General features: G+C 69.8%; 222 protein-coding genes, 3 tRNA genes and 1 other RNA gene (1 of these 226 only partly in view). 129 read left to right on the plus strand and 97 right to left on the minus strand.

The genetic code is table 11. From position 1 onward, the window contains the following. Positions 1-868: 868 nt before the first annotated feature. Complete coding sequence (locus AB0I43_RS10440) at positions 869-1,804, minus strand: alpha/beta hydrolase (RefSeq protein WP_357431777.1); 936 nt, start codon at positions 1,802-1,804, stop codon at positions 869-871. Positions 1,805-1,906: 102 nt separating this feature from the next. Between AB0I43_RS10440 and AB0I43_RS10445 the strand changes: the two genes are divergently transcribed. Continuing rightward, positions 1,907-2,707, plus strand: a complete 801-nt coding sequence (locus AB0I43_RS10445) for an HAD hydrolase family protein (RefSeq protein WP_357431779.1) — start codon at positions 1,907-1,909, stop codon at positions 2,705-2,707. On the opposite strand, the gene AB0I43_RS10450 is transcribed toward AB0I43_RS10445, so the two are convergent. Further along, positions 2,708-3,121 (minus strand): VOC family protein, encoded by a 414-nt coding sequence (locus AB0I43_RS10450; protein ID WP_356970946.1) that lies wholly within the window; start codon positions 3,119-3,121, stop codon positions 2,708-2,710. It lies immediately after the preceding gene. A gap of 88 nt (positions 3,122-3,209) precedes the next feature. Here AB0I43_RS10450 and AB0I43_RS10455 point away from each other — a divergent pair, with 88 nt between their 5' ends. Next, the gene (locus AB0I43_RS10455; protein WP_357431781.1) at positions 3,210-4,151 is read left to right on the plus strand and encodes a WYL domain-containing protein; all 942 of its coding nucleotides are present in this window, start codon (positions 3,210-3,212) and stop codon (positions 4,149-4,151) included. Positions 4,152-4,277: 126 nt separating this feature from the next. Beyond that, positions 4,278-4,712: a hypothetical protein gene (locus tag AB0I43_RS10460; RefSeq protein ID WP_356970944.1), complete on the plus strand. Its 435-nt coding sequence runs from the start codon at positions 4,278-4,280 to the stop codon at positions 4,710-4,712. Positions 4,713-4,856: 144 nt separating this feature from the next. Here AB0I43_RS10460 and AB0I43_RS10465 read toward each other — a convergent pair whose 3' ends face one another. Together AB0I43_RS10465 and AB0I43_RS10470 are read right to left on the minus strand one after the other, a co-directional pair. Beyond that, a complete protein-coding gene (locus AB0I43_RS10465; protein ID WP_357431783.1) occupies positions 4,857-5,540 on the minus strand; it encodes an SGNH/GDSL hydrolase family protein in 684 nt (227 codons plus the stop codon). Positions 5,541-5,542: 2 nt separating this feature from the next. Further along, positions 5,543-6,949, minus strand: coding sequence for an MFS transporter (locus AB0I43_RS10470; RefSeq protein WP_357431785.1), 1,407 nt, complete (start codon positions 6,947-6,949; stop codon positions 5,543-5,545). A gap of 105 nt (positions 6,950-7,054) precedes the next feature. Between AB0I43_RS10470 and AB0I43_RS10475 the strand changes: the two genes are divergently transcribed. Continuing rightward, the gene (locus AB0I43_RS10475) at positions 7,055-7,708 is read left to right on the plus strand and encodes a TetR/AcrR family transcriptional regulator (RefSeq protein WP_357431787.1); all 654 of its coding nucleotides are present in this window, start codon (positions 7,055-7,057) and stop codon (positions 7,706-7,708) included. 37 nt (positions 7,709-7,745) lie between these two features. Here the strand turns inward: AB0I43_RS10475 and AB0I43_RS10480 are convergent, their stop codons facing one another. From AB0I43_RS10480 to AB0I43_RS10505, 6 genes are all read right to left on the minus strand, one after another. Next, a complete protein-coding gene (locus tag AB0I43_RS10480) occupies positions 7,746-8,624 on the minus strand; it encodes a CbiX/SirB N-terminal domain-containing protein (protein ID WP_357431789.1) in 879 nt (292 codons plus the stop codon). A 20-nt stretch (positions 8,625-8,644) separates the two neighbouring features. Further along, positions 8,645-9,931, minus strand: a complete 1,287-nt coding sequence (locus AB0I43_RS10485) for a GTP-binding protein (protein WP_356970935.1) — start codon at positions 9,929-9,931, stop codon at positions 8,645-8,647. Continuing rightward, the gene (gene cysD / locus AB0I43_RS10490; protein ID WP_356970934.1) at positions 9,931-10,878 is read right to left on the minus strand and encodes a sulfate adenylyltransferase subunit CysD; all 948 of its coding nucleotides are present in this window, start codon (positions 10,876-10,878) and stop codon (positions 9,931-9,933) included. The genes AB0I43_RS10485 and cysD overlap by 1 nt, the downstream gene beginning before the upstream one ends. Then, a complete protein-coding gene (locus tag AB0I43_RS10495; RefSeq protein ID WP_356970933.1) occupies positions 10,857-11,576 on the minus strand; it encodes a phosphoadenylyl-sulfate reductase in 720 nt (239 codons plus the stop codon). The genes cysD and AB0I43_RS10495 overlap by 22 nt, the downstream gene beginning before the upstream one ends. Positions 11,577-11,598: 22 nt before the next feature. Then, positions 11,599-13,323 (minus strand): nitrite/sulfite reductase, encoded by a 1,725-nt coding sequence (locus tag AB0I43_RS10500; RefSeq protein ID WP_356970932.1) that lies wholly within the window; start codon positions 13,321-13,323, stop codon positions 11,599-11,601. A 183-nt stretch (positions 13,324-13,506) separates the two neighbouring features. Continuing rightward, complete coding sequence (locus tag AB0I43_RS10505) at positions 13,507-13,599, minus strand: Ms4527A family Cys-rich leader peptide (RefSeq protein WP_356970930.1); 93 nt, start codon at positions 13,597-13,599, stop codon at positions 13,507-13,509. 212 nt (positions 13,600-13,811) lie between these two features. Between AB0I43_RS10505 and AB0I43_RS10510 the strand changes: the two genes are divergently transcribed. From AB0I43_RS10510 to AB0I43_RS10535, 6 genes are all read left to right on the plus strand, one after another. Next, complete coding sequence (locus tag AB0I43_RS10510; RefSeq protein WP_356970928.1) at positions 13,812-14,234, plus strand: SgcJ/EcaC family oxidoreductase; 423 nt, start codon at positions 13,812-13,814, stop codon at positions 14,232-14,234. Between the two features lie 125 nt (positions 14,235-14,359). After that, positions 14,360-15,520 carry a radical SAM family heme chaperone HemW gene (gene hemW / locus AB0I43_RS10515; RefSeq protein WP_356971422.1) on the plus strand — a complete coding sequence of 387 codons (1,161 nt, stop codon included), beginning with the start codon at positions 14,360-14,362 and terminating at the stop codon, positions 15,518-15,520. A 295-nt stretch (positions 15,521-15,815) separates the two neighbouring features. Next, positions 15,816-16,031: a hypothetical protein gene (locus AB0I43_RS10520; protein ID WP_356970926.1), complete on the plus strand. Its 216-nt coding sequence runs from the start codon at positions 15,816-15,818 to the stop codon at positions 16,029-16,031. A gap of 164 nt (positions 16,032-16,195) precedes the next feature. Then, complete coding sequence (hrcA, locus tag AB0I43_RS10525) at positions 16,196-17,227, plus strand: heat-inducible transcriptional repressor HrcA (protein WP_356970924.1); 1,032 nt, start codon at positions 16,196-16,198, stop codon at positions 17,225-17,227. Positions 17,228-17,472: 245 nt separating this feature from the next. Beyond that, positions 17,473-18,630: a molecular chaperone DnaJ gene (gene dnaJ, locus AB0I43_RS10530; protein ID WP_356970922.1), complete on the plus strand. Its 1,158-nt coding sequence runs from the start codon at positions 17,473-17,475 to the stop codon at positions 18,628-18,630. A gap of 4 nt (positions 18,631-18,634) precedes the next feature. Next, positions 18,635-19,375 (plus strand): 16S rRNA (uracil(1498)-N(3))-methyltransferase, encoded by a 741-nt coding sequence (locus tag AB0I43_RS10535; RefSeq protein ID WP_356970921.1) that lies wholly within the window; start codon positions 18,635-18,637, stop codon positions 19,373-19,375. Between the two features lie 69 nt (positions 19,376-19,444). Here AB0I43_RS10535 and AB0I43_RS10540 read toward each other — a convergent pair whose 3' ends face one another. Next, complete coding sequence (locus AB0I43_RS10540; RefSeq protein WP_356970919.1) at positions 19,445-19,735, minus strand: zinc-ribbon domain-containing protein; 291 nt, start codon at positions 19,733-19,735, stop codon at positions 19,445-19,447. 283 nt (positions 19,736-20,018) lie between these two features. On the opposite strand from AB0I43_RS10540, the gene AB0I43_RS10545 reads away from it, so the two are divergent. The 6 genes from AB0I43_RS10545 (at position 20,019) to AB0I43_RS10570 (ending at position 27,375) form a co-directional block, all read left to right on the plus strand. Beyond that, positions 20,019-21,080: a PhoH family protein gene (locus tag AB0I43_RS10545; protein WP_356971421.1), complete on the plus strand. Its 1,062-nt coding sequence runs from the start codon at positions 20,019-20,021 to the stop codon at positions 21,078-21,080. 164 nt (positions 21,081-21,244) lie between these two features. Beyond that, positions 21,245-21,799, plus strand: coding sequence for an rRNA maturation RNase YbeY (gene ybeY / locus AB0I43_RS10550; protein ID WP_356970918.1), 555 nt, complete (start codon positions 21,245-21,247; stop codon positions 21,797-21,799). Next, entirely contained in the window at positions 21,796-23,118 is a 1,323-nt protein-coding gene (locus AB0I43_RS10555) for a hemolysin family protein (RefSeq protein WP_356970917.1), read from the plus strand. The genes ybeY and AB0I43_RS10555 overlap by 4 nt, the downstream gene beginning before the upstream one ends. Further along, the gene (locus AB0I43_RS10560; protein WP_357431791.1) at positions 23,111-23,464 is read left to right on the plus strand and encodes a cytidine deaminase; all 354 of its coding nucleotides are present in this window, start codon (positions 23,111-23,113) and stop codon (positions 23,462-23,464) included. The genes AB0I43_RS10555 and AB0I43_RS10560 overlap by 8 nt, the downstream gene beginning before the upstream one ends. Beyond that, positions 23,457-24,413: a GTPase Era gene (gene era, locus AB0I43_RS10565; protein ID WP_356970914.1), complete on the plus strand. Its 957-nt coding sequence runs from the start codon at positions 23,457-23,459 to the stop codon at positions 24,411-24,413. The genes AB0I43_RS10560 and era overlap by 8 nt, the downstream gene beginning before the upstream one ends. Positions 24,414-24,510: 97 nt before the next feature. After that, complete coding sequence (locus AB0I43_RS10570) at positions 24,511-27,375, plus strand: hypothetical protein (protein ID WP_356970913.1); 2,865 nt, start codon at positions 24,511-24,513, stop codon at positions 27,373-27,375. Between the two features lie 10 nt (positions 27,376-27,385). Here AB0I43_RS10570 and AB0I43_RS10575 read toward each other — a convergent pair whose 3' ends face one another. Next, positions 27,386-28,834: an amidase gene (locus AB0I43_RS10575; protein ID WP_356970911.1), complete on the minus strand. Its 1,449-nt coding sequence runs from the start codon at positions 28,832-28,834 to the stop codon at positions 27,386-27,388. A 145-nt stretch (positions 28,835-28,979) separates the two neighbouring features. Here AB0I43_RS10575 and AB0I43_RS10580 point away from each other — a divergent pair, with 145 nt between their 5' ends. Genes AB0I43_RS10580 through AB0I43_RS10590 form a run of 3 tightly spaced genes read left to right on the plus strand, consistent with a single transcriptional unit; the run spans position 28,980 to position 30,681 of the window. Beyond that, positions 28,980-29,846 carry an alpha/beta hydrolase gene (locus AB0I43_RS10580; protein ID WP_357431793.1) on the plus strand — a complete coding sequence of 289 codons (867 nt, stop codon included), beginning with the start codon at positions 28,980-28,982 and terminating at the stop codon, positions 29,844-29,846. Next, complete coding sequence (locus tag AB0I43_RS10585) at positions 29,833-30,435, plus strand: TetR/AcrR family transcriptional regulator (protein ID WP_356970908.1); 603 nt, start codon at positions 29,833-29,835, stop codon at positions 30,433-30,435. Before AB0I43_RS10580 ends, AB0I43_RS10585 begins: the two co-directional genes overlap by 14 nt. Before the next feature lie 48 nt (positions 30,436-30,483). Further along, entirely contained in the window at positions 30,484-30,681 is a 198-nt protein-coding gene (locus AB0I43_RS10590) for a hypothetical protein (protein WP_356970907.1), read from the plus strand. 54 nt (positions 30,682-30,735) lie between these two features. On the opposite strand, the gene AB0I43_RS10595 is transcribed toward AB0I43_RS10590, so the two are convergent. After that, positions 30,736-31,713 carry a hypothetical protein gene (locus tag AB0I43_RS10595; protein ID WP_356970905.1) on the minus strand — a complete coding sequence of 326 codons (978 nt, stop codon included), beginning with the start codon at positions 31,711-31,713 and terminating at the stop codon, positions 30,736-30,738. Positions 31,714-31,815: 102 nt separating this feature from the next. Between AB0I43_RS10595 and AB0I43_RS10600 the strand changes: the two genes are divergently transcribed. Beyond that, positions 31,816-32,418: a TetR/AcrR family transcriptional regulator gene (locus tag AB0I43_RS10600; RefSeq protein ID WP_356970903.1), complete on the plus strand. Its 603-nt coding sequence runs from the start codon at positions 31,816-31,818 to the stop codon at positions 32,416-32,418. Position 32,419: 1 nt separating this feature from the next. On the opposite strand, the gene AB0I43_RS10605 is transcribed toward AB0I43_RS10600, so the two are convergent. The 3 genes from AB0I43_RS10605 to recO form a co-directional block, all read right to left on the minus strand. Next, positions 32,420-32,833, minus strand: a complete 414-nt coding sequence (locus AB0I43_RS10605) for a hypothetical protein (protein WP_356971419.1) — start codon at positions 32,831-32,833, stop codon at positions 32,420-32,422. Between the two features lie 29 nt (positions 32,834-32,862). Beyond that, complete coding sequence (locus AB0I43_RS10610; RefSeq protein WP_356970901.1) at positions 32,863-33,681, minus strand: isoprenyl transferase; 819 nt, start codon at positions 33,679-33,681, stop codon at positions 32,863-32,865. A 107-nt stretch (positions 33,682-33,788) separates the two neighbouring features. Then, on the minus strand, positions 33,789-34,532 hold the full coding sequence (gene recO / locus AB0I43_RS10615; protein WP_356970899.1) for a DNA repair protein RecO: 744 nt from the start codon (positions 34,530-34,532) through the stop codon (positions 33,789-33,791). A 389-nt stretch (positions 34,533-34,921) separates the two neighbouring features. Between recO and AB0I43_RS10620 the strand changes: the two genes are divergently transcribed. After that, on the plus strand, positions 34,922-35,362 hold the full coding sequence (locus AB0I43_RS10620) for a hypothetical protein (protein ID WP_356970898.1): 441 nt from the start codon (positions 34,922-34,924) through the stop codon (positions 35,360-35,362). A 6-nt stretch (positions 35,363-35,368) separates the two neighbouring features. On the opposite strand, the gene AB0I43_RS10625 is transcribed toward AB0I43_RS10620, so the two are convergent. Both AB0I43_RS10625 and AB0I43_RS10630 read right to left on the minus strand, forming a co-directional pair. After that, entirely contained in the window at positions 35,369-35,818 is a 450-nt protein-coding gene (locus tag AB0I43_RS10625; protein ID WP_356970897.1) for a Fur family transcriptional regulator, read from the minus strand. Between the two features lie 3 nt (positions 35,819-35,821). Beyond that, on the minus strand, positions 35,822-36,169 hold the full coding sequence (locus tag AB0I43_RS10630) for a metalloregulator ArsR/SmtB family transcription factor (protein ID WP_356970896.1): 348 nt from the start codon (positions 36,167-36,169) through the stop codon (positions 35,822-35,824). A 188-nt stretch (positions 36,170-36,357) separates the two neighbouring features. Between AB0I43_RS10630 and AB0I43_RS10635 the strand changes: the two genes are divergently transcribed. Next, positions 36,358-37,743, plus strand: a complete 1,386-nt coding sequence (locus tag AB0I43_RS10635) for a glycine--tRNA ligase (protein WP_356970895.1) — start codon at positions 36,358-36,360, stop codon at positions 37,741-37,743. Positions 37,744-37,789: 46 nt separating this feature from the next. On the opposite strand, the gene AB0I43_RS10640 is transcribed toward AB0I43_RS10635, so the two are convergent. The 3 genes from AB0I43_RS10640 to AB0I43_RS10650 form a co-directional block, all read right to left on the minus strand. After that, the gene (locus AB0I43_RS10640) at positions 37,790-38,188 is read right to left on the minus strand and encodes a DUF1707 domain-containing protein (protein ID WP_356970894.1); all 399 of its coding nucleotides are present in this window, start codon (positions 38,186-38,188) and stop codon (positions 37,790-37,792) included. A 45-nt stretch (positions 38,189-38,233) separates the two neighbouring features. Then, positions 38,234-38,959: a DUF899 domain-containing protein gene (locus AB0I43_RS10645; RefSeq protein ID WP_356970893.1), complete on the minus strand. Its 726-nt coding sequence runs from the start codon at positions 38,957-38,959 to the stop codon at positions 38,234-38,236. A gap of 130 nt (positions 38,960-39,089) precedes the next feature. Beyond that, complete coding sequence (locus tag AB0I43_RS10650; RefSeq protein ID WP_356970891.1) at positions 39,090-39,701, minus strand: transcriptional regulator; 612 nt, start codon at positions 39,699-39,701, stop codon at positions 39,090-39,092. Positions 39,702-39,763: 62 nt separating this feature from the next. Between AB0I43_RS10650 and AB0I43_RS10655 the strand changes: the two genes are divergently transcribed. The 3 genes from AB0I43_RS10655 to AB0I43_RS10665 all read left to right on the plus strand — a co-directional run bounded on the left by AB0I43_RS10655 (position 39,764) and on the right by AB0I43_RS10665 (position 42,264). Continuing rightward, on the plus strand, positions 39,764-41,014 hold the full coding sequence (locus AB0I43_RS10655) for an acyltransferase (protein ID WP_356970889.1): 1,251 nt from the start codon (positions 39,764-39,766) through the stop codon (positions 41,012-41,014). 149 nt (positions 41,015-41,163) lie between these two features. Next, positions 41,164-41,292, plus strand: coding sequence for a hypothetical protein (locus AB0I43_RS10660; protein WP_356970887.1), 129 nt, complete (start codon positions 41,164-41,166; stop codon positions 41,290-41,292). Positions 41,293-41,376: 84 nt separating this feature from the next. Then, complete coding sequence (locus AB0I43_RS10665) at positions 41,377-42,264, plus strand: hypothetical protein (protein WP_356970886.1); 888 nt, start codon at positions 41,377-41,379, stop codon at positions 42,262-42,264. 6 nt (positions 42,265-42,270) lie between these two features. On the opposite strand, the gene AB0I43_RS10670 is transcribed toward AB0I43_RS10665, so the two are convergent. Then, positions 42,271-42,936, minus strand: coding sequence for a TetR/AcrR family transcriptional regulator (locus AB0I43_RS10670; protein ID WP_356970884.1), 666 nt, complete (start codon positions 42,934-42,936; stop codon positions 42,271-42,273). Between the two features lie 147 nt (positions 42,937-43,083). Between AB0I43_RS10670 and AB0I43_RS10675 the strand changes: the two genes are divergently transcribed. The 5 genes from AB0I43_RS10675 (at position 43,084) to AB0I43_RS10695 (ending at position 47,007) form a co-directional block, all read left to right on the plus strand. Continuing rightward, positions 43,084-45,144 (plus strand): CocE/NonD family hydrolase, encoded by a 2,061-nt coding sequence (locus tag AB0I43_RS10675; RefSeq protein ID WP_356970882.1) that lies wholly within the window; start codon positions 43,084-43,086, stop codon positions 45,142-45,144. A gap of 100 nt (positions 45,145-45,244) precedes the next feature. Continuing rightward, positions 45,245-45,811 (plus strand): DUF4822 domain-containing protein, encoded by a 567-nt coding sequence (locus tag AB0I43_RS10680; RefSeq protein ID WP_356970880.1) that lies wholly within the window; start codon positions 45,245-45,247, stop codon positions 45,809-45,811. Positions 45,812-45,903: 92 nt separating this feature from the next. Next, positions 45,904-46,353 carry a MarR family transcriptional regulator gene (locus AB0I43_RS10685; protein ID WP_356970879.1) on the plus strand — a complete coding sequence of 150 codons (450 nt, stop codon included), beginning with the start codon at positions 45,904-45,906 and terminating at the stop codon, positions 46,351-46,353. Beyond that, complete coding sequence (locus tag AB0I43_RS10690; protein WP_356970878.1) at positions 46,346-46,723, plus strand: DUF5313 family protein; 378 nt, start codon at positions 46,346-46,348, stop codon at positions 46,721-46,723. Before AB0I43_RS10685 ends, AB0I43_RS10690 begins: the two co-directional genes overlap by 8 nt. A 92-nt stretch (positions 46,724-46,815) precedes the next feature. Continuing rightward, on the plus strand, positions 46,816-47,007 hold the full coding sequence (locus AB0I43_RS10695; protein WP_356970876.1) for a DUF1059 domain-containing protein: 192 nt from the start codon (positions 46,816-46,818) through the stop codon (positions 47,005-47,007). A 92-nt stretch (positions 47,008-47,099) separates the two neighbouring features. On the opposite strand, the gene AB0I43_RS10700 is transcribed toward AB0I43_RS10695, so the two are convergent. Further along, a complete protein-coding gene (locus tag AB0I43_RS10700) occupies positions 47,100-48,053 on the minus strand; it encodes a ferritin-like domain-containing protein (RefSeq protein WP_356970874.1) in 954 nt (317 codons plus the stop codon). A gap of 409 nt (positions 48,054-48,462) precedes the next feature. Between AB0I43_RS10700 and AB0I43_RS10705 the strand changes: the two genes are divergently transcribed. The 3 genes from AB0I43_RS10705 to AB0I43_RS10715 all read left to right on the plus strand — a co-directional run bounded on the left by AB0I43_RS10705 (position 48,463) and on the right by AB0I43_RS10715 (position 51,489). Next, positions 48,463-48,642 (plus strand): hypothetical protein, encoded by a 180-nt coding sequence (locus AB0I43_RS10705; protein ID WP_356970873.1) that lies wholly within the window; start codon positions 48,463-48,465, stop codon positions 48,640-48,642. 221 nt (positions 48,643-48,863) lie between these two features. After that, on the plus strand, positions 48,864-50,114 hold the full coding sequence (locus AB0I43_RS10710; protein WP_356970872.1) for a helix-turn-helix domain-containing protein: 1,251 nt from the start codon (positions 48,864-48,866) through the stop codon (positions 50,112-50,114). Between the two features lie 148 nt (positions 50,115-50,262). Continuing rightward, the gene (locus AB0I43_RS10715; protein ID WP_356970870.1) at positions 50,263-51,489 is read left to right on the plus strand and encodes a DUF234 domain-containing protein; all 1,227 of its coding nucleotides are present in this window, start codon (positions 50,263-50,265) and stop codon (positions 51,487-51,489) included. A gap of 9 nt (positions 51,490-51,498) precedes the next feature. On the opposite strand, the gene AB0I43_RS10720 is transcribed toward AB0I43_RS10715, so the two are convergent. After that, the gene (locus AB0I43_RS10720; RefSeq protein WP_356970868.1) at positions 51,499-52,458 is read right to left on the minus strand and encodes a helix-turn-helix domain-containing protein; all 960 of its coding nucleotides are present in this window, start codon (positions 52,456-52,458) and stop codon (positions 51,499-51,501) included. A 103-nt stretch (positions 52,459-52,561) separates the two neighbouring features. Here AB0I43_RS10720 and AB0I43_RS10725 point away from each other — a divergent pair, with 103 nt between their 5' ends. Then, on the plus strand, positions 52,562-52,759 hold the full coding sequence (locus AB0I43_RS10725) for a hypothetical protein (protein ID WP_356970866.1): 198 nt from the start codon (positions 52,562-52,564) through the stop codon (positions 52,757-52,759). A 15-nt stretch (positions 52,760-52,774) separates the two neighbouring features. Here the strand turns inward: AB0I43_RS10725 and AB0I43_RS10730 are convergent, their stop codons facing one another. Together AB0I43_RS10730 and AB0I43_RS10735 are read right to left on the minus strand one after the other, a co-directional pair. Further along, entirely contained in the window at positions 52,775-54,031 is a 1,257-nt protein-coding gene (locus tag AB0I43_RS10730; RefSeq protein ID WP_356970865.1) for a serine hydrolase, read from the minus strand. Between the two features lie 171 nt (positions 54,032-54,202). Then, positions 54,203-54,275, minus strand: a tRNA-Asn gene (locus AB0I43_RS10735). A gap of 269 nt (positions 54,276-54,544) precedes the next feature. Here AB0I43_RS10735 and AB0I43_RS10740 point away from each other — a divergent pair. Then, positions 54,545-54,790: a hypothetical protein gene (locus tag AB0I43_RS10740; protein ID WP_194819166.1), complete on the plus strand. Its 246-nt coding sequence runs from the start codon at positions 54,545-54,547 to the stop codon at positions 54,788-54,790. 62 nt (positions 54,791-54,852) lie between these two features. Here AB0I43_RS10740 and dnaG read toward each other — a convergent pair whose 3' ends face one another. From dnaG to AB0I43_RS10765, 5 genes are all read right to left on the minus strand, one after another. Beyond that, on the minus strand, positions 54,853-56,766 hold the full coding sequence (gene dnaG, locus AB0I43_RS10745; RefSeq protein ID WP_356970864.1) for a DNA primase: 1,914 nt from the start codon (positions 56,764-56,766) through the stop codon (positions 54,853-54,855). Between the two features lie 88 nt (positions 56,767-56,854). Continuing rightward, positions 56,855-58,105, minus strand: a complete 1,251-nt coding sequence (locus AB0I43_RS10750) for a deoxyguanosinetriphosphate triphosphohydrolase (protein WP_356970862.1) — start codon at positions 58,103-58,105, stop codon at positions 56,855-56,857. Between the two features lie 6 nt (positions 58,106-58,111). Next, positions 58,112-58,756, minus strand: a complete 645-nt coding sequence (locus AB0I43_RS10755; RefSeq protein WP_356970861.1) for a YdcF family protein — start codon at positions 58,754-58,756, stop codon at positions 58,112-58,114. Between the two features lie 101 nt (positions 58,757-58,857). After that, on the minus strand, positions 58,858-60,036 hold the full coding sequence (locus AB0I43_RS10760; RefSeq protein ID WP_357431795.1) for an LLM class flavin-dependent oxidoreductase: 1,179 nt from the start codon (positions 60,034-60,036) through the stop codon (positions 58,858-58,860). Positions 60,037-60,402: 366 nt separating this feature from the next. Next, on the minus strand, positions 60,403-61,122 hold the full coding sequence (locus AB0I43_RS10765; RefSeq protein WP_356970859.1) for a MerR family transcriptional regulator: 720 nt from the start codon (positions 61,120-61,122) through the stop codon (positions 60,403-60,405). Positions 61,123-61,163: 41 nt separating this feature from the next. On the opposite strand from AB0I43_RS10765, the gene AB0I43_RS10770 reads away from it, so the two are divergent. Then, positions 61,164-61,625 carry a DUF6194 family protein gene (locus tag AB0I43_RS10770; protein WP_356970857.1) on the plus strand — a complete coding sequence of 154 codons (462 nt, stop codon included), beginning with the start codon at positions 61,164-61,166 and terminating at the stop codon, positions 61,623-61,625. A gap of 7 nt (positions 61,626-61,632) precedes the next feature. On the opposite strand, the gene AB0I43_RS10775 is transcribed toward AB0I43_RS10770, so the two are convergent. Then, entirely contained in the window at positions 61,633-62,307 is a 675-nt protein-coding gene (locus AB0I43_RS10775; RefSeq protein ID WP_356970856.1) for an MBL fold metallo-hydrolase, read from the minus strand. A gap of 30 nt (positions 62,308-62,337) precedes the next feature. Here AB0I43_RS10775 and AB0I43_RS10780 point away from each other — a divergent pair, with 30 nt between their 5' ends. Next, positions 62,338-64,374 (plus strand): TPM domain-containing protein, encoded by a 2,037-nt coding sequence (locus tag AB0I43_RS10780; RefSeq protein WP_356970854.1) that lies wholly within the window; start codon positions 62,338-62,340, stop codon positions 64,372-64,374. 6 nt (positions 64,375-64,380) lie between these two features. Here the strand turns inward: AB0I43_RS10780 and AB0I43_RS10785 are convergent, their stop codons facing one another. Together AB0I43_RS10785 and AB0I43_RS10790 are read right to left on the minus strand one after the other, a co-directional pair. Beyond that, positions 64,381-65,832, minus strand: a complete 1,452-nt coding sequence (locus AB0I43_RS10785) for a molybdopterin-dependent oxidoreductase (protein ID WP_356970853.1) — start codon at positions 65,830-65,832, stop codon at positions 64,381-64,383. A 127-nt stretch (positions 65,833-65,959) separates the two neighbouring features. Continuing rightward, entirely contained in the window at positions 65,960-67,519 is a 1,560-nt protein-coding gene (locus tag AB0I43_RS10790; protein WP_356970851.1) for a lipase family protein, read from the minus strand. A gap of 300 nt (positions 67,520-67,819) precedes the next feature. On the opposite strand from AB0I43_RS10790, the gene AB0I43_RS10795 reads away from it, so the two are divergent. Continuing rightward, on the plus strand, positions 67,820-68,212 hold the full coding sequence (locus AB0I43_RS10795; protein ID WP_356970850.1) for a helix-turn-helix domain-containing protein: 393 nt from the start codon (positions 67,820-67,822) through the stop codon (positions 68,210-68,212). A 44-nt stretch (positions 68,213-68,256) separates the two neighbouring features. Here AB0I43_RS10795 and AB0I43_RS10800 read toward each other — a convergent pair whose 3' ends face one another. Then, positions 68,257-69,438: an ABC transporter permease gene (locus AB0I43_RS10800; protein ID WP_356970848.1), complete on the minus strand. Its 1,182-nt coding sequence runs from the start codon at positions 69,436-69,438 to the stop codon at positions 68,257-68,259. Beyond that, positions 69,435-70,313: an ATP-binding cassette domain-containing protein gene (locus AB0I43_RS10805; protein ID WP_356970847.1), complete on the minus strand. Its 879-nt coding sequence runs from the start codon at positions 70,311-70,313 to the stop codon at positions 69,435-69,437. The genes AB0I43_RS10800 and AB0I43_RS10805 overlap by 4 nt, the downstream gene beginning before the upstream one ends. 138 nt (positions 70,314-70,451) lie before the next feature. Here AB0I43_RS10805 and AB0I43_RS10810 point away from each other — a divergent pair, with 138 nt between their 5' ends. Both AB0I43_RS10810 and AB0I43_RS10815 read left to right on the plus strand, forming a co-directional pair. Further along, the gene (locus AB0I43_RS10810) at positions 70,452-70,940 is read left to right on the plus strand and encodes an FBP domain-containing protein (protein ID WP_356970846.1); all 489 of its coding nucleotides are present in this window, start codon (positions 70,452-70,454) and stop codon (positions 70,938-70,940) included. A gap of 325 nt (positions 70,941-71,265) precedes the next feature. Beyond that, the gene (locus AB0I43_RS10815) at positions 71,266-71,448 is read left to right on the plus strand and encodes a hypothetical protein (RefSeq protein WP_356970844.1); all 183 of its coding nucleotides are present in this window, start codon (positions 71,266-71,268) and stop codon (positions 71,446-71,448) included. A 55-nt stretch (positions 71,449-71,503) separates the two neighbouring features. On the opposite strand, the gene AB0I43_RS10820 is transcribed toward AB0I43_RS10815, so the two are convergent. After that, complete coding sequence (locus AB0I43_RS10820) at positions 71,504-72,385, minus strand: LysR family transcriptional regulator ArgP (protein WP_356970842.1); 882 nt, start codon at positions 72,383-72,385, stop codon at positions 71,504-71,506. Between the two features lie 71 nt (positions 72,386-72,456). Here AB0I43_RS10820 and AB0I43_RS10825 point away from each other — a divergent pair, with 71 nt between their 5' ends. Beyond that, positions 72,457-73,080: a LysE/ArgO family amino acid transporter gene (locus tag AB0I43_RS10825; protein ID WP_356970841.1), complete on the plus strand. Its 624-nt coding sequence runs from the start codon at positions 72,457-72,459 to the stop codon at positions 73,078-73,080. Here AB0I43_RS10825 and AB0I43_RS10830 read toward each other — a convergent pair. Together AB0I43_RS10830 and AB0I43_RS10835 are read right to left on the minus strand one after the other, a co-directional pair. Further along, positions 73,077-73,919, minus strand: a complete 843-nt coding sequence (locus tag AB0I43_RS10830; protein WP_356970839.1) for a helix-turn-helix transcriptional regulator — start codon at positions 73,917-73,919, stop codon at positions 73,077-73,079. The two genes, AB0I43_RS10825 and AB0I43_RS10830, sit on opposite strands and share 4 nt — an antisense overlap. A gap of 32 nt (positions 73,920-73,951) precedes the next feature. Beyond that, a complete protein-coding gene (locus AB0I43_RS10835; RefSeq protein WP_356970837.1) occupies positions 73,952-75,232 on the minus strand; it encodes a cation:proton antiporter in 1,281 nt (426 codons plus the stop codon). 135 nt (positions 75,233-75,367) lie between these two features. On the opposite strand from AB0I43_RS10835, the gene AB0I43_RS10840 reads away from it, so the two are divergent. Then, entirely contained in the window at positions 75,368-76,381 is a 1,014-nt protein-coding gene (locus AB0I43_RS10840; protein WP_356970835.1) for a YdcF family protein, read from the plus strand. On the opposite strand, the gene AB0I43_RS10845 is transcribed toward AB0I43_RS10840, so the two are convergent. After that, positions 76,378-77,118 carry a glucose 1-dehydrogenase gene (locus AB0I43_RS10845; RefSeq protein WP_356970833.1) on the minus strand — a complete coding sequence of 247 codons (741 nt, stop codon included), beginning with the start codon at positions 77,116-77,118 and terminating at the stop codon, positions 76,378-76,380. The two genes, AB0I43_RS10840 and AB0I43_RS10845, sit on opposite strands and share 4 nt — an antisense overlap. 203 nt (positions 77,119-77,321) lie before the next feature. Here AB0I43_RS10845 and AB0I43_RS10850 point away from each other — a divergent pair, with 203 nt between their 5' ends. After that, positions 77,322-78,254: an alpha/beta hydrolase gene (locus AB0I43_RS10850; RefSeq protein ID WP_357431797.1), complete on the plus strand. Its 933-nt coding sequence runs from the start codon at positions 77,322-77,324 to the stop codon at positions 78,252-78,254. Here AB0I43_RS10850 and AB0I43_RS10855 read toward each other — a convergent pair. Further along, on the minus strand, positions 78,229-79,620 hold the full coding sequence (locus tag AB0I43_RS10855) for a wax ester/triacylglycerol synthase family O-acyltransferase (protein ID WP_356970829.1): 1,392 nt from the start codon (positions 79,618-79,620) through the stop codon (positions 78,229-78,231). The two genes, AB0I43_RS10850 and AB0I43_RS10855, sit on opposite strands and share 26 nt — an antisense overlap. Before the next feature lie 278 nt (positions 79,621-79,898). On the opposite strand from AB0I43_RS10855, the gene AB0I43_RS10860 reads away from it, so the two are divergent. From AB0I43_RS10860 to AB0I43_RS10870, 3 genes are read left to right on the plus strand one after another with little or no spacing between them, the layout of a single operon-like run. Continuing rightward, the gene (locus AB0I43_RS10860; protein WP_356970828.1) at positions 79,899-80,801 is read left to right on the plus strand and encodes a metal-dependent hydrolase; all 903 of its coding nucleotides are present in this window, start codon (positions 79,899-79,901) and stop codon (positions 80,799-80,801) included. A gap of 2 nt (positions 80,802-80,803) precedes the next feature. After that, positions 80,804-81,904, plus strand: a complete 1,101-nt coding sequence (locus AB0I43_RS10865) for a PDR/VanB family oxidoreductase (RefSeq protein ID WP_356971418.1) — start codon at positions 80,804-80,806, stop codon at positions 81,902-81,904. A 23-nt stretch (positions 81,905-81,927) separates the two neighbouring features. Then, positions 81,928-83,703, plus strand: coding sequence for an SDR family oxidoreductase (locus tag AB0I43_RS10870; RefSeq protein WP_356970827.1), 1,776 nt, complete (start codon positions 81,928-81,930; stop codon positions 83,701-83,703). Here the strand turns inward: AB0I43_RS10870 and AB0I43_RS10875 are convergent. After that, positions 83,700-84,230, minus strand: coding sequence for a hypothetical protein (locus AB0I43_RS10875; protein WP_356970826.1), 531 nt, complete (start codon positions 84,228-84,230; stop codon positions 83,700-83,702). The two genes, AB0I43_RS10870 and AB0I43_RS10875, sit on opposite strands and share 4 nt — an antisense overlap. Positions 84,231-84,806: 576 nt before the next feature. Here AB0I43_RS10875 and AB0I43_RS10880 point away from each other — a divergent pair. The 3 genes from AB0I43_RS10880 to AB0I43_RS10890 all read left to right on the plus strand — a co-directional run bounded on the left by AB0I43_RS10880 (position 84,807) and on the right by AB0I43_RS10890 (position 86,658). Next, positions 84,807-85,343 carry a hypothetical protein gene (locus tag AB0I43_RS10880; protein WP_357431799.1) on the plus strand — a complete coding sequence of 179 codons (537 nt, stop codon included), beginning with the start codon at positions 84,807-84,809 and terminating at the stop codon, positions 85,341-85,343. A 114-nt stretch (positions 85,344-85,457) separates the two neighbouring features. Then, positions 85,458-86,453, plus strand: a complete 996-nt coding sequence (locus tag AB0I43_RS10885) for a zinc-binding dehydrogenase (protein ID WP_356970823.1) — start codon at positions 85,458-85,460, stop codon at positions 86,451-86,453. A gap of 55 nt (positions 86,454-86,508) precedes the next feature. Beyond that, the gene (locus AB0I43_RS10890; RefSeq protein WP_356970821.1) at positions 86,509-86,658 is read left to right on the plus strand and encodes a hypothetical protein; all 150 of its coding nucleotides are present in this window, start codon (positions 86,509-86,511) and stop codon (positions 86,656-86,658) included. Positions 86,659-86,662: 4 nt separating this feature from the next. Here AB0I43_RS10890 and AB0I43_RS10895 read toward each other — a convergent pair whose 3' ends face one another. After that, positions 86,663-87,094, minus strand: a complete 432-nt coding sequence (locus tag AB0I43_RS10895) for a nitroreductase family deazaflavin-dependent oxidoreductase (protein WP_356970820.1) — start codon at positions 87,092-87,094, stop codon at positions 86,663-86,665. Between the two features lie 113 nt (positions 87,095-87,207). Between AB0I43_RS10895 and AB0I43_RS10900 the strand changes: the two genes are divergently transcribed. The 4 genes from AB0I43_RS10900 (at position 87,208) to AB0I43_RS10915 (ending at position 90,086) form a co-directional block, all read left to right on the plus strand. Continuing rightward, positions 87,208-87,281 (plus strand) — tRNA-Ile (locus AB0I43_RS10900). A gap of 150 nt (positions 87,282-87,431) precedes the next feature. After that, entirely contained in the window at positions 87,432-88,004 is a 573-nt protein-coding gene (locus AB0I43_RS10905) for a hypothetical protein (protein ID WP_356970818.1), read from the plus strand. A 464-nt stretch (positions 88,005-88,468) separates the two neighbouring features. Then, the gene (locus tag AB0I43_RS10910) at positions 88,469-89,347 is read left to right on the plus strand and encodes an alpha/beta hydrolase (protein ID WP_356970816.1); all 879 of its coding nucleotides are present in this window, start codon (positions 88,469-88,471) and stop codon (positions 89,345-89,347) included. A gap of 10 nt (positions 89,348-89,357) precedes the next feature. Continuing rightward, the gene (locus tag AB0I43_RS10915) at positions 89,358-90,086 is read left to right on the plus strand and encodes a MerR family transcriptional regulator (protein WP_356970815.1); all 729 of its coding nucleotides are present in this window, start codon (positions 89,358-89,360) and stop codon (positions 90,084-90,086) included. A 140-nt stretch (positions 90,087-90,226) separates the two neighbouring features. Here the strand turns inward: AB0I43_RS10915 and AB0I43_RS10920 are convergent, their stop codons facing one another. The 5 genes from AB0I43_RS10920 to AB0I43_RS10940 all read right to left on the minus strand — a co-directional run bounded on the left by AB0I43_RS10920 (position 90,227) and on the right by AB0I43_RS10940 (position 93,813). Then, positions 90,227-91,306: a hypothetical protein gene (locus AB0I43_RS10920; protein ID WP_356970814.1), complete on the minus strand. Its 1,080-nt coding sequence runs from the start codon at positions 91,304-91,306 to the stop codon at positions 90,227-90,229. A gap of 11 nt (positions 91,307-91,317) precedes the next feature. Continuing rightward, on the minus strand, positions 91,318-92,478 hold the full coding sequence (locus AB0I43_RS10925; protein WP_356970813.1) for a hypothetical protein: 1,161 nt from the start codon (positions 92,476-92,478) through the stop codon (positions 91,318-91,320). Between the two features lie 3 nt (positions 92,479-92,481). Next, positions 92,482-92,799, minus strand: a complete 318-nt coding sequence (locus AB0I43_RS10930) for a hypothetical protein (RefSeq protein WP_356970811.1) — start codon at positions 92,797-92,799, stop codon at positions 92,482-92,484. 198 nt (positions 92,800-92,997) lie between these two features. Beyond that, positions 92,998-93,195, minus strand: a complete 198-nt coding sequence (locus AB0I43_RS10935) for a KGG domain-containing protein (RefSeq protein ID WP_356970810.1) — start codon at positions 93,193-93,195, stop codon at positions 92,998-93,000. A gap of 93 nt (positions 93,196-93,288) precedes the next feature. Beyond that, entirely contained in the window at positions 93,289-93,813 is a 525-nt protein-coding gene (locus AB0I43_RS10940) for a PadR family transcriptional regulator (RefSeq protein WP_356970808.1), read from the minus strand. A 92-nt stretch (positions 93,814-93,905) separates the two neighbouring features. On the opposite strand from AB0I43_RS10940, the gene AB0I43_RS10945 reads away from it, so the two are divergent. The 3 genes from AB0I43_RS10945 (at position 93,906) to AB0I43_RS10955 (ending at position 96,302) form a co-directional block, all read left to right on the plus strand. Beyond that, a complete protein-coding gene (locus AB0I43_RS10945; RefSeq protein WP_356970806.1) occupies positions 93,906-94,457 on the plus strand; it encodes a hypothetical protein in 552 nt (183 codons plus the stop codon). Positions 94,458-94,475: 18 nt separating this feature from the next. Further along, positions 94,476-95,771 (plus strand): carotenoid oxygenase family protein, encoded by a 1,296-nt coding sequence (locus AB0I43_RS10950; RefSeq protein ID WP_356970804.1) that lies wholly within the window; start codon positions 94,476-94,478, stop codon positions 95,769-95,771. Positions 95,772-95,849: 78 nt separating this feature from the next. Next, entirely contained in the window at positions 95,850-96,302 is a 453-nt protein-coding gene (locus tag AB0I43_RS10955; protein ID WP_356970803.1) for an SRPBCC family protein, read from the plus strand. On the opposite strand, the gene AB0I43_RS10960 is transcribed toward AB0I43_RS10955, so the two are convergent. After that, complete coding sequence (locus tag AB0I43_RS10960; RefSeq protein ID WP_356970802.1) at positions 96,299-96,571, minus strand: hypothetical protein; 273 nt, start codon at positions 96,569-96,571, stop codon at positions 96,299-96,301. The genes AB0I43_RS10955 and AB0I43_RS10960 overlap by 4 nt on opposite strands. Before the next feature lie 215 nt (positions 96,572-96,786). On the opposite strand from AB0I43_RS10960, the gene AB0I43_RS10965 reads away from it, so the two are divergent. From AB0I43_RS10965 to AB0I43_RS10975, 3 genes are all read left to right on the plus strand, one after another. Further along, positions 96,787-97,065: a hypothetical protein gene (locus AB0I43_RS10965; RefSeq protein WP_356970800.1), complete on the plus strand. Its 279-nt coding sequence runs from the start codon at positions 96,787-96,789 to the stop codon at positions 97,063-97,065. A gap of 129 nt (positions 97,066-97,194) precedes the next feature. After that, complete coding sequence (locus AB0I43_RS10970; protein WP_356970798.1) at positions 97,195-98,427, plus strand: cytochrome P450; 1,233 nt, start codon at positions 97,195-97,197, stop codon at positions 98,425-98,427. An 85-nt stretch (positions 98,428-98,512) separates the two neighbouring features. Further along, entirely contained in the window at positions 98,513-99,238 is a 726-nt protein-coding gene (locus AB0I43_RS10975; RefSeq protein WP_356970796.1) for a TetR/AcrR family transcriptional regulator, read from the plus strand. On the opposite strand, the gene AB0I43_RS10980 is transcribed toward AB0I43_RS10975, so the two are convergent. Further along, positions 99,235-99,990 (minus strand): NAD(P)H-binding protein, encoded by a 756-nt coding sequence (locus tag AB0I43_RS10980; RefSeq protein ID WP_356970795.1) that lies wholly within the window; start codon positions 99,988-99,990, stop codon positions 99,235-99,237. The genes AB0I43_RS10975 and AB0I43_RS10980 overlap by 4 nt on opposite strands. 107 nt (positions 99,991-100,097) lie before the next feature. Further along, the gene (locus AB0I43_RS10985) at positions 100,098-102,602 is read right to left on the minus strand and encodes a TerD family protein (protein WP_356970793.1); all 2,505 of its coding nucleotides are present in this window, start codon (positions 102,600-102,602) and stop codon (positions 100,098-100,100) included. A 280-nt stretch (positions 102,603-102,882) separates the two neighbouring features. On the opposite strand from AB0I43_RS10985, the gene AB0I43_RS10990 reads away from it, so the two are divergent. Next, on the plus strand, positions 102,883-103,731 hold the full coding sequence (locus AB0I43_RS10990) for a lysophospholipid acyltransferase family protein (RefSeq protein ID WP_356970792.1): 849 nt from the start codon (positions 102,883-102,885) through the stop codon (positions 103,729-103,731). Positions 103,732-103,740: 9 nt separating this feature from the next. Here AB0I43_RS10990 and pabB read toward each other — a convergent pair whose 3' ends face one another. After that, positions 103,741-106,056, minus strand: coding sequence for an aminodeoxychorismate synthase component I (gene pabB / locus AB0I43_RS10995; RefSeq protein WP_356970790.1), 2,316 nt, complete (start codon positions 106,054-106,056; stop codon positions 103,741-103,743). Between the two features lie 88 nt (positions 106,057-106,144). On the opposite strand from pabB, the gene AB0I43_RS11000 reads away from it, so the two are divergent. From AB0I43_RS11000 to AB0I43_RS11030, 7 genes are all read left to right on the plus strand, one after another. Beyond that, positions 106,145-107,200: a phosphotransferase family protein gene (locus AB0I43_RS11000; RefSeq protein WP_356970789.1), complete on the plus strand. Its 1,056-nt coding sequence runs from the start codon at positions 106,145-106,147 to the stop codon at positions 107,198-107,200. A gap of 50 nt (positions 107,201-107,250) precedes the next feature. Further along, positions 107,251-107,388: a hypothetical protein gene (locus AB0I43_RS11005; RefSeq protein WP_356970788.1), complete on the plus strand. Its 138-nt coding sequence runs from the start codon at positions 107,251-107,253 to the stop codon at positions 107,386-107,388. Between the two features lie 26 nt (positions 107,389-107,414). Further along, the gene (locus AB0I43_RS11010) at positions 107,415-108,104 is read left to right on the plus strand and encodes a TetR/AcrR family transcriptional regulator (protein ID WP_356970786.1); all 690 of its coding nucleotides are present in this window, start codon (positions 107,415-107,417) and stop codon (positions 108,102-108,104) included. An 82-nt stretch (positions 108,105-108,186) separates the two neighbouring features. Further along, complete coding sequence (locus tag AB0I43_RS11015; protein WP_356970784.1) at positions 108,187-109,944, plus strand: ABC transporter ATP-binding protein; 1,758 nt, start codon at positions 108,187-108,189, stop codon at positions 109,942-109,944. Beyond that, the gene (locus AB0I43_RS11020) at positions 109,944-111,668 is read left to right on the plus strand and encodes an ABC transporter ATP-binding protein (RefSeq protein ID WP_356970783.1); all 1,725 of its coding nucleotides are present in this window, start codon (positions 109,944-109,946) and stop codon (positions 111,666-111,668) included. The genes AB0I43_RS11015 and AB0I43_RS11020 overlap by 1 nt, the downstream gene beginning before the upstream one ends. Positions 111,669-111,733: 65 nt before the next feature. Next, positions 111,734-112,306 (plus strand): DinB family protein, encoded by a 573-nt coding sequence (locus AB0I43_RS11025; RefSeq protein ID WP_356970781.1) that lies wholly within the window; start codon positions 111,734-111,736, stop codon positions 112,304-112,306. 119 nt (positions 112,307-112,425) lie between these two features. Then, positions 112,426-113,556: an NDMA-dependent alcohol dehydrogenase gene (locus tag AB0I43_RS11030; protein WP_356970780.1), complete on the plus strand. Its 1,131-nt coding sequence runs from the start codon at positions 112,426-112,428 to the stop codon at positions 113,554-113,556. Positions 113,557-113,619: 63 nt separating this feature from the next. On the opposite strand, the gene AB0I43_RS11035 is transcribed toward AB0I43_RS11030, so the two are convergent. Further along, the gene (locus tag AB0I43_RS11035) at positions 113,620-114,813 is read right to left on the minus strand and encodes a serine hydrolase domain-containing protein (RefSeq protein WP_356970779.1); all 1,194 of its coding nucleotides are present in this window, start codon (positions 114,811-114,813) and stop codon (positions 113,620-113,622) included. Between the two features lie 94 nt (positions 114,814-114,907). Here AB0I43_RS11035 and AB0I43_RS11040 point away from each other — a divergent pair, with 94 nt between their 5' ends. Next, complete coding sequence (locus AB0I43_RS11040; protein WP_356970778.1) at positions 114,908-115,732, plus strand: serine hydrolase domain-containing protein; 825 nt, start codon at positions 114,908-114,910, stop codon at positions 115,730-115,732. A 194-nt stretch (positions 115,733-115,926) separates the two neighbouring features. Beyond that, positions 115,927-116,463, plus strand: coding sequence for a DUF3145 domain-containing protein (locus tag AB0I43_RS11045; RefSeq protein WP_356970776.1), 537 nt, complete (start codon positions 115,927-115,929; stop codon positions 116,461-116,463). On the opposite strand, the gene AB0I43_RS11050 is transcribed toward AB0I43_RS11045, so the two are convergent. Beyond that, positions 116,435-117,088 carry a TetR family transcriptional regulator gene (locus tag AB0I43_RS11050; RefSeq protein WP_356970774.1) on the minus strand — a complete coding sequence of 218 codons (654 nt, stop codon included), beginning with the start codon at positions 117,086-117,088 and terminating at the stop codon, positions 116,435-116,437. The two genes, AB0I43_RS11045 and AB0I43_RS11050, sit on opposite strands and share 29 nt — an antisense overlap. Positions 117,089-117,204: 116 nt before the next feature. Here AB0I43_RS11050 and AB0I43_RS11055 point away from each other — a divergent pair, with 116 nt between their 5' ends. The 13 genes from AB0I43_RS11055 (at position 117,205) to AB0I43_RS11115 (ending at position 130,740) form a co-directional block, all read left to right on the plus strand. Then, the gene (locus tag AB0I43_RS11055; protein ID WP_356970773.1) at positions 117,205-118,356 is read left to right on the plus strand and encodes an acyl-CoA dehydrogenase family protein; all 1,152 of its coding nucleotides are present in this window, start codon (positions 117,205-117,207) and stop codon (positions 118,354-118,356) included. 13 nt (positions 118,357-118,369) lie between these two features. Beyond that, positions 118,370-119,119, plus strand: a complete 750-nt coding sequence (gene fabG / locus AB0I43_RS11060) for a 3-oxoacyl-ACP reductase FabG (RefSeq protein ID WP_356970772.1) — start codon at positions 118,370-118,372, stop codon at positions 119,117-119,119. A gap of 12 nt (positions 119,120-119,131) precedes the next feature. Further along, positions 119,132-120,331, plus strand: a complete 1,200-nt coding sequence (gene pcaF / locus AB0I43_RS11065) for a 3-oxoadipyl-CoA thiolase (RefSeq protein ID WP_356970771.1) — start codon at positions 119,132-119,134, stop codon at positions 120,329-120,331. Positions 120,332-120,339: 8 nt separating this feature from the next. Next, positions 120,340-121,848: a long-chain fatty acid--CoA ligase gene (locus tag AB0I43_RS11070; RefSeq protein ID WP_356970770.1), complete on the plus strand. Its 1,509-nt coding sequence runs from the start codon at positions 120,340-120,342 to the stop codon at positions 121,846-121,848. Positions 121,849-121,978: 130 nt separating this feature from the next. Then, positions 121,979-122,737 (plus strand): ABC transporter ATP-binding protein, encoded by a 759-nt coding sequence (locus AB0I43_RS11075; protein WP_356970769.1) that lies wholly within the window; start codon positions 121,979-121,981, stop codon positions 122,735-122,737. Continuing rightward, positions 122,734-123,456, plus strand: a complete 723-nt coding sequence (locus AB0I43_RS11080; RefSeq protein ID WP_356970768.1) for an ABC transporter ATP-binding protein — start codon at positions 122,734-122,736, stop codon at positions 123,454-123,456. The genes AB0I43_RS11075 and AB0I43_RS11080 overlap by 4 nt, the downstream gene beginning before the upstream one ends. Continuing rightward, a complete protein-coding gene (locus AB0I43_RS11085) occupies positions 123,453-124,340 on the plus strand; it encodes a branched-chain amino acid ABC transporter permease (RefSeq protein WP_356970766.1) in 888 nt (295 codons plus the stop codon). Before AB0I43_RS11080 ends, AB0I43_RS11085 begins: the two co-directional genes overlap by 4 nt. Next, entirely contained in the window at positions 124,337-125,386 is a 1,050-nt protein-coding gene (locus AB0I43_RS11090) for a branched-chain amino acid ABC transporter permease (protein ID WP_356970764.1), read from the plus strand. The genes AB0I43_RS11085 and AB0I43_RS11090 overlap by 4 nt, the downstream gene beginning before the upstream one ends. Before the next feature lie 176 nt (positions 125,387-125,562). Then, positions 125,563-126,684: an ABC transporter ATP-binding protein gene (locus tag AB0I43_RS11095; RefSeq protein ID WP_356970762.1), complete on the plus strand. Its 1,122-nt coding sequence runs from the start codon at positions 125,563-125,565 to the stop codon at positions 126,682-126,684. 33 nt (positions 126,685-126,717) lie between these two features. Then, entirely contained in the window at positions 126,718-128,085 is a 1,368-nt protein-coding gene (locus tag AB0I43_RS11100) for an ABC transporter substrate-binding protein (protein WP_356970760.1), read from the plus strand. 11 nt (positions 128,086-128,096) lie between these two features. Next, the gene (locus AB0I43_RS11105; protein ID WP_356970759.1) at positions 128,097-128,993 is read left to right on the plus strand and encodes a metallophosphoesterase; all 897 of its coding nucleotides are present in this window, start codon (positions 128,097-128,099) and stop codon (positions 128,991-128,993) included. A gap of 3 nt (positions 128,994-128,996) precedes the next feature. After that, positions 128,997-129,938, plus strand: coding sequence for a sugar ABC transporter permease (locus tag AB0I43_RS11110; RefSeq protein ID WP_356970757.1), 942 nt, complete (start codon positions 128,997-128,999; stop codon positions 129,936-129,938). Continuing rightward, positions 129,928-130,740, plus strand: coding sequence for a carbohydrate ABC transporter permease (locus AB0I43_RS11115; protein WP_356970755.1), 813 nt, complete (start codon positions 129,928-129,930; stop codon positions 130,738-130,740). The genes AB0I43_RS11110 and AB0I43_RS11115 overlap by 11 nt, the downstream gene beginning before the upstream one ends. Here the strand turns inward: AB0I43_RS11115 and AB0I43_RS11120 are convergent. From AB0I43_RS11120 to AB0I43_RS11140, 5 genes are all read right to left on the minus strand, one after another. Then, positions 130,693-131,625, minus strand: coding sequence for a LysR substrate-binding domain-containing protein (locus AB0I43_RS11120; RefSeq protein WP_356970753.1), 933 nt, complete (start codon positions 131,623-131,625; stop codon positions 130,693-130,695). The genes AB0I43_RS11115 and AB0I43_RS11120 overlap by 48 nt on opposite strands. A 155-nt stretch (positions 131,626-131,780) precedes the next feature. Beyond that, complete coding sequence (gene gndA, locus AB0I43_RS11125) at positions 131,781-133,223, minus strand: NADP-dependent phosphogluconate dehydrogenase (RefSeq protein ID WP_356970751.1); 1,443 nt, start codon at positions 133,221-133,223, stop codon at positions 131,781-131,783. Positions 133,224-133,302: 79 nt separating this feature from the next. Then, on the minus strand, positions 133,303-134,682 hold the full coding sequence (locus tag AB0I43_RS11130; protein ID WP_356970749.1) for a cytochrome P450: 1,380 nt from the start codon (positions 134,680-134,682) through the stop codon (positions 133,303-133,305). A 133-nt stretch (positions 134,683-134,815) separates the two neighbouring features. Further along, positions 134,816-136,816 carry a hypothetical protein gene (locus tag AB0I43_RS11135; RefSeq protein WP_356970747.1) on the minus strand — a complete coding sequence of 667 codons (2,001 nt, stop codon included), beginning with the start codon at positions 136,814-136,816 and terminating at the stop codon, positions 134,816-134,818. Positions 136,817-136,902: 86 nt separating this feature from the next. Further along, positions 136,903-138,093: an MFS transporter gene (locus AB0I43_RS11140; protein ID WP_356970745.1), complete on the minus strand. Its 1,191-nt coding sequence runs from the start codon at positions 138,091-138,093 to the stop codon at positions 136,903-136,905. A gap of 111 nt (positions 138,094-138,204) precedes the next feature. Between AB0I43_RS11140 and AB0I43_RS11145 the strand changes: the two genes are divergently transcribed. After that, positions 138,205-138,681, plus strand: a complete 477-nt coding sequence (locus AB0I43_RS11145) for a MarR family transcriptional regulator (protein WP_356970743.1) — start codon at positions 138,205-138,207, stop codon at positions 138,679-138,681. Positions 138,682-138,765: 84 nt separating this feature from the next. Here AB0I43_RS11145 and AB0I43_RS11150 read toward each other — a convergent pair whose 3' ends face one another. The 6 genes from AB0I43_RS11150 to AB0I43_RS11175 all read right to left on the minus strand — a co-directional run bounded on the left by AB0I43_RS11150 (position 138,766) and on the right by AB0I43_RS11175 (position 142,847). Then, a complete protein-coding gene (locus AB0I43_RS11150; protein WP_356970741.1) occupies positions 138,766-139,941 on the minus strand; it encodes a cation:proton antiporter in 1,176 nt (391 codons plus the stop codon). Positions 139,942-140,054: 113 nt separating this feature from the next. Continuing rightward, positions 140,055-140,978, minus strand: coding sequence for a nitronate monooxygenase (locus tag AB0I43_RS11155; protein ID WP_356970740.1), 924 nt, complete (start codon positions 140,976-140,978; stop codon positions 140,055-140,057). Between the two features lie 89 nt (positions 140,979-141,067). Continuing rightward, positions 141,068-141,139, minus strand: a tRNA-Val gene (locus tag AB0I43_RS11160). Between the two features lie 30 nt (positions 141,140-141,169). Then, the gene (locus AB0I43_RS11165) at positions 141,170-141,646 is read right to left on the minus strand and encodes a peroxiredoxin (protein WP_356970738.1); all 477 of its coding nucleotides are present in this window, start codon (positions 141,644-141,646) and stop codon (positions 141,170-141,172) included. Between the two features lie 88 nt (positions 141,647-141,734). Continuing rightward, positions 141,735-142,157, minus strand: coding sequence for a DUF3052 domain-containing protein (locus AB0I43_RS11170; protein WP_356970736.1), 423 nt, complete (start codon positions 142,155-142,157; stop codon positions 141,735-141,737). 129 nt (positions 142,158-142,286) lie between these two features. Then, entirely contained in the window at positions 142,287-142,847 is a 561-nt protein-coding gene (locus AB0I43_RS11175; protein WP_356970734.1) for a hypothetical protein, read from the minus strand. A gap of 295 nt (positions 142,848-143,142) precedes the next feature. On the opposite strand from AB0I43_RS11175, the gene aceE reads away from it, so the two are divergent. From aceE to AB0I43_RS11210, 7 genes are all read left to right on the plus strand, one after another. Then, positions 143,143-146,004: a pyruvate dehydrogenase (acetyl-transferring), homodimeric type gene (aceE, locus tag AB0I43_RS11180; protein ID WP_356971416.1), complete on the plus strand. Its 2,862-nt coding sequence runs from the start codon at positions 143,143-143,145 to the stop codon at positions 146,002-146,004. Positions 146,005-146,075: 71 nt separating this feature from the next. Beyond that, on the plus strand, positions 146,076-147,350 hold the full coding sequence (locus AB0I43_RS11185) for a helix-turn-helix domain-containing protein (RefSeq protein WP_356971414.1): 1,275 nt from the start codon (positions 146,076-146,078) through the stop codon (positions 147,348-147,350). A 128-nt stretch (positions 147,351-147,478) separates the two neighbouring features. Beyond that, complete coding sequence (locus AB0I43_RS11190) at positions 147,479-148,393, plus strand: ACP S-malonyltransferase (protein ID WP_356970732.1); 915 nt, start codon at positions 147,479-147,481, stop codon at positions 148,391-148,393. A 120-nt stretch (positions 148,394-148,513) separates the two neighbouring features. Then, a complete protein-coding gene (gene acpM, locus AB0I43_RS11195; protein WP_040705694.1) occupies positions 148,514-148,813 on the plus strand; it encodes a meromycolate extension acyl carrier protein AcpM in 300 nt (99 codons plus the stop codon). Positions 148,814-148,823: 10 nt separating this feature from the next. Continuing rightward, positions 148,824-150,074: a KasA/KasB family beta-ketoacyl-ACP synthase gene (locus AB0I43_RS11200; RefSeq protein WP_356970730.1), complete on the plus strand. Its 1,251-nt coding sequence runs from the start codon at positions 148,824-148,826 to the stop codon at positions 150,072-150,074. A gap of 131 nt (positions 150,075-150,205) precedes the next feature. Then, positions 150,206-151,639 (plus strand): carboxyl transferase domain-containing protein, encoded by a 1,434-nt coding sequence (locus AB0I43_RS11205; protein WP_356970728.1) that lies wholly within the window; start codon positions 150,206-150,208, stop codon positions 151,637-151,639. A gap of 50 nt (positions 151,640-151,689) precedes the next feature. Next, a complete protein-coding gene (locus tag AB0I43_RS11210) occupies positions 151,690-152,160 on the plus strand; it encodes a helix-turn-helix domain-containing protein (protein ID WP_356970726.1) in 471 nt (156 codons plus the stop codon). A gap of 7 nt (positions 152,161-152,167) precedes the next feature. Here the strand turns inward: AB0I43_RS11210 and AB0I43_RS11215 are convergent, their stop codons facing one another. Further along, entirely contained in the window at positions 152,168-152,860 is a 693-nt protein-coding gene (locus AB0I43_RS11215; RefSeq protein WP_356970724.1) for a nitroreductase, read from the minus strand. 585 nt (positions 152,861-153,445) lie between these two features. On the opposite strand from AB0I43_RS11215, the gene AB0I43_RS11220 reads away from it, so the two are divergent. The 5 genes from AB0I43_RS11220 (at position 153,446) to AB0I43_RS11240 (ending at position 160,787) form a co-directional block, all read left to right on the plus strand. Further along, a complete protein-coding gene (locus AB0I43_RS11220; RefSeq protein WP_357431801.1) occupies positions 153,446-156,241 on the plus strand; it encodes a hypothetical protein in 2,796 nt (931 codons plus the stop codon). Between the two features lie 105 nt (positions 156,242-156,346). Next, entirely contained in the window at positions 156,347-157,594 is a 1,248-nt protein-coding gene (locus AB0I43_RS11225; RefSeq protein ID WP_356970720.1) for a hypothetical protein, read from the plus strand. A gap of 28 nt (positions 157,595-157,622) precedes the next feature. Beyond that, on the plus strand, positions 157,623-157,889 hold the full coding sequence (locus AB0I43_RS11230; protein ID WP_356970719.1) for a hypothetical protein: 267 nt from the start codon (positions 157,623-157,625) through the stop codon (positions 157,887-157,889). 136 nt (positions 157,890-158,025) lie between these two features. Continuing rightward, on the plus strand, positions 158,026-158,874 hold the full coding sequence (gene htpX, locus AB0I43_RS11235) for a zinc metalloprotease HtpX (RefSeq protein ID WP_356971412.1): 849 nt from the start codon (positions 158,026-158,028) through the stop codon (positions 158,872-158,874). Continuing rightward, the gene (locus AB0I43_RS11240; RefSeq protein WP_356970718.1) at positions 158,871-160,787 is read left to right on the plus strand and encodes an N-6 DNA methylase; all 1,917 of its coding nucleotides are present in this window, start codon (positions 158,871-158,873) and stop codon (positions 160,785-160,787) included. Before htpX ends, AB0I43_RS11240 begins: the two co-directional genes overlap by 4 nt. On the opposite strand, the gene AB0I43_RS11245 is transcribed toward AB0I43_RS11240, so the two are convergent. The 4 genes from AB0I43_RS11245 to AB0I43_RS11260 form a co-directional block, all read right to left on the minus strand. After that, positions 160,784-161,413 carry a TetR/AcrR family transcriptional regulator gene (locus AB0I43_RS11245; RefSeq protein WP_356970717.1) on the minus strand — a complete coding sequence of 210 codons (630 nt, stop codon included), beginning with the start codon at positions 161,411-161,413 and terminating at the stop codon, positions 160,784-160,786. The genes AB0I43_RS11240 and AB0I43_RS11245 overlap by 4 nt on opposite strands. 101 nt (positions 161,414-161,514) lie before the next feature. Further along, positions 161,515-161,718: a hypothetical protein gene (locus AB0I43_RS11250; RefSeq protein WP_356970716.1), complete on the minus strand. Its 204-nt coding sequence runs from the start codon at positions 161,716-161,718 to the stop codon at positions 161,515-161,517. A 159-nt stretch (positions 161,719-161,877) separates the two neighbouring features. Further along, entirely contained in the window at positions 161,878-162,393 is a 516-nt protein-coding gene (locus AB0I43_RS11255; RefSeq protein WP_356970714.1) for a gamma carbonic anhydrase family protein, read from the minus strand. 25 nt (positions 162,394-162,418) lie between these two features. Continuing rightward, a complete protein-coding gene (locus AB0I43_RS11260; protein WP_356970712.1) occupies positions 162,419-163,378 on the minus strand; it encodes a helix-turn-helix domain-containing protein in 960 nt (319 codons plus the stop codon). Positions 163,379-163,449: 71 nt separating this feature from the next. Between AB0I43_RS11260 and AB0I43_RS11265 the strand changes: the two genes are divergently transcribed. Both AB0I43_RS11265 and AB0I43_RS11270 read left to right on the plus strand, forming a co-directional pair. Then, a complete protein-coding gene (locus tag AB0I43_RS11265; RefSeq protein WP_356970711.1) occupies positions 163,450-164,217 on the plus strand; it encodes an MBL fold metallo-hydrolase in 768 nt (255 codons plus the stop codon). Positions 164,218-164,326: 109 nt separating this feature from the next. Beyond that, positions 164,327-164,713 carry a hypothetical protein gene (locus tag AB0I43_RS11270; protein ID WP_356970710.1) on the plus strand — a complete coding sequence of 129 codons (387 nt, stop codon included), beginning with the start codon at positions 164,327-164,329 and terminating at the stop codon, positions 164,711-164,713. A 4-nt stretch (positions 164,714-164,717) separates the two neighbouring features. Here AB0I43_RS11270 and AB0I43_RS11275 read toward each other — a convergent pair whose 3' ends face one another. Next, the gene (locus AB0I43_RS11275) at positions 164,718-165,341 is read right to left on the minus strand and encodes a helix-turn-helix domain-containing protein (protein WP_356970708.1); all 624 of its coding nucleotides are present in this window, start codon (positions 165,339-165,341) and stop codon (positions 164,718-164,720) included. Between the two features lie 76 nt (positions 165,342-165,417). Here AB0I43_RS11275 and AB0I43_RS11280 point away from each other — a divergent pair, with 76 nt between their 5' ends. Then, complete coding sequence (locus AB0I43_RS11280) at positions 165,418-166,809, plus strand: MFS transporter (RefSeq protein WP_356970706.1); 1,392 nt, start codon at positions 165,418-165,420, stop codon at positions 166,807-166,809. Beyond that, positions 166,809-167,717: a hypothetical protein gene (locus tag AB0I43_RS11285; RefSeq protein ID WP_356970705.1), complete on the plus strand. Its 909-nt coding sequence runs from the start codon at positions 166,809-166,811 to the stop codon at positions 167,715-167,717. The genes AB0I43_RS11280 and AB0I43_RS11285 overlap by 1 nt, the downstream gene beginning before the upstream one ends. Position 167,718: 1 nt before the next feature. Here the strand turns inward: AB0I43_RS11285 and AB0I43_RS11290 are convergent, their stop codons facing one another. Continuing rightward, the gene (locus tag AB0I43_RS11290; RefSeq protein WP_356970703.1) at positions 167,719-168,273 is read right to left on the minus strand and encodes a hypothetical protein; all 555 of its coding nucleotides are present in this window, start codon (positions 168,271-168,273) and stop codon (positions 167,719-167,721) included. 159 nt (positions 168,274-168,432) lie between these two features. Beyond that, the gene (gene sigJ, locus AB0I43_RS11295) at positions 168,433-169,371 is read right to left on the minus strand and encodes an RNA polymerase sigma factor SigJ (protein WP_356970701.1); all 939 of its coding nucleotides are present in this window, start codon (positions 169,369-169,371) and stop codon (positions 168,433-168,435) included. Positions 169,372-169,575: 204 nt separating this feature from the next. On the opposite strand from sigJ, the gene AB0I43_RS11300 reads away from it, so the two are divergent. Next, the gene (locus AB0I43_RS11300; RefSeq protein ID WP_356970700.1) at positions 169,576-170,496 is read left to right on the plus strand and encodes a cobalamin biosynthesis protein; all 921 of its coding nucleotides are present in this window, start codon (positions 169,576-169,578) and stop codon (positions 170,494-170,496) included. A gap of 5 nt (positions 170,497-170,501) precedes the next feature. Here AB0I43_RS11300 and AB0I43_RS11305 read toward each other — a convergent pair whose 3' ends face one another. From AB0I43_RS11305 to AB0I43_RS11315, 3 genes are read right to left on the minus strand one after another with little or no spacing between them, the layout of a single operon-like run. Next, a complete protein-coding gene (locus AB0I43_RS11305) occupies positions 170,502-171,119 on the minus strand; it encodes a hypothetical protein (protein ID WP_356970698.1) in 618 nt (205 codons plus the stop codon). Between the two features lie 17 nt (positions 171,120-171,136). After that, complete coding sequence (locus AB0I43_RS11310; protein ID WP_356970696.1) at positions 171,137-171,982, minus strand: SURF1 family cytochrome oxidase biogenesis protein; 846 nt, start codon at positions 171,980-171,982, stop codon at positions 171,137-171,139. Further along, positions 171,982-172,470, minus strand: a complete 489-nt coding sequence (locus AB0I43_RS11315) for a low molecular weight protein-tyrosine-phosphatase (RefSeq protein ID WP_356970694.1) — start codon at positions 172,468-172,470, stop codon at positions 171,982-171,984. The genes AB0I43_RS11310 and AB0I43_RS11315 overlap by 1 nt, the downstream gene beginning before the upstream one ends. A gap of 163 nt (positions 172,471-172,633) precedes the next feature. On the opposite strand from AB0I43_RS11315, the gene AB0I43_RS11320 reads away from it, so the two are divergent. The 3 genes from AB0I43_RS11320 to AB0I43_RS11330 are packed head-to-tail and all read left to right on the plus strand — an operon-like array spanning position 172,634 to position 175,052. After that, positions 172,634-172,828: a hypothetical protein gene (locus AB0I43_RS11320; RefSeq protein WP_357431804.1), complete on the plus strand. Its 195-nt coding sequence runs from the start codon at positions 172,634-172,636 to the stop codon at positions 172,826-172,828. Between the two features lie 17 nt (positions 172,829-172,845). Beyond that, a complete protein-coding gene (cobC, locus tag AB0I43_RS11325) occupies positions 172,846-173,895 on the plus strand; it encodes an Rv2231c family pyridoxal phosphate-dependent protein CobC (RefSeq protein ID WP_356970691.1) in 1,050 nt (349 codons plus the stop codon). Positions 173,896-173,930: 35 nt separating this feature from the next. Further along, on the plus strand, positions 173,931-175,052 hold the full coding sequence (locus AB0I43_RS11330) for a Nif3-like dinuclear metal center hexameric protein (protein ID WP_356970689.1): 1,122 nt from the start codon (positions 173,931-173,933) through the stop codon (positions 175,050-175,052). Between the two features lie 7 nt (positions 175,053-175,059). Here AB0I43_RS11330 and AB0I43_RS11335 read toward each other — a convergent pair whose 3' ends face one another. Continuing rightward, complete coding sequence (locus AB0I43_RS11335; RefSeq protein WP_356970687.1) at positions 175,060-175,944, minus strand: alpha/beta hydrolase; 885 nt, start codon at positions 175,942-175,944, stop codon at positions 175,060-175,062. A gap of 115 nt (positions 175,945-176,059) precedes the next feature. On the opposite strand from AB0I43_RS11335, the gene AB0I43_RS11340 reads away from it, so the two are divergent. Further along, positions 176,060-176,704, plus strand: coding sequence for a hypothetical protein (locus AB0I43_RS11340; RefSeq protein ID WP_356970685.1), 645 nt, complete (start codon positions 176,060-176,062; stop codon positions 176,702-176,704). A 7-nt stretch (positions 176,705-176,711) separates the two neighbouring features. Here the strand turns inward: AB0I43_RS11340 and AB0I43_RS11345 are convergent, their stop codons facing one another. The 4 genes from AB0I43_RS11345 to AB0I43_RS11360 are packed head-to-tail and all read right to left on the minus strand — an operon-like array spanning position 176,712 to position 179,832. Beyond that, entirely contained in the window at positions 176,712-177,476 is a 765-nt protein-coding gene (locus AB0I43_RS11345) for an ESX secretion-associated protein EspG (RefSeq protein WP_356970684.1), read from the minus strand. 23 nt (positions 177,477-177,499) lie between these two features. Beyond that, positions 177,500-178,849, minus strand: coding sequence for a hypothetical protein (locus tag AB0I43_RS11350; protein WP_356970683.1), 1,350 nt, complete (start codon positions 178,847-178,849; stop codon positions 177,500-177,502). Next, the gene (locus AB0I43_RS11355; RefSeq protein ID WP_356970682.1) at positions 178,849-179,238 is read right to left on the minus strand and encodes a hypothetical protein; all 390 of its coding nucleotides are present in this window, start codon (positions 179,236-179,238) and stop codon (positions 178,849-178,851) included. Before AB0I43_RS11355 ends, AB0I43_RS11350 begins: the two co-directional genes overlap by 1 nt. A 51-nt stretch (positions 179,239-179,289) precedes the next feature. Next, a complete protein-coding gene (locus tag AB0I43_RS11360) occupies positions 179,290-179,832 on the minus strand; it encodes a DUF3558 domain-containing protein (protein ID WP_356970680.1) in 543 nt (180 codons plus the stop codon). Positions 179,833-180,067: 235 nt separating this feature from the next. Here AB0I43_RS11360 and AB0I43_RS11365 point away from each other — a divergent pair, with 235 nt between their 5' ends. From AB0I43_RS11365 to AB0I43_RS11395, 7 genes are all read left to right on the plus strand, one after another. Beyond that, entirely contained in the window at positions 180,068-180,805 is a 738-nt protein-coding gene (locus AB0I43_RS11365) for a C4-type zinc ribbon domain-containing protein (RefSeq protein WP_356970679.1), read from the plus strand. 41 nt (positions 180,806-180,846) lie between these two features. Then, positions 180,847-181,359: a GNAT family N-acetyltransferase gene (locus tag AB0I43_RS11370; protein ID WP_356970678.1), complete on the plus strand. Its 513-nt coding sequence runs from the start codon at positions 180,847-180,849 to the stop codon at positions 181,357-181,359. 135 nt (positions 181,360-181,494) lie between these two features. Continuing rightward, the gene (locus AB0I43_RS11375) at positions 181,495-182,715 is read left to right on the plus strand and encodes a bifunctional RNase H/acid phosphatase (protein WP_356970677.1); all 1,221 of its coding nucleotides are present in this window, start codon (positions 181,495-181,497) and stop codon (positions 182,713-182,715) included. Between the two features lie 211 nt (positions 182,716-182,926). Further along, entirely contained in the window at positions 182,927-183,631 is a 705-nt protein-coding gene (locus AB0I43_RS11380; protein ID WP_356970675.1) for a hypothetical protein, read from the plus strand. A 186-nt stretch (positions 183,632-183,817) separates the two neighbouring features. Further along, complete coding sequence (locus tag AB0I43_RS11385; RefSeq protein WP_356970673.1) at positions 183,818-184,810, plus strand: YihY/virulence factor BrkB family protein; 993 nt, start codon at positions 183,818-183,820, stop codon at positions 184,808-184,810. 43 nt (positions 184,811-184,853) lie between these two features. Further along, positions 184,854-185,111, plus strand: coding sequence for a DUF4235 domain-containing protein (locus tag AB0I43_RS11390; protein WP_356970672.1), 258 nt, complete (start codon positions 184,854-184,856; stop codon positions 185,109-185,111). Between the two features lie 114 nt (positions 185,112-185,225). Next, entirely contained in the window at positions 185,226-185,921 is a 696-nt protein-coding gene (locus tag AB0I43_RS11395; protein WP_356970671.1) for a S1 family peptidase, read from the plus strand. 3 nt (positions 185,922-185,924) lie between these two features. On the opposite strand, the gene AB0I43_RS11400 is transcribed toward AB0I43_RS11395, so the two are convergent. After that, entirely contained in the window at positions 185,925-186,812 is an 888-nt protein-coding gene (locus AB0I43_RS11400; protein ID WP_356970670.1) for an alpha/beta fold hydrolase, read from the minus strand. 86 nt (positions 186,813-186,898) lie between these two features. Here AB0I43_RS11400 and rnpB point away from each other — a divergent pair. Then, positions 186,899-187,302, plus strand: an RNA gene (gene rnpB, locus AB0I43_RS11405) — RNase P RNA component class A. Positions 187,303-187,322: 20 nt separating this feature from the next. On the opposite strand, the gene AB0I43_RS11410 is transcribed toward rnpB, so the two are convergent. After that, the gene (locus AB0I43_RS11410) at positions 187,323-187,709 is read right to left on the minus strand and encodes a hypothetical protein (protein WP_356970669.1); all 387 of its coding nucleotides are present in this window, start codon (positions 187,707-187,709) and stop codon (positions 187,323-187,325) included. 425 nt (positions 187,710-188,134) lie between these two features. Between AB0I43_RS11410 and AB0I43_RS11415 the strand changes: the two genes are divergently transcribed. Beyond that, complete coding sequence (locus AB0I43_RS11415) at positions 188,135-188,467, plus strand: hypothetical protein (protein WP_357431806.1); 333 nt, start codon at positions 188,135-188,137, stop codon at positions 188,465-188,467. Positions 188,468-188,487: 20 nt separating this feature from the next. Then, positions 188,488-189,960, plus strand: a complete 1,473-nt coding sequence (locus tag AB0I43_RS11420) for an RNB domain-containing ribonuclease (protein WP_356970665.1) — start codon at positions 188,488-188,490, stop codon at positions 189,958-189,960. Between the two features lie 78 nt (positions 189,961-190,038). Here AB0I43_RS11420 and AB0I43_RS11425 read toward each other — a convergent pair whose 3' ends face one another. The 4 genes from AB0I43_RS11425 to panB all read right to left on the minus strand — a co-directional run bounded on the left by AB0I43_RS11425 (position 190,039) and on the right by panB (position 193,411). Beyond that, positions 190,039-191,016, minus strand: coding sequence for a CHAD domain-containing protein (locus AB0I43_RS11425; protein WP_356970663.1), 978 nt, complete (start codon positions 191,014-191,016; stop codon positions 190,039-190,041). Positions 191,017-191,020: 4 nt separating this feature from the next. Next, a complete protein-coding gene (gene pip, locus AB0I43_RS11430; RefSeq protein ID WP_356970661.1) occupies positions 191,021-191,989 on the minus strand; it encodes a prolyl aminopeptidase in 969 nt (322 codons plus the stop codon). Then, positions 191,989-192,429: a hypothetical protein gene (locus AB0I43_RS11435; protein ID WP_356970659.1), complete on the minus strand. Its 441-nt coding sequence runs from the start codon at positions 192,427-192,429 to the stop codon at positions 191,989-191,991. The genes pip and AB0I43_RS11435 overlap by 1 nt, the downstream gene beginning before the upstream one ends. 127 nt (positions 192,430-192,556) lie before the next feature. Beyond that, positions 192,557-193,411, minus strand: coding sequence for a 3-methyl-2-oxobutanoate hydroxymethyltransferase (gene panB / locus AB0I43_RS11440; RefSeq protein WP_356970658.1), 855 nt, complete (start codon positions 193,409-193,411; stop codon positions 192,557-192,559). 183 nt (positions 193,412-193,594) lie between these two features. Between panB and AB0I43_RS11445 the strand changes: the two genes are divergently transcribed. From AB0I43_RS11445 to AB0I43_RS11475, 7 genes are all read left to right on the plus strand, one after another. After that, a complete protein-coding gene (locus AB0I43_RS11445) occupies positions 193,595-195,136 on the plus strand; it encodes an alpha/beta hydrolase (RefSeq protein ID WP_356970656.1) in 1,542 nt (513 codons plus the stop codon). Positions 195,137-195,337: 201 nt separating this feature from the next. Then, positions 195,338-196,222, plus strand: a complete 885-nt coding sequence (locus AB0I43_RS11450; RefSeq protein WP_356970654.1) for a PHB depolymerase family esterase — start codon at positions 195,338-195,340, stop codon at positions 196,220-196,222. Between the two features lie 126 nt (positions 196,223-196,348). Further along, complete coding sequence (locus AB0I43_RS11455; RefSeq protein ID WP_356970653.1) at positions 196,349-197,689, plus strand: glutamine synthetase family protein; 1,341 nt, start codon at positions 196,349-196,351, stop codon at positions 197,687-197,689. Between the two features lie 86 nt (positions 197,690-197,775). Continuing rightward, on the plus strand, positions 197,776-200,790 hold the full coding sequence (locus AB0I43_RS11460) for a bifunctional [glutamine synthetase] adenylyltransferase/[glutamine synthetase]-adenylyl-L-tyrosine phosphorylase (RefSeq protein WP_356970651.1): 3,015 nt from the start codon (positions 197,776-197,778) through the stop codon (positions 200,788-200,790). A 57-nt stretch (positions 200,791-200,847) separates the two neighbouring features. Next, the gene (locus tag AB0I43_RS11465) at positions 200,848-201,450 is read left to right on the plus strand and encodes an aminodeoxychorismate synthase (RefSeq protein ID WP_356970650.1); all 603 of its coding nucleotides are present in this window, start codon (positions 200,848-200,850) and stop codon (positions 201,448-201,450) included. Between the two features lie 66 nt (positions 201,451-201,516). Further along, positions 201,517-202,470 carry an endonuclease/exonuclease/phosphatase family protein gene (locus tag AB0I43_RS11470; protein WP_356970649.1) on the plus strand — a complete coding sequence of 318 codons (954 nt, stop codon included), beginning with the start codon at positions 201,517-201,519 and terminating at the stop codon, positions 202,468-202,470. Between the two features lie 92 nt (positions 202,471-202,562). Beyond that, positions 202,563-203,999, plus strand: coding sequence for a metallopeptidase (locus AB0I43_RS11475; RefSeq protein ID WP_357431808.1), 1,437 nt, complete (start codon positions 202,563-202,565; stop codon positions 203,997-203,999). On the opposite strand, the gene AB0I43_RS11480 is transcribed toward AB0I43_RS11475, so the two are convergent. The 5 genes from AB0I43_RS11480 to AB0I43_RS11500 form a co-directional block, all read right to left on the minus strand. Continuing rightward, complete coding sequence (locus AB0I43_RS11480) at positions 203,992-204,408, minus strand: hypothetical protein (protein WP_357431810.1); 417 nt, start codon at positions 204,406-204,408, stop codon at positions 203,992-203,994. The genes AB0I43_RS11475 and AB0I43_RS11480 overlap by 8 nt on opposite strands. Continuing rightward, the gene (locus AB0I43_RS11485) at positions 204,401-204,850 is read right to left on the minus strand and encodes a 6,7-dimethyl-8-ribityllumazine synthase (RefSeq protein ID WP_357431812.1); all 450 of its coding nucleotides are present in this window, start codon (positions 204,848-204,850) and stop codon (positions 204,401-204,403) included. Before AB0I43_RS11485 ends, AB0I43_RS11480 begins: the two co-directional genes overlap by 8 nt. Positions 204,851-204,859: 9 nt before the next feature. Further along, complete coding sequence (locus tag AB0I43_RS11490; protein WP_356970642.1) at positions 204,860-205,699, minus strand: lysophospholipase; 840 nt, start codon at positions 205,697-205,699, stop codon at positions 204,860-204,862. 103 nt (positions 205,700-205,802) lie between these two features. Next, positions 205,803-207,191: a M20/M25/M40 family metallo-hydrolase gene (locus tag AB0I43_RS11495; protein ID WP_356970641.1), complete on the minus strand. Its 1,389-nt coding sequence runs from the start codon at positions 207,189-207,191 to the stop codon at positions 205,803-205,805. Positions 207,192-207,269: 78 nt separating this feature from the next. After that, the gene (locus AB0I43_RS11500) at positions 207,270-208,916 is read right to left on the minus strand and encodes a CocE/NonD family hydrolase (RefSeq protein WP_357431973.1); all 1,647 of its coding nucleotides are present in this window, start codon (positions 208,914-208,916) and stop codon (positions 207,270-207,272) included. Positions 208,917-209,146: 230 nt separating this feature from the next. Between AB0I43_RS11500 and AB0I43_RS11505 the strand changes: the two genes are divergently transcribed. Then, on the plus strand, positions 209,147-209,584 hold the full coding sequence (locus AB0I43_RS11505) for a hypothetical protein (RefSeq protein ID WP_357431814.1): 438 nt from the start codon (positions 209,147-209,149) through the stop codon (positions 209,582-209,584). A gap of 57 nt (positions 209,585-209,641) precedes the next feature. Continuing rightward, entirely contained in the window at positions 209,642-211,192 is a 1,551-nt protein-coding gene (locus tag AB0I43_RS11510) for a serine/threonine-protein kinase (RefSeq protein WP_357431816.1), read from the plus strand. 58 nt (positions 211,193-211,250) lie between these two features. Here AB0I43_RS11510 and AB0I43_RS11515 read toward each other — a convergent pair whose 3' ends face one another. Together AB0I43_RS11515 and AB0I43_RS11520 are read right to left on the minus strand one after the other, a co-directional pair. After that, positions 211,251-212,129 (minus strand): tyrosine-protein phosphatase, encoded by an 879-nt coding sequence (locus AB0I43_RS11515; RefSeq protein ID WP_357431818.1) that lies wholly within the window; start codon positions 212,127-212,129, stop codon positions 211,251-211,253. Positions 212,130-212,350: 221 nt separating this feature from the next. Further along, the gene (locus AB0I43_RS11520; protein ID WP_357431820.1) at positions 212,351-212,776 is read right to left on the minus strand and encodes a Rid family hydrolase; all 426 of its coding nucleotides are present in this window, start codon (positions 212,774-212,776) and stop codon (positions 212,351-212,353) included. Positions 212,777-212,864: 88 nt separating this feature from the next. Between AB0I43_RS11520 and AB0I43_RS11525 the strand changes: the two genes are divergently transcribed. Both AB0I43_RS11525 and AB0I43_RS11530 read left to right on the plus strand, forming a co-directional pair. Beyond that, positions 212,865-213,335: a MarR family transcriptional regulator gene (locus tag AB0I43_RS11525; RefSeq protein ID WP_356970633.1), complete on the plus strand. Its 471-nt coding sequence runs from the start codon at positions 212,865-212,867 to the stop codon at positions 213,333-213,335. A 121-nt stretch (positions 213,336-213,456) separates the two neighbouring features. Then, the gene (locus AB0I43_RS11530) at positions 213,457-213,798 is read left to right on the plus strand and encodes a hypothetical protein (protein WP_356970631.1); all 342 of its coding nucleotides are present in this window, start codon (positions 213,457-213,459) and stop codon (positions 213,796-213,798) included. A gap of 86 nt (positions 213,799-213,884) precedes the next feature. Here AB0I43_RS11530 and glnA read toward each other — a convergent pair whose 3' ends face one another. Next, complete coding sequence (glnA, locus tag AB0I43_RS11535) at positions 213,885-215,321, minus strand: type I glutamate--ammonia ligase (RefSeq protein ID WP_356970629.1); 1,437 nt, start codon at positions 215,319-215,321, stop codon at positions 213,885-213,887. Positions 215,322-215,587: 266 nt separating this feature from the next. Here glnA and AB0I43_RS11540 point away from each other — a divergent pair, with 266 nt between their 5' ends. Then, positions 215,588-216,118: an RDD family protein gene (locus AB0I43_RS11540; protein WP_356970628.1), complete on the plus strand. Its 531-nt coding sequence runs from the start codon at positions 215,588-215,590 to the stop codon at positions 216,116-216,118. 84 nt (positions 216,119-216,202) lie between these two features. Here AB0I43_RS11540 and AB0I43_RS11545 read toward each other — a convergent pair whose 3' ends face one another. Together AB0I43_RS11545 and AB0I43_RS11550 are read right to left on the minus strand one after the other, a co-directional pair. Continuing rightward, entirely contained in the window at positions 216,203-216,946 is a 744-nt protein-coding gene (locus AB0I43_RS11545) for a DUF4191 domain-containing protein (RefSeq protein WP_356970626.1), read from the minus strand. A 56-nt stretch (positions 216,947-217,002) separates the two neighbouring features. Next, positions 217,003-219,192: an elongation factor G-like protein EF-G2 gene (locus AB0I43_RS11550; RefSeq protein ID WP_356970625.1), complete on the minus strand. Its 2,190-nt coding sequence runs from the start codon at positions 219,190-219,192 to the stop codon at positions 217,003-217,005. Positions 219,193-219,390: 198 nt separating this feature from the next. Between AB0I43_RS11550 and AB0I43_RS11555 the strand changes: the two genes are divergently transcribed. The 3 genes in view from AB0I43_RS11555 to AB0I43_RS11565 are tightly spaced (at most 11 nt apart) and all read left to right on the plus strand, a layout consistent with a single transcriptional unit that may run on beyond the window. Further along, positions 219,391-219,933 carry a YbaB/EbfC family nucleoid-associated protein gene (locus AB0I43_RS11555; protein WP_356970623.1) on the plus strand — a complete coding sequence of 181 codons (543 nt, stop codon included), beginning with the start codon at positions 219,391-219,393 and terminating at the stop codon, positions 219,931-219,933. 2 nt (positions 219,934-219,935) lie between these two features. Beyond that, positions 219,936-220,271, plus strand: a complete 336-nt coding sequence (locus AB0I43_RS11560; RefSeq protein WP_356971408.1) for a type VII secretion target — start codon at positions 219,936-219,938, stop codon at positions 220,269-220,271. Positions 220,272-220,282: 11 nt separating this feature from the next. Continuing rightward, positions 220,283-220,775, plus strand: the 5' portion of a protein-coding gene (locus AB0I43_RS11565) for a hypothetical protein (RefSeq protein WP_356970621.1). Its footprint extends 419 nt past the window's final position; only the first 493 of its 912 coding nucleotides appear in the window; the start codon lies at positions 220,283-220,285; its stop codon lies off the right edge, out of view.

The following is a 220,775-nucleotide window of genomic DNA, read 5'->3' on the forward strand; positions in this document are numbered from 1 at the left end:
AGTAGCCCACACGCCGGCGTAGTCGGCCGCCGCCGAGCAGAGCCGAGGATTCTCCGCTGCCCGAGAAACGGCCATCGCTCTCGCATCGAGACCTTGTGTCCAGCAGGCATGTCCGGCCCGTTTGCTCGCAACGGTGCGCTCCGCTTGCGGTAGCGGCTACGAGAAGTAGCCCACACGCCGGCGTAGTCGGCCGCCGCCGAGCAGAGCCGAGGATTCTCCGCTGCCCGAGAAACGGCCATCGCTCTCGCATCGAGACCTTGTGCCCAGCAGGCACGTCCGGCCTGTTTGCCCGAGGCGGTGTGCTCCGCTTGCGGCAGCGGTTATGAGAGGTGATCGTTGGACGGCGTGCCCGCCGACCACGTCGTTGGGTGGGAGGTCTTCCGTCAGCCCGAGAACCGGCCATCGGTCTCGCATCGAACCCTTATGTCCGGCCCATTTGCCCGAGGCGGTGCGCTCCGCCTGCGGTAGCGGCTATGAGAGGCGATCGTTGGACGGCATGTCGCCGACCATGCTGGCTGGTGCCGGGGGAGGTTCCTCCGCCGCCGTCACCCGACGTGCGCGCTCGGATCAGGGCTACCGCTGAACCTCGGCCGCCCGGCCCGAGTTGCTGATCCCGATTTCGCTCTCGACTATCGAGTGCGTACACCCGGGGTGCACGACGGGCAGCGGCTTCGCGGTCGGTGCTGTCCAGATCGGTGCGCTTTGCCGGCGGTGGCGGCGACGAGCGGTACCTCGTAGGGCAGCCCCGCTGCTTCGCGGAGTGCAGCGAGCCACCGGATGTCGACCAAGGCCGCAGTCGATACCAGGCGACTTCGCCGCACGTCCCATGGGGAGGGCCAGATCTGCGGCCCGCAGTTGAGGCGCCAGCCTAGAGGATCGCGTCGATGTCAGCCCGCGAAAACAGTTGCTCGCCGAGCCATGCTCGGATGTCGTCGTGGGCGGCTCGGGCCATCGGGGTCGGGTGGCCGGTGAAGCCGTGTGGTGCTTCGGGGTAGAGGCGCAGGTCGACGTCGGTGCTGGAGGCGGAGAGGCGGGCGGCCATGGCGAGGTTGTCGTGGAGCAGGATGTCGGCTGTTCCGACGACCAGGAGAACCGGTGGGAGATGGTCGAGTTCGGCGTAGAGCGGTGAGATGTCGGGGTGCGTGCGGTCCGGTTCGGCGCCGGCGTAGGCCTGGAGGAAGTACTCGTCGGCGATCAGGCGGCCGGCGGGGGTGCGGGCGCTCAGATCGTAAGTGCCGAATTGCAGGACGGCGCAGTCGAAGTCGTTGCTGCCCCGGGCGCGCAGGCGCAGCAGGGTGGTCATCGCGAGGGTCGCACCCGCGGAGAAGCCGCCGAGGGCGAGTTTCGCTGTGCCGAAAAGGCGCTGGGCGTGCTCGATCAGCCAGAGCGCGGCGGTTTCGCAGTCCTCCGGCGCGGCGGGCCACGGGTGTTCGGGCGCGAGACGGTAGTCCACGCTCACGACGGCGATGCCGAGCGCGTCGGCGAGCCGCCGGTTGCCGACGTCGCCGGCGGCGGCCGAACCCATGTAGAAACCGCCGCCGTGGATGTCGAGGAACACTGCGCGCGCCGGGGTGTGCACCGGGACGTGGATCCGCACCGGGACCGTCCGCCCCGCGGCGACGGCGAGTTCCTCGATCGCCGGTGGGCTCGCCGGTGCGGGTGTGGCGGCGTTCGCCCGTACCGCGCGCAACTCGTCGGAACTGCTCGGACCCCTTCCGGCAGCGCGCTTTTCGTAGAACTTGCGCGACCTGTCGACAAGTGCGTGCAGGCGGGGGTCGATCAGGTCGGTCAGTCCGAGACGCATGACCACGAAGGTACGGATCTCTCGTCCGCGCCGATCGCGGTGGGGCGGTCTCCCGGGAGGCCGAAGGATGACGGCGCGGAGGCGTCGATGCACAATGGGCAGGTGGTTGGTCTCGGGGGCGGTCCGCAGCTGGTGGCACTGGATGTGGACGGCACATTGCTGGAAACCGGGTCGGCGATCAGCGCGCGGGTGGTCGCGGCGGTGCGGGCCGCGGTGGCCGCGGGCGTGCACGTGGTCGTCACGACGGGGCGGACGCTGCTGACGACGCGGCCGGTGCTGGCCGAGCTCGGGCTGGTCGAAGGGCATGCCCTGTGTTCCAACGGCGCCGTGCACATCGATGTGGCCCGCGACGAGCCGGTCGCGGTACAGACCTTCGATCCGGGGCCGGCGGTCGAGGCGCTGCGCGCGCTGTTCCCGGAGATGATCTTCGCCGTGGAGAAGGTGGGCATCGGCACCTGGGCCACCGGGCTGAGCCCGGGCGGGTTCTTCCTCGGGGAATATCTGGTGGTCGATCACGACGAGCTGAGCAGCGAGCCGACTCCGCGCCTGAACGGCTGGTGGCCCACCGGCTCGCAGGAGGAAATGCTGCGGCTGCTGGACCGGCTGCATGTTCCCGAAACCAGTTGGGTGCACGGCGAATTCGGCCCCTGGCTCACCCTGTCCCGCCGTGGCGTCACCAAGGGCTGGGCCCTGGAACGGCTCCGGGCCGCGCTCGGCGTCCCGCACGAGCGCACCCTGGCCATCGGTGACGGCCACAACGATCGCGAAATGCTGGCCTGGGCCGGGCATTCGGTGGCGATGGGCAATGCCGTCGACGAGATCCGCGACCTCGCCGACGAAGTCACCGATGACGTCGCCGACGACGGGGTCGCGAAAATCCTCGAGCGCTGGTATCGCGCCTGATCACACCGCTCCGGTCCGGCTCAGCACGTCGAGGTAGTGCGGGTTGCTCATGATTCCGAGGATGTTGCCGAACGGGTCGAGCACCGCCGCCGTCACGAATCCGGTGCCTTCGCCGCGCGGGGTGATCGGCTCGTATTCCTTCGCGCCCAGGGCGAGCAGCCGCGCGAAGGTGGCCTCGAGATCGTCGACGTGCCAGTTCACGATTCCGCCCGCGCCGGGCTCGTTGCGTGCCCCGGCGGGTGCGTAGGCGCGATTGATGATGCCGAGTTCGTGCTGGTAGTCGCCGATGCGGAATTCGTAGTAGCCGCCCGGCACATTGAAATACGGCTGGACGCCGAGGAACTCGGCGTACCAGTCCTTGGCGGCTTCCAGGTCGTCGGCGAAGTAGGTGGTGGTGGCCATTCCGCGCAGCATGTCTGTCTCCTCGGTCGATCGGTTGGTGTATCCAGCATCGCGCGCAAAGTGCGCACCGAATGAGCACTTTTAGCGCGATACTTTCGGTATGCGAGCGGACCGTTTGGTGGCGACCCTGTTGTTGATGCAGTCCCGGGGCCGGGTGACGGCCGCGGAGCTCGCCGCGGAGCTGGAGGTATCGGTCGCGACGGCCCGGCGCGATCTGGAGGCCCTGTCGGCCGCGGGCGTTCCGGTCTATCCGCAGCCGGGCCGGGGCGGCGGCTGGCAGCTGGTCGGCGGCGCGCGCACCGATCTGAGCGGTTTGACCGCGCCCGAGGCGCGGGCGCTGTTCCTGCTGGCGGGTTCCTCGACCGGTGGCGAACCGGAGGTGAAGTCGGCGCTGCGCAAACTGGTGCGCGCCCTGCCGCAGACCTTCCGGGCCGACGCCGAGGCCGCCGCGGACGCGGTGGTGATCGATCCCGCGCGCTGGGGCCAGCACGATCGGACCAGGCCCGGCGTGGTCACCCTCCTGCAACGTGCGGTCGTCGAAAGACGCAGGGTCCGCATCGATTACGAGCGCGCGGGCACCCGCACCAGCCGCCTGGCCGACCCGTGGGGCCTGATCGACAAGGACGCCGTCTGGTATCTGATCGCCGGGACGGAGCAGGGCAAGCGCACCTTCCGGGTGGACCGTGTGCTCGCGGTCCAGCTCACCGACGAAACCGCCGACCGCCCAGCCGATTTCGACCTGGCGACCGCCTGGTCGGAGGTGGTGGGGGAGATGGAGCGCCGCCGCGCCGCCGTGGCCGCCACCGTGCTGATCTCCGAGACGCTGCTGCCGGTCCTGCGCGACCAGCAGGGCCGCCACTGCGAGGTCGACGGCCCGGCGCCGGATGGCCGTGTGCGCGTGCGGATCTCCGCTCCGGACGCCGCCATGGTGGCCCGGCAGCTGGCCGGCTGGGGTGCGGATGTCGAGGTCCTGGGGCCGGCGTCCGTTCGCGCCGAGCTGGCCGCGATCGGCGCCGAGCTGGTGCGGCGTTATGCCAGCTGAACGAGCTATTCGGAGCGAAGCATGCAGTTTTTGATCTTGTCGGTCCCCTCGGATATCAATTGAGCTCTCCGGATCATCGGATCCGGACGATCCCGGTCATCGGGATAGGGGAGATAGGAAATACGCATGGTCCGTAGGACTTTCAACAACGCCGGCCGCAAGGTGATCGCGGGACTGCTGCCGCTGGCGGTGGCCGTCACCTTCGCCGGTGTGGCACAGGCCGATCCGGGTCAGGCTGCCCCCGCCCCGGCGGCGGTGGTGCAGCTGGTCTCCGAGCCGGTCGCCGTGGCGCCGGTCGCCCCCGCCGCGCCCGCGGCCGTCGCGCCGGTCGCCGAGCTGGGTGACATCGCCACCAACCCGAACGCGCAGAACTCCGACCCCATCGCGAACGGGGTGGCGGCGGGCGCGCTGATCGGCGCGGTCGCCATGGGTGTGCTGTGCCTGCCCGCCATGATCGTCGGCGCCATCCCGTGCGCCGTGGGCGGCGCGCTCAACGGCGCCCTGATCGGCCTGATCGTCGGCGCGCTGGCGCCGCAGGTCGTGCCGCAGGTGCTGCCCTGATCCAGGGGTGAAACCAGGCTGGGCCGCGTCCGGGCAACTGCCCGTACGCGGCCCAGCGTGTTTTCCGGGACCCTGCACGGTCACCGGAAAGCGCTGAGCCACAGTCGGTTCGGGAACTGACCGATCGGGCTCGGCGCCGCTCTCTCAGTGTGCCGCAGGAATTCGTTTGCCCAGCGCACGCACCATTTCCGTGGCCACCACCGCGTGCCCGCTGGTGCTGAAGTGGATCAGGTCGGCGCTCATCAGATCCTCGCGCAGGCGCAGCGGATGCTCCCAGAACTCCACCAGCAGAACGTCATAGCGGACCGCGACCGCGCGCAGGATGTCGTTCAGTTGCGCCATCCGGTCGCGCATGGGCCGCATCGGCGCCATGCGCTCGACGTCCCACACGTCGCTGAGCGTGAACGTGGTGAGCTGGGCCCCGGTCTCGGCCAGCGCCGCGCACAGCGTCTCGAGGTTGGCGCGCAGCGCCGCCGGATCGCCGCCGGCCTGGAACAGATCGTTGCCGCCGCAGCTCAGATGCACCAGATCGGGCCGGAACTCCAGGACCCGCGGCAACTGCTCCGCCAGCACCTGCGCACTGGTGGCGCCGATCTTTCCGGTATTCAGGTACGCGAGCGCGGGATTCACGGTGGTGAGGTGGGCGGCCACCCGATCGGCCCAGCCGACAGGTGCGTAGCCGGGGCTCGGATCGCCGACACCCTGGGCGATGGAGTCGCCGAGCACCGCGAAGCGATGCCAGGGCGCGCCGGTCAGGTGCTCGACCGCCGCTTCCGGCGTCAGCAGCAGCGGATCGTCGGCTTCGGTGCGAAGTACGTGGTGCGTCATGGTCATTCCTCCGGGGAGCCCGCGTGCGCGGGGATGGCGAGCACGACCGCCGCCAGCACGGTGATGCCCGCGCAGACGGCGAACAGGGTGTGGAACGCGGTGAGTGGCTGGTCGGGATGCGCGGCGAAGATCGCGGCCAGCAGCGCGACGCCGAGCGCGCCGCCCACCTGCCGGGCGGTCAGATTCATGCCGATGCCCGCGGCGAACTGTTGCGGCGGCAGGGAACTCGCGGCCGCGGTGCCCAGCACGGTGACCACGAGCCCGAGCCCGCCGCCGCCGAGGAGTCCGGCGGGCATCCAGGCCGACCACAGCGCCGGATCGGGACCGAAGGTGCCGGTGCTCATCCACGCGAGGGTGGCGAAGAACAGCGCGGCGCCGAGCACGCCGGCCCAGCGCCGCGCGGGCGCGGTGGTCAAACGGCCGGCGATCGTCGCGGTGACCATCGCCGCCACCGCCCCGATGGTCAGCGCCCCCGCCGAGGCCAGCACCGAGTAGCCCCAGATCGCGTCCAGGAACAGCGGTCCCGCCAGCAGCCAGGCGAACATGGCGGCTCCGAAGACGAACGAGCCGGCGTTGGCCAGCGCGTAGGGCCGGCTCCGCCACAGGTCGACGGCGATCGCAGGATTGTGGTGTGTGCGTGAGCGAATCAGCGCGCCGAGCAGCAGCAGCCCGCCGAGGAGCAGGCAGGCGAGCGTGGCCGGTGCGGTCCAGCCCCACCGCTGCCCCTCGGTGACCCCGGCGACCACGGCGGCCAATCCGAGCGCGACCGCGGCGGTGCCGATCGGATCCGGCAGCGCCCGGCCCGGCGTCCGGGTGTCCGGGAGTGCGAGCCGGGCCGTGGCCACGATGAGCGCGAGCGCCACCGGCACATTGATGAAGAACACGGCGCGCCAGCCGAACGCCTCGACCAGCCCGCCGCCGAGCGCCGGACCGACCACGGCGGCGAAACCGCCCGCGGCCGACCAGGCGCCGATGGCGGCGCCGATCTTCTCGCGCGGGGTGACGCTGAGCACCAGGCCGAGCGCGGCGGGCACCATGAGCGCCGCGGTCACGCCTTGCAGCAGGCGTCCGGCGATCAGCCAGCCCGCGGTGGGCGCCAGCCCGCACAGCAGCGAGGTCAGGGCGAAGCCGGCCAGGGCGAGCAGGAACATCCGGACTCGGCCGAGCGCGTCGGCGAATCGTCCGGCGGGTGTCAGGAAGGCGGCGAACGCGACCGCGTATCCGCTGACCACCCAGGTGAGCGTGGTGGCCGCGGTGCCCGGGTAGGTGCGGGCGATGGCGGGGAAGGCGATGTTGACCACGGACAGGTCGAGGAAGGCGATGAAGCCGGCGCCGCAGGCGAGCAGCAGCGCCCGGCCGGCGGATTTCGCGGCCGGCGGACTGCCGGGACGCACGGACACTTCGGTCATGGAGTGGAGTCCTTCGAGAGGGCGAAACAAAACGCACGATCGTTCGTCCAATAAAACTACGACCGACCGTTCGTCTTTGCAAGTGGGAGATGTCAGAATGGGGGCATGGCAGCAGCGCGGAGCGACCTCGGCACCGAGCGGGAACCGGCGACTCTTGCCGCCGCGGAGCCCACCGATCAGCGGCTCGCCAAGGGCGCCCGCTCGCGCGCCTCGATCGCCCGGCACGCCGCCGACGTCGCCTCGGTGGAGGGCTTGAACGGCGTCACCATCGGCAAACTGGCCACCGATCTGGGCCTCAGCAAAAGCGGCATCGCCACCCTGTTCGGCAGCAAGGAATCGCTGCAACTGGCCGCGGTGCAGGCGGGGCGCGAGGTCTTCATCGCGCAGGTCATCACCCCGAGCCTGGACGAGCCGCGGGGCCGTACCCGGGTGCGCGCGATGGTGGATCGCTGGTTCGACCACATCACCGGCGCGGTCTTCCCCGGCGGCTGCTTCCGCACCGCCGCGCTCACCGAATTCGACAGCAAGCCGGGTCCGGTCCGCGACGCCCTGGCCGCCGATCACAACGAATGGCTGAGCTTCCTGGCCAAGGAGATTGGCAAGGGGCAGGACCTGGGCGAACTGCCCGCCGCCGACCCGGACTGCCTCGCCTTCCAGCTCGACGCCGTCATCACCGCCGCGAATACCGCCCGCCAGCTCGGCGACGAGGCCAAGGTCGCGATGGCCCGCACCATCGCCGCGCAGCTACTGGGCGAGTGATCGCACGACCCGGCGCGCTCACGCGGGGAGCGGAAAGCTAGGCCGAAAGGGCCAAGGTGGTGGCGGCCGCGTCGTAGCGGTCCCACACGATGCCGGTCAGCGCGGCATGCGGCCCGATGACGTTGGCGTGCACCAGATCCGGGGCGAGCGCCGCCAGGCGATCGGTGAGCAGGCCCGGGGCGAGGAACCACGGAGCGACGAGCACGTCACCGGCCCCGCGCGCACGCAGGCGGGAAATCGCCTCGGTCACACTCGGTTCGGTGGTCGCGAAGCAGATCTCGGTGTGCCAGCCGGTCAGCAGCGCGAGCCGCCGCGCGACATCGGCGGAGCGGGCGTTGGCGGCCGCGGCGGACGAGCCGACCGCCGCGACGGCGACCCCGAGCCGCCGGGCGGTGCCCAATGACTGAGGGTTGCCGAGTTGCCGTGCGGCGTCGGGCCGGCGGGCGGTGCGGGGGTCTTGGGCGGTGTCGAGTTGCCGTGCTGCGTCGAGCGACTGGGCGGCAGCGCCCGGCCCTGCGAGGTCGACGAATCGCACGTGATCAGCGTGACGAGACACAGCCTCCGGCGCGGATTCCAGCACCCGGTCGCGCAGCGCCTCGACCAGTCGGGGATCCGGTCCGAGCACCTCGGCCTGGGTGATCCGCAACTGCGGGTGCCCGGCCCGCGCGGCATCCAGCAGCGCTGGCAGGTCGGACCGGGCGTGGAAAGCGCTGCCCAGCAGCAGGGGAGCGACCACGACGTGCGTATGCCCCTGCGCCGCAACCGCGTCCACGACCTGCTCCACCGAGGGCGCGCTGAGATCGAGGAAGGCGAGCCGGACATCCAGATCCGGACGGGCGGCGGCGATCTCGGCGACGACCGCCGCCATGGTGGCGGCCGACCGCGGATCGCGGCTGCCGTGGGCAACCGCGATCATCGCGGGCGGGGTAGCGGACATCAGGCGGGTGCGCCGACCTCGACGGCGGTGAGCACGTCGCCGACCAGGCCCGCGGCCAAGGTGTTGCCGCCGGCCGGATCGATCAGCAGGAAGCTGCCGGTGTGCCGGTTGGCGCGGTAGTCGTCGGCCGCGATCGGCTCGGCGACGCGCACCGAGATGCGGCCGATGTCGTTGAGCTCCAGCGCCTCCGGGCTCGGCACCGCGGCCAGGTTCTGCTCGTCGAAACGCTCCACGAGCGCGCCGACGATGGCCTGGGTGGTGCGGGCGCCGTGCTTGAGCAGCAGCCGGGCCCCGGCCCGCAGCGGCTTGTCGCCGAGCCAGCAGACGGTGGCGTCGAAGCTGTCGATCGGCTCGGGCGCGTCGGCGACCGAGGCGATGATGTCGCCGCGCGAGATGTCGACCTCGTCGGCCAGGATCAGCGTGACGCTGCGCCCGGCCTGGGCGACGGCCAGCTCGCCGTCGGGGGTGTCCACCCGCGCGACGGTGGTGCGAATGCCGCTGGGCAGCACCACGATCTCGTCGCCGGGCGACACCGAGCCCGCCGCGATCTGACCCGCGTAGCCGCGGTAGTCGGGGTACTCGGCGGTGCGCGGCCGGATCACGTACTGCACCGGGAAACGCAGCCCGAGCGCGGTGTTGTCGGCGTCGACCGGCACCGACTCCAGGTGCTCGATCAGCGACGGCCCGCTGTAGTACGGGGTGTTCGCCGACCGCGAGGCGATGTTGTCGCCGTGCAGCGCCGACACCGGGATCTCGACCACGTCCTCCGGTGCCCAGCCCAGCGTCTTGGTCAGCGTGTTGAACTCCGCGGAGATCTCGGCGAACACCGTCGCCGGATCGTCCACCAGGTCGATCTTGTTGACCGCCAGTACCAGCTTCGGCACACCCAGCAGCGCGAGCACCGCGGCATGGCGGCGCGTCTGCTCGATGACGCCCTTGCGCGCGTCGACCAGCAGGATCACCAGCTGCGCGGTGGACGCGCCGGACACGGTGTTGCGGGTGTACTGCACGTGCCCGGGCGTATCGGCGAGCACGAAAGAGCGCTGCGGCGTGGCGAAGTAGCGGTAGGCGACATCGATGGTGATGCCCTGCTCCCGCTCGGCCCGCAGGCCGTCGACCAGCAGCGACAGATCCGGCGTGGCCAGGCCCTTGTCGACCGAGGCGCGGGTGACCGCGTCGATCTGATCGGCCAGCACCGACTTCGTGTCGTAGAGCAGGCGCCCGACCAGGGTGGACTTGCCGTCGTCGACAGAACCGGCGGTGGCCAGTCTCAATAGGTCGGCCATCAGAAGTAGCCCTCTCTCTTGCGGTCTTCCATGGCGGCTTCGGAGACCCGGTCGTCACCACGGGTCGCGCCGCGCTCGGTCAGGCGGGAGGCCGCGACCTCGGCGAGGATCGCCTCGTTGTCGGCGGCGTCGGACAGGATGGCGCCGGTGGTGGAGCCGTCGCCGACGGTGCGGTAGCGCACCGAAAGCGTCCGCAGCTCTTCGCCTTCGGCCGGACCGCCCCACACGCCGGGGGTCATCCACATGCCGTCGCGCTGGTACACCGGGCGCTGGTGCGCGTAGTAGATGCTGGCCAGATCGATGTCCTCGCGGGCGATGTAGCGCCAGATGTCGAGCTCGGTCCAGTTCGACAGCGGGAATACGCGCACGTGCTCACCGGGAGCGTGCTTGCCGTTGTAGAGGTTCCACAGCTCCGGGCGCTGCCGCTTGGGATCCCACTGCCCGAAGGCGTTGCGCAGCGAGAAGATCCGCTCCTTGGCGCGCGAACGCTCCTCGTCGCGGCGGCCGCCGCCGAACACCGCGTCGAAGCGGTGCTCGGAGATGGCGTCCAGCAGCGGCACGGTCTGCAGCGGATTGCGGATGCCGTCGGCGCGTTCGGTCAGCCGGCCGTCGGCGAGGTAGTCCTCGACGCTGGCGACATGCAGGCGCAGGCCGTACTTCTCGACGATCTTGTCCCGGAACTCCAGCACCTCGGGCAGGTTGTGCCCGGTGTCGACGTGCAGCAGCGCGAACGGCAGCGGCGCGGGCCAGAAGGCCTTGAGCGCCAGGTGCAGCAGCACCGTGGAGTCCTTGCCGCCGGAGAACAGGATCACCGGCCGCTCGAATTCGCCTGCCACCTCGCGGAACACGTGAATGGACTCGGACTCCAGCGCGGCGAGCGTGTCGAAGTCGGTGATGCCCAGGGCTCGGCCACTGATGGTTTCGGTCATGATTGATGCAACCCGCATTCGGTCTTGGCGAGGCCGGCCCAGCGGCCGCTTCGCGGATCGGATCCCGGCTCCGGCTTCCGCGTGCACGGAGCGCAGCCGATGGACGGATATCCCTCTTCCACCAGGGGATTGACGAGAATGCCGTGGGTGTTGATGTAGTCCTGCATCTCGTCGTCGGACCAGGGCGCGATCGGGTTGATCTTCACCAGGCCGAAAGCTTCGTCGAAGGAGATCAGCGGCGCGTTGGCGCGGGTGGGGGCCTCCACCCGCCGGATGCCGGTGACCCAGGCGTTGTACCCGGCCAGCGACTTCTTCAGCGGCACCACCTTGCGCAACCGGCAGCACTCGGCCGCGTCGCGGGCGAACAGATCCTTGCCCAGCAGCTGATCCTGTTCGGCGACACTGTGTTCCGGGCGCACGTTGACCACGTTCACCCCGTACACGGCCTCCACCGCGTCCCGGGTGCCGATGGTCTCGGCGAAGTGGTAGCCGGTGTCCAGGAACAGCACGTCCACGCCGGAGCGCACCTGCGCCGCGAGGTGCACCAGCACCCCGTCCTGCATGTTCGAGGCGACGATGTAGTTGCCGCCGAAGGTCTTCTCGGTCCACGCCAGCAGTTCGGCCGCCGAGGCGTCCGGGCCCAGTTCGGCCGCGCCCTGCTCGGCGAGGGCGCGTAGCTCGTCCTCGGACAGCTTCGCCGCGACTTGCGTTGTCATAGTTGATCTCCCATCGACCGGGTCACCGAAGGTCGGTCTCGTCGGCGCGAACCGCCCACTGCGCGAAGCGTTCTCCGCCCTCGCGATGCTTGAGGAAGTTGCGCACCACGCGCTCGATGTAGTCACCGAGCTCGTCGCTGGTCACCTTGTGCTGGCGCAGTTTGCGCCCGAAGGCGCTGTCGAGTCCGAGGCTGCCACCGAGGTGAACCTGGAAGCCCTCCACCTGATTCCCGTTGCCGTCGTCGACCAGCTGACCCTTGAAGCCGATGTCGGCGATCTGGGACCGGCCGCAGGAGTTGGGGCAGCCGTTGATGTTGACGGTGATCGGCACGTCCAGGTCGGCGTTGATGTCGGCCAGGCGCTGCTCCAGTTCGGGCGCGAGCACCTGCGAGCGCTTGCGGGTCTCCACGAACGACAGCTTGCAGAACTCGATACCGCTGCAGGCCAGCAGGTTTCGCCGCCAGTGCGACGGCCGGGCCTGCAGGCCGAGCGGCTGCAGTTCGTCGATGAGCTGCTCGACCTTGTCGTCGGCGACGTCGAGCACGATCAGCTTCTGGTACGGCGTGAACCGGATCCGGTCCGAGCCGACCCGCTCCACCGCGTCGGCCACCCGCTGCAGGATGGTGCCGGAGACGCGACCGGCGATGGGGGAGAAGCCGACCGCGTTCAGCCCGTTGCGCAGCTTCTGCACGCCGATGTGATCGATGGGCCGCGACGGCTTCTCCGGCGCGGGGCCGTCGATCAGCTTGCGCTTCAGGTACTCCGTCTCGAGCACCTCGCGGAACTTCTCGATGCCCCAGTCCTTGACCAGGAACTTGATCCGCGCCTTGGTGCGCAACCGCCGGTAGCCGTAGTCGCGGTAGAGCGAGACGATCGCCTCCCACACGTCCGGCACCTCGTCCAGCGGCACCCACGCGCCCAGCCGCTGGGCCAGCATCGGATTGGTGGACAGGCCGCCGCCGACCCAGACGTCCAGGCCGGGGCCGTGCTCGGGATGCTCGACGCCGACGAAGGCGACGTCGTTGATCTCGTGCACCACGTCCTGCTGGCCGGAGATGGCGGTCTTGAACTTGCGCGGCAGGTTCGAGTACTTCTTGTCGCCGATGTAGCGCTTGACGATCTCGTCGATCGCGGGCGTCGGGTCGAGCACCTCGTCGAACGACTCGCCGGCCAGCGGCGAACCGAGCACCACGCGCGGGCAGTCGCCGCACGCCTCGGTGGTGTGCAGGCCGACTTCCTCGAGGCGGCGCCAGATCTCCGGCACGTTCTCGATCTCGATCCAGTGGTACTGGACGTTCTCGCGGTCGGACAGATCGGCGGTGTCGCGGCCGAACTCGGTGGAGAGTTCGCCGAGCACCCGCAGCTGACGCGCGTTGAGCGCGCCGGCGTCGCAGCGTACCCGCATCATGAAGTACGGCGCCTCGAGCAGGTCGATGTTCTCGTCGCCGGTGAAGGTGCCGTCGTAGCCCTGCTCGCGCTGGGTGTAGAGCCCCCACCAGCGCATCCGCCCGCGCAGGTCGGCTTTGTCGATCGACTCGAAGCCCTGCTTGGAGTAGATGTTCTCCACGCGAGCGCGCACGTTGAGCGGGTTGTCGTCCTTCTTGGACTGCTCGTTGGGGTTGAGCGGCTCGCGGTAGCCGAGCGCCCACTGGCCTTCGGACTTGCGGCGGACCGGCTTTCCGGTGCGCTCGCGCCGGGCGGCGGGCTTGGGCTGATCGCTGGGACCGGCGTCGGTAGTCGACGTCATCCTGGGGGATGGCGAGGTGGCGGAGCTTGCGGAGCCGCCGGGGTGGGAAGACAACAGTCGCTCCTGCTGGGGTGGGGTACATCGGCCGATGGGTGCGAGGGGCTGGACTCGCGCCCGCGGTAGCGTGCGGACCGATGCGATTCGAGAGTGCCGGGGAGACCCGGGGGAATGCGCGCCGCTCTGCTACCGGTGCGAACCGGGCAGACAACAGGCGCTGCAGACGCGCTTGAAGTCGACGTGGCGTCGTGCCACCAGTCGTACTCCGGATTCGCGCATGGAGCCTATTGTGCCACGTCAAACGGGGCGTTCCGACCGGGGTGCGATATTTCCCCCGATTTCGCGGGAAATCCGCAGGACGTCCGGGGGTAGATGTGACGGCCGTCATAGATCGGGTCGGTCAGTTGTCCATCAATGCGCCCGGCGCGCCGGTTGTGAACTGACGCACCGGCGCTTGACCTCGAGATAGCTCGAGGTTCGAGGATGGCCTCATGACCGACACCGCCCTTTACACCCCCGCCGACACCGAGGCCGAACTCGCCGCGATCCGCGAGGTCATCGCCACGGTCGATCACGCGCAGCGCAACGAACTGGTCGACGAATTCATCGCCCTGTTCCGCGCCGACGCGATCTGGACCACCGGCCACGGCAAACGGCTCTTCGGACGCGAGGCCATCGCCGAGTTCACCGCCCAGGTGCTGCCCGGGGCCACCGCGGACGGCGGCCACGCGACCTACGACTTCGAGTACGCCATGTTCATCCGCCCCGACGTGGCGGCGGTCAAGCTGCACCAGCGCTACTTCGACGCCGACGGAGCCCTGATCGGCGAAGGCGCGCCGCTCTACGTGATGGCCAAGGAAGACGGCCGCTGGCTGCTCACCGCGAATCAGAACACCCCGATCGTCGCGGGCTGAGGACGTCGTCGCGGTGCCCGGTGAGCTGGGACACGCAGGTGGGTGCGCGCGGCCCCGCGGCGGGTGTTCACACTGGTGAGGTGAGTACTGCCGCCGCTCCCGCGGGAACCGAAGCGACCGCACCCGTGTTGCACGACTTCGGGGGCGGGCCCTTCGGCATCTACATCCACGTGCCGTTCTGCGCCACCCGCTGCGGGTACTGCGATTTCAACACCTATACCGCCGGTGAGCTGGGCACCTCGGCCTCGCCGCAGTCCTGGCTCGCGGCGCTGCGCGGCGAACTCGCGACGGCCGCCGCGGCTTTCGCGCGGTTGCCCGCCGCGACGCCGGACGTGTCGACGATCTTCGTCGGCGGCGGCACCCCCTCGCTGCTCGGCGGCGACGGGCTCGCCGAGGTCCTGGCCGCGGTGCGCGCGGAATTCACCCTCGCCCCCGGCGCGGAGGTCACCACCGAGTCGAACCCGGAATCGACCTCGCCGGAGTTCTTCGAGCAATTGCTCGCGGGCGGCTACACCCGGGTGTCGCTGGGCATGCAATCCGCGGCTCAGCACGTGCTGAAGGTGCTCGACCGCACGCACACCCCGGGCCGGGCGGTCGCCGCCGCGCGGGAGGCCCGCGCGGCCGGGTTCGAGCACGTCAACCTGGACCTCATCTACGGCACGCCGGGCGAACGCGACGCCGATCTCGACGCGAGCCTCGACGCCGTGCTGGCGGCCGGCGTCGACCACGTGTCCGCGTACTCGCTCATCGTCGAGGACGGGACGGCGCTGGCCCGCAAGGTCCGCCGCGGTGAGCTGCCGGCCCCCGACGACGACGTCCTCGCCGCCCGCTACGAACGCATCGACGCCCGCCTCGCCGCCGCCGGTCTGCACTGGTACGAGGTATCCAATTGGGCCGCAAACGATTCCGCGCGTTGCCGGCACAATCTGGGTTACTGGGACGGCGGCGACTGGCTCGGCGCGGGGCCGGGCGCGCACAGTCACGTCGGCGGCGTGCGGTGGTGGAACGTCAAGCATCCGGCGCGCTACGCCGACCGGGTGGCGCAGGGCGGTCTGCCCGCCGCCGGGTGGGAGGCACTCTCGGCCGAGGAGCGCTACACCGAGCGCGTCATGCTCACCGTCCGGCTGCGTACCGGCATCGCGCTGGCCGCGCTGGACCGCTCGGGGGTCGCCGCGGCCGAGCGAGTCGTCGCCGACGGGCTGGCGGAAGTGCGGGCGGATCGATTGATCCTCACCGACCGCGGACGCCTGCTGGCCGATGGCGTCGTCCGCGACCTGCTGACCTGATCGGCCGGTCGCACGCGGGCGCGATCCGTGGCTGCCGCACGTGCGTTCGCCTCGCCGGGTTCCGCAGCCGTCCGCGCGCCGACCCGCCCGTGGCCGCCGGACGATCTTCCGGGCTCCGGTGCGCGGGCGAATTGCTGGGCGCGGAACCGGATTCCGCCGGTGATCTCGAAGCCGCCCGCTGTGCGTTCTCACAACGCCGCGCGCCCATGTTTGCGTGGTCTTGCCTGATAGGCCCCCGTTCTACTATCGCGCTCGACGGGACACGCGTAGGCTCCGGGCAACCCCAAGGAGTCCAATGCCCCAGGCACGCCACATCACGCTGGTCCACGAGCAGAACGAGTTCGCCGAGGCGCGGGCCGCCGAGAAGGCCGAATCGGCCCGGCAATGCGCCGTCGCGGCGCGCACCGTCGCCAGTCACTCCCAGAACGCCGACGACTGCCAGTCCCTGCTGGCCATGCTCGGCCTCGACGCCCTCGCGGGCAAGCACGCCAAGAGCCTCGAGCCCAGCTAGTCCGGCCCGGCCGGAAATCACTCGTGTGCCGCCCGTTCTGGGGCGGCACACGAGTCATTAGACTGGACAACGAGAGGCCGAAGCCGATAACCGGCGCAGCGGTTCGGGTCGATCGCGATCACCACGCCGGCCTGCGAGGCGAAGACCAGCGAGGAGGTGGCGCGATGTCGAGCACCGAGGACAGGCGCTTCGAGGTCCTGCGGGCCATCGTCGCGGACTATGTCGCGACCAAGGAGCCCATCGGGTCGAAAACCCTTGTCGAGCGGCACAATCTGGGTGTTTCCAGTGCGACCGTCCGCAACGACATGGCGGTGCTGGAGGCCGAGGGCTACATCACCCAGCCGCACACCAGTTCCGGCCGCATCCCGACCGACAAGGGCTATCGCCAGTTCGTCGACCGCATCTCCGAGGTCAAGCCGCTCTCCGGCGCCGAACGCCGGGCGATCATGGAGTTCCTCGAATCCGGCGTCGACCTGGACGACGTGCTGCGCCGCGGCGTGCGCCTGCTGGCCCAGCTGACCAGGCAGGTCGCCGTCGTCCAGTACCCCACGGTCTCGGCCTCCACCGTCCGCCACATCGAGGTCGTCGCGCTCAACCCGGCCCGGCTGCTGCTCGTGGTGATCACCGACACCGGCCGCGTCGATCAGCGCCTGGTGGAGCTGGGCGCCCTCGTCGACGACGAGGATCTGGCCGCGCTGCGCGGCCTGCTCGGCAACGCGATGGACGGCAAGCGCCTGGCGATGGCCTCCGCGGCCGTCGCCGAACTGCCCGAAACGGCACCGCCCAAACTGCGCGATGTGCTGATCCGGGTGTCGACGGTGCTGGTGGAGACCTTGGTCGAGCATCCCGAGGAGCGTCTGGTCCTGGGCGGCACCGCCAATCTGACCCGCAACGCCGCCGATTTCGGCCTGCCGGGTTCGCTGCGGTCGGTGCTGGAGGCGCTGGAGGAGCAGGTCGTGGTGCTCAAGCTGCTGGCCGCCACCCAGCAGCCCGGCACCGTGACGGTGCGGATCGGCGAGGAAACCCAGGTCGAGCAGATGCGCACCACCTCGGTGGTGTCCACCGCCTACGGCACCTCGGGTGCGGTGCTCGGCGGCATGGGCGTGCTGGGCCCGACGCGCATGGACTATCCGGGCACCATCGCCTCGGTCTCGGCGGTAGCCCGCTACATCGGCGAGGTCTTGGCCGAGCGCTGAGCGCGGAGCTCCGGCACGCCGCTGCTACGCTCGATACTCGCTGCAACTCCCACCCGGGCGTACGCCGACGGAGTGGGGGACAAGACAGCCGTTTCCACCTTCGAACCCGCGGCCGGATAAAGTTGAGTGCATCCGACTAATGTCCGGTGGCATCGGCGTTCGGTTGGAGCAGACACGCACAGGATGAGCCCACGCATCCGGCATCGGCCGGACTGTGGAGAGCAAACCAAGGACTAGAGACTCAAGTGGCACGGGATTACTACGGACTGCTCGGCGTCGCGAAGAACGCCAGCGACCAGGAACTCAAGCGCGCCTACCGCAAGCTGGCGCGTGAACTGCATCCCGACGTCAACCCCGACGAGGCGGCGCAGGCCAGGTTCAAAGAGGTGTCGGCGGCCTACGAGGTGCTGTCGGACCCGGACAAACGCCGCATCGTCGACATGGGCGGCGATCCGCTGGAATCCGGCGGCGGCGGTGCCGGCGGCTTCGCGGGCGCCGGCTTCGGCGGGCTCGGCGATGTCTTCGAGGCCTTCTTCGGCGGCATGAACGCCTCCGGCGGCGGCGGGCGCAAGCCGCGCGGCCGGGTGCAGCCCGGCGCCGATTCGCTGATCCGGACCAGGCTCAGCCTGGCCGAGTGCGCCGTCGGCGTGACCAAGCACCTGACCGTCGACACGGCGATCCTCTGCGACAGCTGCACCGGTTCGGGCACCAACGGCAACTCCAAGCCGGTGCGCTGCGAAACCTGTGGCGGCGCGGGCGAAGTCCAGTCGGTGCAGCGGTCCTTCCTGGGCCAGGTGCTGACCTCGCGGCCGTGCCCGACCTGCCGCGGCGCCGGCGAGACCATCCCCGATCCCTGCCACAAGTGCGGCGGCGACGGCCGGGTGCGCGCGCGGCGCGAGATCGCCGCGCCGATCCCCGCCGGTGTCGCGAACGGCATGCGGGTGCGCCTGGCGGCCCAGGGCGAGGTCGGCCCGGGCGGCGGCCACGCGGGCGATCTCTACGTCGAGGTCGTCGAGCAGCCGCACGACGTGTTCGTGCGCGACGGCGACGATCTGCATTGCACCGTGCGGGTGCCGATGGTCGACGCGGCGCTGGGCACCACCGTCGTCATCGACACCATCCTGGACGGCCCGGTCGAGCTGACCATCAACGCGGGCACCCAGCCCGGCGAGGTGTCGGTGCTGCGCGGCCACGGCATGCCGCGGCTGCGCTCCGGCACCCGCGGTGACCTGCTGGCACACCTGGACATCGTGGTGCCGACCAAGCTGGACACCAAGCAGACCGACCTGCTGCGCAAGTACAAGGGCATGCGCGAGCGGGACCGTGCCGAGGTGATGTCGGCGCAGTCCGAGCACAACAGCGGCCTGTTCGCCCGGCTGCGCGCGTCGTTCAGCGGGCGCTGAGGTCTTGGCCGCCACGGTCTTCTATCTCGACGACATCCCGGAACCGGGTGCGCTCGCGGTGCTCGACGGCCCGGAGGGGCGGCACGCGGCCACGGTGCGCCGGATCCGGGTCGGCGAGCCGATCACCCTGTCCGACGGGCAGGGGCTGCTCGCCGAGTCCGAAGTCGTGGCGGCGCAGAAGGACCGGCTGGAACTGCGGGTGCGCACCCGGCGGCTGGCCGAGCCGGCGACGCCCCGGGTGACCGTGGTGCAGGCGCTGCCGAAGTCCGAACGCTCGGAGCTGGCGGTCGAGTTGATGACCGAGGCGGGCGCGGATCGGATCGTTCCGTGGCAGGCGCTGCGCTGCGTCAGCAAATGGGAAGCCAAGGCCGCCAAGGCCGTCGAGAAGTGGCGGGCGGCGGCGCGGGCGGCCGCGCGGCAATCGCGGCGGCCCTATGTGCCGGAGGTCGCCGAACTGCACCGCACCCGGGACCTGGTGGAACTGGTTCGCACGGCGACGGCGGCGGGCGCGGTGGTCGCGGCGCTGCACGAATCCGGCGCAGGCCGCTTCACCGAGCTGCCGTTCGCCGGCGCGGGTGAGGTCATCCTGATCGTGGGTCCCGAAGGGGGACTGGATGATTCGGAGATCGACGCGCTGACCGACGCGGGCGCGCGGGCAGTGCTGCTCGGCCCCACCGTGCTCCGCACGTCCACGGCCGCCGCCGTGGCGCTGGGCGCCCTGGGCGCGCTGACTCCGCGCTGGTAACCGGGGCCGCGCGCGGCCCCGGTTGGTAGTTGTCACAGAGTTTCGCTCGCGGCGAACCCGCCGCAGACCTCAGCGCCGCTCGTGCTGCTGCGCCTGCGGCGCCGCGCCCGCCTGCTGATCGGCCCCGTAGGCCTGGCTGATCAGCGCGTTGACATTCTCCTTCGGCACCTCGAACGCGGCGCCGCAGAACGTGCACTCCAGGAAGTGCCTGGTCTTGAGCGGGATCAGCGGAATGAAGAACAGGGTGAACATGGTGACCGCCTTGCGCAGCGCGTGCGCGGACGGATTGTGGCAGTGGGCGCACACCAGCGTGAGCATGGCGAGCTGGTGGATTTTGCGGTTCCAACCCCAGATAAGCAAGGAAAACCCCCGTAATCGTGCTTGATACGCGATAGACCCTACTTCCTGTCGGCCGAATCGTCCTCATGGTTTGTGATCGCGGCTGTTCCGTGATTCCCGGTCGGGGTTGGGTGGAGGTGCGGTGGGAATACTCCGGGGAGGTAGCGGTTTATTCACTGGGCCGTGTCGGTACCCCGCGATAGAATTTGCACACACGAAACAGCTGTCGAGACCGGAAAGCAGGCTGTAGCGACTTTTGCGAACACAAGGCGAGATCGGCGATCCAACGAACCCCACCGCAGGTATCGGTGCCGACGACAACGGTTCGGGCCCCGCCGCTCGTACCGTGCGGTCCAGCATCGACCTCGCGCCGGAATCCGTGTTCCCATTCCTTGGCTCCGCCGACCAGAATTTGCGTGAGCTCGAGCGGCTGCTCGACGCCGACATCCACGTCCGCGGCAATTCGGTCACCCTGACCGGCAAGGCGGCCGACGTGGCGCTGGCCGAGCGCGTCATCGAACAGCTCGTCGCGTTGACCGGCCGCAATCGGGTGGTCACACCGGAAGCGGTGCGGCACACGGTCTCCATGCTCACCGAGGGCTCCTCCGATTCCCCGGCCGAGGTGCTGAGCCTGGACATCCTGTCCCGGCGCGGCAAGACCATCCGCCCCAAGACACTCAACCAGAAGCGCTACGTCGACATGATCGACGCCAACACCATCGTCTTCGGCATCGGCCCGGCCGGTACCGGCAAGACGTACCTGGCGATGGCCAAGGCGGTGCAGGCGCTGCAGGCCAAGCAGGTCACCCGGATCATCCTCACCCGCCCCGCGGTGGAGGCCGGCGAGCGGCTGGGCTTCCTGCCCGGCACGCTCAACGAGAAGATCGATCCGTACCTGCGCCCGCTCTACGACGCGCTGCACGACATGATGGATCCCGAGGCCATCCCGAAGCTGATGGCGGCGGGTGTCATCGAGGTCGCGCCGCTGGCCTACATGCGCGGCCGCAGCCTCAACGACGCCTTCATCATTCTCGACGAGGCGCAGAACACCACCGCCGAGCAGATGAAGATGTTCCTCACCCGGCTCGGCTTCGGGTCGAAGATGGTCGTCACCGGCGATATCAGCCAGGTCGACCTGCCCGGCGGCGCCCGCTCCGGCCTGCGCGCGGCCAGCGAGATCCTGACCGACATCGAGGACATCGCCTTCGCGGAGCTCACCTCGAGCGACGTGGTCCGGCACCGCCTGGTCTCCGACATCGTCGACGCCTACGACCGGCACGAGGCCGAAACCCGTCCTGCGGTCGGCCAGCACTACCCGGGCAACCGCGCCCAGCGCCGGGCCGCCGGCCGCGGCGAGCGGCGCTGACCAGCGGTGATATCACGATGGCGTCCGGTGATCCGGGCGCCATCGTCGTTTCCGCTGGGAGCGGCACACCCGCCGCGTCCGCCGCGGGTCCGCGCGACACCCGGCCGACCGGCGGACTCGACGCCGGGGGAGCTGGCGCGAGCGGGAGCGAATACCCTGTTCAGGTGAGCATTGAGATCGCCAACGAGTCGGGTGTCGACGTTCCCGAAGAAGAGCTGGTCAGTGTCGCGCGGTTTGTGATCGGGCGGATGGACGTGCATCCCGCCGCGGAGCTGTCGATGGTGCTGGTCGATCTCGACACCATGGCGGATCTGCACATGCGCTGGATGGATCTGCCGGGGCCGACCGATGTGATGTCGTTCCCGATGGACGAGCTGGAGCCGGGCGGGCGCCCGGACAGCCCCGAGCCGGGTCCGTCCATGCTGGGCGACATCGTGCTGTGCCCCGAGTTCGCGGCGGGGCAGGCCCGCAAGGCCGGCCACTCGCTGGACCACGAGCTGGCGCTGCTGACCGTGCACGGCGTGCTGCACCTGCTCGGCTACGACCACGCCGAACCCGAGGAAGAGAAAGAGATGTTCGCGCTGCAGGCGCGGCTGCTCGAGGAGTGGTACGAGAGCCTGCGCGAAGCGCAGCGGCGGGCCGAGCTCGCCGAGCGCGACGCGCAGCTGCTCGGCAAGGTCGGGTTCACCGCCCCGGGCGACGAGCTAGGAGCTCCGTGAGCTCGGTGACGCTGATCGTCTGCGCGATCCTGCTCGTCCCGCTGGGCGGGTTGTTCGCCGGTGTCGACGCGGCACTGAACACGATCTCCCCGGCCCGCCTGGACGATATGGTGCGCGCCGACCGGGCCGGCGCCCAGCGGCTGCGCCGCATCGTGGACGACCGCGCCCGCTACGTGAATCTCATGGTGCTGCTGCGCATCCTGTGCGAGATCTGCGCGACCGTGCTGCTCGCCTCGGCGCTGATCGGGATGATGAGCCAGGGCTGGGCGCTGCTGATCACCGCGACGGTGATGGTGCTGGTGGACTACGTGGTGATCGGTGTCGGCCCGCGCACGCTGGGCCGCCAGCACGCCTACACCCTGGCGCTGGCGTCGGCGCTGCCGCTGCAGTTCATCGGCATGGTGCTCGGCCCGGTGAGCCGCCTGCTGATCCTCATCGGCAACGCGCTCACCCCCGGTAAGGGTTTCCGCAACGGCCCCTTCGCCTCCGAGATCGAGCTGCGCGAGGTGGTCGAGATGGCCAGCGAGCGCGGCGTCGTCGCCGACGACGAGCGCCGCATGATCCAGTCCGTGTTCGAACTGGGCGACACCTCCGCGCGCGAGGTGATGGTGCCGCGCACCGAGATGGTGTGGATCGAGCAGGACAAGACCGCCGCCCAGGCGATGTCGCTGGCGGTGCGTTCCGGGCACTCCCGGATCCCGGTGATCGGCGAGAACGTCGACGACATCCAGGGCGTCGTCTACTTGAAAGACCTGGTGCCGTACGCGGATCGGAGCCGCCAGGTGCGGGTGGGCGAGGTGATGCGCCCGGCGGTCTTCATGCCCGACTCCAAGCCGCTGGACGATCTGCTCGACGACATGCAGCGCCGCCGTAACCATATGGCGCTGCTGGTGGACGAATACGGCGGCATCGCCGGTCTGGTGACCATCGAGGACGTGCTCGAGGAAATCGTCGGCGAAATCGCGGACGAATACGACACCGACGAGACGCCTCCGGTAGAAGACTTGGGGGACGGCCGTTTTCGGGTTTCGGCCCGGCTCTCGGTCGACGATCTGGCCGAGCTGTACGGGCTGGAGATCGAGGAGGAGGACGTCGACACCGTCGGCGGCCTGCTCGCGCACGCGCTCGGCCGGGTGCCGCTGCCCGGTTCCCAGGTGGAGGTGCACGGTCTGGTGCTGCGCGGCGAAGGCCACGCGGACGGACGAGGACGGATGCGGATGCACACGGTCGAGGTGCGCCGGGTGCCGGAGAGAGCTACGGGCGAGGAGCCGGACGGTGAGACGCCCGCCCATGACGAGGACGGAGACGCCGATGACTGAATTGGACAGCGAGGACATCAAACTGGTGGTGCTGGCGCGCGGTGCGCTGGGCCGCACCGGCGGCGCCAGCGGCGCCGCGGTGCGCGACACCGACGGCCGCACCTACGCCGCCGGCGAGGTCGGGTTGCGGGCGCTGCGCCTGACCGCCCTGCAGGCCGCCGTCGCGGCCGCGATCTCCAGTGGGGCCGAGGGTTTCGAGGCCGCCGTGGTGGTCGGCGGCCGGCTCTCCGACCACGGTGTGACCGCGGTCCGCGAGGTGTCGCCACTGGCGCGGATCGTGTTCACCGACAAGGAGGGCGCGGTGTTCGAGATCGTCGACGACGGCGCCGAGGTGTCCCGTGGCTGAGGCCCGGGGCGCGGACCGCGCATTCCGTTCCGGCTTCGTCTGTTTCGTGGGCCGGCCGAATACCGGCAAGTCGACGCTGACCAACGCCATGGTCGGCGCGAAGATCGCGATCACCTCCTCGCGTCCGCAGACCACCCGCCACACCATTCGCGGGATCGTGCACCGGGACAACTATCAGTTGATCCTGGTCGACACCCCCGGTCTGCACCGGCCGCGCACGCTGCTCGGCCAGCGCCTGAACGACCTGGTCCGCGATACCTACTCCGAGGTCGACGTGATCGCGCTGTGCATCCCGGCGGACGAGAAGATCGGCCCGGGCGACCGCTGGATCGTCGAGCAGATCCGGCAGATGGCGCCGCGCACCACCCTGCTCGGTGTGGTGACCAAGACCGACAAGGTGACTCGCGACGAGGTGGCCGCGCAGCTGATGGCCGTGTCCCAGCTGCTGGGCGCGGACGCGGAAGTGGTGCCGGTGTCCGCGTTGCAGGGTGAGCAGGTCGGCGTGCTGGCCGATGTCATCGCCGCGCAGATGCCCGAGGGCCCGGCCTTCTACCCCGACGGCGAGCTCACCGACGAGCCCGAGGAAACCCTCATGGCCGAGCTCATCCGCGAGGCCGCGCTGGAGGGTGTGCGCGACGAGCTGCCGCACTCGCTGGCCGTGGTGATCGAGGAGATCGTGCCGCGCGAGCGCGACGCCGAGGAGCTGAACCGCAAGCGCGACAAGCCGCTCGAGGAACTGCTGGACGTGCACGCCAATCTGTATGTCGAGCGGCCCAGCCAGAAGGCCATCGTCATCGGCAAGGGCGGCGCGCGGTTGAAGGAGGTGGGCACGAACGCCCGCAAGCAGATCGAGAGCATCTTCGCCTCCCGCATCTATCTGCATCTGCACGTGAAGGTCGCCAAGGATTGGCAGCGCGACCCGAAGCAGTTGCGCAAGCTCGGTTTCTGAGAGCGGGCCCGGGCTCCGCCGACCAGGCCGTCGATCCCCGAATGTTCTTGTAACGTAAGGGGTTCTCGACGCACTGTGCAGGGGGAGGTCGGCCACTGTGCCGGGTTCGAACGATATCGGCCGATTGCAGCACCTGCTGCGGGCGCTCTACGTCCCCGCCGAGCGGCCGCGGGTGCTGCGCACCCTGCTGCACGGGCGGCGGCGGTTGCCGCGCCCGCTGATCTGCCTGGTGGGCCCGGCCGCGACCAGCGACCTGATGAAGGAACTGCACCAGTGGTTCGGCGAGTCGGGCGGCCGCCGGGCCGTGCCCCGCGCCCGCGTCGAATTGCACCGCCTGGCAGCGGATTCGATCGTGCCCGCCGGGGTGACGGCCACCGCGGAGGCGGAGAACGGGCCGGAGGTGAGCGGGCACTGCCTGCCGATCCTGCAACGCCTGGTCGAAAGCTTCTCCCGGGACGACACCGCGATGGGTCCGATCGCGTTCCCGCGCTATCGCACCGCCGACTGGCTGACTCGCCAGCGCATCGGCACCGAGGAAACCCAGGCCGCGGTGGAGTTGCGCGGCCGCCTGCCGCGGCTGCTGCGCCTGGGCTCCCGCGATTTCGACGCCGGGAGCAACGAGGGCGGCGATTGGATCACCCGGCTGGTCTTCGGCGTGCTCGCGCTCTGGCCGATCCTGCGGCTGTGGATGTGGATCAGCGGGCGGGTGCCGGGCCTGTCGAAGGAGACCCGCTGGTTCATGCACCAGCGCTACATGGCGCCCGAATTATCGGACAGCTTCCTGGGTTTCGCGACCCGGCTGACGGTGCCGCTGCGCTACGACGAGAACGAGGAGCAGGTCGCCAAGCTGCTGGTGCACGCGTTCCTGGAAGATCTGCGCGATGCCTATCGCAAGCGCATCTGGCGGCCCTCCAGCTGGCGGCGCACGGCCTATCCGGTGGCACTGCTGGACACCGTCGGCGCGCACGGCAACGGCGCCGATCTGCTGCGCCGGATCAACGACATCCGGAACGAGACCGGCATTTTCGATCCGCTGGTGGTCGTCGCCGTGCTCGACTACGACCCGCGCGCGCTGTCACCCGCGCGGCCGGTGCACGCGCTGGCCGACATCGGTGACCTGCGCCGCGGCGAAGATCTGGAAAGCCTCGACGAGAGCACGACTTCGGGCGCGGAACCCGATCCGCTGCGGCAGTGGGCGCGCGGCATCGACAACAGCCGGACCAATCGCTCCGCCGACGCCTGGTTGCTGACCCTGGAGCTCCCCGATCCCGTGGCTGGCCGGATCGGGCATCCGCACCGCACCCGCCTGGCCGTCCCGCCCGCGCCGCCGCTGGCGGCCCGCAAGTGGTTCGTCGCCGCGTGCGTGCTGATTCCGGTGGCGGTGCTGGTCGCGGCGCTGCTGGTCGCGGTGCCGGCGCTGCGCGGCGCGGACTGCGCGCACTGGCCGTGGACCTCGGGGATCGGGGTGGCCGAGCGCGACGGCGAGTGCGTGGGCTACAGCGACAACGCCGCGCAGGTCTTCGCCGACGATCCGGAACTCTCGGAGATGCAGCGAGAAGTGTTCCGGCAGAACGCGATCGCGGTCGACATCCGCCGCGCCAATCCCCGGCGCCCGCTGATCTCGCTGGTCTACTTCTCCGGCCTGACCTACCGGTCGACCAACGAGCGCTACCCGCACGCGCAGGTGGAGGAACTCGCCGGGCTGGTGCTGCGGCAGCGCGCCGCCAATGTCGAGAGCAGCGAATCCGAACCGCTGCTGCGGATCGTCGTCGCCAATGGCGGCGCGGCGATGCGGCACGCGGACTGGGTGGTCGAGCGGTTGCTGAGCCCGTTGCTGCGCGAGGACTCGAGCGTGCTGGGCGTCATCGGATTCGACCGCAGCATCGACCAGACCCGCCGCGCCATCGCGCTGCTCGGCGATCTCGGGGTGCCCGCCTTCGCGACGACGCTGTCCGGCAACGGCCTGGAGGAAGCCTCGCCGATCTACTTCCAGCCCGTCCCGCCGAACCGGCGCATCGCCCAGCTCGTCGCGGATTATGTGGCGGGAGCACGCTATCCGGCCGGTGGCCCGGAGGCGGGGCAGCCGCGCTACCGGCGCGTGACGATCTTCCAGCCGAACGTCACCGGTGATGTCTACGTCGAGACGCTGGGCGCCGATCTGCGCCGCGAGCTGACCGGGAAGAGCCTGCCGGTGGAGACCTTCCGGTGGACCAGCCAGCAGGAGCTGTTCCGCTATCCGCCGCCCTGCGCCGGGCCGGAGCTCGATACCGGGCACCTGCTGCTGTTCAACGGGCGCAACCAGGATTTCGGCGCGTTCGTCAACGCGGTGACCAGCGGCTGTCAGGGCGGGGAGGAGCCGCCGATCCTCGGCAGCGACGCGGTCACCAGATTCATCGCGGATCCGGTCGGCCGCAAGGCGGCCCCCGCCGGGCTGACCGTGCGCTATGTCGCCAAGGGGGTGCCCGTCATCCTGGGCGGCGCGGATTGCGTCGAGGGTCGCGGCGTGCTGGGCACCGAGGGCGTCGGCATCGAATTCCGGGATCTCTGCGCCGGGCTGGCGCGGCTGCTCGGTGATCTCAGCCTGTATTCGGCGGCGTGGCCGGGCGACCGCACCGGCCTGGCCTGGGACGTCTCCGGCGCTTTCCTGGCCGCGGTGCGCCAGAACCGGGCCCGGCCGACGCAGACCGACGCCGGCGCTACGCCGAACCGCGCCGCCATCGCGATGGAGCTGCGCACCCGCGACTACGTCGGCGTCACCGGCGCGCTGCGCCTGTCGGTGAGCCCGATCGCCACCGACGCCACCGTCGGCATCCTGATCACCGAGGACGTCGGCCGCGAGTCCGAGCCGCAGCGTTGCCTGCTCATGTACGGGCACCCGACCGGCGACACCTCCGCGCGGGGACCCGACGGGTGCCCGGCGGGCACCAAGAGCACCGCCGAGGAGTGGGCGGCGCCGCGCTGAGCGGCGCCGGTCACCACCAGGGTTCGGGGCGGTGGCGCTCCCAGTGCAGTTCCGATTCCAGTTGCGCCGCCACCGAAATCAGCAGCTGCTCGGAGTTCGCGGTGCCCATCAGCTGCGCGCCGACCGGCAACCCGGCGTCGGTGAAACCGGCGGGCACGTTCACGCTGGGCCAGCCCAGCACGTTCCACGGCCAGGTGTACGGGCAGGCCGCGGTGATGAGGTTGTTGGTGGCGTTGAAGCCGATGCCGTCGATCTCGCTCGCGCGCGGCGGGGGCGTGGCCGTGGTCGGCGCGAGCACCAGGTCGAAATCGTCGAAGAAGGCGCCGATCCGCCGGTGCAGCAGGGGTTCGGCCTGGCGTGCCGCGAACAGGGCGGGCCCGTCGAGCACGCGGCCGAGCCGCACGTTGGCGCGCGTGCGCGGATCCACGGTGGCGCCGGGCATCTGGTTGTACACCGCGCGGATGCCGCTCATCGAGCGCGGCAGGAACGAGGCGCCGATCATCAGGCCGTAGGGCAGGCCCGCGAGAGTCACCGAGTGGCCGAGCTTGCGCAGCGTGGCGGCCAGGCGGCGGGTGGCGGCCTCGACCTCGGGATGCAGCGCGGTCTTGGTGGCGGTGAACGGAATGCCCAGCGACAGCGCGATGCGCAACCGGCCCGGGTCGCGGCCGACGGCGTCGGTGGCGCTGATCGGTTCGGGGGTGTGCCGGTCGCCGGCGTGCGGGCCGGCGGCGGTGTCGAGCAGCAGGGCGGCGTCGGCGACGGTGCGCGCGAGCGGGCCGTTGACCGTGAGGCCGTAGAACGCTTCGGCGTGCGGCCAGGTCGAGATGCGGCCGCGTTGCGGCTTGATGCCGACCAGGTTGGTCCAGGCGGCGGGGATGCGCACCGAGCCGGCGCCGTCGGAACCCAGTGCGGCGGGCACCAATCCGGCGGCCACCGCGGCCGAGGAGCCGCCCGAGGAGCCGCCGGGCGTATGGTCGGCGGCCCACGGGTTGCGGGTGTGGCCGAAGGCGGCGGCGCTGGTGAAGGGCAGCTGGCCCAGTTCGCAGGTGTTGGTCTTGCCGACGATCACCGCGCCCGCCGCGCGCAGCCGGCGCACGGATTCGGCGTCCTCGATCTTCGGCTCGAACTCGCCGCCGCAGCCGAAAGCCGTGGGCTCACCGGCGATGTCGGTGTCGTCCTTGACCGCGATCGGCACGCCGAGCAGGGGGAGCCGCTCGCCCGCGGCCAGTCGCCGGTCGGCCGCGGCGGCCTCGGCCAGCGCGCGTTCGCGCCGGACGAGGCGGAAGGCGTTGAGCCCGGCCTGACTGGCGTCGATCCGATCCAGGGCCGCGGTGACCGCGGCCGTGGAACTCAGCGTGCCGTGGGCGAGGGCGGCGGCGGTCTCGGCCAGCCCGAGATCGGCGGGCTCGGGAGCCCGATCGGGGACCGCCGTGAGACGGCGGCGGCTCGGCGCGGTCATGTGAGCTCCCTCTCTTTCATCCCGATGATACTGAACGGTAACCCCCTAATTGGTCAACCGTCCACGTGGCTTGGCTATAGACATACATACCGTATGTATGTTTACAATCGCCTGTCGATCAAAGGAATTCGAGAGGGGAACCATCATGGGAAGCAGCACTGGACTCGGCCCGGTCCGAGAGCTCGACCTGCCCGGCGGACGCATCCGCTACCACGAGACCGGTGCGGGGCCCACCGTCGTCTTCGTGCACGGCGCGCTCGTCAACGCCGATCTGTGGCGCGATGTCGTCCCCGGCGTGGCCGCGGCCGGGCATCGCTGCCTGACGCCGGACTGGCCGCTCGGCGGGCACTCGATTCCGGTGCCGGACGCCGATCTCACGCCCACCGGGCTGGCCGACCTGATCGCCGCCTTCCTGGAACAGCTCGAGCTGCGCGATGTCACGATCGTGGCCAACGACACCGGCGGCGCGCTCACCCAGATCCTGCTGACCCGCAAACCCGAGCGCGTCGGCCGCGTGGTCCTGACCTCCTGCGACGCCTACGACAACTTCCTGCCGCCGCCGTTCAACCTGATGGCGCTGCTGGCGCGCGTGCCCGGATCGATGCGGCCGTTGCTCGCGCTCACCCGGATCCGCGCGGTGCACCGGCTGCCGATCGCCTTCGGCTGGGTGACCAAGTATCCGGTCGCGCCGGAGATCGCCGACTCCTACCTGCGGCCCGGTCAGAACTCCGGTGCGATCCGGAAAGACCTGCGGCGCTTCCTGAAAGCCACGGACCGCCGCCACACCTTGCAGGCGGCCGCTCGGTTCGGCGCGGTGCGGCAGCCGGTCCTCATCGCCTGGGCGCGCGAGGACAAGATCTTCCCGCCCGCGCACGCCGAGCGGCTGGCCGCCGACCTGCCCAACGCGACGCTGACCTTCCTCGATGATTCCTACGCGTTCATCCCCGAGGACCAGCCCGAGTTGCTCACCGAACGGATCCTGGAGTTCACTCGGCTGCATGCCACGCCGTAGCCAGGAGGACCGCTCCCGTACCACCAAAGCCGCGCTCGAGGCGGCAGGCCGCCGCCTGTTCGCCGAGCGCGGCTTCGCGGCGACCTCGGCCGAGCAACTGGTCGCCGAGGCCGGGGTCACCCGCGGCGCGCTGCACCACCACTACGGCGACAAGCGCGGCCTGTTCCTGGCCGTGCTGGAACAGCTGGAAGTGGACAACATGGCCGAGATCGAGAACGCCATCGCCGCCTCCGGCACCGACGATCAGCTGGCCGGCTTGGCCATCGGCCTCAATACTTTCCTGGAGATCTGCCAGCGTCCGGAGATGATCCGCCTGGCCCTCAACGACGCGCCCGCGGTGCTCGGCTGGCAGGCCTGGCGCGAATTCGAGGTGCGGCACGGCCTGGGCATGACGATCCGCCAGCTCGAGCAGGCCCGCGCCTCCGGCCTGATCCCCGACCTCCCCGTCGAAACCGTCGCCCACCTGCTGCTGGCCGCCATCACCGAAGCCGGCCACCTGGTCGCCCACGCCGCCGACAAGGACACCGCCCGCGCCGAGGCGCAGCAGTCCCTCATGCTGCTCGTCAGCGGGTTGCTGGCAGCGCGCTAGCCCCTCGCCGCAGTGAGTGGTCTCGGATCGCGCCGATATTCTGGCCGGGTGTCCGAACCGTATTTCGGCGGCGAGACCGCCGCGTTCCTGATCGGGTTGACCGCGCTGCGCCGGGCCAACGGCGTTCCGCTGGGAGAGGCGTTCGCGCAAGCCGAGTCTGCTTGGCGGGCACTGATTTCGGAGAAGGGGAACACGACGATGTCGCGCAGTGAGCTGCTGGCATTCCTGCAGCGGTTCGACAACTAGGGGACAACGCGAAGGGCCACCATCGTGCGATGGTGGCCCTTCGGTGTGCGGGGATCAGGCGGGGACCGGGTCGGCGGTCGGGGTGGAAGCCGGTGTGGCGGTGGTGTTCCGGGACTTGAGGGCGGCCGCGCCGAGCAGGATCAGCGCCAGGGCCGCCCAGGCGAGCAGGACCGTGAGGGGTTTCGTGAGGCCCGCGTTGTCGAAGAAGGCGACCGAGCGGATCAGGGAGGCGGCCGCGCCCGGCGGGAGCAGCTGGCCCAGGGCGCCCCAGGGCTGGGGGAGCATCTCCGGGGCGGAGGTGGCGGCGGAGAAGGGGTTGCCGATCAGCAGCATGAGCAGGGCGCCGATGCCGATGCCGGGCTGCCCGATCACGCTGGCCAGGCCGACGATGGTGCCCGCCACCGCGAACGAGACCAGACCGGCGACGGCGGACAGGACCAGGTAGGGCCCGGGGATGATGGACATCCAGCCCTGGATGATCGCCATGCTGAGCAAGCCGCCCGCGACACCGAAGGTGACCAGGCCGATCAGGCGGCCGCCGACGCTGGGCACCAGCAGGCTGAGCAGCACGCCGCCGGCGAGGCCGGACATGACCAGCGGTAGCACCATCGCGCCGAAGGCGGCGCCGCGCGGATCGTCGGCGTCGGCGGCGACGACGTCCTCCACCGGGGCGGCCTGCGCGCCGGACAGCTGCTGCGCCATCGCCGAGAGCTGCTGGGCGACAGCGGGACTGGCGCCGGAGGCGACCAGGACCCGGGGCGCGCCGCCGCCGGTGAGGATGGCGCCGTAGACCTCGCGGTCCTCGATCGCCTGCCGGGCGGCGGCCTCGTCGGCGGGGGTGCTGAGCTCGAAACCGCCCGGGCTGAGCTGATTCAGCTTGTCGGCGACCATGGCGGCCTGTGGGCCGGTGACGGCGAGCGGCAGATCGCGGGGCGCGACATTGGCCGCGGGCCAGGCGAACGCGATCAACATGAGCGCTTGGATGAGTGCGGCCCCGAAGCCGAGCGCCAGGGCCCGCTGCGTGGTGTTCATGGGGTTCTCCCGTAAATCGAATGTTCGTTCTCTTTCGATGGGGCAAGCGTGGCACCGCCGGATTCGCTTGTCAAGAACGAATATTCGTTTTAGTTTGGAAGCATGCCCCGAGTCAGCGAAGAACATTTGGAACGCCGCCGCCAGCAAATTCTGAGCGCGGCTCGGACCTGCTTTGCGCGCAAGGGCTTCTACGACACCTCGATGCAGGATGTCTTCGCCGAATCCGGCCTCTCCGCCGGCGCGGTCTACCGCTACTTCAAGTCCAAGAACGACATCGTCGCGGCCCTGGCAACCCAGACGACGGTCCCGTTGCGCGCCTTGATGATCGAGCAGATCCGGCTCGAACCGCTGCCGACCCCGGCGGAACTGCTCCGGGTCATCGCCGAATACGTGGTCGAGAACGGCGGTCCGGAAGGCGTGGTCCGGCTCGCGCCGCAGGCGTGGGCGCTGGCCCTGGTCGATCCGGACGCCGGCGAATACGTCAAAACAGCGCTGAGCGCACTGCGCGGCTGCTGGCAGGAATACGCCGAGCGGATGCGCGACGCGGGCTGGCTGCCCGCCGACGCCGACCCGCGGATCGTCGCCACGGCCATCATCGGGCTACTGCCCGGCTTCATCCTGCAGCACCTGCTGGTCGGCGATGTGTCGCCGGAAACCCTGGCCGCCGGCGTGCGCACCCTCATGCCCTACGGCGAGCCGCGGTGATTCAGGGCAGCAGCAGGCCCTGCCGGGCGCGGCCCGCGCCGGAGAGCACGAGCAACAGCATGGTGGCCAGCGCCTGATCGTCGAGGCCCGCCGCCGGGAAGGTGTAGCGCAGCATGACATCGGCCAGCTTGTCGTGACTGATCAGCGTGATCGATCCGAACTGTAAAGCGTTGTTGCGCTCGGCGACTCGCTTGTGCAGCGCCGGCTTGAGCGGGCGGTCCCAGGCCAGCACACAGGTCAGGGTGAGCACGTCCAGGCCGGGCGCGAGGGCGACCGCGCGCAGCGAGCACAGCGCGCCCTCGTATTCGAACCCGAGCGAACCCTCGGGATCGACCCGCACGTCCACGTCGTAGAGCGACAGGCAGGCTCCCGCCCGCGCCTGGAGTTCTTCGTCGGATGTTGCCGGTGCGTCCATCTCGGTGTCGTCCTGTCCCGCGAGCTCGCTCACTTGGTGCCGCCGAAGCGCCGGTCCCGCCGAGCGTACTCGAGGCAGGCGTCCCACAGGTTGCGCCGGTCGAAATCGGGGAACAGCGTGGCCTGATAGACGAACTCCGCGTACGCGGACTGCCAGATCAGGAAGTTGGAGCTGCGGAACTCGCCGGAGGGCCGCAGGAACAGGTCCACATCCGGCATGTCGGGTTCGTCCAGATACCGGGCGACGGTCGCCTCGGTGACCTTCTCCGGATCCAGCTCGCCCGCCGCAACCCGGCGTGCGATCTCGCGTGCGGCGTCGGCGATCTCGGCGCGGCCGCCGTAGTTGACGCACATGGTCAGCGTCATCACGGTGTTGTCCCGGGTCAGCTCCTCGGCGACCTCGAGCTCCTTGATCACGCTGCGCCACAGCCGCGGCCGCCGCCCGGCCCAGCGCACCCGCACGCCCATCTCGTGCATCTCGTCGCGCCGGCGGCGGATCACGTCCCGGTTGAAGCCCATCAGGAAGCGCACCTCCTCGGGGCTGCGCCGCCAGTTCTCGGTGGAGAACGCGTAGGCCGAGAGCCATTTCACGCCGATCTCGATGCAGCCCTCGACCGTGTCCATCAGCACCGCTTCGCCGCGCTCGTGACCGGCGGTGCGCGGCAGCCCGCGCTCCTGTGCCCAGCGGCCGTTGCCGTCCATCACCAGCGCGACGTGCCGGGGCACCAGCTCCGCGGGGATCTCCGGCGGCGTCGCACCCGACGGATGCGGCGACGGCGGGCGGACGATGCGCGCATCGGCCGAGCGCGTGGTAGTTGCGGAGTCACGGCGGAGAATCACGGCGTCCATCCTGCCTGATGGTTGTGCGGGGCTTGCGCGGGTCCGGTGCCGATCCCGCAGCGGCGGCGCCGGACGTCCCGGATCAGGGCGTGGACGTGCGCCGACGGCGCGACCGGTCAGACGGCGGAGGTGGAACGCTCGATCAGGGGCAGCGTGCGGAGCTGGCGTTCGAGGTGCCATTGCAGATGCGCCGCGACCAGACCGCTAGCCTGGCGGCGAACACTGTCGGAGGTGGATTCCACCGCGGCCCATTCGCCTTTGAGCAGCGCGACCAGCATGTCGAGCACGCCCTGCTGCGGGGTGGCCGAGCCGGGCGGGCGGCAGTGCACGCAGACCGCGCCGCCGGCGGCGACGTGGAAGGCCCGGTGCGGGCCGGGGGTGGCGCATTTGGCGCATTCGTCCAGGGCCGGAGCCCACCCGGCGAAACCCATGGCGCGCAACAGGTAGGCGTCCAGGATCAGTTCGTGCGGGCGCTGTTTGGCGGCGATCGCGCGCAGGGCGCTCGCGGTCAGGGCGTGCAGGCGCGGCGCGGGGGCGCGCTCCTCACCGGCCAGCCGCTCGGCGGTCTCGAGGATGGCGCAGGCGGTGGTGTAGCGCCCGTAGTCGTCGACGATGTCGGCGGCGAAGGCCTCCATGGTGTGCACCTGGGTGACCACGTCGAGGGTGCGCCCGGGATGCAGCTGGATATCGACGTAGGCGAACGGCTCCAGGCGGGCCCCGAACCGGGACTTGGTGCGCCGCACCCCTTTCGCCACCGCCCGGACGAGCCCGTGCTGCCGGGTCAGCAAGGTGACGATTCGGTCCGCCTCACCCAGCTTGTGCTGGCGGACCACCACCGCCTCGTCCCGATACAAACGCACCGGGTCATCCTCCCACGCCCGCCCGACACCCGGGCCGGGACGTGCCGCGCTGCTCGGAGTGCGCACCGAAGATGATGGCGGCACGCTCAGCGGGCAGGGCTCGCCAGACGGCGCGGCGGGCCGGATCGACCGCGCAGGTAGCCATCGGCATCGTGCCGGGCCGGCGCTCATCGCGACGCTGCCAGGCGGCGGTCGGCGTGTGGTGAATCCTCGCGCTCATCGCAACGCTGCCAGGCGGCGGTCGGCGTGTGCTGGATCCCCGCGCTCAGGTGCCGCTTGCCTACCATTGCGCGCGGAGGGTGTGGCGAGCGCTGCGGCGGGCGGCCTCGGGAATGCCGGGTACCGAGATGTCAGGTCCGGGAGTTCCGGGCCGAGAAAGAGGGGGACGGATGTACGACGAGCTGGGGCACATGCCGGTGGATGCCGACTGCGCGGGGGATCGGCGAGTTGAGGGCGTGCGGCGGGCGGCGGAAATCGCCGCGGCGGTGCTGCTCTGGTTGATCGCCGCTTTCCTGACGCTGGCCCTCGGCCTCTATTTCCTTTTCGCACTGGGCGGCAGCGGCACGCCGTCCTCGCCCTCCTGCGACGGTGGCCACAACACCGCGCCGGGCTGCGACGCGGAGCGCAACAGCGCCGCGCTGGGCTGGCTGGCGCTGAGCTTCCTGGCGGTCCCGATAGCCGCCGCGGCGGCGAACATCGCCGTCGCGGCCGGGCAGCGTCGCGCGCGGCGGGCCGGCCGGGCGCGACGCGGGTGGCCGCTGTTCGTCTGGCCGCTGCTGTGCATGGCGCTCCAGCTGCTCTGCTTCTGGGCGGCGCAGGCGTTCGTCTGACCTACCTCACCCGGCGGCGTGGCCCGCCTTCGCGCAGGCGCGGCAGGTGCCGAAGATCTCCATGGTGTGGCTGACCTCGGTGAAGCCGTGGTCGGCGGCGATGGCGTCGGCCCAGGCCTCGACGGTCGGACCCTCCACCTCGACCGTGGTGCCGCAGTGGCGGCAGACGAGATGGTGGTGGTGCCCGGTCGAGCACTGGCGATAGACCGATTCGCCCGAGTCGGTGCGCAGCACGTCCACCATCCCGGCGTCGGCCAGTGATTGCAGCGTGCGGTAGACGGTGGTCAGGCCGATGCCCTCACCGCGCTTGCGGAGTTCGTCGTGCAGCTCCTGGGCGGAGCGGAATTCCTCGATGTCGCCGAGCAGCGCGGAGATCGCGCTGCGCTGGCGGGTACTGCGGATCCCGACTGACTTCGGCACGTCCTGGGGGTTCGCAGTGTGGGTCTTGTCAGGCACGGATCACCCTTCCTCGGCATGCGCCACGGCATCGACCACGATATGCGCGAGGTGATCGTCGACCAATTCGTAGAGCACTTCGCGGCCGGACCGCTCACCGTGCACCACCCCGGCCGATTTCAGGATCCGCAGATGCTGGCTGACCAGCGGCTGGGTCACGCCCAGCGCGTCGACGAGCTCGTGCACGCAGCGCGGTGACTCCCGCAGTTGCAGCACGATCGCGATGCGGACCGGCGCGGCCAGGGCGCGCAGCAGTTCACCCGCGTCTTCCAGGACGGTCCGCGAGGGCACCGCGGCGGGCCCGGGGGAGCGATAGGGGTTGTGCGAGTGCGTGGCGGTCTCGGTGGCCATGGGATCTTCTCCTTAATGGAAAGCATTCCCATTTTGCGTATGCACAGGTGCGCATGTCAAATGCGGCGCGCCGGAAATCTCACGCCTACCGGTGTGCGGTGGAAAAACCGTTGGCCGGTGCCGATAGTCTGGAGGCGTCCCCGGATGGAGACGCAATCCGATACTCGCAGTGGATGGAGAATTCTCGCGTGGCACCCAAGTCGAAGGTGGACACCGTTGCCAACCTCGCCAAGCGCCGGGGTCTGGTGTACCCGTGCGGTGAGATCTACGGAGGCACCAAGTCGGCATGGGACTACGGTCCGCTCGGTGTCGAGCTCAAGGAGAACATCAAGAAGCAGTGGTGGCGCACCATGGTCACCAGCCGCGAAGATGTGGTCGGCCTCGACTCGTCGGTGATCCTGCCGCGCCAGGTCTGGGAGGCCTCGGGCCACGTCGCCACGTTCTCCGATCCGCTGGTCGAGTCGCTGCACACGCACAAGCGCTACCGCGCCGATCACCTGATCGAGGCCTACGAGGAGAAGCACGGCCACCCGCCGGTCAACGGCCTGGCCGACATCAAGGATCCGGAGACCGGCCAGCCCGGCTCCTGGACCGAGCCCAGGAACTTCTCCGGCCTGCTCAAGACCTTCCTCGGCCCGGTCGACGACGAAGAGGGCCTGCACTACCTGCGCCCGGAAACCGCGCAGGGCATCTTCGTGAACTTCAAGAACGTCAAGGAGACCGCGCGCAAGAAGCCGCCGTTCGGCATCGCCCAGATCGGCAAGAGCTTCCGCAACGAGATCACCCCCGGCAACTTCATCTTCCGCACGCGCGAGTTCGAGCAGATGGAGATGGAGTTCTTCGTCAAGCCGGGCGAAGACGCCGAGTGGCACAAGTACTGGATCGATACCCGCCTGGCCTGGTACACCGACCTCGGCATCGATCCGGAGAACCTGCGCCTCTACGAGCACCCGAAGGAAAAGCTGTCGCACTACTCGGCCGGCACCACCGACATCGAGTACCGCTTCCGTTTCCAGGGCAGCGAGTGGGGTGAGCTGGAGGGCATCGCCAACCGCACCGACTACGACCTGAAGACGCACTCCGACCACTCCGGCACCGACCTGAGCTACTCCGACGCGAATTCCGGCGAGAAGTACATCCCGTACGTCATCGAGCCCGCGGCCGGTCTGACCCGCTCGCTGATGGCCTTCCTGGTCGACGCCTACACCGTCGACCAGGCGCCGAATGCCAAGGGCGGCATGGAGGAGCGGATCAGCCTGCGTCTGGACCGCCGTCTCGCGCCGGTCAAGGCCGCGGTGCTGCCGCTCTCGCGCAACGCCGATCTGACGCCGAAGGCGAAGGATCTCGCCGCGCAGCTGCGCAAGCACTGGAACGTGGAGTTCGACGACGCCGGCGCGATCGGCCGTCGCTACCGTCGCCAGGACGAGATCGGCACCCCGTTCTGCATCACCGTCGACTTCGACACGCTCGAGGATCAGGCGGTCACCATCCGCGAACGCGACACCATGCAGCAGGAGCGGATCGCGCTCGACAAGGTGGAGGGCTACCTGGCCCAGCGCCTGATCGGCGCCTGACACCCCCTCGGTGACGACCCACGGCCAACCCGGTCGTGGGTCGTTGCTATTTCTTGGGTGGGCTCGCGGTGAGAACGCCGATGCCGGAGGGGATCAGCAGGGCGATGCCCCAGGGGACGGCGACCCAGAACGGCCAGAAATAACCCAGGCCGGTGGCCGCCCAGATGATCACCATGAGCAGGTTGACCGCCGCCCACGGGATCCACATGATGACGACCCACTGCGGGATCCGCGGCTGCCCGGCCGGCTGGGCCGGCCTGCCGCGTTCGGCGGGCAGGTCGGAGACCAGGGGCGCCAGTTCACCGTAGGTCTTGGCGGCATAGGCCTGCTGCAGCCGCTCGTCGTATTCGTGCAGGGACAAGCGGCCCTTGTCCATCGCCCGGCGTAGTTGATCGGCGATCTGCTGGCGGTCCGAATCGGACGCGCGGAGCTCTTCCTTGCCCACCTCCGCCAGCTTAGGTCGGCCGCCGGGTGCGGGCCAGTAATTCGTTCAGTGGCAGTGGGTTCGGGCCGCCTCGTAGCTGTCGTGGTGGATCGCGTCGCCGATGTGGCGCTGGCGGCCCAGCGGGGTGAGGTCGAGGTAGTTGTGGGTGTTGATCATGAGGTCGCCGCCCCGCGCGTAGGACGAATAGGTGTGGAAGACCGTGCCGTCGTCCTCGCGCCAGAACACGCTGGTGCCGGGCTGTTCCCCGTCGGTGAACCAGGTTTCGCCCTTGGCGTCCAGTTCCTCCTTGGTCAGGAAGTTGTAGTACACCGGGGTGCGCGTGTCGTCCTGGGTGACGTGGTAGTCGTAGTTGAAGTCGCTGCCGTAGGAGGAGTACATGGGGAAGGTCCACCCCATGCGTTCCCGGTAGTCGCTCAGGTGCTGCCACGGCCCGCGGGAGATCGAGACGAACGTGGTCTCCTGCGCGTGCAGGTGCGCCAGGTGGCCCACGTTGTCGAGGAAGACCGCGCAGCTGGGGCAGCCGGCGTTCAGGTCCCAGCGCCACATCATGTGGTACACGATCAGCTGCCGGCGGCCCTCGAACAGGTCGGCCAGCGTGAACTTTCCTGTCGCGCCTTCGAATTCGTAGTCCTTGTGCACCGGCTCCATCGGCAGTTCGCGGCGCTGGGCCGCCACCGCGTCGAGCCGCCGGGTGAGCTCTTTCTCCTCGGCCAGCAGCCGCTTGCGCGCCGCCAGCCATTCGTCGTGGGTTGCCACAGCCGGACGATTCATGAGGTCTCCTCTGATTTCGGCGATACCCGTCCGTGTAGGTAGACGGGACCACCGCGGAGAACTCATCGGCGCGTCGGAACGAATTCCGCGCGGGCGTGCTGACCAGCCGAAACGGCCTACGGCGCAGCGCTTATCGCAGCGGCACGTCCCAGAACGCGATCTCGTGGCGCATGCCCTCGAGGAAGAGCGCTTCGGCGCGATCGCGGTCGCCGCCGGCCTCGTCGAGCATCTGCGCGCAGCGGGCGGTCAGAGCGGCGAAACCGGGATCGGCGTAGGTGTCGATCCAGCGGCGGTAGCGGGGGTCGGCGGGCGGGTTCTCGGCGAGCCGGGCGCCCAGGGTCGAGTACCCCCACATGCACGGGTAGAGGGCGGCCAGGCCGTCGGCGTAGTGCGCGGCCGAATCCAGCAGGAAGCCGGTGTAGTTCACGCACGGTTCGCCCTTGACCGCGCCGTCCAGATCCGCGCCGAACTCGGCGGCCAGGGAGCGGTGCAGCGCGAGTTCGTCGTGGAAGGTGGCGTGCGCGAGGTCGACCAGATCGCCCAGGTGCGCGGCGGGCGCCTGCCACGCCAGGCGGGTGAAGACGCGGACGTAGTCGAGCAGGAACAGGTAGTCCTGTTCCAGCCAGGAGCGGAAGACCGGCTCGTCCAGGTCGCCCTTGGCGATGCCGACGACGGTCGGGTGTCCGAGTTGTTCCTCGACCAGCGGGCGGCCCAGGCGCTCCAGGTGTGCTGCAAGACTCATGCGAGAAGTCTCTCGCACGCGCCCGATTGCGTCGGGGGCGGTAGGTGCCGCACGCTGTGCGGGTGTGGCGCGATGAGGATGTGGTGCGGGTACTCGCGCCGTCGGAACAGCGGTTCGTCCGGCACGGCACCTATACCGGGCGCTCAGTGCTGGTCGAAGGGGAGCTCGACATCGCCGCGCTGCGCGCCGCGTTCTCGGCGCTGCAACGCGCCTATCCGGTGCTGACCTGCCGCTTGGGGGAGGACGCCGACGGCGTCGGCTATCTGCTGCGTCCCGGCGCGGCCGTGGTCGGGGCGCAGGAGCGCGCGGGCGAGGTCGCGCGGGTGCTGCTGCCCGTGCCGACCGTGGACCCCGGCGCGCAGCTCGCCTACCTCGATGTGGTGACCGCACCGGGCGCCGCCCGGGTCACGTTGTTCGCGCACCACAGCGTCGCCGACGCCGGGCACTGCGTGCAGTTGGTGTCGCGGCTCTGGGATTTCTACACCGCGCCCGAAGAGGTCGTGCCGCAGGATCTTCCGCGGTCCCTGGAGAGCTTCGCGGCGGAGCGAGGAATCACCGCGAGCCCGCTCTCCGGACTGGAAGACCTCACCCGCCCGCTGCCGCCCGAGGCGCGCGCGGTCCCCGCGGATCCGCCGACCCCGGCCCCGCCCGCACTGGCCCACCCGAGCCGCGTCGTGCTCGACCCGGACGCGACCGCACGCATCGTGGCGCTGGGCCACCGCCCGGGCCTGACCGTCAACGGGCTCGTCACCGCCGCGCTGCTGCGCGCCTACGCGGCCGAAACCGGCTCCGCCGCAGGCACTACCGTGGGCTGCCTGTACCCGGTCGACCTGCGCACCCGCTTCGATCCGCCGGTGCCGCGCGCGGCGGGCACCAATATGGCCGGGCTCGCCGCCTTCGCCGCCGAAGTCGACCGCTCCGCCGATGTTTCCGCACTGGCGCAGCGCATTTCGTCCCGACTGCACCACGACCTGTCCGAGGGCATCGTCCAGCAGTCCGTGCTGCACTTCCCGGACTACTACGGCCCCACCAGAATCCACTCGCTGGCCGGCCACGTCGCCGTCACCAACACCGGCCGCGTCCCGGCTTTCCGCACCCCGCCCGGCCTGACCCTCACCGACTACGAAATCGTCTACCTCTCCGCGCATCCCCGCCCCTCGGCCGGCGCGTCGGCAGCCGTCACCTTCCTCGTCTACACCTTCCGGAACCGCCTGACGATCGGCGTCCTCGGCGGCGGCCCCGCGGCCGCCCACCTCCCGGCCGCGGTCGAACGCGAACTGGCCGAGCTCTACGCCGAGTCGGTCGACGCCTAGCGCCGAAACAGGAAGCGCATGAGGGTGAGTCCGATCATCATCGACGCGGTGAACCCACCGCCGCCGGCGAGGACGTGGCCTACGTCGAGCAGCTCACCAGTGCGACGTACATGGACAGCGAGCACGACGTCGGCCCCTAAAAGGCGCTGATGAATCGGCTCGGCGTCTCCGCGCTCGCCCCGGAGGATTCCGTCGACTATCTGGTGGCGTTCCGGGACGAGCTGCTCGCGAGCGCCCGACCTTCGATCGCGCGCACCGCGCAGCCGTCCCGGGTGTGAGGCAGACGGCCGAGTTTCCGGGACGGGCCGGGTGCCGTAGGGTCAGGCCCCAAAGATCTGGCTACACAGAATGACCCGCGTGCTATGAGTTCCACACTGCCCTACAAGTTGTTCCTGCCGCAGTCGACGCCGTCCATGCATCGCGTCTTCGCGATCTACCAGGACCGGGGCTGGGACGAACTGAAGGCCGTCGCCACCTTCGACGACCGCGTCTCGGCGGTCCGGCTCGCCGACGCGCTGAACGAACTGCTCGCGGGGGCCGAACTGGCGCCGGAGTTCGTGACGGAGGCGCTCGCGGGCGCGCCGCGCCCGGTGCGGGCCCAGGTGGAGCGGATCGCCCGCAAGATCGAGGCCGAGGTGGCCGACGAGGCTTCGGCCACCGACTATCTCGACGCGCTCTCGCGGCCCTCGATCTGCGGCGTCATGCGGTTCCCGCTCGCCCCGGGTGACGAGCCGGACGACGAGCACATCATCACCCCGCGCACCGCCGAAAGCCTGCGCTTCCACGGCGAGACCTACCTCGAGGAGCTCAACGCCCTGATCGCGGGGGACGCCGAGGTGTTCCGGCACGAGCTGCCGACGGCGCTGCAGCGCCAGAAGGTTCCGTTCCTTAAGCAGTTCGCCGCCTGCTTCGACCACCTGCTGGAGTGCCTGGATTCCGGCAGCTGGCCCGAACCCCGGTGCATGGGTGAGGAAATCGCGCTCTGGATCATGCTGGAGCGCGCCGCCGAACAGATCGAGGAGGAGAAGGCGGGCTTCGAGGCTTTCGGCTCGCCGTCGATCATCGACCTGCCCGCCTCCGAGTTCGACTACAACTTCGACGATCTCATGGAAGCCGCCTTCCACGATCACGAGTTCCGTTACGCCGTGCTGGATCAGCCCGCGCCGTTCGAGAACGGCGCGCTCAAGCACCTGTTCAAGCCCTACAGCTCTCCCGAGCCCAAGCAGTTGAGCATTCGCCGGCGGTCCTGAGCCGCGCTACGCGCCGGGCCAGTCGGGAATTCCGAAGAGCGCCACCGTGATCTGGTAGAGGTGCGGCTCCAGCGCGGGCAGTGCCTGCGGGCCGGGGCCGTGCAGGCAGTCGCGGATGCGGTCGTCGATGGCGCCGATCAGGGCGTCGAAGATCTCGGCGGGAATGTCGGCCGGGATGTCGCCGCCGGCGCGCCCGATCTGGAACACGGCGTGCATGCGCTGGGCCAGCACGGATTTCATCTGCCGTCGCTGTTCGGCGACGACCGGCCCGGCGACCAGGCATTCGATGTGCAGCGCCCGGGCGCACTCGGCGTTGTCGGCCAGGGTGCGCAGGTACTCCCGCAACGTGGTGCGGACGAGGCTGCGCCAGTCCGCGGGCGCGACGGTGCGCACGCTCGCGTCGAGGTGGCCGATGACCGTGTCGATCGCCATGTCGAAGGCGGCGGCGAAGCACTCGTCCCGGTCGCGGAACTGCTGATAGAAGGTGCGCCGGGAGACGTTGGCGCGGGCCACGATATCGGCCACGGTGGTGGCGTTGTAGCCGCGCGCGGACACCGCCTCGAGCACGCCGTAGAACATCCGCATGCGCTGTGAGTGAATGACGTCCGCCGCGTCCAGGCCGTGTGTGCCGCGGGGGAGGCGGCCACGGTCGATTCCGGCTTCCAGTCCCATGGGTCGAGCATAGAGAGTCGCAACGCTGTGATGTGGGGCACAGTATTTCCGAGTCTGAGACAGTGTGCGGGGCCTGGGCCATCCTAGGTACGCCAATGTTTACAAGCTCCGGGGTCGGGGACCGCCGCGGGCGTGAAGGGGTGCTGAATGCTGGGAAGAGTTCGCCGCGGCCTGGTCCGGGCCGGGATCACGGCCGTCGTCGTCACCGTGACCACCTGGGGTCTCACACCGTCGCCCGTCGCGGCCGAGACGCCGCCCGACGGCGGGCCGCGTGCCCTGGAGTGGCTGGCCGCGCACGACGGCCCGAAGCGATATCCGGGTCGCTATCCGGGCGAGGTGCACGTCGAGTTCGACGTGCCGATCACCATGAGCGACGGCACCGCGCTCAAGGCCAATATCTATCGCCCGGTCGACGCCGCCGGGCAGCCGGTCGGCACGCCGCTGCCGACCATCGTCAACCTGACCCCGTACACCAAGTTCGCCTCCTGGCTGGCCGACGTCGCGCTCTCGGTGCCGTGGCTGTCCGACGCCCTGCTCGAGCTGGTCAACCGCATCGATCTGACCGGCACGCCGTTCGGCTCGATCACCGATCTCACCCGGGCGCTCAGTGGCGGTGCCGCCCGCACCTTCGGTGTGGACCGCAAGCTGATCCAGCAGGGCTACACCCAGATCGTGGTCGACGTGCGCGGCACCGGTTATTCGCAGGGCTCCTGGCAGTTCTTCCAGGCCCGCGAGACCCAGGACAGCGTCGAGGTCATCGACTGGGCGGCCGCGCAACCGTGGTCGGACGGCAATATCGGGATGACCGGGATCTCCTACTCCGGCATCAACCAGTACATGGCCGCCGCGCAGAACCCGCCCGCGCTGCAGGCGATCTTCCCGGTCGAGGGCAGCACGGACAAGATCGACGACGTCGCCGCGCCGGGCGGCGGCCTGGGCCTGTTCGCGCCGCTGTACATCGCCGCGGTGGACGCCCTGCAGTTCCTGGGAGATCCGGCCGCGATGCTCCTGGGCCACCACGACCTGAAGTGGCTGCTCGACCGGGTCAGCACACCGTTCGAGTTCTTCGACTACATGCTGATGGCGCTGGTGCCCGACGTGAATCTGCTGCCGCAGCCGTTGCGCACCGCCTTGGAGCCGGGAAGCGATCTGCGCGAGGCCTTTTCCGACAGTCATCCAGAGCTGATCCGGGTGCCGACCTTCGCCTACGGCGGCTGGCAGGACATCTTCGCGCCGTCCAGCGCGATGACCTTCGACCGGATTCCGCTGCCCCCGGCCCGCAAGAAGCTGGTCATGGGCGACACCTACCACGCGAATCCCGGTTCGGGCCTGGGGAATCCGGGACAGCCGCCGCGGCTGGACGTGCTGCAGCTGGCGTGGTTCGACAAGTGGCTCAAAGGGATCGACAACGGCATCGACGAGTACGGGCCGGTGGTGCTGAAGCAGCAGGGCGGCGACTGGGTGACCAGGTCCGGATACCCGGACGAGCGGCCCGAGTATCAGCGCATGTATCTCTCGCCCGTGCGCAGCGGCACGGCCGCCAGCGTGCACGACGGCTCGCTCACCGCGGGCGTGCCGGAAGAGCCGGCGCGCCTGACCATTTCGCCCGCCCAGGGCCTGACCGCCCTGTGCTCGCGCGACGCCGCCGTGGAATCCGCCGGCGCGCTGTCGGTCCTGGAGTTCTGCGCCGAGGACGACCGGGTCCACGAACTCGGCGGCCTCACCTTCACCAGCGCCCCGGTCACCGAACCGACGGTCGTGTCCGGCCCGATCTCGGTGCGCCTGAACACCGTGCACGACAGCACCGAGGGCTATTGGGCGGTGACCGTGACCGATGTCGCCCCGGACGGCCGCTCCACGGTGGTGGCCAGCGGTCAGCTCACGGCCTCGCTGCGGGCGATCGACGAGGCCAAGAGCAAGCGGGAAGCCGACGGCGACTACATCGACATCACCTACAAGCTGACCCTGGATTCCCGCGAGCCGCTGGTGCCCGGCGCGCCCACGGTGCTCGACGTCGGCGTGAATCCGACCGAGACGGTGCTGCGACCCGGCCACCGGCTGCGGGTGGGCGTCTACGCCAGCAACTTCCCGCGCGGCATGCTGCTCCCGCCGCTGCTGGTCGAGAGTCGCCTTGCCGCACAGCATCTCGTGCTGGACCCGGCCGCGCCGAGCTTCGTCAACGTGCCGGTGAGCCGCCCGCTCGGCTGATCGGGACCCGCGCCACGTCGGTCCGGACTCGGTGCCGCCACTGAACGGGACGCCGCGTGGATCAGCGGGTTCACGCCACGGCGGGTCTAGGCTCCGCCACATGACGGATCAGCGAAAACTCATCAGGATGGCGCTCGTGATCCTCGCCTGCGCGGCCACGGCCGTGGTCTCCGCGTGCGGCAGCGACGACGACGGCGGCGACGCCTCGGCGACCTCGACGACCGTCGCCTCCGCGACGTCGTCGGCGGCCTCGAGCACGGCGGGCGCTACGTCCGTCGCGCCGGGGACGCCCGCGGCGACGCTGGCGGCGACGGCGTGGGAGACCACCTCCGCCAAGGACGCGCAGGGCGGCGCCGTGCCGCTCGACGACGACAACGTCAAGAACTACGTCGGGTACGCGTACTACAAGACCGACGGCACCTTCACCATGTACAACCTCGACGACAGCCCGAAGATGCAGGGCGACTGGACGGTTTCGCCCGACGGCAAGACCCGGACGCTCGTCGTGAAGAACGCCGCGGGGGAGGAGCAGGCCCGGCGCGACGTCGAGATCGTCACCTTGACCGACCAGGACTTCACCTACCGGGTGTATCCGGACGCCGCCGACAAGGCCGTGTACTTCGACATCGTCCACACCCCGACCGAGCATCGGGAACCGGCCAACTGATCCTCGATCCGGCCCTCGACCGCGTAGGTCGAGGGCCGGATCGCAGGTCGTAATAGTTTGTGCATTAACTGTTAGTGCATTACTTTGATGGCATGGAAGCCGACGACCCGCTGCGCCTGGACCGCCAGGTGTGCTTCGCCTTGGCGGTGGCCAACCGCTCGGTGCTCGCGGTGTACCGGCCGCTACTGGAACCGCTCGGCCTGACCCACCCGCAGTATCTGGTGATGCTCGCCCTGTGGGGTGAGGCGCCGATGTCGGTCAAGGCGATCGCCGAAGCCATCCAGCTCGACTCGCCCACGCTGTCACCGCTGCTCAAGCGGCTGGAAGCCGCGGGCCTCATCACCCGCCGGCGCGATCCCGGCAACGAACGGGTGCTCGTCGTCGACCTGACGCCCGCCGGCCGCGCGCTGCGCGAACAAGCCGAGCGCATCCCGGGCGCGGTGGTCGAGCGCCTGGGCGTGAGCCTGCGCGATCTCGAAGAACTGCGGGATGCGCTGACCCGGGTCAACGAAGCCGCACGCACAGGAGAAACCCATGCCTGATCAGTCGCCCACCCTGTTCCAGCGCGTCCGCTACGTCTGCGGCGGCACGCTGCCGCCGTCCATGCGGGAGTGGGTGCTGCGCGACCAGACCGGGCCGGGCGCCACGCGCCGCTTCTTCACCCGCTTCCTGATTCCTCCCCTGCCGCTGCTGGCCCTGTTCCTGCTGGTCCCGGGCCCGGCCTGGATGGGGCTGGCGATGGCGTCGCTGGTCTATCTGCCGCTGGTCTTCTTCACCATCGCGCTGACCTACGTCTACCGCCGGCACGTCCTGTTCAAGCACGGTCTCGACCCGGAGCTGGCCGGCGAGGACGCGCGACGGCGCGCCGAGGAAACCCGCGTGCGTTACGAATCGCGGCATCAGCGCGGCTGAGATCCGCGGCAACCGGATTGTGACCTTGGTCGATAGCCGGCGGGCATACCGTAGAACGGCAGACTATCGATCGCGTTCAGGAGGCTCGTGCCATGACGAGAAAAGTAGCCGACTGCCGCCGGTTCCCCAGTGAATCCCACTGCACGCTCACCATCTCGGGGGAAGAGGATGAAGTCGTGCGAGCGGCCACCGAGCACGCCGTATCGGTGCACCAGCACCAGGACAGTCCGGAACTGCGTCAGCAGCTCCGCGAGATGCTGGAGGACGAGCCCGTAGCCACCTGAGCCCGGATCGCGCTCCGCCGCAACAGCTCCCGGTGGCACGCCACCGCGACCGCCTGGTTTCGACGGTCGCGGAAGCGTTTTCGTGCTACGGGTCAGTTACGCCCGGTCACCTCACGCGCGATCGCGGCGAACCGCGTCTGCGCCGCCGAGACGACACTCTGGCGATTCTTGTTCGCCTCCTCGTAGGCGATGATCGCGCGCACGTCGGCGGGATCGGTCAATTCCCGGATCGCGGAGACGGATTGGTTGACATTGAGCTCGTCGTAACCGCTGATCGGTAGCTCGCGGGCTTCGAGCAGACCGGCCGAGGTGCGGGCCGTGTGCAGCGCGTCGGCCGTGTTGCGCGCGCCTTCCCGGCGGGTCACCTGCTCTGCGGTCTCGAGCGCGGAATCCCGGGACGCGGTGAGTGTCTTGACCGCCACGTCCCCGGCCCGGGCGCCGCGTTCGAGCAGATCGCCCAGTGCGGGCGGTGCGGTGCGGAAGGTGTCCAGGGCGCGATCGAGATTGCGCGTCGACCAGGTCACCGGCGCGTTGACCAGCTTGACCGCAGTGCCGGTGGCCGCCTGCAACGGTGTGCGGCGCAGCGCGGCCGGGCCGCCGAGGGCGTCCTCGGCCAGCACGGTGCTCAGCCACTCGACCGTCGCGGAGTGGGCCTCGATGAGCCGGTCCGCGAGCGCCGCGATGTCCTGGCTGCCGGCGCTGATCGCGAGGGCCTTGAGATAGCGTGCGCGGTCGAGCAACTGGTGCTCCAGGACGAGGTCGCCGAGCAGCGCTTCGTCGAAGGGCTGCGCCTGTTCGCTCAGCGCCTTGATCGCCGCGGCCACCCGGCCCAGGAACGGGCCGATTACCGCCGGTACACCGCCGAGATCGCGGATGGCGGACTCGACCGCTTCGGCGCGGGCACGGGCGTTGTCGGCGTTCTCGGACAGCTCGCGCTGTACGGCTTCGGTCCGGGCTTGCGCGACCCGGGTTTCGGCGATCTGCACCTCCGTGTTGGTCAGATCTCGGACGGCGCGCAGCTGGGCCAGCAGGGTTTGGGTGCTCATGGATTTCGTCCTTCGCTATCGACGACGGGCTCGGCGCGACGGTGCACCGTGAGCATTACTGGTATCCGCGGTAGCGGACACCTACATCGCCTACCACGCGTCGCGCGGGCCAAACCTGCTCCGGCCGTGCGCACTTCGCCGGGCGGATATCAAGGCAGGCCACGGGCGTCCGAACGCGTCCGCCGTACTCGCGGCGGCCGCGCTGCCGGCTGCACCAGCGCTCACGAAAGCGAAGTCCGGCAGCCGCATCGGGGTTGCGAGTAAATAGTGGACTTCTCCGAAGGTAATTGCGAGCGGCCATGAAAGAGCCGGAATCGCCGTTGATAACGGTGCTATCTCGATGCCACGTGTTCTGATGGTCGGGTCCCGAAAGCCGGGGCATCAGATAGCTGAACACGAGGATTGTTGCATGAATTCGAGAATTATCCGCCCGCTCGTCGCCACCCTAATCGTGTTGTCGGCAGGCGCATTCGGCACGGGCATCGCCTCCGCGGAAGCCGCCGCCCCCGTATCCGGTTCGAGCTCGGGCTCGGTGGAGGTCTGCCTCCCGCTGCCCCTCGGCCCGCTGGAATTCAGCCTCTGCCTGTGATCGGCGGTATCGGGTAAAAACGGTGGTGACGAGGCCGTTCGTCACCACCGCCGGACCCGAGTTATGCAGTCTGCCAATGATTCATCGGCGATCTTGTTAACATCTCCAAACACGCTCTACAACCATTCTTCTTTGTCACAAGCGCAGAGCTGGATGGTGCGGCCCTACTGACCGGTAGCGTTGAGTTCCTGCCCAATGGTCTGTGCAGGAAAGGAATCACCATGTCTGTCACAACCTCTTCCGAGCCGTTCCTGACCGCTTCGGGGCGACCGGTCTCCAGCCCCCTCAAGGACGTGCGGACCATTTCCCGTCAAATGGTGGGCCACTTCATCGAAAACGTGGTGCCCTGCGCGACATTGCCCGGCGAAGCGCTGCACGGAGACGTCACGACCATCACCCGAGTCTGTTTGGAATTGACCAGAAGCATGCTCGACGGACGCGATCTGCCGGGGCGCACCGAACGCGTGCAGGCCGCGGCCGCGGGCTGGGCGCGCGAGGGAATACCGATAGACACCATCCAGCACGCCATTCACGAAGGATTCAAACTCGGATTCGATCTCATCCTCGCCAACGGGCCGACCCGGGACCATGAAACCGTCGCCGGCGTCGCCGTGCGGCTGATGGAAGCGCTGGACATGATCACCTCGGCCGTGTCGATGGCCTATGTGCGCGAATTGCGTTCCGTGGTCAGCGAACACCACACCGCCGTGCACACCCTGACCTCGGCACTGCTGGGCGGCCAGAGCACGACGACGATGGCGCGGGAATGCGGCATCGAGGTCGCCGACCACTATCACGTCGTCGGCCTGGAACTGCCGCCCCATCCCGACGAATCCGACTCCACGCTCGACGCCAACGTGGTCGCGCGCCGGAAACTGCGGCGGGTGCAGACCGAACTGGCCAACCGGTGCGGGGGTCGGGTGCTGTCCCTGCTCAGCGTCGACGGCGGCACCCTGCTGCTGCCGAACCCGGAGTTCTCCGATCACGACCTGGACCGCCTGATCGTGAAACTGTCGGCGGCCGCGCAGGTTCCGGTCCGCGCCGTCGCGATGCCGGCCGCGCCCGCGGACATCCCGCGGGTGGCGGCCGAAGTCCACGAACTCGTCGACATCGTGCACCGCCTCGGCGGCGAGAGCAAGGTCTACCGCTCGCACGAACTGGCTTTCGAGTACCAGCTGACCCGCCCCGGCCCCGCCCGCGACTACCTGGGCTCGGTGCTCGACGTCCTCGAAGCCCACCCGGACCTGCTGCTCACCCTCGAGGTCCACATGGCCACCAACATGCAGCGCAACCTCTCCGCCCGCAGACTCCACGTCCACGCCAACACCGTCGACTACCGCCTCAAACGCATCGGCGAGATCACCGGCTTCGACCCGGCCGACCTCACCGGGCTGTGCCACCTGCGCGCCGCGCTGTTGCTGCGGGCGCACGGGGGCCGCAGCGGTACGGCGCGGGCGCGGTTGGCGGGGTAGCTCAGCCGAGCGGCTCGTCCAGGACGGCGACGAAGCCGGGGTTCCGCCGAGCCTGATCGCGGCCCGAGCTCAACAATGTAGATTGTATCTACGTAGATTCAATCTACATGCCGAGCTGGAGGGCATGCCCGTAGCGGAGTCGCTCACGATGTTCGTCGCGGAGCTGCGGAGCTCCGGGATCGCTTCGGATCCCGCGACCCTCCCGGAGGGGGTGAGCAATTGGACCGATGCGTTTCGGACGCTGGCGACCGCCCTCGGCGAAACGCCGACCGTCGTGGTGATCGACGAATTACCTTGGCTGGCAGAACAAGACGCGGTCTTCGATGGTGCGTTGCAGACGGCCTGGGACCGATTGCTACAGCAACGCCCGGTCCTGCTGCTGCTCCTGGGCAGCGACCTGCACATGATGGAGCGGCTCACCGCCTATGACCGTCCGTTCTACGGGCGCGCCGACAACCTGGTCCTCGATCCGCTCAATCCAGCCGAGGTGGGCCGCGCGCTCGAGCTCGATGCGGCGGCGAGTATTGATGCGCATCTCATCACCGGCGGACTGCCGGGCATCCTGCGCAGCTGGCCGCGGGGCCTACCGCCCCTCGAATTCGTCCGTCGTGAGTGCGGCGATCCTGCCGCTCCTTTGTTCGGGGTGCCCGAGTCGGCACTTCTAGCCGAGTTTCCCGCACCGGACCAAGCGCGGCGGGTTCTCGAAGCCATCGGCAGCGGAGAACGCACCCACGCCACGATCGCGGCTGCGGCGGGTAGTCGGAGTGGGGCCCTGCCCTCTGGGACGTTATCGCCGCTACTGCATCGGCTTTCGGCGGACAAGCAGGTGCTCGAGGTGGAGCAACCGCTTTCGGTGAAGCCGGGAAAGCCCGCTCTCTACCGCGTCGCCGACAGCAATCTGCGTTTGTACCTCGCCACGCTGCGTTCAGTTCAGAATCTGGTTCGACGGGGTCGAAGCGAAGCCGCGTACGAATTGTTCGTTCGACGCTGGACCTCGTGGCGCGGCAAGGCCGTCGAGCCCCTCGTGCGCGATGCGCTCGAACTCGCGGCCTTGGCGGGCGCGCTGCCATGGCATCAGGTGACTGCGGTCGGCGGTTGGTGGAATCGCTCGTTCGATCCGGAAATCGACCTCATCGGCGCGGATCGGGCACCCGTCGCTGATCACCTGATCTTCGCGGGCTCCATCAAATGGTTGAGCACCCCGTTCGACCGTCACGATCTCGCGGAACTGACCCGAGGGATCGCCAGCGTTCCGGGCCTGGAACCGCAGGAGACGGCCTTGGTCGTCGTATCGTCGGCCGACGTGGAGCCCTCGGTCGCCGAGACCGTCGATCTGGTGTGGAAGCCCGCCGACGTACTCTCCGCGTGGCACTGAGCTCAGCCGCTATTCGGCCAGGCGCGGGTCCACCTTGACCAGCATCGCCCGGGCCCAGTCGGTGCTGCGGTGGTCGGAAGGCAGTGCGGCCAGGCCCATTTCGGCTTCCCTGATCGCGTCGGCCGGGCGGCCCAGCGCGATCAGGACCTGGGCGCGCTCCAGGCCCCAGAATCCAGGGGTGTACCAGTAGCCGAAGCTGGGCAGCTCGATGCCTTCGGCGGCTTCGGCGGCCGTGTCGGCTCGGTGCAGCGCGCGGGCGGCGCGCTGCCGGCGGCCTTGGAGCGCAAGCAGTTCCGAGCGCTGGTAGCGGTCGTAGACGCCGAGGATCGGGTGGGCGTCGCGCACCGCGATGGCTGCCTCGGTCAGGTCCACGGCGCGGGTCAGGTTGCCGTGGTGGCGGGCGGTGTAGGCCCGGAAGCTGAGCGCGTGCGCCAGTTGTGAACCGTCGGTTGCCTCTTCGGCCAGCCGCGCGGCGTCGGCGAGCACCCGGTCGGCGAGATGCGGCCGCTTCGTCGCGTGCTCGAGCCAGCCCCGGTAGCGCGCCACCTCCGAGGCCAGCCCCGCGGCCGCCCGCCCACCGGCCCGCTGCCCGGCGAGCGCGCGTGCGGCTCCGTCCATGCCGCGCACCATCTGCACCACCAGCGCCGCGCCCACGGAGTCCTCGAGGTGCCTGGTTCGCTCCAGAATCAGCGAAATATCGCTGAGACTGCTGCGCCCCGCGCCCGCCGGATCCGCCAGCGCGGCCTGCAAGCGTGCGATATCCACCCCGCTCAACCCGAGGACGGGATCGGCCAGCACCGACCGGTACGCGTCCAGCACCGCCGGCGTGACCGGCTTCTGCCCGTTCTCCACCTGCGACAGGTACCCAGGCGTGAACGAGGTCCGCGCCGCCATCCGCCGCAACCCGATCTCGGCGAGAGTGCGCAGTTCACGCAGCAGTTCGCCGGTCACCTCGTGATCGGTAAACACAAGCAAACGGTAATGCGGTTCTCTGAAACATGCTGGCAGAACAGACTTTTGATCAGCCCCTTTGCCGGGAGCCCCGCACGCACCGACAACCAGAGGTCAGCACATGGCATGGCACGAGGAAATCATGGCCGAACTCGACTGCCGCAACCACGAACGCCCCCGCACCAGCACCGCCGCCGCCCACACCACCATGCAGATCCACCGCGAATGCCGCCTCGACGAATGCCCCGCCAAATCCGCCGCCTTCCACCACCTCAAAGCCGAAGGCAAACTCGTCCCCGACTCCGGGCGCACGCAGTGAGCTGCGGCCGCTGAGCTATGGCGCCTGGTCCAGCCACCGCGGTACCCGGTCGAGGCGCGGCATCGCCGCCGACACCTGGGCGACGAGCTGCCAGGGGCGCTTGGTGTCGGTGGTAGCTTTGCCGCTGGTGAGTATCGCGCCGGCCAAGCCGCGTTCGGGGTCCGCCCAGCCGTACTGCGTCGTCAATCCGCTGCGGCCGAAATGGAAGCGGGTGTCGCGGCCGAACTTCGAACGGCGGGCGCCCAGCTCGAACCCGGCGGCGCTGACCCGCCCGGCGGCGCCGGGAATTCGGTCGGCGGGTGCGATGGCGTGGCGCAGCGCGGCCGCACCGATGATCCGGACGCCGTCCAGTTCGCCTCCGCGAGCGAGGATCTCGTAGAACCGGGAGAGTTCCTCGGCCGTGGTGACCAGATTGCCCGAGGGGAGTTCGGCGGTGAGGAAGGCGGCGCCGTCGGATTTCGATGCTTTGTCCATGCGCCCGCCGAGTGCCTTGCTCGCCAGGAAATTCGCCAGCCGCGACGGCGGCGGCCCCGTTTTGACGCTGGGCACCACCGCGTCGACGTCGGCCTCCGCGACGCCGAAGTTGTTCCAGCGGAAGCCCAGTGGGTTCAGCACCTGCTCGGCCAGGTGGTCGCGCATCCGCTGTCCCGTCGCCCGCCGCACCAGAAGCCGGAGGGTGAGCCCGGCGGTCAGCGCGTGATACACCCGGAAGCGGCCCGGCGGCCAGCTCGGCCGTAGATCCGCCAGCGCCCGCACGGCGAGGTCTTCGTCGAGCACCACCTCGTTGCCGCGGTACGGCGGGGTGAGAAACGGGAACCCGCCCGCGTGCGAGAGCACATGGCCGAGGGTGATCCGCTCCTTGCCGTGGGCGGCGAACTCCGGAATGTATTCGCACACAGGATCATCGGCGGCAAAAACACCCTGTTCGATCAGCATGGACATCACGACGGCCGCGACTCCCTTGGCGGTCGAGAACCCGCAGAACGGCATCGCGGGGGTCACCAAGATCTTCGCCGCTCCGGCCTCGTCGTGGGGCGCGTTTCCCCAGCCGTGACCGATGGCCCGGTTCAGCACGATCCGGCCGTTGCGCCGCAGGCACACCTGGATCGCCGGGGTCGTCCCCAGCGAATACCAGTCCTGCACCGAGCGCCACAGCCCGTCCACCACCGCGGGTGACAGCCCGGCCGCACGCGGGTCGTCTTCGACTCCGATCGTGGTCACGGCAGGCAGATCGGCACCGACGGTCACCAGCCTGCCCGGAAGTGCGCTCATAGCCGCCCAGCCTATAGGCGAGGGCCGGCCCGGCGTTGATCACCGGCGGCGCACCCACCGGGAAACCGGTTCGGCGGACCGCCTTTGCCCCATGCCGGACCTGTTGACCTGGCAAACGAGAAACGCCCCTGACCTCGCGAAAACATTTCGCTGGTCAGGGGCGTTCGCAGGCTCCCCCATCTGGACTCGAACCAGAAACCTGCCGATTAACAGTCGGCTGCTCTGCCAATTGAGCTATAGGGGATTGGCGGTGGCTCGTCTGTGCTAGGCGGGCCGAGAAGAAACTTTAGCGTACGGTTGCGGTGGTTCCCAAATCGCGGGTCTACCTGGGGTTATGTGGGGGTGCGGCGGGGGAGGGGTGCGGGGGTGGGGTGTGCGGGTGGTGGGGTTTGTGAGGAAGATTACGTCGGAGGGCGGGGGCGGGTAGACGCGCGGTCGAGGCGGATCGACAGTTGTCGGTGGCTTGCGGCAGGATAGGGGCGCGCACAGGCGAATTGGGAGGAGCTCTACGAGATGCTGCGGTTGATCATCGGCGTCGCTGCCGGGTATGTGCTCGGGACCAAGGCCGGGCGGGTCCGGTATGAGCAGATCAGCGCGGCTACCCGCGCGGTCACCGGGAGTCCGGTGACGCGCAAGCTGGTGCAGGTCGGGCGGCAGAAACTGTCGGACAAGCTCAGCACCCGTCCGCAGCTGGAGCCCATGGAGCCGTTGGACGAGCGGACGACGGTGCTGGTGCCGCACGACCAGCTGCGCCGCTGATCCCTTCGGGCACAGAACGATTCGACACCCCTGCTGGTCTCACCGGCGGGGGTGTGTGAATTTCAGGCGGCGGAGAAGTCGTCGGAGTTGCCCATCGCCTGGGTGAGCAGGCTCTTGCGGTACTGCTCCAGGGCGACGAGATCGCCGAACAGCTGCATGTAGGCGTCGGTCTCGTCGGTGGAGGACAGGCGCTGCAACCGCGACTTCAATTCGGCCACCTGACGCCCGACCCAGGCCTCCTGGGCCCGTGCCAGCACGCCGGTGATGAAGCGGGGAATGCCGTCGGCGGATTTCACCGGCAGCGGCTCGTTGGCCAGTTCGGAGACGAACGCGTGCAGCGTGAGATCCGTGGCGCGGTCGGTGACGGCGTTGATCCATTCCGCACCGCCGACACTGCTGGACGCGCCACCGGCTTCGGCGATCATCGTGCGCACCGCGACGTAGGCGGGGTGGGTGAACGCCTCCGGCTCCAGCGAATCGAACACCGGCCCGGCGATCGCCGGGTATTGCAGTGCGGCCGCCAGCACTTGGCGTTGCGGCAGCAGCACCGGATCGTTCGGGTTCGGCCGCATGGGCGGCTGATCGGCGACCGGCGCGGATTCCGCGGCGCGCGACTGCGGGCGGGCCGGGCCGCCGAGCCGGTTGCGCTTGGCTTCCTCGCCCACCCGGCGCACCACGGACTGGATGTCGTCCCAGCCGACCCAGCCGGCCAGGCGGGTGGCGTAGGCCTTGCGGGTGGCGTGGTCCTTGATCTGCGCGACCACGGGGACCGCGCGGCGCAGCGCCTCGACCTGACCCTCCACCTGGTCCAGGTTGTGATCGGCGAGCAGGCCGCGGATCACGAACTCGTACAGCGGGGTCCGGCGGGCGACCAGATCGCGCACGGCGCCGTCGCCGGAGTGCTGGCGCAGTTCGCAGGGATCCTGGCCGTCCGGGGCGATCGCGATGTAGGTCTGCCCGGCCAGGCGCTGATCGCCGGAGAAAGCCTTCAGCGCGGCGGCCTGACCGGCGGCGTCGCCGTCGAAGGTGTAGATGATCTCGCCGCGCCAGAAGTTGTCGTCCATGAGCAGGCGGCGCAGGATCGCCATGTGCTCGTCGCCGAAGGCGGTGCCGCAGGAGGCGACGGCCGTCTTCACCCCGGCCAGGTGCATGGCCATGACGTCGGTGTAGCCCTCGACGACCACGGCCTGATGGCCCTTGGCGATATCGCGCTTGGCGTGATCCAGGCCGAAGAGCACCTGGGACTTCTTGTACAGCACCGTTTCCGGGGTGTTGATGTATTTGCCGGGCATGGTGTCGTCGTCGTAGAGCTTGCGCGCGCCGAAACCGATGACCTCGCCGCCGAGATTGCGGATCGGCCACAGCAGGCGGCGATGGAACCGGTCGATCGGGCCGCGCTTGCCCTGCTTGGACAGGCCGGCCGCCTCCAGTTCCTTGAACTCGAAACCCTTGCGCAGCAGATGCTTGGTGAGGGTGTCCCAGCCGTCGGGGGCGTAGCCGCAGCCGAACTGCTGGGCTGCGTTGCCGTCGAAGTTGCGGTCGGTCAGGTATTTGCGCGCGGCCTCGGCCTCGGGCTCGCGCAGCCTGGCCATGTAGAACTCGTGCGCGGCCGCGTTGGCGGCGACCAGCCGGGCCCGGGTGCCCCGGTCGCGCTGCACGGAGGTGCCGCCGCCCTCGTAGTTGATCTGGTAGCCGACGCGATCGGCCATCTGCTCGACCGCTTCGACGAACCCGACGTGCTCGATCTTCTGCAGGAACTTGTAGACATCGCCGCCCTCGCCACACCCGAAGCAGTGGAAGACGCCGAGGTGGGGGCGCACATGGAAGGAGGGCGACTTCTCGTCGTGGAAGGGGCACAACCCCTTCTCCGAATCGGCGCCCGCGCGCTTGAGCGCGACGTACTCGCCGACGACATCTTCGATCCGAACCCGTTCGCGTATCGCCGCGATATCGCGATCTGGGATTCGTCCGGCCACGGCACGAGTCTAGGCCAAGAGATCACCGACACGCCCATCGGCCGCGCTCGACGCCACACTCGCGCGAGCCCGCACCGGCGAGGGTGGGTTACCCGCCGAGTTGGTCGGCAACGCGTTCCAGCCGGCTCTCGGTGTAGGAGGCGATCTGATCGACGATGACGCGCACCCGGGCCGTGTCGTCGTCGGCGGCTTTCCACCAGGGCAGCAGCACCGGGTCCAGGGTGTGCGGCGCGGTGGCGAGCAGGTGCTCGGCGACGGCCCGGATGCGATCGCGCTGGTCGCTTTGACGGCGGCGATGGGCCGCGTCGGACATCACGTAGTGCAGCGCGACCGTTTTCAACATCGCGACCTCGGCGGCCACCACGGCGGGCACCTCGAGATCGGCGGCATAGCGCGTGAGCGGCCCCGTCCCGGCGATCAGACGGGTCGCGGTGATCGCGGCGGTGGCGAAACGGCCGACGAGCTCGCTGGTGAGCTGCTTCAACGCGACCGAACTGGCGAAGCCACCGTCGTAGGCGGCGGCCGCGGCGACCACGGGCAGCTCCGAGAGGCGATGCGCGGCGGCGACGAGCTCGTCCACCGAGAGCGCGGGATGGCGCTGATGGCCGACCCGGGCCAGTTCGGTCTGCACGCCGGGATCGGTGAGCTCACGCAGATCGATGCGGCCCGCGATGACGCCGTCCTCCACGTCGTGTACGGAGTAGGCGACGTCGTCGGACCAATCCATGACCTGGCATTCCAGGCTCTGCCTGCGCTGCGGCGCACCCGCGCGGACCCAGTCCAGGCGGTCGGCGTCGATGCCGTAGGCGCCGAACTTGGTGCCGGAACCGCTTCGGCCCCACGGGTATTTGAGCGCCGAATCCAGCGCGGCGCGCGTCAGGTTCAGGCCCGCGCTGGTGCCGTCGGGGGCGAGCACCTTGGGTTCGAGCCGGGTGAGGATGCGCAGGTTCTGCGCATTGCCCTCGAAACCGCCGTGCCGGTCGGCGAATTCGTCGAGGGCCCGCTCGCCGTTGTGGCCGTAGGGCGGGTGGCCGATGTCGTGCGCGAGCCCGGCCAGATCGACCAGGTCCGGATCGCAGCCGAGGCCGTCGGCGATGCTGCGCCCGATCTGGGCGACCTCGAGCGAGTGCGTGAGCCGGGTGCGCGGGGTGTCACCGTCGCGCGGGCCCATCACCTGCGTTTTGTCGGCGAGGCGGCGCAGCGCGGCGGAATGCAGGACCCGGGCGCGGTCGCGGGCGAACTGGGTGCGGTGCGCCGTCTCTCGCTCGGCCGGGCCGAGGGCGGCGGTCTTGGGTGCCTCGACGACCATCCGCTCCCGGTCGTGTGCGGTGTAGGTCATCGGTTCTCACTGCCCCGCTGTGTATTTGAAGTCGGCGGAAAAATGGGTGAGCTGATACCAGAGCAGCGCGCCGGTCTCGCGGGCGATGCCGTGCGCCTGGGACTCGCGGGTGTAGACGGCGGGTCCGGTGCGGGTGGGCGCCGTCCAGGCGTGCAGGCCCGCGTCGCGTGCCATGGTGCGGGTGCGCAGCGAATGCCACGGATCGCTGACCAGCACCGCCGAGGAGAGATCGCGCGCGTGCATGGCCTCGGCGACGGCTTCGACGCTGCGCAGAGTATCCGAGCCGGTCTCGACGGCGAGGATCTTGTCGCCGGGGACGCCCAGGGTTTGCAGGTAGTTCTTGCCGGAGGCGGCCTCGGTGTACAGATCGCCCTGCTGCTTGCCGCCGACGGTGATGACGCGGGGCGCGACGCCGAGTTTGTAGAGTTTCGCGGCCTGATCCAGACGCGCCTCGAACACCGAGGACGGCGTGCCCGAATACTGGGCGGCGCCGAGCACGACGATCGCGTCGGCCTTGCTGTAATCCTCGATCCGGGCGACCTGCCAGACCCGGAAAGCGGTGCCGCTCACCAGCACCAGCCCGATCAGCACGGTGCCGAGCAGCAACCGGCGCAGCCAGCGCGCGACACCCGCTCCGAATCCTCGTGGCACGCCGGGACCGGCAGCCGGCGCGGCTCCGGGGGGCGGGGTTGGCGAACTCACGTCACCAAGTCTGCCAGGGCGGGCCGACATCGTGCCCGCGCGAGCCACGGTTACGGCAGCGGGCCGGGGCGTCGCCTCCGCAACCGGCCGATCAACCGGCGCTGCTCGCGCAGCCCGGCGGCGGCCAGCGCCGGTTTGACCGCGGCCGCGAAGGCGTAGAAGAGGACGTGGCTCAGCCCCGCGTCGAGGTAGGGGTCCAGCCAGCGCTCCACCTGCGCCGCGGTGCCGGCGGGCAGCAGCGCGCGAATCAGCTCGGGGGTGAGGAGTTTGCTGTACTCGGCGAAGCGCTCGCCCTCGAAGACAGCCGGATCGACGTGCGAATAGCCGGGGTTGTCCGGCCCGAGCGGGTGGGTGGCGCCGGCGGCGGTCCAGCTCGCGCCCGGCAGCGCCAGCGCGATGGCCCGGACGAAGGGCTGGCGGCACAGCTCGTCGAGGACGCGGTCGTCGGGCGCGAGCAGCGGGGCGAGCAGGGCGCTGCGGTGCAGTGCGCGCGGATCGCGCCCGGCCTCCTCGGCGGCCGCGCGGAACTGGGTCGCCGCGGTGTGCCAGGGCGTGCCGGTGTCGTTGAGGATGAACATCCAGCCGTCGGCCTGCGCCCCGGCGATCCGGCAGGCGCGCGGACCCTGCGCGGCCACCCACACCGGCGGGGTCGTGCCGCGCAGCGGCGGCAGACCGAAGCGGGCGTCCTGCCAATCGTGGAATCGCCCGCGGTGCGTGACCAATTCGTCCGGCGACGACCACGCGACACGCAGTGCGGTCAGCGTGTCGGCCAGGCGCGCGGCGCGGGGTTCGAGGGTCAGCCCGTAGGGGACGGTGTTCTCGTATTCGCCCGAGCCGATCCCGAGCACCACGCGGCCCCGGGACAGGTGGTGCAGCGACATCCAGGCGCGGGCCAGATCGGCCGGATTGCGGCGCACCACATCGGTCACCGCGACGCCCATCACGGGGCCGCGCGGGCGGACCCAGCGCGCCAGCGCGATCGTCGGATCGAGGTAGGCGTCCAGCGAGGTGACATACCGGGCCATCGGCGAGAACCGGGCGTTCCAGGCCGCCGCGGGGAAGGCGGATTTGGTGTGATCGGAGAACCAGATGTCGTCGACGCCGAGCAGCCGCGCGGTGCGCAGGTTCAGGGTGATCGCCCAGACCGGCGCGACGGGCTCGATCAGGTATCCGATGCGCACCCGATCCTCGTGGGGCCGAACCTGGTACGAACTGGCACGCCGGTCCATCGCCACCTCCGGGCGGTTCGAATCGTCTCCGATATATAGCAAGACCGTGCGCCACCCACGCCGGAAACGCTGCGACACGCCTGCTCGGCGGAACTTGTCGGACCCCCGGCGCACCATAGGGGTCGCCAATCGCGAACCGCTGGGCCGCAGGGGATTTCACGCAGGGAGAGACTCGCCGAGAACGCCCGCGAGGTGGCCGATCGGCTTGGCCCGATCCGTCTCCCGCGCAAGCGGTTCCGATCACGGAGCTGGACGCCCCGCCCCGGACGGCGGCACGGACTGCCCTTTCGTCGTCAACGGTTCACCGCGAGCATGCGGCGGGAGTGATCCGCGTCGCCGCACGTCGGAGCCGGGCTCTCGCGGCGATCACGAAGCAGCCTCGATGATCTCGGCGAGAATTGCCGCCGCGCGCAGCAGCGCCAGTTCCCGGCGCGCGATCGTGCGCACCCGCTCCTCCAGCGCCGTGAGTGAGTGACCGGCGTCGTGCAGTTCCCGCACCGCGGTGAGCGCCTCCCGCACCTCGGGGATGCCGTATCCGGCCGCACGCAAAGCCGTGGCGATCCGTGCGTCGCGGACCGCCGGCGGGGGATAGCGCCGCGCCGAACCCGACCGGGTGACGGTGCGCTCCGGCGTGAGCAGGCCCTCCTGCTCCCAGAAGCGCAGCGTCGAGGCCCGGAGCCCGAGCGCCCCCGCCAGCTCGGTGATGGTCATGGTGTCGTTCGCGGCGGGCTCGGCCTCGGCGGCGGACTCGTCCTCGATGGCCAGCAGGGCTGCCCGAGCGGCCAGGGCCTGCTCGCGTTCCCGCTGGAGCCGTGCGGGCAGGGCGCAGACCAGGGCGGCGGCCTCGTCGCAGGGCAGCGAGCGGATCGCCCGCATCGCGCCGCGCGCCGCCACCGGCCCGACCGCGCGGGCGAGATCCCGATAGGCGCGCAGATCGCGCAGGTGATCCGGGCCGAAGTGCCGATAGCCGTTGCCCGCGCGGTCCGCGGCCGCGAGGACGCCCAATCGTTCCAGGTCACGGATTTGCTGGACGGAGTAGCCGGTGGCCGCCGCGACCGCCGCGACGGTGAGCCCGTGCTCGCCCATGCGCCAACCCTCCATAAGCACTTCAAGTTCATGCTCGAACCATGATTATGGACCAGCTACTCGAGACGATCCGGACGTTCGACGGTGTGCTCGAGCTCGCGCCGACGGCCGGTGGGCCGTTCCCGGAGATCGCGTGGGGCGACCACTTCTTCTATTACGCCCCCGATGGGCAGGTGCCCCAGCGCGAGCAGCCCTACGCCACCGTCGTGACGAAGAACTACCCGGACGACACCCGGTGCGATCTCGACACCCCTGGCCGCCGGCGGCTCAACATTCACGTTGGCCGAACCCGCTTCGCCGAGCTCCTCGGCGTCGACCCGCGCGACGAAGCCGACGACGTCGACTACACCGCGACCGACACCGTCCTCCCGCATCCGCTGTATCGGCGGCAGGGCTGGATCGCGATCGTCGATCCGGGCACCCGCACCCGGGAGCTGGCACTGGACCTGCTGCGCGCGGCCCACGACGACGCCCGCCGCCGGGCCGAGCGCCGGACCTCCTGACCCGCGGCTACCAGCCGCGCTCGCGCCACTCGGCCAGGTGCGGCCGCTCGGCGCCGAGGGTGGTGTCGTCGCCGTGGCCCGGGTAGACGACGGTCTCGTCGGGGTACCGGTCGAACAGTTTCGTGGTGACATCGCCGTAGAGCGAGTCGAAATCCTCCGGGCTCCGCGTCTTGCCGACGCCGCCCGGGAACAGGGAGTCGCCGGTGAACAGGTGGGTGCGGCCGGACTCGTCGGTCAGGGCGAGCGCGACGGAACCGGGGGTGTGGCCGCGCAGGTGCGCGATCTCGAAGCGCAGGTCGCCGATCTCGACGACGTCGCCGTCGGCGAGCAGTCGATCGGGCCGCACCGGGAGCGGCTCGGCGTCCAGGGCATGCGCGGCGGTCGGGACGTCCAGCGCCGCGGCAACGTCTTTCAGGCCCCACCAGTGGTCGGGATGCTGATGTGTGGTCACGATCAGGGCGAGTTTGCCGGGCGCCTCCTGCTCGATCAGTTCCAGGATTCGCTCGGGTTCGTTGGCGGCGTCGATGAGCAGCGCGGGACCGGTGACGCACTGCACCAGGTAGCAGTTGTTGTCCATCCCGCCGACCGACATCTTGATGATGCGGGCGCCGGGGAGGTCACGCTGCTGTGGATTGCTGCCCGGCGACACGTGGCCGGTGTAGGGACGGTCGATCGTCGTCATTCCCGCAGCCTATCCAGTTAGATTCAGACTATGCAGCTGCCATGGAGCCGCCTCGCCCGCTGGTCTGCTTCACTCCTCGTCGGCGTTCTGCTCGCCGGGACGGCGCTGCTGAGCGCGCCGGTGTCGGCGGCGCCGCCGGGCCGGATGGATTCCTACGTGGTCGACAGCGCGCAGGCGCTCGACGCGGCGCAGCTGGCTCGGGTGCGCGCGTCGGTCGAACAGCTCTACGCGCGCCACCAGGTGCGGTTGTGGATCGACTACGTCCCCGATTTCGGCGGACTGGGCGCGGAGTCCTGGGCGCAGCGCACCGCGAGCGAATCCGGTTTCGGCCGCCGGGACCTGCTGCTCGCCGTCGCCACCGACTCCCGGGACTACTGGTTCTACGGCGACCTGCCCAACGACGTCAGCGACGGCGAGCTGGAGAACCTGCTGACCAGCTCGGTGGAGCCGGCCCTGCACGACAGCCGGTGGGCCGATGCCGGCGTCGCGCTGGCGGGCGGCCTGGACACCGCGATGACCAGCGGGGGCGCCGGAACCGGCGGCGGCCGCACGGCCGTGGTGCTGTGGGCGCTGATCGGGCTGGGCCTGCTCGGTTTCGGCGGCTTCTGGCTGTGGCGGCGCAAGCAGCGCCGTGATCGCGGCCGGGCCCAGCTCGAGGCCGCTCGGAAGCTGGATCTCGGCGACAGCGCGGCGCTGGCCGCCCTGCCGCTCGAGACGCTGCACGCGCGCTCCCGTGAAGCGCTGGTGGACATCGACAACGCGATCCGCACCAGCGCCGAGGAACTCGAGATCGCCACCGGCGAGTTCGGGGCCACCGCCGTCAGCCCGTTCACCACCGCGCTGGAGAACGCGAAAGCCGCGGCGTCCAAGGCATTCTCGATCCGGCAGCAGCTCGACGACGAGATCCCCGAGACGCCGGACGAGCAGCGCACCCTGCTGGTCGAGCTGCTGAGCACGGTCGGGCGCGCCGATACCGAACTCGACGCCCGGGTCGCCGAATTCGATCAGATGCGCAGCCTGCTGATCAACGCCCCGTCCCGGCTGGACGCGCTCACCCGCGACGTGGTGGACCTGACCGGCCGGGTGCCGGCCGCCGAGGCGGAGCTGACGCGGCTCACGGCGGCGCAGCCGGCGAGCGTGCTGGCTCCGATCCGAGACAACGTAGGCATGGCCCGGGAGCGAATCACCTTCGCTGAGCACAACATCGACATCGGGCGCGAAGCGCTCGCGCAGCCGGTCGGCAAGCAGGGTGCGGCCGTGCCCGCGATCCGCTCGGCGGAGGGCGCGGTCGGGCAGGCTCGCGCGCTGCTGGACGCGGTCGCCAACGCCGCGGCCGACATCGAGCAGGCCCGGGCCGGATTGCCCGCGGCCGTCGCCGAATTGCGCAAGGACCTCACCGACGCGGCCGAGCTGAGCGCCCACGGCGGCCCGGAGCTGGCGGCCGCCATCGCTGCCGCACAGCAGGCTTTGAGCAAGGCCGAATCCGCAGGCGACGCCGACCCGCTCGGTTCCTTCCGGGACGCGGTCAGCGCGGACGGCGAACTGGACAAGGCGATCGCCGCCGCCACCGACCGCAAACTGGCCGCCGAGGATCTGGCCCGGCGGCTCGAGCAGGCGCTCACCGATGCCCGCTCCCGCGTGCAGCAGGCCGGCGATTACATCGGCACCCGGCGCGGCGGGATCGACGCGAGCGCGCGGACCCGGCTGTCGGAGGCGCAGCGTCAGCTCGACCTGGCGCAGCAGGCGGCCGAGCCCGCCGATGCCCTGCGGGCGGCTCAGTCCGCCGCCGAGCTGGCCGGGCGGGCGCTGCGGGAAGCCCAGGCCAGCGTGCAGGCCTGGGAGTCGAGCCAGGTGCAGTACAGCAGCGGGCCCTACGGTCGTGGCCCGTTCGGCTCCGGCGGCGGATTCGGCGGCAGCGGAGCGGTTCTCGGCGGCATCCTGATCGACGGCATGCTGCGCGGCGCGGGCAGCGGTTACCGCCGCTCCGGCGGCTCGGGCGATTGGAGCGCGGGATCCTTCGGCGGCTCCTCGGGTTCCCGGCGGATCAGCCGGGGCGGTCGCTTCTGAGCGCGCTCAGACCTGCACCGTGCGGGTGTGGAAACCGGTGGGGCCCACCGGGAACGGTGCACGCTCCACGCCGTCCTGGGTCTGACCCGAACGGCTGATCGCGCGCACCTGCAAGGTGTGCGCCCCGGCGGGCAGCTTGAGGGTGGTGCGCCAGCGCCGCCAAGACGCCGGGGACAGTTCCGCCCCCAATTCCACCGGCTGCCAATCCTCCTGCCCCACACGCAGTTCCACCGCCGCCACGCCGTGCGGCGGGGCCCAGGCCACGCCGGCCACCGAGGTGGTGCCGGCGATCTCGCGCCCGGGCAGGGTGCTGTCGATGCGCGCGTGCGGGTGCACCCGCAGCAGTTCCCGGGTCCAGCCGCGCCGGACCCAGTAGTCGGAATGCGTGTCGTCGGCGAGTTCCAGCTCGCTCAGCCATTTCGCGCCGGTGTACTGCCCGTAGAGGCCGGGCACGAGCACCCGGGCGGGGAAACCGTGTGCGGGCGAGAGGGGTTGGCCGTTCATGCCGACCACCAGGTAGCCGGGCAGCTCCCCGGAGCGCAGCGCCGCCAGCGGCAGCGAGATGGTGTACCCGTCGACCGCGCGGGTGACCAGGCGGGTCGCCTCGGCGTCCGGAATGGCGTGGCGCAGCAGATCGGTCAGCGGTACCCCGAGCCAGCGCGCGTTGCCCGCGCGTCCCTCCCCGGCGCGGTTGTGCACGCAGACCAGCACCGCGTCGAACTCCACCGCGTCGGCGATCAGATCGGCCAGCGACAGCCGAAGCGTGTGCGCCACCATGCCTTTCACGGACAACCGCCACCGCGCGGGATCGATCCGGGGCGGCCGCAGGCTGACATCGGCCACATACAGCTTGTGCGTGGGGGTGAGCAGCGCGGAGAGTCCCGCTTCGCCCTCCAGACCGTCCTCGGGTGCCACGCCCAGCGAGCCGACCGGCCCCAGCCGCCGGATCGCGTTGTCCTGCCTGCGATCGTGATCCTGCTGCAAGGTGTGCGCGGCGGCGAGCAGGCCGCCGCCCGCCAGCGACCACGCCATCGCCTGGAGCGCACCGCGTGGCCGCCGCCGCAGCCCCGCGGCCAGCACCCCGGCCGCGGCCGCCGCGCCCGCCACGGCGGAGGCCGAGCGCGCGGCGGGCCGGGCGGCCAGCGCTCCCGCCGCCATTCCCACGGCCGCGGCCGCCGGAATCCGCAGCCGGCCGGGCAGCGCGCCGATCGCCGCGGCCGCGGCCACCGCCCCGGCGCCCACTCCGGCGCGCGTCGCCAGCTTGTCGTGCCGGCCCGACAGCTCGACCGTCGTCTCGACCACGGGGATCGGGGCCGTATCGATCAGCGCCCGACCGACGGAGTCGATCAGCGACCCGCCCTTGGTGGCCGCGATCGCCTCGCCCAACCCCAGCGCGGCCGCCCCGACCGCGACCGCTCCGAACAGCCCGCCCCGCTCCCGATCCTCATCCGTCCGCACTGCCAGCACACCTGCTTCCGCCTGATCGACCTCGCATCGCTACCCCGCATTCTCCACGAATCCAGGCCCTGGCCAACCCCTTTCATCGGCGCCCCGGTCGCAACCGGACTTCTTCCACCCAGCGCGGTCAGAACCGCCCGAACAGCCACTGGCCGGGTGCGTCGGCCCCGCGGCAGAATTCGCGGATACCGACGATGATCTCGTCGACGTCGATGGCGCCGCTGTGATCGGTGTCGAGCAGGTGGAATTCGCGGGCCGCCAGGTCGGCGGGGATGCGGCAGGCCGAACAGAGGGCGTCGAACTCCGCCCGGCTCAGCACGCCGTCGCCGTTGGCGTCGGCCAGGTTCAGCACGGCCTGGGCGAGCGGCCGCAGCAGGGTGTCGAACTCGGCGTCGGTGCGGTCCTGGATCCACTGGCGGTACTCGGCGGCGCTGATCCGATTGTCGCCGTGGGTGTCCGCGGTGGTCAGCCCGCGCCACAGGCGCAGGTAGCCGTCGCGGACGGCCCGGGCGGCGACGGTGCCGGGGGAGTGCCGCAGCGCCTGGACCAGGCGCAGCGCGAAGGCTTCGAAGTCGTCCCGGCGCAGGTAGCCGTCGTGGGTGGCGTCCAGCGCGTGGAAGGCGCGGTAGGCGGGCTCGGGCGCGGCGTCGGCGTCGAGCCGGGTGCGGGCCCAGTCCACCGCGCCGTGCCGCTCGTGGTCCAGGACCTGCGCGTGGTCGGCGTCCGCGCAGCGCACGTAGTGCACCGGGGTGCCGGAATCGGCGGTGGCGGCGGCATAGCGGTCGACCAGGGCCTCGGGCACGATCACGTCCAGACCGCCGCCGGCCAGGAACATCGGCCGGTCCAGCCGCGCCACCGGCACCGAGGCCGCCACCAGCACCGTCTGCACGGTCGGCTCGGCGGTGAGGTCGACCACCCCGGCGGCGGCGTTGGTCACCCCCGCGCAGGCCCGCATCATCTCGACGAAGCTCAGGTCCTTCGCCCGGTCGAACAGTGCCCGGCCGGGTCCGCGCAGCAGCCCGCTCGGGTCGAAGCCCGGGTGGCTGGTCGTCAGACCGGCCAGTAGCAGCGGCACGATCGGGCTGAGCTGACGCTGCGGATCGCTGGTCAGCTGCGAGACCAACTCCGACAGATAGACCGGCGGGCACAGCGCGACGCCGCCGCGGAAGTCCAGCTCGGGGGCGTAGCCGGTGGCCATCAGCGCGACGTGCAGGGCGGCGTGCCCGCCCTGGGAGAACCCGACGACCATCCAGCGCGTGCTCACCGGGTGGCCGAGTCCGCGCGCGGCCCGCACGGCGTCGACCACGTCGTCGGCGACGGCCTCGCCGTTGAAGTACGGGTGCGGGCCAGGGGCGGCCAGGCCCTCGTAGTCGGCGGCGGCCACGACGTGGCCCGCGGCCAGCCAGCCGTCGATGTGATCCCGTTCCAGTCGCAGGAACCCGGTGCGCGAGGGCGCGGCGGCGGTGCCGAGTCCGGTGGTGCCGTGCGCGTAGCCGATCACCGGCCACCCGTCGGCGGGTGGTGTGCCGTGCGGCACGAACACCGACGCGGTGACGATCTGCGGACGACCGGAGTAGTCGGTGCCGCGGTAGGAGACCCGGTACGCGGCCAGCGCGCGGGCCGGCCACAGGTCTCGGGGCAGTTCGGTAGAGCGGAGCACGGTGCCGGGTGCGGGGGTGCTCCTCATCGGCGGCCAACCACTCGCGGGGTCATTGCACGGATTATTCAAGCCGGGTCATCGTCGCGATCGATGACACGCCGTCGATCCCGGGTGGTCGAGCAAACCAAAAGCGTGTCGTCTCGGGCGATTCCGGCATTTCGCACAGCCGCCGCGGGCTGCGGCGCGCCGTGCCGGGGCGCCTGTCGGGGATATCGCGCGACCCATGGCAGTCTCTCCTGTGCTCCAGCCGGAGCCAGTCCAGAGGAGGGGTGTTGCATGGCGAAAATGGGTAGGCGGAAGCGGTCGAGGCTCATCACGGCGGGTCTCATGGCTCCGGACAAGGCTCGGTCCACGCCGGCGGACGCACCCGCCGCGGAGCGGCTGACCGCAGCGCCGAAGCAGGCCGCGCCCAAGGCCGAGGCGGCCGCGCCGAAGCCGGCGAAGACCGAAGCCGCACCGCAGTCCAGCGCCTCCGATCACCGCGATGTCGAGGCCCTCGCCGAGCGGGTCAAGGCCCGTCGCCGCGAAAAGGGCTGGACCCAGGCCGATGTCGCCAAGAACGGCGGCCCGTCGGCCGGCACCATCAGCCAGATCGAACGCTGCCTCAGCGAGGACCCGGCCGCGGACACCCTGAGCAAGCTCGACGCCGGGCTGGAATGGCCGGAGAACACCTGCGAGTCGATCCTGCGCGGCGAAATGGCCGGGGCCGGAATCGGATAGCCGGTGCGCGCTCGCGGACCGAGGCGCGGTCCGCGAGTTCCCTTTCAGTCCTCGACCTCCAGCGCCTGCCGAATCGTCAACCGGCCCTGGGTCTGCATGAGCCCGCGCCGGTAGATCTTCTCCGCGATCAGCACGATCCCGTAGGTCGCGGCGGCCATCAGCCCGAGCGCGACGAACGGCTCCCACCAGGCGGCGGTGCCGGCGGCCAAGCGGCCGGGCATGCCGACGATGGAGACGATCGGCAGGTAGGAGGCGACCGTCAACGCGGTGCCGGACAGGAAGATTCCGGCGAACAGCACGATCATGATGAACATCGACACCGGCATGGCGGTGGATTGCAGGTCCTCGGGGCGGGTCGACAGCGCGCCCGCGACCGCCCACAGGCTGGCCAAGGCGAGGAAGCCGACGAGGAAGAACACGATGAACCAGCCCGCGGCGCCGCCGATCTGGGTGATCTGATCGCCCTTGCCGATCACCGACAGCCCGATCAACCCGGCCGCGACGAACAGCGTGAGCTGTGCGAACGCCATGATGGCATTGCCGATCACCTTGCCGATCAGCAACTGCCGCAACGGGATGGCGCTGGCGAGGATTTCCACGATCCGATTCTGTTTCTCCTCCAGCACGCTCTGCGCGATCGTCATGCCGAACATGGTGGAGGCGAAGTAGAACAGGAACGCGAAGACGAACGACGCGACCTTGGCCAGGCCAGGGTCCACACCGGTGGAATCGAGCAGGTCGTAGTCGACGGTCGCGCCCCGGGTGAGCTCGTCCATCGAGGTGCCGGCGGCGGTCGCGTTGCGCTGCACCGCGATCTGCTGGGCCGCCGCGGTGAGGTAGGTCTTGGCGTCGTCGTTCTCGGCCGCGCGGCCGATCAGCCGCCACCCGGAATCGGCCGGAACCAGCCCGGCGTCGGCCTCGTCGTCGCGCACCCGCTGCTCGACCGCGGCGACGTCGGCGACCTGGTGCGCGCTGAACTCGACCTTCTTGCCCGCCGCCAGGGTGTTGGCCGTCTCGACGACGCGGGCGGTGTCCGCGCCGGTGATCGCGACGTCGAGCGTCTCCGTGCGATTGCTCATGAAACCGCTGATGCCCAGCGTGATCACGATCACCGCGATGGTGATGGCGGTGGACACCAGGAAGTTCCGGTCCCGCAGTTTCACCGTGATCTCGCGCTGCGTCACGATCCGCCACAGACCGCGAGTGGCGGGTTCCGGGCCGCTCATGCCGTCACCTCCCGGTAGATCTCGGCCACCGTCGGTCGCACCGCCGCCAGTTCCCGCACCGAGCCGCGGCGCAGCGCCGCGGCGAGCAACTCGTCGGTGCCGATCCGGTCGAGTTCCAGCAGCACGCCCTGCCCGTTGGTCTCGAGGACCCGCACGCCGCCGAACTCGGCCAGCCACCCGGTGTCGCCGTCGAACCCCAGCCGGTACCGGGTGCGCGCACCGGCGCGCAGTTCGTCGGCAGATCCGTGCCCGACCACTTTGCCGCGCGCGAGGATCACCAGCTGGTCGCACAGCCGCTCCACCAGATCGAGCTGATGCGAGGAGAACAGCACCGGCACACCCTGGGCGGTGTACTCCCGCAACAGGTCCGCCATCGAATCGACCGCCAGCGGGTCGAGCCCGGAGAACGGTTCGTCCAGGATCAGCGCCTGGGGTTCGGCGATCACCGCGGCCGCGATCTGCACCCGCTGCTGGTTGCCCAGCGACAGCGACTCCAGCCGGTCTTTGGCGCGGTCGCCGAGGTCGAACCGATCCAGCAGCTCGGCCGCGCGCTGCCGGGCCGCCGCGGCGGGCAGCCCGCGCAGGCGGGCGAGGTAGACCAGTTGATCGAGCACCGGCTGCTTGGGATAGAGGCCGCGCTCCTCGGGCATGTACCCGAAGGCGCGCCGGTCGGCGGTGGTCACGGGACGTCCGGCCCAGCGCACCGTGCCGCCGTGCACGGCCAGCACGCCCATGATCATCCGCATGGTGGTGGTCTTGCCCGCGCCGTTGCCGCCGACGAAGCCGGTCAGCGCGCCCGCAGGCACCGTGAAGGACACGCCGTCGACAGCGACGTTGTCCCCGAACCGCCGAACCAGATCAGCGACCTCGAGCATGGCAGCCCCTTAACTGATGGTGTTTCAACCCTACCGACGCGCGCCGCGCCCGGGGGCCGGAAAAATAGTTTGCTCAGCTAAACGTTCGTCCGTACCGTCGCCACGGCTCTGTTCACCGACACGGACAAGGAGTTCGTCATGCAACCCGTCACCGAACGCGACATCAGGTCGTCGTTCGTCAACTGTTCCAAAGGGGACGCCAAGCGCCTGCCCGTACCGAAGGATCTCGACGCCCCGCCCTGGGACGATCTGGACTTCTTCGGCTGGAGCGACCCGTCCTATCCGGGCCGCAGCTACCTGGTCTTCCCGCAGGAGGACCGGCTGATCGGCGTGGCGCTGCGCCACGAGACCGGCGGCTCGGGCCGGGCGCAGATGTGCTCGATCTGCAAGACCACGCACACCGGCAGCGGCGTCTCACTGCTGACCGCCGCCAAGGCGGGCGAGTCCGGGCGCAAGGGCAACACGATCGGCACCTACATGTGCACCGATCTGGCCTGCTCGCTGTACGCCCGGAACAAGAAGCGCCCGGCCGCCGGCAGCCGCTACCGCGAGGATCTCTCCGAAGCGGAGAAAATCCAGCGGGTGCTGGAGAACCTGACCGCGTTCATCGGCCGGCTCTACAGCTAGCCGGACCGCACCCACGACAGAAACGGAGGTAGATGCGATGCGCCGACATTCAGCGCCGCGTTCCAGACCGAGTACCGCCCCGCACCCCGAGTTCCGCGACACCGCACCAGAACTCGGGGTGCACCGCATTCCCCGCCGGTCGAGACGGCCCGGCACGTACCGGGCCGTGTCGTCCGGCGGGGCGTGAAACCGCGTCGCCGCGAACGTTTTTCACCGGCAACCACTGAGTCGAGGTAACGATTCGGCCGACATTTCCGTGCGCGCGCTTCGCGGGCTCGCCGATCGGGAACTCCTGAGCAACCACCTCAGGTGTAAGGAGGCCGAGATGAACAATCTCCCGTGCGGTGACTGCTGGCGCCGCGACAACCTGACCTTCAAGCAGCGACTCGATCCCGCCTACATCCGCCGCGGCTACCTGCACCTGTGTGACGAGCACCGGGCCAGCCAGGAGGAACTGCGTCCCTGGGGGCGGTTCACGCCGACCTCGGAACTCCCGCGCACGGCCTGAGGCCGTCGCCGATCCGGTCCGGTATCCCGCGGGGTGCCGGACCGTTTCACATCGATCACCCCAGCGCCGCCGCGGCCGCCGCCGCGATGGCGGCGGCCACCGCGCTCAGGGCGGGTGAGTCCAGGCGCCACTGCTGCCAATACAGCGGGCGGTCGATGTAGGAGTCGCCGTCGATACCGCGCAGACTTCCGTCGGCGCGGTCGGATTCGGTCTGCAGATCGGGCATCATGCCCCAGCCCAGGCCGAGCCGCACGGCCGCGCCGAAACCGGCCGAGGACGGCACGTAGTGCCGGGGCGGATCCACGAGTTTCTTTGTGCGCCGCCGGATCTGCCGGTCCTGCAGATCGTCCTTGCGGTCGAACATCACCACCGGCGCGTGCGCGTAGCCCGGCGCGCCGGGGCCGAACCAGGTCCGGGCGAACTCCGGTGTCGCCATCGGCCGGTAGCGCATGTTGCCGAGCCGGGTCACCGTGCAGCCCTGCACCGGGCGCGCGGTGGTGGTGATCGCTGCCATCACGGTGCCGTCGCGCAGCAATTCGGTGGTGTGGTCCTCGTCCTCGCGGTGCAGATCGAAGCAGATGCCCGGCGGCACCGCGCGCAGCGCGGGCATCACCCAGGTCTCCAGCGAATCGGAGTTCACCGCGATCGGCACCGGCACCGGCCGGTCGGCGGGCTGCTCGGGATCGCCGAGTTCGCGGGCGGTGTCGACCGAGAGCAGGGCGATCTGGCGCGCCAGCCGCAGCACGGCGGTCCCGGATTCGGTGGGCCGCACCGGTTTCGTGCGCTGCACCAGGATCCGCCCGGCCGCGTACTCCAGGGCCTTGATGCGCTGACTGACCGCCGAGGGAGTGACGCGCAGGCGGCGGGCGGCCGCTTCGAAGGTGCCCTCGGTGATCGCGGCGTCGAGCGCGCGGAGCTGATCCAGCTGCAGGTCCATTAAGATATTGTAATGATGCTTGAAAATCTTTAGCTGGCCTGCTGGGAGTGGCGGCCATATCGTCGATCGGCGTGACGGTTTCTTCCGCGGCCACCGCCGCTGTCTCGGGTCTGGGTTTCGGTCTGTCGCTGATCGTCGCGATCGGCGCGCAGAATGCCTTCGTGCTGCGCCAAGGCGTGCGCGGGCAGCACATCCTGCCGGTGATCGCGGTCTGCGCGGTATCGGACGCGGTGCTCATCGCCGCGGGTGTCGGCGGCTTCGGCGTGCTGGTCGAGTCGCTGCCCGGGCTGGTCACCGTGGTGCGTTACCTCGGTGCGGCGTTCCTGCTCGGCTACGCGGTGCTGGCCGCCAAGCGCGTATTCACCTCTTCGGCGCTGATCGCGGAATCGGCCGGCACCTCCATGGCGCTGGGCGCGACCGTGCTCACCTGCCTGGCCCTGACCTGGCTCAACCCGCACGTCTACCTGGACACGCTGGTGCTGCTCGGCTCCTTCGCCAACACCTACGCCGACGCCGACAAATGGTTCCTCGGCGCGGGCGCGATGCTCGCCAGCGTGCTGTGGTTCACCGCGCTCGGTTTCGGCGCCCGCCGCCTCGGCCCCCTGTTCGCCCGCCCCGCCGCCTGGCGCGTGCTCGACTCGGTCATCGCCGTCATCATGCTGGTCCTGGCGATCGGCCTGGTCACCTCCGCCTAACCGAGCCCGCCCCGGCGGATCTCGTCGAGGGTGCGCCGGTCCGCGGCGCCGACCGGCAGATAGACGACCAGATGCTGCTCCGGCTGGTCGGCCACGGCGAACCCCGCGGGCCGCATCTCGATGGTGCCCAGCGGCGGCCGGTGAAACGCGGTGACCTCCGGAAGCGGCTCGGCCACTTGATGATCGGCCCACAGCTCGGCGAAATCCGCACTCGCCGCGCACAACCGGTCCACCAGCCCCGTCCACGCCGGATCTCCCAGGTGGCGGACATGATTCGCACGCAGCAGCGCCACCATGCGCGGCAGCAGATGCCGATTGCCGAACGGCCCGTTGTCGCGACCGCACCCGACCAACTGCCACAACACGTTCCGGTCGGTACCCGTGGCCCCGGCCAGCTCCGGAAACACGGCGCGATAGGTGGCGTTGCAGGCCAGCAGATCGAACTTGCCGTCGTAGAGCGCGGCCGGATTCGGCTCGAGCGCCTCGAGCACCGCCAGCGTTTCCGCCGTGGGCCCGGACTCGATCGGTACGTCGGACCCCCGTCCGATCAGTTCATAGAGATGCGCCCGCTCGGGGGCGTCCAGGCGCAGCACCCGTGCCACCGCGTCGAGCACCTGGGCGCTGGCGTTGATGTCACGCCCCTGCTCCAGCCAGGTGTACCAGGTGAGGCCGACCCCGGCGAGCTGGGCGAGTTCCTCGCGCCGCAGTCCGGGCGCGCGCCGGCGCGTGCCGGTCGGGAGGCCGACCTCCGCCGGGGTGATGCGGTCGCGCCGGGATTTGAGGAAGGCGCCCAGCGCTTTTCGCTGCGCCCTGCCGCGGGCGTCCTCGGCTGTCGTCACCGGTCGATCGTCGCCGATCGGCCGGTCGCGGTCTAGGGCGACCTGGCGGGCTGGGCGCGGACGTGCTCCAGGTGGCTCATCACCCAGCGCGCGCTGGCCCCGTGCACGAGCACGGAGAGCACGATGGTGAAGGCCGTTATCGCCCAGATGGTTTCGGCGTGCGCGCCCAGGTCGGCCTGGGACAGGCCGTAGGAGACGTAGTAGATCGAGCCGATGCCGCGGACGCCGAAGAACGCGGTGACCGCGCGCTCCCTGGGCTGCATCTCGGTGCAGCCGTGCAGGGACAGCCACCCGGCGACGGGCCGGAACACGAAGACGAGCAGCAGCCCGAGCGCGGCCCCCTGCCAGGACAGCGCGGCGAGCAGGCCGGTGGTGAGCGCCGCGCCGAGCAGCAGGAGCACGACCAGGGTGAAGACGTGTTCCAGTTGTTCGACCAGGCTGTGCATCTGCTCGTGGTAGCCGCTGTCGCGCTCGATGCGCCGCATCGCGATCGCGCACGCGAAGACCGCGAGAAAGCCGTAGCCCCCGACGAGTTCGGTCAGCCCGTAGACCGCGAACACCGCCGCCAGCGCGGCGATCGGCTCGCCGCGCTCGGCCAGGCGCGCGTTGGCGAGCGGGAACCAGAACAGGCCGCGCCCGAGCAGGTCGCCGACGAGCGCGCCGAGCAGCGCGCCGACCGCGATCTTGCCGAGCAGCTCCCAGGTGAACCAGCCCGCCAGCCAGCTCTGCGGCGATCCCTTCGTGGCGAGGAAGAGCGCGAGGTAGACGAAGGGGAAGGCCAGCGCATCGTTCAGGCCCGCTTCGGAGGTGAGCGCGAAGCGGACCTCGTCGTCCTCCTCGGCCGAGCCTTCGGGGCCGGGCGTGGGGCCCTCGACCTGGACGTCGGAGGCCAGCACCGGGTCCGTGGGCGCCAGCGCGGCCGCGAGCAGGCCGGCCGCGGCCGGCGTTAGCGCGACGGCCCACCAGCCGAACGCCGCGACGGCCGCGATGCACAGCGGCATGGTGAGCAGCAGCAGGCGCCACGTCGAATTCCAGGTGCGCCAGTGGAAGGGCCGGTCGATCGCGAGCCCGACGCCCATCAGCGCCACGATCACACACAGCTCCGCGAGGTGCTCGATCACCGTCGGATGTGACAGAGGCGACACCGCGCGCAGCCCCTCCGGGCCGATCACGAGGCCACCGAGGGCCCCGACGCCGAGCATGAGAATGGGTCCGGTGATCGCCCGGTCCCGGAGCAGCCTGGGCAGCGTCGCGGCCAGCAGCAGCGCGATTCCGGCGGTCAGATATACGCGTTCGAGGGTGAGTTCTGTCATCGTTCTCGTTGCGGCAGTGCGCGATTCACCTGTCTGTCGGAGCCGAAAGTCGAGATCTACCCGGGTCCCGCCGTCCGAAACGCCCGGAAGCGCGCCGGAGATTTGCTGTCATTCACGTCGGCTACCGTGGCCGGGGTGATCCTGCTGCTGATCGGACTGGTGCTGCTCGGCGTCTTCGCGCTGCGCTTCCGCGGTGATCGGCGCCGCCTGGGCAATGGCGTGTTCCTGCTGCTGGGCCTGATCTGCGTGGGGCTGTGGCTGGTGCACGCCGACGGCGACAGCCTGCTGCCGATCCTGGCCGGACTGCTGCTCCTGCTGTCCCCGCTGCTGGTGCTGGTGCTGGCGGGGTTGCTGATCGTCAACGGCGTGCAGCTGATTCGCCGCGAACACCGGATGCGCCCGGCGAACATGCTCTCGCTCGGGCTGGGCGTCGCGCTGCTGGCCCCGTATGTGCTGTTCGTGGCGGCGCTGCTGACCGAGAACACCTGGGTCGTGATCGCGACCGCGATGGTGACGCTGGCGATCTGCTACGCCGGTCTGCTGCTCGTGGCGTTCGTGCTCTATTCGTTCGTCTACGGCCGCCTGCGCTACCGCCCGGGCATGGACGCGATCGTCGTGCACGGGGCGGGCCTGAACGGTACGCAGGTGACGCCGCTGCTGGCGGGGCGGCTCGACCGCGCGCTGGAGGTGTACCGCGCCGAGGTCGCCCAGGGGCGGCGGCCGCTGCTGGTGCCCAGCGGCGGGCAGGGCGCGGACGAGGTGGTCTCCGAGGCCGCCGCGATGTCGGACTATCTGGTGCGCCGGGGCGTGCCCGCCGCGGCGATCCGGCTCGAGGACCGCTCGACGAACACCCGCGAGAACCTGCTCTACTCCGCTGAACTGGTCGGCCCGCAGGTCCGGATGCTGCTGGTCACCAGCAACTTCCACATCCTGCGGACCGCCGTTCTGGCGCGCCGGCTCGGGCTGGACGCCGAGGTGACGGGCTCGCCGACGGCGTTCTACTACCTGCCGAACGCGATCCTGCGTGAGTTCATCGGCGCGCTGTACACGCACCGCTGGATTCACCTCGCGGCCTGTCTGGCCTTCGCGTCGCTGCCGTTGCTCGCGCTGCTGCTCGACCGGGCGCTGCCCTCCGACGGGGTGATCTAGAAGGTCTTGTGCGGGATGCCGACGGTCAATCCGCCGTCGATGACGAATTCCGCGCCGGTCGAATACGACGACTCGTCACTGGCGAGATAGGTGATCAGCTTGGACACCTCGTCCGGGTCGGCCGCGCGCTTGAGCGGGATCTGCAAGAAGTCGGCGGGAATGCCCTCGGTCATGGCCGTGGAGATCAGTCCGGGGTGCACCGAGTTCACCCGGATGTTGTGCTGCGCCAGCTCGAGCGCCGTCGACTTGGTGAGCCCGCGCACCGCGAACTTGGTGGCGGTGTATCCGTGCAGCCCGGGGCTGCCGCGCAGGCCCTCGACCGAGGAGATGTTGACGATCGAGCCGCCGCCGGCCGTGATCATGGCCGGGACCGCGGCCTGCATGCCGAGGAAGGTGCCGGTCAGGTTGATGTCGATGATGCGCTGCCATTCGGCCAGCTCGAAGTCGGGCAGCAGGTTGCCGTTGACGATGCCGGCGTTGTTGATCAGCACGTTCAGCGAGCCGTAGCGCTGCACGGCGGTGGCGACGGCGTCCACCCACTGCTGCTTCTCGCGGACGTCGAGAGCGACGTAGGTCGCGTTGTCGCCGAGTTCCTTTGCCAGGGTGGCGCCCTCGTCGCCGAGGATGTCGCCGATCACCACGCGGGCGTCCTCGGCCACCATGGCGCGGGCGTGCGCGGCGCCCATGCCGCGCGCGCCGCCGCTGATCAGTGCCACCTTGCCGGTCAATCGACCCATTCGGGCCACCTCCGTCTCATCGCCGCCTATTCGGTGAGACACGTTACAGAATCGTGGTGTATTTCCGCGGCGAACGGATACCGCTCAGCAGGACTGGCCGCACGGAATGTCACTGTGCCAGGTGTCTTCCGGGCGATTGCACCGGGCGCACCCGAGCATCCGCTGTGGCACCATGGATTAGAACGTGTTCTAGGAGGCTGACGATGGACCCCGATCGAAATGCCGCCGCGGTGCCGATGCGCAAGTGCGGCCGCGCGGGTGTTCCCGATATCGCCGAGGTTCCCGGCGGCCAGCTGCTCGACCTGCCGGGGCGCGGGCGCACCTACGTCGTCGACATACCCGGTCCCGCGGACGCGCCCACGCTGATCCTGCTGCACGGCACCGCGTCCACCGCGTATCTCACCTGGTTCCCGGCGCTGCAGGCGCTGGCGCGCAGCTACCGCGTGGTGCTCTTCGATCAGTGCTGGCACGGCCGCGGCATCCAGTCCGACCGCTTCAGCGTCGAGGACTGCGCCGACGACGTGATCGCCGTGGCCGACGCCCTCGGCATCCCCGATCCGATCTGCGTGGGCTACTCGCTCGGCGGGGTGGTCGCGCAACTCGCCGCGCACCGGCACCCCGATCGGGTGCGCGGGCTCGTCCTGTGCGCCACGCCCTATCGCTTCCAGGAGAAGTGGCGCGAGCGCGCGTTCCATCTGGCCTGGGGCACCGTCGCCGACGCCCTCGGCCCGTACTCGCTGCGTCGCGCCCAGCACCTGCTCGGCCGCCTGCCGGAGTTGCCCCGGCACACCTGGGCCCCGGGCGGGATGCAGCGCTGGGCGATGACCGAACTGCGCAGCACCAGCGGATGGGCGATCGCGCAGGTGGTCGCGGCGGTCGGCCGATTCGACAGCGGCGCCTGGCTTTCCACGCTCACCGCGCCCACCGCGGTGGTGATCACCACCAAGGACAAGGCGATCCCGGTGTACCGCCAGCTGGAGATGGCGACGATGATCCCCGGCGCGAGCATCCATCTGGTGAAGGCGGGTCATACCGCGTGCGCGTTCGCGGCGGACAAGTTCGTGCCGGTGCTGCTCGAAGCCTGCGCGGCGGTGGCCGCCCGCTCGGCGGTCAGCCCGAAGCGCGTGCGGCGCTGAGCAATTCGGCGATCACGCCGGGTACCGCGTCGGCCAGGTCCTCGACGTCGGGCACCAGTTCCTTGCAGGCGATGAAGCCGAAGTCGAGTGCGCCGTTGGTGGACAACACCGTGATGGTCAGTCCCGCGCCGTGGAACACCGGCCCGAACGGATACATGCCCGCCACCTCGATGCCCAGGAAGTACAGCGGCATCGGCGGTCCCGGCACGTTCGAGACGACCAGGTTGTGCACGACGGGGTGGTGCTCGGCAAGTTTCAGCGCCGAATACGCCCGTGCCGCCAGCTGAAAGGTGTTGGGCGGGGCGTAGCGCGTCCAATCCTGGAGGAAGTCCGCGCCGACCAGCTCGTGCTCCTGTTTCGCGCTCTGGTTCGCCGCCGCCACCGTGCGCAGGCGCTCGACCGGATCGGCGATGTCGGTGCCGAGTTCGCAGAACAGCGAGGACACCTTGTTGATCCCGTCCGTGTGCCGGGACTGCTCGTGCACCGAGACCGGCACCGAGGCGATCAGCGAACGATCCGGCAGCTCATCGTGTTTGTCGAGATAGCCGCGCAGGACACCGCCGACGACGCTCAGCACCACGTCGTTCACCTTCACCCCGAACGCCAGCTTGATCTCCTTGATCGCGGCCAGCTCGGTCTCGGTGAAGGCGACCGAGCGGTGCGGGGTGATGGCCATGTTGAACGGCGTGCGCGGGGCGGTGAGCGGTAAGGCCATGCCCGCCTTGTTGTTTCGCCGGCGCTGGGCGAAACCCGCCAGCAGGCCCACGGTTTTGGGCACCATGCCGACCACGCCCACCCGGCCGGGGAACCGGACCACCGCCTCGGCCAGCAGCCGCAGATCGGTGGGTTTGACGGCGAGTTCGCTCGGCTCGGCCGGCGCGGTGTGCGTGCGCCCGGGCTCGGTGTCGCACAGATACATCATCATGTCGGCGCCGGTGATGCCGTCGACGGCGGCGTGGTGATATTTCGAGATCACCGCGATCTTGTCGCCGTCGTAGCCCTCCATCACGGTCATCTCCCACAGCGGCCGGTCGCGGTCCATCGGGCGGCTGGCGATGTCGCCGATCAGCTCCGCGAGTTCGCGGCGGCCGCCCGGGGCGGGAATCCCGATGCGGCGCACGTGATAGTCGAGATCGAAGTCGGGGTCTTCGGCCCAGACCGGATGGTCGAGATTGAACGGCACCTCGTGGACGCGCCGGCGCATCTGCGGGATCAGCGGGATCCGCCGCCCGAGTTCGGCTTTGAATTCCGCGAACGAATAGCTTCCGGGCGCGGGCTTCAGGATCAGCAGCGCGCAGACGTGCAGGTGCTGGGTCCCGGTCTCGAGGTACAGGAAGCTGGCATCCAATCCGGTTAGTCGTTCCATAGCCGAAGCGTACTGAAACGTGTTCTAGTTTCTGGCGGGATGCGGGCCGTATCGGCCGAATGCTGGCGGGAAATATCAAGGTAGCGCACATGATCCGTTCGAGCGGGCGGTTTTGTCGAATGCGTGTGCGAACCGCCCGGGTCGTTGCTCGATGTGGTCGGCGCTATGTGTGTTACTCGAAGTCCTACATATGTGTATGATCGAGACCACAGCAGGGTGCGCAGCGTTGCGGCAAGGTCCGGGCCGCGGCGTGGTTCGTCAGGATCGAGGGAGTATCGATGAAGCTACTTCGCTGGAACGACCGGCGACCGGAGATCGATCCGGGCGAGGTCGCTCTGCACGCGCGCAACGTCCAATTCGACTGGGCCGATACCCCACTGCACTGGATGCCCGCCGAACCCATCGCCTCGCACCTGATCAACGCCCTCAATCTGCTGCTCCCCGAGGGCGAGCGGATGTTCTGCGCCGCCTACGCCGAGGCCCTGCCCTTCGTGAAGGACGAGAAGCTGCGCGAGGCGATGCTCGGTTTCATCGGCCAGGAGTCCATGCACGCCGAAACCCACGACAAGGTGCTGCACGAGGTGCTGGCCGCCAACGGCATCGACCCGGACCGCTACCTGCGCCAGGCCGAATACCTGTTCCGCAAGACGCTCGGCCCGCGCGAAGGCGACGATGTCGCCCAGCGGCAGGTGCTGGTGGAGCGGCTGGCGTTCATCGCCTGTCTCGAGCACTTCTTCGCCTACCTCGGCGACTGGATCCTCAACGCCGATCTGGAGAAGTTCGGCGCCGAACCGCGCATGGCCGACCTGTTCCGCTGGCACGGCGCCGAAGAGGTCGAGCACCGCCATGTCGCCCACGACGTGGCGCTCTACTTCGGCGCGGGCTACGTGCGGCGCGCGGCGCTGATGACGCTGACCTTCCCGATCTTCCTCACGCTGGTGGTGCGCGGCACCAAGTTCATGGTGCATCAGGATCCGGAGCTGCCCGACTACGGTTACCCGCGCCTGATCACCAAGGTCTTCGGTTCGATGTGGCGCGGTGCGCTGCCCGGCGTGCCCTCGCTGCTGATCAGCGCGCTGTCGACGTTCAAGCCGAACTACAACCCCGGCTCCGTCGGCTCCACGGCCCAGGCCGTCGCCTACCTCGCCAAGTCTCCCGCGGCCCAGGCCGTCGCGTCGTGACGATGTTGCCCGTTCCGGAGCAGTTGCCGGGCGACCTGTTCGGCAAGCCCAAGCAGGACCGCGCGATCAAGGTGCTGCACGCCGTCGCGACGACGCGCCTGCGCTGGACCGCGATCGTCAACCGCAAGGACCTGACGCCGCGCTCCGATGACGGCCGGCTCGCCCTGGTGGTCACCGAACGCCGCATCGAAGCGCACGATCAGGACGTCGTCAGCCTGCTGCTCCAGGCGCCCGACCAGCGTGAGCTGCCGCCGTGGCGGCCCGGCGCGCACCTGGATCTGGAGCTGCCCTCGGGCCGCCTGCGCCAGTACTCGCTCTGCGGCGACCCGGCCGACACCCGCACCTACCGCGTGGCGGTGCGCCGCATCCCCGACGGCGGCGGCGGTTCCAACGAGGTGCACGACGAACTCCCGGTCGGCACCCCGCTGACGGTGCGCGGCCCGCGCAACGCCTTCCCGTTCGCCGTGCCCGGGCACGGATCCCCGGCCGCCCGTTTGCATTTCGTCGCCGGCGGCATCGGCATCACGCCGATCCTGCCGATGGTCCGGCTGGCCGTGCGGCTCGGGCTGGACTGGTCGATGGTCTACACCGGGCGCAGTCGCGACACCATCCCGTTCCTCGAGGAGATCGAGAGCTTCGGCGAACGAGTCACCGTCCGCACCGACGACGAGCACGGCCTGCCGGACGCGCAGGCGCTGCTGCCCGGCGTCACCGCCGACACCGCCGTCTACTGCTGCGGCCCGGTGCCGATGATCAGCACCATCGCCGCCGCGGTGCGGCTGCGGCCCGGCGTCGAGATGCATTCGGAGCGCTTCTCGCCGCCCCCCATCGTGAACGGCAAGGCGTTCGAGATCGAATTCGCTTCCACCGGTGCGGTGATCGAGGTGCCCCCGGACAAGTCCGCGCTCGACGCCGTCCTCGCCCAGCGCCCGGACCGCCCGTACTCCTGCCGCCAGGGCTTCTGCCGCACCTGCAAGGTCCGGGTGCTGGCCGGCGAGCCGGACCATCGCGAAACCGTGCTGACCCCCGCCGAACACGACGCCGGAGCCATGCTGATCTGCGTATCGCGGTGCGACGGCGGCCGTTTGGTGCTCGACCTCTGATCCCGGAACTAGGAGAACTGTCGATGACGACGACCGATATCGACTCGATCGCCACGGAGCGGATCGTCCGCCACGGTGAATTCGAGCTCGCCGTATACGAATACGGCGATCCGGCCGCCGAGACCATCGTGCTGGTGCACGGCTGGCCCGATACCCACCACCTCTGGGATTCCGTGGTGCCGTTGCTGGCCCAGCGTTTTCACGTGGTCGCCTACGACACCCGCGGGCACGGCCGGTCCACCCGCACCCAGCGCACCGCCGACTACCGGCTGGACGCGCTGGCCGCCGACTTCTACGCCGTCGCCGACGCGGTCAGCCCGGACCGCCCGGTGCACGTGCTGGCCCACGACTGGGGTTCGGTGCAGGTCTGGGAGGCGGTGTGCGAGCCGCAGGCCAAGGCCCGCGTCGCCTCGTTCACCTCGGTGTCCGGCCCGAACCTGGACCACATCGGAAAGTGGATGCGGGACCGGCTGTCCCGGCCCACGCCGCGCAACGTGTGGCAGCCGTTCACCCAGCTGATGTCCTCGGCGTACACGTTCTTCTTCATGACGCCCGGGCTGCCCCGCGTCGCGTTCAACCTGCTCGGCACCGAGCAGCGCTGGCAGCGCGTGGTGTCGCTGATGAACGACACCGCGCCCGCGAATGTGAAGCTGGGGCCGACCTTCCGGCGCGACAGCGTCGACGGCCTGCTCATCTACCGCGCCAATATCGTGCAGCGGATGCTGTCCCCGCGCGAGCGCCACACCGAGGTGCCGGTGCAGCTCATCGTCGCCGGCCGCGACGTCGCGGTGCGGCCCGCCGGCTACGACGACGAACGCAAGTGGACCCAGCGGCTGTGGCGCCGGGACGTGCCCGCCGGGCACTGGATGCCGTTCTCGCACCCCGAGCTCCTGGCCACCGCCACCACCGAGCTGATCGACAGCCTGCGCGGCGGCACTGTGCCGCGCGGCCTGCGCCGCGCCGAGATCGGGCGCACCAGAAAGCCTTTCGAAGATCAGCTGCTGGTGATCACCGGCGGCGGCAGCGGCATCGGGCGCGAGACCGCGCTGGCCTTCGCCCGCGGCGGCGCCGAAATCGTGCTCTCCGACGTGAATCTGGACGCCGCGAAGCAGACCGCCGAGCTGATCGCCGCCGAAAACGGTGGGGCGCACGCCTATCAGCTCGACGTGGCCGACGAGGCGGCGGTGCAGGCGCACGCGCAGGAGGTCATCGCCGCGCACGGGGTGCCCGACATCCTGATCAACAACGCCGGCATCGGGCAGGCCGGCGGCTTCTTCGACACCCCGTCGGCGGAATTCGACCGGGTGCTGCGGATCAACCTGGGCGGCGTCGTCAACGGCTGCCGGGCCTTCGGCGCCGCGATGGCCGAGCGCGGGCTCGGCGGGCACATCGTCAACCTGTCCAGCATGGCGGCCTACAGCCCGCAGCAGGGTTTCAGCGCGTACTCCACCAGCAAGTCGGCGGTGTACATGTTCTCCGACTGCCTGCGCGCCGAGCTGTCCGGGCGCGGTATCGCGGTGCACACCATCTGTCCCGGCATCGTGCACACCAATATCGTTGCCACCACCACCTTCTCGGGCGTCAGCGCCGAGGAGGAGAAGCGCAAGCAGGAGCAGTACGACAAGCTCTACCGGATGCGCCGCTACACCCCGGACAAGGTGGCGGCCCAGATCGTGCGGGCCGTGGAGAACAACCGCGCCATCGTGCCGGTCACCCCCGAGGCGCGGCTGCAGTTGCAGTTCAACCGGTTCGCTCCCGCGGTCGTGCGATTCTTCGCGGCGCGGGTCAAGCTCACCTAGTTCTTCGCCGGCCGGGAGAGTTCGGCCTCGATGGCCGCGACCCTCCCGGCGCCGATGCCCCACGGATGCTCGACGCCCACCTGGGTGTCGAGGTCCCACAGCACGCTGGTCTCGCCAGGCTCGGCGACCAGCGACCAGGCGACCACCGTGCGGCCCAGCTGCTCGGCCATCGAGCCGTGCGAAGCGCCCGGCCGCGTGGGGCGGGGCGAGAAGTTGTCGCCGTCGGGGAAATGGTGCAGGAACCGGCCGTAGGCGGCGTCGCAGAAGGCCGCGTAGCGCTGCGTGCACAGGATCAGCCCGTGCCAGGCCTCGTCCACGGCGTGCGAGGGCATGCCGATCACCTGATCGTCGCGCATCGCGGCGCCGCAGCAGCGCAACCACTGCCGCAACCCGGTTTCCACCAGGTCACGCGGCTGCCAGGGGCAGGTCTTGAAGATCGCCTCGGGCAGTTCCAGTGCGGCGACGGCCTTGTCGACCTCGCGCAGATCAATCCGGCGGGAGCGGTTCGGGAAGCACAGATTCACCACGATTCACTGTAAGCGCTTCGCATGGAATAACGCATTCCCCGAATCGGCGCGGGCCGTTAGCATTCGGCCATGAGTATTGTCGCGCTGCTGATCGTGCTGTTCATGTTTCTCGCGATGATCGGGATTATCGTCGCGGTCGTCGTGGCGATCGTGAAAGCCGTGGGCCGGTCGAACCCGCCTTTCGATCCGCGGCGGCACCGGCCGGGCGGTTACTCGCCGTGGGTGGCCGGTGGTGGGGCGGATTCGCACGACTGGAACACCGGTGGCAGCGGGTGTGGTGGGGGATCGGGTTGCTCGGGTGGGAGCGGCGGATGTTCCGGTGGCGGGTCCAGCAGTAGTTGCGGTGGCGGGTCCAGCAGTAGCTGCGGTGGTGGGTCGAGCAGTAGTTGTGGTGGTGGGTCGAGCAGTAGTTGTGGCGGCGGTTCCTGACCGGATCCGTGACAGGATCGCGATCTCCGTCCTGGGTTGAACGACCCGCCGTGCGGGAACAAATCAGGTACGGGAACGTCTGGGGAGAGTTCCCGAACCGAGTGCCGAGGGGAGATCGGCGCCGGTCTCGAATCCGGGGGGATTTCGATGAATTCTGTCGATATCGGCTTGGCCGTGGCATTTTGCACCGGCTTCGGCGTGATGTTTCTGTACGGCTTGCCCGCGTTGGCCCGCGACGTCATCGGCTATCTGCGTGGGCGGAAAGCTGCGGCGGCCCGGCCTGAACTCGATCGCGGTCGCCGAGCCGGACTCGTCCTGTATTTCCTCGCGATCGGCGCGGCCACCGGGGTGTCCGCGGTGCTGCTGGTCGAGCGCTATCTCGTCGTGGCGGTGGTCCTCGCCGCCGCGATGGCGATCTTCGCGATCCGGCTGGTCACGCTCGTCGCCGCCGCCAAAGCCGACCCCGCCGCGGACACGGAAATGCGGGCCGACGAGGCCGAGCGCTACTTCCTGCGCTTCTTTCCGGTGCTCGTCGCGGGCTGCGCGCTGTTCGCGGTGCTGCACGCCGGGGTCGGCGCGGACCGCTGGTACATCGCCGCGGCGGTAGCCGCGGCGGTAGCCGCGGCGGTAGCCGCGGCGGTCACGGCCGGCCTGTTCCTCCTGGTTCGTCGGCTCACGCGCTAGATCCCGGTGCGATTTCGCTCTGAGCGAGCAACGCCGCACCGCAGTTGACCTGAACCATTGTTGAGGTAGCAGGGTGGGATTCGTTCGAGACAGACGATGCGGCAGGAGAAGATCATGCGGGCAGTGCAGGCAGTCGAATTCGGTGGACCCGAGGTGCTTCGGCTACGGGAGGTGCCGGATCCGGTGCCCGGCCCCGGTGAGGTGCTCATCGAGGTGGGCGCGGCCGATGTGATGTTCCTGGACGCCCGGCTCCGCAGCGGGTGGGGCACCGACTACTTCAAGGTCGAGCCGCCGTACGTGCCCGGCGGGGCGGTCGCCGGGGTGATCACGGCGGTCGGCCCGGAGGTGGCCGAATCCTGGCTCGGCAAGCGGGTCGGCGCGCAGACCGCCGCCAGCGGCGTCGGCGGCGGCCTGCCGATCGGCGGCTACGCCGAACTGGCGCTCGCCAAGGTCGACACCGTGACCGAAGTGCCGGAAGCGTTGTCGCTGACCCAGGCCGTGGCGCTGACCCACGACGGCCGCACCACCCTCGCGCTCCTGGACCAGGTCGCATTGCGACCGGGGGAGTGGGTGCTGATCACCGCCGCCGGCGGCGGGCTGGGCACCCTGCTCACCCAATTCGCCCGTGCCGCAGGCGCGCACGTGATCGCCGCCGCGCGCGGTAGTGCCAAACTGGAACTGGCCGCCCGGCTCGGCGCCGAGGTCGTCGTGGACTACTCCGAGCCCGGCTGGGTCGAGAAGGTGCGCGCCGCCGCGAGCGGTGGCGGTGTCGACGCCGTATTGGACGGCGCCGGAGGCGAATTGGGAACGGCCGCGGCCGAAGCGCTGGCCGATGGCGGTCGCTTCTTCGGATACGGTTCCGCCGCAGGCGATTTCCCGGATCTGGACCGAGCGGCCCTGGTCGAACGCGGTATCGATGTGAGGGGACTTTTCGACGTGACCGGCCCCGACACCGACTGGGCCGCGCTGGCTGCCCGCGCCGCGAACGCCGTGGCGGCCGGTGAGGTGGAAGTCGTTATCGGCCAGACATTTCCACTCGAAAACGCTTCCGACGCGCACGCGGCGATCGAAAGCCGCGCCGCCATCGGGCGCACCTTGCTGACGATGTGATGTGATCCACGTTTCACATCATGCGGGCGCCCTGGTTGAACGCTAGGGTGCCTGCGTGCAAACTCTGATCGTCGTGGGGGTCGTCATCGGCGTCCTTGTCCTCGTCTTCGCCGTCGTCCAGTTCGCCAGCCGACCACCCAAGGTCCGAAGCTATTGGGACAGCAAAGAATCGGTTGCCGGCCGAGAGTGGGCCGAAGACGACTAGAAGCTCAGCTCACCGGAGTGAGCACCACCACTGCGATCGGCCTCTTCGTCAACTTCTGATACTCGCTGTAACGGCCCTGATTGACCTTGTCGACTATCGCCCACCGTCGTGCATAGTCGGCATCAGCGGGATAGGTGGCCCGCGCCACCGCAGCCATCCGCTTGCGCCCCACCTGAATCTCGCACTCGCCCTTGGCCTTCACATTCGCCAGCCACCCCGGCGGCCGCGGCGACCCGCCATTGGACGCCGTCACCAGATAGTCGGCCCCGTCCCGCCCGTAGGTGAGCGCCGAAGTCCGCACCTGCCCCGTCTTGCGCCCCGTCGTGCGCAGCAGCAGCGTCGGATTCCCGAACAGCACCCGGTGCCCCACCAGCCCACCACTGCGCTCATACACCCACTGATGCGCCTTCAGCACCTTCGCGAACAGATCGGCCATCCCAACCTCCACTCGATCGCGGTCCACCCCACCCTAACGCCCCCCCGCCGGCCAACTGGTACCGAACCACCCCCACCCGGTACCATCCCCACGTCGCGCCTCCCGCGCGACACGGGGCGGTAGCTCAGTCGGTTAGAGCCGTGGACTCATAATCCATTGGTCGTGGGTTCGAGCCCCACCCGCCCCACAAATCGGCTCTGATCGGCGGTTTCGTGTCCTTTGTGAGAAGGATCGATCCAGAACGCCGCCCTTACACCAATAGATTGTTGAATGCGGGCCGCGCCTGCTGCTCGCCGCGTCTATTTACCGCGGCAGCCGATCGATCAATGCTCTAGAGATGACGTCGGTGGGGCGGCCTGATGGCAGGCGCAGAGGGCTGATTCTCGATGAGATCCGGTGGCATATCCTGCGGGAGGATCAGCATCGCGCCGGGGTATCCGCCCGTGCGAACTCCGTGTTGAGCACGAACGCGCTCGTGGTCGCTGGGACTGCTCTCGCGTTCACGGTGAAGGGTGCGTCACGGCCGAGCGTCGCGATGATCTGCTTGGCACTGGTGGTTTTGCTGTTCGTCGCGGCGTCGGTGGTCAATGCGGCGATGGCGCTGGTCTCTTCCCACGCGTTGATAACGCCGGAGCGATGGGTGAAGAGCTGGGATCAGCTGCATACCGAGGTGTCTCGCGTCTACGCCTATCCGTATTACAGCGCTGAGTGGTCGTCGTTCGAGCAGTTCTATGACGTGGTCGCGAACGCGTCACCGGAGCAGCAACTACGTGGCGCGGCCATCGAGTTGTGGATCGGGGCGAGTATCGATCGGCATCGGTACGGGAAGCTCCGGGTGGCGATTCGATGTCTGATCATGGCTATCGGGTTTCTGGGCGGCACTGTCGGCGTGGGCATCGTTGGTCGTTGACGTGTGCTTATTCGGGGAGCGGTGAGGGAGTCGGGCAAGATCGGCAATGCAGTAGCATTCGAAACTATGTTCGAGGAGTGGCCGGATCCGTTCGAACCGCCCTCGTATCGGGCTGTGTACCCGCCGCGGCGGGTGGTTGTCGATGTCGGGCTGCTGATCGCGGGGGCTGGGGGAGTGGGGGAGGTGCCGTTGCGGGTGCGGAAGGGTGGGCTGGTGTTGGCGGGGCGGGTGCCGGGGTTGTTGCATGCGTGGGCGCGGACGTCGGAGGGGGCGTGGATCGCGTATGTCAGTTGTGTGGTGACGACGGGGAATGGGCGGGGGCGCTTGTGGTTTCATCAGTGGTGTGCGCAGGGGGCGGTGAGTTTGCCTGAGGCCGAGGGGGTGCGGAAGGGGCGTGAGCGGGGGCGCGGGTTTTGAGGTGCGGGGTTGACCCTGACGCTGCGTCAGGGTTGGAGGGTTGTCGTATGACGGATGACATCGAGGTGCGAGGGCGGCTGGTTCCGCCGGTGGGAGGGTTTCGGGAGGTCGGTGGGCGGCGGGTGTTCGCGCATCGGGCCGGGAGTAGGGGGCCGGCGGTGGTGTTTCTGCCGGGGGCCAGTGCGGTGGGGTTGGATTACTACGGTGTGCAGCAGGGGGTTTCGGAGTTCGCGACCGCTGTGATCTACGACCGGGGTGGGACGGGGTACAGCGATGCGGTGGAGTTGCCGCGGTCGGCCGAAGCCGTTGCGGTGGAGTTGCGGGAAGTGTTGCAAGAGCTCGGGATTGCGGGGCCCTATGTGCTGGCGGCGCATTCGCTCGGGGGGATCTACGCGCATCGGTTCGCGCAGTTGTATCCCGAGGAGGTGGCAGGGTTCGTGTGGATCGATGTCGTGCATCGGGATTGGGACGAGTTCATGCCGGTGGGGGCGCGGTTGGCGGAGACCGAGCGGGTGGGGCCTGGGATCGAGGAGATGGCGGCGATGCGGCCCGCGCTGCGGGCAATGCATGCCGAGTTGCTGGCAGGATATCCCGAGCCGGTGCGGGAAGCGCTGATGGCTGCGAAGGACAGTGTGGAGTGGATGCGGTCGGGGATCGCGGAGCGGAGCTGTCTGGCGGGGCTTGCCGCGGAGTTGCGGGCGGGGGCGGAGGTGCCTGATGTGCCGATGATCGCGTTGACGGCGGTGAGTGGTGTGCCGGAGCAGCGGGAGCTGGAGGAGGGGAAGCGGCGGATGCATGCGGCGCTCGTGGGGCGGGCTACGTGGGGTGAGCAGCGGATACTGCTGGAGACCGAGCATCATCGGGTGTGTTTCGACCGGGCGGACGAGGTCGTGCTGGCTGTTCGTGAGGTGATCGCGCGGGCCTAGACTCGGCCGGGTGTTGACGATCGGCAGGCTGGCGGCGACCGCGGGGGTGAGTGTGCGGACCGTTCGCCACTATCACCAGGTGGGGTTGCTGGCCGAGCCGGAGCGGGACGCGTCGGGGTATCGGCGTTACAGCGCGCAGGCGGCGGTCGATTTGATACGGATCCGGACGTTGGCCGAGGCGGGGGTGCCGTTGGGGCGGATCGAGGCGCTGCTGCGGGCCGAGCCGGGCGAGTTCGCCGCGGCCGTGGCGGAAATCGATGCCGAGCTCGTGCGGAAGGTGCGGCAGCTCAACGCGCATCGGCGACGCATAGCGGCGTTGGAGAGCGGTGAGCGGTTGGTGCTGCCGCCGGGGGTGGTCGGGGTGCTGGAGCGGATGCGCGGGCTGGGGATCGGGGAACGCCGGGTGCGGATGGAGCGGGACGCGTGGATCCTGTTGCAGGCGATGGAGCCCGGAGCATTGCCGGGGCGTGTGCGGGACAAGCACGCCGAGCTGGACGACCCCGAGACCGTGCGCCTGTTCAGCGCCACCGACACCGCCGCCGAGTGGGACGCGAACGATCCGCGCCTGGATCAGCTGATCGACGATCTGGACGTCTGGCAGCGGAAATATCGCCCCAACTCTGGCGATTCGGCCCTGATCGCCGCCGGGATCGCCGAAGCCTCCCCGGCCTGGCGGCACGTCATCGCGACGCTTGCCCACCGCGCCCGGCAACGCCGACCGGGGGCCGCAAAGAGCTGAGCCGTGATCATGATGCGCCGACACAAGTAAGGCCGCGCTCCAGCTGCACGATTTCGATTGCCACCGGTCGACCGATCCAGCGAGCCGCAGGGGGTGCCATCAGGCGAACAGCCGGCACGCGCCGCCGGGAACACCGACGTCTACTTCGCCATGATCGCCGTGATCAACGTCCGATCACCGAACCGCGCGGTGGCGATGGTCTGCCCGTACTTCTGCGGTTCCCCGTCCCCGGGCCACTTCTCGTGCAACTCCACATTCCAGAGGTACCCGTCTTTGTCGGCCTGGGTCAGGTACACGCAGTACTTGGTGCCGCGCGGCTGCTGATCGATCCCCTTCTGAATCGTTTCGGCGGGTGGGATTTTCGCGTCGGGGGCGGTGTAGGCGCGGGCTTTGGCGGCGCTGCGGTCGACGTAGTAGGCCCATTCGAAGCCGAAGATGGCGTCGACGGCGCTGGCGGTGGAGCCGGGCTCGGCTCCGACGGCCGCGCCGGGGGTGCGGGTCTTCTGGCATCCGGTGGTGGCGTGCCCCCAGGGGGAGGTGGCGGCGGAGGGCTGCGCCGCCTGGGTGGCCGAGGTGGGCGCGGCGACCGGCGGCGGCTCCTCGCGCCGGGTGGAGCTGATCACCACGGCGACCACCGCCACCACGACCACCCAGACCACCAGGGCCGCCACCAGCCGCATCCGCTTGGAGAGGCCGCCGCCCTCGGCCGCGGCGAACTTGCGGTCGGCGGCCGCGCGCAGGATGCCCCGGCCGCCGGAGCGGTCGCGGAAGGCCGCGCGGGCGGCGGTGCCGTTGTCGACGTAGTCGGTGTCGTGGTCGTACTGGGGGGCGGGTTCTTCCACCCACTCGGGCTCGTCCTCGGGGAACTCCTCGTCGTCGTACTCGGCGGTGTCGGACACCGGGGCGCGGTGCTCCGGGTCGCTGACCCAGTCCGCCCATTCGCCGGCCCACACGGCCGCGCCGTCGGCGGGCGGCAGGACCGGCGGCGGGGTGGAGTGGTTCCACTGCTTGGCGAATTTCTCGGCGTCCCAGGGCTCCTCGTACTCCTGGACCGGACGGCGACGACGCTTCTTCGCGCCGCGCTTCCGTTTGCCGGGACGTGGTTCGTCCAGCCCCGGAAAAGCGGGCAGGCCCGGCAGGACGAACGGGTTGTCGGCGGCCGCGGGTGCGGCCGGGGCTTCGGGTGGGCGGCGCTTCCTGCGGCGGGGGAGTCGGGCCATGCTCCCTCACCTCACGACGGCTGCGGGGTGACCCCGAGCTGACCGGTGCGTGGCTTCGGCCGGTCCTGGTCCTGGCCTTGGTCGTTCGGCTTCGCGACGGGCGGCACCACCAACCCGGGCGCGGGCGCGGCCTGGGCCGGCGCAGGCGTGCGGGGGACGGACGGCGCGGGCGTGGCGGGATCCGCCGTGGTGGGATCCTGGGTGGTGGGCTTGGCCTGCGCCGCCGGTTCGCTCGGCCGCGGCGCGCTCGTGTTGTTGCCTCCCACGCCGAAGGGCCCGGTGCCGGCGCCCGCGCCGTTGCTGTTCGGCGTGCCGGTGCCGGGAGCGGGAGTGGTGGTGCCCGGGGCGGCGGTCTGGGGACTCATGGCCTGCTGCGCGGTGGTGGCGAGTTCGTCGATCGCCTTCTCGCCCAGGCCCGCCGCCTTGTCGATCACCTCGGTGCCCAGCGACACCAGCGCGTCGATGATCTCGGTGCCGAGCGTGACGCCGGCGCTGATCACCTCCTTGCCCAGGGTGACGCCGCCGCTGATCAGCGCCTTCTGCAGCGCCGTCTGCGCGTCGGTGACATCGTCGACGTCGTCGTTCTCGCCGTCGTCGAAATCGTCGCCGCCGATACCGCTCTGGGACAGGTACTTCTTCAGCGTCGACTTGTCGTCGGAGCTGTTGTTGGTGAGCGCGTTGGCCTGGCGCTGCAGGGTGGACATCTCCTCGCGCGCGGTATCGACGACGGTGATGCCGTCGGCGATGTAATCGCGGGCCAGCCGGATGATCTTGTCCACATCGGCCTGCGACTGCGCGGATTCGGCCATCGGGTTGGCCTTGCCGCGGAACTCGGCGATCAGCCGGTCCAATTTGGCGGCGGCCGTCGAGCGGGTGCTGTAGGCCTTGGTGAGCAGGCTGCGCAGGGCGTTGCTGTTGGCGCCCAAGGTGGAGACCTGGGAGCCCGTCTTCTTCACCGTGGGCAGCACCACCTCGGCGCTGTCGGTCGACTCCAGCTGGTAGATGCCGGTGCGCACAGGCGATTCGGTGGATTCGGCGGCGTCCGCGGCGGCGGCCAGGGCGGCGGTGGTCTCCGGGCTCGGCTCGGTGCCGTCGCCGACGGCGTCCCGCAGTTGGAGCAGCGGGGCGATCAGCGCTTTGACGGTGGCGTGGTCGCTGCTGGTGGTCGGCACGGCTCAGCCCTCCTGATCGGTGAGGCGGGCCAGCGCCGCGGCCGCGGCGGCATCGATGTTCTGCACCCGGTCGGCGAAGGCGCTGATCAGGGTGGCGTGCGCGTCGATCAGCGCGGCGGCGGTGCGCACCGTATCGGCGTGCGATTGCGCCGCGCCCGTCCAGGCCTGCGCGAAATCGGCGCCGAGCAGGCCGAGGCCGGACAGATCCGCGCCGGCGGCGGTGTCGGTGTTGCTGGCCGTGGCGCCCAGCAGACCGGATACTTCGGCGGCGGCCGCGGCGTAGGTGGCGACGGCCTCGGGGTCGACATTCAGATCAGACATGATCCCCCCTGGAATACATGATCAATCAATAGGTCGTGAGTTACCACCCTACTGCCCCTTTCACCGGCAGGCACCATCCCTGGTCATCATCCCGGAAAACGTATGCTGGTCAGGCTGTTCCAAAGATAGCTTGGCCGAGGCGAGATGACAGTACGGAGGAGCGAGGCCGTGGCCTCGCTCCTCCGGGTACGTCCGTGATCAGCGGTTTCGGTGGCTGTGCGCACCGCCGAGGCGTTTGGCCTCGACGGGCTGCGCGGCGGCGCCCTTCTTGCCCGCTGCCCGCGCCCGGGCCGGATCGTTGTCGAAACTGCCGCTGCTGGCTTTGCCGCCCTGGCTGGCGATCTGGCGTTGCCGTTCAGGATCCATTGCCGCGAAACCTCGTGGCGTAGCAGCCATTACGTCCTCCGTCCGAAGGTTGCGTAGTGGTGGCGACTGTTCTGCACCACCACTTCGGTGGCTACCCGTGGTAGCGGGCAGTAAACCAGCGGACTACTTCCGGGGCGGTGGCATCTGGGTGAGTGCCCAGCGCGCCCACTCCTCGTTCATCGCGTAGAAGCGCTTGCCCCATTCCAGTGCGATGTGCCCGTACCTGGAGAATTCGTCGTCGTCCCAGGGAATGGCCGCCTCCAGGTCGGCGAGTTCGGCGCCCGCCTTGGTCATCCGGGTTTCGATGGTGGTCAGGTAATCCCGGGCTTGGGCGTGGTCCAGCACGCCGAGGAAGAACACGCGCAGCAACATTTCATTGCGCGACACCGGCTTCGGCTCGGTCTCGGTGAGCCAGCGCCGCAGGTCCGCCCGGCCCGCGGCGGCGAGGGTGTATTCCTTGCGGCCGCGCGGGCCCTCGTCGGAGACGGCGATGGCGCCGCTCTCGGCCAGCTTGCCGAGCTCGGTGTAGAGCTGGCTCTGCGTGGCGGGCCAGACGTTGGCCAGTGAGCCCTTGAACCGCTGCAGCAGGTCGTACCCGCTGGCGGGGCCCTCGGCCAGCATGCCGAGCACGGCGTATCGAAGACTCATGCCGACGATCATACATTCCACTATTGACATGTGCGGAACGGAGTATCTACATTCGACATGTCTAAATTGGAATGTCGAGGAGACCGTCGGACATGTCGTATCTGCGCACCTTCGCCCCCTGGATCGTCTTCGCGGCGGTACCCGGCGCGTACTGGCAATGGGCGGCGCTGACCGCTCTGGCGCTGGCGGTGCTCGAGCTCGTACTCCGGACGCGGGCCGGGAGCGAGCCGGCGGAGCTGGTCCTCGAGTTCGGCGCGGCGCTGTTCTTCGCCGCGATCACGGTGCTCGCCTTCGCCGACCCGCGGACCGGCCTGCACGCCTATGTGCCCGCCATGTCGCACACCGTGCTCGCGGTCGTCGCCGGCGTCTCGCTGGCCGCGGGCGTCCCGTTCACCCTCGCGATCGCGAAACAGAGTGCGCCGGAGGAGGTCTGGGAGGAGCCGCTGTTCATTCGGCTGAACTATGTGCTCACCTCGGTCTGGACGGCGTGCTTCGTCCTCGGCGCTGTCGCGCTGACTCTGCTCGCCCACGCTCCGGGCCCGCGTTTCGCGGCGATGGTCACGGTGTTCGTGGTTCCGGTCGTCTTCACCCTCCGCTATGTCGCCCATGTGCGGGCGCGGGCCGAGGCCCTCGCCACACCCTGATCCAGATCGGTTGCCCCCATGACTGTTCCGCACCTGACCGGTAACTACGCCCCCGTCGCCGACGAACTCACCGTCCTCGACCTCGCCGTGACCGGCCGCATCCCCGACGAGCTCACCGGCTGGTATCTGCGCAACGGCCCGAACCCGCATGCCGCCGCGTCCGCGCACTGGTTCCTGGGCGACGGCATGGTGCACGGCGTGCGCCTGGAGAACGGCACGGCGGTGTCCTATCGCAACCGCTGGGTGCGCACCACCAGCTTCACCGCCGGGGCGCGCGGCTACGGACCCGAGGGGCGCGATCTCACGGCGGGCGTGGCGAATACGCATGTCGTACGGCACGCCGGGCGGGTGCTGGCACTGGTGGAATCCTCGTTCCCCTACGAGATCACCTGCGAGCTGGACACCGTGGGCCCGCACGATTTCGACGGCAAGCTGACCACAGCGATGACCGCACATCCCAAGACCTGCCCGGTCACCGGTGAGTTGCATTTCTTCGGCTACGAGCTGATGTCGGCCCCGTACCTCACCTACCACCGCGCCGACGCCGGCGGGAACCTGGTGGTGAGCCGCCCGGTCGACGTGCCCGCCCCGACCATGCAGCACGATTTCAACCTCACCGCGGCGCATGTCGTCTTCATGGATCTACCGGTGGTTTTCGACGCGGAGACCGCGATCCGCGGGGGCGGCATGCCGTTCGGCTGGCGCGAGGACTATCCCGCCCGGCTCGGCGTGCTGCGCCGCGACGACCCGCACGGCGAGATCCGCTGGTTCGGCATCGATCCCTGCTACGTCTTCCACACCCTCAACGCCTACGACGAGCCGGGCCGCATCGTGCTCGAGGTGATGCGCTATCCGGAGCTGTGGCGGACCGGGTCCGCGACGTTCGACGAGGCCACGCTGTGGCGCTGGACCATCGATCTGGCCGCCGGCACGGTCGAGGAACGTCAGATCGACGACCGCGCAGCCGAATTCCCGCGCATCGACGACCGGCTGGCCGGACTGCCCGCGCGTTTCGGTCATGCGACGGTGGCGGGCAAGGACAGCGGCGCGCTCCTGCGCTACGACCTGCAAACCGGCGCCCGCACCGCCCACGAGTTCGGCCCGGGCCGAATCCCGGGCGAGGCGGTGTTCGTGCCGGCCGACGAGAACCCCGGCGGCGCGGGCTATCTCATGACCTATGTCTACGACGCGCGCACCGACCGCAGTGATCTGGTCATCCTGGACGCCGACGACCTGACCGAACCGGTGGCCGCCGTGCATTTTCCGCGCCGGGTGCCGTTCGGATTCCACGGCAGCTGGATTACCGGACAGTGACCGGTTACTGATCTCTCGCCCGGCGGTGCGCGGCCCAAAGGCATACGCTCGGAAGGCATTCCGGGAAGGGGATCACCTATGGGACATGTCGAGCACACCGCGGTCGGAAACGCGCCTCGGGACTTCACGTTCGAGTACGTCAACGACTATCGCAATGTGCCGCGCTGGATGTTCGGGATCAAGGAATTCAAGCCGGCCGGTGAGCAGAGCAGCGGTCTCGGCACGGTTTTCGACACCGCGATCAACCTGGGTCCGATGACGATGCACGTGCGCGTCGACGTGGTCGAATGGGAAGAGCACACGGTGTTCACGCTGCGTGCCGCCGAAGGGCAGATGCGCTGGCTGTTCGAAACGCTCGACTCCGACACCACCAGGATCACGGTGGTGTGCGATTACTCGATCGGCGGCGGGATCGCCGGGCGCCCACTGGACCTGGCGATCCAGGCTTTCATCGGCCCCGCCATCCGGCACGCCGAGAAGAATCTGCGGCAGCTGGTCGAATCGGGCTACCGGGAATCCTCGAAGGCTTAGATCAGGGCGTTCATGATCGTGCCGGCGCTGGTCGCGACCACACCGCCGATCATGGCTCCGGCCACCATCTTCGGTGACTCCAGACCGCCGCCTGTCCACTTCTCCCAGGCGAACTTGCCGCCGGCGAAGATGATCGCGACGATGCCGGCCAGCAACACGAACCAGGTGAAGTAGCTGACCATCTGCTGGAACTTGTCCGCGATCGGCGGCGCCTCGGGCGCGGGGTTGCCGATCTGGGCCAGGGTGTCGAACGCGGTGACAAGAATCATCGCCAGTGCTGCTCATTCCACTCGGGCCGACAGGGTTTCACGACGATGGTATCGGCTTCGCCCCGGCGGCGCAGGTCCTCCCCGGTAACAAAACAGTCGAGCTGGTCTGTGGCACAGGCGATCTGTCAAGGGGACTGTCGTGTGAACCCTCGCCTCGAGTGGGTATCCCTCGCGATGATGAAAGTTTGGTCGCGACGAGGATTTGGTGGTGAGGCATGCTGACGGCGATAGGCGAGACCCTGCTCGCGCAGATCGGGAACCCGACACCGGAGAGTCCGCCGCTGGCGGACAAGATCATGAAGATGGTGCAGTACATCACCTGGTTCGCGATCCTGTCGGGGATCCTGGCGATCATCTTCGCGGGCGGGAAATTCGCCTGGGAGAAGTGGACCGGCGGCGCGATGACCTCGCCGAAGATGATCGCGGGCGCGATGGTCGGCGGCGTGATCGCCACCAGCGCGGGCACGATCATGAACGCGCTCGTGGGCACCTGACCGGGCAAAACTAAACGGGTTTTACTAAACACTGTTCACGCGACCCGGTCGTGTGGTTTCATCTCCTCACTGGAACGTGTTCTACACAATGTTGTGAGGTCCGCTGCCCCGGACCGGTAGGAGATAGCCGTGACCACATCCGTCCCCGCAGGATTCGACTTCACCGATCCCGACCTGCTCGCCGAGCGCCTGCCCGTCGCCGAATTCGCCGAGGCGCGCCGCACCGCCCCGATCCACTGGGTGCCGCAGGCCGGCAGCGGATTCCAGGACGACGGGTACTGGGCGGTGACCCAGCTCGAGGACATCAAGGAGATCTCGAAGACCCCGGAGGTCTACTCCTCGGAGGAGAACACCGCGGTCATCCGCTTCTACGGCGACATCCTGCGCGAGGAGATCGAAGTCCAGCGCTTCCTGCTGCTGAACCAGGACCCGCCGCGCCACACCAAGCTGCGCCGCATCATCTCCAAGGGCTTTACCCCGCGCGCGGTGGAATCGCTGCGCGAGGCGCTGCGCGAGCGCGCCGAGCGGATCGTGCACGAGGCCAAGAAGACCGGCGGCGGCGATTTCGTCGAGCAGATCGCCTGCGAACTGCCGTTGCAGGCCATCGCCGAGCTGATCGGCATCCCGCAGGAGGATCGCGGCAAGATCTTCCAGTGGACCAACGAGATGATCTCCTACGACGACCCGTCCTTCGAAGGTGACCACAAGGTCGCCACCGCCGAGGTCATGGGCTACTCCTGGAACCTCGCCGAGGAGAAGCGCAAGTGCCCGGTCGACCTGGGCGGCGCCGAGGACATCATGTCCACGCTGCTCAACGCCGACGTCGAGGGCGAGTCGCTGGCCTCCGACGAATTCGCCTGGTTCGTCATCCTGCTCGCGGTGGCGGGCAACGAGACCACCCGCAACGCCATCACCCACGGCATGAAGGCCTTCGTCGACTTCCCCGAGCAGTGGGAGCTCTACCAGGCCGAACGCCCGCGCACCGCGCCGGACGAGATCGTGCGCTGGGCCACCCCCGTCATCGCCTTCCAGCGCACCGTCATGCAGGACACCGTCCTGTCCGGGCAGGAGCTGAAGAAGGGCCAGCGGGTCGGCATGTTCTACAGCGCCGCCAACTTCGACGAGCGGCACTTCGAAAACCCCTACCAGTTCAACGTGCTGCGCAACCCGAATCCGCACGTCGGCTTCGGCGGCACCGGCACCCACTTCTGTGTCGGCGCCAACCTCGCGCGCCTCGAGATCGACCTGATGTTCAACGTCCTGGCCGACGTGATGCCGAACCTCAAGCAGGTCTCCGAGCCGGTCCGGCTGCGGTCCGGGTGGCTCAACGCGATCAAGAGCTGGCAGGTCGAATACAACTGAGACGGCGCGTGACCCGGCCGCCCTCGGGCGGCCGGGCCCGGGCACGCGGTAGCGCGACGCGGCGCGGCCGTGGTGAGGTGGCGGTATGAGTGAGGCCAGATCGCGCGGGCGCGCGCCCGTGGTGAGTGACGCCGACATCCGGCGGGTCGCCCGGGCGTTGCTGACCGCCGAGGGCGTCGAGGCGGTGACGCTGCGCGCGATCGCCCGCGAACTCGGGGTGACCGCGCCGGCGCTGTACCGGCACTGCACTTCGCGCGACGATCTGCTCGAGCGGATGCGCCTGGACTTCTGCGCCGAACTGGCCGCGGAACTGTCCGACGAGATCGCCGCGCTGCCCGAGGAGGGCGCCGAGCAGTTCTTCGCCATCTGCAAGGGTTTCCGGCGCTGGGCGCTGGCACACACCAGGGAATTCACGCTGGTGTTCGCCTCGCCCGGAGTCGGGGCCGCGCCGATGATGCGCCGCTTCGACGAACCGTTCGGGCGGATCTTCCTGGCCGCCGCCGGCCGGCTGCTGGCCACCTTCGACGTCATCACCCCGCGCACCGACGTCATTCCGGCGGAACTGCGCGAAGACCTGGTGCAGTTCCAGACCGAATTGCTGGCTACCCTGTCCGAATCCGAGCAGAAGTTCCCGGCGGAGAAGCTCGACCTCGGCGTCACGTATCTGATGATCCAGATCTGGGCCCGGCTCTACGGGCACGTGACGCTCGAGGTCTTCGGCAACTATCCGATCCCGCTCTCACACCCCGAGGTGCTGTTCGACGCGGTCCTGACCGACCTCGGACGCAACGCGGGACTGATTCCCGGTTAGCGGCGCGCGAGCCACTCCGCGAAGCCGATGCCCAGGCGCGCGCCGTCCGGGCCCACGCACAGGGCGCCCGCGCGCAGCGCGCGTCCGGCCTTCCCGGGCAACGGGATCGGGACCGGCAGGCCCTTGCGCCCGAGGTGCTCGCGATAGATCCGGGCCGCCTCGGTGAAGGTGAGCACCTCCGGGCCGCCGATATCGGGCAGGCGACCGGCGGGGCCGGCCTGCGCGGCCTCGACCAGCCGCACCGCGACCTCGTCCACATCGATCGGCTGGGCCTTGGCCGCGAACCGCGGCGCGATCCGCCACTTGGTCGGCAGCGTGACGAATTCCGCCACCAGATTGTGGAACTGGGTGGCGCGCAGCAGAGTCCACGGCACCGGCCCGGCGGCGACGAGTTCCTCCTGGGCGACCTTGGCCTTGTAGTAGCCGAACGGCACGAGATCGCAGCCCACGATCGAGATCTCCACGTGATGCCCGACGCCCGCGGCCTGCTCGGCCGCCAGCAGCGCGCGCACGCCGTCCACCATCACCGCGTCGAACTTGCTGCGCGTGCTGACCGCGTTGATCACCACGTCGCAGCCGTCGAGCGCCTGCGCCAAGCCCGTGCCGGTGCTCAGGTCCGCCGGGCGGTGGTCGATCGTAGTGTCGCGCGGCGCGTTCCGGCTCACCACCCGTGCCGACTGCCCGCGCTTGCCCAATTCCCGTACCACGGCGCTACCGAGCACTCCGGTCCCACCGATCACCGCCACCTGCATGTTTCCACTCCCTCCACACGGCTCTGTCTGGTAGCGGGAACGTTACGGCCACGACAACGCGGTGCTCAACGTGCGTCATCCCATATGTCTGTTGGGTCACGTGGTGCTCAGATGCGCGCGCCTTTGACGCGGTTGCAGGTGCGGCACAGGATCTGCAGATTAGAGGCGCTGGTGGCGCCGCCGCGCGACAGCGGGATGACGTGATCGAACTCCAGATAGTGGCTGCTGCCGCACTCCACGCAGCGACCGCCGTCGCGCTGCCACACCTCGGCCTTCACCTCCTGCGGGATGCTGCGCGAATCACGTTGCCCCGGTGTGAGAACCAGGCGTTTGGCCACCCGCAGCGCGCCCTCCAGCGCGGCCGCGACATAATCCGGGTCGTCGACCTCGAAGCTGGCGCCGCCGCGCGCGGAGGTGGCCGAGAGCACCACCAGCTCGTCCTCGATGGCGACGGAAACGACTCGGCTCCACGGGAGTTCGGTGCCCGCGCCCTCGCCGACGAACCGTAGCTTCTTGTTGCTGGCGATCAGGCGGCCCTCGCTGAGCCTGGGGCCGCGCGCGAGCTGGCGGACGTGGGTGGCGGGCAGATCCAGGTGCACCCGCTCCTCGGGATCCAGGTGCAGGCCCGGCGTGCGGATCGCGGGCAGCTCGCCTTCGCGCAGTCGGGACAGCATGCGGCCCCGGACCATTCGCCGGTGCAGGTCGTCGATGAGCGGCCCGGACAGCCGCAGCTCGACGATCGCGATCTCGAACGCCTCGAACTCCGCCTGGGCGATCTCGCCGTCCGCGAAGGCGAAGGTCACCAGGCGTTCGACATAGCTCAGCGCCCCGTCGCGCAGCGCCGCGCGGCCCGCGCTCTCCTCGATCCGCTGGTAGCGCAGCGAGGCCCACAGCGCGTCCCAATCAGGCCCCTGTGGACCCGAACTCGTCAGCACGCGCCAGGCCTGCGTGTGCCAGTGGATCAGGAACTCCTCGATCTCGAGCGCGCACCGCTCGCACGGCGCCAGTCGCCCGAACAGCTTGCGCCGCCGGGGATTTCCGCACCGCTCACACGCGCGCGGATCCGTCGGCGCCGGTTCCCGCCACGCCGAGGTCCATTCCGCGCCGTCCCACCACCGTAGTCGCGCCGGATTCTCCGGATCGGTATGCCAGTCCGCGCGTTCGGGATTCGGCGGGGGAGGGGGGACCGGGTCGGGTCCCTCCATGGTGCGGCGGGAGAGGTCGACCGGGCGGCGCGGGGTGGCGCGGTTGCCGCCGGGTGTCGGCGGGGCGGTGTCGGGCCTCTGGGCGAGGGATGCGGAGTCGTCCGGGTGCTCGAAGCTCGAGTCTGCGTGGCGGGGTGTGGCGCGGCGGTCGGTGAAGTCCGGCGCTGTCGAGTCTGTCTGTCGGTCGTTGGTGCGGCCGCCGGTGAAGCTCGGCTGTGCCGAGTCCGTCTGTCGGTGTGTGTCGCGGCCATCGGTGAAATCTGGCGCTGTCGAGTGGGGCTGCCGGTCGGGGGAGGTTGGTGATGCCGAGCCGGGCTGCCGGTAGGGAGCGCGGTCGTGGAAGCCGGGTGTCGAGTCTGCGCCGTGGTCGTGGACAGAGCGCGGCGTTGCCGGGTCGGCGGAGTGGTGTGTGGCGGGATCGCGGTGGGAGCCCGGGGTTGTCGCGCCGTTGGGTCCGGAGCCGAACTGTTCCGGGTGCACGGATCCGGGCGAGGCCGGATCGCCCCACTGGTAAGGGCCGTTCTCGAGGGCTGCCGGGTCGGCTACCGGGAGCCGCCGGGTCGGTTGATCTCCGCGAGTGACGGGGCTGCGGCCGGCGCGGGACTGCGGCGTTGCCTGTTCGTGTGCGGTTGGGCCGGAGGCCCATTCGGGGGTGTGCGGCTCGCGAGCATCTCGATCACGGTCCGCTGGGGTCCGGTTGGATCCGGGTGGCCGGATCTGCCCGGTGCCGCTCTCCTGCTGGGTGGGAAGCTCGTCGGTGTCGTCGGCGTCATCGAAGTGGCGGCGGTCGGCGTCGTATCCGGCTGCCGGGTAGGCGGATTCGCCGGGGTGGCTCGGCGCGCCCGTCCTGTGTGACGGTGGTCGCCCCCACGTGGACGCCCCGGTGGCCGATTGAGGCTCGGCCGGTTCCTCGACCTCGACGCCGAATTCGGTGATCAGCCCGGACAACCCGGAGGTCCAGCCCTGGCCGACGGCGCGGAACTTCCACTGGCCCGCGCGGCGGTAGAACTCGCCGAACATCATGGCCGAGACCGGGTCCGCGTCGGTGATCTCGTAGCGGGCGATGGGGCCGTCGGCGTCGAAGACGGTGAGGGCGAGTTCGTCGACGGCGCGGAAGGTGCCGGTGTCGAGGGAGCCGCTGATGACGATGCGGTCGATCTCGGCCTCGGTCCGGGGCAGGGAGACGCTCAGCCGCGCGGTGCCCGGTTCGGGTTCCTGGTCCAGGATCACGGCCTGGGAGATGTGCCGGGGCGCGTTGTAGAAGACCAGGTCCCGGTCCGTGCGCACGGTGCCCGCGGTGGTCAGCAGCAACGCGTGCGCGTCTACGACGTGGTCCGATCGCCATGAAACGACCACGGCCAGTAGGGATGTCGGTACCGCCGTGTTGGCGCCTTTGCTGAGTGTCATCGTGGTCGAAATACTGCCACGACCCACCGACACGCCGAACGCGCGGATTTGTCGACTATCGCACAATTGCTACCAAGCAATTGCTTGGCTTGGTAACGTCGGAAGGGCAGGAGGAGGTGCCGGGGCAACGGTCGAAAGGCCGCGACTCGCACGACGTTCGGGTCCGCGCAAGCGTGACCTTCGGAGATATCAATGGGGATGTGACCGGGGACAGTCAGTGATGTGCTGTCGCGTGCCGCCGCCGTTTCTCCGGCATCGTGAGAGATCAAGGACGGCACCCATGAGCCAGACCAAGCACATCCAGGACCTCGACCACCCGCTGTTCGCGGCGGCGCGCGTTTATACCAACTACTTCACCCCCACCGTCAGCGGCCTCGAGAATCTGCCCACCTCCGGGCCCGCGCTGGTGATCGGCAATCACTCCTCGATCTATTGGATGCCGGAGGTGTGGATCACCTTCATGGCGATGCTGGAACGCCGCCCGACGGAGCCGTCGTTCGGGGTGGCGCACGACGTCATCCTGAGCGTGCCCGTCATCGGCGACGCGATCCGGCAGTTCGGCGTCATCCCGGCCAATCGGGACGCCGCCGCGGCGGGACTCAAGGACGGCGGCGCGGTGATGGTGTACCCGGGCGGGGACTGGGAAGCCTGCCGCCCCTGGACCGATCGCGACAAGATCGATTTCGCGGGCCGCAAGGGCTTCATCCGCCTCGCCCTGGAAATGGGCGTGCCGGTGATTCCCGCCGTCGCCAACGGTGGCCACGATTCGATCTTCGTGCTCAGCCGAGGCGAGGGCAGCGCCAAACTGCTCCAGCTGGACAAGCTGTTCCGCGCCAAGGTCTTTCCCTACACGGTGGGCGTCCCCTTCGGTGTCGCGCCGGTGCTGCCACAGGTGCCGCTGCCCGCGACGGTGGACGTGAGTTTCCTGCCCGCGCTCGAGTGGTCCACCCAGCCCGGCGATTCCGAGGACGTGGACCTGGTCGAGCAGTACTACGACGACACCGTCGAGGTGATGCAGACCGAGCTCGACCGGCTGCGCGCCGCGACGCCCAACCCGGTCGCGACCGGCATCAAGAACCATCTGGCCGCACTGCCCGGTCCGCTGTCCGGACTCGCCGCGCTGGTCTGAGGTCCGGGCTCAGGAACGCAGGGCGCGATAGGTCGCGGCGGCCTTGAGCAGCACCTCGTGGTACTCGGCCTCGGGGACCGAGTCCAGGACGATGGCCCCGCCCGCGCCGATGCGCCAGTGGCCGTCGTGCCGCACGGCGGTCCGGATGACGATGTTCAGGTCCGCCGTGCCGCCGAGCCCCAGGAACCCGATGGCACCCGAATAGACCCCGCGCGCTTCGGTTTCCAGCTCGTCGAGGATCTCCATGGTGCGCAGCTTCGGCGCGCCGGTCATGGATCCGCCCGGGAAACAGGCGCGCACGCAGTCGATCACGTCGACGTCGGCGCGCAGGGTGCCGCGCACCGTCGAAACCAGCTGGTGCAGTGTCGAATACGTCTCGGTGGCCATCAGGTTCGGCACGTGCACGCTGCCGGTCTGGCAGACCCGGCCCAGGTCGTTGCGCAGCAGGTCGACGATCATCAGGTTCTCGGCGCGGGTCTTGGGGTCGGCGGCCAGTTCCCGGCGCAGACGCTCGTCGTCGGCGGGCGTCGCGCCGCGCGGGGCCGTGCCCTTGATCGGCTTGCTCTCCACGGTGCGCGCCCGGTCGATCTTCAGGAAGCGCTCGGGGGAGGAGCAGGCGATCTCGAGATCGTCGAAGCGCAGGTAGGCGGCGTACGGGGCGGGGTTGCAGCGGCGCAGGGTGCGGTAGAAGTCGAGGCCCTCGCAGTCGCCGGCGGTCGCGGTGACGGCGTCGGTGAGGCAGATCTCGTAGGACTCGCCCGCCCGCAATTTGTCCAGGCACACCGCGATGTCGGCGAGGTAGCGGTCCCGGCCCCGGGTGAGCAGGCCCTCGACCGCGCCGACGTCGGCGGTGACCGCGAGTTCGGGCGGGTTCGCCCAGGTGGGCAGGCCCGCGAGCGCCTCGCGGGTGTCGCGCAGCCAATCCTCGGTGGCGTCGCGCGCGAGTTCGGAGCCCGGGTCGGTGAGGGCGAGCAGATGCGTCTGCCCGGTCACGTGGTCGACGACGAGCAGCCGGTCGGCGAAGATCCACTGCGCGTCCGGCGCGGCGGAGCGGTGCGCCGCGCTCGCTCCGCAGTCGGCCTTGACCTCGTAGCCCAGGTAACCGACGTAGCCGCACGCGAAATCGAAGGGCAGCTGCGGGATTTCGGCCGCACGCCAGCGCAGCTGCGCGGCCAGGTAGGTGAGGATGTCGCCGGGGGCGGTGCGGCGCTCGCCGTCGGCGGTCTCCACCACCACCGAGCCTTCGCCGACCCGGTAGCGCACCACCTCCGCGTAAGGGCCGCTGGCGTCGCCGAGGAAGGAGAACCGGTCCAGCCCCGGCTCGACGTGCTCACTGTCCAGCCAGAACGCGGTCCGTGACTCGCGGTACAGCCGCAGGAAGGCGGCCTCGGTATCGACCGCGCGCTCGATCACCTCGTGGCGCACCTGCCAGGGGCGGCCCAATTCCCCTAGGCGGTAGGGGGCTTCGTCCGGATTGTGCCGGGAGTGCGGTACCTCCGGCACAGTCCCGGGGCCCACGCCGGGCGCTGTGGCGGAGTGGTGCGCCGAGAGGCGCCGGTCGGGCAGAGTGCCGACCGGGGCGGGCGCTGCCTCCGGCTGCGCTGAAACTGTCCCTGTCCCAGGGGATTCTGGCGCTGATCCGATCGAGCTGCGCGCCGGTGGCCGTTCGCCGATCGGCGCGGACCGGCCCGCTGCCTCTCCGGTACGAGCGGCCTGTAGTCGCGCACCGACGTGTGCATCACGATGCGCGGCAGTCAATTCGGCGAAGTTCCGCAGCAGCGCGGCCCCGTATTCGCTCGCGATGGACTCCGGATGGAACTGCACGCCCCACTGCGGCCGGAACCGGTGCCGCACGCCCATGACGACACCGTCGGCGGTGGTGGCAGTGATCTCCAGCTCGCCGGGCAAGGGCGTCAGCGCGGCCAGCGAGTGGTAGCGCACGGCGGTGAAATCCGGCGGCAGACCCGCGAACAGCGCGCGCTGATCGTGGGCGACCCGATCGAGATAGCCGTGCCTGGGCTCGGGTGCGCGGCCGACCACCCCGCCGGCCTCGACCACGATCGCCTGATGCCCCAGGCAGACGCCGAGCAGCGGCAGGCCGGTCTCGCGGACGACGGCCGCGGAGATGCCGACGTCGCGCGGCACGTCGGGGCGACCGGGCCCGGGCGAGATCACCACATTGTCGAAGCTCTCGAGTCCCAACTCGGCTACCGTGGCTACGGAGTCGTTGCGCACGACCGTCGGCTCGACCCCGTTCACCTCACTGATCAGCTGATACAGGTTGTAGGTGAACGAATCGTAGTTGTCGATGAGCAGCGTGCGCATGGTGAGCGAAACCCTACGCCGAGCCCGGGCGGGCAAACTGTTGTCGCCTGCCTTCAGTTTGGCTGGGCCGGTGGTGCACAATGTGGGAATGTCTGATGCGCAACCGGTCGGTGTGGATCCTGACGTCGTCGATTTCGCCGTCGTCGGGAAGTGGATGGATGAGCAGGGGTTGCCCACCGGCAGCTTCGAGGAGGTGCGCGCGCTCGGCGGCGGCACCCAGAACATCATGCTGCGCTTCACCCGCGGCGGCCGCAACTACGTGCTGCGCCGAGGCCCGAAGCACTTGCGCGCCAAGAGCAACGAGGTGATCCGCCGCGAAGCCCGGCTGCTCGGCGCGCTGGACGGCACCGGCATCCGTGCGCCCCGCGTCATCGCCGCCAGCCCCGACGAGTCCGTGCTCGGCGCGGTCTTCTATCTGATGGAGCCGATCACCGGCTTCAATCCGCAGAACGAGCTACCCGAGCTGCACGCCGGTGACGCGGAGGTGCGGCGGCAGATGGGCCTGTCCGCGGTCGAGGCCATCGCCCGCCTCGGCATGCTCGACTACGAGAAGCTCGGCCTGGCCGACTACGGCAAGCCCGCCGGTTTCCTGGAACGCCAGGTGCCGCGCTGGCTGGCCGAACTCGATTCGTACTCGGCCAACGACGGCTACCCCGGCCCGCAGATCCCCGGCGTGCGAGAGGTCGGCGACTGGCTCGAGCGCAACCGTCCGTCCGAGTGGCGGCCCGGCATCCTGCACGGCGACTGCCACCTGGCCAACATGATGTTCGAATTCGACAGCCCGCAGGTCGCGGCGATGGTCGACTGGGAGATGTCCACCATCGGCGACCCGCTGCTGGATCTGGGCTGGCAGATCGCCACCCGGCCCGAACCGGGCTCCACCATCGGCTCGCTGACCGGCAAGCTCGGCGCGGTCGGCGGCCTGCCCACCCCGGCCGAAATGGTCGCGCACTACGGCGAATTCTCCGACCGCGACCTCACCGCCGTCGACTGGTACACGGTGCTGGCCTGCTTCAAGCTCGGCATCGTGCTGGAGGGCACGCACGCCCGCGCGTTCGCGGGCAAGGCGCCCAAGCAGATCGGCGACTACCTGCACGCGTGCACTCTCGAACTCTTCGAGCGGGCGCAGCGCGTGATGCACTAGCCGGCGCCGGTACGCTGGGCGCGATCCCGACTACCTCTGGAGGACGCCCGATGTGCTACCCGGTCACCTGTGCTACCTGCGGTAAGACGACCTGGGACGGCTGCGGCGACCACGTCTCCGACGTGCGCGCCCAGGTCCCCGCCGAACAGTGGTGCGAGGGCGAGCACGAGGCCGCCGCCGCCGAGTAGCCGCCCGCGCTCGCTAGGGTCGAGCCGTGACCAAGGGTGCTCGGCGGGCTTATCGGACGGGGCTTTCACGCGAGGTGATCGTGGAGGCCGCGTTGGGGTTGACGGCGGAGCGGGGGCTCGACGGCTGGAGTATGCGGGAGCTGACGGGGCGGCTGGATACGTCGTTGTCGGTGATCTATCACCATGTGGGGGATCGGCAGCGGGTGAGCGCGGCGGTGATCGATCGGATCTTCTCGCAGATCGATATGCGGCTCGACGAGCCGGATTGGCGCACGCTGCTGCACGGGATCCTGTCCCAGATCATCGATCACCTCTCCGGTTATCCGGGGGTGGCGACGTGGCTGCTGCGTAACGGGCCGCAGACCGAGCAGCTGGTGCCGTCGCTGGACGCGGGGCTGGGGCGGATGCTGGACGCGGGGTGGGGTGCGGAGGCGGCGATCGCCTATTCGGTCGCGTTCAACACCTGCCTGGGGCTGATCGCGCTGGGGGATCAGCGTTCCAGCGTCGAGGGGGAGCAGGGGATGGCGGGGTTGCAGAGTCTGCTGGAGCACCATCCGGGGTCCGGCGCGCAGGAGATGGCGCGGATGGTGCGGCAGTACGTCGGAAGTCCGGCGGATCGGGACGCCGCGCATCGCGAGCAGTGCCGCTACGCGCTCGAGCGCGTGCTCGACGGCATGACCGCCCGGCTCGAGGTGATCCGGGGCGCGGCGACCTAACCCGCGCGAAAAGTTCTGTACCGCAGCGGGGGCGCTCGCTACACTGCAAATTAGAACACTGATCTAATTTGCTGGGAGTCCGATGAGTACTGCGGTTTTGGATCCGGTCACCGTCGAGGAAGACCCGCCGGAGCAGCGGCCCGGCGGGCTGAAGGTGGTGCTCGCGCCGGTGCGCGGGCGCCTCGCGGCGGCGGGTGCGCTGCAACTGGTGGGCGCGCTCGCGGGCCTGGCGCCCTACATCGCGGTCGTGGAGATCGCCCGTGAGCTGCTCGGCGGCGCCGAGCGCGGGGTGATCTGGCTCTGGGTCGCGCTGGCCGTCGGCGGCTTCGCGATCCGAACCGGCTGTGCCGCGGCCGCTTACACGATCAGCCATATCGCCGACGCCGACCTCGGCCTGACGATCCGGCGGCGGCTGGCCGACCGGCTCGGCGGGGCGGCGCTGGGCTGGTTCACCGAGCGCAGCTCCGGCCGGGTCAAGCGCGTGCTGTCCGATGACGTCGGCGCGATCCACCACGCGGTCGCGCACGCGATCAACGACCTGGTAGCCGCGCTCGTCACCCCGCTGGTGGCGCTGGGCTACCTGTTCTTCCTGGATTGGCGGCTGGCGCTGATCTGCCTGGTGCCGCTGCTGCTCTGGTTCGGCGCGACGGCCTTCGAACTGCGTGACGGCGGCGCGGGCATGAAGCGGCTCAGTGCCGAACTGGACCGGGTCAACGCCGCCGCGGTCGAGTTCGTCGACGGCATCGCGGTGGTCAAGGCCTTCGGTCAGGCCGGGCGCGCCCAGGATCGCTACCGCCGCGCGGGCGACGACCTGGCCCGCTTCTTCACCGAGTGGCAGGGCCCGATGCGCCGGGTGGAATCGATCGCGAACACGCTCATCGCGCCGCCGATGCTGCTGCTGGTCGCGCTGGGCGGCGGGCTGTGGCTGCGCGCCGACCCGGTCGAGGTGATCGCGTTCGTCATGCTGGCCGTCGGCCTGGGCGGCCCGATCATGGCGCTCGGTTTCGGCGCGATGGCCATGCAGGCCGCGGCCGAAGCGGCGGGCCGGATCTCGGAGCTGCTGGCCACCCCGGAGCTGCGGCGGCCGGAAGCGCCGCGCGCACCGGCGGGGGCGAGCGTCGAATTCGACAGCGTCCGTTTCTCTTACGACGGCCGCACCGAGGTGCTCGGCGGCGTCGATCTGCGTCTGGCCCCGGGCACGGTCACCGCGCTGGTGGGCCCCTCGGGGTCCGGCAAATCGACACTGGCCCGGCTGCTGCCCCGATTCTGGGACGTCACCGCGGGCGCGGTCCGCATCGGCGGCGTCGACGTCCGGGACATGGCCGAGCCGGAGCTCTACCGGCAGGTGGGGTTCGTCTTCCAGGAAACCTCGCTGCTGCGCACCACGATTCGCGACAACATCGCCCTCGGCCGCCCGGACGCCGAGCTCGACGAGGTGCACGCCGCGGCCCGCACGGCCCAGATCCACGATCGGATCATGGCCCTGCCGCGCGGTTACGACAGCGAGATCGGCGTCGACGCGCAGCTGTCCGGCGGTGAGGCGCAACGGGTGTCGATCGCCCGCGCGCTGCTGGCCGACACCCCGGTGCTGGTGCTCGACGAGGCCACCGCCTTCGCCGACCCGGAATCCGAAGCGGCCGTGCAGGATGCGCTGTCCCGCCTGGTCGCCGGCCGCACGCTGCTGGTGATCGCACACCGGCTGCACACCATCCGCGGCGCGGATCGCATCGTGGTGCTGTCCGGCGGCACGGTCCGCGAATCCGGCCGGCACGAGGATCTGCTCGCCGCCGACGGCCACTACGCCCGTCTGTGGCACACCCAGTCGGGAAAGGAATCCTGATGATCCGCAAGCTGTTTCGTCTCGTCGATCCCGCCGACCGGCCGCGCTTCGCGCGCTGGATCGGCGCGATCGTGCTCTTCTCCGTCCTGCAGGGCCTGTGCGTGCTGCTGGTGGTGCCGGTGCTGCGCGCGTTGCTGGAGGGCGATCGCGACGCGGCCCTGGGCTGGCTCGGCGTGCTCGCGGCGGCCACGGCCGCGGCGGCCGCGGTCTTCTACGCCCAGGCGATGGACGGCCAGCAGATCGCCAACGATCTGCTGCTCGGCATGCACCACCGCATCGGTGATCAGCTGACCCGGCTGCCGCTGGGCTGGTTCGGCGCCGATCGCACCGGCCGCCTGACCCACTCGGTGTCCCAGGGCACCCTGAGCATCGGCGCGGTGCCGGCGCACCTGATGCAACCGGTGATCAGCGGCGTGGTGACCCCGGTGATCGTCGCCGCCGGCATGTTCGTCTTCGACTGGCGGCTGGGCGCGGCCCTACTCGTGGCCGGCGTGGTCCTGCTGGCCACGCACCGCGCGGCGCAGGACGCGATCGCCCGCAACTTCGGCGCCATCGACCGGACGGCGGTCGAAGCGGCCGGGCGCATCGTCGAATTCGCGCAGAATCAGCCGGTGCTGCGCGCCTTCGGCCGCCGCGGGCCCGGGCACCGCCTGCTCGACGACGCGCTGACCGATCAGCGCCGCGCCTACGGCGCGATGAACCGCAACGCGGTGACCGCCTTGCTCACCTTCTCGGTCGCCGTGCAGGCCGCCTTCCTGGCGCTGCTGGCCGTCGGCGTGACGCTGGCACTGGGCGGTTCGCTCGACGCCCCCGAACTGATCGCGCTGCTGGTGCTGCTCACCCGCTTCGCGGGCCCGCTGCTCGAGCTCGTCGACCATTCCGCCGCTCTGCGCATGGCCTCGGAGAATCTCGATCGCATCGATGAGGTGCTCGCCGTGCCGGCGCTGCCGGAAGGCTCGGAGTCGCGGGTGCGCGCGCCCGGCACGGTCGGCTTCGAGCGGGTGGGCTTCGGGTACGACGAGCGAAAGGTGCTGCACGACATCAGTTTCGAGGCCGAGCCGGGCACGCTGACCGCGATCGTCGGGCCCTCGGGCGCGGGCAAGACGACGCTGCTGCGCCTGGTCGCCCGATTCTGGGAGGCCGATTCCGGCACCGTGCGGGTGGGCGGGGTGGACGTGTGCGAGCTGTCCACCGAGGCGCTGATGAGCCAGCTGGCCATGGTGTTCCAGGATGTCTACCTCTTCGACGACACCATCGAGGCCAACATCCGGATCGGCCGGCCCGAGGCGAGCGTCGCGGAGATCCGGGAGGCGGCGCGGCTGGCCCGGGTGGACGAGATCGTCGCGCGCCTGCCCGACGGCTGGGCGAGCCGGGTCGGCGAGGGCGGGGTCAGCCTGTCCGGCGGTGAGCGGCAACGGGTTTCGATCGCGCGAGCACTGGTGAAACAGGCGCCGATCGTCCTGCTCGACGAGGCCACGGCCGCCCTGGACCCGGACAACGAGGCCGCGGTCGCGGCGGCCATGCGCACGCTCGCCGAGCGGCGCACGCTGCTGGTCGTCGCGCACCGGCTGCACACCGTCGCCGCCGCCGATCAGATCCTGGTGCTGGACGAGGGCGGCATCGCGCAGCGCGGCACGCACGCGGAGCTGATCGATCGGCCCGGCCGCTACCGCGACTTCTGGCGGGAGCGGGAGCGCGCGCAAGGTTGGCGGCTGGTCGGCTGAATCTTGCGCGGGCGTGGCGGAATATCTCTGGTGAAAGATATTCCGCCACGCATAGGGTACTGCGCATGGCTATCGTCCCTGATCAGAAGAACTGGACCTGGGTGCTGGAGCGCGCCTGTCCGGAGTGCGGTTTCGACCCCGCCGCCGTCGCCTACGCGCAGGTGCCGGGGCTCACGCGCGACTACGCAGCCCGGCTGGCCGGCGCGCTGACCCGCGACGACGCCGCCGTCCGTCCGGACGCGAGCACCTGGTCGGCGGTGGAGTACGCCGCCCACGTCCGCGACGTGTGCCGGATCTTCGCCTACCGCACCGATATCGCGGCCCGGCGCCCGGCGGCCGATCCGGGGGTGCCGGGCTTCGACGCCGCCACCGGCGTCGCCGAGGGGCTGCCGCTGTTCTCCAACTGGGATCAGGACGTGACGGCCCTGGCCGCCGATTACGCCGCGCAGCAGCCCGCCGCGGTGGCCGCGGAACTCGGCCCGGCCGCCGAATCCGTCGCCCGGGCAATCGAATCCGTTCCGGTGGCCGATCGCGGATTCGAGGTTCGGCGCAGCGACGGCTCCGGTTTCACCGTAGAGTCTCTGGCGATCTACTTCCTGCACGACGTGGCCCATCACGTTCACGACGTCCGGGCCTGAAAGTCGGCCTCATCAGGCGCTGCCCAGGAAATTCCACCCCGGGACTAGAACGAGTTCTATTTTTCTCGTAGTGTGTGTGCAGTCACATAAGTACACGTGCACGCGAGAGGTCGACAGGAATGAAGACGAAGGGCGCGATCCTGTGGGGGATCGACCAGGAGTGGTCGGTTGAGGAGATCGAGGTCGGTGACCCGGTCGCCGGCGAGGTGCAGATCCGGATGGAAACCGCCGGCATGTGCCATTCCGATCATCACATCGTCACCGGTGCGACTCCGATGCCGGGCTACCCGGTCATGGGCGGCCACGAGGGCGCGGGCGTGATCACCAAGCTGGGCCCGAACTGCCCCGCGGACCTGCAGGTCGGCGACCACGTGATCCTCTCGTTCATCCCCGCCTGCGGCCGCTGTCCGGCCTGTGTGTCGGGCAACATGGCGCTGTGCGATCTGGGCGCGGGCCTGCTCATGGGCCAGGCGATCAGCGACGGCACCTACCGCATCCAGGCGCGCGGGGAGAACGTCATCCCGATGTGCCTGCTGGGCACGTTCGCGCCGTACATGACGGTGCACCACACCTCGGTGGTGAAGATCGACCCGAGCATCCCGTTCGAGGTGGCCTGCCTGGTCGGCTGCGGCGTCCCCACCGGCTTCGGCTCCTCGACCCACGTGGCCAAGGTGGAGCCGGGCGAGACCGCGGTGATCGTCGGCATCGGCGGCGTCGGCATGAGCGCGCTGCAGGGCGCGGTGCTCTCGGGCGCCTCCAAGGTCGTCGCCATCGACCCGAACCCGTGGAAGCTGGAGCAGGCGCAGAAGTTCGGCGCCACGCACACCTACCCCTCCATGGCCGAGGCCATCATGCCGATCATGGAGATCACCGAGGGCCGGATGGCGGAGAAGGTCATCCTCACCATGGGTGAGATGCAGGGCCAGTACGTCGAGGAGGGCCTGATCCTCACCGGCAAGGCCGGCACCATGGTCATCACCTCCATGGGCCGGATGGAAGACGGCGACGTCAAGATGAACAGCTTCCTGCTGTCCATGCTGCAGAAGACGGTCAAGGGCTGCATCTTCGGCGGCGGCAACGCCCGCCAGGACGCCCCGCGCCTGCTGGCGCTGTACAAGGCGGGCCAGCTGAACCTGGACGACATGGTCACCCGCCAGTACTCGCTGGAGGAGATCAACCAGGGCTACAAGGACATGCTGGACGGCAAGAACATCCGCGGCATCATCCGCTACACCGAGAACGACTGGTGAGCTGACTCCGCGCGGCGAGCCGGGTCGCACCGGCTCGCCGAGCCGCGGAGCGCGCCGCCGCGGTCAGACCCGGCAGCGCAGCAGCGCCTCGCGCAGGTTGCGGCTGCGCACGTCGTCCAGGACGGCCATGCCGAGCCGGTTCATCGTGTAGCCGAAGCCGAGACCCGTTGCGGGGTCGGCGAAGCCGAAGGAGCCGCCGAGACCCGTTGTGCCGTAGGCGCGTTTGTCGGTGCCGAACCGGAATGTGCCGCGCGACTTGCGGAAGCCGAGGTGGTAGCGGCTCTTGGTGTGCAGCACCAGGTCGTAGGCGGGGACGTCGTCGGCGGTGTCGGCGGCCGAAAGTCGTTCCAGCACAGCGTCGTCGATCGGCAGCGCGCCGGTCTTCCCGGCGGCCGCACCGTAGACCCGGGCCAGTGCGCGCGCGGTGCCGACGCCGTTGGAGGCGGGCAGTTCGACCTCCAGGAACTCCCGGCGCGCGGCGCGGGCCGGTGCGCCGCAGCGCGGATTGGTCAGCGCGGCATAGGCGTAGCCGCGCTTGGCGGCGATCTCCGCGCCGATCCGCAGCGGCAGATCCCGTTCGTAGCGCAGGATGTCCAGGCCCTCGGTGGCGGCGAGCTGTGCCACCCGGTCCATCGACTCGGCCGCCGGCAGGCCGATGAAGAAGTCCAGTCCGAGCGGTTTCGCGATGTCCTCGGCGAAGATCTGGCCCAGTGAGCGTCGCTCCGGATCCACGCGCCGGATCAGCTCGCCCTGATACAGGCCCAGGGTGATCGCGTGATAGCCGTGCGCCGTCCCGGGTTTCCAGGCGGGCCGCTGGGCCGCGAGAATCGCGGCCAGACCGTCCAGATCGGCGACCTGATCGAGCTTCACCACCCGGTCCAGCCCCGAGAGCCCGCCCTGGTGATCGACGAGCTGGCGCACGGTGATCGCGTCCTTGCCCTGCGCGCCGAACTCCGGCCAGTACGCGGCCACCGGCTGCTCGTAGTCGAGCAGGCCCCGCGACACCGCGGCCGCGACCACGAACGCGGCCATGCCCTTGGTGGAGGAGAACACCGGCACGATGGTGTCGCGCTCCCAGGGCCGGGTGCGGCGGCGGTCCCGGTGCCCGGCCCACAGGTCGACCACCGGCCGGTCACCGTCGTAAACGGCCACGGCCGCGCCGATTTCGCCGTGGGCGGTGAAATTGCGGCGGAAAGCGTCGGCGACGGGGCCGAATCCGGCCTCCACATCGCCGTGGATCGTGGGACGAGCACTCATAGTCCGTCGATGGTACCGGCGGTACCGCGTGGCGATGCGCGGGATTTACGGCTTGGTGTGCTCGCCCCGGTCAGCGGTCTCGTAGGCTCGCGGGGTGCGATCACTCGAGCAGATCAAGGATTGGCCGGTCCGGCATGCGGGCGCGGGCGTCGTCACCGGTGCGGGCACGGACGCCGCCGGCGACACCGAACGGGTGTTCCCCCTGGCCTCGGTGACCAAGCCGCTGGCGGCCTACGCGGTGCTGGTCGCCGTGGAGGAGGGCGCGGTCGAGTTGGACCAGCCGGTGACGGGTCATGCCGCGCCGCCCGGGTGCACGGTGCGCCACCTGCTCGCGCACACCTCGGGCCTGGCCTTCGACACCACCGCGGTGCTGGCCGCGCCCGGCGCCAAGCGGATCTACTCCAGCGCCGGCTTCGAGGTGCTCGCCCGGTTCGTTGCCGAGCAGACCGAGATCCCGTTCGACGAGTATCTGCGCGAGGCCGTTTTCGTGCCCCTGGGCATGAAGCACTCGGCGCTGACCGGGTCGCCCGGGCACGGGGCCCGCTCGACCGTCGCGGATCTGCTGCTTTTCGCCGCGGAGTTGCTGAATCCGCAATTGATCTCCGCGACCCTGCACGGCGAGGCACGCACCGTGCAATTCCCCGGTAGTAATGGCGTGCTGCCGGGTTATGGATCGCAGCGACCCAATGACTGGGGCCTCGGATTCGAGATCCGCGACAGCAAATCCCCGCACTGGACCGGAAGCGCGAATTCTCCTCGTACGTATGGACATTTCGGCCAATCGGGCACATTCTTGTGGGTCGATCCGGAAATCGAGGTGGCGTGCGTGGCACTCGCCGACGAGAATTTCGGGGACTGGGCTCGGGCCGCGTGGCCCGTTTTCAGCGACGGGGTGATCGAAGAACTGTCACGGGGGTAATCCAGGCAGGCGCACTGCCGAGTGCCATCACCTGGTAATCGGTAACACAGCCGCGTAAGCAACACCCGTAACATCGGACACTCCAGTACACTCAGGCCACGCGGAGCAACTGCTTGCAGAGCGCTCGAAAATGATCAGCCAGCCGGACGGGTCGTTGGGGAAGACGGTCCTCGTCGACGCTGGAGGTTTGAGTGGTGCGTGCTTCAAGTCAGTTCGCGGAGGTGTCGGCGGGTGTGGTCTGGATCCACTCGTCGCCGGCCGCGCTGTGCCCGCACATCGAGTGGGCGTTGACCTCGGCTCTCGGCACACCGGCCAAGCTGCGCTGGACCGCTCAGCCCGCCGACGGTCAACTCCGGGCCACCAGCGACTGGATCGGCCCGGTCGGTACCGCCGCCCGCATCGCGCAGTCGCTGCGCTCCTGGCCGGTGCTGCGTTTCGAGGTCACCGAGGAGCCCAGTGAGGGTGTGGACGGCGAGCGCTACAGCTTCGTGCCCAACCTCGGTCTCTGGCACGGGTCCACCAGCGCCAACGGCGATGTCGCCCTCGGCGAGATGCGCCTGAGGGCGATGCTGCAGGCGGCAAAGGAACTCGGCAAATACAACAGCTATGACCTGGCTGCCGAAATCGACCGCGCCCTCGGCACCGCTTGGGACGACGACCTCGAGATCTACCGGCTCGGCGAAGACGGCCTCGGCGCCGAGATCACCTGGCTTCGCCGCGACGTCGGCTAGCCGACTGCGCGAACTTGGTCTCGAGGCCGTCGAGGAAGGCTTCGAGGGCCAGATCGAAACTGTCGGAATCGATTTCCTCGGCCTTGTCGCGGAGCAGATGCGCCTGATCGAGGTGGGGGTAGCGGTCGCGGTAGACCTGGATGTCGTCGACGAAGCCGCGGGAGAAGGAGCCGACCGTGGAGCCGAGGACGAGGTAGCGGGCGGCGGCGCCGATCATGGTGGCCTGGCGGGGCGGCCAGCCGGCCGCGACCAGTCCGCCGTGCACGGCGTTGGCGGCGCGTAGCGCCTCGTCGCGCCGACCGGGGCCCGAGGTGGCCAGGTAGGGCACGAAATTGGGGTGCCGGGCCAGGGCGGCGCGGAAGGAGCGCGCCCAGGAGACCAGGGCGGGGCGCCAGTGTTCGCGCTCGAAGGCGGAAGCGTCGACCCGGCTCATGATCATGTGCGCGATGTCGTCGAGCAGGTCGTCCTTGGTGGGGAAGTGGCCGTAGAGCGAGGCGGCCTGCACTCCGAGCTCGGCGGCCAGCTTGCGCATGGACAGCTCACCCAGCCCGTCGCGGTCGATCAGTGTCAGCGCGGTGTCGCGGATGCGGTCGCGGCTGAGCAGCGGTACGCGGGGTCGTGCCATGTCCTCACCTCCTGGATAGCCCGTCGAACCTACCACCGCGGCTTGTTTACCTAACGGCGTTAGGATAGCGTGCCGACGGTAAACCTAACGCCGTTTGGTTCAGGACTGGGCACTGCATGAATCTCGAATTGAGCGAATCCCATCGCGATCTGCGCGATCTGGCTCGCACCTGGGTGGACAAGGAAGTCGTCCCGAACGCTCGAGCGTGGGACCGTGCCGAGGCCGTCGACCCGGCCATCGTCGGCAAGCTCGGCGCGATGGGCTTCCTCGGTATCGGGGTGCCCGAAGCGGAGGGCGGCTCCGGCGGCGACGCGCTCGACTACTGCCTGCTGCTCGAGGAACTCGGCCGCGGCGACAGCGCGGTGCGCGGCATCGTCTCGGTCTCGCTGGGACTGGTGGCCAAGAGCATCGCGAGCCACGGCAGCGCCGAACAACGCCGGCGCTTCCTGCCCGACCTGTGCGCGGGCCGCGCCCTGGGCTGCTTCGCCCTGACCGAACCGGGCACCGGCTCGGACGCGGCGAACCTGGTGACCAAAGCCGAACGCGCGGGCGCGGACTGGGTGCTGTCGGGCTCGAAGATCTTCATCACCAACGGAACTCGCGCCGACCTCGCGCTCGTCTTCGCCCGCACCGGGGGCCCGGGACCGAAGGGCGTCACCGCCTTCCTGGTGCCCACCGACACCCCCGGCTTCGGCCGCACCGAGATCACGGGCAAGCTCGGCCTGCGCGGCCAGGCGACCGCCGAGCTGAGCTTCGATCAGGTGCGCGTGCCCGACGAACTGCGCCTGGGCGCCGAGGGGGCGGGCTTCCGAATCGCCATGTCCGCCTTGGACAAAGGCCGCATGGGGGTGGCGGCGGGCTGCGTCGGCCTCGCCCGGGCCTGCCTGGAGGCGGCGGTGCGCTACGCGGGCGAGCGCGAGCAGTTCGGCAAGCCGATCGCCGGCTATCAGCTCGTGCAGCAGATGCTGGCCGAGATCGCCGTGGAGACCGACGCCGCGCGCCTGCTCACCTGGCGGGTGGCCGATCTCGTCGACCGTGGGCAGCCCTTCGGGACCGAGGCGTCGATGGCCAAGCTCTACGCCAGCGAGGCCGCGGTCCGCGCGGCGAACAACGCGATCCAGGTGTTCGGCGGCTACGGCTACATCGACGAGTACCCGGTCGCGAAGTATCTGCGCGACGCCCGCGTGCTGACCCTCTACGAGGGCACCAGCCAGATTCAGCAGCTGCTCATCGGCCGCGCCCTCACCGGCGTGAACGCCATTGCCTGACAAGGAGTCACCCATGAACGACGTCGCAGTGGTGACGGGCGCCGCGCGGGGGATCGGGGCCGCCACCGCGGCCCGCCTCGCCGCCGACGGCGCGGCGGTCGCGGTACTCGACCTGGACGAGACCGCCTGCCGGGCAACGGCGGCGGAGATCACCGCCGCGGGCGGCCGGGCCCTCGGCCTCGGCTGCGATGTCACCGACGAGCAGCAGGTGCAGGCCGCGTTCGCGCGGGTGGCGGACGAACTGGGTACCCCGTCCGTGCTGGTGAACAACGCCGGCGTGCTGCGCGACAACCTGCTGTTCAAGATGTCGGCGGAGGACTGGGACACCGTCATGGACGTGCATCTGCGCGGTGCGTTCCTGTGCTGCAGGGCCGCCCAGAAGCACATGGTGGAGCAGCGCTACGGCCGCATCGTCAACACCTCGAGCGTGTCGGCGCTCGGCAAACGGGGGCAGGCGAACTACGCGGCCGCCAAGGCGGGCATCCAGGGCTTCACCCGCACGCTGGCCATGGAACTCGGTCCGTTCGGCGTCACCGTCAACGCGGTCGCTCCCGGATTCATCGTGACCGAGATGACCGCGCGGACCGCCGCCCGGATCGGTGTCACCGCGGCGGAATTGCAGGCCGAGACCGCCGCCGTCACACCGCTGCGCCGGGTCGGCCGGCCCGCGGACATCGCCGGCGTGATCGCGTTCCTCACCGGCCCCGACAGCACCTTCGTCACCGGCCAGACCCTCTACGTCGACGGCGGCCGCCGCCTCTAGAACGGAAAACCTATGAGCCGCACGGCCTACCTGGTAGACGGCGTCCGCACCCCGTTCGGCCGCTACGGCGGCGCGCTCGCCGCGGTGCGGCCGGACGACCTCGCGGCCCATGTCCTCTCGGGCCTGATGGCGCGCTGCGCCACGGTCGACTGGGCCGCCCTCGACGACGTCGTGCTCGGCTGCGCGAACCAGGCCGGTGAGGACAACCGCAATGTCGCGCGCATGGCGGCGCTGCTGGCGGGGCTGCCCGTCGAGACGCCGGGCGTGACCGTGAACCGGCTCTGCGCCTCGGGTCTGGACGCGATCGCCACCGCCGCCCGGGCGGTCCGCGCGGGCGACGCCGATCTGGTCGTCGCGGGCGGGGTGGAGAGCATGAGCCGCGCGCCGTTCGTTATGCCGAAGGCGGCCACGGCGTGGTCGCGCGCGGCCGAGGTGTTCGACACCACGATCGGCTGGCGCTTCGTGAACCCGCGTCTGCGTGCGCGTTTCGGCGTCGACGCGATGCCGGAGACGGCACAGCACGTGGCCACCGAACACGGCATCGGCCGCGCCGCGATGGACGCGTTCGCGCTGCGCTCACAGCAGCGTGCCGCCGCCGCCCAGCAGCGCGGGCGGTTCGCTCGCGAGATCGTCCCGGTCCCCGTGCCGCGGCGGCGCGGTGACCCGGACCTGGTCGCCGTGGACGAGCATCCCCGGCAGACCACCCTGTCCGCCCTGGCCGCGCTCCCGGCGGTGGTGCCGGGCGACTGCGTCACCGCGGGCAATTCCTCGGGCGTCAACGATGGAGCCGCCGCCGTGCTCATCGCCTCCGAGCGCGCCGTCGACCGCTACGGGCTGACGCCGCTGGCCCGCGTCGGCGCGGCGGTCTCGGTCGGGGTGCCACCGCGGGTGATGGGCATCGGACCGGCGCCCGCCACCGAGAAACTGCTCGCGCGCACCGGTTTCGGACTCGGCGAGATCGACATCCTGGAACTCAACGAAGCTTTCGCGGCGCAGGCGCTGGCGGTGCTGCGCCTGCTCGGACTGCCGGCGGACGCCGAGCACGTCAACCCGAACGGCGGCGCCATCGCCCTGGGACATCCGCTGGGCGCCAGCGGCGCCCGGCTGGCCCTGACCGCCGCGCTCGAACTCGCCGACCGCGACGCCCGCCGGGCCGTCGTCACCCTGTGCGTCGGCGTCGGCCAGGGCAGCGCCGTCCTGCTCGAACGATAGGAGTCCTGATGAACGCGACACTTTCGCTGGCGAGCATTCTCGCCGAACAAGCCTGGCGCCGGCCCGAGCACCTGGCCCTGGTGGAGGGGGAGCAGCGCCTCACCTTCGCGGCGCTGTGGGAGCAGGCGCGCGGCCAGGCGGCCGCGCTGATCGAACTCGGGGTGCGGCCGGGGGACCGGGTGGCGCTGATGTGCCCCAACACCGCCGAGTTCCCGCGCGCCTACTACGCGATTCTCGCGGCGGGCGCGGTGGTGGTGCCGGTGCACCTGCTGCTCACCGCGCCCGAAGCCGAATACGTGCTGCGCGATACGCGGTCGCGGTTGCTGCTGTGCCACGAGCGATTCGCCGGGGTGGGCGCGCCCGCGGCCGCGGCGGCGGGCATCGCCTGCCTGGACCCGGATTCGCTGCGCGCGGAACCGATTCCGTCGTATGTGACGCGCGGCCCGCTGGACCCGGCGGTGATCTTCTATACCAGCGGGACCACGGGCAGCCCCAAGGGCGCCGAACTCAGTCACCTGAATCTGGTGATGAGCGCGACGGTGAACGCGTTCGACGCCAACGAGGTCGGTCCCGGGGACGTGGCGCTGGGCGCGCTGCCGCTGTTCCACGTGTTCGGGCAGACGGTGTCGATGAACTCCACCTGGCGGGCCGGCGCCCGGCTGGTGCTGCAGCCGAGATTCGATGCGGCCGAGGCGATCCGGCTGATGGTGGCCGAGGGCGTGAACACCTTCCACGGCGTGCCGACGATGTATCTCGGGCTGGTGGAGGCGGCGCGCGGCGCGGCGGAGTTGCCGCCGCTGCGGCTGTGCATCTCGGGCGCCGCGTCGCTGCCGCGGCCGGTGCTCGACGATTTCGAGCAGCTCTTCGGCGCGCCGATCCTGGAGGGCTACGGCCTGTCGGAGACCTCGCCGACGGCGACGGTGAACCAGCCCCTGCTCGGGCCGCGGCCCGGCACCGTCGGGCACCCGGTGTGGGGGATCGAGGTGGAGATCGCCGATCCGGCAGTGCACGATCGAATCGTGTTGCTGCCCACCGGCGAATCCGGTGAAGTGGTGGTCCGTGGGCACAATCTGTTCGCGGGGTATCTGGGCCGGCCCGAGGCCACCGCGGAGGCGGTCGTCGACGGCTGGTTCCGCACCGGCGATCTCGGGGTCAAGGACGCCGAGGGCTATCTCACGATCGTCGACCGGATCAAGGACGTGATCATCCGCGGCGGCTTCAACGTGTATCCGAGCGAGGTCGAAGCGGTGCTGCTCGGCCATCCCGGCATCGCCCGGGTCGCGGTCATCGGACTGCCCGACGAGACCTACGGCGAGGAGATCTGCGCGGTCGTCGTGCCCGAGGGGCCGCTGACCGCGGCGGCGGTGCTCGACTACGGCCGCGCTCATCTGGCCAAGCACAAGTACCCGCGCCGGGTCGAGTTCGCGACCGAACTGCCGCTCGGTCCGAGCCACAAGGTGCTCAAACGGGAACTGCGCGAGCTGTACACGTCCACGGTGGACAAATCTCGCTCGTGAAGTTGGTCCGGCAGGTCCGATGTGCCGCTTCACCAGCGGTTTTAGGCTTGCCGGGACCATCGACCCGGTCTTTCGCCACCGGTTCCACTGCTCGCCCGCCGTCCGGTCTCCGACGCGGGCTGGAGGACGCATGCTCGAAATTTCCCAGCTCACGCTCCGTTTCGGGGGCATCACCGCCCTGACGGAGGTCGGATTCCAGGTCGCACCCGGGGAACTGGTGGGGCTGATCGGCCCGAACGGGGCCGGCAAGACCAGCCTGTTCAACTGCCTGACCCGGCGCTACACCCCCGACAGCGGGACGATCAGGTACGAGGGCGCGGACCTGCTGACCGCCCGGCCGGACACCCTCGCGGGGCTCGGCATCGCGCGCACCTTCCAGAATCTGGGCCTGTTCGCGCGCATGTCGGTCCGCGACAACGTGCTGGTCGGCGCGCACCATCGCGCCCGCGCCGGATTCGCCACGGCGGGAATACAGCTGGCGCGGGTGCGCCGCGAGGAACGCGCGCTGCGCGCGGAAGCCGACGCGCTGCTGGAGCGGCTCGGCCTGACGGCCGTCGCCGCGCACCCGGCCGCCGGCCTGCCCTTCGGCACGCTCAAACGGATCGAGCTGGCGCGCGCGCTCGCGATCCACCCGCGGCTGCTGCTGCTCGACGAGCCCGTGAACGGGCTCAGCCACGGTGAGGTCGACGAGTTCGCCGAGCTGGTCCGGTCGCTGCGCGCCGAACGGGATCTCACGGTCATCGTGGTCGAGCACCACATGGGTTTCGTCATGGGCCTGTGCGATCGCGTGATCTGCCTGGACTTCGGCCGGGTGATCGCCGAGGGCGCACCCGAACAGGTGCAGCAGCATCCGGACGTCATCGCCGCCTACCTCGGGACCGCGGCATGAGCGCGGCCTTTCTCGACCTCGCCGACCTGCATGCCGGATACGGCGCGGCCCGCGTGCTGCAGGGCCTGAGTTTCTCGGTCGCGCAGGGCGACGTGTGCGCCATCCTGGGACCCAACGGCGCCGGGAAGACCACGCTGCTGCGCGCCCTGAGCGGCATGGTGCGCACCACGGGCACGATCCGGCTCGAGGGCGAGGACATCGCGGGCCGCGGACCCGAGGCCATCGCCCGGCGCGGCGTCGCGCACGTGCCCGAGGGCCGGGGCACCTTCGCCCCGCTGACGGTCGAGGAGAACCTGCGCCTGGGCGCCTACCCGCGCCGCGACCGCTTCGGCGTGGAAGCCGATCTGGATCGTATCTACGGCATCTTTCCCATCCTGAAGGACAAGCGGCGCGATGCCGCGGGCGGCTTGTCCGGCGGGCAGCAGCAGATGCTGGCGATCGGGCGAGCGCTGATGCTGCGGCCCCGGCTGCTGCTGCTCGACGAACCGTCGCTGGGGCTCTCGCCCCTGGTCACCCAGGAGCTGTTCCAGCTCATCGCCACCATCAACGAACAGGAGCGGATCACCGTGCTCGTCGTCGAACAGAACGCGCATCTGGCGCTGGGCATCTCCAGTCACGCCCATGTGCTGGAGACCGGCCGGATCGTGTTGTCCGGCACGGCCGCCGAGGTCCGCGCCGACGAGAAGGTCGTGCAGTCCTACCTCGGATACCGGGTGTGACCGTGAGCGGATTCCTGCAGCAACTCATCGAGGGCCTCAGCGCCGGCGCCATCTACGCCGGTCTCGCGCTGGCGCTGGTGCTGATCTACCGGTTCACCGGGATCGTGAACTTCGCCCAGGGCGAGCTGGCCATGTTCTCGGCGTTCCTGGCCTGGCAGTGCCTGGAGAGCGGGATGCCGTTCTGGCTCGCGCTGCCGGTCACCCTGGCGGTGTCCTTCGCCGGGGGCATGCTGATCGAGCGGGTGATCATCCGGCCGGTGGAGGGCGGCGCGGAACTGACCCTGGTGATCGTCACCGTGGGGCTGTTCTTCTTCGTCAACGCGGCCGCCGGCTGGATCTGGTCGTTCCAGGTCAAGTCCTTCCCGAATCCGTTCCCGGACGGCGCGTTGCGCGCCGGCGGGGTGAGCGCGGGATACGGCAGCCTGGGCGTCATCGCCGTCGTGGCGGTGGTCATGGGCCTGCTCTACGTGCTGTTCCGGTTCACCCGGATCGGGCTGGCCATGCGCGCGGTCGCCTGCAATCCGGCCTCCGCCCGGCTGGTCGGGATCCGGGTCGGCACGGTGCTCGCGCTGGGCTGGGGACTGGCCGCACTCGTCGGCGCGGTGTCGGGCGTGCTGTCCGCGCCGCTGCTGTTCCTGGAGCCGAACATGATGGGCGGCGTGCTCATCTACGCCTTCGCCGCGGCCACCCTGGGCGGGTTCGACAGCCCCGGCGGGGCTGTGGCCGGCGGGGTGATCGTGGGCATCGCGGAGACCCTCGCGGGCGCCTACGTCGACTTCATCGGCACCGAGCTGAAAATCGGTGTGCCACTGGCAATCATCCTCGGCGTGCTGCTGCTGCGGCCGCAGGGCCTCTTCGGAACGGCGGCGGTGGAACGCGTATGAGTACCCGAGACCTCGCCGCGACGCCGGCGCCGGAAGTGACCGTGCCACAGCCGGAATCGGTGCCCAGCCGGATCTGGCGCCGGCGCCGCGCGCTGAGCATCGCGATCCTGCTGCTGGTGGCCTGCTGGGCGCCGTTCCAGCTGTCGCCGTTCCACACCTTCCAGATCAGCATGGCGCTGGTGTACGCCATCGCGCTGCTCGGGCTGAATCTGCTTGTCGGGCAGGCGGGTCAGATCTCGCTCGGGCACGGCGCCTTCCTCGCGGTCGGCGCCTACACCTCGGCGGTGCTGCTGGACCGGTGGGAGCTCCCGCATCTGCTCACCCTGCCGGTGGCGGCGGCGGTGTGCTTCGTGCTGGGCCTCGGGTTGGGCGTGCCCGCCCTGCGACTGCGCGGACTCTACCTGGCGCTGGTCACCCTCGCGATCGCCATCTTCGTGGTGCCGCTGCTCAAACGCTTCGAATCGGTCACCGGCGGCTCGATGGGCCTGACGCTGGACAAGCCGGTGCCGCCGCTGTGGACCGGGCTCGCCGAAGACCAGTGGCTGTACTTCCTCTGCCTGGCCACCGCGGTGCTGTGCCTGCTGGTGGTGGCCGGCGTGCAGCGCTCCCGGGTGGGCCGCGCGCTCAACGCGATTCGGGACAACGAGACCGCCGCCGAGATCATGGGCGTGCGCCCGGCCTACTACAAGACCCTCGCCTTCGCCTGGAGCGCGATGCTCGCCGGTGTCGCGGGCTGCGTCTACACCTGGGTGATCGCCTACGTCTCACCGGACTCCTTCGCGGTCGGGCTCTCGATCACCCTGCTGGCCGGGCTGGTGGTGGGCGGTCTCGGCTCGCTGTGGGGCCCGCTGTTCGGCGGCCTGTTCGTGCTGTTCGTGCCGAGTTTCGCGCAGGACATCAACCAGGCCGCGCCGGGCGCCGTCTTCGGCCTGCTGATCATCGCGGTCATGTATCTCGCGCCCAGCGGGCTCGCCGGGCTGGGCGCGCGCGTCGCGGGCTGGGGGCGGCTCCTGCTCGGCAAGGGGAGAACCGCGCGTAGCAAGTAGTTCCGGCCCGGACCGCCGCGGCGCCCGCAGGCGTCGCGGCGGTTCGCCGTGTCCGGAGCCGGACAACCGCGTCGATCGCTCGATCGGAATCGCCTATCGCCCGCGCCGGCCGGGGCTCGCGGCTCCAGACTTCCAGTGTCCCTGCACACGAGCCCAGTCCGACTCGAGGAGCCCCGGTGGCCCGGCTACAGATCGACGCGATATCGAAGACCTTCGGCGCGGAACACGCCGTGCGCGAGATCAGTCTCGACATCGCCGACGGTGAATTCATGGTGCTGCTCGGCCCGAGCGGCTGCGGCAAGTCGACGCTGCTGCGCATGATCGCGGGCCTGGAGCAGCCCAGCGCGGGCCGGATCCGGCTGGACGGCAACGACATCACCGATACCGCACCGCAGCGCCGGGACCTGGCCATGGTCTTCCAGAGTTACGCGCTGTACCCGCATCTGAGCGTGGCCCGCAATATCGGGTTCCCGCTGCGCGCCCGGCGGCAGCCGCGTGCCCGGATCGCCGAGCGGGTGACCGAAGTGGCTCGCACCCTGGAACTCTCGGAGCTGCTGGATCGCCGGCCCGCCGCCCTGTCCGGCGGGCAACGCCAGCGGGTCGCGCTGGCCCGGGCCATGGTGCGCGACCCGGGCGCCTTCCTCATGGACGAGCCGCTGTCCAATCTCGACGCGAAACTGCGCAGCGCCACCCGCGCCGAACTGATCGCCCTGCACCGCCGCCTGGGGGCGACCTTCCTCTACGTCACCCACGATCAGGTCGAGGCCATGACCATGGCCACCCGGATCGCGCTGCTCGACAGCGGGCGGATCGAACAGGTCGGCACCCCGGCCGAGCTCTACGACCGGCCCCGCACCGCCTTCGTCGCGGGATTTCTCGGGTCGCCGCCGATGAACCTGTTCCCCGCCGTCGTGGCCTGGCGTGACGGCGGGTTGCGGGTGTTGTCCGACGGCATCGACGCCGCCCTGGACATCACCGCGGATTCCGGCGGCGACACCGCCGTCCTCGCCGGAATCCGCCCCGAGCACCTGCGCATCGACGACCGCGCCGCCGCGGTGCGCGGCCGGGTGACGATGGTCGAGAATCTGGGCAGCGAGGAACTCGTGCACGTGGAATGCGGGCCGCGCACGCTGTGCGCCCGGATGCCGCGCCCCGCCGGTGTGCGGGCCGGCGCCGAGGTCGGCTTCCGGGTCGATCCGGCGCACCTGCATCTCTTCGATCCGGTGTCCACCCGGCGGCTGAGCTGGCAAGCGCCGCAACCGAACCCGGCGGCGCCCGAACCCGTCGCCGTCCCCTGATTCCGACGCACTCTTTCGATGAGGAGAAACTCCGTGAAACGCACCGTGCCCCTGCTGGGCCTGGTGGTCGCCACCGTTGTCGCAGCGAGCGGCTGCGGTCTCGGCGGCAGCACCGGGACCGCGCCGACGTCCACCGCGCAGGTCCCCGAACTGGCTCCGGGACAGCAGGTTTCGATCGTGTTCGAGTCCTACAGCTACGGCGTCGCCGGAGCCTGGACCGACACCTTCAACGCCCTGATCGCCGATTTCGGCAAGAAGTTCCCGAATATCAAGGTCACCGCGCAGAAGCCGCAGGGCAACAGCCCGAACCCGGCCACCGACACCATTTCCAGCATCCAGAACCAGATGGTCGCCGGCACGCCGCCCGACGTCGCCCAATTGGGTTTCAGCGACCTGGATTTCACGATCCAGCAGCTGCGGGCCAAACCGCTGGACACCCTGTTCGGCAAGGACGCGGTGCAGCGCAACTTCGACGGCCGGCTGCCCTACCATCCGCGCGCCCGCACCCTCGACGACTGGGACGGCCACACCTACGGCGTGCCGTTCGTGTTCTCCACGCCGGTGCTCTACTACAACGCCGACCTGTTCGGCGCCGCCGGACTCGACCCGAACCAGCCGCCCGCCACCTGGCAGCAGGTCACCGACGCCGCCCGCGCCATCAGCGCGAAGACCGGCAAGGGCGGCGTCTACATCGACTGCCTGACCAAGACGGCCAAGGACTGGTGCTTCCAGTCGCTGGTGCGCTCCAACGGCGGGCGGGTGATCTCCGAGGACCGGCGCACCCTCACCTACGCCGACGCCCCGGCCGTCGAGGTCACCCGCATGGCGCAGGGACTGGTCGACACCGGCGCCATGCCCAAGCTCGCGCAGAAGCAGGGCTACGAGGCGTTCGCGCGCGGTGAGATCGGCATGATCCTGGAGACGAGCGCCATCCAGAGCGCCTTCGTCACCGGCGCCAAGGACAAGTGGGACCTGCGCTCCACCGCCATGCCGCGCTTCGGCGACAAACCCGCCGTGCCCACCAATTCCGGTGCGGGCCTGCACATCCTGTCCAACGATCCGGCCAAGCAGCGCGCGGCCTGGGAGCTGATCAAGTTCCTGAGCAGCGAGGAATCCTACGTGCGGATCGCGCAGAACATCGGTTACCTGCCGCTGCGCACCGGCCTGCTGACCGAGGCGGGCGCGCTGGGCGCCTGGTCGGCCGCGAATCCACTGCTCGCACCGAACATCTCGCAGCTCGAGACGATGGAGCCGTGGGTGGCCATGCCCGGCAACAGCTATCTGCAGATCCGCGACGGCATGATGGACGCGGTCGAGGCCGTCGTGTTCCAGGGTCGCGACGCACAGCCCACCCTGTCCGCGGCGCGCGCCGAGGGCGCGAAACTCCTGCCCGCCGCATGAGGTTCGCGCAGATGCGGGACCTGCGGGTCGTGCAGATCACCGACACCCACATTCGCCCGGCCGGCGAAGTCCTCTACGACACGGTCGACACCTACGCCAACCTGACCGTCGTGCTGGACCGGCTGCGCGCCTCCGGCCCGGTCGACGCCCTGGTGCTGTCCGGTGACCTCACCGACAACGGATCGCCGGAGGGGTATCGCCGGCTGCGCGCGGCGGTCGAACCGGTGGCGGCCGAGCTCGGAGCCGCCGTGCTCTACGTCATGGGAAATCACGACGAGCGCGGCGCGTTCGGGGTCGAGCTGCTCGGGCAGGAGCCGGGCGCGGTCCGGGTGAAGAAGCCGCACGACCAGGTCCTCGAGGTCGCGGGCCTGCGGATCATCGCGCTCGACAGCACCACGCCCGGACGGCACGACGGCAAACTGGAAGCCGGTCAGCTGGCCTGGCTCGGGCGGCGGCTGCGCCGCCCGGCCCCGCGCGGCACCCTGCTGGTGCTGCACCATCCGCCGCTGCCCTCCGGCCTGCCCGTCATGGAGCAGCTGAACCTCGAGCAGTCGGTGCGGCTGGCGGCGGTGATCGCCGGCACCGATGTGCGGATGGTCCTGTGCGGGCACAACCACGTGACCACGGCCGGGTCGCTGGGCGGGGTTCCGGTGTGGGTGGGTCCGGCGGTGGCCTACCGGTTCGACGCCATGCCGCCGGTCGGCCGGATGCGCGCGGTGCAGGGGTTCGGCTACAGCCGGATCGACGTGCTCGGAATGGAATTCGTGGTGAGCGCGGTGGAGGCGACACCGGCCGCGCCGGTGTACGAGCGGCCCGAAGCGGAGATGCTGGCGCTGCTGCGGGAGATCGAACAGGCGCGGGCGCAGGCACCCGTCGGCGTGCCGGTCCGCGACGGCGCGGCGGGGTGACCGATGTTCGTGGTCGATGAGCAGCCCGTCGCGGCGCCGAGCGAGCTCCCGTCTCCGCGTCGGCCGTTGTCGCGCAGGGCGTTGCGCGGCGTCACGCCCTACCTGTACCTCGCCCCCGCGCTGTTCCTGCTCGTCGTCTGGACCTATCAGCCACTGGCACAGGCGTTTCAGCTGTCCACCCTGTCCTGGAACCTGCTGCCCAGTGCACCCATGACCTCGGTGGGCACGGCCAATTACGAACGGCTGATCCGGCTCCCGGCCTTCCGCGGGTCGCTGGTGCGGACCGGAGCGCTGATCGTGGGACTGCTGCCGCTCACGGTGCTGCTGCCGGTGCTCCTCGCGCTGGCCAGCCGCCGCGTGTCGGCCCGGGCCCGGACGCTGTATCACGCACTGGTTTTCGCGCCGTTCCTGGTGGCGCCGGTCGCGGCGGCCGCGGTCTGGCGCTGGCTGCTGCACCCCGGCAGCGGATTCGTCGACCGGATCCTCGGCTCGCAGCGCAACTGGGTATTCGACGCGAGCACCGCGCACGGCGTCATCATCGCGATCACCGGCTGGCAGCTGCTGGGCTTCGCGGTGCTGGTGGTGTGGGCCGGATTGGCCGGTATCAGCGGCGATTACGACGAGGCGGCGCGGGTCGACGGGGCGAGCCCCGGCCAGATCCGGCGCTGGATCACCCTGCCGCTGCTCACCCCGACACTGATGTTCCTGGTGCTGACCACCGTATTGCTCAGCCCCACCCTGACCTTCCCGCTCATCGACACGATGACCCAGGGCGGCCCGGCGCAGAGCACCACCAATATCTACTACCTGCTCTGGGACTACGCCTTCCACAGCTTCGACGCGGGACTCAGCGCGGCGGCCGGCGTGCTGCTGTTCCTCGGCTTCGGCGTCCTGGCCGGACTCCTGGTCTGGCTCTCGGAAAAGGTTTCCTTCCATGATGATTGACCGTGTCCGCAGCGCGGCGAGCCATCTGCTGCTCGCCGCGACCGCGCTGGTGTGCGTCTTCCCGATCTACTGGCTGTTCGCCACCGCGCTGCGCCGCCCGCAGGACGTCGGCTCGCTGGCGCCCATCCCGTGGCCGCTCTCGCTCGGCAACTACGCCGACGCGGCGCACAAGGTCGACATCACCGGCCTGATCCTGAACACCTTCTTCGTCGCGACGCTCTCGGCCGCCGGTCAGCTGCTGATCGCGCTGCTGGCGTCCTACGCCTTCGCCATGTACACCTTTCCGCTGCAACGGGTGCTGTACCTGGCCTTCGTCGGCACCTGGCTGGTCCCGTTCCAGGTGACCATGCTGCCCAACTACATCCTGCTCACCCGGCTCGGGCTGATCGACGCGCTGATCGGCGTGGTCCTGCCGACGCTGTGCTCGGCACTGGGCGTACTGCTGCTGCGCCAGCACATGGCGGCCTTCCCCAAAGAGCTGGTGGCGGCGGCGAAGATCGACGGCCGCTCCGGCTGGTCGATCCTGTGGACCGTGGTGGTGCCGAACCTGCGGCCCGCGCTCGCGGCGCTCGGGATCCTGCTCTTCATCAACGCCTGGAACGAATACTTCTGGCCCGCGGTCGTTCTGCGGCAGTCCAACAGCGTGCTGCAACTGGGTCTGCGCAGCTTCATGGGCACCGAGGGCGATCAGTGGGGCCCGCTGATGGCCCTGGCCAGCCTGGCCTGCCTGCCGGTGCTGCTGCTCTACCTGCTGCTACAGCGCCACATCGTGAACGCCTTCGTCCGTTCGGGTTTGAAGTGACTCCAGGCAGTCCAGGAACAGCTCGGTCGCGGGGTTGGTCCGCGCCGCCGGCCACACCGCGTAGAGGTCCAGCGTCGGCACCGGATTCGACAGTTTCACCGCGACCGGGCCGTCGGTGGCCGCGCCCAGACCCATCGCGTTCGCCCGCGCCGCGGAGGCGAAGCCGACCAGCGGGCGCACCGACACCATGTGCGCGGTCGCGCCGGGGTCGTCGGCGTGCCGGGCCACCGTCAGCGAGATCCGATTCTGCGCCGCCGCACGGAAAATGGAGTCGTACATGGCGGGACACTGCTCCCGCGCGAACAGCACGCACTGCTGTCCCTGCAACTCCGCGAACGGCACACTCGCCCGCTCGGCCCAGCGATGCTTGCGGCCCACCACCGCCACCAGCGGCACCCGTCGCAGCAGCCGGCGATATCGGAACTCCGAGGTGCTGGGATGGCCGTAGACCAGGGCGAGATCGAGCGAGCCGTCCGCCAGCGCCGTCAACTGCGGGCCGGTGCGCTTCTCCCACAGCGACACCGCGATGTCGGGATGCTGGTCGGTCATGCGCGCCAGCGCGTCCGGCAGCACATGGCGGCTGGCGGGCAGGTTGTAGCCGATGTTCAGGGTGCCCGCGCGCCCCGCGGCGGTGGCCCGGGCGACCTGCGCGGCCCGCTCCAGCTGCGCGACGATCTGCCGGGCCTGCAACTCGAACTCCCGCCCCGCCGGAGTCAGCCGCACCTCGTGCGAATTGCGTTCCACCAGCAGCACATCGAGCGCCGCCTCCAGTTTGCGCAGCTGCGCGCTCAGACTCGGCTGGGTCAGGTGCAGCCGCTGCGCGGCCCGGCCGAAATGCAGTTCCTCGGCGATCGCGAGGAACGAGACCAGATGCCGGAATTCCATGCCGCCCTCCTTCCGGGTACCCGCCACGGTAGCCACGGCGGCTAACACCCGGTGAATCGGTGACGGACAACGGCTGGCGACCGGCGGTCGAACTGCCCCGGACGCGCGTCCGGCCGGGACCCGCGAGTGCGGGGCCCGGCCGGAACGCGAGTGTGCTACGCCTGGACTTCGGAGCGGTCACCGCTCCACAGCGTGTGGTACTTACCCTCGGCGTCGATCCGCTCGTAGGTGTGCGCACCGAAGAAATCGCGCTGCCCCTGGGTCAGCGCGGCCGGCAGGCGCTCGGCCCGCAGCGCGTCGTAGTAGGACAGCGACGACGCGAAAGCCGGCACCGGAATGCCCAGCAGCGTGGCCGTGGCCACCACGCGCCGCCAGCTGTCGATGGCCGTCTCGATCGCCTCGCGGAAGTACGGGGCCAGGATCAGGCTCGGCAGCTCCGGGTTCTCCGCGTACGCGTCCTTGATGCGGTTCAGGAAGCGGGCCCGGATGATGCAGCCGCCGCGCCAGATCGTGGCCAGATCGCCCGGGGCGAGATTCCAGTCGTACTCGGCGCTGCCGGCCGCGATCTGATCGAAGCCCTGCGCGTAGGCCACGATCTTGGAGGCGTAGAGCGCCTGGCGGATGTCCTCGGTGAACTGCGCGACATCGGTGGGCTTGGCGGCCAGCGTGCCCGCGGCCAGGCCGACCGCCGCCTTGCGCTGGGCGCGGGAACCGGACAGCGCGCGCGCGAACACGGCCTCGGCGATACCGGTCACCGGCACGCCCAGATCCAGCGCCGACTTCACCGTCCAGCGGCCGGTGCCCTTCTGCTCGGCCGCGTCCACGATGACGTCGACCAGCGGCTTGCCGGTCTTCGCGTCCACCTGGTTCAGCACCTCGGCGGTGATCTCGATCAGGTAGGACTCCAGGTCACCGCGGTTCCAGTCGGTGAACACGTCGGCGATCTGCTTGGCGTCCAGGCCCAGCGCGTCCCGGAACAGGTGGTAGGCCTCGCCGATCAGCTGCATGTCGGCGTACTCGATGCCGTTGTGCACCATCTTCACGAAGTGGCCGGAACCGTCCGGGCCGATGTGGGTGCAGCACGGCACGCCGTCGACCTTGGCGGAGACCGACTCCAGCAGCGGGCCCAGCGAGTCGTAGGACTCCTTCGGGCCGCCCGGCATGATCGAGGGGCCGTTCAGCGCGCCCTCCTCACCGCCGGAGATGCCCGCGCCCACGAAGTTCAATCCGCGCTCGGACATGGCCTTCTCGCGGCGGATGGTGTCGGTGTAGAGGGCGTTGCCGCCATCGATGATGATGTCGCCGGGCTCCATCGCCGCGGCCAGCTCTTCGATCACGGCGTCGGTGGCCTCGCCCGCCTTCACCATGATCAGCACGCGGCGCGGCTTCTCCAGCGCGCCCACGAACTCCTCGATGGTCTCGGTGCGGATGAAGTCGCCATCGCCGCCGTGCGCTTCCAGCAGCGCGTCGGTCTTGCCGACACTGCGGTTGTGCAGCGCGACGGTGTAACCGTTGCGGGCGAAGTTCCGGGCGATATTGCTGCCCATGACCGCCAGGCCGGTCACACCGATCTGTGCGCGCGCTTCAGAGGTCGCCATGAAGTGCCTCTCTCCTTCAGATGTCGTTGCGTGGTCGCGAACCGCGCCCGACACCTTTTCTACCCCGTCGCGCCCGCGCTCAGGACAGCGGGCATCGGGGGCCGGGGTCCGCGACGTCGGTGTTCGGCGCGGGTACGGCGCCGGAATCCGCCGCGGCGGGCGGGCGCGCCCGGTACCGGACCGCGCACGGCGACTCGGGCCAGCGGGTCTCGGTGCGCCGCGGCGGGCGCGGCGCACCGGTGGTCAGCTCGAAATCCAGGCCGACGAGCAAGCGGGCCAGCAGGATCCGCATCTCCATCCGGGCGAAGTTCACCCCGAGGCAGCGGTGCACGCCGCCGCCGAAGCCGATCATGGCCGCCTTGTAGGTCTTGGCGTCCGGGCCCAGGAACAGATCGGGCCGGAAGTCGTTGGCCCAGGGCTGCCCGTCCTTGAGCTGATGGGTGACCATCGGGGCGGCGAACACCACGGTGCCCGCCGGCAGGGTGTAGCCGCCGATCCGCACCTCCTGGAGCAGGTTGCGCAGCAGCACCGGGGAAATCGGATGCGCCTGCTCCGAGGCGTACAGGCAGGCCTCGAGGAACTTCAGTTTCCGGGAGGCCGCCAGATCCAGCGGGCCTTCGGCCAGGACCGCCTCGGCTTCGGCGCGGGCGCGGCGCAGGTCCTCGGGGTGCTGCAGCAGATCGGCCAGCACCCACGACAGCGCGCCGGTGGTGGTCTCGTGGCCCGCCCACACCAGCAGCAGCACGATATTGACCAGCACGTCCACCTCGACGGGGGTGCCGTCCTCATAGGTGGACTCCGCGAGCGTGAACAGGAAGTCGGGGAATTCCTCGGCGGTGCCCCGGCGGCGCTGAGCGATCATCGCGCCCATCGCGGCCTTGAGGCGGTCCCGGGCGCGGTCGGCGCGGAACCCGGTGGGCGTGGGCAGCCAGCCCGGCATGAAGTTCAGGCCCTCGGAGAAGGTGCGGTACTCGTCGAAGAAATCCTTGCCCGGCATCTCCTCGGCGAAGCGCTCGCCGAGGAAGGCGCGCGCCGCGATCTCCATCACCAGCGGGCCGAAGGTGTCGGTCAGCTCGAATTCCCCGGCGTCGCCGAGCTTCTCGAGGAACCGGTCGGCCTGGGAGTTCATCACCTCGACGTAGTCGTCGAGGGCGGCGCCCTGGAAGCGGGGCAGCATGATGTCCTTCTGCTGCCGGTAGGTCTCCTTGCCGCCGAGGCTGTAGAAATCCGGGGCGAACATCCGGCCCAGGAACGGGTAGGCGGCCGCGGTCGACATGGATTCGTCGGTGAAGAACCGCTTGGAATGCTCCTGGCCGAGCAGGACCACCGAGGGGTTGGAGCCGGGCATCTTCATCTGGAAGATCAGCCCGTGCTCCCGGAAACCGCGCCAGAGCAGCCGCTCGCCGTCGCGGGCGAACTCGCGGATGTGCCCGATGACCGGGCGCGCGCCGGAAACCATGGGCGGCAGCGTTTTCGACGCGGATCGTGTGTCGGATGAAGACAGCAAAGCCATAGTAATTCCCTCCCCCGGCCGGACCGTCGCCGCACAGTCTCACGCAGCCCCCTCGAACTGTCAACAGCAGCAATGTGTTTCAGTTCGGACGCGGAATCGCCAGGTAGACGCTGCTCCAGAGTTGCGCCGCGTTGGATTCGGTGGCGTCACCGGTGCGGGCGCCGAACGGGACGACGTGGAAGGCCCCGTTGTCGAAACCCCAGCCCCAGAGTTCGGAGTTGCGCATGGATTTCGCGCCGTCGATCGCCGTCCAGAGGACGCGTTGCGCGGCGGTGAGGCGGTCGCGGATCGGCTGCGGGAGATCGGTGCGGCGCAGCTGGCGATCCAGTCCGCTGGCGAACGCGGCCTGCTGCCAGGACCACACCACGGTGCCGTGGTAGTCGTGGGTGGTGAACCGGTCCTGGAGGCCGGGATCGGCGAACGCCGGGTTGGCGACGACCATGCCGGCCCCGGTCAGCAGGCCCAGCGGGAACGGGCGGATCAGCGTGGCGACGCCGCGGTCGAGGTCGGCGGGCTCGGGGTGGCCGAACAGCAGCTCGAAGACTTCGTCGGAATGCTGGATCGGGATCGGGGTGCCGTCGGCGTCGAGCGAAACAGCCGGGAAGACAACGGGATCCGGGCCGACCGCCGTCGACGGGACGCCGATGCGGGCCGCGTAGGCGTCCAGCGCGGACTGCGCCCGCGCCGGATCGACGGTCACGGTGAACAACTTCGGTGCCTCCGCGCGCCAGACCTCGGCGTGGGCCGCCGCCTGCGCCAGGTCGAAGCGATCCTGCTCGGTGGTGAACGCGTCGAGCAGTCCGCTCCGGCTCAATCGCGCCGTCGCCTCCAGCGCGGCGGGCACGAGGATCGCGTTCACGTCGTAGGGGTACCGGCCGCCGCCGAGTCCGGTGTCGCTGTCGCGCCACTGCCCGGCATCCCGGCCCGGTTGCAGCCCGATCAGATTGCGGTATTGCGGCGCGCCCGCGAAGGCCGCCGCGCTCGCCACCACCAGCCGCAGATTGCGCACCAGCGCCGCCCCGGCGTCGCCGCGCAGGTAGCCGGCCGCGCGGTCGCGGCCGGCCGCGTCGTCGAGCAGGTAGGCGGCGGCCACCGGGGCGAGCAGATAGTTCTCGTCGACCATCGAATAGTCGAGAATCGGTGCGTCGCTCGGCGGTTGGTTGTTCTTGCCGCGCGTCAGCAGCGCGAACTCCGACAGCGACTCCTCGTGGGCCACCTCGCCCGCGGGCCCGAGGCGATCCAGCACCGAGCGAATGCCCGCCTCGGCGGCCTCGGGGGCCAGCGCCGGTAGCAGCAGCATGGTCGAGATCAGGGTGTCGCGGCCGAAGTAGGTCAGGTACTGCCAGGATCCACCGAGGAACTTCTCCCGGTAGCTGAGGAAGGTGAGGGTGTCCCTGGCGCTGTCGATCCGGGCCGCGTCGCCGGTGAGCAACTCGTCGCCGGCGAGCGGGGCCAGGGGAGTGTCGCCGGTCGAGGCCGTCACGCGCAGGCGGATGCCGTCCCGGCCCGCGGTGAAGAATTTCCCGGCCGTCGCTGTGCCGCTGAGCATTTCGATCGCCAGGCGATAGCCCGGCCCGCCGTCGAGGCGGTCGCGCTCCCAGACGATCGGGTCGTCCGAGCGCGGGCGCACCAGCACCTCGGCCGGAACGACGCCCTTCTGGTTGTAGTCGCGCAGCACCCGGACGTTGGACAGCACCGCCTCCCGCAGCACCAGATTCCGCGTCTCGATCGACACCGTGAACTGGATGCCGGTGCGCGGGCGGCCACGGGAATCCCTGTCCGCCACCGCCTTCGGCGGCGCGTCCAGCTGCCACTCCGCGGGCTCGGACAACGGTTCGAACCAGAGTCCGGTGCCGCTGTTCCCGGCCGGGAACGCGACCAGCACGCGCGGGTCCGTCCCGGAACGCAGCAGCAGGTGCGCCGCGGTATTGCCCTCGCGGAACAGATAGTTGAGATTCTGGCCTTCCACCACCTGGAACCGGAAGGCGCCCGGCCCGTCGTCGGACCCGCAGGCGAGCGCGGCACACAGCACCACCGCGAGCCACACCGCCACCAGCTTCGTGCCGAACCTGCGCCGCATGAGCGAGCCTCCGTTCCGGGTGGGCCGCACTCACTGTATCGCCCGGAACCGGCCGTGCCGCCGACTTACGCGCCGCCGCGAGCGAATCAGGGCGTGGCGGAGACCAGTTCGGGTTCCGCCACGCCGGTCGCGGTAGTCCGGCGTTCGAGACGCCCGGACACGACCGCCAGCGCGAGCGCCACGACGACCAACCCGACGCCGACCCAGTTCGGCGCGGTGTACCCGAAACCCGCGGCGATCACCACGCCGCCGAGCCACGCGGACAGCGCGTTGCCGAGGTTGAACGCGCCGATATTGACGGCCGAGGCCAGCGTCGGCGCGCCCGCCGCGTGGTCGAGGACCCGCTTCTGCAGCGGCGGGACGGTGGCGAAGCCGAGCGCGCCGATCAGCACCACCGTGATCGCCGCGGCGACCTTGTTGTGCGCGGTCACCGTGAACAGCGCCAGGACGACGGCCAGGCCGCCGAGGGTGCTGTAGAGCATCGGCATCAGGTGGCGGTCGGCGAACTTGCCGCCGATCAGGTTGCCCAGGAAGAAGCCCAGCCCGAACAGCACCAGCAGCCAGGTCACCGAACTCTCGGCATAGCCGGTGACCTCGGTCATCATCGGCGCGAGGTAGGTGATCGCGGCGAAGACGCCGCCGAACCCGAGCACGGTCATCGCCATCGCCAGCAGCACCTGCGGATTGCGGAACACGGCGAGCTCGCCGGTGAGCCGGGCCTCGCGCGGCGCGGGCTGTGCGGGCACGAGCAGTGCGACGCCCACCAGGCCGAGCAGGCCGATCAGCGCCACGAACAGGAACGTCAGCCGCCAGCCGAAACTCTGCCCGAGCAGCGTGCCCAGCGGCACGCCGACCATCGTGGCGACGGTGAGGCCGGTGAACATGACGGCGATCGCGCTCGCGCGGCGGTCCGGGCGCACCAGCGTGCCCGCGACCACCGCGCCGATGCCGAAGAACGCGCCGTGCGCCAGCGAGGCGACGACGCGGCCGGTCAGCATCAGGCCGAAAGTCGGTGCGGCGGCGGAGATCACGTTGCCCGCGACGAGCAGCACCAGCATGCCCAGCAGCATGCGTTTGCGGGACACCCGGGTGCCCAGCCCGGTCATCAGCGGCGCGCCGGCGACCACGCCGAGCGCGTACCCCGTGACCAGCAGGCCCGCGGTGGGGATGGACACCGCGTAGGTGTCGGCGATGGCGGGCAGCAGCCCGACGACGACGAACTCCGTCGTCCCGATCCCGAAGGCCCCGAGCGTCAGGGCCAGTAGTGCGAGCGGCATGAGCAAGCCTCCACGAATTCATTGCGCAGGAACTTAACAAGCGTCGACAATAATTGCATACGCATTTAGTTGCAAGCACTGGCTATTGCTCTGGTCATCTATCCTGGGCATATGACCGCAGACGCCGCACTGACCGGCCTGGCCGACGGCTGGTACGCCCTCTCGCTGCTGCACGACCGGATCGAAGGGCAGATCGAGCGCGCGCTGCAAGCCGGGCACCAGCTGAGCGTGCGCGAGTACTCGCTGCTGGTCGTGCTGAGCCGCCAGCACGACGGTCCCGGCGGGCACCTGCGGATGAACCAGGTGGCCGAGGCCGTCGTGCTCAGTCAGAGCGCCACCACGCGGCTGGTCACCCGGCTCGAGGATCGCGGCCTGCTCCAGCGCTACCTGTGCCCGGACGACCGCCGCGGCATCTACACCGACGTCACGCCGGCCGGCCTGGAACTGCTCGACGGGGCCCGCCCCACCCATGACGCCGCCCTCGCCGCGGCACTCGGTCACGCGGCGGCCGACCCCGAACTCGCGCCACTGGTCGGTGCGGTCGAAGCGCTCAACACCCGGGCCGTCGGGGCACACCGGCCCGGCTGAGGGAATGTCGCTGAGCCGCGGCGACTTTCGTCCGCCGGGATGGTCGCGTGTGGCGTCCGGTTCCGGCGCAGCCGTTCTCGGGCTTCAGGCGTGCCGAGTCCCGTAGCGATCGGCAAGGAACGGCGCACCGAGACCGTGCAGGACGACGCTGCCGGTGACGACGACGACCGTGACGCCGACCGCCAACTCGATATCGCCCTCGCCGGTGAGCCCGTTGATCGCGAGCAACCCGAATACGATCGAGGCGACCCCGCGCGGTCCGAGCCAGCCGAGCAGCAGCCGCTCCCGCCAGGAGAAGCGCGACCCGAGCATCGAGATCGCGACCGGCACCGTGCGCACCACGGTCAGAGCGAGCAGGCCGTAGACCAGGACCCGCCAGTCCAGCCAGGGCACACCCACCGCGATGTTCCCGACGGCGAACCACAGCCCCAGACTGCAGAACTGGGCCAGATCCTCGGTCAACTCCAGGGGCTCGCCCTCGATCTCGCCGTGCGTCGCGCGATAGGCCAGCCCGGCCAGGAATGCCGCGACGAACCCGTTGCCGCCGATCGCCACGGTCGCGCTGTAGGCCAGCACCGGGATCGCCAGCGTGCCGATCCGCATGGCGCGCGGATCGGTCCAGCCGCGCCCGGCCGCGCGGGACATGCCGAGGCCGGCCACCGCGCCCACCGGCACGCCGAGCAGCACCGCGTACAGCATCGCGGGCAGCGCGTCGGCCAGCGCCGCCCCGGCGTGCGTGGACGCGGTGGCCGCCGCCAGCGCGAAGCCGAAAACCGGCGCCACCAGGCCGTCGTTGAAACCGCTCTCGACATTGATGGTGTGCCGGACCCGTTCGGACACGCGCGGATCACGCAGCACCGTCTGCGCGGGCACCAGATCGATCGGCACCACGATGCAGGCCAGCAGCAGCCACACCGCCCACGACATCCCCGGCCACAGCACCCCCGCCAATGCCGTCGCGGCGACCACGCTCAGCGGGAACGCCACCAGCAACAGCCGGGTGACCCCGGTGCCGCGCGCGATCCGGTCCCGGATCTCGGTGGCGTCGTTGAACAGGAACAGCGCCAGCAGGAACTCCACGACCCGTTGCGCGGCAGTGGTATTGATCGCGGTGGCCAGCCAGTCGTCACTGGCCCAGCCCACCAGCACGCCCACCACGACCATGGCCAGCGGCGCGGTCACGCTCCAGCGCCACAGGGTGCCCGACACGCAGGCCCAGCCCAAGATCACCAGCATCGTCGCCGTGATCGCTACGAACATCGGCACTCCCGGTTCCCGTGGGTCGCGATTCCAGCGCCTGACGCTAGGGGATCGCGAGCGGCGCGGGCCGGAACGCGGCAGCGGGTTACCGAAGCGCAATCAACGCGGCACGGTCAGCCCAGTCGTGTCCGGGCCCCGTCGAGCACCGATCCGATGCCGCACCAGGTGTCGCGCACGATGTCCGCGACGGACCGCAGTTCGGTGATGCGCGCCGACACCTGGCCGGTGTTGGCCACGCTGGCCTCCAGATCGCCCGCGAAGTACAGGTCTTCGATGCGCCCGAGCAGCTTTGCGCCGGAGCCGTTCTCGCCGGCCCGCGCCGCCAGCCCGACCCGCAGCACCCGCATCGTCGGATTGCCGGGGAGGTCGAGCAGCACCGTTCCGGCGTCGTCGGCGGCGACGATCGCGTCCTTGAAGTTCGCGTGCACCGCCGCCTCCGCGCTGGCCAGCATGCGGGTGCCCATCTGCACACCCTCGGCGCCCAGCGCCACCGCGGCCGCCGCCGAGCGCGCGTCGCAGATGCCGCCCGCGCAGATCAGCGGCAGGTCCACGTGCTGGGCGATCAGCGGCAGCAGCACCAGCGTCGAGGCGCCCAGCGCCGATTTGAACCCGCCGCCCTCCACCCCTTCGACCACCAGCGCGTCGACACCCGCGGCCTGCGCCTTGAGCGCCCCCTTCAACGACCCCACCACATGCACCACGGTCATTCCCGCGTCGTGCAGCCGCTCGGTGAACAGCCCCGGATCCCCCGCGGAGGTGAACACCTGCCGCACACCGGCATCCGCCAGCACCCCCACGATCGACGGATCCCCCTTCCACCCCTGAATCATCAAATTCGCCGCGACCGGCCGCCCCGTCAACTCCCGCACCCGCACCAGATCCGCCCGCCCCTCCGGCGTCAACGTCTCGATCATCCCGAGCCCACCCGCCTCGGACACCGCCGCCGCCAACTCCGCCCGCGCGATATACGTCATCGGCGCCTGCACCACCGGAAACTCGACCCCGAGCAACCCCTGAACACGATTAGTCACAGCCACATCCTGCAACGAAACCAGGCATACCGGGCGGTTCGTCTCGATAATCGGAGGCGATCGGCGGGAGAAAATCCGCCGCGAACGAGAAAGGGTGCGCGCAGAGGGGATCGAACCCCCGACCGCTGGTGTGTAAAACCAGTGCTCTACCGCTGAGCTATACGCGCGGGGCCGCCGATCGGAACCGGCGGCGCGGTTTATGAATCTAGCGCGGCGAGCGCTTTCTCCCAAGCCGCCTGGTCACGGGGCTCTCCGGGGCCGTTCATTTCGGAGAACCGGATGTGGCCGGTCTTGTCGACGACGAAGGTGCCGCGGTTGGGGTAGCCGGATTTCTCGTTGAAGACGCCGTAGGACTGGGCGACGGCGCCGTGCGGCCAGAAATCGGACAGCAGCGGGAAGACGTAGCCCTGTTCGGCGGCCCAGATCTTGTGGGTGGGGGGCGGGCCCACGGAGATGGCGAGGATTTCGGCGCTGTCGTTCTGGAACTTGGGCAGTTCGTCGCGTACCTTGCACAGCTCACCCTGGCAGATGCCGGTGAAGGCGAGCGGATAGAACACGATGAGCACGTTCTTCTCGCCCCGGAAAGACGACAGCGTGACGTCCTGGTTGTTCTGATCCTTCAACGTGAAATCGGGTGCGAGCGCACCGATTTCCAAGGGTCCGTCCAGGGCCATCCGCGAGTCCTCCATCGTGTCGGGTTTCGCCGGGCGACTGCACATCGCCCGGCGAAAACCATAGCGAATGGGTCAGCGCTGCCTGTACTCAGCGCTGCTTGGTAGGAGCCTTGGGCTGCACGAGGCGACTTCCGGTCCACGAACCCAGGCTGATCGCAGAAGTCTGCGTCAGGCCCGCCGTGGGCGCGGATTCGGCGATCTCGCTCGGATCGACATGGCCAGGTTTGCCGGTCTTGGGGGTGAGGACCCAGATGACGCCGTCGTCGGCGAGCGGACTGATGATCTCCATCAGCTCGTCGGCCAGATCGCCGTCCCCTTCGCGCCACCAGAGCAAAACGGTATCGACCACCTCGTCGGTGTCGTCGTCGACCATTTCACTGCCGATGGCTTCTTCGACATCGGCCCGCAGGTCGTCGTCGGTGTCCTCGTCCCATCCCAGTTCCTGGACAACCATGCCGTGAGTAATGCCAAGCTTCTGAGCGTAGTTCTGCGCGTCCGCCGCGGCGACCACGGTGGTGTCCTCCTCAACTCCCGAGACAATAGGTAGTTGCAAGCGAACATGGTTATCGGCCCGAGCGCAAGCCGATCGGCCGAATTACTGCCGAATGTCGCGGGTGCATCTCGGGTTTTCGGTCGGTTTTCAGCGTTTCGGGCACGCCTCGCGCACGGCGGTGCGGGCGTCGTTGACCTGCTTGCTTGCCTCGTTGAGGCCGCCTACCGGCGCGGTGTACGTCATTTTCCGCGTCTCCTCGGCCAGCAGCCGGGCGGCCGCGACGTATGCGGAAAATTTACCGGCAAGATCATCCGGCAGCGCGCCGCCGGCGATGCTGTTCACTCCGGCCTCGACCTTGTTCGCGGCATCGTCGAGGGTCTGCGCGGCGCCGTCGCGCTTGGCGGCGTAGTCGGGCGCGTTCGAATCGTGGGCGTCGACGAAATCGTTGTAGGCCTTGACGCCGACGCCGGTCGTCGTAGGGAACTGGGCGCAGTTCTCGCTGACCGCCTGGGCCTGCGCGGCGGCCTGGCGCGACGAGGTCGCCGCGGCGGAGGAGGCGGCCGCCTCGGTCTTGTACGCGGCCAGATCGGCGGTGTTCGGGTTGGCGACGCCTTCGACCCGATTCGCGCAGCCCGCGACGGTCAGACCCGCGGCGACGGCGGTCGCCGCGCATAGCAGTCCGAATCGGCGTGGATCCAGCAGCTTCATCACACTCCCGCTCTCGGTGTTTGTCAGGGGCGGCATCGATGGACGCGGGCGCGCGCCGGAAAACTACCGGGTAACCCGCTGCGGAGGAAACCGTACTGGATTTCCTGCTGACATGATGACCTGGGACGCGCCTTCGGCCAGGATGGAAGGTGCGCCCGGACCTTACGTAGACGGGTGGTTCGCACAACCTCAGCGACCCGCCCGGGGATACAGACGCCAACCAGCTTGTCCACCCCCTGTACGAGGAGCAGATTTGACCGACCTGATCCACTCTTCCGCTCCAGCGAAATCCGCTGTGCCGAACTCCGACCCCGCCGCCGGCGACGCGAAGCCCTCGCATCAGGCCGCCGCGCGGGTTCGGGTCATCCGCGAAGGAGTGGCGTCCTACCTACCGGACATCGATCCGGAGGAAACCAGCGAATGGCTCGAGTCGTTCGATGAAATGCTCGACCGGGAGGGTCCCGGCCGTGCGCGCTACCTGATGCTGCGGCTGTTGGAGCGCGCCGGGGAGCGCCGGGTCGCCATTCCGTCGTTGACGTCCACCGACTACGTCAACACCATCCCCACCGAGAACGAGCCGTGGTTCCCCGGCGACGAGGAGGTGGAGCGGCGCTTCCGCGCCTGGATCCGCTGGAACGCGGCGATCATGGTGCATCGCGCGCAGCGGCCGGGTATCGGTGTGGGCGGCCATATCTCCACCTACGCGTCCTCGGCGGCGCTCTACGAGGTGGGCTTCAACCACTTCTTCCGCGGCAAGGATCATTCCGGCGGCGGCGATTCCATCTTCATCCAGGGCCACGCCTCGCCGGGCGTCTACGCGCGCGCCTTCCTGGAGGGCCGCCTGTCCACCGAGCAGATGGACGGCTTCCGGCAGGAGTACAGCCACGGCGGCCTGGGCCACGGCCTGCCGTCGTATCCGCATCCGCGGCTGCTGAACAATTTCTGGGAGTTCCCGACGGTGTCCATGGGCCTGGGCCCGATGAACGCCATCTATCAGGCGCGGTTCAACCACTACCTGAACGACCGCGGTATCAAGGACACCACCGATCAGCACGTCTGGGCGTTCCTCGGCGACGGCGAGATGGACGAGCCGGAGTCGCGCGGCCTGATCCAGGTCGCCGCGAACGAGGGCCTGGACAACCTGACCTTCGTGATCAACTGCAACCTGCAGCGGCTCGACGGCCCGGTGCGCGGCAACGGCAAGATCATTCAGGAGCTGGAGTCGTTCTTCCGCGGCGCCGGCTGGAATGTCATCAAGGTGATCTGGGGCCGGGAGTGGGACGCGCTGCTCGGCGCGGACCGCGACGGCGCGCTGGTGAACCTGATGAACACCACCCCCGACGGCGACTTCCAGACCTACAAGGCCAATGACGGCGCCTACGTGCGCGATCACTTCTTCGGCCGGGATCCGCGCACCAAGGCGCTGGTCCAGGATCTCAGCGACGAGAACATCTGGAATCTCAAGCGCGGCGGCCACGACTACCGCAAGGTGTACGCGGCCTACGCGGCGGCGATGGCGCACAAGGGCCAGCCGACGGTGATCCTGGCCAAGACCATCAAGGGCTACACCCTCGGCAAGCACTTCGAGGGCCGCAACGCCACGCACCAGATGAAGAAGCTGACCCTGCAGGACCTCAAGGATTTCCGCGATCTGCAGCGCATCCCGATCTCGGATGCCGAGCTGGAGAAGGATCCGTACCTGCCGCCGTACTACCATCCCGGCAAGGACGCCCGCGAGATCCAGTACATGCTGGACCGCCGCAAGACCCTCGGCGGTTTCCTGCCCGAACGGCGCAGTGCGGCAAAGCCTCTGCAACTGCCCGGCGACGAGGCCTACAAGTCGGTGCGCAAGGGCTCGGGCAAGCAGCAGGTGGCCACCACCATGGCGCTGGTGCGCCTGATGAAGGAACTGCTGCGGGACAAGGAGATCGGCAAGCGGATCGTGCCGATCATCCCGGACGAGGCCCGGACCTTCGGCATGGACTCGTGGTTCCCTTCGTTGAAGATCTACAACCGCAACGGGCAGTTGTACACCTCCGTGGACGCGGAATTGATGCTTGCCTACAAAGAGAGCACCGTCGGGCAGATCCTGCACGAGGGCATCAACGAGGCCGGTTCCACCGCGTCGTTCACCGCGGCGGGCACCTCCTACGCCACCCACGGCGAGCCGATGATCCCGCTCTACATCTTCTATTCGATGTTCGGGTTCCAGCGCACCGGCGACGGCCTGTGGGCCGCCACCGATCAGCTGGCGCGCGGTTTCGTGCTCGGAGCTACCGCCGGGCGAACCACGCTCACCGGTGAGGGCCTGCAGCACAACGACGGTCATTCGCTGCTGCTGGCGTCCACCAATCCGGCGGTCGTCACCTACGATCCGGCCTTCTCCTTCGAGCTGGCCCACATCGTGCGCGACGGTCTGCGCCGGATGTACGGCGGCGGCAAGCCGCCGGCGCTGCCCTACGCGGTGCCGGGCACCGAGACGCGCGAGCGCACCGCCGACGCCTTCGGCGGCGAGGACATCTTCTACTACATCACCCTCTACAACGAGCCGTACCAGCAGCCGGCCGAGCCGGAGAACCTCGATATCGAGGGTCTGCTCAAGGGCCTCTATCTCTACAAGCGCGGTGGCGAGGGCGAGGTGCGCGCCCAGATCCTGGTCTCGGGCGTCACGGTGCCCGACGGTCTGCGCGCGCAGGAGATCCTGGCCCGGGACTGGGGTGTGCAGGCCGATGTCTGGTCGGTGACCTCGTGGGGTGAGCTGCGCAAGGAGGCGCTGGCCAAGGAGATCGCCCAGTTGCGTGATCCCGCCGGCGACATCGCCCAGCCGTATGTGACCGAGGCGCTCGCGCGGGTGCAGGGCCCCTACATCGCCGCGACCGACTGGATGCGTGCGGTGCCGGATCAGGTCCGCAAGTGGGTGCCGGGCGATTTCACCACGCTGGGCACCGACGGCTTCGGTTTCTCCGATACCCGCCCGGCCGCTCGCCGTGTCTTCAACGTCGACGCCCAGTCGATCGTGGTCGCCGCGCTGGACGGCTTGGCGCGTACCGGCGGAATCGACCCGGCCAAGGTGGTCGAGGCCGCTGCGAAGTACCGCATCGCCGACGTCGACGCCGCGCCGAAATCGGCCGTGGATTCAGCGGACGATCTGGCATAGCGGACTATTGGAACGTGGACCGTAAACCGCCGCGGCCGAGGAGGATCTCCGAGGGCTCATCCGAGCACGAGGTGTATCTGCCGACGGGCGCGCTCTCCCCGAACCGGCAAACCCGCGACCCGCTCCCGGACACGCTGCTCAAAAGAGTGAAGCAGTTCTCGGGACGCCTCTCCACCGAGGCGGTCGGGTCGATGCAGGATCGGTTGCCGTTCTTCGCCGATCTGGACGCCGCCCAGCGGGCCGGCGTCCAGATGCTGGTGCAGACCGCGGTGGTGAACTTCCTGGAGTGGCTACAGGATCCGGACAGCGATATCCGGTTCTCGCTGGACGCCTTCCAGGTGATTCCGCAGGATCTGGCGCGCCGGTTGACGCTGCGCCAGACCGTCGACATGGTCCGGGTGGCCATGGAGTTCTTCGAGCAGTGGCTGCCCGCGCTGGCGCGCAACGACCGGCAGCTGGTGGCGTTGACCGAGGCGGTGCTGCGATACGGGCGTGAGCTCGGTTTCGCGGCCGCTTCGGTGTACGCCAGCGCCGCGGAGTCGCGCGGCGCGTGGGACACCCGGCTGGAGGCGCTGGTCGTCGACGCGGTGGTGCGCGGCGACACCGGCCCGGACATGCTGTCCCGGGCCGCGACGCTGAACTGGGACGCGACCGCCGCGGCGACGGTGCTCGTGGGCACGCCGCCGGGGGATCAGGGCGTCGGCATGGTGGGCTCGGTGCACACCATCGCCGCCCGGCACAGTCGTTCGGCGCTGGCCGTGGTGCAGGGTGCGCGGCTGGTGATGGTGGTCAGCGGGCATTTGGGCGAGAACGGTTACGCCTCACCCTTTCTGGCCGATCTCCTGGGTGAGGTCTTTTCGGACGGCCCGGTGGTGATCGGCCCGACCATGCGCACGCTGGGCGCCGCGCACGCGTCGGCCGTGGAGGCGCTGGCGGGAATGGAGGCGGTGGTCGGCTGGCGTGGCGCGCCGCGGCCGGTGCACGCGGCGGAGTTGTTGCCCGAACGCGCCTTGTTGGGCGATCGTGCTGCGGTCGAGGCGCTGAACGAGTATCTTGTGCTCCCGTTGGCTGCGGCAGGATCGTCGCTCGCGGACACGCTCGATGCCTATCTGGATTGTGGTGGCGCGGTCGAGACGTGTGCCCGTCAGCTGTACGTCCATCCAAATACGGTTCGCTACCGACTCAAACGAATCGGTGAGGTCACGGGCCGGGATCCGATGAATCCCCGGGATGCCTATGTGCTCCGGATCGCGGCAACAGTGGGTCGTTTGACACGAACTCGTAACGAACCGTCGACTTCCGCCCCGGATGCCTCACAGCTCTCAGCCGGTCACGAGGGCCTGTAACAGAATCGGCAAATGGCTCGATCCGGACAACCCACTAGGGCTTTTGTGGGACCCCTACAAAAGCCCTTCCAAACCTTCATTCGCGTCGACATCTCTTGCGACCCACAACACAGTGTTTTCTTAGAGACGTGATCGCGATGTTCGCCCCTGGACAGGGGTCCCAGACACCCGGCATGCTCGCGCCTTGGCTCGACCTCCCTGGCGCGAATGATCGCCTCGCCCTCTGGTCCATGGCCTCCGGCCTGGATCTGGTCCGTCTCGGCACCACCGCGACGGCCGAGGAGATCACCGACACTGCCGTCACCCAGCCGCTGGTGGTCGCCGCCGCGCTGCTGGCGTTCTCCCGCATCGACCGCGAAGTGATTCCGGCCGATACCATCGTCGCCGGACATTCCGTCGGCGAGCTCGCCGCCGCCGCGGTCGCCGGAGTCATCTCCTCCGACGAGGCGGTGGCCCTGGCCGCCCTCCGTGGTGCGGAGATGGCCAAGGCGTGCGCGCTCGAGCCGACCGGCATGTCCGCGGTGCTCGGTGGCGACGAAGCCGCCGTGCTCCAGCGTCTCGCCGAACTCGACCTGATCCCGGCCAACCGCAACGCGGCCGGCCAGATCGTGGCCGCCGGCAAGCTCGAGGCGCTGGCCGAACTGGCCGCCAACCCGCCGGAGAAGGCGCGCGTGCGCGCCCTGCCCGTCGCGGGTGCCTTCCACACCGAGTTCATGGCTCCGGCCCAGGACGCGGTGGCCGCGGCGATCGCCCGGATCGTGCCCGGCGAGCCGACCCGTACGCTGCTGTCGAACTTCGACGGCAAGCCGGTGGCCTCCGGCCAGGACGCGGTCGACAAGCTCGCCGCCCAGGTCACCCGGCCCGTCCGGTGGGACCTGTGCACCGCTACCGTCCGCGCCGCCGGTGTGTCCGCGGTGTGGGAGTTGCCGCCGGCGGGCACGCTGGTCGGCATCGCCAAGCGGGAACTCAAGGGCACGCCCACGCTGGCCCTGAAGACTCCGGAAGACCTCCCCGCATTGGCGGGATTCACGACTTCCGGCTAGCTTTCCTCCCGCACCCGCGTGTCCGCACGCGGTTGTGACCGAGTCGGTGATAACCATCGCCGCACTCGAAACGAAACACTCCAAGAGCCCTACACAAGGAAACAAGAAGGGAGCCACCAAGTGGCCGCTCTGACCCAGGAACAAATCGTCGAGGAACTCGGCAAGATCATCGAAGAGGTTACGGGTATCGAACCCTCCGAGGTGACCATCGAGAAGTCCTTCGTCGATGACCTGGACATCGACTCGCTGTCCATGGTCGAGATCGCCGTTCAGACCGAGGACAAGTACGGCGTCAAGATCCCGGACGAGGATCTGGCGAGCCTGAAGACCGTGGGCGACGCTGTTTCCTACATCCAGAAGCTCGAGGCGGAGAACAGCGAAGCCGCCGCGGAGCTCAAGGCCAAGTTCGACGCCGAGTAGGGCCGAAACAGTGACCACTCCTTCCACCTTGAACGGGAATTTCCCCAACGTCGTCGTCACCAGCATGGCGGCGACCACGTCGATCGCGGGCGACGTCGATGCGACGTGGAAGGGACTCCTCAACGGCGAGAGCGGTATCGACGTTCTCGAGGATTCCTTCGTCGAGGAATACGGCCTTCCGGTCCGCATCGGCGGCCACCTGAAGGTCAACCCGGATACCCTGCTGGACCGGGTCGAGATTCGTCGCATGGCGTATGTCGAGCGTCTCGCGATGGTGCTGGGCCGTGAGGTCTGGCGCAACGCGGGCTCGCCGGAGGTCGATCCGGAGCGGCTGGGTGTGGCTATCGGTACCGGACTCGGTGGCGGCGACGCCCTCATCGATTCGGTCGACAAGCTGAAGACCGGTGGCTACCGCAAGATTTCGCCGCTGGCTGTTCAGATGGTGATGCCGAACGGCCCCTCGGCCGTGGTCGGTCTCGAACTGAAGGCCCGGGCAGGAGTGGTCACTCCGGTCTCGGCATGCTCGTCCGGCTCCGAGGCCATCGCCAACGCGTGGCGGATGATCGCCATGGGCGACGCGGACATGGTCGTCACGGGCGGCGTCGAGGGTTACATCGACTCGATTCCGATCGCGGCATTCTCCATGATGCGCGCGATGAGCACCAACAATGCCGACCCGAAGGGCGCCTCGCGCCCCTTCGACCGGGACCGCGACGGATTCGTCTTCGGTGAGGCCGGCGCGCTCATGGTCATCGAGACCGAGGAGCACGCCAAGGCTCGTGGCGCCACCATCCACGCGCGCCTGATGGGCGCGGGCATCACCTCCGACGGCTACCACCTGGTCGCTCCGGATCCCTCGGGTGACGGCGCGGCTCGCGCGATGACCCGGGCGATGCAGACCGCTGGTCTGACCAAAAAGGACATCACCCACGTCAACGCGCACGCCACCGCGACGCCGATCGGCGACACCGCGGAAGCGAACGCGATCAACAAGGCCGTGGGCAACCACGCGTCGGTCTACGCGCCGAAGTCCGCGCTGGGCCACTCGATCGGCGCTGTCGGCGCCCTCGAGTCCGTGCTCACCGTGCTGGCGATCCGCGACGGCATCGTGCCGCCGACGCTGAACCTGGAGAACCAGGATCCGGAGATCGATCTCGATGTGGTGCACGGCGAAGCCCGTCGCCAGGAGATCGAGTACGCGATCAACAACTCCTTCGGTTTCGGTGGGCACAACGTCGCGCTCGCCTTCGGTCGCGCGTAGCCGCAACCGATTCGGACTGCATATCAACGATCCCCGGTCGGGGGCGGGCAGCCACATTGCCCGTCACCGGCCGGGGATCGGCCGTAAGCAGCCGCGGTAGCGGCGCATTCAGACTTCGAGGAGAAAACGCGATGACAACCATGGCGCCCGCGTTTCAACCGGACACCGCGACCGACCCGCGCGATCCGATGGGCCGGCTGCAGCGGTTCTTCGATCCCGGCACCGTGCTGCCGCTGCATCCGCGCGACAAGTCCGGCGTGCTCGCCGCGATCGGCGAGGTCGACGGTGTCCGCACCGTGGCCTACTGCTCGGACGCGACCGTCATGGGTGGCGCGATGGGTGTGGCGGGCTGCAAGCACATCGTCGACGCGATCGACACCGCCATCGATTCCGGTGTGCCCGTGGTCGGCATCTGGCACTCCGGCGGCGCACGCCTGGCCGAGGGTGTCGAGGCGCTGCACGCGGTCGGCCTGGTCTTCGAGGCGATGGTGCGCGCGTCCGGGCGGGTGCCGCAGTTGTCGGTGGTGCTCGGCTTCGCCGCCGGCGGCGCCGCCTACGGCCCGGCGCTGACCGATCTGGTGATCATGGCGCCCGAGGGCCGGGTCTTCGTGACCGGCCCCGACGTGGTCCGCTCGGTGACCGGTGAGAACGTGGACATGGAGACCCTCGGCGGTCCGGTGACCCACGGCAAGAAGTCCGGCGTGTGCCACATCGTCGCCGAGAGCGAGTCCGACGCGCTGCACCGTGCGCGCCGCCTGGTGTCGATGTTCGCCGAACAGGGCGAGTTCGATCTGACCGCGGCCGCGCACGGCGACATCGATCTCAAGGCGATGCTGCCGGAATCGGCCAAGCGCGCCTACGACGTGAAGCCGATCATCCACGAGCTGCTCGACAACGTCGACGGGGAAAGCTCTTTCGAGGAGATCCAGGCCGGCTACGCCCGCTCCATGGTGGTGGGTCTGGGCCGGCTGGGCGGCCGCACGGTCGGTGTGCTGGCCAACAACCCACTGCGCCTGGGCGGCTGCCTGAACTCCGAAAGCGCCGAGAAGGCAGCGCGTTTCGTGCGCCTGTGCGACGCGTTCGGCATCCCGCTGATCGTGGTCACCGACGTTCCCGGTTACCTGCCCGGCCTCGGCCAGGAGTGGGAGGGCGTGGTGCGCCGCGGCGCGAAGCTGCTGCACGCCTTCGCCGAGGCCCGGGTCCCGCGCGTCACCCTGGTGACCCGCAAGATCTACGGCGGCGCCTACATCGCGATGAACGCGCGGGCGCTGGGCGCGACCGCGGTCTACGCGTGGCCGGGCTCCGAGGTCGCGGTCATGGGCGCCAAGGCCGCGGTCGGCATCCTGCACAAGAAGGCGCTGGCCGCCGCGCCCGAGGACGAGCGCGAAGCGCTGCACGAGCGGCTGACCGCCGAGCACGAGCAGATCGCCGGCGGCGTCGAGCGCGCGGTCGCGATCGGCGTGGTGGACGAGGTCATCGATCCGGCCAAGACGCGCAGCACGATCGCCGCGGCGCTGGCCGCCGCGCCCGCGCGGGCGAGTCACCACAAGAACATCCCGCTGTAACGTGACGAAAGGGGCCCGCCGCGCTCCGGCGGGCTGGGTAGCATCGACTCGTGCGCTACGAAGAACTTGCCGAGGAGCCGTGCTCGATCACGCGGCCGCTGGTGATCTTCGGTGACCGCTGGACACTGCTGATCCTGAAGTATTCGTTCTCCGGCATCCGGCGTTTCAACGCGTTCCAGAGCGCGCTCGGCATCTCCCGCGGGCGATTGCAGGACCGCCTGGACCGGCTGCTCGAGCACGGCATCCTGGTGAAGCAGAAGGCCGCGGTCGGCGCGTACGAGGAGTACCGGCTCACTCCCAAGGGCCACGACATCTATCCGATCCTGATGGCGATCCGGGATTGGGGCGATACCCACATGGCCACCGACGGCCCGCCGGTGCGCTACGGGCACCGGGGTTGCCCGGGCGAGGCGCACATCCGGCTCGAATGTGATTGCTGCGCGAGCGAACTCACCGCCCGCGAGGTCGCGCCCGAGCCCGGCCCCGGTCTCGGCGCGCGCGACCTGCCGCTGTCGTCCTGAGCCGGGTTCAGTCGTGGTGCCAGGTGAGCACCTCGTCGAGCCCGGCCCGGGCGGTGCGGAAACCGTTCACCGGGTGCGCGCGATCGGGATAGCCGAAGGAGATGCCCGCGACGATCTTGCGGTGCTCCGGAATCGCGAAGTGCGCGCGCAGGAACGGCGCGTAGGTGGCCAGGGCCGCCTGCGGCGCGGCGCCCAGCCCCAGCGCCTGCGCGCCGAGTAGGAAGTTGCCGATGTAGAGGCCGCAGTCGATCGCGCCGTAGACCCCGAGATCGGCCTCGGTGCTGATGATCGCGACGTGCGGCGCGTCGAACAGCTCGAAGTTGCGCACCATCTGCCGCATGGTCCCGGCCTGGTCGCCCTTGGCGACGCCCACGCTCTCGTAGAGCTGTAATCCGCAGGCCTTGCGGCGATCCCGGTACGCGCCGGTGTACTGCGCCGGGAACGGGAAGTCGGGTTCGGCGCCGGCGCCGCGGACGTGCTCGAGCAGTTCTTTGCGGAACCGGTCGGTGCCCGCGCCTGCGGTGACCACGACCTGCCAGGGCTGGGTGTTGCACCAGGACGGGGTGCGCTGCGCCAGCAGCAGCAGTTGCTCGACGGTCTCGCGCGCTACCGGCTCGGGCCGGAACTGGCGGCAGGTCCAGCGGTCGTCGAGCAGCCGGGCCAGGGTGGCGGCGTCGGCGGTGTGGTCGTGGCCGGGCATGGGCCCACCCCTCTGTGTCGCCCCGGCACGGCCGGGATCTGGTTCCATTTCGAGACTGACCGTAGCAGCCGCGATCTCGATCCGGAACCCTCGATTCGCTTGCCCGGCCGCCGCTTTCGCCGTCGTTGCCATTTCGCGATAAATGGCCGGGTTATTCGGTTGCGGGAATCCGTCGAATTCCCGGCCGTCGAGAATTGCATTATTGTAATTCCATGGACGATTCGGAGGTGGCGCGCTAAACTGCCGCGATCTCGAATGTCATCTCTGTAATTCCGGAGGCGGTTCGGAAGCCGCGCGAAAGCCTGTTTCCCCGGTCGTGGCCGCTTTGTGTTCCCATTCGACACCGAGTGGTGTGAACCCCATTTGCCGGAAACCGGCACCGATATCCGAATTCGGGTGCAATATATGTGCCTCTCGTACGCGGAACACGAGGTCAGGATGCCGAATGGTGGCCAAAACGTTTCCTGGACAAAGTGTGCTGCTGTGTTTGAATGACCGGGTGCGCAGGTATATCGAAATTCTCTCCAAGGCCCACGGATAGGAATGCGGGCAAAAGGCCGGGACAAACTGATCAATGGAGGCATCATGGCCAACAGCGAACGCCGTAAGCCAATGGACGAGCCGATGCGTGTAGTCGACAAGGGGGTCGACCGGCCCTACACCGTGGAGCGCCTGGTCGAGCATCCCGTGGAAAAGGTCGTCGACAAGCCGGTGCGGATGGAGCGGGTGATCGAACGGCTCGTCGTGGACACCGTCGATCAGGTGGTGGACAAGCCGGCCCGGGTCAGCCGCATGGTGGAGCGGCCGGTCGTCACGGTGACCGACGAGGTGCGCGACAAGCCCGTGAAGATCAGCCGGGTGGTGGAGAAGCCCCGCGTCACCGTCACCGATCAGGTGGTGGACAAGCCGGTCACGGTCACCCGTCGCGTGGAGAAGCCGGTGGTGCGCGTAGACGATCAGGTCGTCGACAAGCCGGTCACGGTGACCCGCACTACCGAGAAGCCCGTGGTCACGGTGAACGATCGGGTGATCGACAAGCCGGTCACCCTGACCCGGACCACCGAGAAGCCCGTCGTGACCATGACCGACCGGGTGATCGACAAGCCGGTCACCGTCACGCGCACGACCGAGAAGCCCGTGGTCACGGTGAAGGATCAGGTCGTCGACAAGCCGATGACGGTGGGTCGCCGGATCGAGAAGCCGGTGGTGACGGTGACCGATCAGGTGGTGGACAAGCCGGTTTCGGTGACGCGCCGGATCGAGAAGCCGAAGGTCACGGTGACCGATCAGGTGGTCGACAAGCCGATGACGGTCGGTCGCCGGATCGAGAAGCCCGTGGTCACCATGACCGATCAGGTGGTGGACAAGCCGGTCACCGTGACCCGCACCGTCGAGAAGCCGACCGTCACGATGGCCGACAAGGTCGTCGACAAGCCCGTGCGGCTGGAACGCACGATCGAGCAGCCGATCGTCAACATCGTCGACAAGGTGTCCAACAAGCCGGTCGAGGTGCAGCGCCTGGTCGAGAAGCTCGTGGTCAACATCGTAGACAACGTGCAGAACCGTCCGGTCGAGGTGCAGCGCCTGGTGGAGAAGCTGCTCGTCGACATCAAGGACAACGTCGTCACCAAGCCCGTCACCGTGGAGCGCCGGATCGAGAAGCCGGTCGTGAACGTGGTGGACAAGGTGGTCGAGGTTCCCGTGCAGAAGTTCGTGGAGCGGATCGTCGAGAAGCCGGTGGAGAAGATCATCGAGCGGGTGGTCGAGAAGCCGGTGGAGAAGGTGGTCGAGAAGATCATCGAGGTGCCCGTCGAGCGCATCGTCTACAAGACGGTGGAGAAGCCGGTCACCCGGACCGTCGAGCTGACGGTCGAGAAGCCGGTGATCAAGACCGTCGAGGTGCCGCGCGAGGTGGTGATCGAGAACATCGTGCAGCGCCCGGTGGAGAAGGTGGTCGACCGCGTCATCGAGAGCGTGGTGGAGAAGCCGAACATCATCGAGAAGACCGTCGATCGTCCGGTGGACAAGGTGGTCGAGCGGGTGGTGGAGAAGCCGAACATCATCGAGAAGACCGTCGACCGTCCGGTGGACAAGGTCGTGGAGCGGGTGGTGGAGAAGCCCAACATCATCGAGAAGGTGATCGACCGGCCCGTCGAGCGCATGGTGCAGAAGGTCGTGGAGAAGCTCAACGTGGTCGAGAAGGTCGTCGATCGTCCGGTGGACAAGGTCGTCGAGCGAATCGTGGAGCGCCCCAACATCATCGAGCGCACCATCGACAAGGTCGTCGATCGCATCGTGGAGCGGGTCGTCGAGAAGCCGAACATCATCGAGAAGACCGTCGATCGTCCGGTGGACCGGGTCGTGGAGCGGGTGGTGGAGAAGCCGAACATCATCGAGAAGACCATCGACCGTCCGGTGGACAAGGTGGTCGAGCGGGTGGTGGAGAAGCCGAACATCATCGAGAAGACCATCGACCGCCCGGTCGACAAGGTCGTCGAACGCGTCGTCGAGCAGCCCAACATCGTCGAGAAGACGGTGAACCGAAATGTCGATCAGGTGGTGGAGAAGGTTGTCACCAACCCGAACGTGGTCGAGAAGGTGGTGAACCGCAACGTCGATCAGGTGGTGGAGAAGGTTGTCACCAACCCGAACGTCGTGGAGAAGGTGGTGAACCGCAACGTCGATCAGGTGGTGGAGAAGGTTGTCACCAACCCGAACGTCGTGGAGAAGGTCGTGAACCGCAAGGTCGACCACGTCGTGGAAAAGGTTGTGGAACAACCGAACATCATCGAGAAGACCATCGATCGGCCGGTGGACCGGATCGTGGAGCGGATGGTCGAGAAGCCGAACATCATCGACAAGGTGATCGATCGCCCGGTCGACAAGGTCGTCGAGAAGGTCGTCGAGCGACCCAAGATCGTGGAGAAGACCATCGAGAAGCCGGTCGAGAAGGTGCTCGAAAAGACCGTCCAGGTGCCGCGCCTGGTCGAGCGGGTCGTCGAGAAGCCGGTCGATGTGCTGGCCGAGCGGATCGTCGAGAAGCCGGTGGAAAAGATCGTTGAGGTTGTCGTCGAAAAGCCGGTGTTCGTGCACAAGTACGTGGACAAGGCGGTCGAACGGGTCGTGGATCAGGGCCAGGAGACCGTCACCACGGTGGTGCACGAAGAGCAGGGGCCGGCGCGGGAGGTGCAGGCGGTGGTTCACGAAGGCGAGCCCCGTGACACTCAGTTCATCGAGCGTCGCACCGGCAAGCATCCCGCCGGCGGCATCCTCGGCAAGGCGTCCGACGTCCTGCCGAGTGAGGAACTCGTTCAGGACCCGCGCTCGCCTCGAGCGCAGGACCGCGACGACGCCGATCGGGATCATCGCCAGCGTCACTGACGATCCCTGCGGGCGGTGGTGATCCGACCGGATCGAGGGAAGGCCGCCGCCCGCAGCACCACCCATCCGAAATCACATCCATACCCTTGACAAAGGAGTTTGGTGATGGTGAAACAGATTTCCTCCGCGACAACCACTTCCGGTACGCGTAAGGATTGGCGAACCCGCGGGTTCGCGCTCGGCGCCCTGGTGTTCGTGGCTTCCGGCGCCGCGCTCGGCGGTACCGCCTACGCCCAGGACGGCGTCTCCGAAGACGCCACCAAGGCGATCGACGCCCGCTACTCCGATTTCGGCGGCGCCGGTTCGTTCTGTGGCCAGCCGACGGGCGCGGCCAGCGCGGTCGCCGGTGGCGCCATGCGCGCCTACCAGGGCTGCAACATCTACTACTCGACCGACACCGGCGCGAAGGTGATGTACGGCGAGATCCTGGCGAAGTACCAGGCGATGGGCGGACCCGAAGGCTCGCTGGGCTTCCCGACCAACGACGAGAGCGGCACCGGTGACGGTGTCGGCCGCTTCAACAACTTCGCCGAGGAGGGCGGGGCGGCCATCTACTGGAGCCCGCCCAACGGCGCGCACGCCGTGGAGGGCAAGGTGCTCGACGCCTGGCGCGCCAGCGGCGGCGTGGCCGGACCGTTCGGTTATCCGACCGCGGACATGACCGATGTCAACGGCCTGATGACCGGCACGTTCGCCGGCCCCGGCGGCACCGAGATCCAGTGGTCGGAGGCCAACGGCACCGTCACGGTGCCCGCCGATCTGGCCGCGAACCTACCTGGCTTCAAGGCGCCGAACATGCCCAATATGGAGGCGCCCGCCGCACCGGCCGTCCCCGGCGTCCCGAATCCGGACGCTCCCGACGTGTCCGCGCCGGCCGTGGACGCCGACACCTCCTCCGGCGGCATCAACCGGTGGTGGGGTGTGCCGATCGGCCTGGCCATCACCGCGGCCGCCGGTGCGGTGCTCGGCCTGATGGGCCGCCGCCCGGCCACCACGGCACGGGTGGACCGGCCGATGCCGACCCGGCCGGTGGCGCCCGCCGCCCGGCCGACCACGCAGCGCATGCCGGAGCCGCCGCGCCCGGCCGCGCCGCCGCGGCCGGAGTACAAGGGTCCGCGGGTGGACGTGCCCAAGACCCAGCCGTGGACCACGGCCCGGCCGGCCTACGAGGCGCCGAAGGCGCCGACTCCGCCGCGGGTGACCGAGCGGGACGCTCCGATGACCACCGGCAAGCACGCCTTCATGGGCGACAAGACCGGCGATACCGACATGACGGTCACCTACGAGAACAACGCGGTCGGCTCCAACCAGCGCAGCTGGGAGGACAAGAGCGATTCCGATCCCCATCGTTAGACCCACCCCCTGAGTAGGAGGCACTGCCATGGAATGGATTCTCGGTCTTCTCGCGGGACTGATCGGCGGTAACCTGGCCGGCGCCAAGAGCAATCTGGGTATGGCCGGCAACAGCGCCCTGGGCGCCGTCGGCGGCGGCATCACCGGCGCCATCATCCAGGCGGCGACCAGCAGTGGCCTGGACTTCGGGCAGGTACTCGGCCAGGTCGCCGGCGGCGGCGTGGTCGGTGCGATCGTGACCGCGGTCGGAGCCATGATCACGCGCGGTCGTGGCACGGGTACCCATACCCGCTGACCGATTCCGACGACATCGGCGCGCCCGCGGCAACTCGGGCGCGCCGATGCGCGTTTCCCCGGCCCCATCGACAACCCACCGAGACGAGGCAGCCGTGAATTCGAACGGGTGGAAGACCTTCGCCCTGCTGGTCGGCATGTCGGCGCTCATCGTGTTCGTCGGAGCGCTGTTCCGCAACACCACCATCCTGGTGCTGTCGGTGCTGCTGGCGATCGGCATGAACGCCTACACCTACTTCAACAGCGACAAGCTCGCGCTGCGGGCGATGCAGGCCCGGCCGATCGGCCCGGACGAGGCGCCGCAGATCCACCGCATCGTGGGCGAGCTGGCCGCGGCGGCGGGGCAGCCGATGCCCCGGCTCTATGTGAGCCCGGCGAGCACGCCGAACGCGTTCGCGACCGGACGCAATCCCGCGCACGCCGCGGTCTGCGTGACCCAGGGCATCCTGCAGATCCTGGACGAGCGGGAGCTGCGCGCGGTGCTCGGGCACGAGCTCTCACACGTCTACAGCCGCGACATCCTGACCGCCTCGATCGCGGGCACCATGGCCGCGATCATCTCCGGCATCTCCCAGCTGGCGCTGTTCTCCGGCATGCGCGGTGACGGCCGGGCGAATCCCCTGGCGATGCTGCTGGTGTCGCTGGTCGGCCCGCTGGCGGCGACCGTGGTGAAGATGACGGTCTCGCGGACCCGGGAGTACGAGGCCGACGCCGACGGCGCGCGCCTGACCGGCGACCCGCTCGCGCTGGCCTCGGCGCTGAGCAAACTCGAGAGCGGCATCGCGGTCGCCCCGCTGCCGCCCGCGCCGAAGCTCGCCTCCCAGGCGCATCTGATGATCGCGAATCCGTTCGGTGGCCGGCCGAGCCGGATGGGGCGGATGTTCGCCACGCACCCGCCGATCGCGGACCGCATCGCGCGGCTGCGCAAGATGGCCGGTCAATCCGGGACGAACCCGGGTTCGCCTGGGGCACAATCCCAGCCATGAGCGTGGCGCGGGAGCGCAAACGGCACGGACGGCACTACACGCCGCCCGTGCTGGCGAGTTTCCTGGCGGCGCGGTTGCTGGCGCATGTGCCGTCCGGGGGCGTGCTGCGGGTGCTGGATCCGGCCTGCGGGGACGGTGAACTGCTGCTGGCGGTGCGGCGTGAGGCCGCCGCCCGGCTGCCCGGCGTGCGGCTGGAACTGAGCGGCTACGATCTGGACGGGACGGCGGTGGCGCGCGCCCGTGACCGCGCCGGCAGCGGAATCACCTGGCACAGTGGGGATTTCCTGGCCGCGTCGGCGGATCTCGCGGACGGCGCGTTCGACGCGATCATCACCAACCCGCCCTATGTGCGCACCCAGCAGCTCGGCGGCACCACCGCGCGGCTGCTGAGCCGCCAGTTCGGGCTGAGCGGGCGGATCGATCTCACCCACCCGTTCGTGGCGGTGGCCGCGCGGCTGCTCGGCGCCGGCGGGGTGCTCGGATTGCTGTGCGCCAACCGGTTTCTCACGACCCGGGCCGGGGCCAACGTGCGCGCGATCCTGCGGGCGGAGCTGGCGCCCGTGGAACTCTACGATCTGGGGGACACCAAGCTGTTCGAGGCGGCGGTCCTGCCCGCGGTCACGATCGCCAAGCGGGGTATCGAGCCGGGCGCGTGCCGCTTCGCCTCCGCCTACGAAGCCGAGGGCGTCGCCGGTGCGCGGGATTTGTTCGACGCGTTGACCGGGGAATCGGGGTGCCTGGTCGGGCACAACGGGCGTACCTTCGCGATCGAGGTCGGAACCCTGTCCACGGGGCAACCACCGGCCGGATCGCTACCCCGCGAGCCCGCCGCGGGGAACCCCGGGGGTCGCGACTTCATTGAACGCACGGCGGCACCTCGGGCCTCGGCTGATCCGCCTCAGGTGCCTCGGGCCGCCGCGGGAACCCAGGGCCCGGGCCTGCCCCGGGAACCTCACGCCTCGGGCTCGCTCCCGGGAGTCCAGGCCCCCGGCCCGCACCGGCAGCCCCGGGCCTCGGGCCCGCACCGGGAAACCGCGGCGGCGATCCGTGCCCGGTCATCGCCGAACGCCGAATCGCTTGCCGGACAACAGCATCGCGACCACGCGGACATCGGGGCCTGGCGCATGTCTCGACCCGAGCTGGACGCGTGGCTGGCCGGTGTCGAGGCGGCGACCTGGAAGACCTTCGGGGAGGTGGGCCGCATCCGGGTGGGCATCAAGACGACCGCGGACCGGGTGTTCATCTCCGATCGCTGGCCGCACGTCGATCCGTGCCCGGAGCCGGAACTGCTGTTCGATCTGATCACCCACCACGATCTGGAGCCGTGGCGGATCGCGCGGGCCCGCGACACCCGCGTGCTCTATCCCTACGACATCACCCAGTCCCGCCGGATCCCGGTCGATCTGCGCGAGTTCCCCGGCGCCGCAGAATATTTGCAGAACCATCGGGCGCTGCTCGCCGGGCGCAAGTACGTGATCGAGGGCGGGAGGGAGTGGTTCGAGATCTGGGTGCCGCAGCGTCCGCACCTGTGGCAGGTGCCCAAGCTGGTGTTCCCGGACATCAGCGTGCGGCCGCGCTTCGCCTTCGACCGCTCCGGCGCGGTGGTGAACGGCGACTGCTACTGGATCTCGCTGGCCGACATCGGCGCCGAGCGGATCGCCTATCTGCTGATGGGCGTGGCGAATTCGGCGCTCGGACTGCGCTTCTACGACGCGGTGTGCGGCAATCGGCTGTACTCGGGGCGGCGGCGCTGGATCACCCAGTACGTCTCGCGGCTGCCGGTGCCCGACCCCGGGTCCCGCGCGGCGGCCGACATCGTCGGTCTGGTGGGGGAATTCGTGGACGGCAGGCCGCTGGACGCGGGTGCGCAGCAGGTGCTGGACGAGCGGGTGGAACTGGCGTTCGCCGGTTAGGGCGTGCCGGCGGCGAGGTGGCCGCCGACCATGGGCAGCAGGGTGCGGCGGGCGAATTCGCGGCCCGCGGCCGGATCGGCGAGCGGGATCAGGCCGTCGGGGGTGAGGGCCAGCGACTGCGCCAGCCGGGCCATCACCTCGGCGACCAGGTCGGCGTCGAAATCGCCGTCAGCGGGACGCAACTCGCGCAGCTTCGCGGCGAGGTAGGTGCGGCCGACGGCCAGGATGGGCCCGGCGTCGGTGGTGAGGCGGGGCAGGATCAGGTCGGGTTCGGTGCGCAGCAGGCGGCGCAGCAGCTGGTTGCCGGCGATCGCGGCGATGAAGGCGACGAAGATCTCGACCAGCTGCTCGTCGGGGCTGCCGTCGACGCCCTGCACCGCCTTGTCGATCTGGGCGACGAAGCGCTGCGCCTCGCGCACGCTGACCGCCTCGACCAGGTCGTTCTTGGATTCGAACCGCCGGTAGAGGGTGGCGGGACTGATACCGGCCCGGCGGGCGACCTCGCCCATGCTGGTGCGCTTGATGCCGAAGTCCAGGAAGGCCGACAGGGCGCTCTCCAGCAACTTCTCGCCATCGCTGACGGGCTTTTCCAGGATGCGCTGCAGGATGGACGGGACGTTGGGCATGGGGCTCCAGTCGGTTGCCGGATGGTGTGCCCGCGGCGACGGTGCGGGTGCGGGGCACTCATTATTTCACCGGCACCGTCGATCCGACGGACGCTCTCGCCCTAACCGCGCGGTAGGTCGAAGGCGGCCATTTCCTGCTCGATCGCGTTGGCCGCGAAATCGATGCCGCTGGAGCGCAATTCGTGCACGCGCCGCTGCAGCGCCTCGATTCCGCCCGGCTGGGCCGCGATATCGGCCACGCTGAGTCTGTCGGCCGCCGTCCCCCTGGTCCGCGCCTTCGGTCGGTGCAGTTCCCCGTAAGCCACCGTGCTACCTCCTGCCATACACGCCTCGCCCAGATATGTCCCCGGGGCGGACGGTTCAACGTCTCGGCAAAAGCCCCCGGGACGCCGGGCACGCAGGCAAAATGTTATCAGCGGTTCCTACTGGACGCTTGATCAGTGTGGCCTGTCTCACACCAATCTTCACACAGTCTTCGCATCCCGGTGCGCCGCCGTGTTGTGCAGATAGACCGCGCAGTTGAGACGGATCCGATCCAGCTCGGGTTCGGTCAGCTCGCGCCGCACCTTGCCCGGCACACCGGCCACCAGCGAGCCCGGCGGAATCTGCGCGCCCTCCGGGATCAGGGCGTTGGCCGCGATCAGGCTGCCCGCGCCGATCACCGCGCCGTTGAGCACCGTCGCGCCCATACCGACCAGCACGTCGTCGCCGATCGTGCAGCCGTGCAGGATCGCGTTGTGCCCCACCGAAACTCCCGCGCCCACGGTGAGCGGCATGCCGGGGTCGGCGTGCAGCACACAGCCGTCCTGGATGTTGGTCCTGGCTCCGACGCTGATGTCCTCCAGGTCGCCCCGCAGTACCGCGCTGTACCAAATGCTCACCTCGGCGGCCAGGCGCACGCGCCCGATCACGGTCGCGTTCGGCGCGAGCCAGGCCGACGGGTCAATCTCCGGCGCCACGCCGCCGATCTCGATCATCATGCTTGGCAACTTAGCCTGCCCCGGGCTAGGCCACCGAGGCGCGGCGGAACAGCGCGCGATGGGCGGCCGGGCTGGTGCCGAGGATGCGATGGAAGTGGTGGCGCAGGCTGACCGCGGTGCCGAAACCGGTGTCGGCGGCGACGCGGTCCATGGTGTCGTCGGTGGTCTCCAGCAGCAGTCGGGCCCGGTCGGTGCGTTGCAGGAGCAGCCACTGCTGCGGGCTGGTGCCGGTGCGGTCGCGGAAGCGGCGGGTGAAGGTGCGCCGGGACATCAGCGCCACCGCGGCCCAGCGGTCCAGATCGATCGGGTCGCCGAGATGTGTTCGGGCCCAGAGCATTGCGTGCTCGATCGGATCGTCGTCGGCGGCGTCGGGGACGGCGACCGGGATGTACTGGGCCTGCGAGCCGCTGCGGTGCGGTGCGGTGACCAGCGCGCGGGCCAGGTCGGTGGCCGCGCGGCTGCCCAGATCGTGGCGCACCAGGTGCAGGCAGCAGTCCAGGGCGGCGGCGACGCCGGCCGAGGTGATCAGATCGCCGAGATCGGACCACAGCGTCTCGGCGCGGACCCGCACCGCGGGGTAGGCGCGAGCCAGCTCCTCGGCCGAGGACCAGTGCGTGGTGATCTCGCGCCCGTCGGCCAGACCGCTGGCCGCGACCGCCCACGCGCCGAGGCACAGGCCGACGACGCGGGCGCCGGCGGCGTGCGCGCGGTGCAGGGCGGCGCGCAGCTCGGGAGAGATGCCCGCGCCCCGGATCCAGCTCGGGATGACGATGGTGTTCGCGGTATCGAACGACTCCAGCCCGTGCTGCACGTGGATGTCGAAACCCGCGGGGGTGCGCAGGATTCCGGGTTGCTCGGCGCACACCTCGACCGTGTACGGGCCGTCCGCCGCCCGGCCCGCGCCGACGCGGCCGAAGACCAGGCTCGGAACGGAGAGATGGAACGGGCTGATGCCGTCGAAGGCGAGAACGGCGACGCGGTGCATGGCCCGATCTTAGCGAAACATGACTCGCGGGCCACTATTCGGTGGAGCTGCGGCGGCGCAGGATCGTTCCCATGAGCGAGACGATCGAACGCACCAGCCTGCACGCCCTGCACGTCGGCGGCCCCACCCTGCGGTTCCGCTACGGCGGACTGACCTGGCTGACCGACCCCACCTTCGACGAGCCGGGCGACTACCCGGGCGGCGTCGTGCTGCACAAGCTCTCCGGTCCCGCGGTGCCGGTCGAGCGGATCGGGCCGATCGACGTGGTCCTGCTGTCGCACGATCAGCACGCCGACAACCTGGATCACTCCGGGCGCGCCCTGCTGGCCTCGGTCGAGACGGTGCTGTCCACGCCGGACGCCGCCGAGCGCGTGGACGGCGTTCGCGGCCTGAAGAATTGGGAGACCACGCGCCTGGGCGCGGCGACCGTGACCGCGGTGCCCGCGCTGCACGGGCCGGAAGGAGCCGAGGCGCTCAGCGGCGTCGTCACCGGGTTCGTGCTGCAGGCCGCGGGCGAGCCGACGGTCTACATCTCCGGCGACAACGCCTCGGTCGACCTGGTCGGTGAGATCGCCGAGCGCATCGGCCGCATCGATGTCGCCGTGCTGTTCGTCGGCGCGGCCAATCCGGGCCGGTTCGGCGACACCGACGTCACCCTGAACGCGCGCACCGCCGCGCAGGCGGCCGAACTGCTCGGCGAGGCCGTCATCGTCCCGGTGCACGGCGAGGGCTGGGCGCACTTCACCGAGACGCTCGAGCACCTGGCGCGCACCTTCGAATACGCGGGCCTGGCGGGCCGATTGCGCGTTCCGCCGCTCGGGCAGGAGATCGCCGTCTGACCACCCGAGGCCGCGGCGGCACGCCGCCGACCGGGCGACATGGCGAAATCGCCAGGGCGCGAGGACACTGAAGGCGAACGCCGACGTCGCGATCAGGGAGCACAACGCCATGGCAAACAACGGCCCGTTCGGAATCGATCCGGAAGACTTCGAACGCGTGCTGCGCGAGGTGGGCGGCGAATTCCGCGACAAGCTGGAGCAGGCCGGCAACTACATCGACCGCGGCAGCCTCAACGCGCTGGCCGGTCTGCTCGGGCAGTTCACCCAGCAGCAGCCCCGCCCCGCCGAACCCAAGCCGGAGCCGCCGACCACGGGGGAGACGGGCAGCGGCGTCTGGGCGATCTACACCCTCGACGCGGACGGCACCGCGCGCGTCGATCAAGTCTTCCCGAACGAACTCGAGGCGTTGCGCGCCCATCGCGACAACACCGACAGCAGCCGCCGGGTCCGGTTCCTGCCGTACGGGGTTCCGGCCGGCGTGCTGGACGCGGGCTGAGAGTTCAGGGCAGCAGCTGGCGCACCAGCGCGTCCGTGGCCCAGGCGGTCCATTCCCCGGGGGTCCAGCCGCGTTCGCGGACCAGCAGGTGATAGGTCTCGGGGGCGAGAACGGCCAGCGCGATGTCGGCCGCGCGGGCGGCGTCCAGTCCGCCGCGCAGGGGGGTTTTGGCGGCGAGGGCCTCGGCGAGCCGTAACTGGACCAGGTGGCGCTGGGTGAGATTGGTGCGCCAGAGGTCGGCGAGTTCGGGATCGGTGGCGGCGGCCGCGCGGATCACCTCGAGCAGCGGGCTGACGCGGGCGAAAATCGTTGCGGCCATGGCTACCTGGCGTTCGATCTGGTCGGCGGGCGCGGCCGCCACGGCCTCGGTGAACCAGGGGCGGTCCAGGGTCGCGATCGGCGCGGTGTCGCCGGCGATCTCGATATCGAGCAGCTCGGACAGGATCGCGCGTTTGGTCGCGAAGGTGAAGTAGAGCGTCTGCACCGCCATGCCCGCCTGTTCGGCGATGGCTTTCATCGTGGTCGGCGTGTATCCGCGCGTGGTGAACAGTTCCCGTGCCGCGTCCAGCATCTTGGCCCGGTTGGCCGTCGTCTTGGCGGCTCGGGTGCCGCTGTTCTGTCCTGCCATGCCTGCGATCGTACTTGACTAGAGCGCTACTTCAGTGAAACTCTCACTAGAGTACTGCTCTAGCGAGAGGCGAGAAATGAAGGGCAAGGGCAATTTCGGGGCGCGGGATCGCGTGATCCTGATCCTGATCACCGTGGTGGAACTGGTCGTCTTCCTGGATACGACCGTGCTGAACGTGGCGCTGCCCAGCATCGGCGCCGATCTCGGCCTGGGGGAGGCGGGCCTGGGCTGGGTCACCAATGCCTACCTGCTGGCCTTCGGCGGATTCATGCTGCTCGGCGGGCGGGCCGCCGACCTGATCGGTCCGCGCCGCGTCTTCGCCGCGGGGATCGTGGTGTTCACGCTCGCTTCCGCGCTGGCCGGATTCGCGAGCACGGCGGCGGTGCTGATCGCCGCGCGAGCGCTGCAGGGCGTCGGTGCGGCCGTACTGATCCCGGCGCAACTCGCCCTGCTCACCAAGTCGTTCACCGAAGCGCCCGCCCGCAACCGCGCCTTCGGGGTGTGGAGCGCGATGGGCGCCGCGGGCGCGGCCCTGGGCACCGCGGTGGGCGGGCCGCTCACCGACCTGTTCGGCTGGCCGTCGATCTTCCTGATCAACGTGCCGGTCGGTGTGCTGGCGCTGGCGTTCGTGCGGGTGCTGCCGCGGGACCGGATGCGCGACGGCGCGGCGCGCCGCGGGCTGGACGTGCCGGGCGCGGTCACCGGCACGGCCGGGTTGCTGATCCTCGGGTACGCGGTCGGCGCACTGGGCCGGCACCCCGGGCGGGCGAGCGCGCTGCTGGCGCTCGGCGTGCTGCTGCTCGGCGGCTTCCTCGCGCTCGAGGCGCGCAGCCCGCGGCCGCTGATGCCGTTGCGGCTGTTCTCGATTCGCCAGGTCAGCGGGTCGGCCGTGGTCAACGCGCTGGTCGGCGCGGCGCACGTGCCCACCTTCGCGCTGCTGGCGCTGTATCTGCAGAACACCCAGGGCTACACCGCGACCGAATCCGGGCTGGCGGTGCTGCCGGTCGCCCTCGTCAACATCGCCGTCTCCCGCACGCTGATCCCGTTCGCGCTGGACCGGCTCGGCGCCTGGCGGGTGCTCGCGGGCGGGCTCGGGGTGCAGGCGCTGGCCATGGCCTGGTTCGCACGGTTGCCCGAGCACGCGAGCTACGCGATCGATGTGCTGCCGGGCGCGGTGCTGCTGGGCCTCGGACTGCCCGCGGCGTTCGTCGGGGTGACCGCGCCGGCGGTGGCCGCCGTCGACCAGGCCGATACCGGGATCGCGGCGGGGATCGTGAATACCGCACAGCGGGTCGGATCCGGGCTCGGCGTCACCGCGCTGCTGTTGCTCGCGGAGTCGACGGGGGACCACCGGACCGGATTGAACGTCGCGTTCGGGGCGGCGGCCGCGCTGGCCGCGGTGGGTGTGCTGCTGACCGTCGTACTGTTGCGGTCGGACGTGGTTTCGCGGACGAAGGCGGTGCGGTGATGCGAGTGCTGGTGCTGGGTGGGTACGGGGCAGTGGGGCGCCCCCTGGTCGAGCTGTTGCGCGCCGGCGGCGACACGGTCCTGGTCGCGGGCCGCGACGCCGCGCGCGCCGATGTCGTCGTGGATCTCGCTGCGCCGGAGCTGGATTCGTACCGGGCCGCGGCGCGGTCGGCCGATGTCGTCGTCAACGCCTCCGGGGCCGAGGATCCGCGGCTGGCGGAGCTGGCCGGGGCCCCGTTCGTGGACGTCACGGCCAGCACGGAATATGTTGCGCGGCTGCGGGAGTCGAGCCCGGCGCAGCCGGTGATCGTCGACGTCGGATTGGCGCCGGGGTTGACCAACCTGCTGGTCAGCGCGCTCGCTCCGGCCGGTCCGGTCGATCTGGCCGTGCTGCTCGGGGCGGGGGAGCGGCACGGGGCCGCGGCCACGGCGTGGACCTACGGTCTGCTCGGCCGCCACTTCACCGCCGACGATGGAATCGTGCGTAACTTCAGCCGCCCGAAGGCTTTCGATCTCCCCGGTTACGGACGCCGCCGGCTGTACCGGGCGGACTTCTCCGATCAGCACACGCTCACCCGGGACCTCGGGGTGCCGGTGCGCACCTACTTCGGGGTCGACTCCCGCCTGGCCACCGCCGGGCTGGCGGCGCTGACCTGGGTGCCGGGCGCCGCCAGAATGCCGCGCGGACTGCGTTTCCCGGGCAGCGATCACTGGATGCTGCTGGCCCGCGCGGATTCCGGGAGCGCGCTGTGGGCGCGCGGCCGCAATCAGTCGCGCGCCACCGCCGTGCTCGCGGCCGCGGCGGTCCGCCGGACCCGGCACCTCGCGGCGGGCGTGTATCCGCTGCACCGGATCATGACGCTCGATGATCTCGGTTCCGGGGCCGGCGTCGAGTTCGGGCGGCTGTAGGTCAGTGCTGGAAACGCTCGAGCCGGGGCAGCGCCGCGTCCGGCACGAGCGCCCGCGGGATGACGTAGCCGTTGGTGCCCGCGGCGTGCAGGTACACCACCTCGTCGGTGGCGATGACCTTGCGGATATCGGTGTAGCGGTGGGTGAGCGGCTGGGTGACCAGGCTCAGCTCCATCGCCTCGGGGGTGTAGCGCGCCGACATTCGCGCGCCGGGGTAGCTGTAGGCGCGGATGTGCCCGCTCGGCCGGGTCATCCGCACCACGGTGAGAACGCCGAGCCCGGCCAGCTCCAGCCCGAGCACCGCGAAGAACGCGCCGAACATCTCGCGCGGCTCGGCGCCGTCGGCGAGGAACTGGATCAGGCCGCGGGTCAGCAGGAAGACGGGAAGGACGAGCAGAATGCCCCAGCGCAGCGGTAGCCGCCAGGCGAGCAGCGCGGCGGCGCGGCTGAGCCGGGCCGCGGTGGCGCTGTCGCAGACGTAGGCCGCTTCGAGCGCCGGTTGCGGCGGCGTCTGCTCCGGCGCCTCGGGCTGACTCACCGGCTGCTGCTGAGGCATGAATCCCCCATCGTTGGTTGATGATTCGCCGCGATGGTAGACAACCCGCCGCTACCTGTCGAATCAACAAAGGTCATCAGGCGCCGACCGGGGCCGGCACTGCCTGATGACCTTGTCGATGGCCCGAATTACCGGACGGGCCAGGGAGTTTCGCCCGGGCTACTGCTCATGCAGGAAGAATGTCGGGTCACCTTCGGTGGGCAGGTCGCGGAGCTTGTCGGGGTTGCGCACGACGTCGATGGCCACGATGCGGCCCGCGTCCAGGGTGAACGAGAAGACGCCCGTGTGGGTTCCGTCGAACACGACCAGGCCCGGCGTGCCGTTGACCAGCACCGCGCGCCCCCACGCGCCCTGCGCCGACGGCGCGTGATACCAGCCCAGCAGCAGCTTGGCGACCAGTTCCGCGCCCTGCACCGGCTTCCGGATCGCGGGCACCTTGCCGCCGCCGTCGGCGGTGAGGCTGACCTTCGAATCCAATACCCCGAGTAGGGCGCTCAGGTCTCCGGAGCGCCACGCCAGCGCGAAGGCCGAGACCACCTTCTCCTGCTCGTCCGGCGAGGCCGGGAAGCGGGGCGTGCCGCTCTCGACGTGCTTGCGCGCGCGAGAAGCCAACTGCCGCACCGCCGCCGGGGTGCGGCCGACGACCTCGGCGACCTCCGGGCCGGTCATGCCGAACACGTCCTGCAGCACGAAGGCGGTGCGCTCGGCGGGGGACAGCGACTCCAGCACCACAAGCAGGGCGGTGGTGACCCGCTCGTCCTGGGAGATCCGGTCGGCCGGGTCGTCCCAGCTGGTGACCTCCGGTTCGGGCAGCCATTCGCCCACGTACTGCTCACGGCGGGCGCGCGCGGAGCCGAGCTGATCGAGGGCGAGGCGGCCGGTGACGGTGGTCAGCCAGGCCCGCAGGTTCTCGATCTCGCCGGCCTTGCCGGCCTCGTTGTGGCGGTGCAGTCGCAGCCACGCGTCCTGCACCACGTCGTCGGCGTCGGCCAGGCTGCCCAGCGTGCTGTAGGCCAGCCGGCGCAGATACGGGCGGTGCTCCTCGAACTGCCGTGCCAGCTGTGCGCTGTCGATCGGATCCGATGCCTCGCTGCTCACTTGTTCCTCGCCGTTCGCTCGGACGGCCCCCTCGGCCCGTCGTGTACACGTCATCGCTACGACGACGCACGACCCCAGAGTGTGACATCCGGTGGTCGGGCGGTCGTGGCGACACGGTCTGCAACCAACCGGGCGGTCTGTAACTTCCCGGGGTGCGGCCGGGTGGTTGTCCGCGTGCGAGGACGCGGCGGATATTCTCGGTACGTGCGTACGGGAACTTCGACCGCGGCCGGGCTGATGCTCGGGTTCGCGGTGGATCGTGCGCTGGGGGATCCGCGGCGCTGGCATCCGGTGGCCGGATTCGGCTCGGCGGCAAGCAAGCTGGAGTCGATGACCTACGCCGATCGGCGGGTCCGCGGCGTCGTGCACGAACTCGTGGCCGTCGGCGTCGTGGTCGGGCTGGGCTACGCGGCGCGGCGGGGCGGTGTGCCGGCCACCGCGCTGGCGACCTGGACGGTGCTGGGCGGTCGCAGTCTCGCGCGCACCGGCCGGGAGATGGCCGATCTGCTCGAATCCGGTGATCTCGACGGGGCCCGGGCCCTGCTGCCCGCGCTGTGCGGGCGCGACCCCTCGGTGCTCGACGCCGACGGATTGGCGCGCGCCGCACTGGAATCCATCGCCGAGAACACCTCCGACGCCACCGTGGCCCCGCTGGTCTGGGGCGCGCTCGCCGGTATCCCGGGCCTGCTCGGCTACCGCGCCGTCAACACCCTCGACGCCATGATCGGCTACCGCAACGAGCGCTACCGCAACTTCGGCTGGGCCGCCGCCCGCACCGATGACCTGGCCAACCTGCTCCCCGCCCGGGTCGCGGGCGTCCTCACCGCCGCCCTGGCCCCCGTGGTCGGCGGCCGCCCCGCCGCCGCCCTGCGCGCCTGGCGGAACGACGCCGCCAAACATCCCAGCCCCAACGCGGGCGTCGCCGAAGCCACCATGGCCGGCGCCCTCGGCGTCCAACTCGGCGGCCGCACCCAATACCGCTACGGCACCGAACTCCGCCCCACCCTCGGCTCCGGCCCACCCCCGCAGGTCCCCGACCTGCGCCGCGCCGTCCGCCTCTCCGAAGCCGTCCAACTGGCCGCCGCCCTCCTCGCCGCCGCCACCGCCCTCACCCGGTCGCCGTAACCCGGCTATCGCAGCCGGTGCGCGGCTCCGCCGCGGTGGTCGTGAAGGGTGACCTCGCCGGGGGCGCAGCGCTCCGGGCAGCCCGGCCCGTGCAACCGCAGCGTGTCCGGTGCGGTGGGTAAGGACGCGTCAGCCCGGAAGTACGCCGGATCCAGTTCGTAGGTGATGTGAAAGCCACTGCCCGGACGCTTCGACTCGATCCGCTCGAAGGGCGGCTCGGGCGGTAGACCGCCGAGTTGCTGGCGAAACCCATGACCGTCACGCCAGATCTCGGCCACGGCGTGCCGGCACAACGCAGCCACGGCGGCCGGTGCCCAGGCGTTCGGACCGATCATTCCGAAATAGCCCGGCACCGGCAGGTTCCGGTCGTCCAGCGGATCGAGTTGATCATTGCCGATCGAGAAAGCGAGGTCGGCGGTGATATCGGCGCGCACTCGAATCGGCGGCCGGAGAGAGGATCGCGGCGGTGGGTGCAGCAGGTCGCCGAGCACGGCACCCAGCACTCGGGTGGGCAGCTCCGGATCGTCGCGGCCTACGCCGAAGTACATGCCCGGCCGGCTACGGACGGACTCTCCGGCCGGCAGCACCTTGATGATTGCCGCGCTGTAGTCGCGCTTCGCCACCTCACGATCCTACCGTCTCAGCGGCGGCCGTAGCGGTCGGCGATGCGGGCTTCGCTGGTGGGTTCGGTTGTGGGGGTGGGGGTTTCAGGGGAGGACTTGGCGGCTCGGTCTTTGCGGCGTTCGCGGAGTTCGGCGTAGACGAAGTAGCCGAGGCCGAGGGGGGCCATGATGCCGAAGGCCAGCCATTGCAGGCCGTAGGAGAGGTAGGGGCCGGCGTCGAGTTGGGGGAGGGGGGTGGGGGTGAAGGCGCCGGGCTGGTCGGCGGAGAGCTGGAGGTAGCCGCCGCGGTCGCCGCCGGTGGGGATGGGGGTGAGGGGCTGGCCCAGGACGGTGGCTTCCTGGGTCGTGTCGATCGAGTAGACCTGGCGGAAACCGTCCTGGGTGAGCGGCTCCCGGCCGGGGGTGACGCCCTCGGACATGCGGACGCGGCCCTCGAGGCGCTGCACACCGGCCGGCGCGGCGGGGATCGGCGGCGGCGCGGAACTGCCGTCCAGTCCGGCGATCATGCCGCGGTCGACCAGCAGGATGTGGCCGTCGGTCAGCTTGAACGCGGCCAGCACGGCGTAGGCGGGCGCGCCGTCGAGATGCCGCAGCCGCACCAGCACCGTGGATTCCGGCACGAAAACGCCCTCCGCCGTGACGCGCCGCCATTCGGTGTGCTCGTCCTGCGTGGTGAGCAGCGTGGTGACGTCGACCGGGTCGGCGCGCACGGACTCCGCGATCAGATCGTTGCGATGCTCGGTGGCGGTGTTCTTGCCGAGCTGCCACGGCGCGAGCACGGTGAAGCACAGATAGGCGAAGGCGACGACGACCACGGCCAGGATCGCCCAGCTCGGCCGCAACAGGAAGGTGAGTTTGCGCATCAGCGGGGCCCGCCGGGAAGTTCGGCGCGCACCCAGTCGAGCAGGCCGGGGACGGCCGCCTCGATCTGCGTGCGGACCAGCTCGAAGTCGGCGGTGTCGCCGTAGTACGGGTCCGGCACGTCGGGCCCGTCGGCGTCGGGGTCGAAGCCGCGCAGCAGCGCCCGCCGCTCGGTGGGCACCCCCAGCTGCGCGAGGGCGCGCTCGTGCGAGCGGTCCAGCGCGACCAGCAGATCGGCCGACAGGTGATCCGGGCCCAGCACCGCGGCGGCGTGCCCGACGGGGTAGCCGTGGGCGCGCAGGGTCGCGGTGGTGCGCGGATCGGCGTCGTCGCCGACGTGCCACGATCCGGTGCCCGCGCTGCTCACCCGCACCCGGTCGTCCAACCCGGCCTGCCGCAGATGGTGTGCGAACATCTTCTCCGCCATCGGCGAACGACAGATGTTCCCGGTACAGACGAACGAAATATGCAGCTCACCCACGACAGCCATTCTGTCCGCACCCGCCCCGGCACCGCCACAGCGGGTCGGTGATCTGTTGCCGCGGCCACTTCCGCCCGATTTCTCCGATCTGTCGGCGTGCGTCGTAATCGGTGGCGCGCCACGCCGCCGTGACGATTGCATTAGGGGCGGTCGTTACCCAGGCTTGGCACCCATGTCCCCCGTCTGCCCGGCCTGTCAGTGGCCCTCTCCCATGCTGGTGTCCACGCATCGCTCGGTCCGCTACCTCCGCTGCGTATGCGGCGAATGGCTGGTCGCGCGCGGTGCGGTCGTGACCACCATGCCCGGCAGAGGCAGCGCCGCGGCCAGACCCGAGCACCTGGAATTGATTCCGCTGCCCGAGGAGTGACCTACTACGGTGTGCTGATGCCCGAGGACAGTGTCGATCACGCACGGCTGCGTCACCACGGTGACGTGGACGCGGAACCGGGCCTGCTCGATTTCGCGGTGAACGTGCAGGGCACCGCACCGCCGGAGTGGTTGCGCGCGCGGCTGGCCGAGGGCCTGGCCACGCTGGGCCGCTACCCGAGTGCCGCCGAGGACGCGGCCGCGCGGGCCGCGGTCGCGGCCCGCCACGATCGCGATCCGGGCGAGGTGCTGTTGCTGGCGGGCGCCGCCGAGGGGTTTACGCTCCTGCCGAAGCTGGCGCCGCGGCTGGCGGCGGTCGTGCATCCGTCGTTCACCGAGCCGGAGCTGGCGCTGCGGGAGGCCGGGGTGCCGGTGCACCGGGTGTCGTTGGAGCCGCCGTACCGGCTGGAGTCGGCGCGCGTCCCCGAGGCCGCCGATCTGGTCGTGCTGGGCAACCCGACGAACCCCACCTCGGTGCTGCACCCGGCGGCGGCGATCCACGCGCTGCGCCGGCCGGGCCGGCTCGTCGTGGTCGACGAGGCGTTCGCCGACGCGATCGCGGGCGAGCCGGAGTCGGTGGCGCGGCTGCGGGAGCCGGATGTGCTGGTGCTGCGCAGTCTCACCAAGACGTGGGCGCTGGCGGGCCTGCGCTGCGGATACTTCCTGGGCGCGCCGGAGGTCCTGGCGCGCTTGAACCACGGACGCCCGCACTGGCCGCTGGGCACGCTGCAGTTGACGGCGATCAGCGCCACCGCCGCGCCGGAGGCCGTGGCGGAGTCCCGGCGTCGTGCCGAAGTGATTGCCCTCGAACGTGATTCGATGATCGAGCGGTTGACCGAGCTGGGCGTGGGCGTGCACACTCCGGCGGCGGGCCCGTTCCTGCTGCTGCACGTGCCCGACGGCGAGCTGCTGCGCAAGCAGCTGGCGGAGCAGGGCATCGCCGTCCGGCGCGCGGACACGTTTCCCGGGCTGGGCCCGGACCACCTCCGGGTGGCCGTGCGCGGCGCGGTCGAGGTCGACCGGCTGGTCGCGGCGATCCGCGCGGTACGACACCGAGCGCGGTGGTGATAATCGCTTGAACCTAGTGCGAGGGAAGGTGAACGGTGACGACGCTGGCGGAACTCATCGGAGTGCTGGACGCGGCGTATCCGCCGAAGCTGGCGGAATCGTGGGATTCGGTCGGGCTGGTCTGCGGTGATCCCGGCGAGGAGGTGACCCGGGTCCTGTTCGCGGTCGACGCCACCGCGGGCGTGGTGGACGAGGCGATCGACTGGCGCGCGCAGGCGCTGGTGGTGCACCATCCACTGCTGCTGCGCGGCGTCGATTCGGTGGCGGCCGACACCCCGAAAGGGGCGCTGCTGCACCGCCTCATCCGTTCGGGGTGCGCGCTGTTCTCGGCGCACACCAACGCCGACTCCGCCGATCCCGGCGTCTCCGACGCGCTCGCCGCCGCGATCGGGCTCACCGTCACCGGTCCCTTGGACCCGAAACCGACCGCCGCCGTGGACAACTGGGTGATCCAAGTGCCGCGCGCGCACACCGACGAGGTCCTGGCGGCGTTGTTCGCCGCCGGCGCGGGCGGGCAGGGCGACTACCGCGAATGCGCCTCCAGGTCGGCGACTCTCGGCCAGTTCCGCCCGCTCGAGGGCGCGAATCCGGCCATCGGTTCGATCGGCGATCTGGAGCGCGTCGAGGAGGATCGGGTGGAGGTCATCGCGCCGCCCGGAGCCCGCGCCGCCGTGCTCGCCGCCCTGCGTGCCGCGCACCCGTACGAGGAGCCCGCCTATCACGTGACCGAGCGCGCCGCCCTGCCCTCCGGGGTGGGCATCGGCCGGGTCGGCACCCTGCCGGAGCCGGAAACGTTGCGCGAGTTCACCGCTCGCGTCGGGGCCGCCCTCCCGCGCACCGAGTGGGGCGTGCGGGCCGCCGGTGACCCGGGCCGCCTGATCCGCACCGTCGCCGTCTGCGGCGGGGCGGGTGATTCCTACCTGGGCAAGGTCCGCGCGCTCGGCGTCGACGCCTACCTGACCTCGGATCTGCGGCACCACCCCGCCGACGAACACCTGCGCGCGGGCGGCCCGGCCTTGATCGACGCCGCGCACTGGGCCACCGAGTTCCCGTGGTGCGGCCAGGCGGCCGAGATCGTCCGGCAGGCGTTGCCGGAGTTGGAGATTCGGGTCAGCACGCGGCGCACCGATCCGTGGACGGTCGGCGCGGGCCGCTGAGCGCGGCTCAGTGCAGATTCCGGGCGCGCAGGAAATCGGTGACCGCCGAGGCGACTTCGGCGGGCGCCTCCTCCGCCATGTGGTGCGCGGAATCGATGGCCGTGCCCTGTAGTGCGGTGGTCCACGGGCGCCAGACGTCGAGCACGTCACCGTAGAGGAACTCCAGGTCGTCCCGAGTGCTCCAGAGCACCTGCGTGGGGCAGCTGACCCGGCGTCCGGTCGCCCGGTCGGCGTCGTCGTGCACGCGATCGATGGACAGCCCCGCGCGGTAGTCCTCGAGCATGGCGTGCACCGTGCCGGGGTGGCGGATCGCGCGGTTGAAATCCTCGAAGTTGTCCGCGCCCATGGCGTGTGGCGTGTTCGCCGGGCTCCGGTACCAGGCCTCGGGATCCGCGCTGATCACCCGCTCCGGAATCTCGGGCTGCGCGAAGAAGAACCAGTGATACCAGGCCTCGGCGAACCGGGAATCGCAGCGGGCCAGCGCCTCTCCGATCGGCACCGAGTCCATCACCGTCAGCGCCGTCACCGTGCTCGGGTAGTCCAGCGCCAGGCGCAGGGCGACATAGCTGCCGCGATCGTGACCCGCGACCGCGAACCGATGATGGCCGAGCTGGTGCATGAGACCCACCAGGTCCTGCGCCATCACGCGTTTGGAGTAGGGGTGGTGGTCGGGCGTGGTCGGGACGACGGTGGATTCGCCGTAGCCGCGCAGATCCGGGCAGATGACGGTGTGGTGGCGGGCCAGCAGCGGCGCCACCCGATGCCAGGTGGTGTGCGTGCGCGGGTGCCCGTGCAGGAGCAGCAGCGGCGATCCGCGCCCGCCGTGCCGCACCCGCAGGGTGACCTCGCCGACAGTGATCCGCTCCAGCGTGAAGGTGTCGAACACGATCATCGAATGTCCAGCGCGGCCGGGTCGAAACCCACGGCCGAAGGACCAACTCGCGCTGGGTTGTTCGGACTGTCATGATCAGAGGAATCGACCGCTCGGTAAAGGGTATATCCAGCGCATGAACTTCTCTGTGGACTTCGGGGTCCTGCAGATCGGCATGATTCTGCTCATCGTCCTGGGGCTGGCGCTACTGGTATCGGCGCTGGTCAAGGTGCGCCGGGTCGGCGGCATGCGGGTCCTGCTCGGCCGCGGGTCCGCGGGGCTGGCGCTGCTGGTGGTCGCGGTGGTCATCCTGTGGATCGCCACCCTCATGCAGACCTATCTCGGCCTGAGCGGGGAAATCAAAGCCGCGCACGCGATCGTGCGCGAGGTGCCCGGGCAGGAACACCAACTGGAGGTCGACCTCACCGTCTTCGGGCAGGACGGCGAGCCCGACCGGCGCGAGAAATACCTCGTCGAAGGCGACCAGTGGGTGATGCAGGCCAACATCGTGGAGCTGAAGCCGTGGGTGAACGCGCTCGGCTTCCACTCCGGGTTCAAACTGAGCCGGCTGTTCGGGCAGCGCACCGACGGCGAACCCACCACCCAGCGCCACATCTTCCTCAACGGCAGCGACAAGGACTTCTTCGACGACATGCGCGAAAAGGACTGGTGGACAAGCCCATTCGTCAGCGCCGCGTACGGCAACGCGATGATCGCGGTGCCTGGCGAATGGGATGTCTACATCTCGCGCGACGCCATCAAACCCCGCCCCGCGGACTGACCCGCCGCTACCAGGCGTTGGTGCGGGCCCGCAGGCAGGATTCGATGCGGTACTGCAACTGCCGCAGCAACTCCTCGGCCGACCCCGGACTGACGCTGAGATCGTTGTCGTTGTGGTTGACCAGCAGGTAGCGGCCATCGTCCGGGTAATCCAGCCAGTGGAAAGCCTGCCCGTCCTTGGTCGGGCGCGCGTCGTAGGCGATGCTCGGATACACGGTGATCTCGCCGAGGCTGGTGCGCGGGCGCCGGAAGAACTGGTTGAGCTGCTGCCCCGCCGACGGGCGCATGCCGTAACCGCCGAACTCCGACTCGGCCAGATCCGAACGCCGCGCGCCGAACGGCTGATGCGAACCCGCCCGGCAGCGCGGCAGTTTCGCGATGATCTCCGAGGTCAGCAGTTGCGCGCCGCCCATCGTCAGCACGACGTCGCGGCCGTGCCGCGGATCCGGGCCCGGCAACTGCACCGCCAAGACCGCTTCCCGGTCCACGATGCCCGCGTGCATCCGTACCACCTGGGTGAGTTCCGGGCCCTGGAAACCGTGAATCTCTATGCGCACCTGCGGTTCCAGCAGCACCACCAGCGCGCGGTACAGACGTTCGTCGAACATGCCCTGCACCCGCTGGGCCGCCAGCTGGCGCGCGTACACCCAGTCGTCGTGGCATTCCATGAACGGGGGCAGGAAGCTCAGCGGGTACGGCCAGCGGTCGCGGCCGACCGATTCCAGCAGCACATCGAAGGCGAGACCGTCCAGCTGCCAACGCAATTCATTCATCTGTAGTTCTCGTATCCGCTCGCTCAGCCGCCGATGACCCCGCCGGGCGGAAGCACACGCGGTTGGATGCCGAGCAGTTCGGTTTCCCGATCCTGGATCAGGTAATCCGGGATCGAGTGCTCGTCGTCGTCCTCGCCCTTCCCGCCCCGATTACCCATGCCGCCCATACCCGGCATGCCGGCGCGCCCCGTCCCCGAACCCGTCCCCTTGCCGCTCGTGCCCGTCCCGGTCCCGGTGTTCGTGCCGGGCACCGCGGACACCGTCTTCGGCGTACCCGTCGCCGCGACATTCGGGTTCCCCGACTTCGGGGTGCCCGAACCCGGGACACCCGTCTTCGGAATCCCCGTCGTGGGGACATTCGATCTCGGGACGTTGGTGGTGGCGGGGGAGGTGGGGACACCCGTGGAGGGGATACCGGTGGTCGGGATGCCCGTGGAGGGGATGCCCGTGGTCGGGACCGCGGTGGTTTGCGGGGTGGTGGGGGGGGAGGGGGTGAGCGATTGCGGGCTGGTGGGGACGTCGCTGGGGACGCCGGTGGAGGGGATGCCCGTGGAGGGGATGCCGGTGCCGGGGGTGCCGGTGCCGCCGCCGGGGGAGGGGGTGTTTCCGGCGGGGGAAGGAGAGGTGGTGTTGGTGACCGGGTTGTAGACCTCGGGCATCTTCGGCGTCTGCCCGTCTACCTTCTGCGCGCCCGGCTTGTAGATCGTCTCCATGATGTCCTGGGCGTTCGCGGCGGCCTCATTGGCGCGGTGTTTTTCGAGCTTCAGTACGCCGTTTCCCGGGATGTGACCAACGATTTCGCCGATGGTGGAGACTTCCTGGGGCTCCGTCACCGACTGTTTGGCTTGGACGATGTAGCCCTGAAAGAGGTCGATGCTGTTGGCGACCTGTTGAAACGCCGTCGAGAGCTTCTCTGTCTCCTTGATATAAGAGCGGGTTCCTTCCATCGCGGAGTTCGCGGCTTTGCCGGACCACTTCTCGTTGATGTCGGATTCGATGCCCTTATTGAACGCGTCGAGAGCGGTGTTGGTTTTTGCGGCCAGCTTGCGCCAACTGTCAGCGCCATTGTTGATCGCATCCGAGTTGACGCCCTTGTCGTTGTTCAGCGCATCCCAGATCTTTTTGTGATCCCAAGTCTTGAAAGCCTCGTTCGCGTCGCCGATCAGTACCTTGATATTGTCGGTGACGTTGTACGTGCCGGTCAGCTGACTGTATTCGTTGTTGATGATATTCCGGTCGCCACTCCATTCCTGGTTGGCTTTGGATCGTTCGTTTCGCTCGTTGGTGTTTTGATCGTCGGATTTCTGATGACCGGTGATAGCCGCTGCGGCGGTAGTGATTGCGGCGCCTGCGGCGAGGTATGGCAGCACCATCACTTCACCTCTTCGGTCTTCAACTTTGTCGACAACGCAGCCGACTGATCGGCTTGCGTGATCTTGCCGATCGCTGCCGCGTAGGTGTCGTGCATCAGGGCGACGACTTCGAGATGCTCCTCGATCCGCTTGACGGCGGAATCATCCCCGGTGGATTTCTTCTCGAATTTTCCCTGAAGGGCAACCGCTGAGGGGAGGGTTCCGTAACCATTGAGGTGGTCGATCGCCCGGGCGTCTTCCTTCAGGTCATCGAGCGCGTTTGCGTAGGTTTCACAGCGTTTTCGCAATGCTTCGCCTATGTCGCTATCCATCTTGAATTCGCCCGAGAGTGCCTGCGTCTTCAGAGTCTGCCAGCTGTTCTTCTGGCTCTGGAGGCTCGTATCCCCCATTGTTCCCTCCCAAAGGATCAATCTTTGTCGTGATATCGGCGCACGACGCGCTTACTTCGGCAGGAAAGGCTCCAGGTCTTTTGCGTGCCCGATCGCCAGATCACAGGGGTCGTTCGGGATGGGCTTCAAGCTGCGCTTACCGACGCGGACCTCGATCATGCCCTGCTCCGCCGGCAGGCTGACATAGCAGCCATCGGTGGTCGGTTCGGATTTCTCCTGGTAGATCAGGCCTTTGCGTGGCCCGACAGTAACCTCGCGGAAGTTCGTGAGCTTCGCGTTCGAACGTGAGTCGTCTTGCGTGAAGCGGGTCGAGAAGACCGTCACCCAGTACGGCAGTTCAGTGGCGTTCCATTTGCATACGCGCCAAGCCGCTGGGCCTTGTGAGGGATCGGTGGTAACGCTCTTCGACGCCGGGTCCATCCGGCCCTTGCGCAGTGCCTCGTCGCTCAGTTGCGTACACGGATTCCAAATCTCGGCCTCCCGCGTAGTCGGCTGCGCCGTCCCCTCCACTGACTTCGACGGCCCGCAAGCGGCAACCACCCCCACCACTACGGCTCCAACACCAACGGTGCGTAGGACGTCGGCGATGCGCATGTGTCTCCCCTGGGCGTCGGCGGCGGGATCTCCCCCTCCGTAACTATAGGACGCGCCGGGGTGGGGTGCGGTTCCAGTGGCCTGTCGCGATCTCGCGGAAGTGGACAAAACGGGTAAAGGGGTGGCTGGTGTGACCTCGCATCGGGGCGGGGGGCATTCGGGGTACCGTTGACACTCGGTGTCCGGAGGCAGGGCGCCCGCCCACCCGTCCAGAGCGTTCAGGAGTTTCCCCGCGTTGAATGTCGAACCACCGGTCCAGGCCAAGCTGCTCCAGCTCGCCGCTGTCGACGCCGAGCTGACGCGGATCGCGCATCGCCGTACCGTGCTGCCCGAGCAGCAGGAGGTGGCGCGGCTGGAGGCGGAGCGCAACAAGCACAAGGATGCCGCGGTGGCGGTCGAGATCCAGATCGACGATCTGGATCGCGACATTCGCAAGCTGGAGGGCGAGGTCGACGCGGTCCGCAAGCGCGAGGAACGCGACCGCACCATGCTGACCTCGGGAAGCGTTGCCGCCAAGCAGCTTTCGGAGTTGCAGCACGAGCTGGGCAGTCTGGAGCGCCGGCGGTCGGTGCTGGAGGACGAGCTGCTCGAGGTGATGGAGCGCCGGGAAGCCTCGGCTTCCGACCACGATCACGCGGGCGCGCGGCTGAGCAAGACCGAGCAGGAACTGTCCGACGCGCAGCGTCTGCGGGACGAGGCGCTCGCGGATCTGGATGTGGCGCAGGGCCGTTGCGATCAGGATCGCGCGCAGCTGGTGCAGCTGTTCCCGGCCGAACTGCTCGCCGTGTACGACAGGCAACGCACCCAGCAGGGTGTCGGCGCGGCCCTGTTGCAGGCGCGCAAGTGCGGCGCCTGCCGGATCGAACTGGATCGCGGTGAGCTGGCGCGCATCGCGAAGACCGCGCCCGAGGCGGTCGTGCGCTGCCCCGAGTGCAACGCGATCATGGTGCGCACCAAGGAATCCGGCCTGTAATCCGGTGGCGCTCGGGCCGCGCCTCGGCTGAACTCGCCTCCATGATGATCAGAGAGGGCACCCGCGCGGACGCCGAATCCGTTGCCGCCCTGCATGCCGAGAGTTGGCGCAGCGCGTACGCGGGCATCATGCCCGAGGAGTTCCTGAACGGTCCGCTCGACGAGGAACGCCTGGGGACCTGGCGGCGGCGGCTCGGCGGCGACGCGTCTTCGGACCGGCTCTTCGTCGCCGAGGAAGCCGGTGCGCTGCTCGGGTTCGTATACCTCGTGCCCGGCTCCGACGGCCGTGTCCTGCTGGACAATCTGCATGTTCGCCCCGGCGCCAAGCGTTCCGGGATCGGCGCGCGGCTGCTCCGCCGCGGCCTGGACTGGGCCGCCGCGGCGTACCCCGATCGTCCGGTCTATCTGCAGGTGCTCCGGGCCAACGTGCCCGCGATCAACTTCTATGAACGGCAGGGCGGGATCCGGACAGCCGAGGGCCTCGCGCGTTTCGAGCAGGGCTTCGATCTGCCCGAGCTGGAATACACCTGGCCGCCCGCCGTCGGATCGTCCTAGCGCGCCCGGTGACACGCCGGGTGGACGCGAACTACTCGGCGCGGTGTTTCGCCCCGGATCGGCAACCCCGGAGTGCGTCGGGTGGCCGCCGCCCCCGGTTACTGTGAGAGCTTCAGCCCTGGAGAAGGAGGTCGGGTGGGTAACGAGCACGTGGTGGTCGAGGCCGATGGCGGGTCGAGGGGCAACCCCGGCCCGGCCGGCTACGGAGCCGTGGTCTTCGACGCGGATCACGCGGCCGTACTCGCCGAGCGGCGCGAAAGCCTGGGCGTGGCGACCAACAATGTCGCCGAGTACCGGGGCCTGATCGCGGGGTTGGAGGCGGCGGCGGAACTCGGCGCCCGCACCGTGGCGGTGCGGATGGACTCCAAACTGGTGGTCGAGCAGATGTCGGGCCGCTGGAAGGTCAAGCACGCGGCGATGATTCCGCTGGCCGACCGCGCCCGCCGCCTGGTGGCCGGGTTCGAGCGCGTCACCTTCCAGTGGATTCCGCGCGCCGAGAACTCGCACGCGGACCGGCTGGCCAACGAGGCCATGGACGACGCGCCGCTGATCGACGAGGTGCACGCGGCGCGCGCCGCCGGGCACGAGGGCGCGGTGGGGGAGTACCGGGTCGCCGCGGCGGAACCCGCTGCGCGCGCGGCGGAACCGGCGGCGCCCTGGAACGCGGCGCCGGTCACCGACAGTGCCGAACGCGACGGCAGCGCCCAGGCCACCTCGAGCCCGGGCTGGACCGGTGCCGTCGGCCGCCCGACCCGCCTGCTGCTGCTGCGGCACGGCCAGACCGAACTGTCGGTGCAACGGCGCTATTCGGGCCGCGGCAACCCACCGCTCACCCCCCTCGGCCGCGACCAAGCCGCCCGGGCCGCGAAAATGCTTGCTGCCAAGGGCGATATCGCCGCGGTGGTCAGCTCCCCGCTGGGGCGGGCGCGCGAGACCGCCGAGGCCGCGGCCGCCGCGCTCGGCGTGCCGGTGCGCGTGCTGGACACCCTCATCGAAACCGACTTCGGTGACTGGGAGGGACTGACGTTTTCCGAAGCGGCACAACAGGATCCGGAGCTGCACGCGCGCTGGCTCGGCGACACCTCGGTGGCGCCGCCGGGCGGGGAGAGCTTCGACGCGGTGCGCGAGCGGATCGAAGCCGTGCGGCGCGATCTGGTCGCGCTGTACCCGGAGCAGAACATCGTGGTGGTCAGCCACGTCACCCCGATCAAGACGCTGCTGCAACTCGCGCTCGGCGTGGGCCCGTCGCTGCTCTACCGGCTGCACCTGGACCTGGCCTCGCTCTCGATCGCCGAGTTCTACCCGGACGGCGGATCTTCGGTCCGATTGGTCAACGACACCTCCTACCTGGGCTGAGCGGTAACGATCGGGCGCACCCGGCCGATCGACATGCGGGGCGGTGGCCGACTGTTAGCCCCGCATTCGTTCCCGGTTCGCCGGGCGGGTGTTCGCCCGCGATAAGACACTGCGGGGAGATACCTGTCGGGGCGGTGCTCCATGATGTGTGGGTGTGGCCGGCGTCCCGGAAACGGGGCGCCGGCCGGTGTTTCGAGAGAAAGAGTTCTACGTGAAGTTCAGAAGCGTGGCGGCCATCGCTGCCGTCATCGCGGGAGTGGGTGCCGCCCTTGCGGGTACCGCGCAGGCCGATCCGGGAAGTGTGGTGCTGGGCGGGAGCTCGGGGCTGGTTTTCGAGAACGATCACGCGTGTTCGCTGGCCGCCATCGGCTACGACAACGGTGGCCGCCTGGTCGGGCTGACCGCCGGGCACTGCGCGCCGACCGGTTCGCTGGTGGGCTCGGAGACGCAGCTGCGCGCGGGCGCGGTCGGTATCGTCGCCTACTCCGACGACGGGGAGGGGCTGGATTTCGCGGTGCTGGTGTTCGACAAGGAGCGCGTCACGCCGGTGCGCACCGTCGGCGCCACCACCATCAACGGGATCGGCGATCGGCCGGGGCCCGGCGCGACCGTCTGCTCCAACGGCCGCTCCAGCGGCCCGGGCTGCGGTCTGGTCTGGGGCGATCTGGACCCGATCACCACGCTCAACCAGGCCTGCTCCAAGCCGGGTGATTCCGGCGGCCCGGTCACCGTGGGCGACCGTCTGGTCGGCATGAACCTGGGCCGGTTGACCGGTCTCGCGGGCATCGGGTTCGACATCCCGTGCACCACCGCCGCCAACCCGATCCACTCGCCGGCGTACTTCGCGCCGATCGACGAGATCCTCGCGGCGATCAACGCGAAGGGCGGCGCGGGCGCCGGTTTCCGTCCCGTGTAACCGGATTCGATCACGCGGCGCCGCCGTGCCCTCGGGCACGGCGGCGTTTTCCGTTGTGCGGCAAGCCGGAACGACGGGGGCCTCGTCTTCGTGCCGGAGCTGGTTTGGGGCTGGTAGGCCCGGGTATTGCGCTGTCGATCGGAAGGTGGCGTGATGCGTGGCGCGGGGCATGAGACGGATTGGTCGGTGGGGCCGACGAAGCTGAAGTTGCGGTCCTGGTGGGGCGTGCTGCGCCGCACCGTCACCGAGTTCCTGGATGACAATCTGATGGACTGGGCCGCCGCGCTGACCTACTACTCGATGCTCTCGATCTTCCCCGCGATCATCGTCTGCACGGCGCTGCTCGGTTTGCTGGGTGATTCCCAGACCGACACCCTGATCCAGACGGTCGAGGACATCGGCCCGGGCAGCGGCACCGCGCTGCTGGTCGACGCGATCAGGGAACTGCAGGGCTCCCAGCAGATCGCCGGGCCGCTGGCGCTCATCGGCCTGGCGACGGCGCTGTGGACGGCCTCGGGCTACATCGGCGCGTTCATGCGGGCCGCGAACGCGATCTACGACGTGGAGGAGGGCCGTCCGATCTGGAAGACGGTGCCGATGCGCGTCGGCCTGACCGCGGTCATGGTGGTGCTGCTGGCGGTGTGCGCGGTCGGCGTCGTGGCCACCGGCGGGATCGCCGACCGGGTGGGGCAGTGGCTCGGCGTCGGCTCCGCGGGCGTGACCACCTGGGACATCGCCAAGTGGCCGGTGCTGGTGATCCTGATCAGCCTGGCGTTCGCGCTGCTGTACTGGGTGGCGCCGAACGCGCAGCAGCCGGGCTTCCGCTGGCTCAGTCCGGGCAGCGTGCTGGCGGTGCTGGTGTGGGCCGCGGCCTCGGCCGGTTTCGCGGTCTATGTCGCCAACTTCGGTTCCTACAACAAGACCTACGGATCCCTCGGCGGTGTCGCCGTCTTCCTGGTGTGGCTGTGGATCTCCAATGTCGCGGTGCTGCTCGGCGCCGAGTTCGACGCCGAACTGGCCCGCGGCCGCCGCATCGAAGAGGGCATGCCACCGGACGAGGAGCCGTTCCTGCCGCCGCGCCAGGAGGCGGACGAGGACTCCGACTCCCCAAAAGACCGCTCGGACAAGTCAAGCGCCGCCGGCGCGGCGCCAACCCTGACGAAAGGAAAACACGCATGAGTCCCGAGGGAACCCCGTTTCGGCCGCAGTCGTGGCGGCGCTGATGCGTACCCTGTACAAGCCGTTGGAGATGGCGATCAGTGTGCTGGGCGGCCTGCTCGCGGGCGCGGTGTTCAGCAAGGTGTGGGGGTTGCTGACCGGCGAGGACGAAGCGCCGGACGCGACCGCCCGGGACCACGGCTGGCGTGAGGTGCTGGCCGCGGCGGCCCTGCAGGGCGCGATCTTCGGTCTGGTCCGGGCGGCGCTGAATCGCGCGAGCGCCACCGGCTATCAATCGGTGACCGGTACCTGGCCGCGGTAGCCCGGTCGCCCCTGGCCCGACGCGCGTGTCGAGATCGGCTCGCGCACCCGCAAGCTAAGGTTGCTGGATATTAACTGACATATCCGGTTCCGGCTTCGGGAAGAGGTAGCTGCGGTGGCGTCTCGGCGGATGGTGGCGGCGGTCCTCGCGGCCGCGAGTATCGGGGTGCTGGGCACGGCGGAGGTCGCGGCCGATCCGGCCGTGGCGCTGGGCGGCGGCTCGGGCATCATCCTCAACGACGAATCCGTCTGCACGGTGACCACCATCGGCTACGACGCCGCCGGCCGCCTGGTCGGCCTGACCGCCGGGCACTGCGCCGGCGCGGGCAGTGCCGTGCGGGCCGAGCAGCAGCCGGGCGCGGTGATCGGCACGGTGGCCTTCTCCGACCGGGGGCAGGGCCTGGATTTCGCCGTGCTCGAGTTCGACGCGGGCCTGGTCGATCCGCTGCGCACCGTCGGCGGCACCACCATCGCGGGCACCGCGCCCGCGCCGGGCTTCGGCGGCGTGGTGTGCTCCAACGGCCGCACCACCGGCTCGGACTGCGGAATGGTCTGGGGCGACATCGCTACCAACACCCTCAACCAATCCTGCTCCCTGCCAGGCGATTCCGGCGGCCCGGTGACCGTGGGCGACCGGCTGGTCGGCATGAACCAGGGCCGCTACATCAGCATCGCCGGCATCCGCTTCGACGTCCCGTGCCGGGTGCAGGGCAATCCCATCCACTCCCCGGCCTACTTCACCGCGATCGACCGGATTCTGGCCGCGATCGACGAGATGGGTGGCGTCGGCGCCGGTTTCCGGCCGATCTAGGGCTCAGGGCCGCAGCACCGAGACCAGGAATTCGGTCTGGTCGTAGACGGCCTGCTCGAAGACGTCGTCGAAGTGGACGTCGAAGTGGCCGACCGGATAGCGCTTGACCACCGCGTGTTTGGTGCGCTCGGCGGCCTTGAGCGTCGGCTTGGCCGGGGCGATCGAATCATCGTCGGCGACGGCGTAGAACACCGGCATCTTCAAACCCTTGGTGCGCCGCCCGGGCGAATCGAACAGCGCCGAGAAGGCGAAGCGGGCCGCGACTTTCGGTTGGTAGGTGTGGCTCTCCTCGGCCAGTCGTCCGTGTCCCTCCGGCACGTCCGAGGCCGACATCAGTGCCGCCGACCGCTTCCGCCCGGCCAGCCGCACCTGGATCGGCTTACGGCGGATCGGCCCGATCAGCACATCGGTGGTGGCAAGGGTGGCGACCTTGATCAGGCTGATCGGGCCTTTGGCCAGGGCCGAGGCCAGCCCGCTGGTGAACGGGGCCTGAGCCACCACGGCTGCCAGGTAGTCGTCCTCGGGTGCCACCGAGAGCACGTGGCCGCCACCGAAAGAGGTGCCCCACAGCGCGATTCGGGTCTTGTCGATGCCGCGCAGGGTGCGCGCGTAGGCGATGGCGTTGCGCCAGTCCTCGCGCTGTCTGGAAATGTTGATCACCTGCCGCGGCTCGCCCGCGCTGGCGCCGAAATGCCGGTAGTCGAATACCAATACCGCCATGCCCGCGGCGGCGAAGCGCCGCGCGTAGCGGTCCAGACCCATATCCCGTGTGCCCCCCAGACCATGACCCATCACCACGAGCGGGCGGGGCTTGGGGACGCCTGCGGGAGGATACAGCCAGCCGGCGCACTGCTCGTTACCCGACGGGAAACTGACCTCGAGACGTTCCATGAGCCATAACCGTACCGTTGGCGGCCCGCGCTTTCGCGGCGTGGTTGGGGCGGCGGCCGGTGGACCGGCTACGATTTGCTCGCGGACGAGTTGGCCGGGCGACCGCGGCGCAGGGAACGGGCACACAGTGCCGCCGCCCCGCGCCGAGGAAAGTCCGGACTCCACAGAGCAGGGCGGTTGCTAACGGCAACCCGGGGTGACCCGCGGGACAGTGCCACAGAAAACAAACCGCCGGGGTAATTCCCGGTAAGGGTGAAACGGTGCGGTAAGAGCGCACCAGCGCCCCGGGTGACCGGGGCGGCTAGGTAAACCCCGCCCGGAGCAAGGTCGAAGGTCGCACCTCGCGGTGCGGCTGCGCAGGCGTTCGAGGGCTGCTCGCCCGAGCCTGCGGGTGGGCCGCTCGAGGCACCCGGCGACGGTGTGTCCAGATGGATGGTCGTCACCCGGCGCGAGCCGGGGACAGGATCCGGCTTACAGGCCAACTCGTCCGCCCCCGGGGTGCGCCGCGAACTAGCCGCACATGATCTTGGCCATCTGGTAGACGGACTGGGCCTCTTCCTTGGAGGCTTCCACCGAGCCGTTCTTGGCCAGCTTGACGACATTGGTGACGATCGCGTCCTCGGCCTTGCCGGCCTTGACGTCTTTGCAGGTCTCGGTGAGGATCTCGGCGATCTGGGCATCGCTGCGGCCCGCGGCGAGCTTGGGGAAGGCGGACTTGTAGCTGACCACGAAGGTGCCGGCGCGGGCACTGTCGACGATCGAGGCGGCGGAGGCCGCGGCGGCGCTGGAGGCCGAGGAAGCGGGCGTGTCCGCCTTGTCCTCGCCGCCGCAGCCCGCGAGCAGCAGAGCGGCGAAAACGGTGGTGCTGGCCGCGATGGCGGCGGTAGTTCTGATCACGTTGCGGGATGCTAGCGGCCCCGCGCGATTGCCGCCTCCCGTCCGGTAAACGGGAGGCGACCACCGCGTGGACGAAAAAGGTGAGGTCAGGTCGGGTTGATCACGAAGACCGACGCCCAGTACGCGGCCTGGTCCGGACCGAGCACCGGCATCAGGTAATCGAAGAGGATCGTTGACATGACTGAGTTACTCCCAATTGTCGACGTACACGGACACTTTGCGAGCCGCGCGGTCTACGCCGCGCCGCATCGCCGGGGAACCCTAACAGCCGCCGGTGGTTTGTCCGGTCCGGCACGGCGTTTCGTCACTAACTGGCCTTCGGAGTGATCGACGTCATAGAGTGTTCGGCGTTGGCAATACCCGTTGGCGGGGCGGTCCTCCGGGTGTGATTCTTCTCCGAGTGCAGGAAGCAGGTCTCAAAACATATGCGGGTAGTTCGTTCACTGGTCGCCGGCGCGCTTATCGCCGGGGCCGCATCGGTTTTCGCCGTGCTGGGCGCCGGGTCCGCTAGCGCGGTCGCGGTGACTCCGCTGCCGGGCGGGTTGCAGGTCGACCTGACCGCCGCGGATACCCAGTGGGTCAGCCAGTCTCACATCGGTCAGGCGATCGCCGGTTTGCCGCATCCCTCGGCGGCGTCCTTCGGTCAGGCGCTCGACGCCGCGGCCAAGGTGTCGGCGAGCGTGCCGAACGGCCGGGTGACCTTCACCGTGTTCGGTCCGCTCAATGAGCTGAACGGCACCATGCTGGCGCTGCAGTAGTAGCGAGCGGCTCTCACACTGTGGAACTGCACCAGCGGATTGTCTCGGCCCCGGTCGATTTCGGGGCCATCCGATCCGAATTCGGTTTGGCCTCGGCGTATCCCGCCGAGGCCACCGCGGAAGCCCGCGACGCGTCCGACGCGTTCGCGGGCTTTCGGATCGATCGCACCGATGTCGAACTGGTGACGATCGACCCGCCGGGCGCCATGGATCTCGATCAAGCGGTTCATCTGGAACGCACCGCGTCCGGCTTCACCGTGCACTACGCGATCGCCGACGTCGCCGCGGTGATCGACCCCGACGGCGCGCTGGCGCGCGAATCGGAATCGCGCGGGCAAACCTTCTACCTCCCCGACGGCACCGTGCCGCTGCATCCGCCGGTGCTGTCCGAGGGCTCGGCCAGCCTGCTGCCGGAGCAGACCCGGCCCGCCGTGCTGTGGACCATCGAATGCGATGCCGCCGGCGAGCCGGCCGCGTACACGGTCGAGCGGGCCCTGGTCCGCTCCCGGGCGCGGCTGGACTACGCGGGCGTCCAGGCCGACGCCGAAGCCGGCCGCCTGCACCCCTCGATCGCGGCCCTCCCGGAATTCGGGCAGCGGCGCATCGAGGCCGGGCTGGCGCGCGGCGCGATCGGGCTGCGCCTGCCCCTCCAGAGCATCGTGCACGCCGGCGGCACCGACGGACACTGGCAGCTGGTGCTGGAACCGCGCACCGCGGCCGACGACTGGAACGAGCAGATCTCCCTGCTGACCGGCATGGTCGCGGCCCGGATCATGTTGCGCGGGAACGAGTCCGGCGAGGTGATCGCGCTGCTGCGCACCATGCCGCCGCCCGCCGAATCCGCCATCGCCGCCATGCGGCGCACCGCGGCGGCACTGGGCGTGGACTGGCCGGCCGGGCAACCGGTGGGGCAGATGCTGGCGCTGCTCGACCCGAACACGCCCGCGGCCCTGGTGCTCATGTCCGAGGCCACCGGCCTGCTGCGCGGAGCCGGCTACACGGTGCTCGACGGCGAGTCCGGCGACCGCCCGGACTCGTTGGAGCACAGCGCGATCGGCGCGCCCTACGCGCACGTCACCGCGCCGCTGCGCCGGCTCGGCGACCGCTTCGCCACCGAGATCTGCCTGGCCCGCTGCGCGGGCGCGGAGGTGCCGGCCTGGGTGCGCGAGCGGATGGCCGACGTGGTCACCAGCCTGCGCCGCTCGGATGCCCTCGCGGGCAAGGTCGAACGCGCCTGCATCGATCTGACCGAGGCGACGCTGCTGTCCGAGCGCGTCGGCTCCGACTTCGAGGCGGTGGTGGTCCGGGAGGCCAACGGCAACCGAGCCGCCGAGATCTTCGTCGCCGACCCGCCGGTCCTGGGCCCGTGCAACGGCGCACCGCCGGAAGGGGGCCGCGTGCGGGTGCGGTTGATCTCGGCCGATCCGACCAGCCGCAAGATCGCGTTCACCTATCCGGCCGAGCCGTCCGGGACCGCGCAGACGGCGAACTGAGCGCCGGTGTCTCCGCGCGGTGCCCGCACGTCTGGGACGCGATGGCGCGCGACCGCGACCGGCTCGATCGTCGGCCGCTCAGGAACCCGCCGGTTGCGGTGCGTGGCTGGTGAGCGCCCGCGCGGCATCGGGGTAGCCCTCCAGTTCGTGGTCGGCCGCCTGCTGCTCGATATCGGCCAGCCGGTGGTAGAGGCCCGAATTCCCGCCCACCGCTTCGGCTTCGGCCGCCCGCTCCAGGATCACCGCCCGCGATTCGATCGCGTCGCGGTGATCGCCGAGCACCGATTGCAGATGCTTGGCGGCCTTGCCCAGATCGGTGGCCGCCGCGCCGAGCACCTCGCCCGCCGCCTCGCACGAATACCGTAAGCGCTTGGCGCTCTTGCGGATATCGTGCAGCGTCTCGATGCGGTCGTCCGGGGCGGTGCTCGGTTCGGCGCGGATGAACGCCTCGATGCGCTCGTGATCGCGCTGCAGCACCACGCGGAAGAACTCCGGGGCCGGGACGGCGGCGCGCGCGGGCCGCAGCGGCGGCGCGGACTTCCAATCCACCAGGGTGTCGCGCAGCCGGTGATAGCGCTCGCCGGCCAGCGCGGCGAGGATCTGGGCGTGCGCCCCGGCGTAGCGGGCGCGCTCGGCCGTCACCAGGCGGGCGGTGATCTCCTCGATGTCCGAGGGGCGGGCCAGCGGCGCGGCGACGCGGTGGCCGTTGCCGTCCTCGGCCGGTTTCCCGGTGACCGTGTCGATTTCGGCGACCTCGGTGGCCGCGTCGGTGTGCTCGGCCAGCAGCGCGGCGAACCGATCGCCGCGCACCTCGGCGTCGCGGGCGACGCCGAGCAGCCCGGCCAGCCACTTGAGCTCCCGGCCGACCTCCTCGGCCCGATCCCGGCGCAGCAGCATGCGATAGGAGCGCAGCACGCTGCGCAACCGGCGGGTCGCCACCCGCATCTGGTGCACCGAATCGTCCGCGTCGGCCTGTACCTCGGGCTCGGCGGCCAGCAGCCGGTCGACGTCGCCGCCCAGTGCCTCGATGAATGCCGTTCCGGCGCTGACCTCCATGGGCTCAACTCACTTTCGCGAAGCCGTCCGTCGCCTCGACCAAACGGTCCACGATGCCGGGCTCGTTGGAGGCGTGCCCGGCGTCGTCGACGATGTGCAGCACCGACCCGGGCCAGGCCCGGTGCAGATCCCAGGCGCTGACCGCCGGGCACACGACGTCGTAGCGGCCCTGCACGATCACCACGGGGATATGGGTGATCTTAGCGAGATCCCGCAGCAATTGGCCCTCGTCGAGGAAAGCGCCGTGGCGGAAGTAGTGGTTCTCGATGCGGGCGAAGGCCAGCGCGAAGCGCGGATCGCCGAAATCGGCCACCCGATCCGGATTCGGCAGCAGCGACGCCGTCGCGCCCTCCCAGGTGGTCCAGGCGACGGCCGCGGCGGTGGCGACGGCCGGGTCGGCGGCGTGCAGCAGCCGGTGGTAGGCCTCGACCAGATCGCCGTCGCGCTCGGCGAGCGGCACCGGGGCGAGGAACTTCTCCCACAGGTCGGGGTAGAGGTAGCCCGCGCCGCCGTTGTAGTACCAGTCGATCTCCTTGCGCCGCAACAGGAAGATGCCGCGCAGGACCAGTTCGGTGACGCGTTCGGGATGCCGCTGCGCGTAGGCCAGCGCGAGGGTGGAACCCCAGGACCCGCCGAACACCTGCCAGGTCTCGATGCCCAGATGCGTTCGCAGGGCCTCGATGTCGGCGATCAGGTGCGGCGTGGTGTTGGGCTCCAGGCTCGCCCCGTCGGCGATATGCGGTGTGCTGCGGCCGCATCCGCGCTGATCGAAGAGCACGATGCGGTAGGCGGCCGGATCGAAGAAACGCCGGTAGTTCGGCTCGGTGCCGCCGCCCGGACCGCCGTGCAGGAACACCACCGGCTTGCCCTCGGGATTGCCGGTGACCTCCCAGTACAGGGCTTGGCCGTCGCCGACCTCGAGCATGCCGGTGTCGAAGGGTTCCACGGCGGGATAGAGCGTGCGGCGCGTCATCAGAAGGCCAGCCCCGCCGCGAGATTCGGGAGCTCCAGCGCCTCGATGGTCTGCTGGCGCACATCGGGGCAGGTCTTGGTGGTGACCGTGTCGACGATCGACTTGTCGTGCAGGATATGGCCGTTGATGCCCCCCTGCTGCAGGCCCCACTGATGCACCAGCGCATTCAGCCCGATCTTGCCGACCGTCGGGCCCTGCACCCGCCAGCTCGACAGCTCCGGCTTGATCAGCTCGCACAGCTGGGTGGCGCTCGCGTCCGAGATCTCCAGCGTGGTGGTCGGGGCGGCCGTCGTCTTGGAGCCCTGGGCCGAGGAGGTGCTGGGCGCGTTCGTCCCCGCCGGTTGCGGGTCGCCCGGGGCGGCGCACGCGGTCAGCGCGGCGGCGGCGCACAGCCCCGCCGCCAGCAGGGTGCTGCGGGAAATCCAACGGCTCTGCGGCATTCGTAACCTCGTCACTCGTATCGGCGTGTATCGCCCTCGAGTCTGCCACTGTTCGGGCGCGCCGCCGATCGGGCCGCGCGAAACGGGGCGCGACCGCGGACCGGTCGCGCCCCGTGCACCGCTGTGCTCAGAAGCTGTGCTCGGGCCCCGGGAAGGTGCCGCGGCGGACCTCGTCGGCGTAGTTGGCGGCGGCGGTGCGCAGATCCAGGCCGATGCTGGCGAACCGCTTGACGAACTTGGCCGTCTTGCCGCTGGTGTAACCGGCCATGTCCTGCCAGACCAGCACCTGCGCGTCGCAATCCGGGCCGGCGCCGATGCCGACGGTCGGAATGGTCAGCTTGCGGGTGACCTGACCGGCGAGCTCGGCCGGAACCATCTCCATCACCACCGCGAACGCGCCCGCCTCCTGCACGGCCATGGCGTCGTGGATCAGTTGCTCGGCGGCGTCGCCGCGGCCCTGCACCCGGAAACCGCCCAGCGTGTTGACGCTCTGCGGGGTGAAGCCGACATGCGCCATCACCGGGATGCCGGCCGCGGTGATCAGCGCGATCTGCTCGGCCACCCGCTCGCCGCCCTCCAGCTTGACCGCGTGCGCCTGGCCCTCCTTCATGAACCGGGTCGCGGTGGCCAAGGCCTGCTCCGGCGAGGACTCGTAGGTGCCGAACGGCAGATCCGCGACCACCAGGGCGTTGGGCGCGCCCCGGACCACGCCGCGCACCAGCGGGATCAGCTCGTCGACGGTGATCGGCACGGTGGTGTCGTAGCCGTAGACCACGTTCGCGGCGGAATCGCCCACCAGCAGCACCGGAATCCCGGCCTCCTCGAACAGGCGCGCCGAGGAGTAGTCGTAGGCGGTGAGCATGGCCCACTTCTCGCCGTCGGCCTTCATCTGCTGCAGGTGCGTGACGCGGGTCTTGCGCCGCTTGACCGGCTCGACCGGCGCCGCGCCGTAGGCAGGGGTTTCCGAATCGGATACGGACATCGTCGTCCCTTCGTTGGGTGTCGCCTCGAGGCCCATAGCGGGTCCCCGGGTCTTCTGACACTTCCAGTCTGCCACCGGCGTCGTCCGGCCAATAGGGGCCCGCCCGGGTGCGATCGGTCACACCGCCCGGCGGCTGTTCGCCCGGTGCCGGTCCGGGCCGGTGGTACTGGCAGGATCGTGCGCATGGGCTTGCGACGGGGCGTGCTGGGTGTAGCGGTGCTGGCGTTGGTCGCGGGCGGTTGCTCGGCGCGCGAGGCCGAGCCCGCCCGGCCCACCGAGCCGATGCCGCCCACCCCGGCCGCACTGGACAGGTTCTATGCCCAGGAGGTGTCCTGGGGCCCCTGCGCCGACGTCACCGCCGAACGTATGCCCCCGGCCGCGAAATGCGCGAAGATCACCGTGCCGGTCGACTACGCGCGGCCGGACGGCGCGACCGCGCAGCTGGCGCTGTCCCGGATTCCGGCCGGCGGGGACAAGATCGGCTCGCTGCTGCTGAACCCGGGCGGGCCCGGGGTCTCGGGGCTCTCGATCGTGAACCTGGCCGGCGCCACGCCGCTGGCCGAACGGTTCGACCGGGTGGGGTTCGATCCGCGCGGCGTCGGTTCCTCCACGCCCGCGATCGCCTGCCTGAATCCGAAGGAGGCCGACGCCGAGCGCGCCGAGGCCCCGCTGGACAACAGCCCCGCGGGCATCGCGGCGCAGGAGGCCGACAACCGGGAGTACATCGGCAAGTGCGTCGAGCGGACCGGGACCGAGTTCCTCGCCCACGTCGGCACCCGCGAGGTGGTGCAGGACATGGACGTCATCCGGGCCGTGCTCGGGGACGCGAAGCTCAGCTACGTCGGCTACTCCTACGGCACCAAACTGGGCTCGGCCTATGCCGAGAAGTACCCCGACCGGGTGCGGGCGCTGGTGCTCGACGGCGCGATCGATTCCTCGCAGGATCCGGTCGTGGAATCGCTGCGCCAGGCCGCCGGCTTCCAGAAGGCCTTCGACGCGTTCGCCGCCGACTGCGCCGCGCAGCCGGATTGCCCGCTCGGGGCCGAGCCCGCGCAGGCGGTGGGCCGCTTCCGCGCCCTGCTGGACCCGTTGCGGGACAAGCCCGCCGCCACCACCGACCCGCGCGGTCTGTCCTACGGCGACGCCGTCACCGGCGTGCAGCAGGCGCTCTACTCCGATTCGCTGTGGCGGGTGCTGTTCACCGGCCTGGCCGAATTGCCGCAGGGCCGCGGTGACACGCTGCTGCAACTGGCCGACATGTACGACGGCCGCGTCGAGGACGGCAGCTACGTCAACACCCAGGACGCGTTCAACGCCATTCGCTGCGTCGACGATCCGCGCATCACCGACCCGGCCGTCGCGTCCCGCCAGGACGCCGAGTACCGCCGCGCCGCGCCGTTCCTGGACGATGGCAAGGGCACCGGCGCCGCGGCCCTGGAGCTGTGCGCGTTCTGGCCGGTGCCCAACAGTTCCGAGCCGCACCGGATCTCGGCGCCGGGCCTGCCGAAGGTGGTCGTGGTGTCGACGACCGAGGATCCGGCGACGCCCTACCAGGCCGGTGTGGACCTGTCCCAGCAGCTCGGCGCCGCGCTGATCACCTTTCAGGGCACCCGGCACACCGCGGCCCTGGTGGCGGGCGACGAATGCCTGGACAGCGCCGTCGTCGCCTATCTCGTGGACCTCGCCGAACCGGCCGCCGCCCTCACCTGCGGGCAGCCGAGCTGAACTAGCGCATACCTGATTATGCTGTGGCATGCCAGAGTGCCTGTGAAGTGCGGTACCAAGTCACAAGCGCGGGGTGCAAACGGCTGATGCTTCCGGGTGGAAGATTGTTGACTCACCTAGCGATTGCCGAAGGATCTTCTGCGAACAGGGCTGTCTGACTAGCGTTTTTCACGCAATGTCGTTCGCACACAAGGAGTTTCTGTGGCGTCCTCGCTAATCACCCGATGTTCCGCCCTGCTGGCCGCCGCCGGCGCGGCGCTCGCCCTCGCGATCACCGCCGGGCCCGCGGCCGCCGACGAGGAGTCCTTCGAAGACCCGGAGGGCATGGCCGCGGCGTGCTCGACGACTCCGGTCGCCGACGCGAAGGTCAACCTCGACGGCCGGTACTACCGCATCCACGTCCCCTCCGGCATCTCCGCGAGCGGCGCACCCCTGCTGGTCGCCATCCACGGCGGGCACGCCAGCCCCGAGCGCCACGCCTCGGAGTCCGGCTGGAACGGCTTCGTCGACGCGAAGAAGGCCATCGTGGTCTATCCGCGCGGCAGCAAGGACGGGGAGACCCAGTCCGACGGCTCACCGGGCTGGGGCTGGAACGCCGATCAGGCCGACGTCGACCACATCATGAAGGTGGTGGCCAACGTCCGCGCGAAGTACTGCGTGAACCCCAAGCGCATCCACCTCGCCGGTCACTCCAACGGCGGCCAGATGGCCTCGCGGGCGGGCTGCGTCCAGGCGAGCTTCTTCGCCTCCGGTGCGGTGTACGCCCCCGCGCCGCCGCCCACCGGGTGCAACCCGGCCCGGGCCATCTCCTGGGGCGTCTTCGCCTCGGCCAATGACACGACGGTCCCCGAGCCGGTCGCCTACGGCCACCTCATGTACTGGAACTGGGAGAACCGTCCCTGCGGCAACGAGCAGAACGACGGCGGCACCGACGTCAAGGATTCCAACCGCTGGTCCTGTGACGCCGGCACCCAGACCCTGTGGCGGGTGTACAACGGCGGCAGCCATCAGTGGCCGACCGGTGCGCGGCGCACCGAGATGATGAATCGCATGTGGCAGTTGTTCGACGCCTACCCGCGGCCGTAGCCACCACGCGGATCCACCGTCACAGCCGTGGCGGTGGATCCCGCCGCGTCGGCCCGAGCTGCACCGTTTTCAATCTTCACCGCGCGCGTAACACGGATTTAACGCCAGGTGCCTACGCTCGCCACCATGGATCGCCAGAAGGAATTCGTGCTGCGGACGCTCGAAGAGCGGGACATCCGCTTCGTGCGGCTCTGGTTCACCGACGTCTTGGGTTATCTGAAGTCCGTCGCGATCGCTCCGGCCGAGCTGGAGGGCGCGTTCGAGGAGGGCATCGGATTCGACGGCTCGGCCATCGAGGGCTTCGCCCGCGTGTCGGAGGCCGACATGGTCGCCCGGCCCGATCCCTCCACCTTCCAGGTGCTGCCCTGGTCGACCTCCAAGGGTCACCAGCATTCCGCGCGCATGTTCTGCGACATCACCATGCCCGACGGCTCGCCGTCCTGGGCCGACCCGCGCCACGTGCTGCGCCGCCAGCTGAACAAGGCCGCCGATGTCGGGTTCAGCTGCTACGTGCACCCCGAGATCGAGTTCTTCCTGCTGAAGAACGGCCCGCAGGACGGCTCCAAGCCGACCCCGGCCGACAGCGGCGGCTTCTTCGACCAGGCCGTGCACGATTCCGCGCCGAACTTCCGCCGGCACGCCATCGACGCGCTCGAGTCCATGGGCATCTCGGTGGAGTTCAGCCACCACGAGGGCGCCCCGGGCCAGCAGGAGATCGACCTGCGCTACGCCGACGCGCTGTCCATGGCCGACAACGTGATGACCTTCCGCTACCTGATCAAAGAGGTGGCGATCGACGAGGGCGTGCGGGCCACCTTCATGCCCAAGCCGTTCGCGGAGTACCCGGGCTCGGCCATGCACACCCACATGAGCCTGTTCGAGGGCGAGGCCAACGCCTTCGCCGACCCCGACGATCCGGATAACCTCTCCGGCACGGCGCGCGCGTTCATCGCGGGCATCCTGGAGCACGCGCCCGAGATCTCGGCGGTCACCAACCAGTGGGTGAACTCCTACAAGCGCCTGATCCACGGTGGCGAGGCCCCGACCGCCGCCTCGTGGGGCCGGTCCAACCGGTCGGCGCTGGTGCGCGTGCCGATGTACACCCCGAACAAGGCCTCCTCGCGCCGCGTCGAGATCCGCAGCCCCGATTCGGCCTGCAACCCGTACCTGACCTTCGCGGTGCTGCTCGCGGCCGGTCTGCGCGGCATCGAGAAGGGCTACACGCTGCCGCCGGAGGCCGAGGACGACGTCTGGTCGCTGACCTCGGCGGAGCGCCGCGCGATGGGCTTCCGGGAACTGCCCGGCACCCTGGACGAGGCGCTGCAGGCGATGGAGCGCTCCGAGCTGGTCGCCGAGACGCTGGGCGAGCACGTGTTCGACTTCTTCCTGCGCAACAAGCGCCGCGAGTGGGCGGACTACCGCAGCCAGGTCACGCCGTGGGAGCTGAAGGAGTACATGGGTCTGTAAGCCCCGGTCTGTCCGGAAAGTACCGTTTGCGTGTCTTTCCGCGCCCTGCGCGGGAAACCCATGCCCGGACAACTAAGTTGGGAGCTATGGTTCGGCCTCCCACGCAGCGCTCAGCGGTCCCAGGTGTCGGTCGGCTCGGGTTGCTCGAGCCGAACGCCGCCGCGTCGTTGCGCGAACTGGCCTGGGACAACGTCGACAGCATTCCGGTGCTGTGGGCGCTCTCGCGCGCGCCCGACGCCGATCTGGCGCTGAGCACGCTGATCCGGTTGCGCGAGGCGCTGGGCGCGGAGTGGGCCGAGCTGGACGCGGCGCTGCGCGCCGATACCGCGTTGCGGGGCAGGCTCTTCGCGCTGATCGGCTCGTCGAGCGCGTTCGCCGATCATCTGGTCGCCGAGCCCGCCGCGTGGAAGCTGTTGCGGCGCAAGAACCTGCCGGACCGCGACGAGCTGATCGCGGATCTGCTCGAGGTGGTCGAGGCGGTGCCCGAGGAAGGCCCGCACGCCGGGCCGATGCTGTACCGGGCGGGGATCTCCGGGCCCGAGACGGTCGCCCTGCTGCGCCGCCGCTACCGCGACCAGCTCATGCTGCTCGCGGCCCTGGACCTCGCGGCCACCGTGGAGAACGAGCCGGTGCTGCCGTATCAGGTGGTCGGCAAGCATCTCACGGCGCTGGCCGACGCCGCGCTCACCGCGGCCCTGGCCGTGGCGGTGGCCCGAGTCTGCAAGGACGGCCCGTGCCCGGTGCGCCTGGCGGTGATCGCCATGGGCAAGAGCGGCGCCTGCGAACTCAACTACGTCTCCGACGTGGACGTGGTGTTCGTCGCCGAACCCGCCGACGCCACCGCGACCAGGCTGGCCGCGGAGATGATGAGCGTCGGCAGCCAGGCCTTCTTCGAGGTCGACGCGGCGCTGCGCCCGGAGGGCAAGGCGGGCGCGCTGGTCCGCACGCTGGAATCGCACGTCGCCTACTACAAGCGCTGGGCGCGGACCTGGGAGTTCCAGGCGCTGCTGAAGAACCGTCCGATGACCGGCGATCTCGACCTGGGCCGAGACTACCGCGACGCGCTGATGCCGATGGTCTGGACCGCTTCCGAGCGTGCGGATTTCGTCGCCGACGTGCAGGCGATGCGCCGCCGGGTCGAGGATCTGGTGCCCGCCGATCTGCGCGAGCGCGAACTCAAGCTCGGCCACGGCAGCCTGCGCGACGTCGAATTCGCCGTGCAGCTGCTGCAATTGGTGCACGGCCGGGTCGACGACAACCTGCACGTGCAGGGCACGGTCGAGGCGCTGACGGCGCTGGCGGCGGGCGGCTACGTCGGCCGCGACGACGCCGCGAATCTCACCGCCTCCTACGAATTCCTGCGCCTGCTCGAGCATCGGCTGCAGCTGCAGCGGCTCAGACGCACGCACACCCTGCCCGCCGCCGACGACGAGGAGGGCATGCGGTGGCTGGCCCGCGCCGCGCACATCCGGCCCGACGGCAGACAGGACGCGGTCGGCGTGCTCGGCGCCGAGATCCGCCGCAACGCGGTGCGCGTGCGGCGCCTGCACGCCAAGCTGTTCTACCGGCCGCTGCTGGACGCGGTGGCGCGGATGGATTCCGATGCCCTGCGGCTGAGCCCGGACGCCGCGATCCGCCAGCTCGCCGCCCTCGGCTATGCCGCGCCGGAGCACGCGCTCGGTCATCTCAAGGCGCTCACCGGCGGGGTGTCGCGCAAGGGCCGGATCCAGGCGCTGCTGCTGCCGACCCTGCTCGAATGGCTCGGCGAGACACCGAATCCCGACGCCGGACTGCTGGCCTACCGCCGGGTCTCCGAGGGCCTCGACGATCAGATCTGGTTCCTGCGCGAACTGCGCGACGAGGGCGCGATCGCCCAGCGCCTGATGATCGTGCTCGGTTCCTCGGAATACCTGCCCGATCTGCTGATCAACGCGCCCGACACGATCCGCATGTACGCCGACGGGCCGAGCGGTCCGCTGCTGCTGAGCCAGCAGCCCGAGGACGTCGCCCGCGGCATCCTCACCGCCGCCGCCCGCTACGACGAGCCGAAACGCGCTGTCGCGGCGGCGCGTTCGCTGCGCAGGCACGAGCTGGCGCGCGTCGCCTCGGCCGATCTGCTCGGCATGCTGGACGTGCAGCAGGTGTGCCGGGCGCTGTCGGCGGTCTGGGTGGCGACGCTGGAGGCGGCGCTGCTCGCGGTCATCCGGGCCAGCGAGGCCGAACGGGGCGAGCCCGCGCCCGCCGAACTCGCGGTGATCGGCATGGGCCGCCTGGGCGGCATGGAACTCGGCTACGGCTCCGACGCCGACGTCCTGTTCGTCTGCGATCCGAAGCCGGGCGAGGACGAGACCAGAGCGGTGAAGTGGTCGATCTCGGTGGCGGAGAAGGTGCAGCGGCTACTCGGCGCGCCCAGCACCGACCCGCCGCTGCACGTCGACGCGGGCCTGCGCCCGGAGGGCCGCAACGGCGCGCTGGTGCGCACCCTCGCCGCCTACGCGGCCTATTACGAGCAGTGGGCCCAGCCCTGGGAGATGCAGGCGCTGCTGCGCGCGCATCAGGTCGCCGGTGACGCGGCGCTCGGCGTGCGCTTCCTGCGCACCATCGACAAGATCCGCTATCCGGTCGGCGGTGTCTCGCCGGAGGCGGTGCGCGAGATCCGCCGGATCAAGGCCCGTGTCGACTCCGAGCGGTTGCCTCGCGGCGCCAATCCGGCCACCCACACCAAGCTCGGCCGCGGCGGTCTCGCCGATATCGAATGGACTGTGCAGCTGCTGCAACTGCGGCACGCGCACGAGATCCCCGGCCTGCACAACACCTCGACGCTGGAATCCCTCGATGTCATCGAGGAGGCCAAGCTGCTCGAACCCACCGACGTCGCGCTGCTGCGCGACGCCTGGCTCACCGCCACCAAGGCCCGCAACGCGCTGGTGCTGGTCCGCGGCAAACCCACCGACCAGCTGCCCGGCCCGGGCCGGCTGCTGTCCGCGGTCGCCCGGGTGGCGGGCTGGCCCAACGACGACGGCAGCGAGTTCCTGGACAACTACATGCGCATCACGCGACGGGCGAAAGCGGTGGTGGAGCGCGTCTTCGGCGGCGACTGACCGGCCCGGCCGCGTCGCGGTCCGGCGCCGCCGTCGCCCGCCTCTAGAGTGACCGGTATGGACCCCCTCCTACCCACCGGAAACCTCGATCTGACCGAGCTCGCGCGACGGCTGCGGGGGCTGCCGCCGTCCTGCGGGCCGGTGCGGTTGGTCGGGGTGGACGGGCACGCGGGGTCGGGCAAGAGCACGTTCGCCGACCGGCTGGCCACGGCGCTGGACGGCGCGCCCGTGCTGCATCTGGATGATCTGGCCACCCACAGCGCCTTCTTCGACTGGCCGGAGGCGTTGCGCCGGCAGGTGCTGACGCCGTTCCAGCGCAAGCACACCGCCTTCTACCGGGCCTATGACTGGGAGCGCGGCCGGTTCACCGGTGAGCGGGCGTTGCTGGCCGAGCCCGTGGTGCTGATCGAGGGCGTCGGGGCCGGGCGGCGGGAGGTGCGGCCGTATCTGGCGCAGCTGCTGTGGATGGCGGGGGAGGCCGAGGAGTCCTGGGCGCGCGGACGCCGGCGCGACGGCGCCGAGCTGACGGATTTCTGGGACGAGTGGACCATTTCCGAGCGCGCGCATTTCGCCGCGGATCCGTCCCTTCCGCATGCGGATCTTCTTGTCCTGCAACAGCCTTCGGGATACTCCGTGGTGCCCGGTCCGGCCGCCGCCTGAGCGATCTCCACGGAATCCGCACCGGGGGAGCGCGAGTCGTCCATCTCGGCCGCATAGGGTCTGGGCATGCGTAGATGGTTGGACCGGGCGCTGCTCGGGTCGGGGTGGCTTGCTGTTCTCGCGGGATTCGCCGGGGTGGTATTGCATCTGGGGACGTGGCGGTGGGAGTGGTTCGTGCTGGGGGCCTCGGGGGCGTCCTATCTGATGACCGGGGCGGTCGTCGGCCTGATCCTGGTGCTGATCGCGCGGGGGTGGCGCAGCGCGGGTGTGGCCGGTGTCGTCGTGGCGGCGGCACTGTGGACCCAGCTGCCGATCTTCGTGGCCGACGGTCACGCCGCGACCGGGCCGAGAGTCACGGTGATGCAGTCGAACATCTTGTTCGGCGGCGCGGATGTCGGCGCGGTGCTGCGGGCCGTCCGGGACGAGCGGGTCGACCTGCTGACCGTCGACGAGCTCACGCCGGAGGCGGTCGAGCGGTTCCGGTCGGCGGGCATCGATGCCGAATTGCCGCACCAGTTCCTGCTTCCCGGCTCCGGCGGCGGCGGCACCGGCATCTACAGCCGCTATCCGCTGCGCGACACCGAGCGCCTCGACGGCTTCCTGATCAACAATCTCGGCGCGACGATGGCGCATCCCGAACGCGGTGACATCGCGGTGTTCGCGCTGCACCCGATCCCGCCGAACCTGGACTTCGCCGCGTGGAGCCGCGAGCTGCCCCGCATCCGGGAAATCCTGGACGCCCAGACGGGCCCCGCGATCGTCGGCGCGGATTTCAACGCCACCCGCGATCACGCGGCCTTCCGCGATCTGGTGCGGGGCCGCTTCGATTCCGCCGCCGATCTGGTCGGCGCGGGCCCGATGCCGACCTGGCCGGACAGCAAACGCTGGGGCCCGGTGCTGGGCATCGACCACATCCTGGTCGCGGGCGGCACCGCCGAGGAGTTGCGCTCGCTGACCATTCCGGGCTCGGACCACCGCGCCCTGGTGGCGCGGCTGCGGCTGGATCCGGCCGAAAACTGATACGCGCGTTGAAGTTCCGCCGACTATTATGAAAGCGCTCGGCGGCTGGCCCGGGACCGGCTCTGCGGTGGTGCACCGGGGAGGAACTTCAGATGCGACGATCCCGTTTCGGTGTGCTCGCGGCGGCCCTGGTGCTGGCGCTGACCGGATGCGCACAAATAGCAGTCGAGGATTCGGCCGGCCAAGCGGTGACGAATCCGGCCGATCCGTGGGTGCTGGCGGGCGCCGCGCAGGCGCAAGGTCCCAGCGGCCCGCGCCAGGGCGTTCCGGATGCGCCCCTGACCGCCCGCAACGGTGACGGCGGCCCGGTCGACAAGCTCGTCCTCAACGCCCTCGCCGATATCGAGGCGTTCTGGAAAGTCGAGTACGCCAAGACCTTCCCCGGTGTCTTCGACCCGGTCGGCACCTTCGTGTCCTGGGATGCCCGTGCGCCGCGGGAAGCCGCGCCCACCTTCTGCAAGGACACGACCTACCAGCTGGTGAACGCGGCCTACTGCGGTCTCGACCACACCATCGGCTGGGATCGCGGGGTGCTGATCCCGCTGTTGGAAAAGAAGTACAACACGCTGGCCGTCGTCATGGTGCTCGCCCACGAGTACGGGCACGCCATCCAGGGCCAGGCGAAGATCGCGGGCTTCTTCACCGGCGCGCTGGTGCAGGAGCAGCAGGCCGACTGCCTGGCCGGGGTGTTCCTGCGCCACGTGGCCGAGGGCGACGCCCCGCACTTCACCATGAATCTGACCGACGGGCTCGACGGGGTGCTCGGCGCCACCATCGCGGTTCGCGACGCCGACCCGGGCAATACGAAGAACGTGCACGGCTCGGCCTTCGAACGGGTGACGGCGGTGCAGCTCGGCTACACCGACGGCGCGGCCGCCTGCAAACAGATCACCCGGTCAGAGCTGAACAAGCGCCGGGGCACGCTGCCGACCACCTTCGAGTTCGAAGACGAAGAGCAGCAGCAACTTCCGGTGGACCGGGAATCGCTGGACAGCGTCGCGCAGGCGTTGATGAAGGCCTTCCCGGTGGCGCGGCGGCCCGCGTTCGACTATCAGGGCGTGGTGCGCGACTGCCCGAAAACCACCACCACGGAACCGGTTTCGTACTGCCCCGGCGCGAACCGGATCGGCACGAACGTCGCGGCGCTGGCCGAGCGGGGCGCGAAGGCGGGTCCGGAGGACGTGCTGTCGGCCGAGGTCGCCGGCGACTACAACGCCTTCATCGTGTTCATCTCCCGCTACATGCTCGCGGTGCAGCAGGATCGCAACCTGACGCTGACCGGGGCGGCCACCGCGGGCCTGCGCACCGCCTGCCTGAGCGGGGCGTTCACCACGAAACTCAGTGCGCCGGACAGCAATCCGCGCCTGTCGGCCAAGGATCTGGACGAGGCGGTCTCGGGCCTGCTGGCCGACGGCCTCGCCGCCGCCGACGTGGACGGCAAGATCGTCGAGAGCGGCTACCAGCGCCTGGAGGCCTTCCGGCACGGGGTGCTGGACGGCGAGCAGGCGTGTCTGACCAAGTTCAAGTGAGCTCGCGGGCCGCGCGCACAGCGGTCCGCACCAGGTGCACCGCGGTCAGCACCACTACCAGGCCCAGCCCGCCGCCGACGAGCAGGAACAGCAGCCCGACCGCCCACAGGCCGGTGCTGTCGGCGGAGGCCCGCACCGACCACGGGACGGCGAACCCCAGCACGGCGGCGGCCGCCACCGCCGGGATCGCCGTCGGACGGCGCAGATACCAGAACGCGGCGACGCTGAGCAGTACGACGCAGGCGCCGCAGCCGATCACCTGGACCGGCCGGTAGGGGCCCTGCTCGACGCCGTCGACGTAGTAGTACTCGCTGTCCCAGCCAAGCCACGCCGCCCACGACGCGGCAGCGGCCACCGCCAGCCCGGCCAGCACCGCGAGCCGGCGCCATCCGGGCTCCGGGTCAGTCAACGGGCAGGCTGCGCAGCGAGTTCAGCGTGGTGGCCAGGGCCCGGGCCGCCTCGGCGCCCTTGGTCACGAAGTGCTCGGTGAAATAGCCGACGTGCTCGCTGTGCTCGTGGAAGTGGTGCGGGGTGAGCACCACCGAGAACACCGGCACGTCGGTGTCGAGCTGCACCCGCATCAGGCCGTCGATCACCGCCGAGGCGACGAAATCGTGCCGGTAGATGCCGCCGTCCACGACCAGCGCGGCGGCGACGATCGCGGTGTAGCGGCCGGACTGCGCGAGCCGCTTGGCGTGCAGCGGGATCTCGAACGCGCCAGGCACCTCGAACACATCGATGGTGGCCGGGTCGAAACCCAGATCGGTGTACTCGGCGGTGAAGCCGGTGAGGGCCTTGCCGACGATGTTGCTGTGCCACGTGGCGCGAATGAAGGCGACCTGGTTGCTCATGACCGGAGTCTACTGCTGGGTAAGGTGCGCTTCCAGCCACTCGACCACATCGGTGAGCACCTTGTCCTGCTCGGGTTCGTTGAAAACCTCGTGGTAGAGGCCGTCGTAGCGGAGCACGGTGAGATCCTTCGACCCGGCGCCGCGCTCGATCAGGTCCGAACTCGACGGCGCGGCCAGGGCGTCGGCGGTGCCGTGCAGCACCAGCGTCGGCACGGTCAGCTTGTCCAGGCGGCCCTTGACGAGCTCGCTGGCCAGCAGGATCTCGGTGGCGGTGCGGGCCGGCAGCTTGCCCCGGTACACCAGCGGGTCGGCGTCGTAGGCCGCGACGACCGCCGGATCCCGGCTGATCATCGACGAATCCAGGCCGAGCACACCGAGATTCGGCGTCAACCGGCTCAGCGCCGGGGCCAGCAGCTTCTGCAGCGGGTTGCCGACCGGGATGTCCAGCGGCGGCGCGGAGACGACGATCCCGTCCACTCGCAGCGGCGCGCGGGTGGCCAGGAACAGCACGATCAGGCTGCCCATCGAGTGCCCGAGCAGGAACTTCGGCACGCCGGGCTGTTCCCGGCCGGCGAGGTCGAGCATGCCCTCGACATTGTCGGCCGAGCCGGACATCGAGCCGATGTTCGCCTTGCCGCCCTCGGACTTCCCGTGCCCCACGTGGTCGAGCGCGTACACCGCGAAACCGGCGTCGGCCAGGCGCGTGCCGACGTGGGCGTAGCGGCCCGAATGCTCGGCGACACCGTGCACCAGCACGATCGCCGCGCGCGCCTGCCCATCGGGAAGCCAGGCGCGCCAGGCGATCCGGCTGCCGACGCCCTCGAAACTGCCTTCTTCGGTGCGGGTCACGTGCGCTCCTCACAGAGTGTCCTGGTGGGGTGCCGCGCTGCACCCGTGTCCATCAAACTAGCCGCTCGGTGCGGGTTTCCGGTGGCGAACCGACCGGTGCGCCTCAGCCGGCCCGCTCGGCGAGCTCGGTCAGCAGCAGGCGGTTGAATTCGATCAGCCGGGCGTAGTTCAGCCGGGACAGGCGCTCGTCGGTGCCGTGGATCGAGGCGATGTCGGTCTGCCGCAGCACGATCGGGGCGAAATTGCAGCGGGTGGCGGCGAGATCGTTGTAGTGCCGGGCGTCGGTGGCGCCGGGCACCAGGCCGGTGGTCACCGTGATGCCGGGGACGACCGCCCGCGCGAGCCGGGCGATCAGATCGAAGGCCGGCCCGACCCGGGGATCGGGCGTCGGCTCGGACGAGGCGCCGATCACCTCGATCCGCACGTCGCTGTCGCGCACCACCTTCCGGCAGTGCGCCAGCACCTTGTCCACCGAGTCGCCGGGCAGGATCCGGAAGTTCACCAGCGCCTCGGCCCGCTGCGGCAGCACGTTGGCCTTCACCCCGCCCCGGATGACGGTGGGCGCGGTGGTGGTGCGCACCAGCGCCTCGGTGGTCGGCGTGGCCGCCATGATCCGCGTGATCAGCGGCGCCACAACGCCTTTGCCCGCGAGCCCGAGCAGGCTGCGGCGCGGCTCGGCCATGGCGTGCCGCAACCGGCCGAGCATGTCGGTGATCACCGGGATCAGCCGCGTCGGCATCGGATTGTCCTGCACCCGGGCCACCGCCCGGGCCAGCCGCCCGACCGCCGTCTGACGGCCCGGCATCGAGGAGTGCCCGCCCACCTCGCTGACCGAGAGCCGGACCGTGGCGTACCCCTTCTCACCCACCATGACCGTGGCCACCGGCACGTCGACCCCGTCGGCGACGCCCAGGGTGATCACCCCGCCCTCGTCGAGCAGCAGATCCGCGCGCACATTCCGCTCGCGCAGCCGGCGCGCCATCAGCACCGCGCCGCGGTCGCCGAACACCTCTTCGTCGTGCCCGAACGCCAGATAGATGGTGCGCCGCGGCCGGACCCCCGCGTGCAGGGCCGCCTCGACCGCCTCCAGGATCGCCAGCACCCGGCTCTTGTCGTCGATCGCCCCGCGGCCCCAGACGAATTCGTCGTCGACCACGCCCGCGAACGGGGGATGGGTCCAGCGTTCCGCGTCGTCGACCGGCACCACGTCCTGGTGCGCCAGCAGGATGGCGGCGACCCCGTCATCGGAGCCCGCCCAGCGGTAGAGCCGGCTGCGCCCGAAGGTCTCCAGCTCCAGCTCGGCGTGCACGCGCGGGAACGAGTGCTCCAGATGCGCGGCGAGTTTCTCGAATTCGGCGTCGTTCGGCTCGGCCGGATCACCGTCCTCCGCGCCGGGTTCACCCGAGATGGTCACGCACCGCAGCGCCACGGCCAGCCGCTCGGCCACCGTGTCGTCGACCGGCTCCGGGGCGCTCCCGGTCGCGCCGGTCACCGTTTTTCCATTCCGAGTCGCGTCACGAACATCACTGCATTCTTCAGCACCGGCGGCCGGTCAGGGGGATCGCGCTGCTCAGCGCGTGGCGGACTCCCCGGGCAGGCCCATGGGAATCGTCGCCTGCGCGATCTGCTCGGGCGTCAGGGTGACGACCTTCTCCACCCGCCATTTCGCGTGCGCCTCGCTGCCGCCGCCGGTCAGGTCGGGCTGGCGGGGCTGGGTGAGCAGCGGCAGGTCCAGCCGGGCCGCGTGCACGGTGACCTGGGCGTTGGCCGGCGCGTGCGACCACACGTCGTCCACCACGTCGGTGATCCGCACCCCGAGCCGGTGCCCGGCCGCCAGCGGCCAATCCTGGCCCAGCAGGCGGACTTCGGTGTGCTCGGCCACCGGCGCGATGCCGCGGGTGATGACGGTGGCGCGGTTGTCGGGCCCGATGTCGTAGAGCTCGACCGCGGCGGTGGCCGAGGCGGGGCCGCTCAGCCGCAGCGCGGCGGTGGCCACGCCGGACAGGTGCGCGCCCTGGGTGAAAGGCTGTGAAATGGACCAGATCTCCCGATCGGCGCCCGGCAGGAAGCCGCGGTCGGTGTAGCCGCCGGTGCGCAGCTCGACCGGGAGCTTGCGGGAATCGGCGGGCGGCCAGGCCGTCTCCGAGCGCCACCCGCCGTCGAACTGGCCGACCGTCACCTGCGGGCCGGGCACCGGCACCTCGCGCCCGGCGACGTGCTTGTCGAAGAAGGCCATCATCTCGGCGTCGAACTGCGCCGCGCCGCATTTGACGCGGCAGTCGCTGTGGCCCCACTGCCCGAACCAGGCGCGGTGCTCACCGGGGCCCAGGCCGTTCCACAGCTCGAAGACGCGGTCGGCGCGGGTGTTGTAGTCCAGGAATCCCTGGCCCAGGAACAGCGGGATGGTGTTGCCGCGCACCGCGGCCACCAGATCGCGGGCCCGCCACCCCGGGTTGGCGGCGTCGTGATCGCCGGTCAGGGCCAGGTAGCGCTCGCCGCACTCCGGCGTCATCGCCACGGCGTTGGCCTGGTACTCGGGGGAGTCGTCGGGGCGGCCGGGGGTGGAGGCGATCAGCAGATGCTCCTCGCCGACCTGGTCGGCGGGCCGGATGCCGTTCTCGGTCACCGGCTTTCCGGAGAACTTCCAGGACACCCCCTGCATGTACAGGTAGGAGTACGGGTCGACGACCGGCGCGAAGGCCAGCACCGCGGCCAGGCCCTTCGGCTTCGCGGCCAGTCCGAGCAGGCCGGTCCAGGCTTCATAGGACACCCCGGCCATGCCGACCTTGCCGGTCGACCAGGGCTGGCTCGCGGCCCACTCCACCGCCGTCACCACGTCCGCGCGTTCGCCCGGGCCGCCGTAGTCCGGGCAGCCGTTGGAACCGCCGAAGCCGCGCAGGTCCACGATGACGTAGGTGTAGCCCGCCCGCAGCGCGGGCTCCACCGGCAGGTTGTCGGTGGACGGGCCGCCCTCCAGGCGCGGCGCACTGATGAAGGCGGTGTGCGAGCGGTAGGGGCTGACGGTCAGGATCACCGGGGTGCGCACGTCGTCGGCGAGGCCCTCGGGGCGCAGGATGTCGGCGTGCAGGCGGGTGCCGTCGGGGGCGTCGATGTAGGTCTGCCGCCACTGGAAACCCACGCCCAGCGGCTCGGCGACCGTCACCGGCGCCAAGACGCCCAACACCAAGGCCACCCCGGCCAGAACTCGCACCACCATGTTCACCCCAGGACTATCGCCTGCCTGCCCCCACCTGGTACAGACCCCGGAACCAGGGGATACCAAGATCACTGCCCGGCCGGCCCGCACCGCGATGGCCAGCGGTGATTGGCGTTCGGCATGACCGGCGCGAACGGACCGGTCGCGCAACAACATTGGGTCTGGTGTCTCAGGCAGGGCGGCGTATGATCGGGCCAGTGCGGACACCCGGGGGAAAAATGAGCGAGCCGGTGACCACGAATTGGGAAGAATTCGTGCAGGCACTCGCGCAATGCCTCTCCGAGCTACCGTCCCGGGCCACCCTGATCATCGCCGCCCCCGGCAACCGCTACGTCCAGTTCGTCCAGTACGACATCAAGCTCTCCGCCGAGCTGGCGGGCAATCAATATCTGGCCCAGCCGATTTCGCACGCCGCCGCCGACACGCTCCGGGACATGGGCTGGCAGGAGCCCATCCAGCGGCGCGAGATCGACAACTGGCACCGCATCCTGTTCTGGCCGCTGTCCTGGGGCGGGCTGGTCGAGTTCGCCCGATCGGTGGCCTTCGGGCTGCACGACGCGCTCGGCGTCGACGCCCCGCAGGACCTGCGCGCCATGGGCTGGACCGAAGCCTCCGGTGATCTCGATCTCACCGTCCTGGGCGCCGTCGTCCGCCGCAACAGCACCTGATCCGGCCCGCGCCGCGGTGCGGCCTGGCTATCATTCGGCAGACGATCGGGAGGTCTGATGCTGGACAGGGGAGATGTCTTCGCCGGCTACCGGATCGAGGGCACGCTCGGGCGCGGTGGCATGGGCGCGGTCTACCTCGCCCGGCGCCCCGCCATGCCGGGCCCGGTGGCGCTGAAGCTGCTGAACTCCGAGGTCTCGGCCGACCCGGACATTCGCGCGCGCTTCGAGGACGAGGCGGAAGTCGTTGCGCGCCTGCATCATCCGGGGATCGTCGCGGTGTACGAGAGCGGCATCGAGGACGCGCGGCTGTGGATGGCGATGCAGTATGTCGACGGCCGGGACGCGACCGTGGTCTCCCCGCGCAGCCTGCCGCCGGACCGCGTCATCGCGCTCGCCGGCGCCACCGCCGCCGCCCTCGACTACGCCCACGCCGCCGGCGTGCTGCACCGCGACGTGAAGCCCGCAAACATCCTCCTGGCCCGCCCCACCCGCACCCGCCGCGAAGCCGCGCTGCTCACCGACTTCGGTATCGCCCGCCTGCGTGACGAACCGGTCCCGCCCGCCCACTCCGGCACCATCCTGGCCACCCTCGCCTACGCCGCCCCCGAACAGCTGCGCGGCCTCCCCCTGGACCACCACTCCGACCAGTACTCGCTGGCCTGCACCCTGTTCCGCATGCTCACCGGCGCACTGCCGCACGCCGCCACCAACCCCGCCGCCATGATCAAGGGGCACCTCCACGACCCACCCCAGCCGGTCGCCACCCTGCGTCCCGAACTCCCCGCCACGCTGGACCACGTCATGGCCCGCGCCCTGGCCAAGCGGCCCGCCGAGCGCTTCGCCACCTGCACCGAGTTCGTCGACGCCGTCCGCGCGGCCTTCGTCGGTCCTGCGATTCCGCCGTTGTACGCCCTGCACAAGCACGCCGTCGTGGCGCCGCAGCGGCGGATGGCGCCCGTGGCCGCGCCGAGCCCGCCGCCCGAGGTTCCCACCGACTCGGGTCATCCGACTCCGATGGAGGCGTCGGTTATCGCGGAGGACGCGCCCACCGCGCGACTGCCTGCCGCCGAACAGTCGGTTCCGCCGGCGGAATCGCCGACCGCCGGTTCGGGGCAGTTGTCCGAGGCAGATCACGACGACTCGATTCGTGCGGAAACCGGTCGGCTTGCGGGGGAAGCACTGGATTTCGTGGACGATTCGCCGTCGGTCGCCGGACACGCTGTCTCAGAAGCTGATTCGTCTACGGCGGTGCAGCTCCCGAGGTACTTCGAGACCGCCGATGCTGTGCTGCGGTCCGATCGCCTCGGAGACGACGACTGTGGGGCAGGCTGGCCTGCTGCGGAGGAGCCCACCGAGGTGCTGGCGGTCGTCGAGTCGTCGGGTCCGCGCGCATCGGCAACCTCGATCCCCGACGAGCGAAAGCCGGTCGGCGTCCGGGCCACCTGTCTGGAGATCGCGCCGCAGGTGTTTCTCGCCAGGGGGTTCGCGCCGCCACCGCAGCGTCCGACACCGCATCGGCGACCGCCTGCGATCGATCGCGCCCGGCTCGGCTACTACGCGATGCTGCTGGCGGCACTACTGCTCGTGCTGATCGCCCTGTTCGGCTGACGCACACAGCGCTCGGCCCCTCCAGAGGGGTCGGAGGGGCCGAGATCAGGGGACAGGATCAGCTGACGAGGTTGCGGCGCAGCTTCAGGATGGTGCCGGCGTCCAGGCCCAGGCCCTGGGTGAGGAACTTGCCGAGATCCCCGTACTTGGATTCCATCTCACGAACCGCCGTATCGAGATAGGCGTCACGCACCTCCTGCAACGGAATCAGCAGATCCGGGTTCTCCATCAGCCCGGCCTGCTTCACCTGCTGGCGCAGCGCGGCGTCGGCGGCGGCCCGGTACTGGTTGGACAGCAGGTAGTCCTGACGAGCCGTGCGCTCGGGAACGCCGACCGCGCGCAAGGTGACGTAGGTCAGCCAGCCGGTGCGATCCTTGCCCGCGGTGCAGTGGTACAGCGTCGGCCGATCGGTGTTCGCGAGATCACGGATCGTCTGCCCGAAGGCGTTCCGCGAGGCGTCGGTGAAGAAGCTCTTGTACACCCCCGCCATGATCTGCTCGGCCTTGCCGCCGCCGAGCATCTCCTCCTGCTTCACCGGATCCCGCAATTGGATGACCTGCAACAGCTTCGTGAACAGCCCGGTGTCGTCGATCGGCCGCGCCACCAGCGGCACCCCGCTCGGCAGTTTGTCCGGCCCGCTGAACTGGATCTCGGCCTGCGTCCGCAGATCGATGACCTGCTTCAGGTTGTAGCCGGCCAGCACCTGAACGTCGGCGGCCGTGAGCTTCTCCAGCGAGTCGGCGCGAATCGCCTTCTTGGTCTTGACCTTCGCGCCGTCGTAGGTGCGATACCCGCCGATATCGCGAACGTTGACCGCGCCTTGCAGTTCGATCTTGGCAAGCGTGCTCACCTCTTCGTCGGCGGAGGCGGTCGGCGCCGACAACAACGCTAAAGCGGTGAGCGGCGCGGCTAGCAGTGCAATCAGGGAAATCTTCATGGCGGGGGACAGTAGGAGCCCGCACCCCCGCTTGCCAGGCCTTCCCGCTTTTCCGCCGCCACAGCCCCGGTGACCGGAACCGACCAGCCGGTCACCGGGATGTGCTTGCCGCTCAATAAGATTCGGGCGTTTGGGGTAGTTTACGGGCGAACGTCCACCACAAGCACCCTATCGAAATATGCCGGTTCGGAACAACTTTCGCGCTTGCGGGATGCTCCGCCTCAATTCCCGGAGCCGGCGATAGCGGTGACCCGGATCTCCACCCGCATGGCCGCCAGCCCGAGCACCGTCACGCCGGTCTCGGTCCAGATCGGCGCGCGGCCGCCGAGGCGACGGCGGAACTGCTCGGCCATGATCCGGTTGGTCTCCTCGCTGATGACGTCCGCGCCCGGCTCGACCTTGTGATACGAGTTGACGTGGATGACGTCCTTCCAGCTCGCGCCCACCGTGGCGAGCGTGCGCTCCACATTGTCGAAGGCTCGAATGATCTCCTCCTCCAACGAGTCCGGGATGTTCAGATCGTCGTCCACCCCGGCCTGGCCGGAGATCTCGACCCGATCGTCGACGCGCACGGCCCCGCTGTATCCGAGCGCCGCGTGCAGCTTCTCGCCGTAGCCCGGAACGATGCCGAAGGTGACTGTGCTCATGTGTGCTCTCCTGTCGTTGCGATGACTTCACACGTAAACTCACCCCGGCACCCATTTATTTCAAGCATGAAGTCATAGCGGAGGGCAGATGAACGCGAGCGACGAACCCCGATGGCTCGACGAGCCGGAAAAAGCCGCATGGACCGGCCTGATCTCCCTGGTCCTGCTACTCCCCGCCAAACTGGAAGCCCCCCTGCGCCAGGACCACGGCCTCACCCTCTTCGAGTACCTCGTCCTGAGCCACCTCTCCGAGGCCCCCGACCGCACCCTCCGCATGGGCGAGCTGGCCTTCCTCGCCAGCGGCTCCCTCTCCCGCCTCTCCAACGTCGTCAAACGCTGCGAACAGCGCGGCTGGATCCACCGCACCCCCGACCCCGCCGACGGTCGCTACACCCTCGCCGAACTCACCACCCCCGGCCTCACCCTCGTCCGAGCCGCCGCCCCCACCCACCTCCACTCCGTCCGCCACCTCATCCTCGACCACCTCACCCTCACCGACCAGAAATCCCTCACCCGCATAGCCGCCAAACTCCGCATAGTTCCGGACGACCTCGGCTGAAACATCCGCGACCGTTAGTCCGGAGGCGCTCGCCGGACCGACTCGGCAGTCAACTGGAAACTTCGGTACTTCCAAACCGCGCGGTACTGTCGAATTACGTTCGTCGACAGGGGGATCCCGTATGGCCGAATCCAAATCTCATCCGGTCATCGACTGGTGGACCGGGGGAGCTGACAGCTGGTGGGGGCTACCCGTATTCCTGCTGATCGTCTTCGCTGGCCTCTTCACGGGATTCGGCGCGGCGGAGGCCTGGACGCAGGGTCAATGGCCGCTGTTCACGCTGCTGGCGCTCGCCGCGACCGCCTGTGCGATCGCCCTGGGACCGCAGTTGCTCGGGGAAGCTGTCGTCTACCTGATAGTCGCCGTCTGGCTGCTGACCGTTCCGCTCCTGCTGTTCCCGAGAACACGCACCTGGCGTGCGCGGCTCTGGGACGGCGTAGACAAGCGGCTCTCGACCGAATAGGCATCGCACCCACTGAAACGCCCGAAGGCCCACCCGCACAAAGCGGATGGGCCTTCGGTGAACGAACCGCGAAGCAGCCCTTCGACTTACACGTCGAAGTACAGCTCGAACTCGTACGGGTGCGGACGCAGGTTGACCGGAGCGATCTCCTGGGTGCGCTTGATGTCGATCCAGGTCTCGATCAGGTCCTCGGTGAACACGCCACCCTCGGTGAGGTATTCGTGATCGCCCTCGAGCTTGTCGATGACCGAGGCCAGCGAGGTGGGGGCCTGCGGGATGTTCTTGGCCTCCTCCGGCGGGAGCTCGTAGAGATCCTTGTCGACCGGAGCCAGCGGCTCGATCTTCTTCTTGATGCCGTCGATGCCGGCCATCAGCATGGCGGCGAAGGCCAGGTACGGATTGCCCGAGGAGTCCGGCGCGCGGAACTCGATGCGCTTGGCCTTCGGGTTGGAACCGGTCACCGGGATGCGCACGGCAGCCGAGCGGTTGCGCTGCGAGTACACCAGGTTGATGGGGGCCTCGTAGCCCGGCACCAGGCGGTGGTAGGAGTTGATGGTCGGGTTGGTGAAGGCCAGCAGCGACGGCGCGTGGTGCAGGATGCCGCCGATGTAGTGCCGCGCCAGATCCGACAGGCCCGCGTAGCCGGACTCGTCGTGGAACAGCGGCTTGCCGTCCTTCCACAGCGACTGGTGGGCGTGCATGCCCGAGCCGTTGTCGCCGAAGAGCGGCTTCGGCATGAAGGTGACAGTCTTGCCTTCCTGCCACGCGGTGTTCTTCACGATGTACTTGAACAGCTGCAGGTCGTCAGCGGCGCCCAGCAGGGTGTTGAAGCGGTAGTTGATCTCGGCCTGACCGGCGGTGCCGACCTCGTGGTGGCCGCGCTCGAGCTCGAAGCCCGCGTTCTGCAGGTTGGTCGAGATCTTGTCGCGCAGGTCGACGTAGTGGTCGTACGGGGCGACCGGGAAGTAACCGCCCTTGTTGCGAACCTTGTAGCCGCGGTTCGGGGTGCCGTCCGGGTTGAACTCCGAACCGGTGTTCCAGGAGCCCGAGATCGACTCGATCTCGTAGAAGGCGCCGTTCATGGCCGACTCGTAGCGGATCGAGTCGAAGATGTAGAACTCCGCCTCGGCGCCGAAGTAGCAGGTGTCGGCGATGCCGGTCGAGCGCAGGTACTCCTCGGCCTTGCGCGCGATGTTGCGCGGGTCGCGGGAGTAGGCCTCGCGGGTGAACGGATCGTGCACGAAGAAGTTCAGGTTCAGCGTCTTGGCGGCGCGGAACGGGTCGATCCGGGCGGTGCTGAAGTCGGGGAGCAGCAGCATGTCCGACTCGTCGATGGACTGGAAGCCACGGACGGACGAACCGTCGAACGCGAGCCCTTCCTCGGCGAGATCGGCGGTGAACGCCTTGGCCGGGATGGAGAAGTGCTGCTGCACACCGGGAAGATCGGTGAAGCGGACATCGACGTATTCGACGTCTTCTTCCTTGATGTGCTTGATGACCTCGTCGGCCGTGCTGAACGTCACTTGTTCTCCTTACGGATCGGTTCCCAGCCCGTGTCGATTGCATGGGTTCGTCGCGACCAGACGCTATGGATGCGAAGTTTCCCGGCAGTCAAGGCTGTGTTTCGCCAGTGTTACACGTGCGGCTGAACGGGTGAGGATCACCACCCGGGCTCTACCAGCAGCGCTAATCCTGCCACCTGGTCTGTTTGCACTGACGCCGGAGGGGTCCTGACCACGGTCAGCGCCTGCTTGCGGGGCATGGGTAAGGGGCGGCTTATTGTGGGGGCATGGCACGCATGACCGGCTCCTGGCTGTCCGGACCTTCCCCCGAGCCGGGCGACCCGGCAACTCCGGAGTTTCCGGGCGAGCACCTCGGGCTGCCGCGCGAGGGCGTCGGCTCCCTGGTCGGCATGGGCCGGCGCATCGCGGCGCTGTTCGTGGACTGGATCATCTCGATCGGCATCGCGGCGGTGCTGCTGCGGCCCAACGGCGCGAAGATCGTCTCCGAGTTGAACGTGCCGGCCGGTAAGACGCCGCCGTCGGAGTTCGAGGCCGTGATCAACGCGCTGAGCACCCCGACCTGGGGCGTGTGGTTCGTCATCGGTGTGCTGGCCGTCACCCTGTTCGGGTTCACCCCCGGCCAGTACTTCCTGAAGATCCGGGTGATCCGGGTGGACGCGCCCGTGGGCGTCGGGTTCGTGCGCGCACTGGCGCGTCAGGTGCTGCTGGTCTTCGTGGTGCCCGCGCTGTTCACGGACGCGGATGGTCGCGGCATGCACGATCGGGCGACGGGAACCGGGTTGGCGCGAGCCCGCTAGGCCGCCGCACGAAAAGGCCCGCGTCCTCGAGGACGCGGGCCTTTTCGTGCACAAGGCTCGGGAGCGCGAGCCTCGGTGGAAGATTCAGCGGCGGCGAATCGTGCGCTGCACGCCGCGCATCTTGGCGCCCGCGGGCATCGGCCCCTTCGGCAGCGCCGGACCGGTGCGCGCGCTGAGCGCGGCCAGGCGGCCCTCGATGTTGTCCATCCGCTTGGTGTCGATATTGCGGGGCAACTTGGTGAGCCAGCGCTGCAGATCCTTCAGCGCGATCTGGCCCTCCTCGTTGCCGATGGTGACGTCGTAGATCGGGGTGTCGCCGATGAGGCGGGCGGTGCGCTTCTTCTCCTGCGCGATCAGGCTCTTCAACCGCTGCGGGTTGCCCTCGCCGACCAGGACGACGCCCGGCAGGCCGATCACCCGGTGCACCGCGTCGAGCTGGGTGGTGGCCGCGACGCCCTGCTTGACGCGCCACTTGCCCTGCAGGTTGTCCAGCACCCAGGCGCCCGCGCCGGCCTGGCCCTCGGCCTTGGCGAACACGTTCTTCTGCACCCGGCGCCCGAAGATGATGAACGCCGCCAGCGCGCCCAGCAGGATGCCCAGCGGCAGCAGGAACCACTGCAAGCCGGTGAGCAGGCCGATCACCAGGGCGACGGCGGTGAGGCCGACCAGGGCGCCGATCATCAGCGGCAGCAGCAGCTTGTCTTCCTTGCGCTGCATCTGGAACGCCTGCCACAACTGCTGGCGACGCTCTTTCGAGGCCTGCTTGCGGGCCGCTTTCGCCGCGGCCTTAGCTTCCTTCGACGGCGTGCCGCCCTTACCTGGTGCCATGCGTTTCAGAATAGTGGCAGACCACTCGCGCCTGGGCAGCGGATCAAATCCGTGTCTCAGTCTTTCGATCGAGCCCGCACCGCGGCCGGCATCGGCTCGTGCCGGGCGTAGACGCGACTGAAGTCGCCCGTGCCGTGCGAGATCGAGCGCAGGTCGATGGCGTAGCGGCTCAATTCGAGCTCCGGCACCTCCGCGTGGATGCGGGTGCGCCCGGCGCCGTGCGGCTCGGTGCCCAGCACCCGGCCGCGGCGGCCGGACAGATCGCTCAGCACCGGCCCGACGTAGTCGTCGGTGACGACCACCCACACGTCGGCGATCGGCTCCAGCAGATCGATCCCCGCCAGACCCGCCGCCTCGCGCAGCGCCAGCGCGCCCGCGGTCTGGAAGGCGGCGTCGGAGGAGTCGACCGAGTGCGCCTTGCCGTCGAAGAGCGTCACCTTGATGTCCACCAGCGGGTACCCGGCCGCCACCCCCTTCAGCGCCTGGGCGCGCACCCCCTTCTCCACCGACGGAATGAACTGCCGCGGCACGACCCCGCCCACCACCCGGTCCACGAACTCGATGCCCGAACCGCTGGGCAGCGGCTCCACCTCGATCTCGCACACCGCGTACTGCCCGTGCCCGCCGGACTGCTTCACATGCCGTCCCCGGGCTTTCGCGTTGCCCGCGAACGTCTCCCGCAGCGCGACCCGGTGCTCGATCACGTCCACCTGCACGCCGAAGCGCGTACGCAACCGTTCCAGCGCCACCTCGCGGTGCGCTTCGCCGAGGCACCACAGCACCAGCTGATGGGTCTGCGCGTTGTGTTCCACCCGCACGGCCGGGTCCTCGGCCGCCAAGCGGGTGAGCCCCTGCGAGAGCTTGTCCTCGTCGGCCTTGCTGTGCGCGCGAATCGCGATGGGCAGCAGCGGATCCGGCATCGGCCAGGGATCGATGAGCAGCGGCGTGCCGGTGCCCGAGAGCGTGTCGCCGGTCTCCGCGTGACTCAGCTTCGTCACGTAGGCGATGTCGCCCGCGATCGCCTGCCCCTGCGGCCGCTGCTGTTTGCCGAACGGCGCGGTCACCCCGCCGACGCGCTCGTCGGCATCGTGATCCGGCCGCCCCCGCTCGGCCAGCCCGTGCCCGCACACGTGCACGGTGTCGTCGGCGCGCAGCGTGCCGGAGAAGACCCGGACCAGCGAGACCCGGCCCACATAGGGATCGGAGGCGGTCCGGATCACCTCGGCCGCCAGCGCCGCGTCCGGATCACACGGCAGCGGATGGGTTTTCGCGCTGTCCGACAGCGGCGCGGCCGTCACGATGTGCTCGGCCGGCGTGGGGAACCCGCCGGTGATCAGATCCAGCAGCTCCACCGTGCCCAGCCCCTGCCGCGCTCCCTCGGGCGCGGGCGCACCGAACAGCACCGGATGAAAACTGCCGCGTGCCACCGCCCGTTCCAAATCGGCCACCAGCGTGGGCAATTCGATATCCTCACCGTTCAGATAGCGGTCCATCAAGGATTCGTCCTCGCTCTCGGCGATGATCCCCTCGATCAGCCGGTTGCGCGCCTCGGTCAGCAATTCCTTTTGCTCGGTGTCGGGTTCGCGCTGCGCGCACGCCCCGGAGGAATAGTCGACCACGCAATTCGGCAGCAGCTCCACCAATCCCGTCACCGGCCGGTGCCCGTCCGCGCTGCGCGGACCGTACACCGGAAGATGGAGCGGCAGAATGTTTTCCGACGCACCACCGCCCAGCACCTCCTGACAGGTCCGCACCATCTCGTCGAAATCCCCACGCGCGGTGTCCAGATGGGTGATCACGATCGCCCGCGGCATCCCCACCGCTGCGCACTCCTCCCACAGCGCGCGCGTCGTACCGCTCACCCCCTCCGGCCCCTCCGCGGCCGAAACAACGAACAGGGCGGCATCCGCCGCCCTGAGTCCCGCCCGCAGTTCGCCGACGAAATCCGCGTACCCCGGCGTGTCCACCAGGTTCACCTTCATCTCCGCCCACGCCACCGGCACCACCGACAACTGCACCGACCGATGCTGCCGATGCTCGATCTCGTCGTAATCCGACAGCGACGTGCCGTCCTCCACCCGCCCCGCCCGATTGACCGCCCCCGCGGTCAACGCCATCGCCTCCACCAGCGTCGTCTTCCCCGACCCGCTGTGCCCGACCAGCACCACATTCCTGATCCGCTCGGGCCGATCCACCCTCGGCCCTCTGCCGTTGCCCCCGGCTCGATCACTCGCTCTGTCCGCCATGGTCTTGATTTCCTTGCGTAGACGCGTTGCTTCGAGGGTCCCACTGTGGCGTGGGTCACGTCCATGGAACCGAGGGAACCGATCGCCGCCGGTAGCCGTCCAACTCAGCAACGAATGAAACCTCGTCGCGAGATTTGCGTGGTGAGCGTTTCGTTGACAAGGTTCGGTTGGAAAGTCGGCTGAGAGCGGGGAGGTGTGATGATCGGCTTCGATCCAGGTCGTTCCGCCGAGGATTTGGCGCAGTTCGCGGCCAACTTGGAGCAGAAGACGCGACGGCTCGAAGAACTGCAGGGCCGAATGGCCGCGGTATCCGCGTCCGCGTCCAGCGCGGGCGGACGAGTGCGGGTCACGGTCGACAGCGTCGGGGTTCCGATGGCGATCGACCTTAGTCCAGGCGTGCGGAGCATGGAGCCGGGCGCACTGTCAGCGGAAATCCTCGCGTGCATGCGCAAGGCGCAGGTCGGATTGCGGGCCGAAGTCGCCGCCGTCGTGCACGGGACGGTGGGTGATGATCCAGCCGGTGCATCGATTCTCGCAATCCTTGCCGATCGTTTTCCGGACCCGGATCCTGAAAACGAGTCCGACTCGACGCAACCGGAGTTTGCCCCGCCGCCGTCCGGCCCGATCGCTTCCGCTCCGCCTGCGGCGTCGAGCCGAAAACCGGATCGGAGCCAGATCGTCACGCCTGATGAGCCGGACGATGATGACAAGTATTTCAACAAGAAATCCTGGCTGGTGTGAGCATGTCGAACCTGTGGAACAGCGACGACGTCGTCGTGGAGCCGGAGAAGGTGCGCGCCCATGCCGGTGCCGTCGAGTCGACCCTCGAAAACGTCCGTAAAGCCAAGGAAGCCGCTGACTACCTGGCTAAGTTGGACGACGGATACGGATGGTTCGCGGGCGGGTACGCAGATGCGACGGTGAGCGGGCTGCACGATCGGATCAGCGACGGCCTGCAGAAAATCGTCGAAACGACCGAGTCGCTGCCGAAAACCCTCCGGCATTGCGCGGACACGTTCGAAAACCTCGATGCCAGTCGCAAGGCGGCGATCGAGAGCCAGCAGAACCAGATCGAATAGGGCGGGGAGCCATGCCGTTCAATGACGTGGAAGCGCCGGAAGGCAACGAGCTGATCGACGGAAAAGTCGATGATGACGAAGCGTACGGTTTCGACCAGAAGGCACTGCTGCCGCGGATCAACAGCGACGGGGCCGAACCAGGTCTGCTGAAAGGCACTCCGCTGGGCGATGTCTGGGAAGCCGGAGGCCTGCTCAAAGAGGTCGCCAACGGGGAGGACGTCGGCAAGAACCTCTACAGCGCGGCGCTCAAAGCCTCCTCGGTGGCGGTCGCCGTGACCGACGTGATGGAGTACCGGAGCCGCATGGCGAAGGGAGTTCCACTGGCGAAGTTCGACCCGTTCAACATCGTGGGCGCCTTACTGATGGGCTGGATGCTGGATAATGTCGAACCGCTGCGTAAGGCGCTCGATTCGGTGACCGGCAATCCAGACATGGTCAAGGCGTATTCCGCTTCCTGGCAGAACATCTCGGACGCGCTCGCCGAAGCCGCCAAAACCTGGAACA

Origin of the sequence: Nocardia sp. NPDC050435 (assembly GCF_040655395.1) — a bacterium.
Lineage (GTDB): Bacteria > Actinomycetota > Actinomycetes > Mycobacteriales > Mycobacteriaceae > Nocardia.

Excerpts from the sequence above, each read along its gene's own strand:
- AB0I43_RS10965 (WP_356970800.1), top strand. The coding sequence starts at position 96,787 with ATGCTGACGGCGATAGGCGAGACCCTGCTCGCGCAGATCGGGAACCCG.
- AB0I43_RS11390 (WP_356970672.1), top strand. The coding sequence starts at position 184,854 with ATGCGTACCCTGTACAAGCCGTTGGAGATGGCGATCAGTGTGCTGGGC.
- panB (WP_356970658.1), bottom strand. The coding sequence starts at position 193,411 with ATGTCCGTATCCGATTCGGAAACCCCTGCCTACGGCGCGGCGCCGGTC.
- AB0I43_RS10475 (WP_357431787.1), top strand. The coding sequence starts at position 7,055 with ATGGCAGCAGCGCGGAGCGACCTCGGCACCGAGCGGGAACCGGCGACT.
- AB0I43_RS10710 (WP_356970872.1), top strand. The coding sequence starts at position 48,864 with ATGTCTGTCACAACCTCTTCCGAGCCGTTCCTGACCGCTTCGGGGCGA.
- AB0I43_RS10690 (WP_356970878.1), top strand. The coding sequence starts at position 46,346 with ATGCCTGATCAGTCGCCCACCCTGTTCCAGCGCGTCCGCTACGTCTGC.
- AB0I43_RS11165 (WP_356970738.1), bottom strand. The coding sequence starts at position 141,646 with ATGGCCCTGGACGGACCCTTGGAAATCGGTGCGCTCGCACCCGATTTC.
- AB0I43_RS11115 (WP_356970755.1), top strand. The coding sequence starts at position 129,928 with ATGATGATTGACCGTGTCCGCAGCGCGGCGAGCCATCTGCTGCTCGCC.
- AB0I43_RS10455 (WP_357431781.1), top strand. The coding sequence starts at position 3,210 with ATGCGAGCGGACCGTTTGGTGGCGACCCTGTTGTTGATGCAGTCCCGG.
- AB0I43_RS11080 (WP_356970768.1), top strand. The coding sequence starts at position 122,734 with ATGAGCGCGGCCTTTCTCGACCTCGCCGACCTGCATGCCGGATACGGC.
- AB0I43_RS10510 (WP_356970928.1), top strand. The coding sequence starts at position 13,812 with ATGACCGACACCGCCCTTTACACCCCCGCCGACACCGAGGCCGAACTC.
- AB0I43_RS11335 (WP_356970687.1), bottom strand. The coding sequence starts at position 175,944 with ATGATCGTGTTCGACACCTTCACGCTGGAGCGGATCACTGTCGGCGAG.
- hrcA (WP_356970924.1), top strand. The coding sequence starts at position 16,196 with ATGTCGAGCACCGAGGACAGGCGCTTCGAGGTCCTGCGGGCCATCGTC.
- AB0I43_RS10780 (WP_356970854.1), top strand. The coding sequence starts at position 62,338 with ATGCAGCTGCCATGGAGCCGCCTCGCCCGCTGGTCTGCTTCACTCCTC.
- AB0I43_RS11525 (WP_356970633.1), top strand. The coding sequence starts at position 212,865 with ATGAACGCGAGCGACGAACCCCGATGGCTCGACGAGCCGGAAAAAGCC.
- AB0I43_RS11020 (WP_356970783.1), top strand. The coding sequence starts at position 109,944 with ATGATCCGCAAGCTGTTTCGTCTCGTCGATCCCGCCGACCGGCCGCGC.
- AB0I43_RS11075 (WP_356970769.1), top strand. The coding sequence starts at position 121,979 with ATGCTCGAAATTTCCCAGCTCACGCTCCGTTTCGGGGGCATCACCGCC.
- AB0I43_RS10905 (WP_356970818.1), top strand. The coding sequence starts at position 87,432 with ATGACGTCGGTGGGGCGGCCTGATGGCAGGCGCAGAGGGCTGATTCTC.
- AB0I43_RS11340 (WP_356970685.1), top strand. The coding sequence starts at position 176,060 with ATGAACTTCTCTGTGGACTTCGGGGTCCTGCAGATCGGCATGATTCTG.
- AB0I43_RS11135 (WP_356970747.1), bottom strand. The coding sequence starts at position 136,816 with ATGCGGCGCAGGTTCGGCACGAAGCTGGTGGCGGTGTGGCTCGCGGTG.
- AB0I43_RS11370 (WP_356970678.1), top strand. The coding sequence starts at position 180,847 with ATGATGATCAGAGAGGGCACCCGCGCGGACGCCGAATCCGTTGCCGCC.
- AB0I43_RS10790 (WP_356970851.1), bottom strand. The coding sequence starts at position 67,519 with ATGAGGAGCACCCCCGCACCCGGCACCGTGCTCCGCTCTACCGAACTG.
- AB0I43_RS11090 (WP_356970764.1), top strand. The coding sequence starts at position 124,337 with ATGAGTACCCGAGACCTCGCCGCGACGCCGGCGCCGGAAGTGACCGTG.
- AB0I43_RS10810 (WP_356970846.1), top strand. The coding sequence starts at position 70,452 with ATGCAACCCGTCACCGAACGCGACATCAGGTCGTCGTTCGTCAACTGT.
- AB0I43_RS10985 (WP_356970793.1), bottom strand. The coding sequence starts at position 102,602 with ATGACACTCAGCAAAGGCGCCAACACGGCGGTACCGACATCCCTACTG.
- AB0I43_RS11530 (WP_356970631.1), top strand. The coding sequence starts at position 213,457 with ATGGCCGAATCCAAATCTCATCCGGTCATCGACTGGTGGACCGGGGGA.
- AB0I43_RS11130 (WP_356970749.1), bottom strand. The coding sequence starts at position 134,682 with ATGGTTTCCGGCGCGCGCCCGGTCATCGGGCACATCCGCGAGTTCGCC.
- AB0I43_RS10500 (WP_356970932.1), bottom strand. The coding sequence starts at position 13,323 with ATGACGTCGACTACCGACGCCGGTCCCAGCGATCAGCCCAAGCCCGCC.
- AB0I43_RS10460 (WP_356970944.1), top strand. The coding sequence starts at position 4,278 with ATGGTCCGTAGGACTTTCAACAACGCCGGCCGCAAGGTGATCGCGGGA.
- AB0I43_RS10750 (WP_356970862.1), bottom strand. The coding sequence starts at position 58,105 with ATGACCTACACCGCACACGACCGGGAGCGGATGGTCGTCGAGGCACCC.
- AB0I43_RS10910 (WP_356970816.1), top strand. The coding sequence starts at position 88,469 with ATGACGGATGACATCGAGGTGCGAGGGCGGCTGGTTCCGCCGGTGGGA.
- AB0I43_RS10760 (WP_357431795.1), bottom strand. The coding sequence starts at position 60,036 with ATGGACCGGCGTGCCAGTTCGTACCAGGTTCGGCCCCACGAGGATCGG.
- AB0I43_RS11500 (WP_357431973.1), bottom strand. The coding sequence starts at position 208,916 with ATGGTGGTGCGAGTTCTGGCCGGGGTGGCCTTGGTGTTGGGCGTCTTG.
- AB0I43_RS10880 (WP_357431799.1), top strand. The coding sequence starts at position 84,807 with ATGAATTCTGTCGATATCGGCTTGGCCGTGGCATTTTGCACCGGCTTC.
- cysD (WP_356970934.1), bottom strand. The coding sequence starts at position 10,878 with ATGCGGGTTGCATCAATCATGACCGAAACCATCAGTGGCCGAGCCCTG.
- AB0I43_RS10990 (WP_356970792.1), top strand. The coding sequence starts at position 102,883 with ATGAGCCAGACCAAGCACATCCAGGACCTCGACCACCCGCTGTTCGCG.
- AB0I43_RS11035 (WP_356970779.1), bottom strand. The coding sequence starts at position 114,813 with ATGAGTGCTCGTCCCACGATCCACGGCGATGTGGAGGCCGGATTCGGC.
- AB0I43_RS10815 (WP_356970844.1), top strand. The coding sequence starts at position 71,266 with ATGAACAATCTCCCGTGCGGTGACTGCTGGCGCCGCGACAACCTGACC.
- AB0I43_RS11225 (WP_356970720.1), top strand. The coding sequence starts at position 156,347 with ATGGTGAAACAGATTTCCTCCGCGACAACCACTTCCGGTACGCGTAAG.
- AB0I43_RS11550 (WP_356970625.1), bottom strand. The coding sequence starts at position 219,192 with ATGGCGGACAGAGCGAGTGATCGAGCCGGGGGCAACGGCAGAGGGCCG.
- AB0I43_RS11245 (WP_356970717.1), bottom strand. The coding sequence starts at position 161,413 with ATGCCCAACGTCCCGTCCATCCTGCAGCGCATCCTGGAAAAGCCCGTC.
- AB0I43_RS11540 (WP_356970628.1), top strand. The coding sequence starts at position 215,588 with ATGGCACGCATGACCGGCTCCTGGCTGTCCGGACCTTCCCCCGAGCCG.
- AB0I43_RS10610 (WP_356970901.1), bottom strand. The coding sequence starts at position 33,681 with ATGGACGCCGTGATTCTCCGCCGTGACTCCGCAACTACCACGCGCTCG.
- AB0I43_RS10865 (WP_356971418.1), top strand. The coding sequence starts at position 80,804 with ATGTTGCCCGTTCCGGAGCAGTTGCCGGGCGACCTGTTCGGCAAGCCC.
- AB0I43_RS10945 (WP_356970806.1), top strand. The coding sequence starts at position 93,906 with ATGTCGTATCTGCGCACCTTCGCCCCCTGGATCGTCTTCGCGGCGGTA.
- AB0I43_RS11000 (WP_356970789.1), top strand. The coding sequence starts at position 106,145 with ATGTCTGATGCGCAACCGGTCGGTGTGGATCCTGACGTCGTCGATTTC.
- AB0I43_RS11315 (WP_356970694.1), bottom strand. The coding sequence starts at position 172,470 with ATGGCTGTCGTGGGTGAGCTGCATATTTCGTTCGTCTGTACCGGGAAC.
- pip (WP_356970661.1), bottom strand. The coding sequence starts at position 191,989 with ATGACGCGCCGCACGCTCTATCCCGCCGTGGAACCCTTCGACACCGGC.
- AB0I43_RS10795 (WP_356970850.1), top strand. The coding sequence starts at position 67,820 with ATGGCTCCGGACAAGGCTCGGTCCACGCCGGCGGACGCACCCGCCGCG.
- AB0I43_RS10620 (WP_356970898.1), top strand. The coding sequence starts at position 34,922 with ATGTACGACGAGCTGGGGCACATGCCGGTGGATGCCGACTGCGCGGGG.
- AB0I43_RS11055 (WP_356970773.1), top strand. The coding sequence starts at position 117,205 with ATGAATCTCGAATTGAGCGAATCCCATCGCGATCTGCGCGATCTGGCT.
- AB0I43_RS11230 (WP_356970719.1), top strand. The coding sequence starts at position 157,623 with ATGGAATGGATTCTCGGTCTTCTCGCGGGACTGATCGGCGGTAACCTG.
- AB0I43_RS10955 (WP_356970803.1), top strand. The coding sequence starts at position 95,850 with ATGGGACATGTCGAGCACACCGCGGTCGGAAACGCGCCTCGGGACTTC.
- AB0I43_RS10495 (WP_356970933.1), bottom strand. The coding sequence starts at position 11,576 with ATGACAACGCAAGTCGCGGCGAAGCTGTCCGAGGACGAGCTACGCGCC.
- AB0I43_RS11320 (WP_357431804.1), top strand. The coding sequence starts at position 172,634 with ATGTCCCCCGTCTGCCCGGCCTGTCAGTGGCCCTCTCCCATGCTGGTG.
- AB0I43_RS10885 (WP_356970823.1), top strand. The coding sequence starts at position 85,458 with ATGCGGGCAGTGCAGGCAGTCGAATTCGGTGGACCCGAGGTGCTTCGG.
- AB0I43_RS10980 (WP_356970795.1), bottom strand. The coding sequence starts at position 99,990 with ATGCAGGTGGCGGTGATCGGTGGGACCGGAGTGCTCGGTAGCGCCGTG.
- AB0I43_RS11465 (WP_356970650.1), top strand. The coding sequence starts at position 200,848 with ATGGACCCCCTCCTACCCACCGGAAACCTCGATCTGACCGAGCTCGCG.
- AB0I43_RS11545 (WP_356970626.1), bottom strand. The coding sequence starts at position 216,946 with ATGGCACCAGGTAAGGGCGGCACGCCGTCGAAGGAAGCTAAGGCCGCG.
- AB0I43_RS10560 (WP_357431791.1), top strand. The coding sequence starts at position 23,111 with ATGACTGAATTGGACAGCGAGGACATCAAACTGGTGGTGCTGGCGCGC.
- AB0I43_RS11415 (WP_357431806.1), top strand. The coding sequence starts at position 188,135 with ATGCGGGTAGTTCGTTCACTGGTCGCCGGCGCGCTTATCGCCGGGGCC.
- AB0I43_RS10860 (WP_356970828.1), top strand. The coding sequence starts at position 79,899 with ATGAAGCTACTTCGCTGGAACGACCGGCGACCGGAGATCGATCCGGGC.
- AB0I43_RS11425 (WP_356970663.1), bottom strand. The coding sequence starts at position 191,016 with ATGGAGGTCAGCGCCGGAACGGCATTCATCGAGGCACTGGGCGGCGAC.
- AB0I43_RS10580 (WP_357431793.1), top strand. The coding sequence starts at position 28,980 with ATGGGAAGCAGCACTGGACTCGGCCCGGTCCGAGAGCTCGACCTGCCC.
- AB0I43_RS10770 (WP_356970857.1), top strand. The coding sequence starts at position 61,164 with ATGATTATGGACCAGCTACTCGAGACGATCCGGACGTTCGACGGTGTG.
- AB0I43_RS11280 (WP_356970706.1), top strand. The coding sequence starts at position 165,418 with ATGAAGGGCAAGGGCAATTTCGGGGCGCGGGATCGCGTGATCCTGATC.
- AB0I43_RS10595 (WP_356970905.1), bottom strand. The coding sequence starts at position 31,713 with ATGAACACCACGCAGCGGGCCCTGGCGCTCGGCTTCGGGGCCGCACTC.
- AB0I43_RS11070 (WP_356970770.1), top strand. The coding sequence starts at position 120,340 with ATGAACGCGACACTTTCGCTGGCGAGCATTCTCGCCGAACAAGCCTGG.
- fabG (WP_356970772.1), top strand. The coding sequence starts at position 118,370 with ATGAACGACGTCGCAGTGGTGACGGGCGCCGCGCGGGGGATCGGGGCC.
- AB0I43_RS11005 (WP_356970788.1), top strand. The coding sequence starts at position 107,251 with ATGTGCTACCCGGTCACCTGTGCTACCTGCGGTAAGACGACCTGGGAC.
- AB0I43_RS10920 (WP_356970814.1), bottom strand. The coding sequence starts at position 91,306 with ATGGCCCGACTCCCCCGCCGCAGGAAGCGCCGCCCACCCGAAGCCCCG.
- AB0I43_RS11310 (WP_356970696.1), bottom strand. The coding sequence starts at position 171,982 with ATGCGCAAACTCACCTTCCTGTTGCGGCCGAGCTGGGCGATCCTGGCC.
- AB0I43_RS11240 (WP_356970718.1), top strand. The coding sequence starts at position 158,871 with ATGAGCGTGGCGCGGGAGCGCAAACGGCACGGACGGCACTACACGCCG.
- AB0I43_RS11260 (WP_356970712.1), bottom strand. The coding sequence starts at position 163,378 with ATGCACCGCGTCGCCGTTCTCGCCTTCGACGGCATCAGCCCGTTCCAT.
- AB0I43_RS11285 (WP_356970705.1), top strand. The coding sequence starts at position 166,809 with ATGCGAGTGCTGGTGCTGGGTGGGTACGGGGCAGTGGGGCGCCCCCTG.
- AB0I43_RS11255 (WP_356970714.1), bottom strand. The coding sequence starts at position 162,393 with ATGATGATCGAGATCGGCGGCGTGGCGCCGGAGATTGACCCGTCGGCC.
- AB0I43_RS10695 (WP_356970876.1), top strand. The coding sequence starts at position 46,816 with ATGACGAGAAAAGTAGCCGACTGCCGCCGGTTCCCCAGTGAATCCCAC.
- pcaF (WP_356970771.1), top strand. The coding sequence starts at position 119,132 with ATGAGCCGCACGGCCTACCTGGTAGACGGCGTCCGCACCCCGTTCGGC.
- AB0I43_RS11510 (WP_357431816.1), top strand. The coding sequence starts at position 209,642 with ATGCTGGACAGGGGAGATGTCTTCGCCGGCTACCGGATCGAGGGCACG.
- gndA (WP_356970751.1), bottom strand. The coding sequence starts at position 133,223 with ATGGCGACCTCTGAAGCGCGCGCACAGATCGGTGTGACCGGCCTGGCG.
- AB0I43_RS11120 (WP_356970753.1), bottom strand. The coding sequence starts at position 131,625 with ATGGAATTCCGGCATCTGGTCTCGTTCCTCGCGATCGCCGAGGAACTG.
- AB0I43_RS10850 (WP_357431797.1), top strand. The coding sequence starts at position 77,322 with ATGGACCCCGATCGAAATGCCGCCGCGGTGCCGATGCGCAAGTGCGGC.
- AB0I43_RS11445 (WP_356970656.1), top strand. The coding sequence starts at position 193,595 with ATGGGCTTGCGACGGGGCGTGCTGGGTGTAGCGGTGCTGGCGTTGGTC.
- AB0I43_RS10485 (WP_356970935.1), bottom strand. The coding sequence starts at position 9,931 with ATGGCCGACCTATTGAGACTGGCCACCGCCGGTTCTGTCGACGACGGC.
- AB0I43_RS10940 (WP_356970808.1), bottom strand. The coding sequence starts at position 93,813 with ATGAGTCTTCGATACGCCGTGCTCGGCATGCTGGCCGAGGGCCCCGCC.
- AB0I43_RS11140 (WP_356970745.1), bottom strand. The coding sequence starts at position 138,093 with ATGCCGCTCGCACTACTGGCCCTGACGCTCGGGGCCTTCGGGATCGGG.
- AB0I43_RS10765 (WP_356970859.1), bottom strand. The coding sequence starts at position 61,122 with ATGGGCGAGCACGGGCTCACCGTCGCGGCGGTCGCGGCGGCCACCGGC.
- AB0I43_RS10835 (WP_356970837.1), bottom strand. The coding sequence starts at position 75,232 with ATGACAGAACTCACCCTCGAACGCGTATATCTGACCGCCGGAATCGCG.
- AB0I43_RS11515 (WP_357431818.1), bottom strand. The coding sequence starts at position 212,129 with ATGAAGATTTCCCTGATTGCACTGCTAGCCGCGCCGCTCACCGCTTTA.
- AB0I43_RS11470 (WP_356970649.1), top strand. The coding sequence starts at position 201,517 with ATGCGTAGATGGTTGGACCGGGCGCTGCTCGGGTCGGGGTGGCTTGCT.
- AB0I43_RS10775 (WP_356970856.1), bottom strand. The coding sequence starts at position 62,307 with ATGACGACGATCGACCGTCCCTACACCGGCCACGTGTCGCCGGGCAGC.
- AB0I43_RS10465 (WP_357431783.1), bottom strand. The coding sequence starts at position 5,540 with ATGACGCACCACGTACTTCGCACCGAAGCCGACGATCCGCTGCTGCTG.
- AB0I43_RS10950 (WP_356970804.1), top strand. The coding sequence starts at position 94,476 with ATGACTGTTCCGCACCTGACCGGTAACTACGCCCCCGTCGCCGACGAA.
- AB0I43_RS11400 (WP_356970670.1), bottom strand. The coding sequence starts at position 186,812 with ATGGAACGTCTCGAGGTCAGTTTCCCGTCGGGTAACGAGCAGTGCGCC.
- AB0I43_RS10725 (WP_356970866.1), top strand. The coding sequence starts at position 52,562 with ATGGCATGGCACGAGGAAATCATGGCCGAACTCGACTGCCGCAACCAC.
- cobC (WP_356970691.1), top strand. The coding sequence starts at position 172,846 with ATGCCCGAGGACAGTGTCGATCACGCACGGCTGCGTCACCACGGTGAC.
- AB0I43_RS11520 (WP_357431820.1), bottom strand. The coding sequence starts at position 212,776 with ATGAGCACAGTCACCTTCGGCATCGTTCCGGGCTACGGCGAGAAGCTG.
- AB0I43_RS10700 (WP_356970874.1), bottom strand. The coding sequence starts at position 48,053 with ATGAGCACCCAAACCCTGCTGGCCCAGCTGCGCGCCGTCCGAGATCTG.
- AB0I43_RS10670 (WP_356970884.1), bottom strand. The coding sequence starts at position 42,936 with ATGGGACTGGAAGCCGGAATCGACCGTGGCCGCCTCCCCCGCGGCACA.
- AB0I43_RS10440 (WP_357431777.1), bottom strand. The coding sequence starts at position 1,804 with ATGCGTCTCGGACTGACCGACCTGATCGACCCCCGCCTGCACGCACTT.
- AB0I43_RS10800 (WP_356970848.1), bottom strand. The coding sequence starts at position 69,438 with ATGAGCGGCCCGGAACCCGCCACTCGCGGTCTGTGGCGGATCGTGACG.
- AB0I43_RS11360 (WP_356970680.1), bottom strand. The coding sequence starts at position 179,832 with ATGCGCATCGCCGACGTCCTACGCACCGTTGGTGTTGGAGCCGTAGTG.
- AB0I43_RS10715 (WP_356970870.1), top strand. The coding sequence starts at position 50,263 with ATGTTCGTCGCGGAGCTGCGGAGCTCCGGGATCGCTTCGGATCCCGCG.
- AB0I43_RS11205 (WP_356970728.1), top strand. The coding sequence starts at position 150,206 with ATGACAACCATGGCGCCCGCGTTTCAACCGGACACCGCGACCGACCCG.
- AB0I43_RS10585 (WP_356970908.1), top strand. The coding sequence starts at position 29,833 with ATGCCACGCCGTAGCCAGGAGGACCGCTCCCGTACCACCAAAGCCGCG.
- AB0I43_RS10680 (WP_356970880.1), top strand. The coding sequence starts at position 45,245 with ATGACGGATCAGCGAAAACTCATCAGGATGGCGCTCGTGATCCTCGCC.
- AB0I43_RS10870 (WP_356970827.1), top strand. The coding sequence starts at position 81,928 with ATGACGACGACCGATATCGACTCGATCGCCACGGAGCGGATCGTCCGC.
- AB0I43_RS10740 (WP_194819166.1), top strand. The coding sequence starts at position 54,545 with ATGCTGCGGTTGATCATCGGCGTCGCTGCCGGGTATGTGCTCGGGACC.
- AB0I43_RS10575 (WP_356970911.1), bottom strand. The coding sequence starts at position 28,834 with ATGACCGCGCCGAGCCGCCGCCGTCTCACGGCGGTCCCCGATCGGGCT.
- htpX (WP_356971412.1), top strand. The coding sequence starts at position 158,026 with ATGTCGGCGCTCATCGTGTTCGTCGGAGCGCTGTTCCGCAACACCACC.
- AB0I43_RS11050 (WP_356970774.1), bottom strand. The coding sequence starts at position 117,088 with ATGGCACGACCCCGCGTACCGCTGCTCAGCCGCGACCGCATCCGCGAC.
- AB0I43_RS11350 (WP_356970683.1), bottom strand. The coding sequence starts at position 178,849 with ATGGTGCTGCCATACCTCGCCGCAGGCGCCGCAATCACTACCGCCGCA.
- AB0I43_RS11345 (WP_356970684.1), bottom strand. The coding sequence starts at position 177,476 with ATGAATGAATTGCGTTGGCAGCTGGACGGTCTCGCCTTCGATGTGCTG.
- AB0I43_RS11025 (WP_356970781.1), top strand. The coding sequence starts at position 111,734 with ATGGCTATCGTCCCTGATCAGAAGAACTGGACCTGGGTGCTGGAGCGC.
- AB0I43_RS10645 (WP_356970893.1), bottom strand. The coding sequence starts at position 38,959 with ATGAATCGTCCGGCTGTGGCAACCCACGACGAATGGCTGGCGGCGCGC.
- AB0I43_RS10685 (WP_356970879.1), top strand. The coding sequence starts at position 45,904 with ATGGAAGCCGACGACCCGCTGCGCCTGGACCGCCAGGTGTGCTTCGCC.
- AB0I43_RS10660 (WP_356970887.1), top strand. The coding sequence starts at position 41,164 with ATGAATCGGCTCGGCGTCTCCGCGCTCGCCCCGGAGGATTCCGTCGAC.
- AB0I43_RS11030 (WP_356970780.1), top strand. The coding sequence starts at position 112,426 with ATGAAGACGAAGGGCGCGATCCTGTGGGGGATCGACCAGGAGTGGTCG.
- AB0I43_RS10975 (WP_356970796.1), top strand. The coding sequence starts at position 98,513 with ATGAGTGAGGCCAGATCGCGCGGGCGCGCGCCCGTGGTGAGTGACGCC.
- AB0I43_RS10820 (WP_356970842.1), bottom strand. The coding sequence starts at position 72,385 with ATGGACCTGCAGCTGGATCAGCTCCGCGCGCTCGACGCCGCGATCACC.
- AB0I43_RS10650 (WP_356970891.1), bottom strand. The coding sequence starts at position 39,701 with ATGAGTCTTGCAGCACACCTGGAGCGCCTGGGCCGCCCGCTGGTCGAG.
- AB0I43_RS10520 (WP_356970926.1), top strand. The coding sequence starts at position 15,816 with ATGCCCCAGGCACGCCACATCACGCTGGTCCACGAGCAGAACGAGTTC.
- AB0I43_RS11150 (WP_356970741.1), bottom strand. The coding sequence starts at position 139,941 with ATGTTCGTAGCGATCACGGCGACGATGCTGGTGATCTTGGGCTGGGCC.
- AB0I43_RS11560 (WP_356971408.1), top strand. The coding sequence starts at position 219,936 with ATGTCGAACCTGTGGAACAGCGACGACGTCGTCGTGGAGCCGGAGAAG.
- AB0I43_RS10450 (WP_356970946.1), bottom strand. The coding sequence starts at position 3,121 with ATGCTGCGCGGAATGGCCACCACCACCTACTTCGCCGACGACCTGGAA.
- AB0I43_RS10895 (WP_356970820.1), bottom strand. The coding sequence starts at position 87,094 with ATGGCCGATCTGTTCGCGAAGGTGCTGAAGGCGCATCAGTGGGTGTAT.
- AB0I43_RS10960 (WP_356970802.1), bottom strand. The coding sequence starts at position 96,571 with ATGATTCTTGTCACCGCGTTCGACACCCTGGCCCAGATCGGCAACCCC.
- AB0I43_RS10505 (WP_356970930.1), bottom strand. The coding sequence starts at position 13,599 with ATGCGCGAATCCGGAGTACGACTGGTGGCACGACGCCACGTCGACTTC.
- AB0I43_RS11555 (WP_356970623.1), top strand. The coding sequence starts at position 219,391 with ATGATCGGCTTCGATCCAGGTCGTTCCGCCGAGGATTTGGCGCAGTTC.
- AB0I43_RS11220 (WP_357431801.1), top strand. The coding sequence starts at position 153,446 with ATGGCCAACAGCGAACGCCGTAAGCCAATGGACGAGCCGATGCGTGTA.
- AB0I43_RS10665 (WP_356970886.1), top strand. The coding sequence starts at position 41,377 with ATGAGTTCCACACTGCCCTACAAGTTGTTCCTGCCGCAGTCGACGCCG.
- AB0I43_RS10480 (WP_357431789.1), bottom strand. The coding sequence starts at position 8,624 with ATGATCGCGGTTGCCCACGGCAGCCGCGATCCGCGGTCGGCCGCCACC.
- AB0I43_RS11455 (WP_356970653.1), top strand. The coding sequence starts at position 196,349 with ATGGATCGCCAGAAGGAATTCGTGCTGCGGACGCTCGAAGAGCGGGAC.
- AB0I43_RS10630 (WP_356970896.1), bottom strand. The coding sequence starts at position 36,169 with ATGGCCACCGAGACCGCCACGCACTCGCACAACCCCTATCGCTCCCCC.
- AB0I43_RS11015 (WP_356970784.1), top strand. The coding sequence starts at position 108,187 with ATGAGTACTGCGGTTTTGGATCCGGTCACCGTCGAGGAAGACCCGCCG.
- AB0I43_RS10600 (WP_356970903.1), top strand. The coding sequence starts at position 31,816 with ATGCCCCGAGTCAGCGAAGAACATTTGGAACGCCGCCGCCAGCAAATT.
- AB0I43_RS11175 (WP_356970734.1), bottom strand. The coding sequence starts at position 142,847 with ATGAAGCTGCTGGATCCACGCCGATTCGGACTGCTATGCGCGGCGACC.
- AB0I43_RS10605 (WP_356971419.1), bottom strand. The coding sequence starts at position 32,833 with ATGGACGCACCGGCAACATCCGACGAAGAACTCCAGGCGCGGGCGGGA.
- AB0I43_RS11475 (WP_357431808.1), top strand. The coding sequence starts at position 202,563 with ATGCGACGATCCCGTTTCGGTGTGCTCGCGGCGGCCCTGGTGCTGGCG.
- AB0I43_RS10675 (WP_356970882.1), top strand. The coding sequence starts at position 43,084 with ATGCTGGGAAGAGTTCGCCGCGGCCTGGTCCGGGCCGGGATCACGGCC.
- AB0I43_RS10470 (WP_357431785.1), bottom strand. The coding sequence starts at position 6,949 with ATGACCGAAGTGTCCGTGCGTCCCGGCAGTCCGCCGGCCGCGAAATCC.
- AB0I43_RS11275 (WP_356970708.1), bottom strand. The coding sequence starts at position 165,341 with ATGGCAGGACAGAACAGCGGCACCCGAGCCGCCAAGACGACGGCCAAC.
- AB0I43_RS11110 (WP_356970757.1), top strand. The coding sequence starts at position 128,997 with ATGTTCGTGGTCGATGAGCAGCCCGTCGCGGCGCCGAGCGAGCTCCCG.
- AB0I43_RS11485 (WP_357431812.1), bottom strand. The coding sequence starts at position 204,850 with ATGAGCAACCAGGTCGCCTTCATTCGCGCCACGTGGCACAGCAACATC.
- AB0I43_RS11145 (WP_356970743.1), top strand. The coding sequence starts at position 138,205 with ATGACCGCAGACGCCGCACTGACCGGCCTGGCCGACGGCTGGTACGCC.
- AB0I43_RS11105 (WP_356970759.1), top strand. The coding sequence starts at position 128,097 with ATGCGGGACCTGCGGGTCGTGCAGATCACCGACACCCACATTCGCCCG.
- AB0I43_RS11435 (WP_356970659.1), bottom strand. The coding sequence starts at position 192,429 with ATGCCGCAGAGCCGTTGGATTTCCCGCAGCACCCTGCTGGCGGCGGGG.
- AB0I43_RS10730 (WP_356970865.1), bottom strand. The coding sequence starts at position 54,031 with ATGAGCGCACTTCCGGGCAGGCTGGTGACCGTCGGTGCCGATCTGCCT.
- AB0I43_RS10805 (WP_356970847.1), bottom strand. The coding sequence starts at position 70,313 with ATGCTCGAGGTCGCTGATCTGGTTCGGCGGTTCGGGGACAACGTCGCT.
- AB0I43_RS10935 (WP_356970810.1), bottom strand. The coding sequence starts at position 93,195 with ATGGCTGCTACGCCACGAGGTTTCGCGGCAATGGATCCTGAACGGCAA.
- AB0I43_RS11290 (WP_356970703.1), bottom strand. The coding sequence starts at position 168,273 with ATGCCTCAGCAGCAGCCGGTGAGTCAGCCCGAGGCGCCGGAGCAGACG.
- AB0I43_RS11265 (WP_356970711.1), top strand. The coding sequence starts at position 163,450 with ATGAGCGAGACGATCGAACGCACCAGCCTGCACGCCCTGCACGTCGGC.
- AB0I43_RS10705 (WP_356970873.1), top strand. The coding sequence starts at position 48,463 with ATGAATTCGAGAATTATCCGCCCGCTCGTCGCCACCCTAATCGTGTTG.
- AB0I43_RS11355 (WP_356970682.1), bottom strand. The coding sequence starts at position 179,238 with ATGGGGGATACGAGCCTCCAGAGCCAGAAGAACAGCTGGCAGACTCTG.
- AB0I43_RS10855 (WP_356970829.1), bottom strand. The coding sequence starts at position 79,620 with ATGGAACGACTAACCGGATTGGATGCCAGCTTCCTGTACCTCGAGACC.
- AB0I43_RS11270 (WP_356970710.1), top strand. The coding sequence starts at position 164,327 with ATGGCAAACAACGGCCCGTTCGGAATCGATCCGGAAGACTTCGAACGC.
- AB0I43_RS10845 (WP_356970833.1), bottom strand. The coding sequence starts at position 77,118 with ATGGGTCGATTGACCGGCAAGGTGGCACTGATCAGCGGCGGCGCGCGC.
- AB0I43_RS11215 (WP_356970724.1), bottom strand. The coding sequence starts at position 152,860 with ATGCCCGGCCACGACCACACCGCCGACGCCGCCACCCTGGCCCGGCTG.
- AB0I43_RS11460 (WP_356970651.1), top strand. The coding sequence starts at position 197,776 with ATGGTTCGGCCTCCCACGCAGCGCTCAGCGGTCCCAGGTGTCGGTCGG.
- pabB (WP_356970790.1), bottom strand. The coding sequence starts at position 106,056 with ATGCGCACGCTGCTCATCGACAACTACGATTCGTTCACCTACAACCTG.
- AB0I43_RS10930 (WP_356970811.1), bottom strand. The coding sequence starts at position 92,799 with ATGTCTGATCTGAATGTCGACCCCGAGGCCGTCGCCACCTACGCCGCG.